This window comes from Synechococcus sp. O70.1, from assembly GCF_047462215.1.
In the GTDB taxonomy this organism is placed as follows: Bacteria; Cyanobacteriota; Cyanobacteriia; order Thermostichales; family Thermostichaceae; genus Thermostichus.
This window is the reverse complement of sequence record NZ_JANSIT010000002.1, coordinates 1-211,054: the sequence shown is the minus strand read 5'-3', so window position 1 is coordinate 211,054 and position 211,054 is coordinate 1. Positions and strand designations below refer to the sequence as shown.

The 211,054-nt window shown below is 59.9% G+C and carries 217 protein-coding genes, 2 tRNA genes and 5 pseudogenes; 129 read left to right on the top strand and 95 right to left on the bottom strand.

The features are described 5' to 3' along the window. The 3 genes from NW833_RS02165 to NW833_RS02155 form a co-directional block, all read right to left on the bottom strand. A partial coding sequence (locus NW833_RS02165) for a J domain-containing protein (RefSeq protein ID WP_414411392.1) occupies positions 1 to 604 on the bottom strand: 604 nt, incomplete at its 3' end. Then, complete coding sequence (locus NW833_RS02160; RefSeq protein WP_414411391.1) at positions 562 to 1,470, bottom strand: ABC transporter substrate-binding protein; 909 nt, start codon at positions 1,468 to 1,470, stop codon at positions 562 to 564. The genes NW833_RS02165 and NW833_RS02160, both read right to left, overlap by 43 nt. Positions 1,471 to 1,521: 51 nt before the next feature. Beyond that, positions 1,522 to 2,349 (bottom strand): inositol monophosphatase family protein, encoded by an 828-nt coding sequence (locus tag NW833_RS02155; RefSeq protein ID WP_414411390.1) that lies wholly within the window; start codon positions 2,347 to 2,349, stop codon positions 1,522 to 1,524. A gap of 221 nt (positions 2,350 to 2,570) precedes the next feature. Here NW833_RS02155 and NW833_RS02150 point away from each other — a divergent pair, with 221 nt between their 5' ends. From NW833_RS02150 to galE, 4 genes are all read left to right on the top strand, one after another. Continuing rightward, on the top strand, positions 2,571 to 3,104 hold the full coding sequence (locus NW833_RS02150) for an FHA domain-containing protein (RefSeq protein ID WP_414411389.1): 534 nt from the start codon (positions 2,571 to 2,573) through the stop codon (positions 3,102 to 3,104). Between the two features lie 67 nt (positions 3,105 to 3,171). Then, a tRNA-Gln gene (locus tag NW833_RS02145) sits at positions 3,172 to 3,243 on the top strand. A 99-nt stretch (positions 3,244 to 3,342) separates the two neighbouring features. Beyond that, positions 3,343 to 4,824 (top strand): cobyric acid synthase, encoded by a 1,482-nt coding sequence (locus NW833_RS02140; protein ID WP_414411388.1) that lies wholly within the window; start codon positions 3,343 to 3,345, stop codon positions 4,822 to 4,824. A 68-nt stretch (positions 4,825 to 4,892) separates the two neighbouring features. Further along, positions 4,893 to 5,888 (top strand): UDP-glucose 4-epimerase GalE, encoded by a 996-nt coding sequence (gene galE / locus NW833_RS02135; protein WP_414411387.1) that lies wholly within the window; start codon positions 4,893 to 4,895, stop codon positions 5,886 to 5,888. Positions 5,889 to 5,901: 13 nt separating this feature from the next. Here the strand turns inward: galE and NW833_RS02130 are convergent, their stop codons facing one another. Next, positions 5,902 to 7,017: an NAD(P)/FAD-dependent oxidoreductase gene (locus tag NW833_RS02130; protein ID WP_414411386.1), complete on the bottom strand. Its 1,116-nt coding sequence runs from the start codon at positions 7,015 to 7,017 to the stop codon at positions 5,902 to 5,904. A 195-nt stretch (positions 7,018 to 7,212) separates the two neighbouring features. On the opposite strand from NW833_RS02130, the gene NW833_RS02125 reads away from it, so the two are divergent. Next, positions 7,213 to 7,845 carry a lysophospholipid acyltransferase family protein gene (locus tag NW833_RS02125; RefSeq protein ID WP_414404926.1) on the top strand — a complete coding sequence of 211 codons (633 nt, stop codon included), beginning with the start codon at positions 7,213 to 7,215 and terminating at the stop codon, positions 7,843 to 7,845. Here NW833_RS02125 and NW833_RS02120 read toward each other — a convergent pair. Beyond that, positions 7,818 to 8,234 carry a (2Fe-2S) ferredoxin domain-containing protein gene (locus tag NW833_RS02120; RefSeq protein WP_414411385.1) on the bottom strand — a complete coding sequence of 139 codons (417 nt, stop codon included), beginning with the start codon at positions 8,232 to 8,234 and terminating at the stop codon, positions 7,818 to 7,820. The two genes, NW833_RS02125 and NW833_RS02120, sit on opposite strands and share 28 nt — an antisense overlap. A 90-nt stretch (positions 8,235 to 8,324) precedes the next feature. On the opposite strand from NW833_RS02120, the gene NW833_RS02115 reads away from it, so the two are divergent. After that, the gene (locus NW833_RS02115) at positions 8,325 to 8,894 is read left to right on the top strand and encodes a 2'-5' RNA ligase family protein (RefSeq protein ID WP_414411384.1); all 570 of its coding nucleotides are present in this window, start codon (positions 8,325 to 8,327) and stop codon (positions 8,892 to 8,894) included. 11 nt (positions 8,895 to 8,905) lie between these two features. On the opposite strand, the gene gap is transcribed toward NW833_RS02115, so the two are convergent. Both gap and NW833_RS02105 read right to left on the bottom strand, forming a co-directional pair. Then, on the bottom strand, positions 8,906 to 9,925 hold the full coding sequence (gene gap / locus NW833_RS02110) for a type I glyceraldehyde-3-phosphate dehydrogenase (RefSeq protein WP_414411383.1): 1,020 nt from the start codon (positions 9,923 to 9,925) through the stop codon (positions 8,906 to 8,908). A gap of 228 nt (positions 9,926 to 10,153) precedes the next feature. Next, positions 10,154 to 10,477: a gas vesicle protein GvpG gene (locus tag NW833_RS02105; protein ID WP_414394007.1), complete on the bottom strand. Its 324-nt coding sequence runs from the start codon at positions 10,475 to 10,477 to the stop codon at positions 10,154 to 10,156. A gap of 282 nt (positions 10,478 to 10,759) precedes the next feature. On the opposite strand from NW833_RS02105, the gene NW833_RS02100 reads away from it, so the two are divergent. Next, positions 10,760 to 11,434, top strand: a complete 675-nt coding sequence (locus tag NW833_RS02100; protein ID WP_414411382.1) for a class I SAM-dependent methyltransferase — start codon at positions 10,760 to 10,762, stop codon at positions 11,432 to 11,434. Positions 11,435 to 11,461: 27 nt separating this feature from the next. On the opposite strand, the gene NW833_RS02095 is transcribed toward NW833_RS02100, so the two are convergent. Next, a complete protein-coding gene (locus NW833_RS02095) occupies positions 11,462 to 11,920 on the bottom strand; it encodes a DUF726 domain-containing protein (RefSeq protein ID WP_414411381.1) in 459 nt (152 codons plus the stop codon). Between the two features lie 604 nt (positions 11,921 to 12,524). Then, positions 12,525 to 14,303: a flavin reductase gene (locus tag NW833_RS02090; RefSeq protein ID WP_414411380.1), complete on the bottom strand. Its 1,779-nt coding sequence runs from the start codon at positions 14,301 to 14,303 to the stop codon at positions 12,525 to 12,527. Between the two features lie 154 nt (positions 14,304 to 14,457). On the opposite strand from NW833_RS02090, the gene NW833_RS02085 reads away from it, so the two are divergent. Together NW833_RS02085 and NW833_RS02080 are read left to right on the top strand one after the other, a co-directional pair. Continuing rightward, a complete protein-coding gene (locus NW833_RS02085; protein WP_414411379.1) occupies positions 14,458 to 17,223 on the top strand; it encodes a cation-translocating P-type ATPase in 2,766 nt (921 codons plus the stop codon). A gap of 226 nt (positions 17,224 to 17,449) precedes the next feature. Then, the gene (locus tag NW833_RS02080) at positions 17,450 to 18,787 is read left to right on the top strand and encodes a response regulator (RefSeq protein ID WP_414411378.1); all 1,338 of its coding nucleotides are present in this window, start codon (positions 17,450 to 17,452) and stop codon (positions 18,785 to 18,787) included. A 6-nt stretch (positions 18,788 to 18,793) separates the two neighbouring features. Here the strand turns inward: NW833_RS02080 and NW833_RS02075 are convergent, their stop codons facing one another. Further along, on the bottom strand, positions 18,794 to 19,147 hold the full coding sequence (locus NW833_RS02075; RefSeq protein WP_414394017.1) for a HesB/IscA family protein: 354 nt from the start codon (positions 19,145 to 19,147) through the stop codon (positions 18,794 to 18,796). A 122-nt stretch (positions 19,148 to 19,269) separates the two neighbouring features. Here NW833_RS02075 and NW833_RS02070 point away from each other — a divergent pair, with 122 nt between their 5' ends. The 6 genes from NW833_RS02070 (at position 19,270) to dnaN (ending at position 24,700) form a co-directional block, all read left to right on the top strand. Beyond that, entirely contained in the window at positions 19,270 to 20,226 is a 957-nt protein-coding gene (locus tag NW833_RS02070) for a ribonuclease Z (RefSeq protein WP_414411400.1), read from the top strand. Positions 20,227 to 20,266: 40 nt separating this feature from the next. Further along, positions 20,267 to 21,109, top strand: coding sequence for an RDD family protein (locus NW833_RS02065; RefSeq protein ID WP_414411377.1), 843 nt, complete (start codon positions 20,267 to 20,269; stop codon positions 21,107 to 21,109). Positions 21,110 to 21,194: 85 nt separating this feature from the next. Continuing rightward, positions 21,195 to 21,389, top strand: coding sequence for a 50S ribosomal protein L33 (rpmG, locus tag NW833_RS02060; RefSeq protein WP_414394020.1), 195 nt, complete (start codon positions 21,195 to 21,197; stop codon positions 21,387 to 21,389). A 10-nt stretch (positions 21,390 to 21,399) separates the two neighbouring features. Continuing rightward, positions 21,400 to 21,615: a 30S ribosomal protein S18 gene (gene rpsR, locus NW833_RS02055; protein ID WP_414394021.1), complete on the top strand. Its 216-nt coding sequence runs from the start codon at positions 21,400 to 21,402 to the stop codon at positions 21,613 to 21,615. A 15-nt stretch (positions 21,616 to 21,630) separates the two neighbouring features. Beyond that, positions 21,631 to 22,725, top strand: a complete 1,095-nt coding sequence (dusB, locus tag NW833_RS02050) for a tRNA dihydrouridine synthase DusB (protein ID WP_414411376.1) — start codon at positions 21,631 to 21,633, stop codon at positions 22,723 to 22,725. 637 nt (positions 22,726 to 23,362) lie between these two features. Beyond that, the gene (dnaN, locus tag NW833_RS02045; protein ID WP_414411375.1) at positions 23,363 to 24,700 is read left to right on the top strand and encodes a DNA polymerase III subunit beta; all 1,338 of its coding nucleotides are present in this window, start codon (positions 23,363 to 23,365) and stop codon (positions 24,698 to 24,700) included. 110 nt (positions 24,701 to 24,810) lie between these two features. Here dnaN and queG read toward each other — a convergent pair whose 3' ends face one another. The 4 genes and pseudogenes from queG to rpsB form a co-directional block, all read right to left on the bottom strand. Continuing rightward, complete coding sequence (gene queG, locus NW833_RS02040) at positions 24,811 to 25,869, bottom strand: tRNA epoxyqueuosine(34) reductase QueG (RefSeq protein WP_414411374.1); 1,059 nt, start codon at positions 25,867 to 25,869, stop codon at positions 24,811 to 24,813. Between the two features lie 2 nt (positions 25,870 to 25,871). Then, the gene (locus tag NW833_RS02035) at positions 25,872 to 27,278 is read right to left on the bottom strand and encodes an amidohydrolase (protein WP_414411373.1); all 1,407 of its coding nucleotides are present in this window, start codon (positions 27,276 to 27,278) and stop codon (positions 25,872 to 25,874) included. Positions 27,279 to 27,473: 195 nt separating this feature from the next. Next, positions 27,474 to 28,139, bottom strand: a pseudogene (gene tsf, locus NW833_RS02030) (translation elongation factor Ts); the annotation flags it as partial. A gap of 309 nt (positions 28,140 to 28,448) precedes the next feature. Then, positions 28,449 to 29,240 (bottom strand): 30S ribosomal protein S2, encoded by a 792-nt coding sequence (rpsB, locus tag NW833_RS02025; RefSeq protein ID WP_414411372.1) that lies wholly within the window; start codon positions 29,238 to 29,240, stop codon positions 28,449 to 28,451. A gap of 210 nt (positions 29,241 to 29,450) precedes the next feature. Between rpsB and NW833_RS02020 the strand changes: the two genes are divergently transcribed. Then, positions 29,451 to 29,524, top strand: a tRNA-Pro gene (locus tag NW833_RS02020). Positions 29,525 to 30,035: 511 nt separating this feature from the next. Here NW833_RS02020 and NW833_RS02015 read toward each other — a convergent pair. Then, positions 30,036 to 30,788, bottom strand: a complete 753-nt coding sequence (locus NW833_RS02015) for a 5'-methylthioadenosine/adenosylhomocysteine nucleosidase (RefSeq protein ID WP_414394027.1) — start codon at positions 30,786 to 30,788, stop codon at positions 30,036 to 30,038. 115 nt (positions 30,789 to 30,903) lie between these two features. On the opposite strand from NW833_RS02015, the gene NW833_RS02010 reads away from it, so the two are divergent. From NW833_RS02010 to nuoK, 6 genes are all read left to right on the top strand, one after another. After that, positions 30,904 to 31,371: a YbjN domain-containing protein gene (locus tag NW833_RS02010; RefSeq protein WP_414404909.1), complete on the top strand. Its 468-nt coding sequence runs from the start codon at positions 30,904 to 30,906 to the stop codon at positions 31,369 to 31,371. A 1-nt stretch (position 31,372) separates the two neighbouring features. After that, entirely contained in the window at positions 31,373 to 32,119 is a 747-nt protein-coding gene (locus tag NW833_RS02005; protein WP_414411371.1) for a lipoyl protein ligase domain-containing protein, read from the top strand. A 282-nt stretch (positions 32,120 to 32,401) separates the two neighbouring features. Further along, a complete protein-coding gene (locus NW833_RS02000; RefSeq protein WP_414411370.1) occupies positions 32,402 to 33,562 on the top strand; it encodes a TPM domain-containing protein in 1,161 nt (386 codons plus the stop codon). Next, positions 33,559 to 33,732, top strand: a complete 174-nt coding sequence (locus NW833_RS01995) for a hypothetical protein (protein WP_414411369.1) — start codon at positions 33,559 to 33,561, stop codon at positions 33,730 to 33,732. Before NW833_RS02000 ends, NW833_RS01995 begins: the two co-directional genes overlap by 4 nt. Positions 33,733 to 33,837: 105 nt before the next feature. Then, on the top strand, positions 33,838 to 34,446 hold the full coding sequence (locus NW833_RS01990) for an NADH-quinone oxidoreductase subunit J (RefSeq protein WP_414394032.1): 609 nt from the start codon (positions 33,838 to 33,840) through the stop codon (positions 34,444 to 34,446). 45 nt (positions 34,447 to 34,491) lie between these two features. Beyond that, positions 34,492 to 34,797 carry an NADH-quinone oxidoreductase subunit NuoK gene (nuoK, locus tag NW833_RS01985; RefSeq protein ID WP_414394380.1) on the top strand — a complete coding sequence of 102 codons (306 nt, stop codon included), beginning with the start codon at positions 34,492 to 34,494 and terminating at the stop codon, positions 34,795 to 34,797. A 136-nt stretch (positions 34,798 to 34,933) separates the two neighbouring features. Here the strand turns inward: nuoK and metE are convergent, their stop codons facing one another. Further along, on the bottom strand, positions 34,934 to 37,177 hold the full coding sequence (gene metE / locus NW833_RS01980; protein WP_414411368.1) for a 5-methyltetrahydropteroyltriglutamate--homocysteine S-methyltransferase: 2,244 nt from the start codon (positions 37,175 to 37,177) through the stop codon (positions 34,934 to 34,936). Positions 37,178 to 37,298: 121 nt separating this feature from the next. After that, positions 37,299 to 37,829: a low molecular weight protein-tyrosine-phosphatase gene (locus tag NW833_RS01975; protein ID WP_414411367.1), complete on the bottom strand. Its 531-nt coding sequence runs from the start codon at positions 37,827 to 37,829 to the stop codon at positions 37,299 to 37,301. 148 nt (positions 37,830 to 37,977) lie between these two features. Here NW833_RS01975 and NW833_RS01970 point away from each other — a divergent pair, with 148 nt between their 5' ends. Together NW833_RS01970 and NW833_RS01965 are read left to right on the top strand one after the other, a co-directional pair. Further along, a complete protein-coding gene (locus NW833_RS01970) occupies positions 37,978 to 38,226 on the top strand; it encodes a hypothetical protein (protein WP_414404903.1) in 249 nt (82 codons plus the stop codon). A 27-nt stretch (positions 38,227 to 38,253) separates the two neighbouring features. Further along, complete coding sequence (locus NW833_RS01965) at positions 38,254 to 38,904, top strand: ABC transporter ATP-binding protein (RefSeq protein ID WP_414404902.1); 651 nt, start codon at positions 38,254 to 38,256, stop codon at positions 38,902 to 38,904. Here NW833_RS01965 and NW833_RS01960 read toward each other — a convergent pair. Continuing rightward, entirely contained in the window at positions 38,895 to 39,989 is a 1,095-nt protein-coding gene (locus NW833_RS01960) for a murein hydrolase activator EnvC family protein (RefSeq protein ID WP_414411366.1), read from the bottom strand. The genes NW833_RS01965 and NW833_RS01960 overlap by 10 nt on opposite strands. Positions 39,990 to 40,290: 301 nt before the next feature. On the opposite strand from NW833_RS01960, the gene eda reads away from it, so the two are divergent. The 3 genes from eda to NW833_RS01945 are packed head-to-tail and all read left to right on the top strand — an operon-like array spanning position 40,291 to position 41,938. Beyond that, positions 40,291 to 40,923: a bifunctional 4-hydroxy-2-oxoglutarate aldolase/2-dehydro-3-deoxy-phosphogluconate aldolase gene (gene eda, locus NW833_RS01955; RefSeq protein ID WP_414411365.1), complete on the top strand. Its 633-nt coding sequence runs from the start codon at positions 40,291 to 40,293 to the stop codon at positions 40,921 to 40,923. 27 nt (positions 40,924 to 40,950) lie between these two features. Continuing rightward, positions 40,951 to 41,457: an rRNA maturation RNase YbeY gene (ybeY, locus tag NW833_RS01950; RefSeq protein WP_414394046.1), complete on the top strand. Its 507-nt coding sequence runs from the start codon at positions 40,951 to 40,953 to the stop codon at positions 41,455 to 41,457. Between the two features lie 37 nt (positions 41,458 to 41,494). Beyond that, the gene (locus tag NW833_RS01945) at positions 41,495 to 41,938 is read left to right on the top strand and encodes a diacylglycerol kinase family protein (RefSeq protein ID WP_414394048.1); all 444 of its coding nucleotides are present in this window, start codon (positions 41,495 to 41,497) and stop codon (positions 41,936 to 41,938) included. Here the strand turns inward: NW833_RS01945 and NW833_RS01940 are convergent. From NW833_RS01940 to purB, 3 genes are all read right to left on the bottom strand, one after another. Next, positions 41,935 to 43,302, bottom strand: coding sequence for an FAD-binding oxidoreductase (locus NW833_RS01940; RefSeq protein ID WP_414411364.1), 1,368 nt, complete (start codon positions 43,300 to 43,302; stop codon positions 41,935 to 41,937). The genes NW833_RS01945 and NW833_RS01940 overlap by 4 nt on opposite strands. Before the next feature lie 86 nt (positions 43,303 to 43,388). Next, positions 43,389 to 44,369 carry an aspartate carbamoyltransferase catalytic subunit gene (locus NW833_RS01935; protein WP_414394051.1) on the bottom strand — a complete coding sequence of 327 codons (981 nt, stop codon included), beginning with the start codon at positions 44,367 to 44,369 and terminating at the stop codon, positions 43,389 to 43,391. Between the two features lie 9 nt (positions 44,370 to 44,378). Next, a complete protein-coding gene (gene purB, locus NW833_RS01930) occupies positions 44,379 to 45,674 on the bottom strand; it encodes an adenylosuccinate lyase (protein WP_414404897.1) in 1,296 nt (431 codons plus the stop codon). Between the two features lie 148 nt (positions 45,675 to 45,822). Between purB and NW833_RS01925 the strand changes: the two genes are divergently transcribed. Beyond that, positions 45,823 to 46,404 (top strand): Uma2 family endonuclease, encoded by a 582-nt coding sequence (locus tag NW833_RS01925; protein WP_414394055.1) that lies wholly within the window; start codon positions 45,823 to 45,825, stop codon positions 46,402 to 46,404. 81 nt (positions 46,405 to 46,485) lie between these two features. Continuing rightward, entirely contained in the window at positions 46,486 to 46,965 is a 480-nt protein-coding gene (locus NW833_RS01920; RefSeq protein WP_414411363.1) for a tetratricopeptide repeat protein, read from the top strand. A 14-nt stretch (positions 46,966 to 46,979) separates the two neighbouring features. Here NW833_RS01920 and lipB read toward each other — a convergent pair whose 3' ends face one another. Together lipB and trxA are read right to left on the bottom strand one after the other, a co-directional pair. Further along, positions 46,980 to 47,696, bottom strand: a complete 717-nt coding sequence (gene lipB, locus NW833_RS01915) for a lipoyl(octanoyl) transferase LipB (RefSeq protein ID WP_414411362.1) — start codon at positions 47,694 to 47,696, stop codon at positions 46,980 to 46,982. A gap of 79 nt (positions 47,697 to 47,775) precedes the next feature. Next, positions 47,776 to 48,108: a thioredoxin gene (gene trxA / locus NW833_RS01910; protein ID WP_414394061.1), complete on the bottom strand. Its 333-nt coding sequence runs from the start codon at positions 48,106 to 48,108 to the stop codon at positions 47,776 to 47,778. Between the two features lie 189 nt (positions 48,109 to 48,297). Here trxA and NW833_RS01905 point away from each other — a divergent pair, with 189 nt between their 5' ends. After that, complete coding sequence (locus tag NW833_RS01905) at positions 48,298 to 49,554, top strand: hypothetical protein (RefSeq protein ID WP_414411361.1); 1,257 nt, start codon at positions 48,298 to 48,300, stop codon at positions 49,552 to 49,554. Here the strand turns inward: NW833_RS01905 and NW833_RS01900 are convergent. From NW833_RS01900 to NW833_RS01885, 4 genes are all read right to left on the bottom strand, one after another. Further along, positions 49,529 to 51,310, bottom strand: a complete 1,782-nt coding sequence (locus NW833_RS01900; RefSeq protein ID WP_414411360.1) for a SulP family inorganic anion transporter — start codon at positions 51,308 to 51,310, stop codon at positions 49,529 to 49,531. The genes NW833_RS01905 and NW833_RS01900 overlap by 26 nt on opposite strands. Next, a complete protein-coding gene (locus tag NW833_RS01895; protein WP_414394067.1) occupies positions 51,307 to 51,888 on the bottom strand; it encodes a rhodanese-like domain-containing protein in 582 nt (193 codons plus the stop codon). Before NW833_RS01895 ends, NW833_RS01900 begins: the two co-directional genes overlap by 4 nt. A 19-nt stretch (positions 51,889 to 51,907) precedes the next feature. Next, entirely contained in the window at positions 51,908 to 52,375 is a 468-nt protein-coding gene (locus tag NW833_RS01890; RefSeq protein ID WP_414411359.1) for a DUF29 domain-containing protein, read from the bottom strand. 72 nt (positions 52,376 to 52,447) lie between these two features. Continuing rightward, complete coding sequence (locus NW833_RS01885; protein ID WP_414411358.1) at positions 52,448 to 53,164, bottom strand: MBL fold metallo-hydrolase; 717 nt, start codon at positions 53,162 to 53,164, stop codon at positions 52,448 to 52,450. Positions 53,165 to 53,272: 108 nt separating this feature from the next. Between NW833_RS01885 and NW833_RS01880 the strand changes: the two genes are divergently transcribed. Beyond that, entirely contained in the window at positions 53,273 to 53,680 is a 408-nt protein-coding gene (locus tag NW833_RS01880) for an ArsR/SmtB family transcription factor (RefSeq protein ID WP_414411357.1), read from the top strand. 47 nt (positions 53,681 to 53,727) lie between these two features. Here NW833_RS01880 and ilvD read toward each other — a convergent pair whose 3' ends face one another. Continuing rightward, a complete protein-coding gene (gene ilvD, locus NW833_RS01875; protein ID WP_414411356.1) occupies positions 53,728 to 55,425 on the bottom strand; it encodes a dihydroxy-acid dehydratase in 1,698 nt (565 codons plus the stop codon). Positions 55,426 to 56,099: 674 nt separating this feature from the next. Here ilvD and fbp point away from each other — a divergent pair. From fbp to NW833_RS01860, 3 genes are all read left to right on the top strand, one after another. Beyond that, a complete protein-coding gene (gene fbp, locus NW833_RS01870) occupies positions 56,100 to 57,098 on the top strand; it encodes a class 1 fructose-bisphosphatase (RefSeq protein WP_414411399.1) in 999 nt (332 codons plus the stop codon). A gap of 37 nt (positions 57,099 to 57,135) precedes the next feature. Beyond that, positions 57,136 to 58,677 (top strand): glucose-6-phosphate dehydrogenase, encoded by a 1,542-nt coding sequence (gene zwf / locus NW833_RS01865; RefSeq protein WP_414411355.1) that lies wholly within the window; start codon positions 57,136 to 57,138, stop codon positions 58,675 to 58,677. A gap of 124 nt (positions 58,678 to 58,801) precedes the next feature. Next, complete coding sequence (locus NW833_RS01860) at positions 58,802 to 59,704, top strand: tetratricopeptide repeat protein (protein ID WP_414411354.1); 903 nt, start codon at positions 58,802 to 58,804, stop codon at positions 59,702 to 59,704. Here NW833_RS01860 and dxs read toward each other — a convergent pair. Further along, entirely contained in the window at positions 59,673 to 61,634 is a 1,962-nt protein-coding gene (dxs, locus tag NW833_RS01855; RefSeq protein ID WP_414411353.1) for a 1-deoxy-D-xylulose-5-phosphate synthase, read from the bottom strand. The genes NW833_RS01860 and dxs overlap by 32 nt on opposite strands. A 146-nt stretch (positions 61,635 to 61,780) precedes the next feature. Here dxs and cysK point away from each other — a divergent pair, with 146 nt between their 5' ends. Continuing rightward, positions 61,781 to 62,758, top strand: a complete 978-nt coding sequence (gene cysK, locus NW833_RS01850; protein WP_414411352.1) for a cysteine synthase A — start codon at positions 61,781 to 61,783, stop codon at positions 62,756 to 62,758. Here cysK and ileS read toward each other — a convergent pair whose 3' ends face one another. After that, positions 62,759 to 65,524: an isoleucine--tRNA ligase gene (ileS, locus tag NW833_RS01845; RefSeq protein WP_414411398.1), complete on the bottom strand. Its 2,766-nt coding sequence runs from the start codon at positions 65,522 to 65,524 to the stop codon at positions 62,759 to 62,761. Positions 65,525 to 65,725: 201 nt separating this feature from the next. Continuing rightward, positions 65,726 to 66,568 carry a hypothetical protein gene (locus NW833_RS01840; protein ID WP_414411351.1) on the bottom strand — a complete coding sequence of 281 codons (843 nt, stop codon included), beginning with the start codon at positions 66,566 to 66,568 and terminating at the stop codon, positions 65,726 to 65,728. Positions 66,569 to 66,704: 136 nt separating this feature from the next. On the opposite strand from NW833_RS01840, the gene NW833_RS01835 reads away from it, so the two are divergent. Both NW833_RS01835 and NW833_RS01830 read left to right on the top strand, forming a co-directional pair. After that, complete coding sequence (locus NW833_RS01835; protein ID WP_414411350.1) at positions 66,705 to 67,079, top strand: rhodanese-like domain-containing protein; 375 nt, start codon at positions 66,705 to 66,707, stop codon at positions 67,077 to 67,079. A gap of 101 nt (positions 67,080 to 67,180) precedes the next feature. Next, positions 67,181 to 68,983, top strand: coding sequence for an aminopeptidase P family protein (locus tag NW833_RS01830; protein ID WP_414411349.1), 1,803 nt, complete (start codon positions 67,181 to 67,183; stop codon positions 68,981 to 68,983). Between the two features lie 88 nt (positions 68,984 to 69,071). Here NW833_RS01830 and NW833_RS01825 read toward each other — a convergent pair whose 3' ends face one another. Beyond that, the gene (locus tag NW833_RS01825) at positions 69,072 to 69,794 is read right to left on the bottom strand and encodes a Crp/Fnr family transcriptional regulator (protein WP_414404881.1); all 723 of its coding nucleotides are present in this window, start codon (positions 69,792 to 69,794) and stop codon (positions 69,072 to 69,074) included. Positions 69,795 to 69,963: 169 nt separating this feature from the next. Here NW833_RS01825 and NW833_RS01820 point away from each other — a divergent pair, with 169 nt between their 5' ends. The 6 genes from NW833_RS01820 (at position 69,964) to NW833_RS01795 (ending at position 73,857) form a co-directional block, all read left to right on the top strand. Continuing rightward, positions 69,964 to 70,626 carry a sigma-70 family RNA polymerase sigma factor gene (locus NW833_RS01820; protein ID WP_414394390.1) on the top strand — a complete coding sequence of 221 codons (663 nt, stop codon included), beginning with the start codon at positions 69,964 to 69,966 and terminating at the stop codon, positions 70,624 to 70,626. Positions 70,627 to 70,628: 2 nt separating this feature from the next. Continuing rightward, entirely contained in the window at positions 70,629 to 71,201 is a 573-nt protein-coding gene (locus NW833_RS01815; RefSeq protein WP_414411348.1) for an anti-sigma factor family protein, read from the top strand. Positions 71,202 to 71,333: 132 nt separating this feature from the next. Further along, positions 71,334 to 71,792 (top strand): hypothetical protein, encoded by a 459-nt coding sequence (locus NW833_RS01810; protein WP_414411347.1) that lies wholly within the window; start codon positions 71,334 to 71,336, stop codon positions 71,790 to 71,792. 51 nt (positions 71,793 to 71,843) lie between these two features. After that, positions 71,844 to 72,158: a DUF3181 family protein gene (locus NW833_RS01805; protein ID WP_414394094.1), complete on the top strand. Its 315-nt coding sequence runs from the start codon at positions 71,844 to 71,846 to the stop codon at positions 72,156 to 72,158. After that, on the top strand, positions 72,146 to 73,210 hold the full coding sequence (locus NW833_RS01800; RefSeq protein ID WP_414411346.1) for an S-layer homology domain-containing protein: 1,065 nt from the start codon (positions 72,146 to 72,148) through the stop codon (positions 73,208 to 73,210). The genes NW833_RS01805 and NW833_RS01800 overlap by 13 nt, the downstream gene beginning before the upstream one ends. A gap of 77 nt (positions 73,211 to 73,287) precedes the next feature. Then, positions 73,288 to 73,857 (top strand): photosystem I assembly protein Ycf4, encoded by a 570-nt coding sequence (locus NW833_RS01795; RefSeq protein WP_414394097.1) that lies wholly within the window; start codon positions 73,288 to 73,290, stop codon positions 73,855 to 73,857. A gap of 83 nt (positions 73,858 to 73,940) precedes the next feature. Here NW833_RS01795 and NW833_RS01790 read toward each other — a convergent pair whose 3' ends face one another. From NW833_RS01790 to NW833_RS01760, 7 genes are all read right to left on the bottom strand, one after another. Then, complete coding sequence (locus tag NW833_RS01790; RefSeq protein WP_414411345.1) at positions 73,941 to 75,506, bottom strand: NAD(P)H-quinone oxidoreductase subunit N; 1,566 nt, start codon at positions 75,504 to 75,506, stop codon at positions 73,941 to 73,943. A gap of 119 nt (positions 75,507 to 75,625) precedes the next feature. Beyond that, positions 75,626 to 76,927, bottom strand: coding sequence for a gas vesicle protein GvpJ (gene gvpJ, locus NW833_RS01785; protein ID WP_414411344.1), 1,302 nt, complete (start codon positions 76,925 to 76,927; stop codon positions 75,626 to 75,628). 244 nt (positions 76,928 to 77,171) lie between these two features. Further along, positions 77,172 to 77,246, bottom strand: a complete 75-nt coding sequence (locus NW833_RS01780) for a hypothetical protein (RefSeq protein ID WP_414411397.1) — start codon at positions 77,244 to 77,246, stop codon at positions 77,172 to 77,174. Positions 77,247 to 77,492: 246 nt separating this feature from the next. Further along, positions 77,493 to 77,969, bottom strand: a complete 477-nt coding sequence (locus NW833_RS01775) for a phosphate-starvation-inducible PsiE family protein (RefSeq protein ID WP_414411396.1) — start codon at positions 77,967 to 77,969, stop codon at positions 77,493 to 77,495. A 48-nt stretch (positions 77,970 to 78,017) separates the two neighbouring features. Then, on the bottom strand, positions 78,018 to 78,203 hold the full coding sequence (locus NW833_RS01770; RefSeq protein WP_414411343.1) for a DUF2256 domain-containing protein: 186 nt from the start codon (positions 78,201 to 78,203) through the stop codon (positions 78,018 to 78,020). A 28-nt stretch (positions 78,204 to 78,231) separates the two neighbouring features. Further along, a complete protein-coding gene (locus NW833_RS01765) occupies positions 78,232 to 79,869 on the bottom strand; it encodes a CTP synthase (protein WP_414411342.1) in 1,638 nt (545 codons plus the stop codon). 50 nt (positions 79,870 to 79,919) lie between these two features. After that, the gene (locus NW833_RS01760) at positions 79,920 to 80,444 is read right to left on the bottom strand and encodes a hypothetical protein (RefSeq protein ID WP_414404873.1); all 525 of its coding nucleotides are present in this window, start codon (positions 80,442 to 80,444) and stop codon (positions 79,920 to 79,922) included. A 198-nt stretch (positions 80,445 to 80,642) separates the two neighbouring features. Here NW833_RS01760 and NW833_RS01755 point away from each other — a divergent pair, with 198 nt between their 5' ends. Beyond that, positions 80,643 to 81,674, top strand: a complete 1,032-nt coding sequence (locus NW833_RS01755; protein WP_414411341.1) for an aldo/keto reductase — start codon at positions 80,643 to 80,645, stop codon at positions 81,672 to 81,674. 8 nt (positions 81,675 to 81,682) lie between these two features. After that, complete coding sequence (locus NW833_RS01750) at positions 81,683 to 82,432, top strand: HAD family hydrolase (RefSeq protein WP_414410263.1); 750 nt, start codon at positions 81,683 to 81,685, stop codon at positions 82,430 to 82,432. Between the two features lie 8 nt (positions 82,433 to 82,440). Here NW833_RS01750 and queA read toward each other — a convergent pair whose 3' ends face one another. Next, entirely contained in the window at positions 82,441 to 83,628 is a 1,188-nt protein-coding gene (gene queA, locus NW833_RS01745) for a tRNA preQ1(34) S-adenosylmethionine ribosyltransferase-isomerase QueA (protein WP_414411340.1), read from the bottom strand. A gap of 78 nt (positions 83,629 to 83,706) precedes the next feature. Between queA and NW833_RS01740 the strand changes: the two genes are divergently transcribed. After that, positions 83,707 to 84,384, top strand: coding sequence for a Mo-dependent nitrogenase C-terminal domain-containing protein (locus tag NW833_RS01740; RefSeq protein ID WP_414394112.1), 678 nt, complete (start codon positions 83,707 to 83,709; stop codon positions 84,382 to 84,384). 53 nt (positions 84,385 to 84,437) lie between these two features. Here the strand turns inward: NW833_RS01740 and NW833_RS01735 are convergent, their stop codons facing one another. Beyond that, positions 84,438 to 85,856, bottom strand: a complete 1,419-nt coding sequence (locus NW833_RS01735; RefSeq protein WP_414394114.1) for a folate/biopterin family MFS transporter — start codon at positions 85,854 to 85,856, stop codon at positions 84,438 to 84,440. 228 nt (positions 85,857 to 86,084) lie between these two features. Between NW833_RS01735 and rph the strand changes: the two genes are divergently transcribed. The 7 genes from rph to NW833_RS01700 all read left to right on the top strand — a co-directional run bounded on the left by rph (position 86,085) and on the right by NW833_RS01700 (position 91,783). Then, on the top strand, positions 86,085 to 86,813 hold the full coding sequence (gene rph, locus NW833_RS01730) for a ribonuclease PH (protein WP_414394116.1): 729 nt from the start codon (positions 86,085 to 86,087) through the stop codon (positions 86,811 to 86,813). 328 nt (positions 86,814 to 87,141) lie between these two features. Then, on the top strand, positions 87,142 to 87,672 hold the full coding sequence (locus tag NW833_RS01725; protein ID WP_414411339.1) for a hypothetical protein: 531 nt from the start codon (positions 87,142 to 87,144) through the stop codon (positions 87,670 to 87,672). Between the two features lie 178 nt (positions 87,673 to 87,850). Next, complete coding sequence (locus NW833_RS01720) at positions 87,851 to 88,282, top strand: response regulator (protein WP_414410269.1); 432 nt, start codon at positions 87,851 to 87,853, stop codon at positions 88,280 to 88,282. 24 nt (positions 88,283 to 88,306) lie between these two features. Further along, positions 88,307 to 88,945, top strand: coding sequence for a riboflavin synthase (locus tag NW833_RS01715; protein ID WP_414411338.1), 639 nt, complete (start codon positions 88,307 to 88,309; stop codon positions 88,943 to 88,945). A gap of 39 nt (positions 88,946 to 88,984) precedes the next feature. Beyond that, positions 88,985 to 89,554 (top strand): shikimate kinase, encoded by a 570-nt coding sequence (locus NW833_RS01710; protein ID WP_414394124.1) that lies wholly within the window; start codon positions 88,985 to 88,987, stop codon positions 89,552 to 89,554. A gap of 55 nt (positions 89,555 to 89,609) precedes the next feature. Beyond that, the gene (gene glgA / locus NW833_RS01705; RefSeq protein WP_414394126.1) at positions 89,610 to 91,139 is read left to right on the top strand and encodes a glycogen synthase GlgA; all 1,530 of its coding nucleotides are present in this window, start codon (positions 89,610 to 89,612) and stop codon (positions 91,137 to 91,139) included. A 44-nt stretch (positions 91,140 to 91,183) separates the two neighbouring features. Next, entirely contained in the window at positions 91,184 to 91,783 is a 600-nt protein-coding gene (locus NW833_RS01700; protein ID WP_414411337.1) for a hypothetical protein, read from the top strand. Here NW833_RS01700 and rsmD read toward each other — a convergent pair. From rsmD to NW833_RS01680, 4 genes are all read right to left on the bottom strand, one after another. Next, positions 91,780 to 92,331, bottom strand: coding sequence for a 16S rRNA (guanine(966)-N(2))-methyltransferase RsmD (rsmD, locus tag NW833_RS01695; protein WP_414411336.1), 552 nt, complete (start codon positions 92,329 to 92,331; stop codon positions 91,780 to 91,782). The two genes, NW833_RS01700 and rsmD, sit on opposite strands and share 4 nt — an antisense overlap. A 4-nt stretch (positions 92,332 to 92,335) precedes the next feature. Beyond that, complete coding sequence (locus NW833_RS01690; protein WP_414411335.1) at positions 92,336 to 93,226, bottom strand: Sll0314/Alr1548 family TPR repeat-containing protein; 891 nt, start codon at positions 93,224 to 93,226, stop codon at positions 92,336 to 92,338. A gap of 36 nt (positions 93,227 to 93,262) precedes the next feature. Continuing rightward, the gene (locus tag NW833_RS01685) at positions 93,263 to 93,997 is read right to left on the bottom strand and encodes a HEAT repeat domain-containing protein (RefSeq protein ID WP_414411334.1); all 735 of its coding nucleotides are present in this window, start codon (positions 93,995 to 93,997) and stop codon (positions 93,263 to 93,265) included. 302 nt (positions 93,998 to 94,299) lie between these two features. Further along, a complete protein-coding gene (locus NW833_RS01680; protein WP_414411333.1) occupies positions 94,300 to 95,079 on the bottom strand; it encodes an RNA methyltransferase in 780 nt (259 codons plus the stop codon). Positions 95,080 to 95,132: 53 nt separating this feature from the next. Between NW833_RS01680 and NW833_RS01675 the strand changes: the two genes are divergently transcribed. The 6 genes from NW833_RS01675 (at position 95,133) to NW833_RS01650 (ending at position 101,007) form a co-directional block, all read left to right on the top strand. Continuing rightward, complete coding sequence (locus tag NW833_RS01675; RefSeq protein WP_414411332.1) at positions 95,133 to 95,690, top strand: hypothetical protein; 558 nt, start codon at positions 95,133 to 95,135, stop codon at positions 95,688 to 95,690. Beyond that, positions 95,687 to 96,592 (top strand): UDP-3-O-acyl-N-acetylglucosamine deacetylase, encoded by a 906-nt coding sequence (gene lpxC / locus NW833_RS01670; protein WP_414394139.1) that lies wholly within the window; start codon positions 95,687 to 95,689, stop codon positions 96,590 to 96,592. The genes NW833_RS01675 and lpxC overlap by 4 nt, the downstream gene beginning before the upstream one ends. An 86-nt stretch (positions 96,593 to 96,678) precedes the next feature. After that, the gene (gene fabZ, locus NW833_RS01665; RefSeq protein WP_414394140.1) at positions 96,679 to 97,179 is read left to right on the top strand and encodes a 3-hydroxyacyl-ACP dehydratase FabZ; all 501 of its coding nucleotides are present in this window, start codon (positions 96,679 to 96,681) and stop codon (positions 97,177 to 97,179) included. A gap of 38 nt (positions 97,180 to 97,217) precedes the next feature. Next, entirely contained in the window at positions 97,218 to 98,846 is a 1,629-nt protein-coding gene (locus tag NW833_RS01660; protein ID WP_414411331.1) for a CocE/NonD family hydrolase, read from the top strand. Between the two features lie 73 nt (positions 98,847 to 98,919). Next, positions 98,920 to 99,180, top strand: coding sequence for a DUF6761 family protein (locus NW833_RS01655; RefSeq protein ID WP_414411330.1), 261 nt, complete (start codon positions 98,920 to 98,922; stop codon positions 99,178 to 99,180). Positions 99,181 to 99,210: 30 nt separating this feature from the next. Then, positions 99,211 to 101,007, top strand: a complete 1,797-nt coding sequence (locus NW833_RS01650; RefSeq protein WP_414411329.1) for a hypothetical protein — start codon at positions 99,211 to 99,213, stop codon at positions 101,005 to 101,007. Between the two features lie 60 nt (positions 101,008 to 101,067). Here NW833_RS01650 and sufR read toward each other — a convergent pair whose 3' ends face one another. Then, the gene (gene sufR, locus NW833_RS01645; protein WP_414394150.1) at positions 101,068 to 101,793 is read right to left on the bottom strand and encodes an iron-sulfur cluster biosynthesis transcriptional regulator SufR; all 726 of its coding nucleotides are present in this window, start codon (positions 101,791 to 101,793) and stop codon (positions 101,068 to 101,070) included. Between the two features lie 131 nt (positions 101,794 to 101,924). Here sufR and sufB point away from each other — a divergent pair, with 131 nt between their 5' ends. The 6 genes from sufB to NW833_RS01615 all read left to right on the top strand — a co-directional run bounded on the left by sufB (position 101,925) and on the right by NW833_RS01615 (position 108,093). Beyond that, positions 101,925 to 103,361 (top strand): Fe-S cluster assembly protein SufB, encoded by a 1,437-nt coding sequence (gene sufB, locus NW833_RS01640; RefSeq protein ID WP_414411328.1) that lies wholly within the window; start codon positions 101,925 to 101,927, stop codon positions 103,359 to 103,361. A 101-nt stretch (positions 103,362 to 103,462) separates the two neighbouring features. Beyond that, positions 103,463 to 104,236, top strand: a complete 774-nt coding sequence (gene sufC / locus NW833_RS01635) for a Fe-S cluster assembly ATPase SufC (RefSeq protein WP_414411327.1) — start codon at positions 103,463 to 103,465, stop codon at positions 104,234 to 104,236. Further along, positions 104,233 to 105,540: a Fe-S cluster assembly protein SufD gene (gene sufD, locus NW833_RS01630; protein ID WP_414411326.1), complete on the top strand. Its 1,308-nt coding sequence runs from the start codon at positions 104,233 to 104,235 to the stop codon at positions 105,538 to 105,540. Before sufC ends, sufD begins: the two co-directional genes overlap by 4 nt. 247 nt (positions 105,541 to 105,787) lie before the next feature. Continuing rightward, the gene (locus NW833_RS01625) at positions 105,788 to 106,234 is read left to right on the top strand and encodes an AbrB family transcriptional regulator (protein ID WP_414411325.1); all 447 of its coding nucleotides are present in this window, start codon (positions 105,788 to 105,790) and stop codon (positions 106,232 to 106,234) included. 131 nt (positions 106,235 to 106,365) lie between these two features. Then, the gene (locus NW833_RS01620) at positions 106,366 to 107,751 is read left to right on the top strand and encodes a 1-acyl-sn-glycerol-3-phosphate acyltransferase (protein WP_414411324.1); all 1,386 of its coding nucleotides are present in this window, start codon (positions 106,366 to 106,368) and stop codon (positions 107,749 to 107,751) included. A gap of 135 nt (positions 107,752 to 107,886) precedes the next feature. Then, positions 107,887 to 108,093, top strand: a complete 207-nt coding sequence (locus NW833_RS01615; RefSeq protein WP_414411323.1) for a hypothetical protein — start codon at positions 107,887 to 107,889, stop codon at positions 108,091 to 108,093. On the opposite strand, the gene pyk is transcribed toward NW833_RS01615, so the two are convergent. After that, entirely contained in the window at positions 108,090 to 109,931 is a 1,842-nt protein-coding gene (pyk, locus tag NW833_RS01610; protein WP_414411322.1) for a pyruvate kinase, read from the bottom strand. The two genes, NW833_RS01615 and pyk, sit on opposite strands and share 4 nt — an antisense overlap. A gap of 171 nt (positions 109,932 to 110,102) precedes the next feature. On the opposite strand from pyk, the gene NW833_RS01605 reads away from it, so the two are divergent. After that, positions 110,103 to 110,345: a hypothetical protein gene (locus tag NW833_RS01605; RefSeq protein WP_414411321.1), complete on the top strand. Its 243-nt coding sequence runs from the start codon at positions 110,103 to 110,105 to the stop codon at positions 110,343 to 110,345. 88 nt (positions 110,346 to 110,433) lie between these two features. Here the strand turns inward: NW833_RS01605 and NW833_RS01600 are convergent, their stop codons facing one another. Both NW833_RS01600 and NW833_RS01595 read right to left on the bottom strand, forming a co-directional pair. Beyond that, positions 110,434 to 111,096, bottom strand: a complete 663-nt coding sequence (locus tag NW833_RS01600) for a hypothetical protein (protein WP_414411320.1) — start codon at positions 111,094 to 111,096, stop codon at positions 110,434 to 110,436. Positions 111,097 to 111,280: 184 nt separating this feature from the next. After that, on the bottom strand, positions 111,281 to 112,057 hold the full coding sequence (locus NW833_RS01595; protein WP_414411319.1) for an EfeM/EfeO family lipoprotein: 777 nt from the start codon (positions 112,055 to 112,057) through the stop codon (positions 111,281 to 111,283). Between the two features lie 460 nt (positions 112,058 to 112,517). Here NW833_RS01595 and NW833_RS01590 point away from each other — a divergent pair. After that, positions 112,518 to 113,108 (top strand): annotated as a pseudogene (locus tag NW833_RS01590) (homoserine kinase); the annotation flags it as partial. 95 nt (positions 113,109 to 113,203) lie between these two features. Here NW833_RS01590 and NW833_RS01585 read toward each other — a convergent pair. Beyond that, a pseudogene (locus NW833_RS01585) lies at positions 113,204 to 113,518 on the bottom strand (pyruvate kinase); the annotation flags it as partial. 161 nt (positions 113,519 to 113,679) lie between these two features. On the opposite strand from NW833_RS01585, the gene NW833_RS01580 reads away from it, so the two are divergent. After that, on the top strand, positions 113,680 to 113,922 hold the full coding sequence (locus NW833_RS01580; RefSeq protein ID WP_414394164.1) for a hypothetical protein: 243 nt from the start codon (positions 113,680 to 113,682) through the stop codon (positions 113,920 to 113,922). A gap of 90 nt (positions 113,923 to 114,012) precedes the next feature. Here NW833_RS01580 and NW833_RS01575 read toward each other — a convergent pair whose 3' ends face one another. Beyond that, the gene (locus NW833_RS01575; protein WP_414411318.1) at positions 114,013 to 115,521 is read right to left on the bottom strand and encodes a UbiD family decarboxylase; all 1,509 of its coding nucleotides are present in this window, start codon (positions 115,519 to 115,521) and stop codon (positions 114,013 to 114,015) included. Between the two features lie 218 nt (positions 115,522 to 115,739). Between NW833_RS01575 and NW833_RS01570 the strand changes: the two genes are divergently transcribed. Continuing rightward, entirely contained in the window at positions 115,740 to 116,012 is a 273-nt protein-coding gene (locus NW833_RS01570) for a hypothetical protein (protein ID WP_414411317.1), read from the top strand. Between the two features lie 203 nt (positions 116,013 to 116,215). Further along, entirely contained in the window at positions 116,216 to 116,989 is a 774-nt protein-coding gene (locus tag NW833_RS01565) for a hypothetical protein (protein ID WP_414411395.1), read from the top strand. Between the two features lie 76 nt (positions 116,990 to 117,065). On the opposite strand, the gene hpf is transcribed toward NW833_RS01565, so the two are convergent. Continuing rightward, positions 117,066 to 117,647, bottom strand: coding sequence for a ribosome hibernation-promoting factor, HPF/YfiA family (hpf, locus tag NW833_RS01560; RefSeq protein ID WP_414410291.1), 582 nt, complete (start codon positions 117,645 to 117,647; stop codon positions 117,066 to 117,068). 612 nt (positions 117,648 to 118,259) lie between these two features. Between hpf and NW833_RS01555 the strand changes: the two genes are divergently transcribed. The 7 genes from NW833_RS01555 to NW833_RS01525 all read left to right on the top strand — a co-directional run bounded on the left by NW833_RS01555 (position 118,260) and on the right by NW833_RS01525 (position 124,482). Further along, on the top strand, positions 118,260 to 119,468 hold the full coding sequence (locus tag NW833_RS01555) for an aminotransferase class I/II-fold pyridoxal phosphate-dependent enzyme (protein WP_414411316.1): 1,209 nt from the start codon (positions 118,260 to 118,262) through the stop codon (positions 119,466 to 119,468). Positions 119,469 to 119,684: 216 nt separating this feature from the next. After that, a complete protein-coding gene (locus tag NW833_RS01550; protein WP_414411315.1) occupies positions 119,685 to 120,296 on the top strand; it encodes a hypothetical protein in 612 nt (203 codons plus the stop codon). A 212-nt stretch (positions 120,297 to 120,508) separates the two neighbouring features. Then, entirely contained in the window at positions 120,509 to 120,952 is a 444-nt protein-coding gene (locus NW833_RS01545) for a hypothetical protein (protein WP_414411314.1), read from the top strand. Positions 120,953 to 120,973: 21 nt separating this feature from the next. Continuing rightward, a complete protein-coding gene (locus NW833_RS01540) occupies positions 120,974 to 121,777 on the top strand; it encodes a DUF2993 domain-containing protein (RefSeq protein ID WP_414411313.1) in 804 nt (267 codons plus the stop codon). A 583-nt stretch (positions 121,778 to 122,360) separates the two neighbouring features. Further along, complete coding sequence (locus NW833_RS01535) at positions 122,361 to 123,431, top strand: 3-deoxy-7-phosphoheptulonate synthase (RefSeq protein ID WP_414404844.1); 1,071 nt, start codon at positions 122,361 to 122,363, stop codon at positions 123,429 to 123,431. Between the two features lie 140 nt (positions 123,432 to 123,571). Then, on the top strand, positions 123,572 to 124,153 hold the full coding sequence (locus tag NW833_RS01530) for a tRNA-(ms[2]io[6]A)-hydroxylase (RefSeq protein ID WP_414411312.1): 582 nt from the start codon (positions 123,572 to 123,574) through the stop codon (positions 124,151 to 124,153). Positions 124,154 to 124,215: 62 nt separating this feature from the next. After that, entirely contained in the window at positions 124,216 to 124,482 is a 267-nt protein-coding gene (locus NW833_RS01525; RefSeq protein ID WP_414411311.1) for a hypothetical protein, read from the top strand. Positions 124,483 to 124,972: 490 nt separating this feature from the next. Here the strand turns inward: NW833_RS01525 and NW833_RS01520 are convergent, their stop codons facing one another. After that, positions 124,973 to 126,034: a hypothetical protein gene (locus tag NW833_RS01520; protein WP_414411310.1), complete on the bottom strand. Its 1,062-nt coding sequence runs from the start codon at positions 126,032 to 126,034 to the stop codon at positions 124,973 to 124,975. A 265-nt stretch (positions 126,035 to 126,299) separates the two neighbouring features. On the opposite strand from NW833_RS01520, the gene NW833_RS01515 reads away from it, so the two are divergent. Together NW833_RS01515 and murI are read left to right on the top strand one after the other, a co-directional pair. Continuing rightward, on the top strand, positions 126,300 to 128,108 hold the full coding sequence (locus tag NW833_RS01515; RefSeq protein WP_414411309.1) for an N-acetylmuramoyl-L-alanine amidase: 1,809 nt from the start codon (positions 126,300 to 126,302) through the stop codon (positions 128,106 to 128,108). A 70-nt stretch (positions 128,109 to 128,178) separates the two neighbouring features. Then, a complete protein-coding gene (gene murI, locus NW833_RS01510; protein ID WP_414411308.1) occupies positions 128,179 to 129,057 on the top strand; it encodes a glutamate racemase in 879 nt (292 codons plus the stop codon). A 41-nt stretch (positions 129,058 to 129,098) separates the two neighbouring features. Here murI and NW833_RS01505 read toward each other — a convergent pair whose 3' ends face one another. Continuing rightward, positions 129,099 to 130,313: an argininosuccinate synthase gene (locus NW833_RS01505; protein WP_414411307.1), complete on the bottom strand. Its 1,215-nt coding sequence runs from the start codon at positions 130,311 to 130,313 to the stop codon at positions 129,099 to 129,101. A 156-nt stretch (positions 130,314 to 130,469) separates the two neighbouring features. Between NW833_RS01505 and NW833_RS01500 the strand changes: the two genes are divergently transcribed. After that, on the top strand, positions 130,470 to 132,389 hold the full coding sequence (locus tag NW833_RS01500) for an FAD-dependent oxidoreductase (protein ID WP_414411306.1): 1,920 nt from the start codon (positions 130,470 to 130,472) through the stop codon (positions 132,387 to 132,389). 15 nt (positions 132,390 to 132,404) lie between these two features. Here NW833_RS01500 and secF read toward each other — a convergent pair whose 3' ends face one another. Then, positions 132,405 to 133,370 carry a protein translocase subunit SecF gene (gene secF / locus NW833_RS01495; RefSeq protein WP_414411305.1) on the bottom strand — a complete coding sequence of 322 codons (966 nt, stop codon included), beginning with the start codon at positions 133,368 to 133,370 and terminating at the stop codon, positions 132,405 to 132,407. Continuing rightward, positions 133,367 to 134,713: a protein translocase subunit SecD gene (gene secD / locus NW833_RS01490; protein ID WP_414411304.1), complete on the bottom strand. Its 1,347-nt coding sequence runs from the start codon at positions 134,711 to 134,713 to the stop codon at positions 133,367 to 133,369. The genes secF and secD overlap by 4 nt, the downstream gene beginning before the upstream one ends. Before the next feature lie 161 nt (positions 134,714 to 134,874). Here secD and NW833_RS01485 point away from each other — a divergent pair, with 161 nt between their 5' ends. Next, entirely contained in the window at positions 134,875 to 135,705 is an 831-nt protein-coding gene (locus NW833_RS01485; RefSeq protein ID WP_414411303.1) for a hypothetical protein, read from the top strand. Positions 135,706 to 135,712: 7 nt separating this feature from the next. Here the strand turns inward: NW833_RS01485 and chlP are convergent, their stop codons facing one another. Beyond that, on the bottom strand, positions 135,713 to 136,933 hold the full coding sequence (gene chlP / locus NW833_RS01480) for a geranylgeranyl reductase (protein ID WP_414411302.1): 1,221 nt from the start codon (positions 136,931 to 136,933) through the stop codon (positions 135,713 to 135,715). A 596-nt stretch (positions 136,934 to 137,529) separates the two neighbouring features. Further along, positions 137,530 to 138,420 carry a cation diffusion facilitator family transporter gene (locus NW833_RS01475; RefSeq protein WP_414411301.1) on the bottom strand — a complete coding sequence of 297 codons (891 nt, stop codon included), beginning with the start codon at positions 138,418 to 138,420 and terminating at the stop codon, positions 137,530 to 137,532. Positions 138,421 to 138,561: 141 nt separating this feature from the next. Here NW833_RS01475 and NW833_RS01470 point away from each other — a divergent pair, with 141 nt between their 5' ends. The 3 genes from NW833_RS01470 to NW833_RS01460 all read left to right on the top strand — a co-directional run bounded on the left by NW833_RS01470 (position 138,562) and on the right by NW833_RS01460 (position 141,958). After that, positions 138,562 to 139,992 (top strand): UDP-glucose dehydrogenase family protein, encoded by a 1,431-nt coding sequence (locus NW833_RS01470; protein WP_414394196.1) that lies wholly within the window; start codon positions 138,562 to 138,564, stop codon positions 139,990 to 139,992. After that, a complete protein-coding gene (locus NW833_RS01465) occupies positions 139,989 to 140,936 on the top strand; it encodes a UDP-glucuronic acid decarboxylase family protein (RefSeq protein ID WP_414411300.1) in 948 nt (315 codons plus the stop codon). The genes NW833_RS01470 and NW833_RS01465 overlap by 4 nt, the downstream gene beginning before the upstream one ends. A 125-nt stretch (positions 140,937 to 141,061) precedes the next feature. Beyond that, entirely contained in the window at positions 141,062 to 141,958 is an 897-nt protein-coding gene (locus NW833_RS01460) for a diguanylate cyclase (protein ID WP_414411299.1), read from the top strand. 3 nt (positions 141,959 to 141,961) lie between these two features. Here NW833_RS01460 and gcvH read toward each other — a convergent pair whose 3' ends face one another. Both gcvH and NW833_RS01450 read right to left on the bottom strand, forming a co-directional pair. Next, positions 141,962 to 142,351 (bottom strand): glycine cleavage system protein GcvH, encoded by a 390-nt coding sequence (gene gcvH, locus NW833_RS01455; RefSeq protein WP_414394202.1) that lies wholly within the window; start codon positions 142,349 to 142,351, stop codon positions 141,962 to 141,964. A gap of 78 nt (positions 142,352 to 142,429) precedes the next feature. Then, positions 142,430 to 143,335, bottom strand: coding sequence for an alpha/beta fold hydrolase (locus NW833_RS01450; protein ID WP_414411298.1), 906 nt, complete (start codon positions 143,333 to 143,335; stop codon positions 142,430 to 142,432). A gap of 129 nt (positions 143,336 to 143,464) precedes the next feature. Between NW833_RS01450 and NW833_RS01445 the strand changes: the two genes are divergently transcribed. Next, positions 143,465 to 144,397 carry an NAD(P)H-dependent glycerol-3-phosphate dehydrogenase gene (locus tag NW833_RS01445; RefSeq protein WP_414411297.1) on the top strand — a complete coding sequence of 311 codons (933 nt, stop codon included), beginning with the start codon at positions 143,465 to 143,467 and terminating at the stop codon, positions 144,395 to 144,397. 216 nt (positions 144,398 to 144,613) lie between these two features. Continuing rightward, positions 144,614 to 144,979 carry a response regulator gene (locus tag NW833_RS01440; RefSeq protein WP_414411296.1) on the top strand — a complete coding sequence of 122 codons (366 nt, stop codon included), beginning with the start codon at positions 144,614 to 144,616 and terminating at the stop codon, positions 144,977 to 144,979. A 98-nt stretch (positions 144,980 to 145,077) separates the two neighbouring features. On the opposite strand, the gene NW833_RS01435 is transcribed toward NW833_RS01440, so the two are convergent. Continuing rightward, a complete protein-coding gene (locus NW833_RS01435; RefSeq protein WP_414411295.1) occupies positions 145,078 to 146,454 on the bottom strand; it encodes a cobyrinate a,c-diamide synthase in 1,377 nt (458 codons plus the stop codon). A gap of 11 nt (positions 146,455 to 146,465) precedes the next feature. Then, on the bottom strand, positions 146,466 to 147,131 hold the full coding sequence (cobO, locus tag NW833_RS01430) for a cob(I)yrinic acid a,c-diamide adenosyltransferase (RefSeq protein WP_414411294.1): 666 nt from the start codon (positions 147,129 to 147,131) through the stop codon (positions 146,466 to 146,468). A 307-nt stretch (positions 147,132 to 147,438) separates the two neighbouring features. Here cobO and metK point away from each other — a divergent pair, with 307 nt between their 5' ends. Continuing rightward, entirely contained in the window at positions 147,439 to 148,698 is a 1,260-nt protein-coding gene (gene metK, locus NW833_RS01425) for a methionine adenosyltransferase (protein ID WP_414411293.1), read from the top strand. Here metK and NW833_RS01420 read toward each other — a convergent pair. Continuing rightward, positions 148,678 to 149,238 carry a hypothetical protein gene (locus tag NW833_RS01420; RefSeq protein ID WP_414411292.1) on the bottom strand — a complete coding sequence of 187 codons (561 nt, stop codon included), beginning with the start codon at positions 149,236 to 149,238 and terminating at the stop codon, positions 148,678 to 148,680. The genes metK and NW833_RS01420 overlap by 21 nt on opposite strands. 126 nt (positions 149,239 to 149,364) lie before the next feature. Continuing rightward, complete coding sequence (locus NW833_RS01415) at positions 149,365 to 151,365, bottom strand: hypothetical protein (protein WP_414411291.1); 2,001 nt, start codon at positions 151,363 to 151,365, stop codon at positions 149,365 to 149,367. Between the two features lie 381 nt (positions 151,366 to 151,746). Here NW833_RS01415 and rplC point away from each other — a divergent pair, with 381 nt between their 5' ends. The 22 genes and pseudogenes from rplC (at position 151,747) to infA (ending at position 163,851) form a co-directional block, all read left to right on the top strand. Continuing rightward, positions 151,747 to 152,391, top strand: coding sequence for a 50S ribosomal protein L3 (rplC, locus tag NW833_RS01410; RefSeq protein WP_414394218.1), 645 nt, complete (start codon positions 151,747 to 151,749; stop codon positions 152,389 to 152,391). 11 nt (positions 152,392 to 152,402) lie between these two features. Then, positions 152,403 to 153,032, top strand: a pseudogene (rplD, locus tag NW833_RS01405) (50S ribosomal protein L4); the annotation flags it as partial. Positions 153,033 to 153,168: 136 nt separating this feature from the next. Next, positions 153,169 to 153,468 carry a 50S ribosomal protein L23 gene (locus NW833_RS01400; protein WP_414359244.1) on the top strand — a complete coding sequence of 100 codons (300 nt, stop codon included), beginning with the start codon at positions 153,169 to 153,171 and terminating at the stop codon, positions 153,466 to 153,468. A gap of 16 nt (positions 153,469 to 153,484) precedes the next feature. Further along, a complete protein-coding gene (gene rplB / locus NW833_RS01395; RefSeq protein ID WP_414411290.1) occupies positions 153,485 to 154,369 on the top strand; it encodes a 50S ribosomal protein L2 in 885 nt (294 codons plus the stop codon). Between the two features lie 72 nt (positions 154,370 to 154,441). Then, positions 154,442 to 154,723 carry a 30S ribosomal protein S19 gene (rpsS, locus tag NW833_RS01390; RefSeq protein WP_414411289.1) on the top strand — a complete coding sequence of 94 codons (282 nt, stop codon included), beginning with the start codon at positions 154,442 to 154,444 and terminating at the stop codon, positions 154,721 to 154,723. Positions 154,724 to 154,748: 25 nt separating this feature from the next. Next, complete coding sequence (gene rplV / locus NW833_RS01385; protein ID WP_414411288.1) at positions 154,749 to 155,120, top strand: 50S ribosomal protein L22; 372 nt, start codon at positions 154,749 to 154,751, stop codon at positions 155,118 to 155,120. Positions 155,121 to 155,152: 32 nt separating this feature from the next. Next, positions 155,153 to 155,896, top strand: a complete 744-nt coding sequence (rpsC, locus tag NW833_RS01380; protein ID WP_414411287.1) for a 30S ribosomal protein S3 — start codon at positions 155,153 to 155,155, stop codon at positions 155,894 to 155,896. Between the two features lie 44 nt (positions 155,897 to 155,940). Beyond that, a complete protein-coding gene (rplP, locus tag NW833_RS01375) occupies positions 155,941 to 156,417 on the top strand; it encodes a 50S ribosomal protein L16 (RefSeq protein ID WP_414411286.1) in 477 nt (158 codons plus the stop codon). A gap of 15 nt (positions 156,418 to 156,432) precedes the next feature. Further along, positions 156,433 to 156,669 (top strand): 50S ribosomal protein L29, encoded by a 237-nt coding sequence (gene rpmC / locus NW833_RS01370; protein ID WP_414394229.1) that lies wholly within the window; start codon positions 156,433 to 156,435, stop codon positions 156,667 to 156,669. After that, on the top strand, positions 156,669 to 156,920 hold the full coding sequence (gene rpsQ / locus NW833_RS01365) for a 30S ribosomal protein S17 (RefSeq protein WP_414394231.1): 252 nt from the start codon (positions 156,669 to 156,671) through the stop codon (positions 156,918 to 156,920). The genes rpmC and rpsQ overlap by 1 nt, the downstream gene beginning before the upstream one ends. Next, the gene (gene rplN / locus NW833_RS01360; RefSeq protein ID WP_414404825.1) at positions 156,917 to 157,285 is read left to right on the top strand and encodes a 50S ribosomal protein L14; all 369 of its coding nucleotides are present in this window, start codon (positions 156,917 to 156,919) and stop codon (positions 157,283 to 157,285) included. Before rpsQ ends, rplN begins: the two co-directional genes overlap by 4 nt. Then, a complete protein-coding gene (gene rplX, locus NW833_RS01355; protein WP_414404824.1) occupies positions 157,285 to 157,683 on the top strand; it encodes a 50S ribosomal protein L24 in 399 nt (132 codons plus the stop codon). The genes rplN and rplX overlap by 1 nt, the downstream gene beginning before the upstream one ends. 48 nt (positions 157,684 to 157,731) lie before the next feature. Further along, a complete protein-coding gene (rplE, locus tag NW833_RS01350) occupies positions 157,732 to 158,274 on the top strand; it encodes a 50S ribosomal protein L5 (RefSeq protein WP_414410320.1) in 543 nt (180 codons plus the stop codon). A 55-nt stretch (positions 158,275 to 158,329) separates the two neighbouring features. Beyond that, positions 158,330 to 158,740, top strand: a complete 411-nt coding sequence (gene rpsH, locus NW833_RS01345; protein ID WP_414394238.1) for a 30S ribosomal protein S8 — start codon at positions 158,330 to 158,332, stop codon at positions 158,738 to 158,740. Between the two features lie 25 nt (positions 158,741 to 158,765). Further along, positions 158,766 to 159,311: a 50S ribosomal protein L6 gene (gene rplF, locus NW833_RS01340; RefSeq protein WP_414404822.1), complete on the top strand. Its 546-nt coding sequence runs from the start codon at positions 158,766 to 158,768 to the stop codon at positions 159,309 to 159,311. 8 nt (positions 159,312 to 159,319) lie between these two features. After that, positions 159,320 to 159,688, top strand: coding sequence for a 50S ribosomal protein L18 (gene rplR, locus NW833_RS01335; RefSeq protein WP_414394401.1), 369 nt, complete (start codon positions 159,320 to 159,322; stop codon positions 159,686 to 159,688). Positions 159,689 to 159,706: 18 nt separating this feature from the next. Continuing rightward, on the top strand, positions 159,707 to 160,243 hold the full coding sequence (rpsE, locus tag NW833_RS01330; protein ID WP_414394242.1) for a 30S ribosomal protein S5: 537 nt from the start codon (positions 159,707 to 159,709) through the stop codon (positions 160,241 to 160,243). Positions 160,244 to 160,252: 9 nt separating this feature from the next. After that, entirely contained in the window at positions 160,253 to 160,720 is a 468-nt protein-coding gene (rplO, locus tag NW833_RS01325; protein ID WP_414394244.1) for a 50S ribosomal protein L15, read from the top strand. Positions 160,721 to 160,802: 82 nt separating this feature from the next. Continuing rightward, positions 160,803 to 162,101 (top strand): preprotein translocase subunit SecY, encoded by a 1,299-nt coding sequence (gene secY / locus NW833_RS01320; protein WP_414411285.1) that lies wholly within the window; start codon positions 160,803 to 160,805, stop codon positions 162,099 to 162,101. After that, positions 162,101 to 162,682 carry an adenylate kinase gene (locus NW833_RS01315; protein ID WP_414411284.1) on the top strand — a complete coding sequence of 194 codons (582 nt, stop codon included), beginning with the start codon at positions 162,101 to 162,103 and terminating at the stop codon, positions 162,680 to 162,682. The genes secY and NW833_RS01315 overlap by 1 nt, the downstream gene beginning before the upstream one ends. Then, positions 162,679 to 163,497 (top strand): type I methionyl aminopeptidase, encoded by an 819-nt coding sequence (gene map, locus NW833_RS01310; protein WP_414410324.1) that lies wholly within the window; start codon positions 162,679 to 162,681, stop codon positions 163,495 to 163,497. Before NW833_RS01315 ends, map begins: the two co-directional genes overlap by 4 nt. Positions 163,498 to 163,623: 126 nt before the next feature. Further along, a complete protein-coding gene (infA, locus tag NW833_RS01305; protein WP_414394403.1) occupies positions 163,624 to 163,851 on the top strand; it encodes a translation initiation factor IF-1 in 228 nt (75 codons plus the stop codon). 158 nt (positions 163,852 to 164,009) lie between these two features. Here the strand turns inward: infA and NW833_RS01300 are convergent, their stop codons facing one another. The 4 genes from NW833_RS01300 to NW833_RS01285 all read right to left on the bottom strand — a co-directional run bounded on the left by NW833_RS01300 (position 164,010) and on the right by NW833_RS01285 (position 167,525). Beyond that, on the bottom strand, positions 164,010 to 164,885 hold the full coding sequence (locus tag NW833_RS01300) for a PRC-barrel domain-containing protein (protein WP_414411283.1): 876 nt from the start codon (positions 164,883 to 164,885) through the stop codon (positions 164,010 to 164,012). Positions 164,886 to 164,982: 97 nt separating this feature from the next. After that, positions 164,983 to 166,104 (bottom strand): glycosyltransferase family 4 protein, encoded by a 1,122-nt coding sequence (locus NW833_RS01295; RefSeq protein ID WP_414411282.1) that lies wholly within the window; start codon positions 166,102 to 166,104, stop codon positions 164,983 to 164,985. A 54-nt stretch (positions 166,105 to 166,158) separates the two neighbouring features. After that, complete coding sequence (locus tag NW833_RS01290) at positions 166,159 to 166,614, bottom strand: ubiquinol-cytochrome c reductase iron-sulfur subunit (RefSeq protein ID WP_414394406.1); 456 nt, start codon at positions 166,612 to 166,614, stop codon at positions 166,159 to 166,161. A gap of 479 nt (positions 166,615 to 167,093) precedes the next feature. Beyond that, positions 167,094 to 167,525: an SHOCT domain-containing protein gene (locus NW833_RS01285; RefSeq protein WP_414346902.1), complete on the bottom strand. Its 432-nt coding sequence runs from the start codon at positions 167,523 to 167,525 to the stop codon at positions 167,094 to 167,096. A gap of 124 nt (positions 167,526 to 167,649) precedes the next feature. Here NW833_RS01285 and glmU point away from each other — a divergent pair. The 6 genes and pseudogenes from glmU to NW833_RS01255 all read left to right on the top strand — a co-directional run. After that, positions 167,650 to 168,999: pseudogene (glmU, locus tag NW833_RS01280) on the top strand (bifunctional UDP-N-acetylglucosamine diphosphorylase/glucosamine-1-phosphate N-acetyltransferase GlmU); the annotation flags it as partial. Continuing rightward, the gene (locus NW833_RS01275; RefSeq protein ID WP_414394408.1) at positions 168,982 to 169,479 is read left to right on the top strand and encodes a PPC domain-containing DNA-binding protein; all 498 of its coding nucleotides are present in this window, start codon (positions 168,982 to 168,984) and stop codon (positions 169,477 to 169,479) included. The pseudogene glmU and the gene NW833_RS01275, both read left to right, overlap by 18 nt. Before the next feature lie 94 nt (positions 169,480 to 169,573). Next, positions 169,574 to 170,050 carry a pentapeptide repeat-containing protein gene (locus NW833_RS01270; RefSeq protein ID WP_414394253.1) on the top strand — a complete coding sequence of 159 codons (477 nt, stop codon included), beginning with the start codon at positions 169,574 to 169,576 and terminating at the stop codon, positions 170,048 to 170,050. Between the two features lie 22 nt (positions 170,051 to 170,072). Continuing rightward, entirely contained in the window at positions 170,073 to 170,348 is a 276-nt protein-coding gene (locus tag NW833_RS01265) for a lipopolysaccharide assembly protein LapA domain-containing protein (RefSeq protein ID WP_414394255.1), read from the top strand. A gap of 89 nt (positions 170,349 to 170,437) precedes the next feature. After that, a complete protein-coding gene (locus tag NW833_RS01260) occupies positions 170,438 to 171,688 on the top strand; it encodes a 4-hydroxy-3-methylbut-2-enyl diphosphate reductase (RefSeq protein ID WP_414394257.1) in 1,251 nt (416 codons plus the stop codon). Between the two features lie 5 nt (positions 171,689 to 171,693). Further along, positions 171,694 to 172,656 (top strand): AEC family transporter, encoded by a 963-nt coding sequence (locus tag NW833_RS01255; RefSeq protein ID WP_414411281.1) that lies wholly within the window; start codon positions 171,694 to 171,696, stop codon positions 172,654 to 172,656. On the opposite strand, the gene NW833_RS01250 is transcribed toward NW833_RS01255, so the two are convergent. Next, positions 172,653 to 172,847: a hypothetical protein gene (locus tag NW833_RS01250; protein WP_414411280.1), complete on the bottom strand. Its 195-nt coding sequence runs from the start codon at positions 172,845 to 172,847 to the stop codon at positions 172,653 to 172,655. The genes NW833_RS01255 and NW833_RS01250 overlap by 4 nt on opposite strands. Before the next feature lie 30 nt (positions 172,848 to 172,877). Continuing rightward, on the bottom strand, positions 172,878 to 174,443 hold the full coding sequence (locus NW833_RS01245; RefSeq protein WP_414411279.1) for a hypothetical protein: 1,566 nt from the start codon (positions 174,441 to 174,443) through the stop codon (positions 172,878 to 172,880). Between the two features lie 81 nt (positions 174,444 to 174,524). On the opposite strand from NW833_RS01245, the gene NW833_RS01240 reads away from it, so the two are divergent. Further along, positions 174,525 to 175,523: a YgfZ/GcvT domain-containing protein gene (locus NW833_RS01240; RefSeq protein ID WP_414411278.1), complete on the top strand. Its 999-nt coding sequence runs from the start codon at positions 174,525 to 174,527 to the stop codon at positions 175,521 to 175,523. A gap of 1 nt (position 175,524) precedes the next feature. Here the strand turns inward: NW833_RS01240 and NW833_RS01235 are convergent, their stop codons facing one another. The 7 genes from NW833_RS01235 to NW833_RS01205 form a co-directional block, all read right to left on the bottom strand. Next, a complete protein-coding gene (locus NW833_RS01235) occupies positions 175,525 to 175,779 on the bottom strand; it encodes an HNH endonuclease (protein WP_414411277.1) in 255 nt (84 codons plus the stop codon). Between the two features lie 12 nt (positions 175,780 to 175,791). Continuing rightward, a complete protein-coding gene (locus NW833_RS01230) occupies positions 175,792 to 176,139 on the bottom strand; it encodes a KGK domain-containing protein (protein ID WP_414411394.1) in 348 nt (115 codons plus the stop codon). A 41-nt stretch (positions 176,140 to 176,180) separates the two neighbouring features. Beyond that, complete coding sequence (locus tag NW833_RS01225; RefSeq protein ID WP_414411276.1) at positions 176,181 to 176,549, bottom strand: KGK domain-containing protein; 369 nt, start codon at positions 176,547 to 176,549, stop codon at positions 176,181 to 176,183. Between the two features lie 34 nt (positions 176,550 to 176,583). Continuing rightward, positions 176,584 to 176,724 (bottom strand): KGK domain-containing protein, encoded by a 141-nt coding sequence (locus tag NW833_RS01220; RefSeq protein WP_414411275.1) that lies wholly within the window; start codon positions 176,722 to 176,724, stop codon positions 176,584 to 176,586. 215 nt (positions 176,725 to 176,939) lie between these two features. After that, positions 176,940 to 179,462: a dynamin family protein gene (locus tag NW833_RS01215; RefSeq protein WP_414411274.1), complete on the bottom strand. Its 2,523-nt coding sequence runs from the start codon at positions 179,460 to 179,462 to the stop codon at positions 176,940 to 176,942. 134 nt (positions 179,463 to 179,596) lie between these two features. Next, positions 179,597 to 180,256, bottom strand: coding sequence for an SDR family oxidoreductase (locus NW833_RS01210; RefSeq protein WP_414404808.1), 660 nt, complete (start codon positions 180,254 to 180,256; stop codon positions 179,597 to 179,599). Positions 180,257 to 180,425: 169 nt separating this feature from the next. After that, the gene (locus NW833_RS01205) at positions 180,426 to 181,544 is read right to left on the bottom strand and encodes a CsgG/HfaB family protein (protein ID WP_414411273.1); all 1,119 of its coding nucleotides are present in this window, start codon (positions 181,542 to 181,544) and stop codon (positions 180,426 to 180,428) included. 174 nt (positions 181,545 to 181,718) lie between these two features. Between NW833_RS01205 and NW833_RS01200 the strand changes: the two genes are divergently transcribed. The 5 genes from NW833_RS01200 (at position 181,719) to NW833_RS01180 (ending at position 184,209) form a co-directional block, all read left to right on the top strand. Continuing rightward, positions 181,719 to 181,901 carry a 50S ribosomal protein L32 gene (locus NW833_RS01200; RefSeq protein ID WP_414394282.1) on the top strand — a complete coding sequence of 61 codons (183 nt, stop codon included), beginning with the start codon at positions 181,719 to 181,721 and terminating at the stop codon, positions 181,899 to 181,901. 102 nt (positions 181,902 to 182,003) lie between these two features. Then, a complete protein-coding gene (locus NW833_RS01195) occupies positions 182,004 to 182,420 on the top strand; it encodes a J domain-containing protein (protein WP_414394284.1) in 417 nt (138 codons plus the stop codon). Between the two features lie 88 nt (positions 182,421 to 182,508). Next, entirely contained in the window at positions 182,509 to 182,772 is a 264-nt protein-coding gene (locus tag NW833_RS01190) for a DUF3143 domain-containing protein (RefSeq protein WP_414394285.1), read from the top strand. Positions 182,773 to 182,778: 6 nt separating this feature from the next. Further along, positions 182,779 to 183,537 (top strand): hydroxyacylglutathione hydrolase, encoded by a 759-nt coding sequence (gloB, locus tag NW833_RS01185; protein WP_414411272.1) that lies wholly within the window; start codon positions 182,779 to 182,781, stop codon positions 183,535 to 183,537. Between the two features lie 141 nt (positions 183,538 to 183,678). After that, positions 183,679 to 184,209 (top strand): hypothetical protein, encoded by a 531-nt coding sequence (locus NW833_RS01180; protein ID WP_414394289.1) that lies wholly within the window; start codon positions 183,679 to 183,681, stop codon positions 184,207 to 184,209. On the opposite strand, the gene NW833_RS01175 is transcribed toward NW833_RS01180, so the two are convergent. Then, positions 184,206 to 184,802 carry a chromophore lyase CpcT/CpeT gene (locus NW833_RS01175; protein ID WP_414394291.1) on the bottom strand — a complete coding sequence of 199 codons (597 nt, stop codon included), beginning with the start codon at positions 184,800 to 184,802 and terminating at the stop codon, positions 184,206 to 184,208. The two genes, NW833_RS01180 and NW833_RS01175, sit on opposite strands and share 4 nt — an antisense overlap. Positions 184,803 to 184,938: 136 nt before the next feature. On the opposite strand from NW833_RS01175, the gene rlmN reads away from it, so the two are divergent. Then, a complete protein-coding gene (rlmN, locus tag NW833_RS01170; RefSeq protein WP_414411271.1) occupies positions 184,939 to 186,021 on the top strand; it encodes a 23S rRNA (adenine(2503)-C(2))-methyltransferase RlmN in 1,083 nt (360 codons plus the stop codon). Here the strand turns inward: rlmN and NW833_RS01165 are convergent. The 4 genes from NW833_RS01165 to NW833_RS01150 all read right to left on the bottom strand — a co-directional run bounded on the left by NW833_RS01165 (position 186,018) and on the right by NW833_RS01150 (position 190,264). Next, positions 186,018 to 187,745 carry an ATP-binding protein gene (locus tag NW833_RS01165; protein ID WP_414411393.1) on the bottom strand — a complete coding sequence of 576 codons (1,728 nt, stop codon included), beginning with the start codon at positions 187,743 to 187,745 and terminating at the stop codon, positions 186,018 to 186,020. The genes rlmN and NW833_RS01165 overlap by 4 nt on opposite strands. Before the next feature lie 41 nt (positions 187,746 to 187,786). Beyond that, complete coding sequence (locus NW833_RS01160; RefSeq protein ID WP_414411270.1) at positions 187,787 to 188,803, bottom strand: cache domain-containing protein; 1,017 nt, start codon at positions 188,801 to 188,803, stop codon at positions 187,787 to 187,789. Positions 188,804 to 189,020: 217 nt separating this feature from the next. Next, positions 189,021 to 189,446 (bottom strand): hypothetical protein, encoded by a 426-nt coding sequence (locus NW833_RS01155; protein ID WP_414411269.1) that lies wholly within the window; start codon positions 189,444 to 189,446, stop codon positions 189,021 to 189,023. Between the two features lie 224 nt (positions 189,447 to 189,670). Then, complete coding sequence (locus NW833_RS01150; RefSeq protein ID WP_414394410.1) at positions 189,671 to 190,264, bottom strand: thioredoxin family protein; 594 nt, start codon at positions 190,262 to 190,264, stop codon at positions 189,671 to 189,673. A 154-nt stretch (positions 190,265 to 190,418) separates the two neighbouring features. On the opposite strand from NW833_RS01150, the gene NW833_RS01145 reads away from it, so the two are divergent. Then, a complete protein-coding gene (locus tag NW833_RS01145) occupies positions 190,419 to 191,306 on the top strand; it encodes a TatD family hydrolase (RefSeq protein ID WP_414411268.1) in 888 nt (295 codons plus the stop codon). Here the strand turns inward: NW833_RS01145 and NW833_RS01140 are convergent. The 3 genes from NW833_RS01140 to NW833_RS01130 all read right to left on the bottom strand — a co-directional run bounded on the left by NW833_RS01140 (position 191,303) and on the right by NW833_RS01130 (position 193,933). After that, a complete protein-coding gene (locus NW833_RS01140; RefSeq protein ID WP_414411267.1) occupies positions 191,303 to 191,467 on the bottom strand; it encodes a hypothetical protein in 165 nt (54 codons plus the stop codon). The genes NW833_RS01145 and NW833_RS01140 overlap by 4 nt on opposite strands. Before the next feature lie 26 nt (positions 191,468 to 191,493). After that, complete coding sequence (locus NW833_RS01135) at positions 191,494 to 191,583, bottom strand: cytochrome b6-f complex subunit PetN (protein ID WP_414404797.1); 90 nt, start codon at positions 191,581 to 191,583, stop codon at positions 191,494 to 191,496. Positions 191,584 to 191,680: 97 nt separating this feature from the next. After that, positions 191,681 to 193,933 carry a ComEC/Rec2 family competence protein gene (locus NW833_RS01130; RefSeq protein ID WP_414411266.1) on the bottom strand — a complete coding sequence of 751 codons (2,253 nt, stop codon included), beginning with the start codon at positions 193,931 to 193,933 and terminating at the stop codon, positions 191,681 to 191,683. 227 nt (positions 193,934 to 194,160) lie between these two features. Here NW833_RS01130 and NW833_RS01125 point away from each other — a divergent pair, with 227 nt between their 5' ends. Beyond that, on the top strand, positions 194,161 to 194,361 hold the full coding sequence (locus NW833_RS01125) for a hypothetical protein (RefSeq protein ID WP_414394303.1): 201 nt from the start codon (positions 194,161 to 194,163) through the stop codon (positions 194,359 to 194,361). 76 nt (positions 194,362 to 194,437) lie between these two features. Continuing rightward, on the top strand, positions 194,438 to 195,283 hold the full coding sequence (locus NW833_RS01120) for a prepilin peptidase (protein WP_414411265.1): 846 nt from the start codon (positions 194,438 to 194,440) through the stop codon (positions 195,281 to 195,283). On the opposite strand, the gene NW833_RS01115 is transcribed toward NW833_RS01120, so the two are convergent. From NW833_RS01115 to NW833_RS01080, 8 genes are all read right to left on the bottom strand, one after another. Beyond that, on the bottom strand, positions 195,267 to 195,911 hold the full coding sequence (locus NW833_RS01115) for a DUF721 domain-containing protein (RefSeq protein ID WP_414394307.1): 645 nt from the start codon (positions 195,909 to 195,911) through the stop codon (positions 195,267 to 195,269). The genes NW833_RS01120 and NW833_RS01115 overlap by 17 nt on opposite strands. 11 nt (positions 195,912 to 195,922) lie before the next feature. Next, positions 195,923 to 197,734, bottom strand: a complete 1,812-nt coding sequence (locus NW833_RS01110) for a mechanosensitive ion channel family protein (protein ID WP_414411264.1) — start codon at positions 197,732 to 197,734, stop codon at positions 195,923 to 195,925. A gap of 83 nt (positions 197,735 to 197,817) precedes the next feature. Next, positions 197,818 to 199,905: an excinuclease ABC subunit UvrB gene (gene uvrB, locus NW833_RS01105; RefSeq protein WP_414411263.1), complete on the bottom strand. Its 2,088-nt coding sequence runs from the start codon at positions 199,903 to 199,905 to the stop codon at positions 197,818 to 197,820. Positions 199,906 to 199,917: 12 nt separating this feature from the next. Next, a complete protein-coding gene (locus NW833_RS01100; RefSeq protein ID WP_414411262.1) occupies positions 199,918 to 200,688 on the bottom strand; it encodes a hypothetical protein in 771 nt (256 codons plus the stop codon). A 276-nt stretch (positions 200,689 to 200,964) separates the two neighbouring features. Next, positions 200,965 to 201,993 (bottom strand): M14 family metallopeptidase, encoded by a 1,029-nt coding sequence (locus NW833_RS01095; RefSeq protein ID WP_414411261.1) that lies wholly within the window; start codon positions 201,991 to 201,993, stop codon positions 200,965 to 200,967. 190 nt (positions 201,994 to 202,183) lie between these two features. Further along, on the bottom strand, positions 202,184 to 203,653 hold the full coding sequence (locus NW833_RS01090; RefSeq protein ID WP_414411260.1) for a glutamate-cysteine ligase family protein: 1,470 nt from the start codon (positions 203,651 to 203,653) through the stop codon (positions 202,184 to 202,186). A gap of 71 nt (positions 203,654 to 203,724) precedes the next feature. Then, positions 203,725 to 205,077 (bottom strand): TldD/PmbA family protein, encoded by a 1,353-nt coding sequence (locus NW833_RS01085; protein ID WP_414411259.1) that lies wholly within the window; start codon positions 205,075 to 205,077, stop codon positions 203,725 to 203,727. A gap of 93 nt (positions 205,078 to 205,170) precedes the next feature. After that, positions 205,171 to 205,488, bottom strand: a complete 318-nt coding sequence (locus NW833_RS01080) for a hypothetical protein (RefSeq protein ID WP_414411258.1) — start codon at positions 205,486 to 205,488, stop codon at positions 205,171 to 205,173. A gap of 197 nt (positions 205,489 to 205,685) precedes the next feature. On the opposite strand from NW833_RS01080, the gene NW833_RS01075 reads away from it, so the two are divergent. Continuing rightward, on the top strand, positions 205,686 to 205,979 hold the full coding sequence (locus NW833_RS01075; protein WP_414404787.1) for a TIGR02450 family Trp-rich protein: 294 nt from the start codon (positions 205,686 to 205,688) through the stop codon (positions 205,977 to 205,979). Positions 205,980 to 206,343: 364 nt separating this feature from the next. Beyond that, entirely contained in the window at positions 206,344 to 206,817 is a 474-nt protein-coding gene (gene ispF, locus NW833_RS01070; RefSeq protein WP_414394413.1) for a 2-C-methyl-D-erythritol 2,4-cyclodiphosphate synthase, read from the top strand. A gap of 8 nt (positions 206,818 to 206,825) precedes the next feature. Here ispF and NW833_RS01065 read toward each other — a convergent pair whose 3' ends face one another. Both NW833_RS01065 and NW833_RS01060 read right to left on the bottom strand, forming a co-directional pair. Further along, positions 206,826 to 209,009 carry a glycogen debranching N-terminal domain-containing protein gene (locus NW833_RS01065; RefSeq protein ID WP_414411257.1) on the bottom strand — a complete coding sequence of 728 codons (2,184 nt, stop codon included), beginning with the start codon at positions 209,007 to 209,009 and terminating at the stop codon, positions 206,826 to 206,828. A 40-nt stretch (positions 209,010 to 209,049) separates the two neighbouring features. Further along, positions 209,050 to 210,132, bottom strand: coding sequence for a glycosyltransferase family 4 protein (locus NW833_RS01060; protein WP_414411256.1), 1,083 nt, complete (start codon positions 210,130 to 210,132; stop codon positions 209,050 to 209,052). A gap of 206 nt (positions 210,133 to 210,338) precedes the next feature. On the opposite strand from NW833_RS01060, the gene NW833_RS01055 reads away from it, so the two are divergent. Together NW833_RS01055 and NW833_RS01050 are read left to right on the top strand one after the other, a co-directional pair. Then, on the top strand, positions 210,339 to 210,476 hold the full coding sequence (locus NW833_RS01055) for a hypothetical protein (RefSeq protein WP_414411255.1): 138 nt from the start codon (positions 210,339 to 210,341) through the stop codon (positions 210,474 to 210,476). Between the two features lie 11 nt (positions 210,477 to 210,487). Further along, positions 210,488 to 211,033 carry a thiol-disulfide oxidoreductase DCC family protein gene (locus tag NW833_RS01050; protein WP_414411254.1) on the top strand — a complete coding sequence of 182 codons (546 nt, stop codon included), beginning with the start codon at positions 210,488 to 210,490 and terminating at the stop codon, positions 211,031 to 211,033. Positions 211,034 to 211,054 lie beyond the last annotated feature (21 nt).

Genomic DNA, 211,054 nt, shown 5'->3' with positions numbered 1-211,054 from the left:
CGGGGCGGGGGCGCCGGCCCGGGCGCCCCCCCAGCCGCGGCCGCCCGCGGCGGCGGGCGTCGCGACCCCCCCGCGGGGGGGGGGTTTTAGGGGCAGGAGCTGGGCTTGCCTTGTAGCCAGCCTTGAGCAACAGATAGGCCAGGTTGAGCTCGCTCAGTTGCTCGGTTTTCTCCAGCAGGGTGGCCAGGGAGCTGTATTGCTCTTTGGCCAGCTTTTCCACCCGCTGGACATACTCTTCCTCCCAGTTGGGAGACTCGGCCAAACCTTTGACTGCCTCTCCCGTAGGCCAGAGATCTGCAGGCGGCGACTCCAGTAGCCGTTGGATGCGCAGCTTGAGCAGAGCCTCGTATTCCGACCGCTCCCGCTCTTTGGTCAGCACCTCGTTGGCCGGGTTGACCAGCTTGGCAAAGAGGACATTGGCCCGCTCTGCCCCTTCCGGATCCCCGACAAAGCGATCCGGGTGCAGGGCCTTGGCCGCCTGCAGGTAGCCGCGCCGAATCCTCTTGGGGTCGGCGGTAAGGGGCACGCCCAGGATGGCAAAGTGGTCGGTCTCGTAACGGGCTAGCCCCCGGTCAATGCGGGGGACATCAGCGTTGGCTCCCATAGTTGCCACCTCTCCAAGATTTGCTGCAGAGTTCCATTTTCGGCCAGGGCTGCGATCGCCGCATCCACCGCTTCCTTCAAGGAAGGGTGCTGCGAGGATACCACTCCCACCAAAGGTATGGGGAAGAGAGGCGGCCCCACTAGGCGCAGCCGGGATCCCGCCTGACGCAGGCCCAGGACAGCCACGGGCTGATCGACGAGCACTGCATCCAACTGGCCGGCCTGGAGCTGGGCAAACAGGCGCTCGGGGTTGCTGGTGGCAAAGAGCCGGATGGGGTTGCCCCGCCTCTCGTTGTAGGCTTCCAACAGCGCTGCTCCCGTACTATTGACTACAATGCCCACCTTGCGGCCAAAGAGCTGGGCCAGAGACTGGATAGGGGGCTCCCCTTGCCCAGGATCCCGCACCACCAAGCGCTGGGGGCTGAGGTAGTAGGGCCGGGTGGCGAGAAACTGCTGCGAATCCAGGCCCAGGCCTTCCCGTGCTCCCCAGATGAGATCCACCTCATCCGCCTGCAAGGCCGTCAACTGCTGGCTCCAGGGGATGTAGACAGGTTCAAGCCGCACCTCTAGCGTCTGGGCAATGGCCTCGAGGATCTCCCACTCAAAGCCGGCGTAGGTTTTTCGCCCCAGGTCGGTGTAGAGGTAGGCAGGGCCCAAGCTGGGATCCAGGCCAACCCGCAGACGGCCCTGCGCCCGAATTTGGGCCCAACGGGAGTCGGAACCCACGAGGGCGGCTGAGGCTGGCTTTTGGGCAGGCTGAGGATAGGCGGGGATCCCCAAGAGAAGCACCAGGCCAAACCCTGCCGCCCAACAACGCCGGAGTCTTTTCCCGACTAAGTGGCCTCCCTTGCTTTGCCAAAGCGCCATGACTTGCTGGCCTTTACGTAGACTTTGACTTTAGCTGCTGCGCTCTCCGAGCTAGCGATTCCGCCGCAGCGGGAAGGAAACCGGCAGGGGGCTGACCTGGGCCAGTTCTTCTTGGAGAGCAGCATGGAGCCAGCCGTTGCTGGCCAGCAGGCGGCCACTGTACACATCTACCGGGCTGCCGTCGTAGGCGGTAACCTTGCCGCCGGCCTCTCGCACCAAGACAATCCCAGCGGCAATGTCCCAAGGGGAGAGACCCCGCTCCCAATAGCCGTCCAACTGGCCAGTGGCCACGTAGGCCAGGTCAAGGGCAGCCGATCCCCCTCGCCGCACTCCCTGGGTGAGGTGGGTGAAGTGGCAGAACTCAGCGTAGTTGTTGTCCGGAGTTTCCCGGCGGTCGTAGGCAAAGCCAGTAACCAGGAGACTGCGGGAGAGTTCGGTAGTAGAGGAGACGCGGATGGGTTTGCGGTTGCGGGTGGCTCCCATCCCTTGTACGGCGCGAAAGAGATCCCCCCGAAAGATGTCGCAGACCACCCCTAGCACCGGCTCCCGCCCCTCCAGCAGGCCAATAGAGACGGCCGCAAAGGGGTAGCCGTGGGCAAAGTTGGTGGTGCCATCTAAGGGATCGATCGCCCAGGTGTAGGTGCCTTCTGGGGATCCCTGCTGGCCCGATTCCTCCGTCAAGATCCCATCTTCGGGGAAGTGGCGCCTCAGGATCTTCAAGATGAGCTCCTCGGAAGCGCGGTCTGCTGCCGTCACCAAGTCCCCTGGACGTTTCTCCTCAATAGCCAGAGCTTGGTCCACGTACTCCCGCAACAGTGCTGCCGCCTCCAGAGCCGCTTCTGTAGCCACATCCAACCGACGCAACAGAGCTTCCGTCACATCCGCACCTTAGGGTTATAAAGTAAGCTATAGACCTGCTACCCAGAATAGCCTGTCTGCTAGCAAGGCTTGCCGCTCCAAGCGGGCCCAGACAGCCAGAGAAAAGCTCTGCCTGATGCAAAATTTGGAGGAGGTGGGAACCTGCAAGTTGCGAGTTTTGTGAGTTGCCTGGAAAGCCTAGGTTGAATGGGGTGTACTTGAAGGTGGGAGAGGGAAAGCCGATGCCATCTAACCTCAGCGACTTTTTTACTGCGACTACAGCAGTGGGCGGAGCACAGCTGTCCGCTAGCCAGGAGTTGGAACTGGCAGAAGAGCTGTTCGAGCCAGTTCCCGAGCAGCCTCTGTCCTACCCGGAGTTCACCCTTTGCCTATGTCATCCTGTGCGGCCCTGCAGCTACATCCTGCGGGGGGATATCTACACCATTGGCCGAGACCCTTCCAACACTATCCAGATTGTCAACCAGTTTGTCTCGCGCCGCCATGCTTACCTGGTGCGGGTGCCTACCCGGTCTAGCCGCACAGGGTTTACCTACTGTCTCATCGACGGCGACCGCCAAGGGCACTCCAGCACCAACGGCGTATTCGTCAACGGCAGCCGCGTGGCTACCCACTACCTGAGAAGTGGGGATGTCATTTACTTTGGGCCGGAGATCCGGGCCTACTTCTTCGAAGTGGTCCCCATCCCCCAGCTGCCCAGCCCTTCTGGGGTCAACTCCGGCCCCCTGGCAAATAGCTGCAGCTTCCCCACGACCTAGGCGACCAAGGAACTGTTGACAGATTCAAAGCCACATCGCTATACTGAGCTAGCTAGGCAAGGTAAATTGGGGCATCGCCAAGTGGTAAGGCAGCGGGTTTTGGTCCCGCCATTCGGTGGTTCGAATCCATCTGCCCCAGCTTGAGTGAGTTTGCTTGGGAGAGGGAGCTGCTTCCCTCCCTTTTCTTCTGCCCCTTTGGAGGGAGGGTCTGCCTGTCGAAAAGCTCAGGGGATCCGCAATGGCCCAGCTGTGCCGCTCCTTGATGGTGGTGGGGACTGCTTCCCATGTGGGCAAGACCCTTTTGGTGGCTGCCCTCTGTCGCCTCCTGAAGAAGGCGGGGAAGAGGGTTTCCCCCTTCAAGGCCCAGAACATGTCGCTGAATGCCTATGTCACTGCCGAGGGCCATGAGATTGCCTACGCGCAGGCCCTGCAGGCCTGGGCCGCCGGGATCCCGCCCGCCGTGGAGATGAACCCGATTTTGCTCAAGCCCCAGGGCAACCTAACTTCCCAGGTGGTCCTCAACGGCGTGGCGGTGGACACCTGTTGTGCCAGTGAGTATTACGAGCGCTGGTTTGCGCCTGCCTGGGAGGCGGTGAAAACAGCTCTGGCTCGCCTGCAGCAGCAGTACGAGTGGATTGTCTGCGAGGGGGCGGGCAGTCCGGCAGAGGTCAACCTCAAGCAGCGGGATCTGGCCAACATGCGGGTGGCTTTGCATTTGGGATCCCCCACCTGGCTGGTGGCAGATATTGACCGAGGGGGGGCGCTAGCCCATGTGGTGGGCACCCTGCAGTTGCTGGAGCCAGAGGAACGGGCCCTGATCCGCGGCATTGTCATCAACAAGTTTCGCGGCGCGCGGGAGCTGCTGCAGCCTGGCCTTGATTGGCTGGAGAACTACACCGGGATCCCCGTGGTCGGAGTTCTGCCCTGGCTGGACTGGGCGCTGCCTCAGGAAGATTCGCTGGGCCTGGAGGCCGGCCCCCAGCTCTGGGAAGTTCGCCGTCCCCGGCGGGGAGACCGGCTGGAGATTGCCGTGGTTCGCCTGCCCCAGGTGGCCAATTTCTCTGACTTCGACCCCTTGCTAGCAGAGCCCAGCGTCCATCTGCGCTGGGTTGTCCCTGGCCAGATCCTGGGATCCCCCGATGTGGTCATCCTGCCCGGCAGCAAAACCACCCTCAAGGATCTGCTGGTGCTGCGCCAGAGTGGCCTAGCCGACCAACTGCGCCACTATTCCGGCCACATTGTTGGCATCTGCGGCGGGCTGCAGATGTTGGGACAAACCATCGCCGATCCTGAAGGCCGAGAGGGAGTTGCCGGCACCTACCCCGGGTTGGGCCTCTTGCCGCTGACCACCGTCTTGCAGCCCACCAAGGTCACCCAGCAGGTGCAAACACAAAGCCGCTGGCCTGCCACCACCCCCGTCCAGGGGTATGAGATCCACCAAGGATCTACCCAGGCCAATTCCTCAGGCTGCCTGCCGATCTTTGAGCAAGAAGGCTTGGGTTGGCGGGATCCCACAGGCCGGGTCTGGGGCAGCTATCTACACGGCCTCTTCGACAACCACCGCTGGCGGCGGCAATGGCTAAACTGGCTGCGCCGACAAAAAGGCTGGGATCCCTTGCCAGAACTGGAGGGCCACTACGCCCAGCAGCGGGAAGAACTGCTGGATCGCCTGGCAGAAGCTTGGCAGCCTTATCTTGATTTGCAGCAGCTTTTGGAATAGGGCGGGGCAATAGCCGAGGTCTGCGAGAATGGCTGTATTCTAGACAGGGATTTCCTTCCCCCTGGCCTATGCGGCTTCTGGTTACAGGCGGCGCAGGCTATATCGGCAGCCACACCTGTAAAGCCCTGGCGGCCCATGGCCACCTGCCGATTGCCTACGACAACCTGGTTTACGGCCACCCCTGGGCTGTTCGCTGGGGGCCCTTGGAAATTGGCGACATTGCCGACCGCCATCGGCTAGATCAAGTCATCCGGCAGTACCGCCCCGAAGGGGTAATTCACTTTGCCGCCTATGCCTATGTGGGCGAGTCGGTCAAGGATCCGGGCAAATACTACCGCAACAACGTGGCCGGATCCCTGACCTTGTTGGAGGCGATGCGGGATCACGGGATCCCCTACCTGGTGTTCTCCAGCACCTGTGCCACTTACGGCGTGCCGGAGCAGATCCCCATCCCGGAAACCCACCCCCAGCGCCCCATCAACCCCTACGGCCAGAGCAAACTCATGGTGGAGCAGATGCTGCGGGACTTCCAGCTTGCCTACGGGATCCAATCCGTTAGCCTGCGCTACTTCAATGCCGCTGGCGCCGATCCTGACGGCGAAATCGGCGAGGCCCATGACCCAGAAACCCACCTCATCCCCCTAGCCCTAGAAGTTGCCGCTGGCCAGCGCTCTCACCTAACCATCTTTGGGGATGACTACGATACCCCTGACGGTACCTGTATCCGCGACTTCATCCATGTTGCCGACCTGGCGCAAGCCCATGTCTTGGCCCTAGAGGCGCTGGCGGCTGGCAAGCCTCTGCAACCTGCTTACAACTTGGGCAATGGCCAAGGTTTTTCTGTCCGGGAGGTGATTGCCACAGCCGAGGCCGTGACCGGCAAGCAGATCCCTGTGCAAGTGGGGGCGCGCCGACCCGGGGATCCGCCGCGGCTGGTGGGCGACGCCACGGCCATTACCCGTGACCTCAACTGGCGGCCCCGCTATACCAACTTGGCTGAGATCCTTCAAACTGCCTGGTGCTGGCAGCAGAAGCGGCCCTATTTTCAAAGACCACGTTGCTAGTGCTCCGTGCTACTCACTTCTGGCGGGGGGCAAAGGCGCTGAGGGTGTCCAGGTCGGTTTTGCCTTCTAGGATCAAGTCTCGCAGGATGGCGGCGCTAATGGGAGCCAGCAAGACCCCATTGCGATAGTGGCCAGTGGCAACGAGCAGATTGGCATAGCCAGGAGCCGGCCCTAGGATAGGAGCGCGCTGCCCTAGCGGTCGCGGCCGCTGGCCGGCCCAGTGCTCCAATAGCCTTGCTTCCGCCAAAGCTGGGCAAAGCCGGATGGCGCGGGTCAGCAGATCCTGAAGAGCCAGCAGGGTTGGCCCGGCGTGGGGGGGCTGAAATTCCACCGTCGCCCCCACCCACAGGGATCCATCCCCTAAAGGAACCAAGTTGAGATCCCCATCAGCCACCACTGGCCCCCACGGGATCCCAGCAGCTTGAATCCGCAGGGCCTGGCCCTTAACAGCTTGCAGCGGCATCTGCAAGCCCAGCTCTTTGGCCAGAGCAGAGCTGCCCAGCCCAGCAGCGAGAACAACGTACCCCGCCGCCAAGGTGAGCGATGGGGTGTGAACCACCTCTACGCGAAAGGGGGGATCTGGGCTGCGCTGAAAGCTGCAAACCGGCTGGTGAAAGAAAAAGCAGGCTCCTCGGCGTTGAGCTGCCTCCAAGAGCGCCTGCGTGAAGAGCTTGGGGTGGATCTGGCGATCGTGGGGAGAGTAGATAGACCCCGCCAGGTCGCTACGCAGGCCAGGCTGCAGGGATCTCACCTCCGCCGGACTCAGCCACTGGAGGTCATAGCCCGCCTGTTGACGAGCTGCCAGGGTCTCTTGCCAGGCTGCTACCTCCTCCTCCTGGAGGAGCCGGAGGATGCCGCGCCGATTGACGGGCAAGGTGCGACCCAAGTCTGCTTCCAGCCGAGCAATCAGGGGATCAAACTGCTCCAGGCTTTTTAGGCGCAACTCCACCACCTCCCCGCTGGGTTGGCGGCTGCAGACTCCCATCAACACCCCCAGCGACGCGCCGGTAGCCCCTGAGGCCGGCTCCCCAGCATCTACCCCAATGACTGATAGCCCTGCTGCTGCTAGCTCATAGGCGATGGCACAACCCACCACCCCGCAGCCAATGACCAACACGTCACAGTTCACGACTCCTCCTCGATCCTGCCGGGCGCGGTGATCTTGAACTGCTGGCTTCCGACTTCGCCTATGAACCGCTCCCCAATTGTGCTGGAGGTTTTTCTCAGTCTAGATGCTAGCGTTCGCTGTTTGTTCCCTCCGCTACCCCTCTCCCCTACACTCAAAGAGGGAGCTGTTTAACTCTAGAGAATCTCGCGCTCTGCGATGGGCTATCGCCGCCGGGATTGGTTGGCCTACTGGCTGCTCAAGTGGCTAGTGGTCAACCCGCTGTTTCGGGGACTGTATTTTGGCCGCACCTATGGGCAGGAAAATGTGCCTCGCCAGGGATCCCTCATTATCGTCAGCAACCATGCTAGCCACCTGGATCCGCCCTTGCTGGCCAACGCAGTGCGCCGCCCTGTAGCCTTCATGGCCAAAGAAGAGCTGTTCCGAGTGCCCGTGCTCAAGCAGGTGATCCGGTTCTACGGCGCCTATCCAGTAAAAAGAGGTGGGGCAGATCGCAGCGCCCTGCAGGCCACAGAAGCAGCTCTGGCCAAGGGATGGGCAGTAGGGATCTTCCTCAACGGCACCCGCACCCCCGATGGCCGCATTCCCCAGCCTCACCTGGGGGCAGCCTTGGTGGCAGCGCGCACCCAGACACCCCTGCTTCCTGTCGCCCTCTGGGGCACCGAGAAGGTGCTGCCCAAGGGATCCCGCTGGCCGCGTTTGTTTTGCCCCATCACTGTGCGCATCGGCAAGCTGATCCCCCCGCCAGTTTCTAGCGAGAAAGCTGAGCTGCAGCGGGTAACGGCAGCCTGTGTGGAAGCCATTCACCTCCTCCTGGACCAGGGGCGCTGAGGGGCAATCAGAGTAGCTTGGGCAACGAGGTACTCAGCCACCGGCTTCCCGCCCAGGATGTGCTCTTGCAGCACCCGCTCTATCACTGGCGGCGTGGCCGAGTGGTACCAAAACCCACCGGGGTACACCAGCAGCACGGGCCCGGGAACGCCATAGTTGCATGCCCGTAGGCAATTGGCCTTGGTGCGGTTGACGCGCAGAGAGCCAACGCCCGCCAGCTCTAGGTTCAACTGCTGAATCCGCAGCTTCAGGTATTCCCAGGCCTCCAGCCCCACCGCCTTTTCACAGCACTTGGGCTTGGTCTGGTCGGCGCAGAGAAATAGATGCCAATGGTAGGAGGGAATCGAAGCCGGCTGAAGCTCTGGAGAGACAGCGGAAAGCTGGGTCATGGGGTATCCTTCCACTGCATTGCTAGACAACTCTCCACTGGAGGAGGCGATGCCCTAGCCTGGAGGAAAGTACCTCTTGCCTGCTTGGCAATGCTCATCAATGCTCCCCAGCAGCGGTTGTTTCTTGCCCTTCTTCCTCCAGCAGACCTGCAGGAGCAAGTGACGGCAATCAAACAACAGTTTGCCGAGCAATTTGCCAGCCGAGCAGCCCTGCGCTCACCCCCTCACATCACCCTCGTGCCTCCTTTTGAGTGGCCCACCGCTGAGCTAGCAGCCCTGGCGGGATCCCTGGAAGAATTTGCCAAAGAGCAGGCCCCAGTTGCCGTTGAGCTGCGTGGCTTCGGTGCTTTCGCGCCGCGGGTTATCTATATTCACGTTGAGCCCTCCTCAGAGCTGCAGCAGTTGCAGACTAGGGCCCAGCAGCACATGAGCCTTCTTCTCAGGCAGCAGGCCACAACGCCTTCCCCTCGTCCTTTTGTGCCTCACATAACGGTAGCCTTTCGAGATCTCCGGCCAGCCCAGTTCCGCGCTGCCTGGCCACTCTTCCAGAATCGTCCCTTCCAGGGATCCTTTCTCGCCTCTGCCCTCACCCTCCTCATCCACGACGGCAAGCGCTGGCAAGTCTTTGCCGAGTTTTCCCTCTCTGCCACTAGGGGATGAGAAGCAGCCGACTACTCTACCCAGTGAGCGGCCATGTATTCAGCCAGATCCAGCACCCGCTGCGAGTAGCCCCACTCGTTGTCGTACCAGGCCATGACCTTGACCAGATCCCCGTCCAGGACGCTGGTCAGCTCTGCATCCACAATGGCGGAGCAACTGTGGCCCCGGTAGTCGATAGAAACCAAGGGAACGTCTGAGTAGGCGATGATCCCTTTCATGGTCGTTTCCGAGGCTTCCTTCAGGGCGGCGTTGACCTCCTCGGCAATTACTTGGCGCTCTGTTTGCACCACCAAATCCACCAAAGAGACATTGGGCGTAGGAACCCGTACCGCCACCCCGTTGAGCTTGCCTTTCAATTCAGGGATCACCAGCGCCACCGCCTTAGCTGCCCCCGTCGTAGTAGGCACCATGCTCAGCGCTGCCGCCCGCGCCCGCCGCAAATCGCGGTGGCCTCCATCCAGAATGCGCTGGTCGCCCGTGTAGCTGTGGGTGGTAGTCATGGTAGCCCGCCGCACACCGAACTTGTCCAGCAGCACTTTGAGAATCGGGGCAAGGCAGTTGGTGGTGCAGCTAGCGTTGCTGACAATGTTGTGCCGCACCGGGTCGTAGGTGTGCTGGTTAACACCATAGACAAAGGTAGGGATGTCACTTCCCTTAGCTGGGGCAGTGATCACCACCTTTTTGGCTCCCGCCTCCAGGTGTTTGGAGGCCCCCTGGTAGTCGACAAAAACGCCAGTAGCCTCGATTACAAGGTCCACCTTCCACTCTTTCCAGGGGAGGTTGCTGGGGTTGCGCTCGGAAACGGCATGGATGTGCTTGCCGTTAACTAGCAAACCACCCTCGCTAGCCTCCACTTCCACTCCTTGTAGGGTTCCAAGGATGGAGTCGTACTTCAGCAAATGGGCAGCCGTGCGAGCGTCTGAAGTGTCGTTGATGGCAACAATATCGACATTGGACTGAGGACGACTTAGCCAACAGCGCAAAAAGTTGCGACCAATACGACCAAATCCGTTGATGGCTACCCTAACCACTGCTTTGACCTCGCTGCTTCCAATTGTTCGGGGGCTGCTTAGCCCATGATACCGCAAGCCCTGAACATTCTGAATCTGAAGATGATGTTCGCGATCTGGCAAGCTTGGCGCTCCTAAGTAAAATCGCTCTGGCACAATTGGGCGGGTAGGGGACAGGCCGCCGGCTGCTATGACAAGCAGACCCCTTGCCTGTAGCTAGGCTCAAAGACTGCAACCGCTCCGAGGTACCTAGCTTTTGGTTGCCTCAGCGGGATAGATTCCTTCTTGGGGCAAGCTGTCTTGGGGGCATGGCAAAGAGTTTTGAGGATCCCTTGCTTCCCCATTGGTAGCTGCTTCGGCTTCCGCCAAGGCTTGCAGAGCCAGCAGGATCTCCTCTTCTCGGCGGGTATAGGTCTCCTCGTCGATCTCCCCTAGATCAAGCTGGATCTGCAGAGCTGTAAGCTCTTTCTGGAGGTTTTCCCTGCTGTCAAGTTGCGCCTCGGCCCGCTCGCGAATCTGCTCTGCTAGCCATAGCAAGCCCTGCGCTGGCCACGTCAACAACTGCCAAACCATCCTTGCTTTCCTTGTAAGGACAGGTCGATTCTACTCAACGCAGATCCTGCCTGCACGCAAGGCCAGCTAGCCAGAGCCAAGCAAAGGCAGCTCCTCCGGATGCGGCTGGGCTAGCTGTTCCGAGAGCATCAACTCTCGCTTAGAGAGCCCGCACAGAGGGATCCCTGCCGGTGGACTCTACTGCGAGTTGCCTCTGTTCCAGCACCTCCAGCGGGGGGTGTTGTGTGCTGCCTGGCTGCTAGCATGAAAATATGGTCATATAAGCAAACACAAGTCAGCAAGATGAAGCAACACTGGGAGAACGTCTACAAGCGAGCCGAGTCTCTCAGTTGGTTTCAGCCACGCGCTGAGCGGTCGCTGCGTCTTATTCGGGAGACGGGGTTGGGCTTCTCAGCCTCGATTATTGACGTTGGCGGGGGAGCGTCCAGGTTGGTAGATGAACTGCTGGAGGCGGGCTACCGCAAGCTAACAGTTCTCGATATCTCTGCGGCAGCTCTGGCAGTGGCAAAGGCCCGTTTGGGGGAGCGGGGAAACACAGTCAACTGGGTAGAGGGCGACATTACCCAGCTAACTCTGCCGGCCAACGCCTACGACATTTGGCATGACCGGGCAACGTTTCACTTTCTTACGAATCCTCAAGATCGGCGAGCATACGTGGCCGATGTCCTGAGAGCAGTAAAGCCAGGAGGGTTTGCTATCATAGCTACCTTCGGTGAAGACGGGCCTACGCAATGCACTGGCCTGCCTGTTGTGCGCTACTCGCCCGATCTCTTGCAGGCAGAGTTCGGTAGCGCTTTCAACTTCCTAAAGCATGAGCAAGAAGAGCACCGCACCCCCGCTGGCGCTGTGCAAAAGTTTGTGTACTGCTGTTTCCAGAAAAAGCCAACTGCTCTTGAAGCTGAGCTCTCTCCGGAGGGTGACCGCCAGCAACAAAAGTCTCTGGTTGTGGTTTTGTAGGGTTAGAGGCTACCTGCAGTTACCCACCTAGAGCAGGCGACTGCAGCGAGCTTTCCAGTCCAGCTTCTGATCCAGAAGGAGCTCCAGGTGAGGTAGATAGGCTTTGTAGCTGTGCTCCCCAGAGCCGATTAAGTGAGTGGCATTAAGGTTCTCGATTCTGGGGTGAAACTCTTTAATTGGCTTGATCCCGCAGGGGCTGCGGTTGAGGGATGGAACCTTGAAGACGTAGGCCAAAACCAGATCGTCTTCGTTGTAGATATTCACCAGTTTTCCCGTGATATTTTCTACATGCAGGCTCCACTGCTTATCGGCTTGCCCTCTGACAGCACCGCTGAGCAGAATGATATCTTTAAGGCGCGGATCTACAGTCTTAGGCCAACCTCGCATAATGTAGTAGGCTACCCTAGCTCCCAAGGGAAACCCCATCAGCGTAATCTGTCTTTCCGGCAAAGAGGAGAGCAGAGGATAGCCATAGTCAAGCCCCACTTTTTTGGCTTTGGCTTTTTTTGGCTTTGGCTTTGTGGGCTTCCCAGTGGGCAAGCAGTCCTACGCCAAGCTTAAGGGTGGATAAGGCGAATCTCACCGGACTGAAAGCATCCCACCAGAGGTAGTATAGGGATCCCATCCACCCAGCCCGTCGGAGTGTTTCCCACAATAGTCTTTTTTTCCAAGGTTGGGTTTCGCCTTCGCTGAGAAAACCGTTGATAAAAACCAGGGCCTCGTCCCAGCCTAGGGAGGGCTCGATAGGGATCAGCTCAGGCTTGTGGTGGACAGCTTCTTCGACAAGATAGTTCCAGGTTCCGTCAGCAAGAGTTCCCGTAAGATGGAGAGCAGTTGTGCCAGCTCCAGCAAGAACTTCTCTTGCTCCTCGAGCGACCTCAGTACCTAGGTCGAAAGCAGCTTGGGCAACTGCTTGAGTTGCCTGGCCGACGACCTTAGCAGTGCCAAGGACAGCACCTGCAGATTTTCCCACAACCTCGGCAGCAATCTCCGCAGCCGCCTTTGGGGATCCCTAAAGGATTTTCCCAACGATCTCCAGGATTGCTTTCTCCTTGAAATTAGCAAAGAACTTAACTTGTTCCACTTTACTCTACCCGCGCCGCATGGCGGTAACTCCCGTGGGATCCAGCACCTTGCCGCGCTCTGCCTCGGCATAGACTAGGTAGCGATCGCCACACTCCATCCAACTTTTGACACGGCACTCTAGGTAAGCCAGGGCATCCAAAAGGATCAGGCAGCCATTCTCGGCAGTGGCGATGGCTAGACCGGCAAAGCGATCTTCGCCAGGGCGTTGAGGCCGTTGAAAGTGCCGCTGCAGGCTGCTGCTTTTGCCCTCCCGCAAAATGTTGAGTACAAAGGGCACCTGGGGACGGGTAAGCAACTCTGCCTCGCTTTCCTTGCTCACAGAGAGGGTAAGGCCTGGGGGGTTGAAGCTGGCCTGGGCCACTGACCAGGTGAGAAAGCCGCGCGGGATCCCATCTTGCAGGGCGGTAACCACGCAGAGGGATCCCACTACCCGGCTGAAGGCCTGCACCAGCCGATCCGCCTGCGCTTCAACACCCCCTTGGCGGGAGGTGCGGGCTCGCTTGGCCTTGCGCAAGGCTTGGGCAAACTGGGATCCCGCCTCTTGACAGGCTTCCAGGATTGCATGGGTAGGCTTGAACCTAGCGCGGATGGTTGCAAACCCCAGGGTAAAGCCGGCATTGAGCAGCTTGCTCTCAATGAGATCCACGGCTTCGCCGCTCCAGCCGTAGGAGCCAAAGACCCCGGCCAGCTTGGTGGTGGGAACGGAAGAGAGAATGATGCCCAGGGCCGTTTGGATTTGAACTGGAGGATGGCCGGCCAAGGTGGGGGATCCGATAATGAACCCCTGGCAGCGCTCTAGGGCTTGTGCAATCTCTTCAGGAGTGGCCCATTCACAGTTAATCCGCTCCACGGTAACTCCCGCCCGCTCCAAGCCTTGGGCAATAGCCACCGCCATCAGGCCGGTGTTCCCGTAGGCGGAGGTGTACAGGAGAGCTACCCGCTGCTCCAGGGGATTCTCCTCGCACCACAGGTGGTAATCCAAGCGCAGCCGTCGCAGGCTGTGGCGCACCAGGGGGCCGTGGGCAGGGGCGTAGATTTGGGCGGGGAATTCTTCCAACTTGGCCAGGGCTGCCTTCACCTGGGGCGCTTGGCTGCGGTGCAGGCAGTCAAAGTAGTAGCGGCGGTCTTCGCTGAGCTGCCGCCAATGCTCGTCGAACACCTGCTCGTCGCACACATGAGCGCCAAACAGCTTGTCGGTAAAGAGGATCCCCGTGGCCGGATCGTAGGTGCAGAGGGCGTCGGGGTGGCGGGGCGTGGGCACGGTGCGAAAATGCAACTCGTGGCCTTCCCCCAGATCCAGGCGATCCCCATCTCGGATCACGCGCAGGCGAAAGGACTGGTTAGTTCCGTAGGCAATGCCAAAATCGGCAGCCTCCTCTTCGTCACGGCTAGGAGTTGGGGATTCCATGCCTTCAAAGGCCGCTCGCAGGGTGAGGGATCCGGGCTTAGAGCAGAGCACCACCGCATAGGGAGCCAGCGGCAGAAGCGCTTTGAGGGTGGCGATGCGGTTGAAGTTGACGTGGCTCAGTAGGATAAAGTCCAGCCGCTGCAGGTACTGGTGTTGGGCCAGCTCCTCCAAGAAGATGTCGGTAAAGGATTCTCCTGGGGGATCGATGAGCAAGGTCTGCCGCGCCTGGATGAGATAACTATTAGCCGTGGTGCCCCGCTGCCGGGCATATTCCAGCTCAAACTTTAGGCGATTCCAGGTGCGGGAGCGAAAAACCAGGGTAGAGGGGCCAATGGTGGCCACCTGGACATCGCGAGCAGGAGTCTTGCTCTCCATAGCAGCCTCCGATGCGGCATCTGTCCCCACCTTGCCACGAAATCAGCGAGACTGGGATCCTCTTTGGAAAACTTCGAAAGACCCGCTACTGGAGCGGGATCAGAGGGCTGACAACAGCTAACGTACAATTTGTCCATTGACCCTGAGTGTCCCCATGATCCAAGCTGCTGGATCTCCTCATTCGGATGCCCCTGCTTGGCATAGCCTGCCTCTTCCGGATGTTATCCAGAAGTTGCAAAGCGACCCCGACTGTGGCCTGACTAGCCAGCAGGTTACCCAAAGGCAGCGGGAATACGGCCCCAACGAGCTGATCTCCTCCCCTGGCCGCAGCGCCTGGCAGCTCTTCCTTGACCAATTCCGCAACGTCATGCTGCTGATGCTGATCGCCGTGGCGGCGATCTCAGCCCTTCTGGATCTGCAAAAGGGAGAGTTTCCTAAGGACGCCCTGGCCATTCTGCTGGTGGTGGGTCTCAATGGCTTGCTGGGCTACTTGCAAGAAAGCCGCGCGGAAAAAGCGCTGGCCGCCCTGAAAAAACTGGCCTCCCCCAGCGTGCGGGTGCAGCGGGACGGCCTGTGGCAGGAGATCCCTGCTAACCAGTTGGTGCCAGGGGATCGGGTGCTGCTGGAAGCCGGAGTGCAAATCCCAGCCGACGGGCGCTTGGTGGAAGCAGTCAACCTCCAGGTGCGGGAGGCGGCTTTGACAGGGGAGGCGGTGCCGGTTACCAAGCAGGCCGATTGTGTCCTCCCCGAGGAAACTGAGCTCGGAGAGCGGCGCAACATGGCCTTCATGGGCACCGAGGTGCTCCAGGGGCGAGGGATCCTCTTGGTTACGGCCACCGGCATGAACACGGAGCTGGGCAAGGTGGCCAAGCTGCTCCAAGCAGTGGAAAACGAGCCCACTCCCCTGCAGCGGCGCATGAGCCAGTTGGGCAATGTGCTGGTGTCGGGATCCCTGGTCTTGGTGGCTCTAGTGGTGATCGTTGGGCTGCTGCAGGCCAGAAGCCTAGCGCCTTTCACCTCGCTGCTGGAAACTTCCCTCAGCATGGCCGTGGCGGTGGTGCCGGAAGGGCTGCCGGCTGTAACCACGGTTACCTTGGCTATTGGAACCCAGCGCATGGTGCGCCGCAACGCCCTCATCCGCCGCCTGCCAGCCGTGGAGACGCTGGGATCCGTCACCACCATCTGCTCCGACAAAACCGGCACTCTCACCGAAAACAAAATGGTGGTCACTGACATCCTCACCCCCGACCGCCACTACCACGTCAGCGGCACTGGCTACATTCCCAAGGGATCCTTCTACTGCGGCGGCCAGGCCATCGATCCCCAGAGCGCCCCCGATTTGCAGGCCCTTCTCAGGGCTGTGGTCTTCTGCAACGACGCCTTGTTGCAAGCCACTCTCCCAGCCCAGCGCGGCGCTGCCCCCACCTGGTCGATCCTGGGGGATCCCACGGAAGCCGCCCTGCTGGTGGCTGCTGCCAAGGCCAACCTGCAGAAAGCCTCTTTGCAGGAGCAGCACCCGCGGGTGCAGGAGATCCCTTTTAGCTCGGAGCGCAAGCGCATGAGCGTGGTGGTGCAAGAGGAGGGCAGCTATGGCGTCTACGTCAAGGGATCCGCTGAGCTGGTGCTGGAGCAGTGTGCCTATATCCAGAAGAGTGGAACTTGGCAGGCGCTGTCAGAAGCCGATCGACAAGCCATTCTGGCTGCCAACAACCGTTTGGCGGCCCAGGGCATCCGGGTTTTGGGGGTGGCCACCCAGCGGCTACAGGGGATCCCGGAGAATCTCGAGGAGATCGAGCGCAACTTGGTTTGGCTAGGCTTAGTGGGCATGTACGATCCCCCTCGGCCCGAAGCGCGGGAAGCCGTAGCCCGCTGCCGCCAGGCCGGGATCCGCACCCTCATGGTAACCGGCGATCACCAACTCACTGCCATAGCCATTGCCCGCGAGCTGGGCATTCTCGACTCCGAGAGCCAGGCCATTGATGGGCGCACCCTCTCCCGCCTTAGCTTTGAGGAGCTGCTGCAGACGGTGCAAAGGGTCAACGTCTATGCCCGCGTGGCCCCCGAGCACAAGCTGCGCATCGTGCAGGCCCTGCAGAAACAAAACCAGTTTGTGGCCATGACGGGGGATGGGGTCAACGACGCCCCTGCCCTGCGCCAAGCAGATATCGGCATTGCCATGGGGATTACCGGCACCGATGTAAGCAAAGAAGCCAGCGACATGGTGCTTTTGGACGACAACTTTGCCACCATCGTGGCGGCCATTGAAGAAGGACGGGTGGTCTACAACAACGTCCGCCGTTTTGTGAAATACATCTTGGGCAGCAACATCGGCGAGGTGTTGACTGTGGCGGCTACACCTCTCCTGGGCCTAGAGGACGTGCCGCTGACGCCCCTGCAGATCCTGTGGATGAACTTGGTAACCGACGGCCTGCCGGCTTTGGCTTTGGCAATGGAGCCAGCAGAGCCGGGGGTGATGCAGAGCCCTCCCTTCAACCCCAAGGAAAGCATCTTCGCCCAGGGGCTGGGAGCCTACATGGTGCGCGTCGGCGTGGTCTTTGCCATCTCCACGATCCTGATGATGGCCATCGTGAAAGCCCATATCCCCCACTGGCGCACGATGGTCTTTACCACCCTGTGTATTGCTCAGATGGGCCATGCGCTGGCGGCTCGCTCCAATGACAAGCTGACCATCGAGCTCAACCCCTTTTCCAACCCCTACCTGCTGGGGGCCGTGTTGGCCACTTTGCTGCTGCAGTTGGCCCTGCTCTATGTGCCCTTCCTGCGCAGCTTTTTCGGGACGGAAGAGTTGACCCTTTCAGAACTGCTCATTTGCATGGGCTTTAGCACCGTGGTGATGGTCTGGGTAGATCTGGAAAAACTCTACCGCCGCTGGCGCCAGGGATCCCGTCAAACCCCTTGAGCAGAAAAGCCAGGGAGTCTACACCCCTCTCAGAGGGGTAGGGGAACTTTTTTGCTTCAGAAGTGACAGTTGTTGTTTTGGCCAGCCTACGGATCCTTCGGAAGCCCCTGGCAGGAGATCCGGCAAGCCAGCCAAGCCCCGCTGGGATCCCTAGTAGCAAGATGCCCAAGCTGTGGCCCAGTGGCTCATCGCCTCAAGGGCAGCAGCACACTAGGGGCTAAGGAACTTGGCCAAATCTGTAAAACGGGATACAATTGAGAGGTCTCTCCGACGGCTGGAAGCCAAGTATCAGCGGGTTATCCTCGAGATGTCGGCTGCTGTGCCAAAACCTCCCTACTTCTCCATCCAGGTGCCCATGCAGGAGCTTGAGGTTGGTCTTTTGACTGGATCTAACTCCGCTTCCGCGGAGAAGGGACTTCTTCTCCTAATTGTGGACGATGATCCCAGCCAGCGGCTTTTGGCTCGTTACGCCCTGGAGCGAGAAGGCTACCGCATCCTAGAAGCCGACAGCGGCTTAGCCTGCCTAGAAGCTGCAAGCCGCTACCAGCCAGATATAGTACTCCTGGATGCGGTGATGCCGGGCCTAGATGGGTTTGAGTGCTGCCGCCGCCTCCATGCCCAAAACCCTGACATGCCGATTTTAATCGTCACCGCTTTGGAAGACGAAGCTTTTGTCAACGAGGCTTTTGCTGCAGGAGCCAGTGACTACATCCCTAAGCCTATCCACTGGTCAGTTCTGAAGCGGCGGCTGCACCACTTGCTGCAAGTTAGCCAGGCCCAACGCCGTCTACAACAGCTTAACCAAGAACTGGAAGCCAAGGTGAAGGAGCGCACTGCTCAACTGGCCTGCCAGGTAGCAGATTTGGAGCAGCTCAACCGCCTCAAAGACCACTTTTTGGCCGCGGTCTCCCACGAGCTGCGCACGCCCTTAACCAAAATCAGACTAGCCTTGGAACTCCTGGGCCGCACCCCCCTCAACGAGAAGCAGCGGCAGTACCGGGACATTGCCCTGCAGGAGTGCGAGGTCGAAATCCATCTTATCGACCGCCTGTTGGCTCTGCAGGGTCTGCAAGGGAAAGAGTGGGGCTCTGCCGTTGCGGCCATTGATCTGCCCAGCTTTTGGCAGAGCTTGCTCGAGTCGGCACGGCAATGTGCGCAGGCCCACTCCCTCACGCTACAGGTTGGGGATCTGCACCCGCCTGCCTCGGAATTTTACAGCCATCCGCAGCTCCTGGATCAGGTTCTCAAAGAACTGCTGAGCAATGCCTGCAAGTTTACCCAGCCAGGTGGCACTATCTGTCTAGAGATCCAGTCGATTCCTGGAGGGATCGAGTTTAGGGTCGGTAACAGTGCTCAGATTGAGCCCGAACACTTGCCCCACATTTTCGAGCCCTTTTACCGCGTGCCCACCACGGATCCCTGGGTCCAGCCAGGCAGCGGTTTGGGGCTGGCTTTGGTGAAGCAGTGGGTGGAGTATCTGCGGGGCCACATCCAGGTCACTAGCCAAAAGGGGTGGACCTGGTTTGTACTACGCCTGCCCAGTCTAGGGCCATCCAATCCTTGAGGCCCCCTAATGGCCGACAGCAGCAGTTTCAGCAGTGGCAAAGGAAGTGCCGCAGCCGCAGGTAGCCACGGCATTGGGATTCTTGAATTTGAAGCCACCCCCCAACAGATCTTCGGAAAAGTCGACAGTGAGGCCCTGGAGCAGGGTCATGCTCAAGGGATCCACCGCCACCCGGAGATCCCCAAAGTCGAAGGTGTGATCGTCGGGGTTGGCCTGGGACTCAAAGTTCATCACATAGGAGAGGCCAGAGCAGCCGCTGGGCTTAACCCCCAGGCGCAGGATGGGCTGGGATCCCTCTTTCTCGTACTTGCTGCGCAGGCGCTTTAGCTCTTGGATGGCGCTATCGGTCAAGGTGATCATGGCGGGAAAGCTGACACGTACCCCTATCCTAACAATCCTTTCCAGGCGGAAACAGTTGATAAGCTAGGGATCCCGTTCCTTAACGTTGTCGACGTTTGACCCTTGTGACGGATCCTAACGCCATCCGGGTTACCTTTCTGGGTACCAGCTCTGGCATGCCCACCCGCCAGCGCAATGTGTCAGGAGTGGCGGTGCAGCTTCCGCAGCGATCGGAATGGTGGCTGTTTGATTGTGGCGAGGGCACCCAACACCAGCTCCTGCGCTTAGACGAGCTGCGCCCCAGCCAGTTGCGCCGCATTTTCATCACTCACATGCACGGGGACCACATCTACGGCCTGCCGGGACTGTTGGCTTCCTGCGGCCTGGGCAGCACTCCCCAACACATCGACATCTACGGTCCCCCCGGCCTGGAAGAGTATCTGAAGGCGGTGCTGCGATATAGCGAGACGCGGATCCCCTATTCCTTTCGGGTTCACACCGTAGAGACAGGTCTCATTCTCCAGGATCCGGAGTACTGGGTCTTTTGCGCGCCCCTGGATCACCGGGTGCCTGCCTTTGGCTACCGCGTGGTGGAACAGGACCGACCAGGCACTTTTAACGTGGCCAAGGCCCAAGCGGATGGAATCCCACCTGGTCCCCTCTACGGCCAGCTCAAAGCTGGGCAATCCATCTTCTGGCAAGGCCGCTGGCTCCACGGACGAGACTACGTGGGGGATCCCATTCCAGGCCGCAAGTTCTCCTATTGCACCGACACGACTTTCTGCCGCAACGCCGTTGACCTCTCTCGCGCCGCCGATCTGGTCATCCACGAGGCCACCTATGCCGAAGCCGATCGCGACTTGGCCCAGCGCGCCAAGCACTCCACTGCTGCCATGGCTGCGCGGGTGGCTGCCGAAGCCAAAGCCCAGGCCCTCATCCTCACCCACTTCAGCCCTCGCTACACCTCGGATGGCCCCATCACTTTGGAAGACCTGCTGGCCGAAGCCCGGGCCATTTTTCCCAACACCCTCCTGGCTCGGGATCGGATGACCTACGAGATCCCTCGCCGCAGCCCTGTTCCCCTAGCGCTGGAGGTGTAGGTTTGCCTCGCTAGAATGGTAAAAACTGTCCCAACCAGCGATGACGGATCCCAGACCCTATTTCGAACGGCCCAAAACCGAACAACTGGACCAAAGCGCCAGCGAGTGGCAAACCTTTAGCGCCTTGCCCCCAGCAACCTCCCTGCCTCCTGTACAGGCCGAGCAATCGGCTAGGGTTCCCCAGGATGAGGCAACCCTGCCCAAACTGGCTCCCTGGGGCAAACGGGTCGGCGCCTTTGCTCTAGATTTTGGGCTGGGACTGGGGGTTTCCTACCTGGCGCAGGGCTTGGCTTCTCTGGTAGGAGCCGATGCGGCTGCCGTGGACATGACCGGCTACATTGCCTTTTTTGCCGCTTGGCTGGTGAACCGCGGCTACTTCCAATCTCGACCCGCTGGCCAGAGCTTGGGCAAATGGCTGCTGAACCTCAAAACCCTGGATCCGGAAACCGAGGCCTCACCTCACCTAGTTCGCTCCTTGGCCCGCGAGGGAGTGCTCTCGCTGTTTATCCTCACGGCAGCTCTGCTGGTGCCGCTGGCTGCCGACGGACTGTTTGCCTTCTTCGACAAGGAAAAGCGCCAGAGCATCCACGACCGCGCCGGGCGCACCCTAGTGGTGGAATCCGAGCAGGGCTACCACCTGGATGAAAAAGTCCTGCGGCTGCTCCAAGAAATCCTCGAGGGAGAAGCTACTGAGGACGTTAAACTGGCTGCACGGGATCTTCTGCGCAAAGCCCAGCGCAACGAGGCAGTACGGGGTCTCTCCAGCCAGCTAGGGCGCCTACGTCAGGATGTTGGCCGCAACACCCGCAGCCTTCGCCAGCAGACCAGCAAGCAAGTTAAAAGCTGGCTTGCTTCCCTCAAAGAAAAGTTGGATAATTGGTAGTTGCGCTTACACGCAAGCCCTTCTCCAACCATGGCTGTTGAGGTTGGAGAGGTAGCCTAGTACTCTCTCCGCAGAGGAATTCACCATGGCCAAGGGAAAAGGCGCTCGCATCATCGTTACGCTGGAGTGTACGGAGTGCCGCACCAACGTTAACAAGCGTTCTCCAGGTGTGAACCGCTACACCACTACCAAAAACCGCCGCAACACCCCCGGTCGCTTGGAACTGAGAAAATACTGTCCCAAGTGTAACCGCCATACTCTTCACAAGGAGATCAAGTAGTTCTGGAGCTATGGTTTACGTTCGCCGTCGCTTGTCTCCCATCAAGCCGGGAGAACCCATTAGATACACTGACGTTGAGCTGCTCAAGAAGTTCGTAACCGAGCGCGGCAAAATCCTGCCTCGCCGCATTACGGGGCTAACCGCCAAGCAGCAGCGGCAAGTCTCCAAAGCCATCAAACAGGCGCGCATCCTGGGCCTTCTTTACTTTGTCAACAAAGAAGGGTAGTTGCGTCGGCTTCTAATGAGCCTACAGCTTTCACCGCAGTTGCAAGCCCGAATGGCCCAACCCCTAGAGGTTGGGGGAGTGAAGATCTTCAGTCGGGTTTTTCAGGCACCGCTATCAGGGGTAACCGACATGGTCTTCCGGCGGCTAGTCCGCCGTTTTGCCCCTCAAAGCATGGTTTACACGGAGATGGTCAGTGCCATCGGCTTGCACTATGCCCGCGAGTTGCCCCGCGTTATGGAGGTGGGGGAGGGGGAGCAGCCCATTGGCATTCAGTTGTTTGACTGCCGGCCCCATTTCCTAGCTGAAGCCGCTCGCATGGCTGTGGACGAAGGGGCAACCCTGGTGGATATCAACATGGGCTGCCCGGTAAATAAGATTACCAGAAACGGTGGGGGCTCCTCCCTGCTGCGAGATCCAGACACCGCTGCAAAAATTGTTGAGACAGTGGCCAAGGCAGTAGAGGTGCCCGTTACCGTAAAAACGCGCTTGGGCTGGTCGGACGAGGAGATTAACATTTTGGATTTTGCCTACCGCCTTCAGGAGGCAGGAGCCCAACTTATTACTGTACACGCTCGGACACGTGCCCAGGGCTTCAGCGGCAGAGCCCGCTGGGAGTGGATCCGCCGCGTTAAGGAACGTCTGCGCATCCCGGTCATTGCCAATGGAGACATCTTCTCCACCGCTGCAGCCGTGAAGTGTCTCGAAGAAACCGGCGCTGACGGGGTGATGTGTTCCCGCGGCACAATGGGCTACCCCTTCCTCGTGGGAGAGATCGATCACTTCCTTAAGACCGGGCAAGAGAGACCGCCTGCTACTCCCTTAGAGCGAATTCAAGTAGCCTTGGAGCATCTGCGAGGGCTTTGGGAATACAAGGGGGAGCGTGGGATCCGGCAGGCCCGCAAGCACATGACCTGGTATGTCAAAGGCTTTGCCGGCGCCTCTCACTTTCGCGCCCTTCTCTGCCGCATCGAGACGCTGCAAGAGGGAGAAGCGCTGCTGCTGCAGGCCATGAAGCATTGCCAAGATGCCGCTCCGGAGCCTGAGGATGAGGAAATGGGTGAGGCTCTTGAGAGAGAACACGCTGCCACCAAGGAAGCTCTTCTGGCTTAGCCACCCTTCCCCTTCCTTAGCACTCTGTACTGAGGTAGCTTAGCTGCCCGCAAGCCACCTCTCCTAGCTGCTTGAAGGGAGCAGGCTACCAATCTATCTTCTGCTTTCCCAAAAAGCCCCTAGCCAATCCCTGCCAGGTCGCCCCTAACCTGGATGGGATCCCTCCTGAGGCTACGGCTTCCCAGCCTAGAGGATCCCCAAGGAGCAGAGCATTAAGTTTTGTAAACTTTTCAAGCTCCCGCCTTGCCAGCCTGTGGAAAACTTGTGGAAAACTTTGGAAAACTGTGGAAAACCTGTGGAAAAAGACCCCAGGTTATCCACAAGGTATAAATACCCTGTGGAAAAGACCCCCAAGTTATCCACAGATTTTCCACAGGCAGGGAATAAGCTCAAAGGCTTGCGGCGTAAGGCTTTGCTAATCGTCGGGCAATCAATTTCCACAATTTCCACAGGCCCTACTACTACTAGTTAAAAATTTAAATTGGGTAGGGATCGTGGTTTGTAATCTTCCTCGCGCGCGAGAGTGCAAGCTAAGGGATCGCCTGGGGCGAGTGGGTGCTAGGATTGGCATACTCAGCTCGCAAGTCCCGCAATGGTGCAAGCTCAGCGTCCTGTGGAGGGAGAATCCAGGGCTGCCATGTTCGCGTCTGCCCCGCGCGACGGCAGGTCTGGAGATCTCCACGGCGTTGACGACGCTATGGGCCAGCCCTTCCCCCAAGCGGGAGGGAGTCCTAGCGGCAGCCTTTGCTTTACCTGTGAGCAAGCCGAGCTCAGCCAGCACCTGGCAACAGTTGGGCGAGCGGTTGCCAGCCGCCCCGCCCTGCCGATTCTGGCCAACGTGCTGGTAGAAGCCAGTGCAGAAACGCAGCGTGTGGCGCTGACTGGCTTTGACCTCAGCTTAGGCATTCGCAGCGAGTTTGAAGCGGAGGTGAAGGCATCCGGTCGCCTGGCTTTGCCAGCCAAGCTGTTTGGCGACATTGTCAGCCGTCTGCCTAGAGGCCCAGTTACCCTGAGCCAAGCTCAGGAGCGTGTCCTCCTCACCTCAGCCGCTGGCCAGTACCAGTTGCGCAGTGTTGCAGCAGAGGAGTACCCCACCCTGCCGGAGGTGGCGATCCCTGCTGCCAGCGAGGTGGCTGCCGCTTGCCCCGGCGGGAGCGAGTCCCTTGAACACCCCGCGGCGCAGGCTCTAGAGGTGCCCATTGAGAGCCTACTGCAGGGCATTGACCAGACCCTCTTTGCTGCCTCTAGTGACGAGACCAAGCAGGTGCTCACAGGGGTGCATGTCAAGCTCGTGCCAGGGGATCCGCCACAGCTAGAGTTTGCAGCTACCGATGGACATCGGCTGGCCATAGCCCAAGTGGAAGTTGAGGGAATCCCGGTCGAGGTATCCAGGGGAGGACCTGACTTCACCATTCCTGCTCGAACTCTGCGGGAGGTGGAGCGCATCCTCGGCTCCCAAACGGTTGCCTCCAGGGTGGAGTTGCGGTTTGACCGGTCGCAGGTGCAATTTGTTCTGCCCCCTGGCGCCAGCAGCGCTCAGTGCCAGCAGCGGATCACCAGCCGCCTTTTGGAGGGCCAGTACCCCGACTACAACCGTCTGCTGCCCAAGCAGTTTGAGCGACACGTAACCTTAGAGCGTCGGCCCCTGGTGGAGTCCCTAGAGCGGGTGGGGGTGTTTGCTGCCCGGCGGAACGACATCGTCAAGCTCAGTCTCTCTGCGGCAACCCAAACCCTACGCATTAGCACCGAGGCACCCGACGTAGGCAGTGGCGAGGAATTGCTGCCAGCACAGATGTCCGGCCCTGATCTCGAGGTGGCCTTCAATGTCCGCTACCTGCTGGAGGCTCTCAAGGTGTTCCACACGCAGCAGGTGAGCCTGGAGCTCAACGGAGCCACGCAGCCAGCCGTTTGGAAGCCAATCGGGGCGATGCGCCTCTGCTATTTGGTCATGCCAGTACAACTGCGGGCAACCTAGCGCGTTTCGCGGTTGGAAGAGTGCCATTCAGCAGGCTGAGAGGCGCTTGGTTGGCCACCTGGCGGGCTTGGTCCATAGTTCAGGGGCACATGAGCCATCACCTTCGTCCATTACTCTGAGCGGCCTGAGAGTGTAGCGCTGGGGAGCTGCGCTGGCTGCTCTAGAGGCTCCACTCGATGGCGATCTAATCCCGGCTCACCTACTGCCGAATCGGCATCTCCGTGGAGGGCAGCTTGGGCGTTGCGGCGCAGTCGGTGGGCCTTGAGCCGGCGCAAGGCAGAGGCGGGAAACCGGCGGTCGAACTCCTCATCGCCGATCCGGGCCAGTTCTTGGAGATCGGGGGCAACATTCCAAGGGTAAGGCTGAAAGTCGGGAAGGGGACTGGGCCGAGCAAAGCGCTGGTTCCAAGGACAAACCTCCTGGCAGATGTCGCAGCCGGCCACCCAGTTGTGCAGGTTCTGGGCAATCTCAGCAGGGATCCGCTCGGCGTGGCTTTCCAGGGTGTGGTAGGCAATGCAGCGGCGCGAATCCACTACCCCTGGACTGACGATGGCCTGGGTGGGGCAGGCCTCCAGACAGCGGGTGCAGGTGCCACAGTGGGCAGTATGGGGACGGTCGGGAACCAGCTTGAGAGTGGTCAGGATCACTCCCAGAAACACCCAAGAGCCGTACTCGCGGGTAAGCAGGAGGCTGTTTTTGCCAATCCAACCCAAGCCCGCCTGCATGGCCCAGGGCTTTTCTGCCACCGGGCCAGTGTCTACGTAGAAGCGACCCTGGTAATTGGGAAATTGAGCTTGCATCCAAAGGTGGAGCTGTTTGAGTCGCCGTCCCAGCACGCGGTGATAATCTCGCCCCCAGGCGTAGCGGGAGATCTTGCCTTTGGCCGGATCCCGGCTGTGGGGGGTGGGAGTGTAGTAATTGAGGGCCACACAGATTAGGGATTGTACCCCCGGCAGCACCAGCTCCAGATTCTGGCGCCGCGGATCCGCCATCCAGGCCATGTCGGCAGCCATACCGGCAGCCAGCCAGGCCCGTAGACCTGCCCAATCAGGAGGGTTTGCCGCGCTGGCAATGCCGACTTTGTCAAAGCCCAGCGCCCGCGCCTGTTGCTTCACCTGCTCGGTGGCTTTGGCCCAGTCCATCTCTGACTCCCCAGGGATCCCCGCCATGACTACCCCGGCAAACCCATCACCTGACGGTAGCGGGCCTCCAGCTGGGCTGCCTGCTGAGAGCGGCGGAAGGGATCCCAGGAGCTGTGTCGAAATAGCTCCTGCCGCAGCTTGGCTACATCCACCGTCGTTACTTCGCCATCGGCCACCACTTGTTTTCCCCTGATCCAGACGCTGTGGACTGCTTGAGTGGGCCGGCCCAGCACCAGTAGCCCAATGGGATCCGTGCGAGGTAGCAGCGACAGTTGGGTGAGATCATAGAGCACCAGGTCAGCCTGCTTGCCCACTTCCAGAGATCCCAGCTTGTCCCCCAGCCCCAGGCCGATGGCCCCACCACGGGAGGCCATTTCAACGCTCTCGCGGGGGGAGATCCAGTGCCGGTAGTCGGGATCGGTGACGTTGTGCAGGATGGTGCCGATTTTGATCGCCTCTAGGAGATCCTGGGAGTCGTTACTGGCCGCTCCATCGCAGCCAAAGGCCACGTTGACCCCCGCTTGACGGTATTTCAAGATAGGGGCAATGCCACTGCCCAGGCGCAGGTTGCTCAAGGGGTTGTGAACAACCGTCGAGCCTGTGCGGGCCAAGATCTCGATATCGCTTGCAGTCAGCCAAACGCAGTGGGCTAGGGAAGTTTTTCGGTCTAGGTAGCCCAGGCGCTCCAGATGCTCCACAGCACTACAGCCGTACTTTTCCTGAGCCAGCAGCTGCTGGGCGCGGGTTTCTAAGAGGTGGGCGTGGCGAGGCAGGTTGTACTTCTGGCTGAGCTCAGCACAGCCTTCGAACAGCTGGTCGGAGCAGAGTTGAATGCCAGTGGGGGCCACCATTAGGCTGATGCCTTCCTCAGGCCGGTGGTACTTTTGAATTGCCTCTTCCAGCATGGCCAACACCTCGGCGGTAGAGAGGGGATAGGCTGCCGACCCCCCTTCTCCACCCGGCAGGCAAGCGGGGAGAGCCTGATCCTGAAGCAGCGGACCAATGAAGGCGCGGATCCCGACCTCCCGATAGGCCCGCACGGCTGCCTCAACAGTGGCCAGCTCCTGGCCGGGAATGAGGATCAGGTGATCCACTACAGTCGTGCCGCCGCTAAGCAGAGTTTCCACCGCCGTCGCCAGGGCGCTGAGATAAATCTTTTCTGGATCCGGCGGCGCGTACTCGTGCAGTTGCGCTAGCCAAAGCTCCAGCGGGTAGGGCGGGATGATCCCTCGCTGCCACAGCTCGGAAGAGTGGGTGTGGGCGTTAACAAAGCCCGGCAGCAGGAGCTTGTTGTCAGCGTTCAGTTCCACGCTGTCTGGCGCCCCTGCCAACAACCCCTTGCCGATAGCGGCGATTTGCTCCCCTTCAATGCGGACATCTGTCGTCTCGTAGCCGCTAGCAGTGGGGATCAGCGCATTGCGCAAAACGTAGCTCATGGCGGGAACAGGAAAAGGCCGTCGGATCCCAGCGCGCCAAGGTTAGCGGCTAAAGTTGGGCTGAGGCTATTTCTTCTTGGTAGAGCTCTTCTTAGCAGGCTTACCCTCCGCGGCTGTAGGTTCAGCAGCCCCTGCAGCAAGCTCGGGAGGAGCTGCCTCCGCTGGTGTCGGCTGGGGCTCGGCCGGGTTCAGACCTGCCTGGGCAGCCACCTCAGCGGCAAAATCCGTCTTTTCTTTCTCAATTCCTTCTCCCAAGACAAAGCGAGCAAACCGCCGCACCCGGATGTTTTCTCCCAGCTTGGCGATGTGTTGCTTGACCAATTCCTCTACGGTGATCGAGGGATCTTTGATGAAGGGCTGATCCATTAGAGATAGCTCTTTCAGGCGCTTTTCAAGGCGACCTTGGATAATTTTTTCCCGCACATGCTCGGGCTTGCTGGCCAGATCCTCTTTGCCCATCTCGATGGCCTTCTCCCGCTCCACCACTTCAGGAGGGATCTGGTCAATGCTGACGTACTCCACGTTTTGGCAGGCGGCAATTTGCTTAGCGATGTCCTGAACCAGCTTTCTAAACTCTTCGTTGCGGGCTACAAAGTCGGTCTCGCAGTTGACCTCTACCAAAACGCCAATCCGGTTGCCGAAGTGGATGTAGCTATCGACAACTCCCTCAGCGGTAATGCGGCCAGCCTTCTTGGCTGCTCCTGCTAAGCCCCTCTGGCGCAGCAAGACGATAGCCTTCTCCCTGTCGCCGCCAGCTTCTTCCAGGGCCTTTTTGCAATCCATCATGCCTGCGCCTGTTTCTTCGCGCAGTTTTTTGACAAGTTGGGGATCGATTTTGACACTGGTCTTGGTGTCGCTCATGAGAGTTCCTCAGCTAAAGTAAAGGATATGGTGGGGTGTAAACTGCCCCTGGCTAAAGCTAGGGGCTTTGAGCAGCCCTACAGTTGGCAAGCCAACCATAGACCTCCAGGCTGGGTTACAAAAGCAGCCGCCCAGAGTACGCCGCGCCGCTAGCTATTTGCTCTTGTAGCCTAGCACGGGAGGGGTTCCCTCTCCCCGTACGAAGCTCGTCAGCCGCTCCCCTGGGAAATAATTCTAAACCTAGCTCCCCAAGGGTATGGGGCAGAAAGGAGGCAAGGGAATGCCAGGGGGGTCTGGATCCCTTTAGGGCTACTCGCCCTCGTCGGCCTCCCCTTCGTCTCCCAGGTCTTCCAGAATGTCTTCTTCTAGATCCACAGCCCCCTCGTAGTCGTACTCCTCCTCTTCGCCGGTGTCGAGCTGCCCATGCCGCCCCTCGTAGATGGCATCGGCCAGCTTGCCTACAATCAGCTTGATTGCTCGAATGGCATCGTCATTAGCGGGGATGAAGACGTCGCTGAGATCAGGGTCACAGTTGGTATCTAGGAGGGAGATGATGGGGATCTTGAGCTTGATGCATTCTCGGACGGCGTTGGCTTCGCGCCGCTGATCGACGATAATCACAGCGTCGGGGAGCCGGCGCATGTTTTTGATGCCGCCTAGGTACTTCTCCAGCTTGGCCAACTCACGCCTTAGGCGGCCTGCTTCTTGTTTGGGCAAGCGGTCGAGCAGGCCACTGTTTTGCATCTCTTCGATTTCTTTGAGGCGATCAATACGGGTTCTCATCGTGGCCCAGTTGGTGAGCATGCCCCCAAGCCAGCGCTGATTGACGTAGTAGCTGCCACAGCGGGTGGCTTCGTGGGCGATGATCCCAGCAGCTTGCCGCTTGGTGCCGACAAATAGAAAGCGCCAGCCTTTCTCAGCACCCTCCCGCACGTATTCATAGGCTTCATTGAGGTAGCGGGCTGTCTGCACCAAGTCAATGATGTGGATGCCGTTGCGCTCAGCAAAAATGTAGGGCCGCATCTTGGGGTTCCAGCTGCTGGCCTTGTGACCGAAGTGAACCCCCGCCTCCAACAGTTGAGGCAAAGTGACAATGCTCATGGTTCGGTTATCTCCTACGGGTTAGCCTCCGCCTGAACAGATCCCAGTTAAGGGCACCCGGTGGTTCAGGCGTGTGGGATTTTGACAGCCTAACCAGGCTAGCATGTCCCTTGCAGGATTTGGCAGGCGGGGTAGAGCTCTTGCCAAGATCCAGTTTCTAGTGCTAGCTTAGTAGAGCACCTCCAGAGGGAATCTCTGGTACAGGTGCGTCGGGGCGTAGCGCAGCTTGGTAGCGCACCACTTTGGGGTAGTGGGGGTCGAAGGTTCAAATCCTTTCGCTCCGACTTAGCTTAGAGAAAGCCCCTGTCTAAAGGCAGGGGCTAAGGTTTTTTTCCGGGTAAGGATTACGGCAAGCTACCCTAGGGCTAAGGTCAGGGGTGTTGAGGACTCCGTCTCGCTTGCACCGGAGTAGGATTAGTAACCTCTGTTGCCGGGCGGCGCTTCCTCCCTACAGCTAGATTGATGAGGACTTTCCTCTAGTCCTCGACTTGAACTCCATCCGTTCGCGTAGCGGGCCGGAAGCCACTTTGGGGCACGCTGTGCATCCTCGCCAACGCACCTTCTGCCTCCACGTGGATTAGCTAGGCTAGTAGGCGAGCAGATCCATTTCTTCGGGTAGGCACTCTGCCTAGGCGAAAGTTAGCTCCGTCTTCAGCCTGTGTGCTCGATCAAGAGCAAGGAGCAACTCTCGTCAGCTCGACGGGAAGTGACGCCTGTGGACTAGTGGGGTAGTGAAGGTGGGCTCTGCTGCTAGCTACGGGTCGTTCTGGAGCAAAAGTCCGCTTTTGTCCGGAGTCAGAGGGGAGGAGGCAAGCTTTGCAAAACGCTGTGAACCACCGCTGCCGAGTTGAGAGCCGCTGTCTGAAGAAAAGTTAGGAAATCGGTATCGCTTCCTACATCGCTGACCGACCGCACCAGCAGACAAGGGATCCCAGCTTCTTGCGCCACCCGCACCACTGCCGCTCCTTCCATCTCCACCACTAGGGCCCCGGTGCGCTCGCGAATTTGGCGCCGTAGGTTGGCGTCGGCCACAAATACATCGCCGGTGGCTACTAGACCTTGGTGGATGGCCGGTTGCCGTCCCTGCAGAGGGTGGAGAGGGATCCGCTCCAGCTGAGGCACAATCAGGTCGTAGAGGGCCCTATCGGCCTCAGCTAGAGGATGGCGCAACTCGGGAATGAAGTCGATCCCCAAGACAAAGCCCTCTGGGCGGCCAGTGCCAAAATCGTGCTCGATGGCGGCATGGGCCAGCACCACATCTCCCATCTGGAGATGATCGGCCAAGGCGCCGGCCACGCCGGTAAAGATGATTCCCCCGATGGGGAAATGGGCCACCAGCAGAGCTGCCGTAGTTGCCGCCCGCACCTTGCCCACCCCCCCTTGGACCACCACCACCGGCTGCCCAGCCAGGGATCCCTGATGGAACTGCCGCCCCAAGTAGGTATGGACGGAATGGGTTTCCATGGCCTGGGTGAGCATGGCCACTTCTTCTGGCAAGGCCCCCACAATACCAATAGCTTTCTGGGATGGGCTAGATGCAGTTGCCATGGCGCTTGCAGTTAACCCAAAGCAGCTCCATTCTGGCGCAAGCCGGATCCGGCTAGGAGCTCAGACTCCTAGGGAGTATAGTTAAGGTGGTTGACAGGGAGTAGGGAAAAAGGCCATGGCCTACAGCGAGCCGCTCATCGAACGTTCCTCAGAGGTTTTTCCAGGACTAGTGGAAGAGCCCCCTCGCTACGTTGAAATAGTCTCGGCAGTGGTTTCCAGCCTCAAAGAAGATGCCGCCTACGAAAACCACGAGCAGGGGCACACCTGGAAATTCACCTACGGCACCGTGGAAGTGTTCGTCCACCTGAGCGGCGAATCCCCCGAAGATACCCTGTTGGTGTGGTCTCCCGTTCTCTCTCTGCCGGTGGCGGAGCCGGCTAAGCTCATGCGGAAGCTGCTGGAGAAGAACTGGAGCGACACTCTGGAAGCGCGCTTTTGCATCTGGAACAACCAGGTGGTGTTAAACCATTACCGCACCCTAGAAGGGATCACCGCAGGCGAGATCTCCCGCGCCATTACCATTGTGGCCAGCCTGGCCGACGAGTACGACGAGCCGCTCCGAGCAGAGTTTCCGCCTGCTTGAGATGGGATCCCAGGGCTCTTGGCTGCCCTATCGCGTGGCCGATGGCAACTGGCAAATGGAACAGGACTTTTGGCTTTTGCAGCGGCTGCGCCACGTCCCCAAGCCCTACTTGCGCTTTTATGGCTGGGATCGGCTCACCCTTTCTCTAGGCAGGCATCAGGTTTGGGATCCCCCGCCAGGGATCCCAGTGGTGCGCCGGCCCACGGGGGGAAGGGCAGTGTTGCATCAGGCGGCTGAAGAGGGGGCAGAGCTCACCTACAGCTTGGTGCTGCCCCTCTCTTACCTCCAAGCTCGCCTACCCCGTTTGCAGCGAGCCTGCGTGTACGACTTCTGCTGCCGCTTTTGGGTTCAGGGGCTGGCCGCGCTGGGCGTTGAAGTGGATCCGCCTGTTTCTGCTCCCAGCCGGACGGATGGTCAGAACCGCCCAACCCCAAATCCAGGCTACCGCAATAAAATCAGTTGCTTTGCCTCCCGTACCCGCGCTGACTTGAGCTGGCGAGGCAAAAAGCTCATGGGCAACGCCCAACTGTGGCAGCCTTGGGGGATCTTGCAACAGGGATCCCTCCTGTTGCGGCCCAATCTAGCGCTCTGGGAACAGTACCTGCCCGGCTCGCAGGTGATTGGCGTGTACGACCTTTGCCCAACAGCGCCAGGGATCCCTGAGTTGATTGAGCATTTTCTCCGCATGGCCCAGGAGTGCTTTGAGGTGGAATGGCAAGAAGAAGCCTGGCCCGCACTGCTGGCTTAGTTTCTGGTTTCTAATCAACCATCGAGGGAGCAAGAAATAGCTTGACTCTTGCTGAAAAAGAGTTGTGCAGAAAAATCCGGAAGGCTTTGCAGCTAGACCGAAGAAGATTTTCCCTTGCTTAGAGCTCTAGCCTCTTTCCCCTGCGAAAAGAGGAAAGCCAAGACTCGTCCCAGCGCTATTTTTTGTGTCGACAAACACCAAAGGCAAAGCAGCAAGAGACTGCTACCCTCTCCATCCCCAATAGCTGTGCTAAAACCAAGGCAGCGCTGAGCCAGGTAGGCCATGCCAAAAGTTTGGGCGGCAGTTTTGCTAGGCATTTTCCTACTGCCGCAGCCCGCTTGGGCCATTACCCTTCAACAGGTGCCCAACCCTCGCCGCTATGGGGGATGGGTTTCCGACACCGCCAATATCCTCAGCAGTAGCACTGAAAACGAGCTGAACCGCCTTATCACCCAGCTTGAGCAGCGCACCGGTGCCGAGATGGCGGTGGTTACGGTACCCAATACCCAGGGATATGCCACACCGAAAGCGTTCACTACGCAACTATTCAACTACTGGGGCATTGGCAAGGCTGGCCGCAACAACGGCGTGTTGTTCCTCGTCTCGGTAGGAGATCGGCGGATAGAGATTGAGACAGGCAGAGGCTTGACCACCCTCCTCCCCGACAGCCAGGTTCAGCAGATTATCGACCAGCAAATCCTGCCCAGGTTTCGCGCCGGAGACTTCGACGGCGGCACCCTAGCGGGAGTACGGCAGTTGGCCTCAGCCCTGCAGGGGCAGCAGGCTTCCACCTCTCTTTCCCCTGCAACCGTTCCTCAAGCGGTTGGAGCGGGATCCCTGGCTGTTGCCCAAAGCTCCCTGGAAGGGATCCTGCTGCTATTGGGGATCATCATCCTAGGGGTGGGGTGGCAGCGCTCCCGCTTGCCGGTCTACCTAAAGGCCGAGCGAGGGACAAGACGAGCTATCCCCCTGGCCCGTCGAACTCAAGAGGCGGCTGCTCTCTCTTCGCTCCAGAGCGATCCCATTCGACTGTTTCTCTATTCCGGCTCCCTTTGCCTTGGCCTCTTCCTGATGTCGGCCAGTGGCAACTGGCTGGTGCTGACGCTGCCCCTCCTGGCGGCTGTGGTGACCGACGGCACCCTGTGCCAGAAGCGGGGGATCGGATCCCCTTTCAGCCCGTGGTCTGCCAAAGCTGCGGTCGACCCATGCGCCCCATCCAGGCGCAAGTTCTCGATACGTGCCTCTCCCCGGGAGATCGCTTGGCCAAAAGCCGGGGCAGAGCCAGCTACTACGGCTGGTTTTGCCCTAGCTGTCAGGGGGCAGCTGTGGTTGTTCGCGAGAATGCATTTTATCGCCACCTCTATTGCCCCCGGTGTCAAGCTCTCACCCTTGACCTCACCACACAGGTTCTCAGGGAAGCCACCTATTCCTCTAGCGGCTTGAAGCTGGAAATCCTGAGCTGTCCTATCTGCGGGTACCGCAGCGAGCGAGAGGTGGTCATCCCCGAGCTCAGCGACACAGACACAGATTCAGACTTCGGTGGAGATTCAGGTGGAGATTCAGACTTCGGGGGCGGCAGCAGCAGCGGCGGCGGAGCAGGCGGCAGTTGGTGAGACCTGACTCTAGGGATTTCTCTATGGATTGAACAAGGGAGTTGGGCTTTTCCTCAGTCCGCCAGGGCAGTACAGTGGTAAGGGAGCAGCAATAGAGAAGATCCCATGACCCTTGCAGAAGGCGTACAACTGGTTAGCTTTGGGGTGCTCTCGGCAATGGCCATTGGCTTTGCCCTGGGAGTGGTTTGGGCCCCTAACATCGTCTATTCCGGCTTTCTCTTGGGGGGCGTTTTCCTGAGCATAGCCGGGCTGTACCTTCTCTTGAATGCCGATTTTGTGGCTGCCGCCCAAGTTTTGATCTACGTCGGCGCCGTCAACGTACTGATCCTGTTTGCCATTATGCTGGTGAACCGGCGCTACACCTTTGCCCCTCTGAAGCTGGGCTGGCTGCGCAACGGAGTGACAGCGGCAGTGTGTTTGGGTCTGTTTGCCCTGCTTACGGTGATGGCCTTCAACACCCCTTGGCCTCTGCAGCCAATCCAGCCTCTAAGCAGCGCTATGGTGATCGGGGGGCATTTCTTTAGCGATTATCTGTTGCCGTTTGAGCTGGCCTCCGTTCTGCTGCTGATGGCGTTGATCGGGGCCATTGTGCTGGCGCGTCGAGAGTTTGTCGTTCCCCAAGCCCAACAAGGGGATCTTAGCTTGCTGGAGCGGGCCCGGCCCCAGCTTGAATCGGAGTCAGAACGGCAAGCAGAGCTAGTGAGCACCCGTTAGAGCTGGTCTCATACCCCTCTCTACCCATCGGAGTCTCTTGCGATGTTGCAACTGCAGTTTTTCTTAGTAGTAGCAGCGATCCTCTTTTGCATTGGCATCTATGGGTTGATCGTTAGCCGCAATGCCATTCGGGTGCTGATGTCCATTGAGCTGATGCTCAATGCGGTGAACCTCAACTTTATGGCCTTCTCCAACTTTGTCGATTCAGCTCTGATTCGCGGCCAGGTGTTCTCGGTGTTTGTCATCACCGTGGCGGCTGCTGAGGCCGCTGTAGGCTTAGCCATTGTGCTCGGGATCTACCGCAATCGCGCCACCATTGATATGGAGAGATTTAACCTGCTTAAGTGGTAGCCTATCAAGCTAGCACCAGAAGGACGTCCACCGTTAGCCCTTGCCAACTGAATAGCAAAGTAGAGGCGGTGTAGTGGCCTGTAGCAGAACTTTCTAGCTTGCCACCACCGCCTTCTCTCTATGTCGGCAAGTTGTTTTACTGGGCTGAGGAAGAGATTTCTTCCCGCAGCGTTTTTGCTGCTGCCACCATGTTCTTCAAAGCAGGGATGACCTCCTCCCAGCGGCGGGTTTTCAGTCCACAGTCAGGATTTACCCAGATTTGCTGCAGTGGCAGAAGCTCCATAGCGGTCTTCAGTTGTTGAACAATCTGCTCTACAGTAGGTACTACTGGGCTGTGGACGTCGTAAACTCCATTCCCCACTTGATGTTGGTAGCCTGCCTCCGCAATTTGTCGCAGGGTTTCGTTGTTGCTGCGGCTATTTTCAATGGACAGTACATCTGCATCCAAGCGCTGAATGTGGGGCATGATGTCACCAAACTCTGAGTAACACATGTGGGTGTGAATTTGGGTTTCCGGCTTAGCAACGCCTGCAGTCAAGCGAAAAGCATCCACTGCCCAAGATAAGTATTCGTCCCAACGTTCTTGCTTTAGGGGTAGACCCTCCCGCAGGGCTGGCTCATCAATTTGCACTATCTTGGCGCCTGCAGCCTCCAGGTCAGCCACCTCATCCCGCAATGCCAAAGCAATTTGCATTGCCTGCTCCCGTCTTGGGAGATCGTCCCGTGCAAAAGACCAGTTCAATAGGGTTACGGGCCCTGTTAACATCCCTTTTACAATTTTCGAAGTCAGGGATTGGGCCACACGAAACTCCCGCACCGTCATGGGCTGGCGGCGCGCCACGTCACCATAGATAATGGGTGGACGTACGCAACGGCTACCGTAGCTCTGCACCCAGCCGTGTTCTGTAAAGGCAAAGCCTTCTAGCTGTTGCCCGAAAAACTCCACCATATCGGTGCGCTCGAATTCCCCGTGAACCAAAACGTCTAGCCCCACCTCCTCCTGCCACCGGATGCAACGGGCAATTTCCGCATCAATGGCTGCTTCGTACTCCGCCTGAGTGATCTCGCCACGTTTGCGCTTGACCCGCAGTTGTCGTACTTCCTCAGTTTGGGGAAACGAGCCAATGGTGGTGGTGGGCAAAAAGGGCAGTTGAGGCTGCAGAGGGCGGCGTTGGTCGTAGGGTAGAGCACGCTCCAGGCTTTGGGGGGTTATCTGGCGAACTCGCTCCCGTACAGTTGGATTTGGGGGGCTAAACTGGGCAAATTCCTGCCACTGGGCTTCAATGACAGCCAGTTGCTCTTGGGCTGCTGAACCTCCCTGGGCCAGGAGGACAACTTCCTCTAGCTTCTGTTCTGCAAAACTCAGCACTTGACGCAGAGGCGTGGGCAGGTGGGTTTCCCGTCGGGCATCATAGGGCACAAATTGCAAGGACGCAGAAGGCTGAATTCGTAAATTGGTGGTAACCTTTTGGATGCTCTCTAGGATAGAAAGCACGCGCTGGGGACGAATTTTCCAGACGTTGCGCGCATCAACCAGACCCACGCCCAATTGCTTGCTCCGGGGAAAGCCATATGTCTGCAGAAGTTCTAAATTGTTCCCCCGCGTAAAATCTAGACCAATGCCTGCCACTGGCAATTCCACAACCCAGGGATAGGTATTCCCCAAGTCGTCAAAATAGGTTACAAGGTGAATTGGAACCTCCGCAGTGGCCAATTGGGTATACGTAGTTGTAATTGCTTCTCTTAGGGCTTCTGCTCGGCTTGTAACTAAGATGGGCTCGTGGAACTGCACTTCAGTAACACCACGCGCAGCGAGCTGCCTCAGCAACTCAGCATACAAGGGCAGTAAACGATGCAAATGCTCTTGCAAACTTCCCTTGAGGCGACTCAGGCAAAGTAGGGTTACGGGGCTAAGAATGATGGGAACAGCTCTTTGTCCCAGAAGGCTTTGTGCTTGGTTAACTACTTCCAGGAAACTAGAAAAATCCGCTTTAGGTTGAGTATCCTCATCGATCTCTGGCACTAGGTAATGGTAGTTGGTATCAAACCACTTGGTCATTTCCAGGGCCGGGATGTTCTCTTTCCCTCGGGCCATGGCAAAGTACTGATCAAGACCTGACAAGTGGCGAAACCGCTTGGGGATCAGTCCCAAAAATACAATCCAGTCCAGAACCAAGTCATAGAGAGAAGTGTCTCCAATACCGATATGGTCAATACCTGCATCTTTCTGGGTTTGCCAGTTGGCCAACATCACCTGTTGCAGGCTTTGCTGAAGACTAGTCGCGTCAGATTTTTGACTCCAAAAGGACTCCAGTGCCTTCTTCAGCTCACGATTTTTACCAATTCGGGGGTAACCCAAAGTTGCTGTGGGAGAGGTCATAGCTCCACCCTTACAAAAAGTACACTTCCGGCTGGTAAAGAATTTCCTGCGAGGGGCTAGTTGTTGTAGAGAAGCTCCTAGGCATTAGCTGACCATTCTAGGGCTTACCTAGCAAGCCTGTCTATGCAGCAGGAGGGGATGCAGAAGGCTGAGAAGGCTGGGTTGGCAACGGCGGGCATTGGATCCCAGGGATTAGCGACTCTAGGAGACCGCTACAGGCATCCCAAAGTAGCTCGATGACATAGTGAAACCCAGCCTCGCCCCCATAGTACGGGTCTGGAACTTCTTCATCGGTGTGAGAGCGACAGTAGCTGCAGATTAGGCGCACCTTCTCGGCGTATTTCCTCTGGGGATCTAGGCTCAGGATATCTCGGTAATTTTGCCGATCCATGGCCAGGATCAAGTCGAACTCCCGCAGATCCAGAGGATGGATTTGGCGGGCCCGGCCCTGCAGCTCTAGCCCGTAGCGCTGGGCAACCTGGCGCATGCGCCGATCCGGTGGGCTGCCAATGTGATAGGCGGCTGTCCCTGCCGAGTCACAAAGGATGGCTCCTTCGTAGCCGCTGCTGCGCAGCAAGTAGTTGGTGATCCCCTCAGCAGCGGGAGAACGGCAGATGTTGCCCAGACACACGAACAAAAGCTTTTGGGTCATGAGTGACAGCAGTGAGCGTTTTCCCTTGTATTATCTCGCGGAAGTAGGCAGGGGCGGAGAAAACCTCCTCCCGAATCTTGCCGGGTTTGGGCGGCAGCAGAGTGGATTCTTGGCCAAAATGGAGCTAGTTCCGCTGGTTAAGTCCTCTATGCCAGATGCCACTCACTACCCCCATCCTCAGGATGTGGCCAATCTTATTCTCTACCTGCAAACGGAGCTGGCTCTGTTCGAACAATGGGCTGCCCAAGAAGGGATCCCGCCTGCCGCCCTGCGCCCAATCGAGCGGTCGCAAGAAGCTTTGCGGCGGGCTGTAGATCAATTTGAGCTGCGGGAGTGGTACCGCGAACTCACCTATGGCTTCCGGGATCAGCTTGGGCGCCTAGAAGAATGGCTTTAGTCTTCAACTCTTCCAGCTCAGGTGCCCATGTTGCAGGTGCAGCACCTTTTCTACCATCCGGCAGCCCTTCCCCAGCCGATTCTTCGCGATCTCTCCTTTGAGCTGGGCTTGAACCAGTTGGGGCTGATTGTGGGCAAAAGTGGGGCTGGCAAAAGCACCCTGCTGGAGATTTTGGCCGGCTTGGCGCGGCCCACACGCGGGCGGATTGCCTGGGGAGGAACAGAGCTCTCTCCTCAGCAGCTGCGCAGCCTGGCAGGGCTGGTGTTTCAGTTTCCTGAGCGGCACTTCTGTGGCCTGACGGTGCTGGAAGAAATGCGCTTTGGCCACCCGGAGCTGACCCCAAAGGAAGTTGAGAACGCCCTCAAACAAGTGGGACTAGAAGGGATCCCTCTCCAGAGCTCCCCCAACCGCCTCAGTGGCGGGCAACAGCGGCGCCTGGCCTTGGCGGTGCAGCTTGTTCGCGGCCCCCTTTTGCTGCTGCTGGATGAGCCGACAGCGGGGCTAGATTGGTCGGTGCGACAGCAGGTGATCGAGCTGTTGGCCCGGCTGAAATCCACTTGGACGGTGCTGGTGGTTTCCCACGACCCAGAGGAGCTGTCTGCTATTGCCGATGTGCGCTGGCTTTTGCAGGCGGGATCCCTGCAGCCCCTGCCGGCAGAGGCGTTGCTCTACAGATAGCGGCGGGGATCGACCGGCTGGCCGTTGACTCGCACCTCCAAGTGAACGTGGGGGCCGGTGGAGAGGCCGGTGGAGCCGGAAGCAGCAATGACTTGCCCGCGCTGAACCTTTTGGCCTACCCCTACGGTGATGCGGCTGTTGTGGGCGTAGAGGGTCGTGATACCGCCGCCGTGGTTGACAATGACCGTGTAGCCGTAGCCGCCGTACCAGCCGGCGTAGATGACGGTGCCTCGGTCTGACGCTCTCACGGGGGTGCCAGTGGGCACACCAAAATCGATCCCAGTGTGGAAGCGGCGGATGCCATAGATGGGGTGAACCCGCCAGCCGAAGCCGCTGGTGATCGGCCCGTGCACCGGTGGGATCAGCCGGCCTGTTCCCTGAACAGGATCCCTGCCCCCTCGCTGCTGAGCCTGTTGGGCGATCAGGTATTGGATGAGACGGGTCAGCTGTTGGGAGTCGGCTTCCAGACGCCGTTGGGCTGCCTCGTAGGCAGCACGCTCTTTGGCCAAGCGGCTTATGAGCTGCTCTTGGAGGGCAGCCTGCTGCTGCAGTTGGTTTTTCTGAGCCGCCAGCTCCTGCAGGATTAGGGAGATCTCGTTGCGCTGCGCCTCCAGGGCAATGCGCTGTTGCTCCACCTCCTTGGCCATCGCCTGCAGCTTTTGGATTAACTGCCGATCCGCCTCGATCAACAGTTGCAATTGGTGGCGGCGGTCAAAAAACTCGTTGAGGTCACGGCTGGTGAGCAGCAAAGCCCACCACTGTTCAGCTCCCTGCCGCTGCATGTAGCGTAAGCGGGCAGCCGTACCCCGTTGCTGCCGTCTCAGGCGCTCTTCCAGCTCCTGCAGCTCTTGCTGCGCTTGCTCTAGCCCTTTCTGGGCTTGCTCCAGCCGGTATTGGTTGTCCCGCAGGCTAACTTCGGTCTGTTGAAGGTTTCGCTGCAGGGATCCCATGCGGCGGCGGGCTTCTTCTTCGGCTTGGCGCAGCTCCCCAAGACGGCGCCGGGTGCGCTGGATTTGCTGTTGGATGTGCTGCTGCCGCTGTTGCAGTTGGTGGACACTCTGCGCCTGCGATGGAGCAACCCTCATCCATCCTCCCCACAGCAGGAGGGCCAGCAACCCCAGAATTGCCCATGCCTTTAGGCTGCTTGCCTTCCTCCTGAGACTCATCGCTCCCCCCACTCTCAGCAGCTACCGCCCCTAAGGATACCAAGGGCGGTCGTTTGCGACCTATCAGGCTACTGGCTGGTAAGGCAAAACCGGGCTCCAGTGCAGAAAATGGTGGTAAACCTAAGCTGGGCAACTGCAAAAGATGGCCTTCGAGAGTTCTGAACGCAGTTTCAGGAATGGGTCACAGCACCTCTGGCTACTTGACTTATGGCAGCAGCCCTTGATTGCCGTGATTCGCCTCTTGGCCAGCCACGCCCAAGCCCTGGCGGGTGCCACTCTGGCCATCCGAGCCGGGATCCGCCACATCGAAATCACCACGCAAGTTCCCCAGTATTTGCAGCTAGTTAGCCACCTGCGACAGGAGTACCCGCAGTGTTGGGTAGGGGTGGGCAGTGTCTTCAATCGGCAGATGGCAGAGCAAGCTTGGCAGGCAGGAGCCCAGTTCTGTGTTTGCCCCTTCACCGACGAGAACCTCATCCGCTGGGGCCAGGAGGTGGGGCTGCCCATCGTTGCCGGTGCGCTCACCCCCAGCGAGATCTGGAGAGCTTGGCAAGCAGGGGCAGCGGCAGTGAAGGTGTTTCCAGCAGAAAGCCTGGGAGGACCTCGCTACTTGCGCCACCTCCAGCCAGTGCTGGGATCCCTGCCTTTGATCCCAACCGGCGGGGTTACCCTAGCCAATGCTGCGGAGTACTTGCGGGCAGGGGCCTGGGCCGTCGGCATTGCTGGGGATCTGTTCCCGGCGGAGTTGTTTAACGATAGCCAACAGAGGTTGGAAAATCGGCTACGGCAAGCGCTGGCGCAGCTTGTCGAACAGAGAAAGGCAGCCCCAGCTCCCAAGCCGAGCTTAACTTGAGCAAGCCAGTAGAATAGGGGGCATGGTGTGAGCGAGAGCTGCATGGAGGGGTTTCTGGATCTGTACCTGGAGCTGCAGGTCCCCAGCCCCATTGAGGAGGCCACTTGGCGACGTTGGTTTGAGGTTTGGTTGGGTAAGCTGGGGGTGACGGATCCCTGCGAACTCAGCCTCTGCCTTACTTCCGACGAACGCATTCGCCAGCTCAACCGCGAGTTTCGTCACATCGACGCCCCCACCGATGTGCTGGCCTTTGCCGCTGAGGAAATGGCTGCTCCTGTGGAGGTGCAGAAGCTAACAGGAGTGCGTCTACTGGGGGATATTGTGATTTCTGTGCCTACCGCCTGCGCCCAGGCCAAGGCGCAAGGACACTCACTATCCCACGAACTGGCCTGGCTGGCCAGTCACGGGCTGCTGCATCTTCTGGGGTGGGATCACCCCGATGAACTTTCCCTACAGCGCATGCTACAGCAACAGCAAAACCTGCTTGCTGCCATCCAAGAAGATTTGGAGGTGGCTCATGGCCGACAGCCCTAGTCGCTTTCCCTCGCCCCTGCGCTTGGCAGATGATTCTATGGCCCCGGTTGAGTCTCCAAGGGAGGATCCCTGGCGGCGCCCCCTTTCTTGGTGCGTGGCCACCAACCTGGGCAAGAGTTTTTACTATGCGGGCAGGGGCTTGCTGTACGCCGTTCGCACCCAGCGCAACTTTCGCATCCACCTCCTGGCAGCGGTGTTGGCCTTTGGCTTGGGCCTGGCCCTGCGGTTGAGCGCCGTGGAGATGGCCTTGATCAGCCTGACCAGTGGTCTGGTGATGGCTCTCGAGCTGGTGAATACTGCCCTAGAAGCAGTGGTGGATCTCACCTTGGGCAGTCGCTATCACCTGCTGGCAGAAGTTGCCAAAGACTGTGCTGCTGGGGCAGTGTTGGTGGCAGCGCTGGCTTCTGTGGCAGTGGCAGCTTGGCTGTTTCTCCCGCCCTTGCTGCTGCTATTGCCCCAGCATCTGCCTTCCCCCTTTTAAGCAGAGGCTCGGCCTTGCCAGGTGCGCGTCTTGCCCGGGTTGAGCAGCCCATAGGGATCCACCTCTTCTTTGAAACGGACCTGGCGTGGATCCATCACCTTGCGGCCTCCTTCTTCGAGGATGAAGGTGTGGGGGTTGGCGATGAACACTCCCTGGGCCTCGTGGTAGCGCATGATCTCGTTGAGCCGCTCTTCGGTGGTAAAGCGGACAATTTGGAGACCCACGGGGATGGCCTGTCCGCCAAGGCGAATCATTTCCAAGTGCATCAGCACTTCGTCGCCAAAGTACTCGTATAGATGCTGCACCAGCTTCAGCTCCCGGTCAGGCGGGAAAATCGACTGCAGATAGGTCAAATTGGGATCCACGCTGCGGCAGTGCAGAGTGGTGTGGTTCCAGGAAAATTCCCCCAGCGAGATCCCTTTGGCGGCCTCCTGGGCCGTTTTGTTGTAGACCACCTGGCCGCCATGCTCCCGGATGAGCTCTAGCAGCGGCTCCAGGCTGCATTCGGCCACCATCAACAGGGCTACCGCAGATCCCTCCGGCAAATAACCCCGTAGCGGCGCGAAATAGCTGGGGATCGGCCAAGCATGCAGGCTGATGAGTTTTTTTAGGATGCCATCGGCAGCGGCTAGAGCCTGGCCAAACCGGGCGCAGGGCATAAACCCCCCCTCAGGAGGGAAGGCTACAATCAGCTCTGCCCACGGGTAAGCCGGCGCCAGGGGGATCTCCACCTCGGTGATGATCCCGGTGAGGCCCCAGGCGTGGCTGACTTTGAACACGTCGTCTCCCCGCAGCTCCAGAGTCCGCGGCTCTTCCTCCACCGTCACCACCCGCAGTCCTAGAATGTTTCCTCGATCCAGCAGTTGGCCGTAGGTAACGGAGCCAATGCCGCCGCTGCCCCCGGCAATGAAGCCGCCGATGGTGGCTGTGCGGTAGGTGGAAGGAGCCATGCGGATCTCCCAACCCATCTCGCGGGTGTGTTTGTCAATTGCAGCCAGCTTGATCCCTGCCTGCACCCGCGCTAGCCCCGGCTTGGCCCAGATCACCTGATTGAGCTTGCTCATCTCTAGGATCACGCCGCCAGCTAGGGGAATGCACTGGCCGTAGTTGCCAGTGCCCGCGCCCCGTACGGTGAGAGGAAGCCGCCACTTGGCACAGGCTGCTGCCACTCGCTTGACCTCTTGTTCGTTTGCTGGGCGCACCACCACATCCCCTCGCTTGTCGCTCAACTGCCGGCTGAGCACAGGGCTGTAGTGGTAAAAGTCCAGGGACAACTTGGCCACTTCTGACGGATCAGTAATGGTTTCAATGTCGGCCAGCTCCGAGAGCAAGCCCTGCAGCTTTTCAGCGGCGACAATGGTCATAGGGATCCTCTCTAGGGGTAAGGTCTTGATCCCATCATTACCAACAAGGAGCCGCCAGCAAGCCAGACTAGCGGTAGAGCTGGGCTCTAGGCCGGGATCCGCCCGCCCCCCATCAGGTACAGCAGCGCCATGCGCACCGCCACGCCGTGGGCAACCTGCCGCTCGATGAGGTTGAGGTCGGGGTCCTCCATCACCTCAGAACTGAGTTCGACGCCGCGGTTAACCGGACCGGGGTGTAAGACCCTTACCTCTGGGTGGCACAGGCGCAGCCGCTGCCGGGTGAGGCCGAAAAGGTGGTGGTATTCCTGCAAGCTGGGGAGGAGGAATTCGCTCATCCGCTCCTGCTGCAAGCGCAGGGCAATGACAAAGCGGGCTCCTTCCAGGGCTGGCTCCAACTGCCAGTGCACTGGCAGGGTATGGCCGGGCACAAACTGAGCAAAGTCTTTCGGCAGCAGGGTAGGTGGGCCGGCCAGGTGGACGTCTGCGCCAGCAGCCACCAGGGCGTAGATGTTGGAGCGAGCCACCCGCGAGTGGAGGATGTCGCCGACAATGGCCACTTTCACCCCCTGGAGCAGCTCGAGGCGAGGCCGCTGGGGATCCAGATGGCTACAGAGGGTAAACAGATCCAGCAGCCCTTGGGTGGGGTGTTCGTGCAGGCCGTCCCCTGCATTCAACACCCCCGTATGGGATCCGCGCCGGTCGATCTCGGCGGCCAACTGCTGCGGCACCCCGGCCTGGGCGTGGCGGACGATGAGCACGTCGGAGCCCATGGCCAAGAAGGTGCGAACTGTATCCAGAATGGTTTCCCCCTTGGCCAGGGAAGAAGTGCCGGGGGAAAAGTTGAGCACATCGGCTGACAGGCGCTTGGCCGCCAGCTCAAAGCTGCTGCGGGTGCGGGTGGAAGGCTCGAAAAACAGCGTCACTACCACCTTTCCCTGCAGGGTGGGCACCTTGGGCAGCCGCCGGGTCAACACTTCCTGAAAGCTGGCGGCGGTTTGCAAAACGATCTGGTATTCTTCCGGAGTAAAATCCGCCAGGCCCAAAACGTGCTGCCGCTGCCAAACCATAGGGGATCCTCAAATGCCTAGGCGGGCAAAGATCTCGTCTAGGTGGGTAAGGTGCCGCTGCGGGTCGAAGCAGGCCTGCAACTCCGCCTCGCTCAGGTGGGCCATCACCCGGGGATCTGCCAGCAAATTGGCGCGGAAATCCCCGCCAGGCTGGTTCCAGGCGCGGTGAGCATTCTCTTGGACAAGACAGTAGGCTTCCTCACGGCTCAAGCCCTTTTCCACTAAAGCCAAAAGCACCTGCTGGCTGAAGACAACACCGCCGTAGAGGGTGAGGTTGCGCTCCATGTTGGCAGGGTAAACCTGCAAGTGGCGCACTAGATCCGCCATGTTGACCAGCAAATAGTGGCAGAGAATGGAAGCATCGGGCAGGATTACCCGCTCCACCGAGCTGTGGGAGATGTCCCGCTCATGCCAGAGGGGGATGTTTTCCAGGGCCGAGAGGGCGTACCCCCTTAGCAGGCGGGCGATCCCTGTCAATTGTTCCGCTTTGATGGGGTTGCGCTTGTGAGGCATGGCGGAGGAGCCTTTTTGGCCGGGGGCAAAGTACTCTTCGGCCTCCAACACCTCCGTCCGCTGCAGGTGGCGGATCTCGGTGGCAAAGCGCTCCAGGGAAGACCCAATCAAGGCCAAAGTCTGCACATACTCAGCGTGGCGATCCCGAGAAATCACCTGGGTTGAGACCGTATCCGGCTTGAGGCCCAAGCGGGCGCAGGCCAATTGCTCCACCTGGGGAGGCACGTTGGCGTAGGTGCCCACAGCCCCAGAGATCTTGCCCACCGCCACCACCTCCCGCAGGCGCGCCAGGCGCTCCTGGTGGCGCAGGCACTCGGCCAGCCAGCCGGCCAGCTTGAAGCCGAAGGTGATGGGCTCAGCGTGGACGCCGTGGGTGCGGCCAATCATGAGGGTGTAGCGGTGTTGCCGAGCTTGCTCACGCAGCGCAGCGATGAGATCCGCTAGGCGAGCTTGCAGGAGCTCCACAGAGGCCACTAGCTGCAGGGCCAGGGCTGTATCCAACACATCCGAGCTGGTCAGGCCTAGGTGGATGTAACGTCCCGCCTCACCCACGTGCTCGTTGAGATTGGTCAAGAAGGCGATGACGTCGTGCTTCACTTCCGCCTCAATTTCCAAAACCCGCGCTGGGTCAAAAGCGGCTTTGGCTTTGATCTCCTGCAGGGCCTCTTGAGGGATCCGCCCCAGCTCCGCCTGGGCTTCACAAACGGCCAGTTCTACCTGCAGCCAGGTTTGGAGCTTGTGGGCGGTGGACCAGACTTGGCCCATTTCCGGCAGAGTGTAGCGCTCGATCAAGGTGCCTTTTCCGTCAGTACGATAGGATAAGCCAAGCTATTCTAGCGTTTGGCCTCCCCGCTTGAGTTATCCCCGCAGCTTTGACCTACGCTGCCGCCAGACTGTTTAAGAGTGGGAAATTGACCTAGAAGCAACAGGGAGTTTTCAGATGACCCTTGGAGCTGCGCTAACCCAGGAAGGAAGATCTTGGACAGCGGAAGCTTTCATGGCGTTGTCCAAAGAGGGGCATCGCTATGAAGTTGTTGATGGAAAGCCAATTGATATGGGAAGCGCAGGGGCACTCCATGGTTATGTCTGCAGTCTCCTATTAGCGGCTTTAGCCTCCTACGTTTTGTCCAAGAAGCTGGGAGTCGTTTTAGATTCCAGCACTGCTTTTAAGATGAAGAGTGGCAATTGGCGCTCCCCTGACATTTCTTTTTTTGCCAAAGAACGCTTGCAGGGCATGACCGAACTGCCCACAGGATTTTTAGAGGGTGCCCCCGATCTGGCTGTTGAAGTGCTCTCTTCCGGCAATACAATCGAAGAAATTCATGACAAGCTGGTGGAGTACTTTGAAAATGGCAGCCGCCTGGTTTGGCTCGTCCACCCCATTGAGCACTACATCCTGGTGTATCGCAGCTCTGAAGAGCCCGATCGTCTCCTCAAATCGGTAGATCTTCTCGAGGGTGAAGAAGTCATTCCAGGATTTGCCCTACCCGTTTCTCATCTATTCCAGAAGCTTTCCTTTTAAGTCCAATTGAGGTTCAAGAGTTGCCCCTCTTGCCGACAGTTTATGCTGGAGTGGCTTGGGATCCTTAGCAGTGCAGAGCCAATGAAGCGTCGATTGGGAAGGGTGGCCCTGATCAGTTTCCTAACAGCATTCTTGGCTGCTGCCCCTGCTCTCTCTTGGCCAACTCCTGCTGAGAGCACTTCAGGCCCAAAAACGGCTTCTGAGTTCAACTGGCAGGGATCCCTCAAGTTGTTGCGGGGGGATCCAGTGGCGGCTTTGGCAGATCTGGATCGAGCAGTGCAGTTGGATCCCACCTATGCGCCGGCCTACGTGAACCGCAGCTACGTTTACAACTCCTTGCGCCAGCCCCAAGAAGCTCTGGTCGATGCCGAGCGGGCCATCCAGTTGGATCCGGGGATCCCGGAAGCCTACTTCAGCCGTGGCGTAGCCCACCTGCAAATGGGGAAGCGAGAGGCCGCTATGGCCGACTTTCGCCAGGCGTTGGCTCTCTTTTCCAAAAGCGGCAACTTTGCCGATCAAACCATCATTCAGCAACTGCTGCGCCAATTGGGGGTGGAGTAAGCAACCGGCTAAGTTCAGCTTTCTTCCTTGCCCCCCAGCCACTCCTCTAGGGAAACTGCCTGGGCCTGCAGCCCGAAGACTTCACAAAAAGACTTCACCAGGACTGGGGCCACAGCAGCCATCGTCACCTCCGGACAAAACTGCACCAGGGATCCCACAGGTCGGTCAGGGATCCCACAGGGCACGATGGCCTCGAAGGCAGCTAGATCTGGACAAACGTTGAGGGCAAAGCCGTGGTAGGTGATCCAGCGGGAGACCTTGATGCCAATGGCGGCCACTTTGTGCCCTTCCACCCAAACCCCCGTTAGGCCAGGGATCCGCTCCCCCCTCAAGCCAAAGTAAGCCACAGTCTCGATGACCACCTGCTCCAGTTGGCGTAGGTACCAGTGGATATCCAGACAGTGGCGTTTGAGGTTGAGGATTGCATACCCCACCCACTGCCCTGGCCCGTGGTAGGTCACTTCGCCGCCCCGCTCCACCCGCAGGATCTCCGGCCCTTGTCCAGAAGGGGATTTTGGTTGGACAGCCGGGGATCCTATTGGTTCGGAGAGACTCTTGAGGAATCGGGGATCTGCTCCTGCCCCCAGGGTGTACACCGGCGGGTGGGTCAGCAACAGTAGCCCATCCGGTAGCTGGGGATTGCGGATCATCTGGGTCAGTCTGGTCTGCTGCCAAGCCCAGGCTTTGCGGTAGGGCACCTCTCCCGGCAGGTGGACGTGCAGAACTGGCACACCCAAATAGCCCTCAAGCCCTGGCAAAGACCTAGTGCCGCCTTCGCTGCCTATCCGGGAACTAGCCGTCGGCCGGGACCTAGCCTACCGACAGATTGACCTGCGCCCGCAGCCGCTCCACCAAGGCGCGAGGCTGCAGCAGTCCCTCGATGCGGTCAACCGGCCTCCCGTCCTTGAACAAGATTAGGGTCGGCACGGCGTAGATCCCCCAGCGAGCGGCAATGTTGGGGTACTTGTCTATATCTACCTTCACGAAAGCAATGGCGTCCCCCACCTGGGGCTTCACCTGCTCCAACACCTGCGCCATTACCTGACAGGGACCGCACCAGGTGGCGTAAAAATCCACCAGAATGGGAGTTTTGGATCCCTGGATCATGTCGTCAAAGCTTTTGAACCACTGTTTCTGGGCCATGGCAACCAAAGAATGCAACCTATTTGCAGTCTAAATGTTTGAGATGGAAATGTGGGTAGAGATTCTGCTACAGCTTGCTTTCGGCTTCCCGGTAGGAGGGCTAGGGCTTGGCCGGTACCTGTAGTCTAGGGAGCGAACTTGAAGGAAGGGAGAGGCTTTAGCAGGGCTTAACGAAGGAGTGGGATCCTGATGGCAACAATCCGGATGGTGAGCCGAGGTGTGGTGGCCGGGGTACTGGGTGGGATGCTCTTGAGCCTCTGGGGGATCGGGCGTTGGCTGTGGGATCCCTCGGCCTGGATCCAGGTGGCGGCCGGCCTGCTCTTGAGCGGGGGGACGTTGCTGTACTGGCTGAGAACCCGCCCCGCCGACTGCTTGGTGGTGGAGCCGCAGAGCTGGCGCCTCAACCGCCTCAGCCCCGACCGCTGGCTCATCCAGGCTGACTTCGTGGCCCGCAATCTCAACCCCCTTTTTGAGGTCACCTTGGCCCAGGTGGAGCCGCGACTGCATCTGCTCAGCACCAGCTCCGTCGAGGGGATCCATACCCAAATTCGCCTCCGCTCCCGTCACCCCGACTTGCCTCCTCGCCAAGACAACTACTGGCAGGCTTACATCATCACCCCCCAAAGCCAGACTGGCCTAGAAGTCGAGATTGAACTAGGGGGGGAAGGACTGGCAGATTTGCGCTCGGCCTGGCTAGAGCTGGACTACGTCCAGTACGGGCGGCAGCGGCGTACCCTCAAGACTAGCCACCTCATCTTGCCGCTGCAGGAAGTGGATCCCTTGGCGGAGCTGTGCTGGCAGCAGCAGGGACCGGTGAGTTGGGCTGCCATTCCCACCCATCTGCTCACCCCCAGCGATGACCTGGCTGAGGTGTTGCGGCGCTACGTGGGCCCCCACTTCCAACCCGGCGATGTCGTGGCCCTTTCCGAGAGTGCTGTAGCCATTGTGCAGGGCAACTTTCGCCATCCCCTGCAGGTGCAGCCTGGCTGGCTGGCTCGCACCCTGTGCTACTTCTTCCCCTCCAAGACCAGTCTCTCAAGCTGCTACGGGATGCAGACGCTCATTGACTGTTCGGGGGCCTGGCGAGTACTGGGGGCCTTTGTGGCGGGATCCCTGGCTAAGCTGCTGGGGATCCCAGGGGTGTTCTATGCCCTAGCGGGGGAGCAGGCGGATCTCATCGACGATGTCACCGGCACCTTGCCCCCCTATGACCAGTTCATTGTCTTGGGACCGCGGGATCCAGCCAAGCTGGTGGCCGAGCTCCACGCCCAGACCGGCTACGAGGTGGCCATTGTGGATGCCAACGACCTAGGCGAAGTCAACGTCTTGGCGGCCAGCCCAGGTGTGGAGCGGGGACTGGTTGAGCAGGCTCTGCGCAAGAACCCGGCGGGCAATGCGGCAGAGCAAACGCCGATTGTGCTCATCCGGAAGCGGCTGCCGGCATAGAGGTCACCTGGGATTTGAGAGCCTGCATCGCCTGGTGGGTGGACAAGAAGAAGCGCTCGGCGCCCACTTTCTCCACAAACCCCGCCATTTTGAGGCGATCCATCACCGGCCCCTTCACCTCGGCCAGGGCAAAGCCCACCCCCATTTGGCGCAGACGTTCCACCAACTGAGTCAGCACCTCCAAAGCGCTGCCGTCGATGAAGTTAATGGCGCTGGCCACCAGCAGCACCTGTTCCACTGCTGGCCGCGCTGCCACCTCTTGCAGCAGATACTCCTGCAGGTAGGCGGCGTTGGCAAAAAACAGGCTTTCATCCACCCGCACTGCCAGGATGCGCGGATCGGTAATCACCTCATGGCGCAGCACGTTGCGGTAGTGCTCGGTGCCAGGCACCTGGCCGACAATGGCGATGTGGGGACGGCTGGCCCGCCAGAGGAAGAGGAGGATAGACACCAGCACCCCCAGCCCAATCCCCGGCTCCACCCCGATCCCCAGCACGCTGGCAAAGGTAACCAACCAAACCAAGGCATCGCCGCGGTCGTAGCGCCAGCTCTGCAGCAAGGGGTGAAAATCCACCAGTCCCAGCACTGCCACCAGCACAATAGCTGCTAGGGTCGTCTGGGGCAGGAAGGTAAACAGAGGCATCAGCCAGCTCACTGCCAGGGCTATCAGGGATCCCGTCACCACCGAAGCCAGGCCGCTGTTGGCCCCGGCCTGAAAGTTAACTACTGAGCGGCTGATCCCGCCGGTTACGGGGTAGCCACCACTTGTGGCTGCGGCCAGGTTGGCCACCCCCAGGGCCACTAGATCCTGGTTGGGATCCACTTTCTGCCGCCGCTGGCTGGCCAGCGACTGACCTACTGCATAGCTTTCTGTAAAGCCCACCAAGCTAATGGCCAAGGCTGTGGGCAGCAAAGCTCGCCACTCTGGCCAGCTCAGCCAAGGGAAGGTCAGGGGGGGCAAACCCGCCGGAATGGATCCCACCACCGCCACTCCTGCTCTTTCCGAGAGGTTCAACCCCCACACCAGCAGCGTGGTCAGGAAGACGGCTCCCAGCGGCGCGCCCTTGGTGAGAAGTAGGCCCCAGAGGGGTGGGATCCCCCAGCGGCGCAGTTGAGCGGGGAGCTTCTGCTGGGCGTACACCAAGAGGGTGATGGCCAACAGCCCCAGCCCCAGAGTGACCCAGTTTACCCCCTCCAGGCTCTGCCAAAGCCGTTGCAGCATCAGCCAGAAGGACTCGGTGTTGGCGATCTTCACCCCCAACAGATGGCGGAGCTGGCTGAAGGCGATGATTAGGGCTGCGGCGCTGCCAAAGGCCGTTACCACCGAGCGGCTCAAGAAATTGGCCAAAAACCCCAGCCGCAGTAGCCCTACCCCTACCTGGATCAGGCCCGCTTCTAGAGCCAAGCCCAGCGCCAACCGGCCATACTCCGGGCTGCTCGGCTCAGCCAGCGGCTCCAAGCCCGATGCCACCAGCAAGGAGATGATGGCCACCGGCCCCACCGACAAAGCCCGGCTGGATCCTAGAAAGCCGTAGGCGATGACCGGCAGGATAGCGGCGTAGAGACCTGTCTGGGGAGGCAGCCCGGCCAGCAGCGCATAGGCCATGCTCTGGGGCACTAGGAGAAGGGCTGTAACCAGTCCGGCCATGAGATCCCCTGGCAGATCCTCTGGCCGATACCGAAGCCACCACAAGGAATCCCTGGTAAAGGGCAGGTAGCGCGCCGGGATTCTCTGGGGGGAAGGGATCCCGCTCATAGGGCCTGACCTCGGTTCCAGGGCATGCGGGCCAAAAGCAGCGCCAGACCACAGGTGTTGGTGATCCCGGCAAACACCAGCCCAGCTCCCACAAAGCCGCTCAACACCAGCCAGGCCGGATGGACAAAGGCTCCCAGCAAGGTTCCGGTGAGCACCAGGGATCCCGCCGCAATTTGCACCTGCCGCATTAGCGAAATGGGCGCGTTGCGGGTGCGGGTGGTGGGCAGCTTGGCAGCCTTCCAAGCCTCAATCCCGCCTTTTAGACTAAGCACCTCCGGCCAGCCGTGGTCTAGCAACTGACAGGCAGCGCGGATGGAGCGACTGCCCATGCGACACTGCAACACTACCGGTTTTTCCGGCGTCGAGGCCGGCACCCTGGCCGGGTCAAAGGTAGATAGAGGCATGTTGATCGCCCCTGGGATCCGCTCATCGGCATATTCTCCCGGCTCCCGCACGTCGATGAGCTGTACCCGCCCTTGATCCAGCCACTGCTTTAAGGTCAGGGCGTCGATCTCCTTGAGACGGGGATCCCGTTCCTGCTGAGCGGAAGGCGTAGGATTTTGTCGGGCTACAGTCATCGGTTTCCTCCTCGGGTAACTAACCTTCTTCCTCAAGCAACCTGCTGGGCTCGCCGGGGTAAAACTGGCTATCCAGGATTTGCTCGGGAGCGTAAGGACACGTCTTGGGAAAAGTCTTTCTGGGCAGCTGGGTCTCTTCCAGGGCTAGCTGGAGCGCCCTCAGGTAAGACTTGGCGATGGCCTCTGGCAAATAGGGCCTCAGGCTTGGGCTTTCCTCCAGCAGATCCAGAACTTCCTGCCGCTGTACCTGTAGGGTGAGCAGCCAGCTTACCGATCTAGCCTGCGGCTGATACTCCCATTTCAGGAGGTGCCCCACCAAAACCCCCAGCCGGTTGCGCAGCTCTTGCCGCTGTTGCCTGCCCAACGATTCCATCTCCTCAATCAAATGGGGCAGGTCTAGCTTCTCCCAAGCCCGCTCCCGCAGAAATTGAGCTTGTTGCTGAGTCCAAGCATAGAAATCCTTCTCATAGAGACTTTCTGGATCCACTCTCAACCCTCCCCCTTCTGACCAGCCGGCTCAGAGAAGTCTAGCTAGCTCAGCAGGCTTTACAGCCTCCAACTAAACCGCGGCTGCCACTTGGCCGCACTGCTCGTTGGCCGGCACTGCTTCCTGGATCTTTTTGGGCTGAGGCAGGTTGAGGCTATTCATCAGGGCGATGAAGCTCTCCCGCGAACGCAGCTTGCCCGTCTGTAGATCCACAAAGCGGGGGTTCCAGCGCTTCTCTTCGCCAATGGTGGAGACGGTGTGCCCACGGTAGTCGTGGCCGGGATAGACCAGCGTCTCGTCTGGCAGGGTAAACAGGTGCTGCGTAACGTGGTCGTACATCAGGCCAGGATCCCCACTTTGGAAATCCGTGCGCCCACAGCCGCGAATGAGCAAGGAGTCTCCGGTGAGAACGCGATCCCCATGGACGCGGTAGCTCATGTGGCTGTCGGTGTGGCCCAGGGTGGCGATGGCCTCGATGGTGATGGATCCCACCTGCAGCGTTTCCCCATGGCCAATGAAGTGGTCGGCACATTGGGCTTTGGCCTGGACTGGCACCACCCCTTGGCAGCGGGTCAACTCGCGCAGCTTGCCCGTGCCGGTGATGTGGTCGGCGTGAACGTGGGTCTCGAGACAGTACTTCAACGTCAGACCCAGCTCTCGAATTAACTTCAAGTCCCGCTCCACCTGCTCCAACACGGGATCCACCAGCGCGGCCTCGCGGGTGTTTGGGTCTGCAACTAAGTAGGTGTAAGTGCTTGTCTCGGCGTCGAACAGTTGGCGAAATAGCATGTTACCCTTCTGTTTGTTGGCAAAGACCTGAACATAGCTTGGGCCTCTAGGAACACTATATAACCACTTAGTGTTAAAATCAAGTCAGCACAGCCCTCAAGACGGTCTATGGATGGGGACGAGCTCGCGAAAGGCGGCAAAGACGAGCGCCAGTTGACCCTGACGCCAGAAGTGCTGACCAGCGTGGCGGAGTACTTCAAGGTTTTGGCGGAGCCCAGCCGCCTGCAGATCCTGTGTCAGTTGCGCTCGGGGCCCAAGAACGTCACCCAAATCCTAGAGGCCACTGGCATGGGCCAGGCCAACGTTTCCAAACATCTCAAGATCCTGGCGCAGGCAGGGATCGTCAGCCGCGAGCCCAAGGGCGTGAGTGTCTACTACCAAATTGCGGATCCCGTCTGTTTTGAGCTGTGCGAGGTGGTGTGCAGGCAGTTGATCAAGCGGCTTAAGCAGCAAGCCCAGCAATGGGAGCCGCTGGCAGCCCTTCACTCCAGTAGGCTGAGCAGCGAGAGCTCTTGAGGGGGTAGTGCCAGGAGAAAGCCCAGCAGCCCGAACTCCCCTCTCGTCTAATCCCACAAGTTCAGATCGGTCACCGCCCCCAGGCTGCTGCTGGAGACCAGCTTGGCATACTTGGCCAGAATACCTCGTTTGTAGCGGGGCTCGGGCGGAACCCAGCGGGCGCGGCGGCTGGCCAGCTCCTCTTCGCTGACATGCAGGTGGAGGAGGCGAGCAGGGGCATCGATAGTGATCAGATCCCCTTCTTCCACGAGGGCAATGGGGCCGCCTACATAGGCCTCAGGGGCCACATGGCCCACCACCATGCCGTAGGTGCCCCCAGAGAAGCGGCCATCGGTAATCAACCCCACGCTATCTCCTAGACCAGCGCCGATGATGGCCGAAGTAGGGGAGAGCATCTCCCGCATGCCAGGGCCGCCCTTAGGGCCCTCGTAGCGGATCACCACTACGTCCCCCGGTCGAATCTGGCCGGCGAGGATAGCCTCCAGACAGGATTCTTCCGAGTTGAAGACCCGCGCTGGCCCCGTGATCCTCGGATTCTTGACGCCGCTGATCTTGGCCACTGCCCCTTCGGGCGCAAGGTTGCCCTTGAGGATGGCTATGTGCCCTTGGGGGTAAAGGGGGCTATGCCAGGGGCGAATCACCTCTTGATCTGGGCTGGGCTCGTCCGGCACGTCCCGCAGGACTTCGGCAATTGTTTGTCCAGAGATGGTGAGGCAGTCGCCGTGCAGCAAGCCGTGGTTGAGCAGGATCTTCATCACCTGCGGGATCCCGCCGGCCCGGTGCAGATCAGTGGTTACAAACCGGCCCGAAGGCTTGAGGTCACAGAGAACAGGCACGCGGGCGCGGATGGTCTCAAAGTCATCCAGCGTCAGGGGCACCTCTGCCGCGTGGGCAATAGCTAGAAAGTGGAGCACGGCGTTGGTGGATCCCCCTACGGCCATGATGACCGAAATGGCGTTCTCGATGCTCTGGCGGGTGATGATGTCCCGCGGCCGGATATTAGCTTTGATGGCCTCGGCCAAGACTTTAGCCGATTGAGCGGCGCTTTCGGCCTTCTCTTCGTCCTCTGCCGCCATGGTGGAGGAATAGGGCAGGCTCATGCCCATGGCCTCAAAGGCGCTGGACATGGTGTTGGCCGTGTACATGCCGCCGCAGGATCCGGCACCGGGGCAGGCGTGGCGCTCGACTGCCAGCAGCTCTTCCTCAGAGACGCGGCCAGCACTGTACTCCCCTACCGCTTCAAAGGCGCTGACAATGGTGAGGTCGCGGCCATTGTAGTGGCCGGGCTTGATGGTGCCGCCATAGACAAAGATAGAGGGCACGTTAAGGCGGGCCATGGCGATCATCGCCCCCGGCATGTTCTTGTCGCAGCCGCCGATGGCCAAGAGACCATCCATGCTCTGGCCGTTGACCACCGTCTCGATGGAATCGGCAATCACCTCCCGCGACACCAGGGAGTACTTCATTCCCTCAGTGCCCATGGAAATGCCGTCGCTAATGGTGATGGTGCCGAAGACCTGAGGCATGCAGCCGGCCTCCCTCAGGGCAGCTTCAGCCCGCTCGGCCAAGGCTTGGATCCCGATGTTGCAAGGGGTGATGGTGCTGTGGGCGTTGGCGATGCCGACAATGGGCTTGCCGAAATCCTCATCGCGGAAGCCCACTGCCCTGAGCATGGCGCGGTTGGGAGAGCGCTGCACTCCCTGGGTGACGACTTGGCTGCGCAGTGGAGAAGGAGGGTTGGCCATCATGGAACAGAGCGGGACGACAAGCCCCCGCTGGGATAAGTAGAACCCATCCTACCGCTCTGAAAGACTTATACAACGCTGGACAAAAGCGGACTTTTGCTCCAGGTTGACGCTTTCTCCCTGCTTCCACGACCCGTAGCTAGTGGCAGAGCTTACCCCTACCACCCCGCCAGAGGGATCTCCACAGGCGTCACTTCCCCGCGATCGCGATAGCGGGCCGTAGGCCTTGCTGCAGGTAGGTGCTACGAGCCCCCATAAGGCACACCGGCTAAAGACGGAGCCAACTTTAGCCTAGGCAAAGTGCCTCCCAGAAAAGATGTACTCGCAAGCCTACTCGCTCAGCCCATCTCCGTCAAGGCAGGAGGTTGGTTATGCCACAAAGTGGCTGATTGTCTAGTGAATCAAGGACTAGAGGAGAGCCCTGTTTTTGCCAGCCCAGCCGAAGCAAAAGCCCGGCAAGGCCAGCCAAATCTGAAGCAACTCTGTAAGTTCCCGGCACCTGCCCCGAGAATCGGCCAGCCTACCTAGTAGAAGGGATCCCAGCCTCCATCGGGTCAGCGGGACAGAGTCCTTGCTAGAGGCGAGGGATTCCGTGCTTCGGCGTTTCTTTGGGGAAGCCTCGTATGGTTCTTAGCTCTCCTCCCTCTGTCATGCCCAGCAGCGCCGAACGCGAGATGGCGCGGGATGTGCTCACCCTCTACCGGCATGTCTTGCAGCAGTTTGGCAGCTTCACCGCCGAGGCCCAGGACTTCAGTGCTCTGATGAACCGCATTGCCCTGGCCGGCAAGATGATTGCCCGCCGTCTCAGCCAGGCAGGACTCATCGAGGGAGCGCTGGGCGTAACCGGCAACGTCAATGTCCAAGGGGAAGAACAGCAGCGGATGGACGAGTACGCCAACCGGGCCTTCATCCGCGCTTTGGAGCAGACAGGGCTAGTCTGTCGGCTGGTCTCAGAAGAGATGAAAACCCCGGCCCGCCTGCCGGAAAACTGCTCCCTCAGCCGCCTGGCGCTGCTTGTCGATCCCCTAGATGGCTCCTCCAATATCGAGGCCAACCTCAGCGTTGGCTCCATTTTCTCTGTCCTTCAGCCCCTGGAGGATCGCCCTGAGGCTGACCACCAAGATCTCCTCCAGCCGGGCCGCCGGCAACTGGCTGCTGGCTATATCCTCTACGGCCCCAGCACCCAACTGGTCTATTCCGTCGGCAAGGGGGTACATAGCTTTACGCTGGATCCCAGCTTGGGCGAGTTCATCCTCTCCCAAAGCGACATCCGCATTCCCGAACGTGGCTCCGTCTACAGCCTCAACGAGGGCTACTTCTGCCAGTGGAGCGAGGGGATCCAAAACTTCATCCGCTACGCCCATCGCCAAGGCAGCTATACCTCCCGCTACAGCGGCGCTCTGGTGGCGGATTTTCACCGCATCCTGTTGCAGGGAGGGGTATACCTCTACCCCGGCACCCGGCAAAAACCCGAGGGCAAACTGCGGCTGATGTACGAGGCCAACCCGCTGGCGTTTTTGGCCGAGCAGGCAGGAGGCGTGGCTACCACTGGCACCGAGGCCATCCTGGACATCGTGCCCCACTCTCTCCACCAACGGGTGCCCCTCATCATTGGCAGCCGCGAGAACGTGGAAGAGGTGCTGCGCTGTCTGGAAGGTTCTCTGCGGCCCTAGCTCCTCTCTCCCTATCCACCCAAGCTGAGCCGACTCTATGGTGGCCCTGGCGGAAAACCCCTTGCGCGTTGGCCTCAACCAAGAGCGCATTCCGGATCCTTGCATTCTGGTGCAGTTTGGCGCTTCCGGGGATCTGGCGGCCCGCAAGCTGATCCCGGCCTACTACCGGCTCTTTGTCCAGCGACGGCTGCCGCCGGAGTTTACCTTGGTGGGGGTGGCTCGCCGCGACTGGAGCCACGAGATCTATCGGGACAAGATGCGGGCAGCCCTGAAGGAATTTGCCTCCCAGGATCTGGGGCCAGAAGCCCTCTGGCAAGACTTTGCCAGCCGCCTGTTTTACTGTCGCCTGGATATTGGCGATGCCGAGGGCTACCTGCGCCTCAAGCAATTTCTCAGCCAACTGGACGAAGAGCGGGGCACCCGCGGCAACCGCGTGTTTTACCTGGCGGTGGCGCCGGACTTCTATGCCCAGGCCCTCCAGCAGTTGGGGGCAGCGGGGATGCTGGCCGATCCAACCAGGACGCGGGTGGTGATTGAAAAGCCCTTCGGCCACGACCTCACCTCGGCCCAGGAGCTGAACCGCCTTGTGCAGCGCATCTGTCAGGAAGAGCAGGTCTACCGCATCGACCACTACCTGGGCAAAGAGACGGTGCAAAACCTGCTGGTCTTCCGCTTTGCCAACGCTATCTTTGAGCCTCTCTGGAACCGCAACTACATCGACCATGTGCAGATTACGGTGGCGGAAACGGTAGGGGTGGAGGATCGGGCCGGCTACTACGACGCTGCCGGCGCCCTGCGGGACATGGTGCAGAACCACCTAATGCAGATCTATTGCCTGACGGCCATGGAGCCGCCCGTCTCGTTGCGCGGCGATGGGGTGCGCAATGAAAAGACCAAAGTGCTGCAGGCCACCCGTCTGGCCGACACTCGCAACGTGGCAGCCGCAGCGGTGCGGGCCCAGTATGGCCCCGGCTGGATTGGCGGCAGGCCAGTGCCCGGCTATCGCCAAGAGCCCAATGTCAACCCCAACTCGCAGACCCCCACCTATGCCGCCCTGAAGCTGGAATGCGACACCTGGCGGTGGAAAGGGGTGCCCTTTTACCTGCGCACGGGCAAGCGCCTAGCCAAGAAGGTTTCCGAGGTGGCCATCTACTTCAAGCAGGTGCCCCTGTCCCTTTTTCCTTCGGCAACGCGAGAGGTGAGCCCCAACATCCTGGTGCTGCGCATCCAGCCCAACGAGGGCATCTCCTTGCGTTTTGAGGCCAAGATGCCCGGGCCGGAGATCCGCACCCGCTCGGTGGAAATGGATTTTCGCTACGGGACAGCCTTTGGGTCGAGCGCGCCAGATGCCTACGAGCGCCTGCTGTTGGACTGCCTGCTGGGGGATCCCACCCTGTTTACCCGCGCCGACGAGGTGGAAGCTGCCTGGCGGGTGGTAACGCCCGTTTTGTCGGCCTGGGAGACGCCACCTGGCTATGATACCGCGCCGCCGCTGTACACCTATGAGGCCGGCACCTGGGGGCCCAAGGCTGCCGAAGACCTGCTGGCCCAGTCCGGGCGGCGGTGGCGACGTCTCTAGTTTCCTGCAGCAAAACCTGGCTCAGGTAGCGACTGGGGCTGATAAAGCGCCAAGGGGGCGAGAGCAGACATTTCAAACAGCGATTGCGGCTAACATGGGCATGGCCTGGTTTTGCGTGGGTATCATGCCGTCGCTGTCGTTCCGGTTTTGCCTAGCCTTGCCGGTGGGCCTTGCCCTTGTCTTGGGGATAGAGGGAGGGGATCCCGCGCGGGCTCAGGTCTTGCTCCATGTGCCCCTGCCCAATGGGGACTTGATGCAGGCCCAGGGGCTGCAACTAGCCACCAACGCGCTGCGGCTAGCCCAGTTTGGCCAGACCGAAGAGGCGTTGCGCCGCCTGCAACTGGCCGTGGCCATGGTGCCCACCTCTTCCGAGCTGCTCTACGCTTTGGGCAACGTCTATCTGGAGCTGGGGAACTCTGCCCAGGCCGTGCAGGTGCTGCAAAGGGCCCGCGCTCTGGCTCCCCAGGATGGGGATGTCCTCTACTCCCTGGGAGTGGCTTACTTGCGGCAGGGCAGCTACTTTGCCGCCGCCGAGGCCCTGGAACGGGCTGTTGCCTTGCAGCCGGATAACCCCAACGCCCGCTTTCAACTGGGCAATGCCTACCTCATGCTCGACCAATGGGATCCCGCCCGGCGGGAATATGAGAAAACCTTGGAGTTGGATCCCGCCTACTGGCCTGCTATGAACAACCTTGGCCTGGTGGACTACGAGCAAGGGGATCTGGAGGCGGCCATCGAGCGCTGGGAACGCACCATCGAGATGAACGAGGCGGTGGCCGAGCCCTACCTGGCCCTGGCTACAGCCCTGTACGTTCGCGGCCAAACCCAGCGGGCGGAAGAACTGGGGGCCAAAGCCGTGCGCTTGGATCCCAGCTATGCCCGGCTAGAGGTGCTGCGGGAGAACCTGTGGCGGAATAACCTGCTGCGAGATGTGCAAGTTCTCCTGCGAACACGGGCAGTGGTAGAGGCCCTACAGCAGGCTGCTGTGGACCGGTTCAACCGCCAGATGGGTCTTGCAGGAGAGTAGCCCGGGATCCCTCGGCCACTGGCTTTTGCAGCTTCTCAAGCTTGGCTCGGATCCGCTCGGCAATACCGACACTGTTGAGGCCAAGGTCTGCAAGAGACTCTTCACGGGTAGCATGTTCTACCCAAATGTCTGGCACCCCCAGGCGCAAAAGAGGCACCCGGATATCGGCATCCAGGAGGGCTTCCCCCACTGCCGAGCCAAACCCGCCCATGAGGCAGCCTTCTTCCACCGTCACCACCAGGCGGCTTTGTTCGGCTAGGGGCAGGATCAGCTCTGTATCCAGGGGCTTGGCAAAGCGGGCATTGACTACCGTCGTGGAGATGCCGTGCTCTTTGAGGATCTCCGCGGCCTGCAAGCTGGGATAGACCATCGACCCATAGGCCAGGACTAACACATCGCCGCCGCTGCGCAGCACCTCCGCCTTGCCAATGGGAATGGGCTCCCAGCCATCTTCCGCTAAGGGCACCCCAACGCCAGAGTCGCGCGGGTAGCGCATGGCAATGGGTCCTTGGGTGTACTGGATCCCGGTTACCACCATGCGCTGCAGTTCCGCTTCGTCTTTGGGGGCCATCAGCACCATCTCGGGGATGCAGCGCAGATAGGCGATGTCGTACATGCCCTGGTGGGTGGCGCCGTCAGGTCCAACCACGCCTGCCCGATCCAAGCAGAAAAAGACTGGCAGCTTTTGGAGGCAGACATCGTGGATAATCTGGTCGTAGGCCCGCTGCAGGAAGGTGGAGTAAATGGCCACCACCGGGCGCATCCCCTCACAGGCCATGCCAGCAGCCAAGGTGACCGCGTGCTGCTCCGCGATCCCCACATCCACAAACTGATCCGGCAGTTTTTCCTTGAGCTTGTCCAGGCCAGTGCCGGTGTCCATGGCTGCCGTGATGCCCATGATGCGGGGATCCCGCTCCGCCAGTTTGCAAAGGGTATGGCCGAAGACCTTGCTGTAGCTGGGGGGAGTGGGTTTGGTGGGGGGATAGGGTTTGCCGGTGGCCAGGTCGAAGCGGGATTGGGCGTGATAGCTTACCTGCTCAGCCTCTGCCGGTGGGTAGCCTTTGCCCTTGACGGTGGCCACATGCACCAGCACGGGCCCAGAGAGGCCATGGGCCAACTCAAAAGCATCCAACAACTCTGCCAGGTTGTGCCCGTCCACCGGCCCCACGTAGGTAAAGCCCAGCTCCTCGAAGATGATGCCGGCCTTGTTGTTCTGCACAGCAGTAACCAGCTTCACCGTCTCCTTCATGCGCTCAATTTCGGGGCTGAGACTGGAGCCAACTAGAGGCAGGTTCTTCAGTTGCTCCTCCAGGCTGTCGGCCAAAAATTGCACTGGCGGGCTGAGGCGCAGGCGGTTTAAATAGCGCGGGATCGCCCCCACATTGGGGGAAATCGACATGCCGTTGTCGTTGAGAACCACCATCAGGTTGGTCTTGGGCAAATGGCCGGCGTGGTTGATGGCCTCATAGGCCATGCCCCCGGTCAGGGCGCCGTCCCCGATGATGGCCACCACCTTGAAGTTTTCCCCCCGCCGGTCGCGGGCAATGGCCATACCCAAGGCTGCCGAGATGCTGGTGGAGGCGTGGCCGGCCCCAAAGTGGTCGAAGCGGCTTTCGCTGCGCTTCAGGTAGCCGGAGATCCCCCCCTTTTGGCGAATGGTGTGGAAGTTGTGATACCTGCCGGTGAGCATTTTGTGGGCATAGGCTTGGTGCCCCACATCCCAAATAACCTTGTCGCGATCCAGGTCAAGGGTTTTGTAGAGCGCCAAGGTCAGCTCCACCACCCCCAGCCCTGGCCCTAGGTGACAGCCGACGGGAGAGTTGGCAGCCGTTTGCAAGTGTTTTTCGCGGATCTGGCGAGCTAAGCTGCGCAGCTGGCTGAGGCTTAGGTTGCGGAGCTGGTTGGGATGAGTGATTTCACTCAGGTGCATAGGGGATCTGTCCTTCCGGTGTGATCTCACTCTAGATCATGGCTTTCCCAGAGGGCTTGGCTGGAGTCTTTTCAAAACTTCGCTGGATGTCTCCCGCTGCAGGGTTAGCATCGGACAAAGGCCCCGCTTTTCGAGGTTGCCTGCCCATGAGGATTGCCGACAACATCACCCAACTCATCGGTCGCACGCCGTTGGTGCGGCTCAACCGGATCCCGCAGGCGGAGGGATGCCTGGCGGAGATTGTGGTTAAACTGGAGAGCTTCAACCCGGCAGCCTCGGTAAAAGACCGCATTGCCGTCAGCATGATCGAGGCAGCTGAGCAAGCCGGTTTAATTTCCCCCGGCAAGACCATTTTGGTGGAACCCACCTCCGGCAACACGGGCATTGGCTTAGCTATGGCGGCAGCGGCCAAGGGCTACCGGCTCATCATTGTCATGCCTGAGAGCATGAGCCTGGAGCGGCGGCTGCTGTTGAAGGCCTACGGGGCAGAGGTGCATCTAGCCAGCAGCGCCGGTGGCATGGGAGAGGCCATTTGGAAGGCGGAAGAGATCGTGCGCCGCACCCCCAATGCCTACATGCTGGGCCAATTCACCAATCCGGCCAACCCCCAAATCCACGCCCGCACCACCGGCCCCGAGATCTGGGAGGACACCGATGGCCAGGTGGACATCCTGGTAGCGGGGGTGGGCACTGGCGGCACCATTACCGGGGCGGGCGAGTTTCTCAAGAGTAAGAAACCTTCCATTCGGCTAGTGGCCGTCGAGCCCAAGGCAAGCGCGGTTCTAAGCGGGGGACGGCCCGGCTTTCACCGCATCGAGGGCATCGGGGCAGGGTTTGTGCCGGAGGTGTTGCGGCGGGATCTCCTGGATGAGGTGATTGCCGTAGACGACGAAGAAAGCATGGTCTACAGCCGCCGCCTGGCCAGAGAAGAAGGGATCCTCTCCGGCATTTCCACTGGGGCAGCCCTGGCTGCCGCTATCCAGGTGGGGCGGCGACCGGAAAACGCCGGCAAGCTGATTGTGATGATCCAGCCCAGCTTTGGCGAGCGCTACCTCAGTACGCCTCTCTTCCGCGACCTGGAGCGAGAGTCGGACTCGCGGCTGCCGCAGTCTTTGGTTAGGTAGTCAAAACTCGCCAGCTAGGGCCGCTAGGCAGCGCTCACACAGCTCTGGATGTTCGGCAAATTCCCCCACCCGAGGAGAGTAGTTCCAGCAGCGCACGCACTTTTTGCCCTCTGCCCGCTGAACGACAACCTGCAGCTCCGCCGCCTCAGTCTCTGCCTTGATGAGCTCCACCTGGGAAGTGATAAACAGGTAGCGCAGCTCGGCGGCCCGCTCTTCCAGAAGAGCGTACAGGTGGGGATCCGCCACCTTGAGGATGAGCTTGGCTTCGGTGGAAGCGCCGATGAGCTTGTCGGTGCGCGCTTGTTCCAGCGCCTTGTTCACCTCCTGCCGCACTGCCCGCAGCTTTTCCCAAGTGGCAGCTAGCTGGGGATCCCGCCACTGCTCCGGCAGTCGCATCCAGCCCCCTTCAAACACCGAACGGGTGGGCTTGGGGTAGGGCAGGTAGCTCCAGATCTCTTCTGCGAGGTGGGAAAGCACTGGGGCGATGGCCTTGGCCAAGTTCTCCAGCACCAGGGACAGCACCGTCTGACATTGCCGCCGCCGCAGGCTGCGGGCGTGACTGATGTAGAGGCGATCCTTGCCAATGTCCAAGTAGAAGTTGGAGAGATCCACCACGCAGAAGTTCTGAACCGCTTGGAAAAAGCGGTAGAACTGATAGCTGTCAAAAGCTTCGGTGATCTCCTCTCCCACCTCCTTTAGGCGGTGCAGGAGGTAGCGATCCAACTCGGTCAACGCTTCAAAGGGAACGGCATCCTGGGCCGGGTTAAAGTCATAGAGGTTGCCTAGCAGAAAGCGGGCTGTGTTGCGGATCTTGCGGTACACATCTGCCATCTGCCCCAGAATGGTCTTGCCCAGGGGCACGTCGCCGGAGTAGTCCACGCTGGAAACCCACAGTCGCAGCACATCGGCCCCGTAGGCGGGATCCGTCTGAGGGTCGCTGCCGCCGTTGACGAGCACCAGGGGATCGATGACGTTGCCCAAGGACTTGCTCATCTTCTGGCCCTTTTCGTCCAGCACAAAGCCGTGGGTGAGCACCGCCTTGTAGGGGGCACAGCCATTGACCGCCACTGAGGTCAGCAAGCTGGACTGGAACCAACCTCGGTGCTGATCCGAACCCTCCAGGTAGAGATCCACGGGGTAGCCCAACCCGCGCGCCTGGGCCACCGCTGCCCAGGAAGAGCCGGAGTCAAACCAAACATCCATGGTGTCCGTGCCCTTGCGGTAGGTGCGGCCATTGCGGCGGTACTGCTCCGGCAGCAATTCTTCTACTGGGCGCTTCCACCAGGCGTCAGATCCCTCTTGGGCAAAGATGGCCTTGATGTGGTCAATGGTTTCGGCAGTCAGCAGAGCCTCGCCAGTCTCCTCGTCATAGAAGACAGGGATGGGCACCCCCCAGGCCCGCTGGCGGGAGATGCACCAGTCGGAGCGCTCCTTGACCATGGCGGTGATGCGGTTTTCCCCTTCCGGTGGGATCCACTTCACGGTTTTGATGGCCTGCAGGGCCAGCTCCCGGAAGCCGGCTACGGACGCAAACCACTGCTCGGTGGCCCGGAAGATGGTGGGTTCTTTGGTGCGCCAGTCGTAGGGGTATTTGTGGCTGTAGGGCTCCTCCTTGAGCAGGGCGCCGGCAGCCTGCAAAGCCTTAATCACAGCCAGGTTGCCGCTAGTCTCCGGTTCTTTGGAGAGGACATCTAGCCCGGCAAACTGGGGGCCGGCTTCTGCGGTAAACCTCCCCTGCTCGTCCACGGGGCTGAGGATGGGCAGGCCGTACTTTTGGCCAGTCTTGAAGTCTTCTTCCCCATGCCCCGGCGCCGTGTGGACAATGCCGGTGCCGGACTCGGTGGTCACATAGTCTCCCAAAACACAGAGGCTAGTGCGGTCAAAGAGGGGGTGGCGTCCCTGGCAGTATTCCAAAGCGGATCCCGGCAGGGTGGCCTTGACCTCTAAGGGAGTCTCCAGGACTTTTTCCAGCCGCTGCCGCAGAGCGGCGGCAATGAGCAGCAGGCCAAAGCGGGGAGACTCCACCACCGCATAGGTAAGCTTGGGGTTAAAGCAGAGAGCCAGGTTGGCCGGGATCGTCCAAGGGGTAGTCGTCCAGATGGCCGCCCGCAGGCCTGGCAGGAAGGGCTCTAAAACCGGCCGCGCTGCCGGGCTGAGGCTTTGCAGGGGAAAAGCCACGTAGATGCTGGGGGAGATGTGGTTGTCGGGATATTCCAGCTCCGCTTCTGCCAGGGCCGTCTGGGAGCTGGGGCTCCAGTGGACGGGCTTGAGGCCGCGGTAGATGTAGCCTTTGAGAACCATCTGGCCAAACACCTCGATCTGGGCCGCCTCGTACTCCGGCGATAGGGTCAGGTAGGGCCGATCCCAATCTCCCCATACCCCCAGCCGCTGAAAACTGGCCCGCTGCACGTCGACGTAGTGCAGGGCGTACTCTCTGGCCTTTTGCCGCAGTTGCAGGGGGGTGAGACTCTGCCGCTCCTGGGGGGAGAGGCTTTGCAGCACTTTCAGCTCGATGGGCAGGCCGTGGCAGTCCCAGCCAGGTACGTAGCGCACCTTGCGCCCTCGCAGGAGGTGGTACTTGTTGACGATGTCCTTGAGGATCTTGTTGAGGGTAGTGCCCATGTGGATGTCGCCATTGGCATAGGGTGGCCCATCGTGCAGGACAAAGGGATCCCCCGGATTGGTTTCCGACAGACGCTGGTAGATCTGTTCTTCCTGCCAAAAAGCCTGGATGGCGGGCTCTCTCTTAGCGGCCTCCGCCCGCATGGGAAACTGAGTCTGCGGCAGGTTGAGGGTACTCTTGTAGTCCACGGCAACTTGAGCAGGCTAAAGGGCGTTTTTCTATCCTACGCCGTTGCCTGGTTCTCAGTCGTGTTCTAGGCTTCCTCTCCCTAGCCTGAGGGAAAGGGATCCAGACGGCCACCTCGGCTTTCTGCCAGGAGTCTGGCTTGCTTGGGGTTCCTTTCTTTAGGGTTGAACGGTGAGGCGCCGGCTCTCGACAACCAGGCCACTTTGGTTAACCAGCATCACCGAGATCCACTCAGCACCCGCTTCTGGGGGGGCATCCGCCTGCAGGAAGATCCCGCCCGCCTGCAGAGGTTCGAGGGCAAACGAAGTGACATCCAGGTAGCTTGCTCCGGCAACGGGCCGCTCCGCCACAGCGCCCAACAGCAAAGATTGGGTGAGGGGCTCGGCCACAATGGCCTGCAGCGAGTAGGTGGATCCCGGCTTGACCACCTCCGGCAGCTTGAAAGTAACGGTGGGGGGTGCTGAGCCGGAGGTGAGCGTGCTCGACTCCCGCAGCACTTCTTGCTCTACCAGCAGCAGTTGTCCTGGGTTGGCGGCATCCGGGCGGTAGCGGTTGCGCACCAGGACGGAAGCCTTTACCTGAAACTCCCCCCGCCCCGAAGCCTGGGATCCCTGCACTTGGCTAGCAATCTCAGCTACAATCTCAGGGCCTATCTGCCGCCAGGAGACAATTTGGGCGGAGTAGGTCAGCTCAGGATGCGCGTCCCACAGCTTGCGAATGGCCTCTTCCACCCCCTGCCGATCCAACCCGTCGCGGTGGCGGAAGTCGGGGCTGTAGCCGGCCATCACCTTCGGCAAGTCCCGTCGGTTAGCCGCGGCTATTTGCTCGTTCAGCCACTCGACCAGAGCCGCTGGCGCAGGGGCAGAAACCTGCCTTTGCAGCCCGCTTTCTAGGCGTAGCGGGGGAGTCTGGGCCAGCACTTTGCCTGCAAGCGGGATCCCCCAGCTCAAACTCAAGGCAAGGGGCCAGAGCAGTTGGGAAAAGGCGGATCGAGAGCTCAAACTGTGGGCCTCCGGCGGGCAGGTCTGCGCTTAGTTTAGCCTGTCCGGGTAGGGATCCGGCCCAACTTGGCCGAGCGGCTATCCACACCCCTAAAGCCCGGTTTATTCTGGAGATTGGGTTGCATGGCGAGGTTCCATGGCGTCCCCTCACTCTCCTGCTTTCTTGGCTTTGGTCAACGAGGCCAAAAGCCGCATCCAAGAGCTGACCGTCGAGCAAGTCAGGCAGAAACAACGGCAAGGAGATTCCTTCTACCTAGTCGACGTGCGGGAAGAGTCGGAGTGGCAGGCAGGTCGCATTGCTGGCGCCATTCACTTGAGCAAAGGCATTATTGAGCGGGACATCGAGAAGGTGATCCCAGACAAAGAAGCAGAAATTGTCCTCTATTGCGGTGGTGGGTTTCGTTCAGCCCTGGCAGCTGATAACCTGCAGAAGATGGGCTACCGCCGCGTGTTTTCGATGGACGGCGGCATCCGCGCCTGGCGAGAGGCTGGCTTTCCCGAAGAGTGCTAGAAATTCTCGCTCAGCTTTCCCAAGGAGAAAGGGAGCGTTTGTAACAATTCCGCAACTATATTGGTAGCTAGGGCCAATAGCTTTTTTCCGTTGCCTTTGCCATGCCTCAAACCTTGCCCCGCCCGGAGATTGCCGCCCGTCTGCAGCAGTTGCGCCAGCTTTTACAGGAACAGAATTTGGATGGGTTTTGGGTGCCCTCCGCCGATGAGCACCTCAACGAGTACCTGCTGGAGTATCGCAAGCGGCGGCAGTGGATTACAGGCTTTACCGGCTCGGTGGGCGATGCTTTGATCAGCCGGGACAGGGCTTGGCTGTGGGTAGATCCCCGCTACCACGAGCAGGCGGAGCGGGAAGTGGATCCCAACCTGTTTACGGTGATCAAAGGCGGTCTGCCGGACCAGCCCAGCCTGATGGAGATTGTAGAGGAGTTAGGATCTGGGTTTCGCCTGGGGGTGGATCCCTTTACGGTGTCCGTAGCCACCTACCGCCAGTTACAAGCCCACGCCCAAGCCGGGGGAGTGCTGCTGGTGCCGGTTCGCGAAAACCCGCTGGACAAGCTGGCCAAGGAATCTAGCCAAGCCCTTTTGGAGCAACCCATCTATCCTGTCCCTGCCCAGCTCTGCGGGGCCACCCCCAGCGACAAACTGGCCCAGGTGCGCCAGGAGATGCGCCGCAAGCGGGTAGGCCTGTTGCCCTTAACCAAGTTGGACCAGGTAGCCTGGCTATTGAACCTGCGTGGCTCTGACATCCCCTACAACCCGGTGTTCCGCGCCTACGCGCTGGTTGCCCTGGAGAGGGTTGCCCTCTTCACAGATCTGGAGCGCCTTACTCCCTCGGCTCGGCAAGCGCTGGCCGAAGCGGAGGTAGAGCTCTGGCCCTACGAGGCTTACCCGGAACACCTGCCCCAGTGGGCCGAGCGCTACAGGCCGGTGGGAGTGGATCCCAAGCAGACCACTCAGGGCACGCAAGAGCTGCTGCACGGGATCCCCTGTCGGGAGCTGGATCACCCCGTGGATGTCCTCAAGGCGGTCAAAAACCCCACCGAGCTGGAGCAGATGCGGCTAGCCAACCGCAAAGCCAGCCGGGCCAAGATCCGCACGCTCGCCTGGATCGACCGGCAGATCCAAGCAGGGATCCCCATCAGCGAAGCCGATGTGGCAGCCACCCTGGAGGCCCACTACCGCGAGGAAGGGGATTGGGTGGGCCTGAGCTTTAACACCATCGCTGGGGCCGGGGCCAATAGCTCTATCGTTCACTACGGCACCCCGGATCCTCAGAAGCTGCTGCAGCCAGGCGAGTTGTTTTTGTTGGACTCGGGATCCCACTACCTGGGGGGCACTACCGACGCTACCCGCACCCTCTGGATTGGCTCGCAACCCGCGGATCCCTTGTGCAAGCGGCGCTACACCGAGGTGCTCAAAGCCCACATTCACTGCGCCCGCCAGATCTTCCCCCCCGATACCTACGGCCTCTCTTTGGATGGCATTGCCCGCTCCAGCCTCTGGCAGGCAGGGCTAGACTATGGCCACGGCACTGGCCACGGCGTCGGCGCTTTTTTGAACGTCCACGAGGGGCCCAATGGGATCCACCGCCGCGCCAGCACCCCCTTCAAGGTAGGCATGATCACCAGCATCGAGCCAGGTTACTACCAGCCAGGCTGGGGCGGGATTCGCCTGGAGAACCTCTACGAGGTGGTTGCCCTCCCCGAGCCAGAGGGCTGGATGGGCTTTCGCTCTCTGACGTGGATCCCTTTTGACAGGCGTTTGATCGATTGGGATCTCCTAGACGCGGCACAGCGGGCTTGGCTTGATGAGTATCACCGCCAGGTTTACGCCCTGCACCAGGCCAGTCTCTCAGAAGAGGATGCCTCTTGGCTAGAGTGGGCCTGCGGTCTTGCCAGCTAGCCGTTATGCCACGGGTCTTGCCGCTAGCGCAAGCTCTCGCAAACCACAGCTTGCAAGGAGCAAGTTTCCTGGATGCAGCCCCAGCTAACTAGAGCAGGCGGGCTGCTTTTACGAGTTTGGGGTACTGGATTAGGAGCAGAGACTGTTGGTCTGGCAGGGGCTGAATGATCCCCTGCTGCTGCAAGCGGTTCAGCACTGCCGCCACTGTTTCCTGGTTAACCTGGCTGAGGTCGGCCAAATCCTGGAGGGGCGGGTAGATGATGCGCACTCCCTGCTCAGTCTTCTCGCCAAAGGCTTCCGCCAGTTGCACCAGCGCATGCACCACCCGCACAGGAGGGCTCTGTTGCTCCAGGTCGGCCTGCAAATTCGCTAGGCGCAGACGGCGGGAAAGGCTGCGAGCCAGTTGGTAGCACAGGCGCGGCTCCTGCAGCATCAGCGTCTTGAAAGTTGCCGCTGGGATCCCGGCAGCCCGCACCGAGGTTAAGGCCAGCACATCCCGCGAGCGGGGCGCTTCGTCCAACACCGCCATTTCCCCTACCCAGGCGCCGGGCCCGAGTAGAGCTAGGGTTTGGGCGCTGTCCCAGGTTCCTTCGGCGGTGTGGATCCGCAGAGCTCGCCGCACCTTGACCCAGCCAGATAGGATCAAATAAACAACGCTGCCCCAGGCATCCTGCATCAAGAGCGCCTGCCCTGCTGGGATGTCCCGCAGCTTTACCTGGGATCCCAGCCACTGCAAAGACGTGGCCGAAAGTTCCGCCAGCGTCGGCACTGCCTTGAGCTCAGAAAGAACAGCAGCGGCGTCGGAAGTCATGCCAGATCGGGCGTCTACTCTACCGCAAGCTCACTGTAGCCCAGTTGCCAGCCCAAGAGCTATCCTGCAAGGGTACTCTCGCCAAAGATAGGAAGGGAACCCGGTTGTCCTGAATTCGTCTCTCAAGTAGAGGTTCCGGTTGGGAGGGGATCTCTTTCTGGGGATGCTTATGGATGCTGCCCTCAGCAACATCAGCGGCCAGTGCTGGTCAGCCTCACTGAGGAAGGAGCCTGTGCTGCCAGAAAAGCTTGCCGATCGGGAGCTGGTACTGCTGTGTCAGCAGGGATCCCGGCCCCACCGCGAGGCCTTTGCCGAGCTCATACGCCGCTATCAGGCCTACGTAGATAAGGTTCTCTACCATCTTGCGCCCAACTGGCCGGATCGCCAGGACTTGGCCCAGGAAGTTTGGATCCGGGCCTACCGCAACCTCAAACATCTGCAGGAGCCAGCAAAGTTTCGCAGTTGGCTGGGGCGGATTGCCACCAACCTGGTTTACGACGAGCTGCGCAAGCGCAGGCGCCAGCAGCAACCCCTCTCTTTGGATGCCTCGATTTCCACGCAAGAGAGTGAGATGGAATGGGAGCTGCCCAGCAGTAGCCCAAGCCCCCACGACCACCTCGCCACCTGCGAGTTTTACGAGCGATTGCACCAAGCCGTCCACGACCTGCCTGAGGCCTTTCGCCAAGCCATCCTGCTGCGAGAAATTCAGGGGATGGCCTATGAGGAAATTGCGGAGATTACGGGGGTATCTCTGGGTACTGTTAAATCCCGCATTGCCCGGGCCCGCGCCCGCTTGCAGTCCATCCTGAAGCCCTACCTCAATGGCGAATGACTATGTTTTGCCCCAACCTCAACCCCGACCGCGAGGATGCCGCCTCCCCTCCCCCTGCGGAGCTGCCGCCGGTGGAGGAGCGCTTTGAGCAGCTAAGCGCCTACCTGGATGGAGAACTGTCCCCCCAGGAGGCGCGACAAGTGGAGGACTGGCTAGCCAGCGATCCCCAGGCGCAGCAGCTGTACAGCCAACTGTCGGCTTTACAGGCCGGTTTGGCTAACCTCAAGGTGCCAACCCTGGATCCCGTTCAGACGGAGCTGCTGATTAGCCGTGTGTTCGAGAAGCTGGATCGAAGGCCAGAGGTTGCTCTGGGCTGGCGGCGGTGCAGCGGCTTTCCTTGGCGACAAGTGGCAGCAGCCGTGGTAGCCCTGGTGGGAGCGGGCTGGGCGGGCTGGCGCTGGCTGCACCCTCAGCCGTTGGTGTCTCTGGAGGATCCGCCAGTGCGGGTGGCAATTGTGCCCGCCTCTGCCTGGGTTGCCCAACGCTATCTATTCGAGTCAGGACAGAAGCAGGACGCCTACTCAATTTTATTCGAGTCGCTGCCCAACTCCCCAACCGACTTGAGCTGGGAGTGAGCTAATTGGCTTGAGCTAGCTTGAAGTGAGGAACACAGGGTGAGAACAGCGGTTTGCCAAGCTTGGGGGCTAGCAGTTTGTCTTTGGCTGGGCAGTCTGGGATCCTGGCCAGCCCAGGCAAACCCCAGCGCCTTGAAGTCCGCTTCCCAGCCCACTCCGCCGCCGGCCAGCTCTCAGGCTCCTGCTCGAAAAAACCAGCCGCCCTCTGGTGAGATAGAGCTTTCCCCTTTCCCCAACTTCCCCCTTCTCAAAGAGGTAGAAGCGCCTCCACCACCCTCGACTAAGCTGGGCATCGATTGGGCTCAGCTGCCCCTCCTTCCCGATCCCGAGCTGGCGGCAGAAATGGATAGGGAGTTTAGCCGCCGCCTAGCCCGCTTGAACCAGCAGATTGCCAGCCAACAAGACCGCCTCTACCGCCTTTTGCAAACCTGGGACGCCAACTTAGAGGACATTCGCCAGACCCAGGCCCAACTCAGCCAGTTGCGCCTCGAACGGGATCGCTTGGCTCTGGAGCACCTGTTGCTGCTGCGGCAGTTGCAAGAGAACTTCGCCCTGCCTCTACCGCGCCGCTCTGCCGCCAGCTCTCCCTAAAGTGGGGCCAGGCTATGATCAACGCAGGGCAACCAGTAGCGAAGCTGAGCCATGGCCCAAGTGCCGAGCAACCCCGAGATCGAGCAATTGGCCGCTGCCATTGGCAAGGAAGTTTACATCGATGTAGCCCGGTGGCACCTCTACCTGCGGGATGCCCACCTGCATACCGTTTTGGCGGAGCGGCTGGCCCCTCAGGTGATGGCAGGCAAGGTGGATGAGGATGCCGTCACGGAGATCCTGCAAGGGATCCCGGTAAAGGTGGGGGGCGGGCGCAAAGAGCTGCCTCTGGTGGATCTGCTGCCCATGCAAAGCCTGCTGAACCTGCTGGATGTGCTGGAGGAGTTTAGCCGCAAATGGGCTCAGTAGAGGGCCATCCCAAGCGGTCTAGGCAATTGCTGCCTCTGGCTAGCACCTGGCTCAGGGGTGGCAGTTTTGTCCTGCTGCTGGGGTTGCTGTCAGCTTGTCAGGGAACGGAGTGGGGAGAACGACTGAAACGGGCGGTGCGACCGGTGGATCTGTCTGTTCCTCCCTCTGCAGAGCAGCCGGCGACGCCAAGGGCTCTCTCAGAGTCCCCCTCACCCTCTTCTGCCCCTCCCCCTGTTGCCTTGACACCTCTGCCGACTCAACTCAGCAGCCGCTTCACGGATCTGGAGCCCGGATCCCTGGTGGCCCAATCGGTCTATTACCTGGATCGGCTGGGGATCTTTGCCGATATTGCTGGCAGCGAATTTCAGCCGCAGCGCAGCGTGCGTCGAGGAGAGTTTGCCCGCTGGCTGGTGCTAGCCAACAACGCCATTCACGCTGACGAGCCCAGCCGCCAAATCCGCATAGGATCTCCCTCGGAGCGCCCTCTTTTTTTGGATGTACCGGAGGAGGATCCCAACTTTCGCTACATCCAGGCCCTGGGAGCTGCCGGCATCGCTACTGGGGATGCCAATCGCGAGTTTCGCCCCAATAGCCTGCTGTCGCGAGCCGAGTTAATTCGCATGAAGGTGCCTTTGGATTTGCCGCCCGGCCAGATCAAGGGATCTCGGGCAGAGCTGGAGGGGCGCTGGGGCTTTACCGATGCGGCGCAGATCCCCGACGAGGCTGTTGCTCCCCTAGTGGCAGATCGCAGCCTAGAGAATGCCTCCACCGTGTTGCGCACCTTCGGCCCCATCCGCACCTTTAACCCCCTCCAGCCAGTTAGCCGTGGGGAAGTGGCAATTGCCCTGTCTGCCTTTGGAGAGCGGACGGCTCAAGAGGCCGTAGCCCAGCTCTCGGCTCTCCCAAGTCCAACTCCTGCCGTCGAATCCTCTCCCCTGCCAGCCGAGCCGGAACCGACCTCTTCCCCCACTTCCGAACCCTCCCCTGCTGAACCTCCGGCAGTTACCCCAGGGGTAGGGAAAATCGTTACGCCCCGCGAGTCTCAACCCTGAAGTAGCGGGATCCCAGCAAGAGGTCGAGCCGCCCAATAAAATGGGAGAAGCCAGCTTTGGAAAAAGGGATTCCGGCGGTGTCTGCAACTGTTCCTGAAATTCGCTCTGAAGACCTGCTGCGCTACACCGTCATTGGGTCGCGGCGGCCCAGCGTTTACTTTTGGGCAGTGGTTCTGACGGCAGGGGGTCTGGGCTTTACCCTGGCTGGTCTTTCCAGCTATTTCCACCGCAATTTGCTTCCCTTTTCCGACCCCGCCAGCCTGGTGTTCATTCCCCAGGGCATTGCCATGCTCTTCTACGGCGTGCTCGGCTTCCTGGCAGGGTTGTACCAATGGCTGAGCCTGTACTGGAACTTGGGGGGCGGCTACAACGAGTTCAACCGCCGTACCCAAAAGATAACGCTGGTGCGGCAGGGCTTTCCGGGCAAAAACCGCGAAGTTCGTCTGGAGTATGACTTTGCCGAGGTGCAAAGCCTGCGGGTGGAGCTGCGAGAAGGCCTCAACCCCCGCCGAGCTATCTACTTGCGAGTGAAAGGACGCGGTGACATCCCCCTCACCGGCGTTGGGCAGCCGCCTTCTTTGGCCGAGATTGAAAACCAAGCCGCCGAGATTGCCCGCTTTCTTAATGTCAGCCTAGAGGGTATTTGAGGTTCGACTCAGTTGCAGACGGTGGCGGGGCAAGGCTGAAACGCTTAATTCCCCCTCCTACAGGGAGAGGGGTGGGGGCATTTTTAGGAATTGCGGCCCGAGTAGCTAGGCAAAGCTGCAGGGCTGGCTGCCTCGGGAGCAAAAGCCTGGGCTGTCGGGAACCCCAAAAACGGGCTACGCTCCACTGCCTGAACAGAGAGGGTAAACAGTGGATTGGAGAGGATGCCAGCAAAGATGGTGGCCACGAGGGTCAACACCATGCCCACTCGCAGAGCCGGCATGCCCTCTGCCTGCCAGTCGGTCTCGGCGTAGTTTTGCACCGAAAGCGACATCTCCTGCGGCTCTTTCACCACCATGGTTTTCACCACTCGCACGTAGTAGTAGATGGAGATGACGCTAGTAACCAGGCCCACCAGCACCAGGGTGTATTCTCCTGCCTGCCAGCCAGCCCAGAAGAGATAGAGCTTGCCGAAAAAGCCGGCCAGTGGCGGCAGCCCGCCCAGAGAGAGAAGACAAATGCTAAGGCAAAGGGTGAGGAAAGGATCCTTCTGGTAAAGGCCACTGTACTCGTTGATTTCGTCAGTGCCGGTCTTGAGGCTAAACAGGGTGACGCACAGAAAGGCGCCCAGGTTCATGGCTAGATAAACCATCAGGTAAAAAATCAAGCTGGCGTAGCCCGCTTCCGTGCCTGCCACCAAACCAATCAAAACAAAGCCCGCCTGCCCAATAGAGGAATAGGCCAGCAGGCGCTTAAGGCGGGTTTGGGCAATGGCCACCACATTGCCCAGCACCATGGTCAAGATAGCCAGCACTGAGAGCACCGCCCGCCACTCCTCCGTCATGGCTGGGAAGACGGTAGCCAGAAAGCGAATGGCCAGGGCAAAGCCTGCCGCTTTGGATCCCACCGACAAAAAGGCCACCACCGGCGTCGGCGATCCCTCGTAGACGTCGGGAGTCCACTGGTGGAAGGGCACCGCCGCCAGCTTAAAGCCAATGCCCCCAAGGCAGAACACCAAGGCCAGGATCCCTGCTAGGCCAGCATTGGCCAGGTGGGGCGCGATGGCCGACAGTTGGGTTTGCCCCCCCGACAGGCCATAGAGCAGCGACATGCCGTAGAGGAAGATGGCCGTGCTGCTAGCGCCGGTCAGCAGGTACTTCAGGGCAGCCTCAGAGGAGCGCGGATCTCGCTTCGTGTAGCCAGCCATGAGGTAGCTGGCAATGCTCAGCGTTTCCAGCGAGACAAACACCATGATTAAATCCATCGCTCCCGCAAGGAACATTCCCCCCAAGGTGGCCGTGAGGAGCAGCACATAGAACTCGCCCGTGGGCGTGCCTGCCTGGCTGAGGTAGCGCTCCGCCATCATCACCGTCAGGGCTGCTGTCACCACCACCAGGCTACGGAAGAGAATGCTCACGGGATCCGCGGCAAAGCTGCCCAAGAAGCTCTCCAACTGGGGCTGCTGCCACTGCAGCACCAGGGGCACCAGGGCTCCCATCAACCCCAAGAGGGAAAGAGTTGGCAAACTTCTGCGCGCTGCCGACCCGCCCACCAGATCCACTGCCAGGACGAGCAACAGCGTGAGGGTGACCACCACCTCCGGCCAAATCGCGCCGGCATGCAGGTTTCCGGTTGGGGCGAAAACATCCATAGGAGAAAACTGTGAAGAGAGATTAATGGGATCCAAAGCCAGCATACCGCGATTTCCGGCCTTCCCCTCTTGCTTCTGGCATCTCTTCTCCCAATCGTCTCCATCGACACTCCCTGGGTCTAAGAAAGCTTGGCGCTGGAGGTAAGCACCAATTGCAGGCGAGCGTGGATAAGACTCAAGTCCGCCAAGCCCAGGTCGAGCTCGCCGTCGACGACAATCCCGGTGTTGATCAGCCGATCCAAGAGTTCCAAGAGGGATCCCTCGCCGTCGGGCTGGCCGGGGTAGTAGTCTCCCTGGCGGGGCAGAAGCGTGCCCAGATCCCCTAAATCCAGATTGAGATCTGCCGGGTCAATCTCCAGCAGGGCGCAGAGTTGCCGAATTTGCTGCCGCAGGGCTTGCAGGCTGCTGCCGGCCCGCTCGATCTGCTCCGGCGAAAGGCGATTGGCCTCCATCTGCCGCACCACCTGAGCTTCCATCAACTGGCGCAGCAGCTCCACCAAGGTCAGCACCAGGGAGGCAAGGCCAGCTTCCGGGCGTTTCCGGTCAGGGCTAGCTTGGACCCGGCTCAGCTCTTGCGGTTCCGCTGGGCTGATGGCAAGACCAGAGGAAGGGGGAGGCGGGATCAACCACTGCTCAAAAGGCTGGGAGAGCTGTTCCAAGCTAAGGAGATGCAGGCGGGGATCCCGGGCGGCCTCTTCTCGCTCCTCCGGCAGGTTGTAGCCCCAGCCAGCCAAAAACAGGAGCACCGGCTCTAGCTCCGGTACGCTCTGCACCTGGCGCAGCGTCTGCAGGCGATCCTCGACAAACCAGAGTTCCTCTGGCGCTACCTGAGCTGCAGTTAGCAGCCGCTGGAGGGTGGCGGCCTTGGGAGCGCGCACCTCCTTGCCCAGGATGCGGTGGCGCGGCAGTTGGATCCCTTCGCGGAGCAAAAGCTGCTGGATAAAGCGCCCCTCTTTGGTACTGAGAATGGCTAGGCGCGGCTCGCCGGCAGCCTGTACTTGGCGCATCCAGGCTGTCACCCCCGGATAGAAGCGGTGCAGCTCCAGCCACCCCTGCCGATCCTCTGCAAGCCAGCGATCTCGCACCTCATCCAGCGCTTGGGCCAAAGCCCTCTCGGAAACCCCCGCCTGCTGCAACAACCGCTGTCGCCAGCCGGGCCAGTCTTGGCGCAAAGCGTCTTCCGGGATCCCTTGCTGCAGCCCCCAGAGCAACAGGGGCATCTCCCAACCCGTCTCGATTAGCGGGCGCAACTGGTCAAAGACTGGCTGCAACGGCTGCAATTGCGCAGGAGCCAGGCCCCACACCTGGGCACAGACACGACAGGAGGAGGCAAAGTACTCTGCCCGCCCATCGCAGAGCACGCCATCAAAATCCAGAACCAAAATGCGGGGGGACATTCGCCGGGGGCTAGCGAACTCCATGCGGGATCCCCCTCAAGGCAAGTTGCAAAAACGCAGCTAAGGATCAACTGAATCGAACTTTCCACGAGATTAGCTCAAGCTAATGGGATTCCGAATCTCCACCGGGTTTAGCGGGCAATCCTGCGGCCCAGTTGGCCAAAGATGGTGGAGTTGGGAGGTAGGGAATAGTCACTGACTGCCCTTGGCGTTAGGGCCGGCATTGGCCATCGCCAAGATCGCCCGGGGGTAGGGACGTTGCAACGGCTCATCGGGACAGCAGTAGCCTCCTACCCTGCTTTGTGCCTGCGGGATCCCCGCCTTGGGCCATGAAGCCCCGAATCCCGCGCTGGAAGATGAAGCCATCGTAGAAGTGAGCGTTGGCCCAAAAAGACGAAGCTGACAGTGAGGGAAGCTTCTTGCGGGAAAAGCTCCAGAACTATCGTGCCGGCAGTGGCTCCCCTCATAGCCGTGTAGGATTTGGCCAAGCAGCCCTGGCGCGGGCTGTTGTAGGTCTTTTGCCCAACTATTGGGCTGGAAGCAAAAATGTGGGAGAACCAACCCTGGGAGAGCCCTCGTCGATCCAAGCTTAGTCTTGACCGGACTTGGATGGGGGCTTAGCGCGTCGCACCAGCCAGTAACTTACCGACAGAGCCAGAGTTGCTGCCCCCAGGCCAATCAAATCCAACCCCCCCAGCTTCTCGAAATCAAAAATGATGATCTTGCGCGCCACCGCAGTCAAAGAGGTAACAATGACCAGCTCCACTTGCACAACCTGCTTTTGCAGGTAAGCAGTAATGTTCTCCAAAATCTCCAGGGCAATCAAGATATTCAAAAAGAGGCCAAAGATCTCAATCAAAGTGGTGGAGAAAAACCCGGTTGGCTCCCGTAGCAGATCAGCCACCAAGAAGCGGGCCAAATCGACAACTGCTACTATAACTAGCCCAATCAGGAGGATTGAAAGCAGCTTCGAGATCAAGCTTTCTATGCGGGTAATGCCTCTAAGGAAGGGATCCTCCTCCTCCGTCTCATGAGGATTGTGCAACAGCCACTTGAGAAACCGCATGTCGATGCCACCGGGTTTGAGACCCATGTCCCAGCCTCAACGACTACATTATCCATCCCGAGTGTCTCCAGGGGGAGAAGAGTGGGAGCCTTTAGGGCGATGGTTGCGGCACCGCTCTGAACAATACTTCACCTCTGGCCAACACTTGGCCCACTTCTTACGCCAAGTAAAAGGCCGGCCGCAGGTGAGGCAGATTTTGCTGGGCAGATCCGACTTTTTCCGGTGGCGGGGCATAGCGCGCTAGAGACGACAACCCTTAGGATCAACTTGTACTTTGCAACTGCAGCAGCGGTTGAAGCTGGGAACGGCGGCGCAGAGCAGCCTCAATCAGGCCCAAAAAGAGGGGATGCGGGCGGTTGGGGCGGGAGCGAAACTCGGGATGGAATTGGGTGGCGATGAAAAAGGGGTGGCTGGGCAGCTCGATGATCTCCACTAGACGGTTGTCGGGCGAAACACCGCTAATCACGTAGCCAGACTCGAGGAACAGGCTACGGTAGGCGTTGTTGAACTCGTAGCGATGGCGGTGGCGCTCATAGACAATTGTCTCACCATAGAGCTTGGCTGCCAGGGTGTCGGGCAGAATGCGGCAGGGGTAGAGGCCCAGGCGCAGGGTTCCCCCCAGGTGCTCCACATCTTTCTGCTCCGGCAGCAAGCTGATGACGGGATGAGGAGTGTCGGGATCGAACTCATAGCTGTTGGCCCGCTCCAGGCCGGCAATATGGCATCCCCAGTCGATCACCGCACACTGCATGCCCAAACACAGCCCCAGAAAGGGAATGCCCCGCTCCCGCACGTGGCGGATGGTGGCCACCTTGCCCTCGATGCCCCGGTTGCCAAACCCCCCTGGCACCACGACGCCATCTACCCCGGCTAGCAGAGTTTCTGGTCCCCGCTCCTCGACTTCCTCAGAAGAGATCCAGCGCAAGGTAACGCCGGCATTGAGGGCCAGCCCGGCATGGCGCAGGGCTTCTGCTACCGAGAGGTAGGCGTCTGTCAAGCGCACGTATTTGCCGACAATGGCGATCTCCACCTGCTCTTGCGGGTGGTGCAGCCGCTGTACCAGGAGCTCCCACTCGCGCAGATCCGGCTGCTGTGGATCCAGGTTGAGAATCTCCAAAACTCGCTGGGCCAGGCCCTCCTGCTCCAGAATCAGGGGCACGTCGTAGATGCTGGGAGCATCCTGCGCCTGGATGACACATTCCACCGGCACGTCACAGAACTCGGAGATCTTCTCCTTGATGGCGCGCGGCAGAGGCTGTTCACAGCGGCACACCAGCACGTCCGGCTGAATGCCAATCGAGCGCAGCTCCTTGACCGAGTGCTGGGTAGGCTTAGTTTTCATCTCCCCCGAGGCCTTGATTAGAGGCACCAGGGTGACATGCACATAGGCCACGTTGGCGCGGCCCACGTCCTTGCGGAACTGGCGGATGGCTTCCAAGAAGGGCAAAGACTCGATATCCCCCACCGTGCCCCCCACTTCTACCAGCACCACGTCGGGGTTGGTCTCGCGGGCCACCCGCCGAATCCGCTCCTTGATCTCTTGGGTTACATGGGGGATTACCTGCACCGTGCTGCCCTGGTAGTCGCCCCGCCGCTCCTTGGAGATCACCGCTTGGTAGATGGCGCCAGTGGTGACGTTGTTGAGCTTGGACATGTTGGTGTCGGTGAAGCGCTCATAGTGGCCCAAGTCCAAGTCGGTCTCGGCGCCATCGTCGGTAACAAACACCTCCCCGTGCTGGTAGGGGCTCATCGTGCCGGGATCCACGTTGATGTAGGGATCCAGCTTCAAAATCGACACGGTGTAGTTGCGGGACTTGAGCAGACGGCCCAGGCTAGCCGCTACAATGCCTTTGCCAATGCTGGAGACGACCCCGCCGGTGATGAAGACAAACTTGGCCATACCCCCGACCCTTGCCTTTTCTGGATTATGCCAGGGATCCCAGGGCTCCCTCAGCGCCGGGAGCGGATAGGGCCATTGTAGAGGATGGTGGTTTGAAAGGTGCGCCGATCCACCCGCACCTGGGTTTCAATGCTGGGTTGGACAAAGCCGGGCTCGCCGCCGCGGAAGGTGAAGACCCAGGCGTCTTCAAACTCTTCAAACGGCGCGTCGATGGCCGCCCCGTGCATGGAAGCCTCGGCGCGGTAGCGCTGCAAGCCCCCGTTGGCAATCTCGGCCGCTTGGCGGGCCAGGTTCTTAGCTCGGTTGAGATCGCGGAAGTATCGACTAATTTCCTCAAAGCTCCCCCTGGGCAGCGGTCGTCGCGGGGCAGGTGTGGGCGGCACAGGCCGGGGATCCGGCACGATGGGCAAGGTGGGAATATCTTGGCTAGGGGGCAGTGGCTCGACCGGGCTGGGAGTTCGGAAAGTTTCTGGGAAAAGCGGGGTGATCCCCTGCGCCCGAACGGGCAGCAAGGATCCCCAGAACAAAATGCCGCTCAGGGAGCCGGCCAGACAGAGAGGGAAAATGGACTTCATGGAACCATTCCTCAAAAGTTTTGGGGTGTGAATTTTTCAATCCTCACTCTACTAGGCCGCTAGTCGGGAAAGCAGAGGCAAAAGCCCGCCCTCTTTTTCCACCAGCAGCTAGGCGCGTGGGTTGTCTGTGCAAGGGGCTTTGTCCTCCCCCGGCGCCTGTTAGCATCCTGAAACGGGATCCTGTTTGCAGACGTTGCCATGGAGTTTGTTACGCTTGCCGAGACGGGGCTAAAACTTAGCCGCGTGGGGCTGGGCACCTGGAGCATGACCGGGGATTGGTGGGGGCCAGCGGATCCCCAGGAAGCGTATGCCACCCTCCGCAAGGCTATTGACCTGGGCATTACGCTCTTTGACACGGCTCCGGCCTATGGCCGCGGCCTTTCGGAAGAGCTCTTGGGACGGGCTATCCGGGATGCCGGCTGTCGGGATCGCGTAGTCATTGCCACCAAGGCCGGCCTGCAGTGGACTAACGGCAAGGTGGTGCGCAACTGCAGCCTCAGTTGGCTGGCTCAGGATCTGGAAAACTCCCTCCGCCGCCTGCAGACGGATGTGATCGACATCTACCAGGTGCATTGGCCGGATCCCTTGGAGCCGCTGGAGGAGACAGCTGCCTTTTTCGGCCGCCTACTCCAGGAAGGAAAGATCCGCGCCATTGGGGTGAGCAACTTTTCTCCGGAGCAGATGGAGCGCTTCCGCCAGGTGGCTCCCCTGCACACGGCCCAGCCGCCCTATAACCTGTTTGAGCGCCAGATCGAAGCGGATGTCCTGCCCTACTGCCAGGCCAACGGCATTGCCACGCTAATCTACAGTCCCCTCTGCCGGGGGCTGTTGGGGGGAAGGCTGACTCCGCAAACCAAGTTTCCGCCTGGAGATCTGCGCGGCGGCATCGATCCCAAGTTTGCAGAGCCTCGCTACTCCCAGTACCTGCAAGCGGCAGAAGAGCTGAGCCGGCTGGCGCGGGAGCGCTACAGCAAAACGCTGCCCCAGTTGGCGGTGCGCTGGCTCTTGGATCAGCCAGGGGTGAGTGCAATCCTATGGGGAGCGCGCAAGCGCCAGCAGCTGGATGACCTAGCCGGAGTTTGGGGCTGGTCGCTGGAGGCGGAGGCAATGCAGGCCATCGACGAGATCCTGCAAAGGCACGTCCCCGAACCCCTTCCCCCCAGCTTTATGGCTCCTCCTACCCGCCCAGGGATCCCAGCTTCTCAGAATTGTCCGGAGAATCTGAAATAGGACCTCGCATGACGCTGCAAGGGGTAATCCTAACCTGGAGCGGCGTAGTGGCCGACGACGAGGAGCTGCACCTCTACGCCATCAACCAAGTGTTGCTGGAGGAGAACCTGCGCCCCTGGGATCTGGGATCCCCGGCGCAAAAAGAGCTCTATCGGCTACACCATCTGGGCCAACCGGATCGGGAGAGTCTGCTCGCCCTCTGGCAAGCCCAGGGACGGGTGCTCAGCCCCAGGCAGCAAGAAGGACTTTTGCAGCGTAAGGCCCTTTACTACCGGCAGGCGTTGCAGGAGCAAAAGGGATCTCTTCTGGTTCCCGGCTTGGCGGAGGCCTTGGAGAAGCTGGAGCAGCTACGGCTCAAGGTGGGCCTCTTGAGTGGTCACGCCGCTATCGAGGTGGAGGCTTTTTTGGAGCGCTTCCCCTGTCCAGCCCTGGCGCGGCTGACTCATGACTTCCGCTACCGCGTAACGGGCGAGGCAGGGGATCCTCAGTTGCACCGTCTGCTCCTAGAGCGGATGGGGCTCTCCCCTCAGGAGTGCCTGAGTTTTGAAGCCACCTACGCCGGCATTCAAGCGGCTCGCTCGCAAGGGATCCCGGTGTTGGCTTTGGCCACTTTCTTTCCTCTGCACATGCTGCAGCGGCGGGCCGATTGGGCAGTGGATGGCTACCCCCACGTGGAATGGGAGCGCCTCCAAACTTGGTTTGCCACTGGCCAAGACCGTCCTGCTGACCTTCCTACCAAGCCCTTGGCAAAAGGGTAAGAATCCCCCTAGGGCAGGATCAGCATGCCGTCCCCAAAAGAGTAGAACCGATAGCCCTGCTCGATGGCCTCCTGGTAGAGATCCAGCAAGCGCTGTCGCCCGATCAAGGCTGCCACCAGCATCATCAGGCTGGAGCGGGGCAGATGAAAGTTGGTGATCAGCCCCTGCACCACCCGCCAGGAATAGCCGGGGTAGATGAAGAGGTCGCTTTTTCCCTGCCAGGGTTGCAGGGCGCCGGAGAGGGCTGCCGTCTCTAGGGCCCGCACCACCGTTGTTCCCACCGCAATCACCCGCCTTCCCTGGGCTTGGGTTTCGCGAATAGTGTCCACCGTTTCTGCCGGCACCTTGAGCCACTCGCTGTGCAAGCGGTGGTCGGTTACTCGCTCTGCCTCTACCGGGCGGAAGGTACCCAGCCCAATGTTCAAGGTGATGTAGGCAGTTTGGACCCCCTTCTGGGCCAACCGCTCCAAAAGCTGAGGGGTAAAATGCAGGCCTGCGGTGGGGGCAGCCACCGAGCCGGGGTGTCTGGCCCAGACGGTTTGATAGTCTTCAGGTCGGACTCCCGCACTTGTCGGGTCAAGGGCACGGGCAGCTTCCAGATAGGGAGGAAGCGGGATCCGCCCCACCCGCTCCAGGATCTGCTCAAAGGCATCCGCCCCTTCCCATGCAAACTGCACCACCCGCCCGCCGGTCTCCGCGTCCACCGCCAGCACTGTGGCCGTCAGCTCAGCCAGCAAGCCCTGGGGATCCCAAAACCGGATTTGATCCCCCACCTTGACCCGTTTGCCCGGCCTGACCAAGACCCGCCAGATCTGCTGCTGAGGGGAGGTGTTGCCTGGGATCCCGGGCTGCTCTGGCTCGAGCAGCAAAACCTCTACCCGCGCCCCAAAAGCGTCCTTTCCCGGCAAGATCTTGGCTCCCCACAGCCGGGCCGGGATGACCTTGGTGTCGTTGAGAACCAGCAGATCCCCGCTCTGCAGGTAGTCGGGGAGGTCGCAGAAGCGGCGGTGCTCGTGCCTATCTGGGTACACCACCAGCATTCGCGCCTGATCCCGGGGCTCCACCGGCCTCTGCGCGATCCGCTCAGGCGGTAGGAAGTAGTCATAGGCAGCAGTTAGGAGATCCGGGTTGGGCTCTTCAGCGCTCCCTGGGCTGGGTTCAACCTGGGCAGCTAGGGGTGGAAGAGGATCCGTCATGAACAAAAAGAGGTTGCCCAGACTTCAACCTCCAGCCTAGCTCTTTAAAATGGCGGTGGCTTCTTGTGGAGCTCTGCCATGTCTAGCGATTCCACGCCTACTTCTGCTAGGGAGTGCTCACCCCAGCAGGCGGAACTATGGCTACGAGGGCTGCTTGGCATTGCCTGGGCTGATGGAGAATACAGCCCCGAAGAGCAACGACTCATCGAAGATCTCATCCGCTCCGACTGGCCCGAAGAAGAGGGGAAAGATCTCGCTCCCCTCTCCCCCGAAGAGCTGGCGGCCCAGTTGCAGCCGGAGTTGCGGGAAGATTTCCTGCGCACGGCAGTGATGACAGCCGTTGCCGATGGGGTATATTCCGAGCCGGAAGATCGCTTGTTGCACCAATTGGCCACTGCCTTTGGGCTGGAGCTTCCCCAGCTCCATCTGCTCAAGGCTACGCTGGTCGACAAGAGGGCCACCTCGCCATCGCCGGCAAAAGCCCAGCCTGAAAGCGGCTATACCGACCTTTTGGCTCCCTTGCGCAAGTGGCTGGACGGCATCCAAGTCCGCGACGTGAGGGTAGCCCGCTTCTTATGCCGTATGATCCCTGCCCACTGCCCCTTTGAGCGGGATGTAGTGTTGTTTGGCCGCAAGGTGCTGCACATTCCCCCCATGTGCAAGCTTAACCCCCTCTACGACCAGGTGGTGGCCTTGCGCTGCCGCGCCCTCTCCTTCCTGGCAGAAGCTGGGGAAGACATTAGCCAATACACTTGATAGCCTGCGCTCAAGCAGGAGGAAGCCAACGCTATCTACTGGCCGCCGGCCCCTTAGGAGTAGGTTATGTCCGTCTCTCCCAAAGGGATTGCCTCTCCCCTAGCGGCTGCTTCTGCTCCCTGCAAGAAGGACTGCAGCGAAGCCTGAGCTTCCGCCTCCAACTCTGCTGGGCTGGGAGTTATCCTCTCGGCGGGCAGCCAACCCAACAAGGGCAAGGGCAAGAGGGTGGAGAGGTTGGTGATCACCAAAAGCAGCCCCAGGTGGCTGAAATTGCTTTCGGTTACCCCTAGAGCGTGCATGAGCAGGGATCCCAGCTCCTGCGAGAGGAACCCCGCCAAATTAAAGGCCGACATGAGCAGGGCAAAAAAGGTGGCCTCGATCCCTGGCGGGCAAAGGCGGGCGGCCAGAACCAGCACCGGCATAAAGGCAATTTGCCCCGCTACTGTCAGCACCAGGCTATCCCCGAGGCTAAACCAGTGGTCGTCGAGGCCCCAAGCGCGGTTGAGGTGATAGACCAAGATCAGGCTGGTCAGGCCTAGAGCTGCGGAAATGACCGTCATCCAGCCAAAGAGGGGGCGCAGGGGGATGTGCCGCAGATACACCTGAAAGATTCCCACCCCTACCAAGCTGGCAACGCTAGTCACTAGCCGCACCTGGCCCAAAAACTCCGGACCAAAGCCGAGATCGTTGGTAACAAAGTAAAACAGCGCTACGTCGGCACTGGGAGTTGCCTGCCAGACAAACACAAACAGCAGCGGCAGGAAAACGCTGGGCTGCCGCAGGGCTTGCCACACCCGAGCTACCTGTTGCTGCAGGGGATCCCAGCCCAAGGCGCTAGCCACGGGCTGATCCTCAATGACCCAAGCAGCCAGGGCAATCAGCATGGGCAGCAGGGCTGTTAGCCCAAACACCACCTGGGGAGGATAGTGAGCCAAGAGCGCCCCCCCGGCATAGGCCGTGAGCAGGGATCCCAGAGCTGTGGCCCCCCACGTTAGAGACTGCAGCGTGCCCGTTCCCGCCCAGTCACTGCCCTGCACCCGCTCCACCACCAGCGAATCGACAATGACATCCCCCACGGCTACCGCCAGGGATGCCAAAACCATCCAAAGCAGGGCCAGCTCAGCAGTCGGCGCCCCCAGAGCCATCCCCAGCCAGGCCCCACATCCCAACAGCCCTGCCAGCAGGAGGTAAGGGCGGCGCCGGTAGCCTGCTAGCGGCAGCGTATCCGATAGGAGTCCATAAAGAGGCTTGACAGTCCAGGGGATTACAGCCAGGCCCATCAACGCCGCTGCCTGTGTTGGGCCGAGGCCCAGGTTATCCTTCAAGTAAAAGCTGGTGGCTAGCCGTGCCAGCCCCACTGCCCCCTGCACAAAATACACCAGCAGGATCCCAAACAGTTCCGGCGTCCAGCGGATCTCCTGGAGGGGGTCGAGCGCCGACTGACGTAAACGCTGCAGGAAGAGGAGGATCATGACGTCTGTGTCTTCTTGCTGGCTGGGTCCTGCCCTACAGGACACCTTTTGTTCCAGAACTTGCTGCAACAGTAGGAAAGGTTGGCTAAGAACTTCTTTACACTGTAACCTGCCTATTGGCCTACAACAGCAGCTCTCCCGCTGCCTGTCTTCCAAGGCGCTGGCAGCCCTTTTGGAGAAGCTGCCGTGGGTGAACCTGAACGACAATGCGAGGGATTTGAATCGCCCATGAGCTGGCAACGCCCTGATGGCCGCACCCCTACCCAATTGCGCCCGGTTTCCTTCCAGCGCCACTTCACCCGCTACGCCCACGGCTCGGTGTTGGTTAAGCTTGGCGATACCCACGTTCTCTGCACCGCCACCGTGGCCGAAGAGGTTCCCCCTTTTTTACAAAACACCGGCCAAGGCTGGCTGACCGCAGAGTACCGCATGCTGCCCACCGCCACCCAACAGCGCCAGCCGCGGGAGACGCTCAAGGTCTCCGGCCGCACCGCTGAGATCCAGCGGCTAATTGGGCGCAGTCTGCGCGCGGCTTTGGATCTCCGGAAGCTGGGATCCCGCACCATCACCATCGATGCCGATGTGTTGCAAGCCGATGGCAGCACCCGCACCGCCGCAATTACCGGTGGATACGTGGCCCTGCACGATGCCATCACCTGGCTCTACAAGCAGGGACTGCTGGATCCGGCGCAGGGATCCCCTTTGCAACAGCAAGTGGCAGCCCTTTCGGTGGGAATTGTGCAAGGCGAGGTGCTGCTGGATCTCTGCTACGAGGAGGACAGCCAAGCCGAAGTGGACCTGAACGTGGTCATGAACGAGCAGGGATCCTTAATTGAGATTCAGGGTACCGCCGAAGCCGGATGCTTTGACCGCTCGCAACTGTTGCAAATGTTAGACCTGGCCCAGGCCGGCATCCAGAAATTGATCCAGGCCCAGCGAGAGGCTCTAGACTTGTAGCCAAGGCAAGCCTAGCCCGGGCCCCGAAAGGGGGAACTGCTGTCCCGGCAGGGGGAGGGTGTGGCCCGGTTAATGGTTTGATGAAGGGGAGATAATGGGATAAAGCAGCCGCCAACTAAGGCTCTCTCTTCAACTGAGGTGAGTAGCTGACGTAGTCGCTGCTTAGGTAGCCTGAAGAGGCTAGGCCGGAGAGTTTCCCATGTCCCATTTTCTCTTGGCAGCGGCGGAACTGGCGCCTCTGCTCCGGTAGCAAGGTCGGCGGTTTACCACTGGCTATCTCCACCTTCACCATAGGGGCGAGGATCCCGCCGAGGGCACAGAGCCTTGGGTGCTGACCTACTACCACGGCCGGCTGCTTTTTTCCGCCGATCAGCCCCTCAATGCCCCGATCCTGCTGCGACGGCTATCGCGCTTTATCCCCCGCCTCAACCTGGACTGGCCCCAGCGGGTTATCCGTGTGCTGCAGCAGCGGCTGCTCCCAGACAACTCCCTGGCGGAGTTGCTGGAGATGATGACCGAGCTGGGCTTGATAAAGCCAGGCGAGCTGGAAGACGCCCTCTGGCTGAACCTGCTTACCGATTTTGACCGCTACCTGTTCGAGTGTGCTCCGCACCGCTCACGCGAACGCTGGGCGGAACTCAAGGTGGCCATCCCCACCCTGCTGGCGGTGCCAGTGGTCAACTGGGAATGTGCTCCGCACCGCTCACGCGAACGGGTCAACCGCTATCGCCTCAGCGACGAACAGCGCCAGAAGCTCCACGCCCTCACCAAAGATGGCCAGTCGCTGGAGGCCATTGCCCAAAAGCTCTGTCGGGAAATGTGCTCCGCACCGCTCACGCGATCGGCTGGAGGTAGCTAGCCTCTTTGCCGCTTGGGCCAAAAAAGGTCTGGTGAGCCTGCAAACGCCTCCAGACTTGCTGCAACCCCAGCGCCGCACTCCCATAGCCCTCTTGGCCGTAGACGACAGCGTCGTGATGCAGGAGATCCTGCGGCAGTACCTATCCCAGTAATGTGCTCCGCACCGCTAACGCGAACGCGTGATTACAACGGGCAACCCCGCCGAGGTGCTCCCCCTCCTGTTCCAGCACCGGCCTCACCTGCTATTGATGGACAATGTGCTCCGCACCGCTAACGCGATCGCCATGCCCGGGAATGTGCTCCGCACGGCTAACGCGAACGACGGCATAGAGCTCTGCCGCATTGTGCGCAGCCTGGAAGCGTTCAAGTCTCTCCCTATCCTGATGGTTACCTCGCGGGACAGCTTGCTGGATCGCATCCGCGGCAAGTGGTCGGGCGCAACCGGCTACCTGACCAAGCCTTTTAGCGAAAGCCAGCTCACTGCCGAGGTGGAGCGGCTCCTAGCCCAGGCCCAAGATCCCAACTCCCGCTCTCTCCGAGGAGCCCAAACCAACTCGCCCAGCTTATGGCTGGGATCCCTTTCCCCCTTTGGGGATCAGGCCAAGGCTTAGCAAGCAGGCCAAGGAAGCCGAAGCATGTTTACGGGTCTAGTGCGCAGTTTGGGTACAGCTCAGTTGATCTCGTCTTCGCAGGTACGGGTTACCTGCCCAAAGCTGCAGCCGCAGTTAGCCTGTGGGGATAGCGTGGCGGTGGATGGCCTCTGCCTGACAGTGGTAGAGATCCTGCCCGATGGCTTTTTGGCAGATGTCTCGCCGGAAACCCTGCGCCGCTCGACGTGGGGCTGCGGATCCCCAGGGCCACGCCCAGTCAACCTGGAACCGGCGCTGCGGGTGGGGGACAAGTTAGGGGGGCATTTCGTCAGCGGCCATATCGACGGAGTGGGGCACCTCTGCGAACAAGCAGCCACCGGCAACGCCTGGGAGCTGAGCTTCGAGGTGCCGGCGGCCATCGGCCGCTACATCGTGCCCAAGGGCAGTGTGGCGGTGAACGGTGTCAGCCTGACCATTGCCGAGATCCGCCAAGGGGGGTGTTGGTTTAAGGTGGCGGTGATCCCGCACACCTACCGCCAGACCAACCTTTCCCTGCTGCAAGTAGGGGATCCGGTAAACGTGGAGGCAGATCTCCTGGGCAAATATGTGGAAAAATTCTTGGGCCTGGCCCCGCCCGAGAGCAGCCTCTCCCTGGAGTTTCTAGCCGATCACGGCTACGTTTAATCCCAGCCGTTCGCGTAGCGGGACGGAGTCCTTGCCCCCATGATCCCTCCCCAAGAAGCCGAACGCCTGCGCGGCGTCACTGTCTATTTGATTGGCATGATGGGCAGCGGCAAGTCCACCCTGGGAGCTGAGCTGGCAGCCCAGTTGCGCCGCCCCTTCTTTGATACCGATGCTCTGGTGGAGCAGGTAGCCGGCTGTTCGATTGCCCAGATCTTTGCCGAGCAGGGAGAAGCCCACTTCCGGGAGCTGGAGACCCAGGTGTTGGCGCAACTGAGCGGCTACACTCGCCTGGTTATTGCCACCGGCGGCGGCATTGTGCTGCGGCCCAAAAATTGGAGCTACCTGCACCACGGCCTCACCGTCTGGCTGGATGTGGCCCCTGAGCTCATTTGGCAGCGGCTGAGCCGGGATCCTGGCCAACGCCCCCTCCTGCAAACTCCCGATCCCCAGGCTGCTCTGCAGAGGCTCATGCGGGAACGAGAACCCTTCTACGCCCAGGCTGATGTGCGGGTGCCCATCCAGTCAGAAACCAGCCTGTCCCAGCTGGTCCAGCAGGTCTGGCAGGCCATTTGCGCCCGCCTGCGAGAGCAGCCGCCCTGCAACCCGTAGCAAAACCCCCAAAAATAGGAGGGGGAGGGTCTGGTATTGCAGCAGGGAGGGCAGGGTGGTACAGGCCAGGATTTTGTTTGCAGCAGCGGAAGCAGCGCCCTTGGCAAAGGTGGGGGGGATGGGGGATGTGGTGGGATCCCTGCCTGTTGTTTTGCGCAAGCTGGGGCAGGACGTGCGCATCATCATGCCCCTGTACGGATTTTTGTGGGACCAATTTGGCCCAGAGCCGGGGCAATACCCCCGCTCCAAAGACCCCATTTGGTCGAAGCAGGTCATGGGCCAGGTGGCCGATATCTACGAAAGCGTTTTACCCGGCACCGATGTCCCCCTTTACCTGGTCAGCCACTACTGCTTTGCCCCCCACCGCATCTACGACGGCGAGGACGAGTTTTGGCGCTTTACGTTTTTTGCCAATGCCGTGGCCGAATTTGCCTGGACCTATTACCCCTGGAGGCCCAACATCATCCACTGCCACGATTGGCACACCGGCATGATCCCGGCCTGGATGCACCAGGCTCCCGATATCGGCACCGTCTTTACCATTCACAACCTGGCCTATCAGGGACCGTGGCGCTGGCAACTGGAACGCATGACCTGGCTGCCCTGGTATTTTTCCGCCCACAACACTATGGCCGCCGGAATCCTCTACGCCGACCAGGTAACCACCGTTTCGCCCACCTACGCCCTGGAGATCCGCACCAGTCTCTATGGAGAAGGCCTCCAGGATCTGCTGGCTTGGAAAGGAGAACGCCTGTGGGGGATCTTAAACGGAATCGACACCGAGAAGTTCGATCCCCGCACGGATCCCCATCTAGCCGCCAACTTCAGCATCGACGACCTCAGCGGTCGAGCGGTGAACAAGGCCGTGCTGCAGACCCGCCTGGGTTTGACCGTCAACCCCGACGTCTTTCTCATGGGCATGGTGACCCGTTTGGTGGAACAAAAGGGGATTGACTTGGTCATTCAAACCGTGGAGCGCTTTCTGGCCTACAGTGACTCGCAATTTGTCTTGCTGGGCAGCGGCGAAGCCCACTACGAAGAGCGGCTCCGGGAAATGGCCCAGCGGCACCCAGGCCGAATGTCCTATCAGCAGGGCTATCAGCCGCAACTGGCCCAGTTAATCTATGGGGGGGCAGATGTTTTCTTAATGCCCAGCCGCTTTGAGCCCTGCGGCATTAGCCAGATGATTGCCATGCGCTACGGCTGTGTGCCCATTGTCCGCCGCACGGGGGGGCTGGTGGATACGGTCAGCCACCATATTCCCAGCAAAGGGATCGGCACCGGCTACTGCTTTGACCGCTACGAGGCTCTGGACTTCTACACTTGTCTAGCGCGGGCTTGGGAGGCGTTTCAGCACAAGGAGACTTGGCAAGCGCTGCAAAAGCGAGGCATGGCCAGCGATTTCAGTTGGCACCGCTCGGCTTTGCAGTACCTGCGCCTGTACGAGCGGATTATGAACTTGCCCCTGCTGCCAGAAAAAGTTCCCTCCCAGGCTCAACCGGCTTCCCCGCCGTCTGAACAGTTGCCTCCTCAGCAACCGCTAGGGGAGGGGATCCCTGAGCTGCAGCAAAGCCCCGCGGAGTGAGGTAGAGTGGAACGGGTTAGCAAGGTTTTGAGGGTTACTTGCCAATGCTCCGACGACCCCCTACTGGTGGTCGAACTGCTGCTCGTGGCCTTGCCTTCCTGCCCCGTTCTTGGGTACAGTTGGCCTTTGGCTTGTTGCTTGGCCTAGTGCTGGGTGTCGGTTCAGGTCTTTGGGCTACGGCTCAAGAACTGCCCGCCCGCCAGCAGCTTATTCCCAATCCCCAGCAGTTTCGGGCCCTAGAACAACCCAGCAGCGCTCTCAGCGCGTTGCGAGCTGAACAGTTGGCTGCTGAGGCCAACGCTGCCATTCAGGCCCAAAACTACGACCGAGCCATCGAGCTCCTGCAGCAGGTGTTTAACGCCTACAACCAGCGCTCCAACTACCACCAGGATCTCTCCCGAGCTTTTGCCGGGATCCAAAACCGCATCTCCGAAGAGCAGCGGGAGCTGGCCCGCGTTGCCGCCCAGGCTCGGGATCAGGCCGCCTACGACCTGGCCGTGGTCTATCGGGCTGCCGGGCGCCCTGAGGAGGCCGTGGGCTGGTTGATCCAGGTCATCAAAAGCCAAACCCCAACCCGGGAGCTAGGCACCCAGGCCTACCAGCAGCTGCTGGAAATTGGCTTTGTTAGCACTCCTTTTCCCTAGAGCTTTTCTTCCAGATTGCGGTAGAAAGCCAGCGCCGTTTGCCCATAAGCCCGCTGGTCGACGCGCAGCAGGGATCCCACCTGCTCTGGCAGCTTTTGGCCGCTGCGATGCTCGACAATCAAGGTTCCACCTGGCTTGAGCAAGGGCGGGATCAGCGGCAGAAGCGGGGCGTACAGACCGGCGTCGTGGGGGGGATCAAAATAGACGTAATCGAAAGGATCCAAACCCAGGCCGCGGCTGAGCAGCTTGCGGGCATCCCCCTGAATCACCTGGAAAGATTGTCCCGGCTGAGCTACCTTTGCCCAGTTGGCCTGGATGAGGCGACAGGCCGGCGCAGCGATCTCAATGCCGGCCACGAAGGCTGCCCCATGGCACAAGGCTTCTGCCCCTACCGTGCCGGCTCCACAGCAGAGATCCAGCCAGCGACAGCCCTTCACCTGCCCCTGCAAAATGTTGAACAGGGCTTGCCTCACCCGCCCAGGGGTGGGCCGAGTTCCCCGGCCAGCAGGGGTTTGCAGCGTCCGTTTGCCACTGATGCGCAGGCCCATCGGTTTAGGGAGGGGGAGTCGGTGTAGGCAACTGGACAGTCAGCCCACTGCGCTGGGCGGCGCGATCCCGCTCCATCTGGATCTGCTCCACCAAGGCTTTCGGCAACTGGCTAGAGGCCTGCAAAGCCTGGTCGAAAAGGGGAACTGCCTCCCGGTCTTGACCCTTGGCAACCAGGATTTGCGCCTTGAGGTAGTAAAGTTCGGGGTTGTTGCAGGAAACCGCAATTGCCCGATCCACCGCCGCCAGCGCTTCGTCATAGCGCTGCATATCCCGGTAGGCCAGCGCTTGGCCACGGTAGGACAAATACTCAGGCGCTGCTAGGCGAAATTGGTTCAAAGCCTTCTCCCGATAGGTTAGCAGCAAGTCGATATAGCCGTTGAGAAGATTGAGCTCCGGGTCGCTGCTGTCTACTGCCTGGGCGGCGCGAATGGACGCAAACAATTGGTTGAGAGTGGGCAACGCCTTAGGCAAGCCGAGCACTACCCCTTCCCGCACCACAATGTTGGCCGCTTCCAACCCATAGCCCACGCCCTCGTACAGGTTGCCGCGCAAGGGATCCGTCTTCTTCAGCTCGGCGGCCACCTGGCGGGTTTGGGTGGCTAACTGGGCAAAAGCATCCAGATCCCCCTCCTGGTAGGCCAGCGCCGCCAGCAGGGCGTAGACCATCGGCTCCTGGGGAGAAGCTTGTCTAGCCTTCTCTAGCTTCTCCCGGCTCTGCGTGTAGCGGCCTGCGCAGAAGAACTCCTCAAAGGCACTAGCCACCTCTGGCTTGATGGGGCGGGCATTGGCCCCACTGCGGAAGGGATCCTGCGCCCAAACCGGCCCAGCCGCTGCCCATACCCAACACAGGATCCCTACCAGCTTGCTGACTCTGCTAAACCTGCGGCTTTTCATCCCCACGCCCGGATCAATGCCAGTTTGACCTGCTTTTTACCGCAGCAGTTGGGCAATGGAGGCAATGGCTGCCTCCTGGACCAGCTCATCCGTCTCATGGGCCAGGAGCTCGTGCAAAGGCTGAAGGGCGCGCGGATCCCCAATCTGACCAAGGGCACGAGCTGCCGCCTCCCGCACTGCCGGCTCCCTGTCCGCAAGCTTGGTCAGCAAAGCCGGCACCGCCTCAACCGCCCGCATCTGCCCTAGACGGTAGATTGTTTGCACTTGGGCCTCCAGAGGAGTTGCCGCCAAGCTAGGCTTGTATCCAGAACCCTGATCTACCGGGGCAATAGCCGAGAGAGCCTGCAGAGCCTCCAGGGCACGATACCGCTCCACCCCGTTCAGGTGCGGCAGTTGAGCCAACAGGTTGTCAAAAGCCTGCTGCACCGGATCGGCAGCTGACGCCTGCTCAACGATGCGGGCAAGGTTTTGGTTGGCCTGCAGCTGTTGCCAAGACTGGAACAGGGTTAGGCCGGCAACCACCAAGGCAGCATCGGCCAAAATCGCCAGCAGCGCCAGGCCACCCCAGATTTTGCTGCGACGGCTGAGCTTGCGGATCTGCTTATCTACGTAGACAAAAGCCTGGTGCTGCCGCTCCCAAAAATCGGGGGCTACCTGCAGGGTTTGGGCGCTGAGATCAGGGGACAGAAGGTTTTCCTCACGGGCCACCTCCAAGCTTTGCAGCCTCTGGTTCAACCGAGAAAAGTGCCTTGTCCAGAGCCACGTAAACATTGGATCCCACCCTCTCTCCGATCCTGCCACTAGAAGCACGCCCGCCTGACACGGCAAGCTAGAGACCCTGCTCGCATCCCGTGTCAGGAAAAGTTTGCCGCCTTCCCCCTGCCGACGGGAGAACCTAAGCGCCAGGATAACAAAAGCTTCTGCCCCTCACCAGCCAGTCTTTGCAAGTTGCAACCCTGGCGGTTCAGGATGCTAGCGAATGGTCTGGGGTTGGGGCTGCGTACGGCTTTGCAACCGGGAGGAGCCGCCAGAGTGTACTGCCTGCCCGCCCCTATGGGATCCAAACCCCCGCATTAATCGTCTTGGGGGAGGTTTCGACGCCAGGCCGTTTGGCTCCATTGCAGTTGTCGCAAGATCCCGCGCAGCAGGGCCACCTCGGACACGGTCAAGCCGGCGCGGTGAAAGAGGGCGCGCAGCTTGAGCATCTTGCGGCGGGCCGTGTGGGGATACAGGTAGCCAATTTGCAATAGCAGCGCCTCCAGCTGGCCGAAAAAGCCCTCCAGCAATTCGAAGGGAGCTGGCTTGGAGAGGCCAGGGCTAGGCGGAAGCGGCGGATCTGGGCAAAGGAGGGTGCGCAGCTCGTAGCAGCAGATGCCCACCGCCTGAGCCAGGTTGAGGGAAGGGTAGGCCGGATCGGTGGGGATCTGGATTTGGCGATGGCAGAGGGCCAGCTCTTCGTTGCTCAAGCCCTGATCTTCAGGGCCAAACACCAAAGCCACAGGACCGGCGGCCAGTAGCTCGGGAAAGGCTTGGCGGGGAGATTGAACTTGCCACTCGGGGGGGTAGGGCTCGCGGCGGCCTGCAGTCCCGAAGACCTGGACACATCCCTGGAGGGCCTCCGCCAGAGTTGGCACTTGCCGGGCTTGGCGGAGCAAGTCGGCGCCATGCACAGCCATGGTAACTGCTTCGGGATCAAGGGGATCGCAGCGGGGATCCACCAAGACCCACTGCTGCAGGCCCATGTTTTTCATCACGCGGGCAATGGCGCCCAGGTTGCGCGGCCCCACTGGTCGCACCAGGACAATCCGCACCTGGGCCAATTGCTCCTGAACCCTGGGGGAGGGTGTCTGCATCGCCTGGGGTTACGGATAGAGTAGAGGAACTAGATCCTGCCACAACTAGCCCTATGGGATCTGCTTACCGCTGCTGGCTAGGCCTGCTGTGTTTTGTGCTGCTGGGGTTTTGCTGGGGATCGGCGGCGCTGGCTGCGCAGGAAAGACTGTCCTCCACCTTAGAGCCGGCCCAGGGGGTTTCTCTAGCGGAGGCGCGACAGCGGTTGGAAACCATTGCCGAGGCGATGCGCTCAATTCGCCTTTGCAACCGCCCCAATTGCCGCTACCGCGATATTTCCGTCGAGGTACATCCCATAGCAGGAGCCGAGCCCCCGGAGTACGAGGGCAGGATCGACGCCACTATCGACCGTCCCTCTGGCAGCTTTGACAGGGCCCGCTACCGGCTGCGATTCCAGGGAGGGCGTTGGCAGTTGCTGGGAGGCGAAGAGGTGTCCGATGTCTCCTCCTTCTTCTTCGAGGGAGATAGCTACGAGGTGTTCAGCGCCTACGGCACTCGCAGTCGCAAAGCCAGATTGGCAGACGCCAGCAGCAGCCTGCGCGTGGGCTACCGGGAGCTGTACTACCGGGTTTTCGACCAGGGCCAAGAGCGTCTTGCGGCAGGAGCCCCATGAGAAGTCAACAGCGCACCTTGGCCAGCTCTATTTCCCTAGAAGGCGTCGGCCTGCACACCGGCCTGCCGGTCCGCTGCAGTCTCCACCCGGCCCCCGCTGGCAGCGGTCGGGTCTTCGTGCGGGTGGATCAGCCGGGCTCCCCTCCTATCCCTGCCCAGGTGGGATCCCTGGCTCCTGCTGCCCTCTGCACCCGCCTGCAGCAGGGATCTGCTCAGGTGCAGACGGTGGAACACCTCCTAGCTGCCCTTTACGTTCTGGGCATCGACAACTGCCGCATTGAGGTAGAAGGGCCAGAGCTGCCGATCCTCGATGGCTCGGCCCTGCCCTTTGTGGAGGCCATTGTCCAGGCCGGGATCTTGGCCCAGGAGCAACCCGCCCTGGTGGGCGTGGTTCAAGAGCCGGTTACCGTCTGGGCAGGGGAGGCTTTTGTCAGTGCCCTGCCCCACCCCGAGGCCCGCTTTACCTATGGCATCGAGTTTGCCGACTCTCCCATTGGCCAACAGTGGCTAAGCTGGAGGGAAGATAGGCCGGATTTTGTCTGCTCCATCGCAGCGGCGCGTACTTTTTCCCGCCAGCAAGATGCGGAGCTAGCCCGCCAACAGGGGCTAATCCAAGGGGGCAGCCTGGAAAACGCCATTGTCTGTACTGCAACCGCGTGGCTGGGACCCCTGCGCTACCCCGATGAGCCGGTGCGCCATAAGCTGATAGATTTACTAGGAGATCTCAGCCTGTTGGGCTGCCGCCTCCAGGGGCACATCGTGGCCTACAAGGCGGGGCATGCTCTGCACCACCGTCTGGCCAAACAGTTGCTAAGGAGCGGATCCCTCCAGATTCAAGCGGAGGCAACACCAGAAAGGGATCCTGGCTGCCACGGCAAGCTGGCCTCTCTCCTGCAGTCTTGACAGGATGCACTGCTCGCTATCGTGGGACTAGGCTGTTTCCCCTCTAGGCTTTGAGGTTGGTCTTCCAGCTCTTTTTTGGGTTTGCCATGTCCTCCGACGTCTGTCCTCCTCCCCCTCTCTCGGCTGAAGCAGCGGCTCAGTTGGCAGCTGCTCCCCCCGTTTTCACTACAGACCAAATCCTAGAGATTCTGCCCCATCGCTATCCCTTTTTGCTGGTGGACCGCGTGGTGGAGTATCTCCCAGGGCAACGGGCAGTGGGCCTCAAAAACGTCACCTTCAATGAGCCTTTTTTCCAGGGACATTTTCCCAACCGCCCCATTATGCCCGGTGTCCTCATTGTTGAGGCCATGGCTCAGGTGGGAGGGATCGTCCTGACCAAGCTGCCGGATGCAGCCGGGCGCCTAGCTCTTTTTGCCGGCATCGATGGGGTACGCTTTCGCCGCCCCGTCCTGCCTGGAGATCAACTGCTGCTGTCAGCTGACCTGCTCACCATCCGGCAAAAGCGCATCGGCAAGATGTTCTGCCGGGCTCAGGTGGGGGGGCAATTGGTTACTGAAGGCGAGCTGATGTTTTCCTTGGTGGACTGAGTAACCTGTAGGAAAGCCTCACCGCGCCCCTCCAAACCATGCTGCCTGTACGTCCCCGGGAAACGGTTTCCATGTTAACCCGCGATGGGATCCAACTGGACGCGGATATCTATCGCCCCGAGGGGGAAGGGAGCTATCCGGTTTTGCTCATGCGGCAGCCCTATGGCCGGGCCATTGCTTCGACAGTGGTGTACGCCCATCCGCGCTGGTACGCAGCCCATGGCTATATTGTGGTCATCCAGGATGTGCGTGGGCGAGGCACTTCCAAAGGCTCCTTCTACCCCTTCCGCCACGAAGTTGAAGATGGGTTCGACGCCGTCAGCTGGGCGGCTGCTTTGCCAGGGAGCAACGGCGTGGTGGGTATGTACGGCTTTTCTTACCAGGGCATGACCCAGCTGTATGCCGCCTCCGCTCGTCCCAGCGCTTTGAAAACCATCTGCCCGGCAATGCTGCCCTACGACCTTTACGCGGATGCCGCCTACCCTGGGGGAGCCTTTGCCTTCTACAACAACCTCAGTTGGGCCCTGCAACTGGAAGCCGAGGGAGCACGCCGGCGGGGAGATGCCAGTGCCTATCAGGCCCTCTTCAAGGCGTCGCGCAACCTGCCCCTCCACGACCCTATCCCCCTCAAGCCGGGCGTGCTGCAACAATATGCGCCCCAGTCTTATTACTTCGACTGGCTGGATCACAGCGAGCCGGACGACTACTGGCGCCAGCTCTCCCCTCGGCTGGAGGCGGTGGACCTGCCAATGCTGCACATTGCCGGCTGGTTTGACAGCTACCTGAGTGGCAGCCTACGCCTCTACAAGGAGATGAGTGCCCGCAGCCAAAACCCCCAATACCTGGTTGTCGGGCCGTGGGCCCACCTCCCTTGGGGGCGCAGGGTGGGAGCGCTGGATTTTGGCCCTGAGGCCGTCAGCCCCATCGATCGGCTGCAGGTGCGCTGGTTTGACCAATTCCTCAAAGGCAAGGACACAGGGATCCTCCAAGAGCCGCCGGTGCGCCTGTTCGAGATGGGCTCCAACCGCTGGCGCACCCTTGAGGCCTGGCCCAACCCTGAGCCAAAAGCTCTTTACCTGCACAGCACTGGCCTAGCTGCCCTTTCCGAACTCGAGGGATCCCTCCGCCCGGAGCCCCCGCCGAGGCAGCAGTCGGATACTTTTGTTCACGATCCCTGGCGACCGGCACCCGCCCTGGGGGGTCACCTGGTTTACCCTGCCGGACCCCAAGAGCGCTCCGCCGTCGACTGCCGCGCCGATGTTCTTACCTACACCACTCCCCCTCTAGAAACCGACCTCCTCCTGGCGGGGGACATCACGGCAGAGCTCTACGTCGAGGCGGACAGCCCCAGCTTTGATCTCTGCGCCGTGCTCTCGGTGGTGAGGCCGGATGGCCAGGTGTATAACTTTTCCCAGGGCTACCGCCGTCTGCGGGATCCCCAGCCCAATGTCCCCATTGGGATCCCCTGTCAGCCCACCTGTATCCGCATTCCCCGTGGCCACGCTCTACGCCTTAGCCTAAGCGCAGCCTGTTTCCCTGCCTACCCCGTTAACCCAGGTACAGGCCAGCGGGAGGAGCGGCAAATGGAAGCCCGCATTCTCACCCTGACTCTTCACAGCGGCGGCAACACGCCTTCGCGGCTAATCTTGCCCGTTCTTGAGGAATAGTGCGGCTTTGCAATCTCTGCTTAACAAACGAAAATCAAACGCTAGGATGAGACCAAGTGGGCAAAAGAGCGCCATGTTGCAGGACCCAAAGCTAATCCGGCACTATCAAGCTCTAACCGATGCGCTGGTGGACAGTTGGCATCGCGGCTATCAGCGCATTGACGAGCTACGGCTGCTGGTGGACGGCTACCTGCTGGCCTTGCGAACTGGCAAGCAATTAGAGCCCTTTGAGATCTACCGCCTCGAAGATGAGGTCAACCGCTTCCTCTACGATCCCTCCAACTTCAAGGAGCCAGAACTGGAGCCGGAGACGGAGAGAACGCGGGGTTACTAACTTATCGACCAGTGGGCTGAGACCAGTCCTATGGCAGTCTGGGATACCCTGGCCACTTCCCGACGCCCGACTCTATTGGGATCTGGCCTCGGCTTGGGAATAGCCCTGACCCTCTGGTACGGGGCGTTTGGCTACCACGTACTGCAGATTGGGATCTGGCTGCTGAGCATTTTGCTGGTGGGGCTGTATGTGGCCCAGTTTCCCCCGGCTCAGCCCCCTTGGGACCCGACGCGGCTGCGCTGGCGCCAGGAGCTGCTGCACCTGGGGCTGTTGGCGTTGGTTTTTGCTCCCCTCTACCTCTACGACCTGGCCAACATCCCTTTTCAAATCAACACCGACGAGATTGTCATCACCTCCATGGCTCGTCGGGCTTCCGGGGTGCGCTACCCCGATCTCTTTGGGCTGATGCCAGAGTACTTCTATTTCCCCCGCTTTATGTTTAGCCTCTTTGGCGGCCTGACGCGGCTGATGGGAGGAGTCACCCTGGTCAATGTGCGCACGGTGCATGCCGCCTTTGGGGTGATTACTATTCTGGTGGCCTACGGGTTTTTTCGGTCGTTCTGGAACTCCCGGCTGGCCTTGGCAGGAGCGGCCCTTCTGGGATCCAACCACGCCTTGTTAGGCATTAGCCGCATGGCCATGCGGGAAAACCTGATTGTGCTGGTGGAGTGTGCAGCTCTGGCCCTGATCTTGAAGGGCGTGCGGGAAAAAAATCCCCTGCTTTTGTATTTGGGGGGAGGGGCAGCGGCTTTCTCCCTCTACGGCTATTTGCCAGGGCGCGTGGTGATCCTGTTGGGACTCCTGTTTGGCGTTCTGTACTTGCTCTTGGGGCGGGAGGATCTGCAGGCCAACCCCGTTTGGACCCTAGCCAAGCTGACAGTGCCGGCAGCGCTGGGATTTTTTCTGGTGGCCGCGCCCATTCTGGTAGCCACCGCCACTGCCCCCCCAGAAAGCGCCGAGTATGCCCGCCAGCAATTTCTCTTTTTCCCCGAGGGGCGGGCGCTGCAGCAAATGTGGGTGAACGCGGCTACGCCGGCAGAGGGGGTGTGGCGCAACATCCGCAATGGCCTGAGCATGTTCAACGACCCCAGCCAGCACGACCGGGGCTATATCTATCCCAACTACGGCCATGCCTTTGTGGATCCCTTGACAGGGATCTTGATTTGGCTAGGGCTGGGATCTGGGCTCTACCGCGTCCTCAGGGGGCGCAGCCAGCCGCACGACTGGCTCTGTATTGGCAGTTTCCTGTTTCTTTACCTGCTCTTTAGCCTGGCTATCACCAAAGCCCCCAACTACACCCGCCTGCTCGTGATCCTGCCCTTTGTAGCCTACCTAACCCTGGAAGGGATCCAGACGCTGGCCGCTCCCCTGGAACGTTGGGGATCCACCGTAACAGCAGTAGCGATGGCGGGCACCATCCTCCTCATTGGAGGCTGGAACTTGGCCATTTGGGGCGACTTTGTCCACAAGGGCTCGACGCAGGGCAACGACGTGGGAGCCACCGGGCGCTACGTGGCCGCTCGACAGAGGGATCCCAACCACCGCTTCTATTTGGCTGCTAGCGCCGCCTACCCCTATTTCAGTTGGGGAGAGCCTGCCTACTGGCAAAGTTGGATTCGATTTTTTGCCAGGCAAGAACAAGAGGTGAAGGTTTTTCCCTCCGAGACGTTGCTTAGCCAAGACCTAGAGCCGCCGTTTACCCTGTTTATGAACGAGGGGGTATGGGAGCAGCAAGGGGCAGCGCTGCGGCGACGCTTTCCCAAGGGTCAGCTGCATCGGATCCCAGCAGAGCGAGGGCTGTGGGCCTTTGAGGTGGCGGATCCTTAAGACTATGGCTGCTCTTGCTTGTCTTCTAAAGCCGTCACCTGCAGTTTCTTGGGGCTGGGCCTAGGAAGGGATCCCTGCGGAGGAGCCTGGCTTGGCAATCCAGTAGCCGCACTGGTGCTCCCCGTTAACTTGCCAGCTGAGGCGCTCCACCCGACAATCGGGCAGAGCGGCGGCAAACATCTCCAGCTCATGGCCGCAGACGCTGGGAAAACGCTGGGCAATCTGGGCAATGGCGCAATGGTGCTCCACCAGGACGTACTGCTCGACATACTGCTCAGAGCCTTCTGCTGGCCTGGGGGCAGCCAGGTGGTTGGGATAGGGGTAGTACTCGGCCATGTAGCCTTCTGCCTGGCGCAACTGTACCAGGCGCTCTAGCCGCTCGGCCAGGGATCCGGATCCCATCTGGGCTTGGTACTCCTGGGCTTTGCGTTGCCACTGCTGCTGGAGCAGGGATCCCATCTGTTCGGCTCCCAAGGTTTCGGCCAGCGTGTTGAGTAGGCCCAGGGCAAACTCGTCGTAGCGGGCAGGGAACTGCGCTTCCCCCTGGGGGCTAAGCTGATAGAAGTGCTGGGGACGGCCAAGGCCGCTGGGTTGAGCGACATGGCGGATCAGTCCCTCCGCCTCCAGATCCTTGAGGTGGCGGCGAATGGCCTGGGGAGAAATGCCCAAGTGCTCTGCTAGGGTTTGGGCAGTAGCCTGTCCTGCCTTGCGCAGGTAGATCAAAATAGCCTGCTTACTGGAAGTAGGCTGGGTAGCCTGGCCAGCGATCCTACGTGCTCGGTTCACCGTTGTCCTCCTGCCTATTTTGACAACGGGATCATTGCTAAAGTAACTTGAGGATTAGTTAAGCAACAACTATGTTGTTTTAGTTGGCCGTCTGTTCTTGCGCGCTTCTAATCCCTACTTGAGAGCCACCCATGTCTAAGAGCGTCCGCGCCCTGGTTAACCAGCCCTACAAGTACGGCTTTGTTACCGACATCCCTTCAGAATCCATCGGCAAGGGCCTAAACGAGGACATCATTCGCCAAATCTGGGCCAAAAAGGGGGAGCCGGACTTCATGCTGGAGTTCCGGCTGCGGGCCTACCGCCAGTGGCTGAAGATGAGCGAGCCCACTTGGCCAAACGTGACCTACCCCCCCATTGATTACCAAAACATCGTCTACTACTCGGCCCCCAAGGTGCGGGAGAAGAAAAAGAGCCTGGACGAAGTGGATCCAGTGCTGCTGGAGACTTTTGAAAAATTGGGGATCCCGCTGTCTGAACAGAAGCGACTGGCCAATGTAGCGGTGGACGCCATTTTCGACAGCGTCTCGGTGGCCACCACCTTCCGGGAGAAGCTGGCCAAGGAAGGGATCATCTTCTGCTCCATGTCGGAGGCGCTACGGGAGTATCCCGAGCTGGTTCGTAAGTACCTGGGTACGGTGGTGCCTATTGCCGACAACTACTACGCGGCGCTGAACTCGGCGGTATTTAGCGACGGCTCCTTTGTCTATGTGCCCAAGGGGGTGCGCTGCCCCATGGAGCTCTCGACCTATTTCCGTATCAACAACAGCGAGTCGGGCCAGTTTGAGCGCACCTTGATCATTGCCGACGAGGGATCCTACGTCAGCTACCTGGAGGGCTGCACGGCCCCCATGTTCGACACCAACCAACTGCACGCGGCGGTGGTGGAGCTGATTGCCCTGGACAACGCCGAAATCAAGTACTCGACGGTGCAGAACTGGTATGCCGGCGACGAAAACGGCAGGGGCGGCATCTACAACTTTGTTACCAAGCGCGGCCTCTGCCAGGGGGCCAACTCTAAGATCTCCTGGACGCAGGTGGAGACTGGCTCCGCCATCACCTGGAAGTATCCAAGCTGTGTGTTGGTGGGGGAAAACTCGGTGGGCGAGTTTTACTCAGTTGCCCTGACCAACCACTACCAGCAGGCCGATACCGGCACCAAGATGATCCACATAGGCCGCAACACCCGCAGCCGAATTATCTCCAAAGGGATCTCGGCGGGGCACTCCAGAAACAGCTACCGCGGCTTGGTGAAAATTGGGCCGAAGGCAGAGGGCGCCCGCAACTTTTCCCAGTGTGATTCCCTGCTGATTGGGGATCGGTGCAGCGCCAACACCTTCCCCTACATCGAAGTGCAAAACAACACCGCCAAAGTGGAGCATGAAGCCTCAACCTCTAAGATTGGAGAAGAGCAGTTGTTTTACTTCCAGTCGCGCGGCATCTCTGCAGAGGATGCTGTGTCTATGATCATCAGCGGCTTCTGCCGGGAGGTGTTTAACCAACTGCCCATGGAGTTTGCCGTCGAGGCAGATCGCTTGCTGAGCTTGAAGCTAGAGGGATCCGTTGGCTAGATCCCCAGCAAGCTGAATGGGCAATTGTCGGCTTACTTTAGCTAGCTGCGCGATCCCAGGGTGAACGCTCGTCTGGAGTTCATTCCAGAGCAACCGCTGAGATGATCCGGGAAAACAGCCCTGTCATTTTATCTGTCCGCGATCTCACCGCTGAGATCGACGGCAACCCTATCCTCAAGGGGGTAAACCTGGAAGTTCGGGCCGGCGAGATCCACGCCATCATGGGGCCAAATGGCTCTGGGAAAAGCACCTTCTCCAAGATCCTGGCCGGCCACCCGGACTACCGGGTAACCGGGGGTGAGATCCTCTATCTGGGCAAGGATCTCTTGGCCATGGAACCGGAGGAGCGGGCCTGGGCTGGGATCTTTTTGGCCTTTCAATACCCCATCGAGATTCCAGGGGTAAGCAACTTGGATTTTCTGCGGGCTGCCTACAACGCCCGGCAGAAATACCGGGATCAGCCGGAGATGGATCCCCTTGAGTTTGACGACTTCGTGCGCCAAAAGCTGGAGCTGGTCAAAATGGATCCGGCTTTTTTGGAGCGCCCCGTCAACGAGGGGTTTTCTGGCGGCGAGAAAAAGCGCAACGAGATTCTACAGATGGCCGTGCTGGAGCCGACCCTGGCCATTTTGGACGAGACGGACTCTGGCCTCGACATCGACGCGCTGCGCATCGTTGCCCAGGGCATCAACCAGCTAGCTGGCCCCGAGAAGGCCATACTCCTCATTACCCACTACCAGCGCCTGCTGGAGTATGTGACCCCTGACTATGTGCATGTGATGGAAGGGGGGCGCATTGTCCTTAGCGGGGACAAGAGCTTGGCGCTGGAGCTGGAAAAGCGGGGCTACGACTGGCTTAGGGAGGAGGTGGGATGAGCGCTGCGGTGCCCAAGTCGTCGGTTGGAGAAAGCGACGCTGCCAGTTTTGGCCGCTCCTTTCTGGAGCACATTCTTAGCCAAATCCCGGAGGTGGAGGACTCCCACGCCACTCTGCGACAGCAGGCCCGTGCCCAACTGGCGGAACTGGGGATCCCCACTCCGCGCGAAGAGGACTGGAAATACAGCGACCTCTCGCCGCTAGTGGCCCACGCCTTTCGCTTGGCCGGCCCTGGGGAGGGAGATGTGAACCGGGCCACTCTAGAGCCCTGGCTGTGGTCGGAAAGCCGCCACAGCTATGCCGTCTTGGTCAACGGCTACTTCGCTCCCCACCTTTCTGACTTGAGCGGCCTGCCGTCGGCGCTGCGCCTTGCTCCCCTCAGCCAGGCTGCCTCTAGAGGGTTGCAAACCATCGCCAAGGTCGATGTCTTCAGCGCCCTCAACACCGCCCACCTAGGCGGCGGGATCCAGATTGAGCTCTTGCCCCACGAGAAGGTTTTGCCGCCCTTGCATCTACTCTGGATAACCGTGGCCCCTGAAGGAGAGGCGGTTTTGGCCCAGCCCCGCTGCCTGCTGACTTTGCCAGCCTACAGCTCCCTCACCCTAATTGAAGACCACCTTTCCTGGGGCTCGGGGATCCCCTTCAGCAACGCGGTTACCGAGATTGCCTTGGAAGAAGGATCCCGCCTGCACCACATCCTCGTCCAGCGGCAGGGATCCCAGGCCTTTCACATCAACCAAACCGCCGTGCGCCAGGGCCGCTACAGCCACTACCGGCTGCAGGCCCTCCAGTGGGGATCCCAGTTTTCCCGCCACAACCTGGAGCTGGCCCAGGTGGAGCCCCAGGCCCACACCCACCTGCAGGGGCTGACCCTGTTGAAGGGATCCCAGCACAGCGACACCCACTCCCGCCTGCGGCACCAGGCCCCCCAGGGTAGTAGCCGCCAACTGCACAAGTGCATTGTCGACGAGACAGCCCGTGCCGTCTTCAGCGGGCGCATTCTGGTCAGCCGAGAAGCCCAACTGACCGACGCGGCCCAAACCAACCGCAACCTCCTCTTAAGCCCCAAGGCGCGAGTGGATACCCGGCCCCACCTGGAGATCTTCGCCGACAACGTCAAATGCACCCACGGAGCCACCGTGGGCCAACTGGAGGCGGAAGAGATCTTCTACCTGCAAAGCCGCGGCATTCCCTTGGCCCAAGCCCGCCAACTGCTCACCTATGCCTTTGCCGCCGAGATCCTAGAGGGGATCCCTGTGGCTCAGCTTCCCTCCCTAGTAGCCCAGCAGTTGGCGCCCGGCTAATTTCCGGAAAAGATGAGCACTTGCCGCTAGCTGAGGCCTTCTTCTAGCCGTCTTGCCAAGCCATTTGGGCAAAACAAATCCCCTCTCTCTGCTGCTTTATCCAGAGCCAGAACACCCATTGAACGCCCAATTGAGAAGAGCCTTTCTCCCCTAGAGTAAACACGACCTGGAGCGGAGCTGCAAGCTTTTGGTTGCAGAAGTACTTCAGGAGGTTATGATCCTAGAGAGGGCTGTAGGGTATTAGAAAATGTTGGATATACCACCACAACCCCTAACTGGCAAGGCTCTCTTGCAGAAGATAGAAGCTTTGGGGCACCTTCCGCGCCGGGAAACGGCAAAGCGCTGTGGCTACGTAACCGTGACCAAGAACAACAAGCTCCGCGTCAACTTAAACGCTTTTTACGATGCGGTGCTAGCGGCAAAAGGTCTCAGCCTCGGCCCAAGTAGCCGTGAAAAGCGCGGTCGCGAACCCTCTTTTCGCGTCAGCGTTCACAAAAATGGGCAGATCATCATCGGGTCTGCCTACACCAAGCAGATGAATCTCAAGCCTGGCGATGAGTTTGAGATCCACCTAGGCTACAAGCACATTCACCTCAAGCAGGTGTTAAACGGCCAGGTCATGGAAGACTCAGCCTCAGGAGAAGCTGCCCCCAAAAAGACGCGGGGCCGCCGGAAGAAAGCAGCAGGAGGTTGAAAACCTTCTGAGCAGAGGGAGCCCAGTTGAGCAACTGTTGCAGCGGGGCTTTTTTGCCTCTTCGCCCTCTTTAAGAGGGGATCCAAAGCCTAGGTTTACCAAGCGTGCCAACCCTAGATTTGAGGATCCCTATGCCGCAGACGGTTCAACCTCCCCTCCAGTTTCTGCCGCCACGATTGACGCCTTGGGTGGTTCGTTTTGTCCAAACCGGCTTGCCTTTTTGGTTGCGCTGGACCAAAGGGATTCCGCGCGTCGAGGTGGAGGGAGGGGAGCGCTTGGCTCAGCTTTATCAGCAATTTGAAGCAGGCAAGATTCGCTTGTTGGTAGCCTTTCGCCACCCCACCCTCGATGACCCTCCCTGTCTGCTGTACCTGTTTGCTCACCTTTTGCCTCAGGTGGCCCGGCAACAGGGGATCCGGCTGCGGCAGCGGCCCCACGTCCTGTTTGTCTACGACCGCGGCCTGCCGCTGTGGCTGGGGGCCATTGCCAGTTGGGGCTTGCCCCGGCTAGGCGGGATCCCCATTCTGCGGGGCCGTCTGGATCGGGCAGGGCTGAAGAGTTCCCGCGAGCAGCTAGTCTCAGGCCCCTATCCATTGGCCGTGGCACCCGAGGGGACCATCAACGGCATGAGTGGGCTGCTCAACCCCCTGGAACCGGGAGTGGCCCAGTTGAGCTTTTGGGCAGTGGAAGATCTGCTCAAGGCAGGTCGGCCAGAGGAAGTGCTGATCCTACCCGTGGGCCTCTGCTACCAGTACTTGAGGGATCCCCGGGCAGCCCTCGACAGGTTGCTCCGCCGCATGGAGGCCAACTGCCACCTGCCAACCGGGCGCTCAGCCCATGTCGGCAAAGGATCTCTCATGGCCCGCTTGCTCCGCTTGGCTGAACACCTCATTCAGACCCTGGAGAACTTCTACGAGCGCTTCTATGCCCCCACTTTGCCTGCGGCAACTTGGGCCAAGCGGGGAGAAGGAGGGGATCTGCGGACACGTCTGCAAAGCTTATTGGATCTGGCTTTGCGCGTGGCTGAGCAGCGCTTTGGCTTGCAACCTCAGGGAGACCTCATCGAGCGGCGACATCGCCTTGAGCAGGCAGGCTGGTCTTGGATCTACCGGGAAGATATTCCCGATGTTGCTGCCCTCTCTGCAGTAGAAAAAAGCCTAGCCAATCGCATTGCCTCGGAGGCCACTTTCCACCTTTGGCACATGCGCTTGGTGGAGACCCTAATGGTATTTGCCGTCCGCCCTCTGCCTGAGCAGCCCAGCCCGGAGGAACTGGCCGAAACCGCCCTGCGGCTGTGGAACCTCCTGGCTTGGATCAAAGGCCAGAATCCCTTGGTCGCTCCTCCTCAGCTGGGGCCGCGGCTAGCCCGTTTCCGCATCGGGGATCCCCTCTCCGTCTCAGAGCGCTGGCCCACCTACCAGGCCAACCGCCGGCAGGCTATCCAAGCTCTGACCCAGGATCTGCAGGCAGCAATGGAGCGGCTACTGCCCTCTCCTGTGGCCATCCCTGCGGGCTAACCCAAGCGAGCGTCTAAGAAGTTTTTTTAAGGCATTCTGGACAAACAAGACAAATCTTGGCATTAGGAGAAGGGAAGCTTCTGGCTCTTGCGGTAGAAAGATAGCAAAAAGGATCAGAGGGGTTGGCCTTCGTCGATGTCTGAAGAGCTGCTCCGCGCCATTCGCAAACGCGACCTCGAGGCCGCTACACTGGCTGTCCAGCAGCTGCGTTCCCAATGGCATCTCAGTGAGGCAGCAATTACCTCGATGGTGATGGTGGCCGTGGAGCGGTTAGCTTGGGATGAAGGCGATCGGGCCGCCGCCAGGTGGCTGTTGCGCCGCTGCTCCCGACGACGGCGCTAGAAACCTAAACCCTCGCTGCCGGCAGTAACCAGGCCTCTCTCCGCGTCCAAAGTAACAATAGCTCCGTCGCGGATGAGGCGCGTGGCATCTTTAACCCCCACCACCACCGGCACTCCCAGTCGCAGAGCAATTACGGCTGCGTGGGAGGAGACGCCGTCCTCTTCAGTAATGACTCCAGCCGCCTGCTTGATCGCCTCTACATAGCTAGCATCAGTGGCGCGGGCAACCAGGATATCGCCAGGGGTAATCTTGCTGGCCTCAAGGCCAGATCGGAGAATACGGGCAGGGCCGCTGACGGTGCCTTTGCCAAACCCTCTGCCTCTAGCCACCACCGCCTTCACCACTTCTACCTTGATAAGGTCAGTGGAGCCGGAAATGCCCGGCAGGGTGCCGGCAGTGAGCACCACCAAATCCCCGTCCTTGAGCAGGCCTTCTTCCTGGGCTACGTTAATGGCGGCTTGAAGGGTCTGGCGGCTGGTAGGCAAATCCAGAACCAACAGCGGGCGTACCCCCCACACCAACTGCAGCTGCCGCGCCACCTCCACATGGGGTGTTACGGCCAGGATGGGAGTGCGCGGGCGAAACCGCGAGACATTGCGGGCTGTGGCTCCGGTTTTGGTTAGGGTCATCACGGCTACCGCGTCCAGCTCCTCGGCAATTTCCCCCACGGCGCGGCTAATGGAATCGGCTATCAGGGCTTTGGGACGCAGCGAATTATCCTCGGCACAGCTACCCCTAGTCTGGCTCAACTCTTGCCGGGCAAGAGCGCGCAGGTGGTGGCGGCGATCCGCGTAGAGGGGATTAAAGTAGTCCTGTTCGATGCGCAGGGCAATGCGGGCCATGGTGGCCACCGCCTCGACAGGATACTTGCCCACCGCCGTCTCATTGGAGAGCATAACGGCATCGGTGCCGTCCAAAATGGCATTGGCTACATCCGAGATCTCAGCGCGGGTGGGGCGAGGGCTATGGGCCATGCTGTCCAGCATCTGGGTAGCGGTGATGACCGGGATCCCCAGGCAGTTGGCCATGGCGATGATCCGCTTCTGCAAGATCGGCACCTCTTCTGCCGGCAGCTCCACGCCCAGATCTCCCCGCGCCACCATCACCCCGTCGCTAAGAGCCAGGATCTGAGGCAGTTGCTGGATAGCCTCGTGTTTTTCAATCTTGACGATGATGGGAACTCGCTTGCCAGCGGCAGCCATCAGTTCCCGCAGCTCCAGAACATCCGAGGGATCGCGGACAAAGCTGAGGGCCACCCAGTCGACCCCTTGGTTGAGGCCGAAGTAGAGGTCTTCTTTGTCTTTTTCGGTAACGGCGCGGATGCTGAGGCGCACGCCGGGGAAGTTCACTCCCTTGTTGTCGGAGAGGGTGCCGCCGACAATGGTGCGGCAGAAGAGCTCGCCCGCTGCCGGATCCACCGCCTCCACGCGCATCTCCACTCGACCGTCATCCAGAAGGATGGTTGCTCCCTCCGGCACCTCTTGGGCCAGCTTGTCGTAGGTAACCCAACTGCGCTCCTGCGTTCCCAAAATGGGTTTGCTGGTGAGGACAAACGGATCCCCGCTCTTGAGGGTAATCGGGCCTTCGGCAAACTTGCCCAGGCGGATCTTGGGCCCCTGCAGGTCTTGCAAAATGGCAACCTGGATCCCCAGATCCATCGCCGTTTGGCGGATCAGGCGAATGCTGCGGCGGTGGAGATCGTGATCTCCATGGGAAAAGTTCAGGCGAAGGGTAGTTGCCCCTTGCAGGATCATTTCCCTGAGAATGGCTGGATCAGAGCTGGCGGGGCCGATGGTGGCAACAATTTTGGTGCGTCGAAAAGAATCCCTCAAATGCATGTCCACTGTTCCCAAGGGAGAGCAGCCCAGATCCTTCCTCCACATTAGGGATCTCTCTGATTACGATAACCCGTTATGTCTTTTTTGAGGCACCGCTTTTTTAAAATCCCCAGCGAGAGAGGATGGGAAAATAGGCAAAGCCGAGTGTAGAGATCCATCTGGAGTCGAGCGATGCCGGTTGCCCCCGAATACGCCTTCCCCTTCGAGCACCATCAGAAGTTCTCTCTGGATAACCCCACTATCTCCAGCCCAGGGGTTTCCAAGCGGGAATACATAGCCAGCAGAGTACTGCAGGGTATCGTGAGCAATCCCCAGACTCCCGTCGGCGATTTATCTCCTGAGCAACGACAGGCTTTGGTCTATACGGCGGTGTTGTTGGCAGATGATTTGTTGGTGGCCCTCGGCGCTCAGTAGAGAGGTTCTTGAGATTGCAGCGCACCCTCTTGGGGTGAGGTTTAGGCCGAGGTTGACCGTTCGCGGCGGGGGGCCGTAGGCTCTGCTACTACATACGCCGCAGCCGTTGAGTCAACTCTTCCCCCAAGCGCATCCATTCTGCCATCCCTTCGGGATTCACCTGTCGGTCATTTTGCCAAAGAATGAGGTGGGCGCCAGCTCCTTCGGCGCAATAGTTGGGATGCTGCTCCCAAAAACCAAGGACGCCAGGATGGAACCGCAGCCGAACTTGGGCTTCATTCTCTCCTCGCAAGAGATAGCTCCGAGAAAACTTAGGGTGGCTCTCGAAGTTGATATCTTGCATGCCAAAAGCTTTGGCGATGCCATGGAAAAGGGCATTTTCGGGGTGCAGCCGAAAACGGGGCAGATGAAGATCCTCGTGATAGGCGTAGAAGACGGACTGGCGATAAGTGCTAGAACTCTTGCCACTGCCGCGGGTGTATTGGTAATCAAAAACGGTAATCTCAGTGCCATCGATCAGCCGCTTGGACATCGAATTATAGAAACGCCGCCCATGGCTTCGTTCAAACAGTCCAAAGCCTGCTTGCAACAAGCGAGATCGAATCTCTTCAGGCAACTGGGCAGAAAAGCGCATTCCTAGCTGTGCAGCTACCCGCTCCAGAGCTTCTCGACGTTTCTTTTCGTGGTAAAGGGCTAGAGCCAAGATCCCGGCAGCCAGAGCTAAAAACAGGATAAAAATAAGCCACTCCATACCGTCTCCCTCGGCTTAGCCACTGCAGTGCCTATCCCCACAATACCTGAGCGGATCCCCAAAAGGATCCCTGCCTTCTTCCGGCTCAGCCGACAAGCGGGGTTTCAGTCCCGTTTACCGGGATTATTTGATTGAGACTCATGTCCTATTGCCATCGTTGTGCATTGATAGACGTGCCTATGATTCACTTGCAACTCTCAGATGCTTCCGGTGGGTCGGGAATATTCAAAGCCACTTTTGCCTTGGCTAAAGCATCTCGATAGGCATAGGCGGCGGCGACAATTTTACCCCGCTGTTGGGCATTCACCGAACTGTAGGGTTTGGTTATGACTTTTCCCGGAATGGTAAATTCCATAATGGTTGCCATCGCATTTTTATAGGCTTGATCAACCTCCGCTACCAAGGCCGGGTCAAGTTTGGATTTGTAGGGTTCAAATTGACTTTGAATCCCAATCCAGTTGTGCTTGAAAATTAAAATGCTTTGATCTGACCAGGTTTCTTCTTCACCGGAAATCTTTTTGGAAGGAATCTCCTCCGCCAAAGCTAACATTCCGGCAAAATTTAGAGATGAATTGAAATTTTTAGGATCGTTGAGTTTGGCAATCAGAGATTTCACGCTATCCACCAATTTTTCAGCGTAGGGCACTGCCGCCGCCAAGTTATTGTCCCGATAGATAAGGGCTTCGATCCGGTGAATACTGCGATAATTTTCCGAAGTTTCCCCACCTTTAATGGCATAGGGGCGAGCATCAATAGCTTCATCTTCTTCGGGAAAACTAGCCGCATAAACTTCAATTTCTTCATAGGGAGGACGAGCCTCTACATAAGCTTGCCGGGCACGATTAATATCCCCACTTTTTAGGGCGACCAGGAGATTTTCCACTAACTTAAGCAGTTCATCCGCCCGTTTTTGAAGGTAGGCTAACCCCTCCATAACCTGCTGGGCATAGGGGTCATTCATGGGAGAACTTTGAGTGACAGATTCAGAATTATTTGAAGTTGACGATTGAAAAAAAGAACAGCTTACCAACATCCAGCAGACTAATACACTAATCAGGAAAGCAGACAAATACCGACGCATAAACGACTCCTTTGGGGTAAATAAGGTTAACGGGGTTTACGAGTGGCAATGGCAAACTTTTTCAGGCTTAATATGACCTGCTCAAATCGCTTGGAATATATTGATCAAAATTTCTGAAATCACTCCCTCCAGGCTGACAGTGAATCTGTAAAAAAACAACGCTCCCCAACCAAACTTAGGATAGAACAGTTAAGCAATAGGCAAGCTATGACTTTACCGGCGGCAAAGAACTCGCTAGGTTGCATTGCTCTTCAGCGTATACCTAAATGATAAATTCTGTCAACTAAATGATAAATTCTGTCAACTAGCTGATCGTGGTTTTTTCGGTTGGCAGGGCTTGGTGAACCCCAACGAGTCTGGAGGGTATCCGGGTGAAGCCCCGAAAAACAGGATTTCGGGTGGGGAACCGCTGATTAGCCAGGGGGCGACGGTGGCGGGGGAAAATTTAGCCTATCGGGCTTTTGCCCTGGTGTATGAACGCTTGGGGCAGGCGGTGCCAGCGGTGACGTTAACCCTGGAATTGGAGGTGCCTTTGGCGCGGGGGTTGGGCAGTTCGGCGACGGCAATTGTGGCGGGTCTGCGGGCAGCGCACTATTTCCTGGGGGAACCGCTCCCGGCTTCCCAGGTGTTGGCTTGGGGGGTGGCGTTGGAGGGGCATCCCGATAATGTGGTGCCTGCCTGGTGGGGGGGCTGTCGGTTGACCTGCGGGGAATGCGTTGCTGAGATTCCTTGGCATCCTGAAGTGACCCCCGTTTTGGCGATTCCTGAGTTTGCCTTATCTACGGCGGAGGCTCGAGCGGTGTTGCCGAGTCATGTCCCCTACCGGGATGCGGTGGCGAATCTGGGGGCGTTGGGGTGTTTGCTCCAGGGGTTGCAGCAGGGGTCGCCGGAATTGTTGCGGGCGGGGTTGCAAGACCGTTTGCATCAGCCCTACCGGCGGGGGTTGATTCCCGGTTATGACCTGGTGGAACGGGCGGCGCAGAGCCAGGGTTTCAGTCCCGTTTACCGGGATTATTTGATTGAGACTCCCAAGACGGGCTTACTGGTCAACACAAAGGGATCCCCAGCCTTGAGGGTGATCGAGCCTTCGGCGAACTTGCCCAGGCGGATTTTGGGCCCCTGCAGGTCTTGCAAAATGGCAACCTGGATCCCCAGATCCATCGCCGTTTGGCGGATCAGGCGAATGCTGCGGCGGTGGAGATCGTGATCTCCATGGGAAAAGTTCAGGCGAAGGGTAGTTGCCCCTTGCAGGATCATTTCCCTGAGAATGGCTGGATCAGAGCTGGCGGGGCCAAGGGTAGCCACAATCTTGGTGCGTCGAAAAGACTCGCTTAAGTGCATGGCAATCTTTTCCGGGGAGAGCAGATCAAGATTGTTCCCCCACGCAGGGATCTCCTTGATACGATAGCCCGTAGTGTCTTTTTTGAGACCTTGCTTTCTAAGATTCCCAGTCCAGGAAAATGGGCTGAGCGCAGCTTCAAGTTTGGGTTGGGAGTGAAGCCATGCCGATAGCTTCTGAATACGCCTTTCCCTTCGAGCACCACCAAAAGTTTTCCCTGGATAACCCCACTATCTCTAGCCCTGGCGTCTCCAAACGGGAATACGTGGCTAGCAGGCTATTGCAAGGTATCCTGAGCAACTCCCAGACCCCCGTTGGCAACTTGTCTCCTGAGCAGCGCCAGGCCCTAGTCTATACGGCGGTGATGCTGGCAGACGAGCTGTTAGCCGCCCTTGGTGCCCAGTAGGCTTAGGCCCACCCTCGCCATAGCCCACTGAAGGCAAGGGTAAGCAACCCAGAACAGCGCTTGTTGCACCCGCCAGCCTCTTAGCCACCTCTAGAACTCGTAGCCAAATAGGCGCGGATCCGCCGGCTGCAAGTTGAGATCGGCCAGGCCGTATTCCGCCCAGCGGCGATCCACCAGGCGGGCCACTTCCGGATCCGGGGCAAGGGGTTGCCGCCAGGGGGTGTCCGTTTCCGGCGGGATCTTGGTCGTGGCGTCGATTCCCATTTTGCCCCCCAGGCCCCGCTTTTCGGTGGCAAAGTCCAAGGCGTCAAAGGGATTGTCCGGCAAGATGAACACATCCCGCTGCGGATCCACCCGCGAGCACAGACACCAAAGCACCTGCCGCGGATCCCGCACGTTGATGTCCTTATCCACCACAATCACAAACTTGGTGTAGCTAAATTGAGGCAAGGCGCTCCAAAAAGCTAGGGCCGCCCGCCGCGCTTGGCCGGGGTAGGCCTTGTCAATGGACAAAATGGCCACCTTGTAGCCCAGGCCCTCCATCGGCAAAAAGAAGTCCACGATCTCCGGCACCTGCTGCCTAAGGATGGGGGTGTAGATGCGGTTTAGGGCCAGGGCCATCACGTCGTTTTCCTTGGGGGGCTTGCCGCTAAAGGTAGTGAGGTAAATCGGATCGCGACGGTGGGTGAGGCAGTGGAAGCGAATTAAAGGAGCCTGCTCGTTGCGAGGGCCGTAGTAGCCAATGTGATCCCCAGCGGGACCGTCGGGGGCCACCTCCCCTGGGGTTATGGTGCCTTCTAGAACAATCTCGGCGTGGGCCGGCACTTCCAGATCCACCGTTTTGCAGCGGGCTAGGGGCAATCCCTCTCCGGCGTAGAGGCCGGCAAACAGCCACTCGGAGAGATCCACCGGCAAGGGCGTGGCCGCCGCCAGGATCACGGCGGGATCTACCCCGATGGCCACTGCCACTTCCAGCTTCCGGCCCAGGGCCGCCGCCTTGCGCAGATGCCGAGTTGCTCCCCGCACCGACAGCCACTGCACCGTCATGGTATTGCGGCTTTGCAGTTGCAGGCGGTACACCCCCACATTGGGAATGCCATTTTCCGGATCTTTGGTAACCATCAGGCCCAGGGTCAGCACCCGCCCAGCGTCGCCGGGATAGACCCGCAACAGGGGCAGTTGCGTGAGATCCACCGCTTCATCGCGCACCACCACTTGCTGGCAAGGAGGGAGCAGCTCCCGGCTGGGTCGAGCTTTGAAGACGCGGAACAGCGCCTGTCCCAGCTCCACCGCCTGGGCAAGGTCTTTTGGCGGGCGCGGCTGGTAGAGCAGGGCCAGCTTCTTTCCCAGCTCCTCCAGCTCTTGCGGCCGCTCCATCCCCAGCGCCCAGCAGATGCGCTCCACTGTGCCCAGGGCGTTGATGAGCAGGGGCATGGAGGATCCCTTGACCCGCTCAAACAGCAGCGCCGGGCCACCGCAGGCCAAGAGGCGATCGGCAATTTCGGCAATTTCCAGCTCGGGATCCACCTCGGCGGTCACGCGGCGGAGCTGGCCACGGGATTCTAGGAGGGCAATGAAGCGGCGCAGATCTCTGGGCATGAAGGGAGCACTTGCAGAAGCTGAGGGTCAACCTGCAGGGCAGGCCGGATGTCTTCCTCCAAGGGCAGTACTGCTGTGCTCTCGATCTTGGCCTCTCTTGTAGGCAGGAGTCCACTCTCCTGGCTTTACGGCCAACTGCCTAGCAGCAAGGCAAAGCAATTTGCCAGGACCCTCTGCATGGCAGTAGAGTAGCCTCAAGTCTTGCCTGTGAGGTCAGCATGTTGTCCATCCCGCCAGGGCTGCGCTCCCGTTGCTTCTGGGCAGGGATCCCCCTAGCTTGCTCTTTGGCCTTGGGGATCTGCTGGAGGGCTGCGGCTCCCTCTTCCACCCAGGATCTTTTCCCTCCCATCCCTACTCCGCCACCACCCCTGCCTTCTCCTAGCGGCACGCCTGGCCTTCCGCCCTGGTGGCCCCGTGAGCAGTCGCCCCAGGAGCAAGGTTCTCCCTACACTGTGGTCTTGTCGGGCTTTTTGCAGGAGTTGGCTGCCTAAGGAGGGGCTCTCTCGCAGCAAGGGATCCTCCTCTGGACAGCCAAAGGCAAGCTGCTGGCCGAGCACCTCCTAGATCAACCCTTGCCGGTAGGAGCCTTGGATCAGTTGGCCCTCAGCCTGATGGCGCTAGAGACCTGGGGCTACGAGCATCGCTTTACACCACCGGCTATCGCTCCGGCCAGCGCCTGAAGGGAGACTTGGTTGTGGTGGGGGGCGGGGATCCCTATTTCCGGGAGGCCAATGTCGTCGAGCTGGCGCGCCACCTGCACGGCCTTGGCATTCGCCAGATTGACGGCGAGGTAAAGGTGGTGCCCCCCTTCCGCTTGCTGGGCCAGCCCGACGCTCTAGCTAGCGCCCGCCGGCTTACCGAACTCCTTCGGGATCCCCAACAGCCCTACCCTGTAGCCCTCGGCGGCTCTGGATCAACGCTAGAGGAACTGCCTGCTGAGCTCCATTGCCTGGTTAGCTATACCTCGCCGCCCTTGGGATCCCTGCTGCAGATGCTCAACAGCAACATCGACCGGGCCATGGCAGCAGCCCTGCTGGCGGAACTGGGAGGCCCCAGAGCCCTGGTGGAGTACCTGCGGCGGCGCCTGGTAACTGAGCCGGCTGCCCAGTTAGATCCCGCCCTCCTCCCCAGCGAAGCAGAGATTCGTCTAGAGGGGCAGGAACTGCATCTCTCCCCCCGTGCCCTGACCCATCTGTGGCAGCATCTGCTGGCAGCCCCATACGAGAATCCAGCGCGGATCCTACCTGTAGCCGTCCTTGGCCACAGCCCCCTGCAGCTGCGCACCCTGCTTCCGGGCACGGTCGCCCAGGTGGGATCGGCCCCCAATTGCCTGATGATGTTGGGACAGTTGCCAGATGGCACCTACTTCGTCTTGCTCAACCATGGGCCTGACCTGGGCAGCTTGCGCCAACACCAGGATCAGTTCCTGCACCAGCTGTTGCCTGTTGGGAAGTCTCTTGGCGTCTGAGGGCTTAGACGAAGGCTAGACGCAATCGCTAGGGCAAAATGGGGAACCTACAGCAGGGCTGCCAAGCATCTTGCAGCTAGCCGCTAGGGTGGGGGCGGATCAAGCCATAGCCACCGTGCTTGCGGACATAGAGGACGTTGATCTCGCCATTTTCGATGTTGCGGAACACGTAGAAGTCGTGATCCACCAGCTCCAACTGGTGCATCGCCTCCTCAACCGTCATGGGCGGCATGGCGAAATACTTGGTGCGCACTACCTCAGGGGGCAGCTCCGCTTGCCGATTCATATTCACAGGATTTGTGGGCGGCTGCTGGGCCACCGCCACTGAAGTTTTGGGAGAATGGCGGATGCGGTGAACGCCATTGCGCTCTTTGTACTTGCGCAGCTTGCGGGCTATTTTGTCGGCCACTCGGTCGATGCTGGCGTAAAGGTTTTCAGTACTTTCTTCCGCTCGAATGACAGTGCCGTTGGCGTAAACGGTAACTTCGGCAGATTGGTTGGCACTGATGCGGGGGTTGCGGGCTACCGACAGATTGACATCCACTTCGCTGGTGATCTGAGCAAAATGGCTAACAGCTCGCTCAATTTTTTCCTGAACGTAGCTGCGGATGGCATCGGTAATTTCGATGTTTTTTCCTTGGATCACAAGCTTCGCCATGGAAACTCTCCCGAGTGTGTCAGTCTACGCCTCAAGTGAGTGCCTAACCTTTGCAAGAAGCTTCCACACCCTCCCCGCCCGCCAACTGGCCAAAGGGGGCAATGAAAGTTGACTAAAGTGCGGCTTTTGCAAGGGCACTAACCTTTGGAGTTAAGTCTAGGTTAACACCTCACTCTTGGCTTTGAACTGGAGATTAAGGATAAATTTAGATTGCCTTAATTTTTGATTGATCCAACTTCCCTGCTGAATTCGGGAGACTAAACGACCGGAATTTTTCCTCTCCTGCCGAATTGCAGTCCACAACTTCCTTCTGGCTTTCCTAGCCAGCTAAGCGACTCCCTTATTTTTGCTTGGAACTGCCGTGCTACTTTATCCTATTATACAAGAAGCGACGTTGGCTGCCTTGTCTAAACTAGCTAAGCTAAAAGTAACCAAAGGAAGTGAAGAGATGTTGACTGAAGTTAAGCTTTCTATCAAGATCAGGATTCCACACCAATATTGGCGTCAGTAGGCCCAAAAAGTGGCCTTCGGCTTCTGGAGATTGCTCTCGAAGCAAGTTGGGGTGGAAAAGGGGGGGAGTTGGCAAGGATCCCGTCGAAGGTAGCTGAGCTGTTGGACAGAGCGGAAGCGGCCCTGGGGGAGCGGTTTCGGGCAGTAGACCAAGTTCTCAGGCAGAACCTGGCCCGGGTATTGCAAGCCTTCCGCGACCAGCAGGTGGGCTCCCATCACTTTGCCGGCGTATCGGGCTACGGCCACGACGACCAGGGGCGGGAGGTTTTGGACCGAGTGTTTGCCCAGATCATGGGCTGCGAGGCGGCGCTGGTGCGGCTGCAGATGGTCTCCGGCACCCACGCCATTGCCTGTGCTTTGTTTGGGGTGCTGCGCCCAGGGGATGAGCTGTTGGCCATCACTGGCCCCCCCTACGACACTCTGGAGGAGGTCATTGGGATAAGGGGATCCGGCCGGGGATCCTTGCGGGAGTTCGGTGTTACCTATCGCCAGTTGGATCTGCGGGAAGGAGATGTCGATTGGCAGGCCTTGAAAACCGCCCTCAAGCCGCAAACACGCTTGGTTTACATCCAGCGCTCCTGTGGCTATGCCTGGCGACCCAGCTTCTCCATTGCCCAGATTGCCGAGATGATCCAGGTGGTCAAGGCGCAAAACCCCGAAGTGGTGGTCTTGGTGGACAATTGCTACGGCGAGTTTGTGGAAACCCAAGAGCCCACCCATGTAGGCGCAGATTTGATTGCTGGATCCCTAATCAAAAACCCAGGTGGCACCCTGGCCCCGGCAGGGGGCTATGTGGCAGGGCGAGCCGAACTGGTGGAGAAAGCTGCCTGCCGGCTGACGGCACCAGGGATCGGCTCGGAAGGAGGAGCAACTTTCGATCTCAACCGCCTGCTGTTCCAAGGGCTGTTCTTAGCTCCGCAAATGGTGGCCGAGGCCGTCAAGATTGCTCACCTGGCCGCCCAGGTGTTCCATGACTTAGGCTATCCCGTCTCTCCGCTGCCCCAAGCACCCCGCACTGACATCATTCAGGCCATTCAACTGGGATCCCCACAGAAGCTGCAGGCCTTTTGCCGCGCCATCCAAAGCAGCTCCCCGGTAGATTCCTATCTCACCCCAATTCCAGAGGTGATGCCCGGCTACGCCGATCCAGTGGTGATGGCGGCAGGCACGTTTGTGGCCGGCAGCAGCGCGGAGCTCTCCGCCGATGGACCGCTGCGGGAGCCCTACATTGTCTACTTACAAGGAGGAACCCATCTCAGCCACGGGCGGCTGGCCCTAGAGGCTGTCTTGCAAGCTTGGGAGAAGCTGTGATGGCCGTCCTTGTCCCCCTTCTGGGGGGTAGGATTGAAATCCAGAGCCTCGATGGGGAAGTTGCCTCCCATTGCTCCACGGTTCCGCCGTTGGGGAGCCTGGCTAGCCTTTAGTTGGGTGGCCCTGGCAGGGGGCTGCCAGCTATTAGACCTAGGGAGAGCCCCGCTGGCATCTGTCCTAGGAAGAGACAGCCAGACCCTAAGGGGAGGCCTCACAGTGGAGGACAAGGTTAGTCGCGCCTATGGCAGCTACTGGGATGGGATCCCTGTAGTAGCCAAGGCTGGGCAAATCCTGATTGCCGCCTTGGAGAGTGAAGAGTTTGACCCCTATCTGGAGCTGGTGGACGAGCAGGGACGGGTGATCGGCTTTGATGATGACTCGGGCCTAGATGTCAACGCCCTCTTGGCAGTGCGGCTGCCGCAGGAAGGCACCTACACCCTGCGGGCCACTAGCTTTGAGCCGGCTGCCAGCGGCTCCTACCGGCTGACCTATACCCTCACGCAGGTCAATTGGCAGCAAACCCTATCGGGCCGCCTCCACGCGGGATCCCTTCAGCACCCGGAAGATGGCAGTTGGATGGAGGAATACCCTATCACTGCTCGCCCTGGCCAAATCCTGGTCGCCTCCTTGACCAGCTCTGACTTCGATGCCTTCTTGCAACTGTTAGATCCGGAGGGGAAGGTGATGGCTTGGGATGACGACCAGGGTGGCGGCACCGATGCCCTGTTGATTGCCTTTTTGCCTCGCAGCGGCACGTACACCCTCCGAGCCAACACCTACAAGCCAAGCCAGGAGGGGGCCTATGTATTGCAGTACTCCTTGCACTAGCCTCCCAGCCTGCTAAGCTTCTCCTGCTCCCTCTCTTCTCGCTAGTGTTTCGCAGCTGAAGGGAAAGGCAGATCCCAGGCTAGACTTAGTTTAGAATATCTTCAGGATTTAGCTTTAGCAATCCGGAGACGCCGATCCCAGCTTTCTTGATCCGGGCTGAGGATGGCAAAAGCCTGTTCCAAAGTTAATCGTCTGTAACGGAGGAGGTTCCTATGGCCATTTCCACGGGTCTTCCCAGCCCGCTGCCGCAGCAAGAAACTTCTCCGGAGCAAGGCAACGGCCTCAATTTGGCTCCTCGGCCTGCCGGTGCTGATCTACCGGCTGCTCAGGAGGGGGGAGAGAGGATCGGCCCGCCAGTGTTTCCCAGCCCTGTGAAGTTCAGCGAGATTGAGATCGACCAGCGACCAGTAGGGGCCTCCACCCTAAAGGTGGTGGATTACTTTGCGGATGGACGTCCAGTTGCGGCTGCCACGCTAAAAGTGGTCGATACCTGGGGCGAAGGGCGCCCAATAGTTGCCTCTGGCCTCAAATTCGTCCATGACCCCGCCCTCAACCGCCCGGTGATGGCAGGTGGTCTGAAGATTGCCAAAACTTTTCTTGGCAACCGACCCATTGAAGCCAGCCCTCACAAAGGATCCGCGGGCGAGCCTGTGTGAGGCCAGACTGCGGCGGCAAGGATGGAGATCCTGGCAACCTTAGTGGCCTTGCTGGCCGCCTTGGGGGCAGGGGCAGGCTATTGGGCAGAGCAGGCAGCGCGCCAAATGCTCCTAACCCAGCTGGATAAAGCAGAGGTTTTGGAGGTACGCATCCAGAGCCAGCCTAACTACCGCCTACTCAATGGCCAGGCGGAGCGCCTTCTAGTTGCCGGGCGGGGGCTGTACCGGGCACCCTTTCCGCGCCTGGAGCTTCTGGAGCTGGAAACCGACCCAGTCGCTATCGACCCTGCTTTTTTCCAAGGAGCTCCTTTGCGGCTGAGACAGCCCCTGCAAGCAGCATTTCAGGTCGTGGTGCGTCAGGAGGATCTCAATGCTGCTCTCAACTCGCCTGAGGTGCTCAGGCAGTTTCAGCGGATCCAGGCAGATCTGCCCTTGGGTGGGGGCGGGAACGAACCCCGCTATTTTGAACTGCGCCAGCCGCGCGCCAAGTTTTTGGAGCCTGACCGCATCCAACTTGCCGCTCTCTTGGTGGAGAAAGACGGCAGCAGGGATCAGGCAGTTGAGGTGGTGTTCAACGCCGGGATCCAGGTGGAAGAGGGACGCAGGTTGCGGCTTCAGGAGCCAGAGTTTGCCATCGGCTCGGTGCGGGTTCCTGACGAGATCACCCAGGCGTTCTTGGGAGGACTCAACAAAGTGTTTGACCTGCAAGAGCTGGAAGAGCTGGGGATCCAGGTGCGGGTACTGAAGCTGAAGATAGCCGCTGACCAAATGCAGGTCATTGGGTTTGTGCGGGTTGAGGGCTTGGAGGCGCTGACGGGATCCTAGCGGGGATCCCTGGCCAGAGGGGTTTGCTCTTGTAGGGGCAAAAAGCCCAAGGGTCCTCGGTGGAGGCATCTGAGCACTGAGGCTAGACAATCCAGGCTTGGTGAGAACACCCCCAGAAGGGAAAACATTGACCAATGCCTATCCCCTGGGCTTGGGGCGTGTCTACCCGCCGAGATGGGCTGATGGCCTCGGTTCCTGCCAGGCTTGCGGGGCTCTTGCCGCTACGGCCTTGTCAGACTGCAGCAGCGGAAGGCGGCTCCTCGTTTTCTGATGGGGAAGCCTGGGAGCAGCCTAGAACCTAAACCTGCCTTGGCAAATTCGGTTTCTTTTCGGGTATACTTTCGCTATACTCGTCTCATCCGTCAGATTTCGAGTTCCTTGCTCTGGAAATGACCTGGCGCGCTACCTTTTTTGGCTACTTTACCTTTCCCTGGCGGCAACCAGGGCGGAAGGGTGGCGCGTAAACTCAGAAGCTAAGTTTACTCGAGTCCGTCCTGAAGCCCTGGGCCTAGAGCCAGGGCTTTTTTGATGGCTCGGTGGTTTAATCCCTCACTTGCATTGCAGCAATAAGGACGACGGTGCTATGCCCCCCCAAACCGACAACTGCAACATTCAAGAGGTAACTCCCTTGATCACCCCTGCTGCTGTCAAAGCCAAGCTGCCCCTCACGGAAAGGGCCGCCCAGGTGGTGCTCTCCACACGGCAGGCCATCCGCGACATCATCCACGGACGGGATCTCCATCGCTTGGTGGTAATTGTTGGACCCTGCTCCATCCACGATCCGGAAGCGGCGCTAGAGTACGCCCATCGCCTCAAGCGGGTGGCCGACCGAACCCGCGAGCACCTGGTGATTGTGATGCGCACCTATTTTGAGAAGCCCCGCACCACGGTGGGCTGGAAGGGCCTCATTAACGATCCCCACCTGGATGGCTCCTGCGATATCGCCACCGGCTTGCAACTGGCCCGTTCCATCCTGCTGCAGATCAACGAGCTGGGCTTGCCCTGCGCCACAGAGATGCTGGATCCAGTGACTCCTCAGTACACAGCTGATCTGGTGAGCTGGGCGGCCATCGGCGCTAGAACCATTGAAAGCCAGACCCACCGGGAAATGGCCAGCGGCCTCTCCATGCCCGTGGGCTTCAAGAACGGCACTGACGGGCGGCTGGAGATTGCCCTCAACGCTATCGTGTCCGCTAGCCACCCCCACAGTTTTCTGGGCATTGGCCAAGACGGCATGACGGCTTTGGTAAAAACCACCGGCAACCCCGACCGGCATATCGTGTTGCGGGGGGGCGGCGGCAAGACCAACTACGGGCCGGAAGATGTGGCGCGGGCGGCTTTGCTAATGAAGGATCAAGGGATCCCGCGCTCAGTGATGGTGGATTGCTCTCACGACAACTCCCACAAAGACTACCGCCGGCAGGGATCCGTCTGTCGAGCAGTGCTGCGGCAATACCAGGAAGGGCAGCGGGCTTTGATGGGACTCATGCTCGAGAGCAACCTCAAGCCGGGCAAGCAAACTTGGCAGAAGGGGGTACCGCTCCAGTACGGCGTCTCCATCACTGACGGCTGCATCGGCTGGGAGGAGACGGAGGAGCTCCTGGAGGAAATGGCGGCAACTGTGGCAGGAAAGACCTTGGCCCTAAGCCACTAAATGCCCCAGCCTTGTCCAGGGCTGTCTAAGCAGGGAGAGGGGCAACGCTAAGATCCAATTGTCCCTCTTCCCAAGCCCCTGGCGGAGAAGGGGCAGAGAAACTGTTCTTGACAAAACTTTTTTGCGCTTTTCTCGAACCTGTGGTTACCCTCCAACTGGCTTCCCCTACCTCTGCGGCCTGGATCGATCAGGCCATTCGTCACTTCGACCTCGTCTTGTTAGACCACGCCAACTGCGAGAAAAAAGCGGCGGGTAACGCCCTCAGTCTCCTCTTCCGCTACCCAGCCAACGGGCAGCTGGTGGAAGCTCTGTCGCCGCTGGCGCGGGAGGAGCTGCAGCATTTTGAGCGAGTCCATCGCCATCTGCAGCGGCTGGGGATCCCGCTTAGGCCTTTGCCAGCGGCTCCCTACGCCAGCCGCCTCAACCAGCACCTGCGCCGCCATGAGCCAGAGCATCTTCTAGATGCACTGCTAGTGGCCGCCATTATCGAAGCTCGCAGCCACGAACGCCTAAGCCTGCTGGGAATTCACCTCCCCGATCCCGAGTTGCGGCAGTTTTACCTCTGGCTGGCAGCGGCTGAAGAACGGCACTGGCAGTTGTATCTGGATCTGGCCCTGGCGCAGTTCCCCGCCGACCAGGTGCAGGAGCGTCTGGACACCCTGCTGCAAGTAGAAGCCGAGATCCTCTCTACCCTCCACCCCGAGCCTCGTGTCCACAGCTAGCTCCAGTTCCAAGCGACACAGCAGCGGCTGGCCAGTTACAGCGGTGCTGCTGGTGCCACAGCTTGGAAGCTAGCACCCTAGAGGACAGCCACATTGACCTGGAGTGGCTTATCTGGCCCACGGTGCCCGGCGGCATTGGCTGTGTCAGTTTACAGAGCCGATCACTGCTGGGGTATTTGCGGGTGAGTCACCCTTGGTTTGAGGTGAGCAAGCCGACGCGCCAGTTGATCCAAGATCCCGCCCTCTGGGTGGCAGCCAGTTTAGCCTGGGTGAGGGGAATCGGCAACAGTTGGAAGTTGGTACTCCGGAGGCTGCCTAAACTAGAATGAATGCAACCTCCACCCTCAGGATCCTGCCAGCAGTAAGATAAGACGAGGATCTCAACTAGCCAGCACCCCTTTCTGCAGGGAGGGAGATGGAAAGCCAGGTCGGCTCCTGCCTGAGTCATGCTGTTTAAATACACCCACCTCTTGCTGTTGTCCCTCCAGGGAGCCGCTGTGCAAATGAGACCCACATAATTCACAACGATTTTCAGGGCATTTTAGGATCCCCAATATTTGTACTACAGCCCTACAGATTGCCACCATCTATCACAGCAACAGAGTTTAATCCCAAGCGCCTGCATGCAGCTCCAGAACATTGACAGTACTGGGCAGGCGTTCTGAGAGAGATCTCCCATTAACCGAGGGTTTCTGGCTCTTTTCTAGTGCCCTCGACAAGTCTATTGGTCTACAGTCGCTTTGAGCAAGATCTAGAGCCTTCGCTGCTGCGCCTCGACTCAGTCTTTTTTCCAAAAAAGGTGAGAAGATATGGCTTTTTTTAGCGATGCTTACTCGGTTCAAAAAGAGCATCGACCCAGAGGATAAATCTTGCTTGTAGAGACAACCAAATCTGATTGTTCATGCGCAGTAGAAACAAGACATACAAGCCCAATATGAACAAAACACACCAGTTTCCTAGGCTTTTGTAGGTTTGGACAATTTGGCTTTCGCTCCAACCAAACTCATAAACCAGGCGGTTCATATCCCCAGCAGCATCTCCTTGGCCGCCTAGTAGGGTTACCCAAGGAATTGGGGCTAACCCTTGCTGAATAAGATGCCACTGCCAAAAGCTTTTCCAGAGGCTGCTGCTCGCGATCCCCAGCACGACAAATCGCCAAAAATCCCATCTCCAGCGATCTGGCAAGGGAAAATAAAAGCTGGCCATCAGAAAGGTGCTGAGATAAAATTCTCCTCCAACGCCGCTAAAGACAAACAACATCTCCCAGGTGCGATTGGGCATCAGCCAGGTCATGTAAAACTGCAATAGAGCAAGAAAGATGGCCAGCACCTGCAGCCACCCAATCCGCTCCTTGCGGGCTGACCAGAAGAGTAGAATCAGTAAAAAGAGGATTCCAAAATACACAAAGGGATCCCTCTGCGAGCTAACGCTTGTCCAGCCGATGGGCAGAGGCAAAGCCCGATACCCGCTCCACCAGGCGACGGTGGCATGGCCAAATTCGTAGATCCAAATGTGAAGAGGCAAATGCAACAACTGCAACAAGCCTATGTTGTTCACCATCAGGGCCACCGCAAACGCAGCCGGGTAAGCCCAAGCGTTGACTGCCCAGTTATCGAAGGAAAACCGATCCCAACGCCGCCGGGAGCCTATTCTCAGTCTGCGTCGCCAGAGCAACTGGGAGCCGAGGAAAGCGCAAATTTCCACTTGTTCCAGCCGTGGGATCCGCAGCTGCTTCAACATTAGAAAAAGCCGGGCGGTCACCACTTGAGGGGAGGGTTGTCCGGGAAGGGATCCCAGCAGGTAGATGTGCAGGGTGTTATCAGCAAAGCGAACTTGTGCAGGCCACTTTTGCCGCAGCAGCTCCAAGCGGACAACCTGCACAATCGCTTACTATTACCGGCGCGGGCCAGAGAGAGGGGATCAGGTGGGCCTGTCATTCATTACTTGGCGAAATCTCAGGAGGATCCCCACTATCTTCAGCTAGTCCCGCCGGCAGCAGCAAGAGGGCGCTCCCTTCAGGTCGCCTTGGGGGGAGGTTGGTATAGTTGAGGGCAGCAGGTAGGCAGAGTGGGTGGAGGATATGCCTGACTTGGACAAGCAGGGGATAAATCCCAGGCCGTCTAGGCAGAGCTCCCTTTGGGGAGCAATGCTGCTGTGGGGCCTAGCCGGAGCGGGTCTATTTTCCCCCTTGCCCGTTCAAGCCCAACTGACTACCGTTACCGGTCTGTCTCGCATTGACCGCTGGCACTACGACCCGCAGCGGGGATGGCTGGAGGTCAACACCCAAGGAGAGGTGCGGCCTTTTCTGTTTGTGCTGCAAAACCCTCCTAGGGTGGTTCTGGATTTTCCCAACACCCTTTTTGGACGCGAGCCCCAAAGCCAGACCTTTCCAGGGCGAGTTACCTTGTTGGAGATCAAACAGCTCACCCCGACCATCACTCGCTTTGTCCTCCACCTGCAGCCGGACCAGCCCCTTAGCCTTGACCAACTGCAACTCCTTACCGCCAGCCCTTCCCGCTGGGCTGTTCAGTTCCTCCAACCCGAGCAACCCTCGCCCCCTGCCTCGCTATTTCCCCCTCCCCCTGGTTCCCAGGAGTCCACCGCCTCGTCCCCATCCTTAGAGCCGCCCCGTCGCCCTGAAACCAGCCCACTCCCTCCTCCTGCAAGCTCCCGTTCCAGCCATCAGATCTTGGCCATCTCTCCCCAGGCGGAGGGCTTTTTCATTCGCACCCAGGGCAACCCTTCCACCACGGTGCGGCGCCTCTTCGATCCAAATCGGGTGGTTGTGGATTTTCTCAACACCACCCTTAGTCCCGCCCTCACCCAGCGGGTCTATCCTGTCAACCGCTTGGGGGTTTTGCGGCTGCGTGTTGGGCAGTTCGAGCCTACGACCGCCCGCGTGGTGTTGGATGTGGATCCTTCCAGTGGGGATTGGGAGGCCCGCTACGACCCACAGCAGGGAGGAATCTGGATCCAGCCTGCTGGGGGTGCTGCCCAGGCCAGCCTTTTGCCTGATATCAGCCTAACTGATTCCCAAGGGCCGCTGGCCACCTTGCGCTCTGTGGAACTGCGGGGAAATCAGCTCATCATCAGCGCCGATGGGTTTATGTTCTACCGGGCTGGCTGGGATCCCGAAAGCGGCAGCTACCGCATCAACGTGGCACCGGCGCGCCTGCCCGAGTCCTTGCCGGATCCCGGCTTGCCGGTCGGGGGACCGGTGCAGCGGATCCGCCTTGTGCAGGAAGATGCCCGCACGGTCAGCATTCTGGTGCAGCCCGCCGAGGACTTCAATGTCTTTGAGCCCAATCCCGGCCAGGGATCCCGCCGCATCACTTTGGAGTTGCGTCCTCTAGGCGCTCCTTTTCCCACATCCCAGCCGCAGCCGCCTGCCCAGGCTTCCCGTCCTCGCCCAAGCCGGCCGGTCATTGCCCTGGATCCAGGCCACGGGGGACGGGATCCCGGTGCTGTCGGGGTAGATGGGATCTTGGAGAAGGACATTGTACTCCTTGTTGCCCACCAGGTCCGACGCCTGCTGCAGGAGCGGGGCTATGAGGTGGTGATGACCCGCACCGACGACCGTGAGGTGTTGCTGCGACCGCGGGTGGATATAGCCGTGCAGGCCAACGCCACGCTGTTGGTGAGCATCCACGCCAACGCTCTGGATCGCTCCAGCGTCCACGGCATCGAGACCTACTACCTACGGCCGGATAGCGCCGAGCTAGCAGCAATCTTGCACCGCAGCCTGGTGCGAGCTACTGGCGCTGCGGATCGGGGGGTGCGACGGGCCCGCTTTTTCATGGTGCGGGAAACGCCCGTGGGCATGCCCTCGGTGCTGCTGGAGCTGGGGTATGTTACCAACCCCACGGAAGGGCGAAAGTTGGCCACCCCCGAATACCAGGCCATTTTGGCGCGGGCCATTGCCGAGGGCATCGAGACCTTCTTGCGCAACCGCTAGAGCGTGCCACCCGTCTCAAGGCAGGGTAGGATACAGCAGCTTAGGCCAAGGTAGTGAGGGAGGAAGGAGCATGCGTTGGGGGTGGACAAGAGAGCCAGATCCCAGTTGGCCAATTGGGGTGTTTGACAGTGGTCTGGGGGGGCTTACCGTTTGGCGGGCCTTGCGGCGGCAATTGCCCCAAGAGCGCCTTGTCTATTTTGCCGATACGGCGCGGCTGCCCTATGGGGATCGCTCGCCTGAGGAGATCTTGACCTTCGTGCGCCAGATCCTACGCTGGATGCAGGCGCAGCCGGTGAAAGTCGTGGTGATGGCCTGCAACACCAGCTCGGCGCTGGCCCTAGAGCAAGTGCAGCAGGAGTTTGCCCTACCCATCCTTGGCCTCATCCTGCCCGGCGCCCAGGCGGCCTTGGCCCAAGGATCCCGCATTGGGGTCATTGCCACGGCGGCTACGGTTAAAAGCCGCGCCTACTCCAAGGCCATCCGTGAGTACAGCGCCCTGGATCCCAAGCGCTTTCCCCAGCCTGTCCACTGCTGGGAGCAGGCCTGCCCGGCGTTTGTTCCCCTCATCGAAGCCGGTCAGTTGAACAGCCTCGAGCTGCAGCAGGCCGCCAAACGCTACTTACAGCCGCTTCTACGGCAGGGGATCGACACCCTTGTCTACGGCTGCACCCACTATCCTCTCCTTGATCCCCTGCTGAAGTCTCTGCTGCCCCCTTCGGTCAAGCGGGTGGATCCCGGCGTGGCCCTGGTGCGCTCGCTAGCCCGTGAACTCGGCCTCTGGGGTCTCCGCCGGCCCCCAACAGCCCTCCGCGACGAACCGCACCGCTTCTATGTCAGCGGGGATCCAGAGCGCTTTGCCCAGTTGGCCACCCCTTGGTTGGGCTTTCGACCTCAGGTGGAACAGGTAGAGTTGCCAGCCCTAGACGTCAACAACTTCCGCCGAACCTAGACAAGAACAGCCATCTGCTCGAGAACGCCGGCGGAATAGGCTTACCTCCCTTCGCGCCAGCGGTGAACCTCGGCCCAGACACGGGTAGGCAAGCCCCAAATATAGATGAAGCCTTCGGCAGCGCGATGGTCGAATTGATCCCCTTCCCCGTAGGTGGCCAGCTCTGGGTTGTAGAGGGAGTAAGGGGAACGGCGGCCCACGCAGACCGCTTGGCCCTTGTGCAGACGCATCCGCACGACGCCGGTGACGCTTTTCTGGGTGGTGCGGACAAAGGCGTCAAGAGCCTCCCGCAGCGGCGAATACCAAAGGCCGTTGTAGATCAACTGGCTGTAGGTGGTCTCGATGCCGTACTTGTAGTGGAGGACCTCGCGGGGAAGGGTGAGGCTTTCCAGCTCGCGGTGGGCTTGAATGAGCACAGTTAGAGCGGGGCACTCGTAGATCTCGCGCGACTTAATCCCCACCAGCCGATCCTCAATCATGTCGATGCGGCCCACGCCGTGGCTGCCGGCCAAGGCATTGAGCCGCTCAAAGAGGACTCGGGGGCCAAGGCGCTGCCCATCCAGCTCCACTGGGATCCCCTCTTCAAAGGCAATCTCCACATAGGCGGGTTCGTCGGGGGTTTGAGAAAGAGGCCGGGTGAGGGCATACACTTCCTCCGGCGGCTCTTGGTCGGCGTCCTCCAGGATCCCGGCTTCGACGCTGCGGCCTAGAATGTTGAGGTCGATGCTGTAGGGGCTGGACTTCTGCACCGGCATGGGGATCCCGTAGCGCTCCCCATAGGCAATGGTCTCCTCGCGGGTCAGGCCCCACTCGCGCGCTGGGGCCAGCACCTTTAGCCTAGGGTTTAGGGCGGCAATGGCCAGGTCGAAGCGCACTTGGTCGTTGCCTTTGCCGGTGCAGCCATGGGCCACTGCGTCGGCACCCACTTCCTCTGCCACCTCTACCAGCAGCTTGGCAATCAGGGGCCGGGCCAGGGCAGTGGAGAGAGGGTAGCGCTGTTCGTAGAGGGCGTTGGCCTGGAGGGCGGGGAAGGCATAGTCGGTAATTAGGGTCTGGACAGCCTCCCGCACCAGCGATTGCTCTGCCCCTGCCCTAAGGGCCTTGGCCTGGATGGCCTCCAGCTCTGCTCCTTGCCCCAGATCCACCGCCAGGGTAACCACCGATTCCACCCCCCACTCGTGTTTGAGGTAGGGGATACAGACGGAGGTGTCAACGCCGCCGGAGTAGGCCAAAACCACCTTCTTTGCCCGTCCCATGGTGCTGTGGATCCCTGTTGGAGACAAGTTGCTAGCCCATTATGCCCTGTAGCTTGCCCAGTCTGACCCCTGGGGGCAGCTTGTCGAGTATTCTCCTCATAGGCTTGGGATCGCTGTCTAAGCAGGTGTTGGCGCGGCGTGGGGGGTGGGGCTCAAGTGAGCAAGGCCAGCAGAGGGATCCGAGCAGCGCAGCGGAGACTTAGCCAGAAACGAGCTCTGGGACTGGGGATCCTGTCGCTGCTGAGCTTTGTGGCCGGGGCAGGGTTTGCCGCCCTCTCCCAGCCGGAAGGGGGATCCCCGCCAGAGCTGCCCCGTTTTACCGCCCACGGCTGGCCGCTACTGGATCCCCTGCCGCAGCCGGAGGAGATCTGGGAGTGCGAGCTGGTGGTGGTGGGCGGATCTCTAGGGGGCGTGGCGGCAGCAGGCCAAGCCATGCGGGGGGGCGTGCAAACCTGCCTCATCGAGCTCACTCCCTGGCTAGGGGGGCAGATCACTTCCCAAGGGGTATCGGCCCTCGATGAGTCTCTCCTCATGCGGCAGCGGGGCAATTTTTCCCGCCACTGGCTGGAGTTTAAGGCCCTCATTGAAAGCCAGCCGGTGCATCTCCCGTCCTGGACAGGGATCCCGCCCGGCACCCGCGTGGCCGAGATCAACAGTTGCTGGGTAGGGAGCTTGTGTTTTCCGCCCCAGGCAGGTCTGCAGGCGGTGGATACCTGGCTGCGGCAGGCAGCTCAGCATGCTCCCCAGAGTCGCTGGGCCACCCAGACGGCTTTTAAGGGGGCCACCTTCAGCGCCGACGGCTCCCGGATTGAGAGCATTTATGCTGTGCAGCGACAACCGCGGGATCCCAACTTCGTGCCGCCAGGACGGCTGTGGCGCGAATTGGTGAGCTGGTATAGCTGGCAGGAGACGGAAGTGTTTGCCAAACGGGTGCTGCGGCTGCAGGCACCGCCGGGCCGTCCCTTCTTCGTCATCGACGCCACCGATACCGGCGAGCTGGTGGGCTGGGCTGGCATCCCCTACCGGCTGGGCTCGGAAGGGCGGGATCTAACCGGAGAGCCCAATGCCGCCCCGGCCAGCAACCCGGAGTGTACCCAAGCCTTTACCTTTCCCTTTGTGCTAGCCATCCGCGACGATGGCGGCCGCTCCCGCGCCGAGCTGGCCCAGTTGCAGCCGGGCTACTCCCGCGCCGAACACCGCCGCCAGTTTGACCTGGAGGGCTTTCCCACCTTCAGCGGCCGGAGCTTTTTCAACTATCGCCGCATCGTCAGCAAGGGCCGCACGGATCCCTTCTACGGCACCCCGGTTCCCGGAGATCTGACCCTGGTGAACTGGAACCGCGGCAACGACTGGGGGCTGATGAACCCGCCCCTGATCCTGACCGAAGAGCGGCTGGTGGCCTCGGGGCAGCGCCACAACTGGTTGGGGGGGCTGGACGTCTCCGCCCTCAAAGATGGAGAAAACCACGCCCTGTTGTTTGCCGAGTGGCTGATGGAAACCCAATCCCGGCCCGGCTATCCCCTCTCCCTAGTGTTTGCCGAAGACTCCTTGCTGGGCACCCGCTCTGGCCTCAGCCTCTACCCCTACATCCGAGAGGGACGGCGCATCCTGGGGCGAGCTGCCTACGGCCAGGCGGAGTTCATGATACTGGAGCAGGACATCCGGGTTGGCGCCAGCGGAGGGCGGGATTTCAGACCCACCGTTGTCGGGATCACCCACTACGCCATCGACATGCACGGCTGTCGCTACCGCAACTGGGAGCCCTCCCGGTCGGCCAGCTCCGCGCCGGTCAGCGAGTTTTCCGTTCGCCCCATTCTCATTCCCTTGGAAGCTTTGATCCCGCAGAAGGTGGATAACCTGCTTATCGGCGGCAAAGGGATCGCCGTCAGCCACATTGTTAACGCCGCTACCCGCACCCACTACGGGGAGTGGACCATCGGCTCGGCAGCTGGGCTCATTGTGGCCTGGTTGCGTAGCCAGGATCCCAGCTTGACCCCGGCCCAAATCGTGCCGCAGGGCAAGATGGCCGATTTGCAGCGCTACCTGGTTGCCCATGGACAGCGACTGCACTGGTAGGCCGCTGCTGCCGTCTTACCCCTCTGCGCTGGAAGGCACCTTTCTGCCATAGCGCCGCTGCCGCCACCACACCAGCAGGGGGCTGGCGATAAAGATGCTGGAATAGACCCCCAAGCTAAAGCCGATGAGCAAAGCAATCGCAAACCCCTTCAACGTGGCCCCGCCAAAAATGGCAATGGCCACCAGGGGCAGCATCGTCGTCAGGGTGGTGTTTAGGGAGCGGGCAAAAGTTTGGTTTAAAGACAGGTTCACCACCTCGGCAAAGCTGACCCGGCGGCTGACTAGACGCAGGTTTTCCCGGATGCGGTCGTAGATGACCACCGTGTCGTTGACGGAAAAGCCGATGATGGTTAGCAGCGCCACCACAAACAGGCTGTCCGCCTCCATGCCCACCGTCAGGCCCAAAAGGGCAAACAGCCCTGTGGTCAACACCACATCGTGCAGCAAGGCCACAATGGCAAACACTGCGTAATCCCACTGAAAGCGCAGGGCCAGATACACCACAATGAGCCCAAAGGAGATGAGCACGGCCACGAGGCCGGAGCGCAAGAGCAAACGCCCCACCGTCGGGCCCACCGTCTCCACCAGCCTGCGCTCAAAGGATCCCACCCGCTGCCGCAGCGTGTCTTCCACTGCCAGGCGCTCTTGCTCCGTCAAAGGGGGCATGCGGATCAGGGCTTCCTGGCCCGTCTGGGTGTCCAGTTGGATGATGCTGGTTCCCAGACCATGTTCCTGCAGCGCCCGCCGCAGCTCGTCGGTGGTGACAGGCCGCTCAAAACGCAGATCCAGCAAGGTGCCGCCGGAAAAATCCAACCCCAGCCGCAGGGGAGTTCCCAGAGAAGCCAGGGAAAAGGCCATGCTGGCCAGCCCCACCAGCAAGACCGCCAAGGAAAGGGTAAACCAGAGCTTGCTGCGCCCGACGATGTCGAAGCGGTAGTCGAGCAACCGCGAGGATCCGCCTGCTAGCTCTTGCGCGGTCATGGTTGGGCCGCCTCCATGCGAACGCCGTAGAGTTCAGGTTTGCGCAGGGCAGGGATCCCCATTGCCGCCAACAGCAGGGTGCGGGTGCAGGTAATGGCCGTAAAGAAGCTTACCGAAACGCCAATAGCCAGGGTTACGGCGAAACCTTTCACCAGCCCCATCCCCAACCAAAAGAGCACGCCACAGACCAAAAGGGTGGTGACGTTGCTGTCGAGAATGCTGCTAAAGGCGCGGCTAAACCCTTCCGAGATGGACTTGTAGATGGACTTGCCCGCCCGCAGCTCCTCTTTGATGCGCTCAAAGATTAGCACATTGGCGTCCACCGCCATGCCAATGCTGAGAATGAAGCCAGCGGCTCCTGGCAGGGTCATGGTCACCCCCAGCAGTTGGAACAAAGCAAACGTACAGAGGGCATAGATGAGGAGAGCGATGTCGGCAATGAGTCCCGGCAGGCGGTAGTAGGCCACCATGAACACAAACACCAGCACCAGGCCGCCGATACCGGCATAGAGGCTACGGCGCACACTTTCTTCTCCTAGGGTGGCCCCGACCGTGCGGTTTTCAATCACCTGAATTGGAACCGGCAGCGCCCCCGCTTTGAGCTTTATCGCTAGGTCAGTGGCAGTTTCCACCGTGAAATTGCCTGTGATCACCGCCGTTCCGCCAGTAATGCCAGTGCGGGCAAACTCCGGCCCCACGATCGGGGCGCTGATGAGCACCTCGTCCAGAAAAATCCCCAAGGGGCGACCCGTGCCAGCCAGCTCTCGGGTGACCTGGGCAAACTTCTCAGCCCCCTCCGGCTTAAACTCTAGCAGCACTTCCCAGCTCTGGGAGCCGCGGCGAGGGGCCTGGGGATAGGCGTTGCGCAGCAGATCCCCGGTGAGGCCGACCCCTTCAAACAAGGCTTCGGGGTTCTCTCCGGCTGTTACCTCCCCCCGTTCGTTGCGGGGCAGGGCGCTGACCGGAACTAGGCCCTTGCGAAATTCCAACTGGGCTGTGTCGCCCAAAAGAGCAACCGCCCGATCCGGATCTGCTACCCCAGGCAGTTGCACGAATAGACGATCCCGGCCACTGATTTGAATCAAAGGCTCAGTCACCCCCAGGCCGTTGATCCGCTGCTGGATAACAGCCTCCACTCCCTGCATCACTTCGGGAGTAATCTCAGGCACCTCCTGCGTCGGCAGAGCTTGCAGGGTAAGCTGCGTCCCGCCTTTGAGGTCAAGGCCGAGGCGAACTTCTCGGCTAAAGCCCAAGTAGGTGAGAGCCACTACCACTGCTAGGATAAAGACTAGGCCTCGCAGGAGGGCAAGCCGATTGAGCCACGAAGCTAGGGATCTGGCCATACTGCCTAGTTAAGCGAGGAACACAGCCGCACTGGTCGGCAGGCCCAAAGTTTTGTAACGCTTTGAACTTCTCGATTTTACCCTAGACGGACTTAGTTGACGCTAGAAGCTGTTGCCAGGGGCAGGCAGTGTCCCAGATCTGCAAGGGAGGAAAAGTGAAGGTGAATTGGCGACGAACTTGCCTGGTGGCGGCGTTGCTTTCTATGCTCACCTTCTGCGGATCCCCTGCCTGGGCGGGAGAGTACTTCACGGAAGAGGTGACTCGCCCTAGCGTAGAAGTTATCCATGGCTGGCGGGAGGTGGTGTCCGGCACTCAGGTTACCATCACCAACACCAGTCCGGGCTCCTTTCGGGTGCCCCTGGAAATTGAGCTGGCGGATCGGGCTAGCTGTGATCGGGCTGACCTGGTGCTGACCAACAAGAGCACCTTGCCGCTGGGATCTTTTCAAGATTGCATCCTTAATCTCTTTCCCTATCTGGATAAGTTCATCAACCAGGAGGTTGCCAGCATCCGGGTTACCCTAAAAGGGCCAAATCCCCTCCTGGAGATCCCTCTGACCGAAGCGGATCGGCTGATCCTGGCCCAGGTGGCCAACCAATCGCGGGAAGCCTTTATCTTCTTTCAGCAGGAGCTGGCCCGCGTTTTGGAGCTCTTGAAGCAGCAAGGCGCCACCCCCCAACCCTCTGCCCCTGCAAGCCCAACGCCTGCGGCATCCGGACCCAACCCGGGCGAGTTGGTGATTGTGGGATCAATCCGCGAAGAGCGGGTAGGGGCTGGCAGTCGCCTGAGTGTGGAGGCCATCAACCGCAGCAACCGCACTGTCCTCAACGCCCGCGCCCGTTTTACCTTCTACCGTGGCGGAGAAGTCGTCGATACGCGCGTGGCCGCCTTTGAGCCCAGCAATGTACCTCCTGGCCAGAAAGCTTCTGCCAGCGTGCTGAAAACGGACGCCAACTGGGATCGGGTTACTGTTACCTTCCAGTGGCAGTAGAAATTCCTCAGGGAGCGAGGGCGTTGCCCCGCAGCAAGCTGCCCAGAGTTTTAACGGTAATCTTGAACTGCACCCAGGGGCTCATCGGCACCACCGTCTTATAGAGGTAGCTGGCAAAGGTTAGCCGCTGCACATCCCGGTCGGCGCACATCTCGACAAAAGCTTCGCGGGTGGCGTTGGAGCGGTAGAACACCCGCTGCAGAATGTCCAAGACTTTGTAGGTCAGGCCGTACTGGCGATCCCAGCGCTGGAGATAGAGCTTGAGATCCTCTTCTGTGGGGATACGCTTCCCGCCGTTGGAAGTTTCAACAACAGCCTCGGCGCACATGCGGCCCGACTTGGCAGCAAAGTAAATCCCTTCGCCGCTTGCCTTGGTTACGTATCCTGCTGCGTCTCCTACCAACGCGGCCCGGCCCACTACGCGGCGCGGACGGGGATGCTCTGGAATGGGATGGGCCTCCACCTTGATCACCTGGCCCCCACGGATCCGGTCAGCAGCGCGGGCGCGGATCCCGGCTTGCAACTTTTGGATCTGGGCTTGGTTGGCCCTCATCGTGCCGGTACCCACCGCCACATGGTCGCACTTGGGAAACACCCAGGCATAAAAGTCGGGCGAGACATCGTCTCCCACGTACATCTCTGCCCGCTCAGCATAGTAGGCCATTTTGTCCTCGGGGAGGCGAATGCGCTCCTGAAAAGCCAGGGCATAGTTGTAGTCCCCGGCACCAATGGCCTCTGCCACCTTCGAGTGGAACCCATCCGCCCCAATCACCACATCCACCGCCAGCGAGCGAGGTACCCCCTGCTGCGCGTTGCCGGAAAAGTCGATGTAGTGCAAGACGTAGGGATCCTGGCCATTTTTGGGGACTTCCAGGTGCATCACCTTGCCGTGAATGAGCTCTGCCCCCTTTTGACGGGCGCGGTTGCGCAAGAAAGCGTCAAGGACTTCGCGGCGGCACATGCCAATGTACTCGCCTTCATTTTCGAGGGCGATGTCCACCTCGTAGTTGGAGGGCGAGATCATCTTCATCTTGCGCACCTTGCGGTCGATGATCTCCTCCGGCAGGTCGAACTCCGAAACCATACAGAGGGGAATAGCGCCTCCGCAGGGCTTGGCGTTGTCCAGCTTCCGCTCAAACAAAAAGGTCTCGATCCCGGCTTGAGCCAGAACCTCGGCTGCAGAAGCCCCTGCTGGCCCGCCCCCCACCACGGCAACTCTCAGGCTCAAGGCGCCCTCCTTTTTCTTTTTTCCAATTCCTTTCCAATTCCTAGGACTTCCCAAAAGGGAAGCTAGCCTGCAGCATACAGGAGTGCAGCAACAGGTACGGGTGCTGCGGTCTCTTGTCTACCCCCATTAAACCCGGGTGGGGCAAGGAATGCAAGGAACCCAAGAAGAGCTCTGGTGAGGAGGCCCTGTGGCGCAAGGCGAACTCTGCGGCTTGGGCGGATTGACCGTGGGGCTAGGGATCTCCTCTAGTCCTTGATTCACCGGACAATTGGCCACTTTGTGGCACAACTAACCTTCTGCCTTGACGTAGATGGGCTGAGCTAGTAGGCTAGCAGGTAATCTTCTTCTTGAGTAGGCGTTTTGCCTAGGCTAAAGTTGGCTCCGTCTTTAGCCTGTGTGCCTTCTAAGGGCAAGGAGCATCTACCTGCAGCAAGGCCTACGGCCCGCTATCGCGATCGCGGGGAAGTTACGCCTGTGGAGATCCCTCTGGCGGGGTGGTAGGGGTGGGCTCTGCCACTAGCCACGGGTCGCTGAAGCAGGAAGAAAGCCTCAACGCCGAGCGAAAGTCTGCTTTTGCCCGGGGTTGTATAAGTCTTTCAGAGCGGCTCCAGGTGGATGGTGACCCGCACCGGCCCGTAGCGCTCCTGCAGCAGGCGTTCCACCGCTTCAGTGAGGCGATGGGCCGACTCAACGTCCAGCGGCTCCACCACCATGTGCATTTCGATGAAGATCATCCGCCCTGGGATGCCGCGGGAGGTGATGTCGTGGCAGTCAAGGATGCCAGGCAAGCTGAGAACCAGCTTCCGCAATGTTTTAGGCGGAATGGCCGCCCGGTCGGTTAAAACGGGAATGTTTTCCTGCAGCACTTCCCAGGCGCTCCAGAACACCAGCAGCCCCACCGGCACAGCCAGCACCTGATCCAGCCAGGGGATCCTCCAGTAGTGGATCCCGGCTAGACCCAGCAATACCGTCAGGGTCACCCAGACATCGCTGAGGGTATGGCGGGCATCGGCCAAGAGCAGCGAGCTGGCCAGAGCCTTGCCCCAGGAGCGCTCATAGAAGGCTACGAAGAGGTTGATCCCCAGCACCCCCAGCATTAGCGTCAAGGTCAACCCGTCGGTCTGGAGCTGGGGAGGCAGGGGCTTGAAAAACCGTCCCACCGCTGCGCTGAGGATCTCGAAGCAAGCCATGGCCAAAAGGGCAGCGATCCCCAGGGCACCGATTGCCTCAAACTTGCTGCGGCCATAGGGATGTTCCTCATCCGGCTCTGGCGAGGAAAAGTGGACCGCCACCAGGGCAAGGAGGTTGCTGGCGCTGTCGGTAACACTGTGCAGGGCATTGGCCACCAAGCTTAGGGATCCCGTCGCCAGCCCCAGGGTTAACTTGATGGCAAACACCAGGCTATTTAGCCCCAACGTAACGTACAGCACCCTCTGCACCTGGCGCTGACGGCGGCTGGCTATGGCGGCAGAGCTGGGCCAGCTCACTGCTGGGGAGCCTCAGGCGGAAGTCCGTTAGCCTCATCTTGCCACTAACCTCCTCCTAGGAGCCGACTTTATAAGGGGATAGGTAATCCCAGGGGATGGGGTACTTTAGAACCGAGGATCGACAGGAAGGAGCGGCAGGCGATGGACGTGGCGGTCGTGGGGGCCGGCTATGTGGGGTTGGTAACCGGCGCCTGTCTAGCCCAAATAGGCCACCGCGTTATCTGCGTGGACAACAACCCTGCCAAAATTGAAGGGTTGCAGCGGGGCCGCCTGCCCATCTACGAGCCCGGCCTGGAAGACCTGGTGCGGGCTGGAACTGAGGCCGGTCGGCTGCACTTTACCACCGATCTTGCCCTGGGGGTGCAGGCCAGCGAGGTCATCTTCATTGCCGTAGGGACGCCAGCTCTGCCCAGCGGCGAGCCAGACCTGCGCTACGTAGAGGCTGTAGCGCGGGAGATCGGCCAGCACCTAGACGACCGCTACCGGGTTATTGTTAACAAGTCTACTGTCCCCATCGGCTCCGGCGACTGGGTGCGCATGCTTATTCTGGACGGGGCGGCAGAGGCCGCCAAGCAGCGGCTAGGCAGCCAGGCAGAAAAACAGAAGATGGCCATAGCAGGCGGGGATCCCACCCCCTCCTCCCTGGCCACCCTGGACAGGTCTCCCTGGGTGCCGCCCTTCGACGTGGTGAGCAACCCCGAGTTTCTGCGGGAGGGCAGCGCCATCCACGATACCTTTTACCCCGACCGCATCGTGATTGGCTCCAACAGCCCCCGGGCCATCGAGATCCTGCGGCAACTTTACGAGCCCATCCTCAGCCGCCAACAAGGCTTGGGCGGGGATCCCGTGCCCTTGCTGGTCACCGACCTGGCCTCCGCCGAGATGATCAAATATGCCGCCAACGCCTTCCTAGCCACTAAGATCAGCTTCATCAACGAGATTGCCAATATCTGCGAGCGCACCGGCGCCGACATCCTCCAGGTGGCCGAAGGGATTGGCCTCGATAAGCGCATTGGCCGCGCCTTCCTCAACGCCGGCATAGGCTGGGGGGGGAGCTGCTTCCCCAAGGATTTGGCCGCTTTGATCCAGACGGCGGCTGACTACGGCTACGAGGCCAAGCTGTTGCGGGCTACTGTCGAGGTCAACCGCGAGCAGCGGCAGCGCTTGGTGGAAAAGCTGCAGCAGGCTCTTAAGGTGCTTAAGGGCAAGACCATTGGCCTTTTGGGCCTCACCTTCAAGCCCCACACTGACGACCTGCGGGATGCGCCGTCTTTAACCTTAATTGAGCAGCTCCACCGCCTGGGGGCCAAGGTAAAAGCCTATGATCCCATTGTCTCGGCTTCGGGAATGCGGGAGGGCCTAGCCCATGTGGTGGTGGAAACAGACGTGTTCCGCCTGGCCCAGGATTGCGACGCCCTGGTGCTGGTGACAGAGTGGCCGGAGTTCTTGTCGCTGGATTACCGGCGCCTTGCCGAGTTGATGCGGCGGCCTCTTATCGTTGACGGCCGCAATTGCCTAGACCGGCAGGCCCTTCAACAGGCGGGCATCACCTTAATTGGAGTGGGCTGGTGAAGGTTCTGGTAACGGGTGGTTTGGGGTTTATCGGCTCCCATCTGGTCAGCCGCCTTCTGCAGGAAGGCCACGCGGTTATCTGCCTCGACAACGGCTACACGGGGCGAGAGGAGAACGTGCGGGCCCACCGCAACAACCCCGCCTTTACCTTGCTGTGGCACGACGTGGCCGAGCCGCTGCCGCCGGAGCTGGAAAAAGCTGGCATCGAGCAAATCTACCACCTGGCCTGCCCTGCCTCTCCCCCCCACTACCAAGCGGATCCCATCCGCACCATCCGCACCAGCGTCTGGGGCACCTACCACCTCCTGGAGCTGGCCCAAAAGACGGGGGCCCGCTTCCTCCTAGCCTCCACTTCGGAAGTGTACGGGGATCCCCAGGTGCATCCCCAGCCGGAGGACTACTGGGGCCATGTCAACCCCATCGGCCCGCGGGCCTGCTACGACGAGTCCAAGCGCCTGGCCGAAACCCTAACCTTTGACTGGCAGCGGCAGTACCAAACGGAGATCCGCGTGGCCCGCATCTTCAACACCTATGGGCCCGCCATGCGGGAAGAGGATGGTCGCGTGGTCAGCAACTTCATCGTCCAGGCGCTGCGCGGGGATCCCCTCACCGTCTATGGAGATGGCTCCCAGACCCGCAGCTTTTGCTACATCTCCGACCTCATCGAGGGCCTGGTGCGCCTGATGAACAGCCCTTATCCCGGCCCCTTTAACCTGGGCAACCCGCAGGAGGTCACCATTCTAGAGTTGGCTCGGCAGGTTTTGGCCCTCACCGGCAGCTCTTCTCCCATCGTCCACCGGCCTCTCCCAACCGACGATCCCAGGCAGCGCCGGCCCGACATCAACAAGGCCCGCGCCTTGCTGGGGTGGGAGCCCCAGATCCCTTTGCCAGTGGGCCTGGAGCTGACCATCCCCTACTTCCGCCGCCGGCTGGGGCTGGAGTAAAGGAAGACCTCTGGGAGATTTTCCCCAGAGCTGGCCAACTTTGCGGAAGAAAGCAGCCAGGCTGGCAGAATACCCGTCATAATACAGAAAAGGCATGTTAACTCAAGTAGGGGATCCCTACGCCTGTGGATACTTCTCCGGAAGAACCAACCACCCCCGTGCCCCTGGAAACCTGCGGGCTGGAGGTGGAGAGGAAAGCAGTGGGCGCCTTTTTGACGGTGCTTCAGGGATCCAATAGGGGCAGGACTTTCCGGCTGGGGGAGACTGCAGTAGTGGGGCGCAGCCCCCAGGCCGACGTTCAGCTTTCCGACCACACCATCTCTCGGCTGCACTGCCGGCTGAGGAAGGAAGGGGAAAACTATGTCCTCATCGATCTCGGCAGCCTCAACGGCACCTATGTCAATGGGGAACGGGTAAATTGCCGGGTTTTGGCGGATAGGGATCGCATCCAGCTGGGGAATAGCCTCCTGCAGTTTGCCTATTATGACCGGCTGGAGGAGGCTTTCTTTTTCCAGGTCGCTGCCGCCGCTCTCTACGACCCGCTCACGGGGCTGCACAACCGTCGGTTTTTCCTAGAGCACCTGCAGAGGGAGATGGCCTTTGCCCGCCGCCATAGCTTTCCCCTCCACTTGCTTTACTTGGACTTGGACAACTTCAAGCTCATCAACGACCGCTGGGGGCATTTGGCCGGGGATCAAGCCCTGATCCAAGTAGCCCAACAACTGCAGGATCAGGTTCGCCGCGAGGATCTGCTGGCCCGGCTAGGGGGCGACGAATTTGTCCTCATGGTGCGCGGGGTTCCGGAAGCTCAAATCCTGCAGTTGGCCAAGCGCCTGCGGCAGGCCATCCAATCCCTCCCTCTGCAGGTGGGAGCAGAAGTTATCCACCTCACCTGTAGCATTGGCGTCGCCTCTTTGCTCAGCCTTTCAGCAGAAACTTCCGTCCAAAGCTTTCTAGAGGCAGCTGACCAAGCCCTCTACCAAGCCAAAGTGCAGGGGGGCAACCGGGAAGTGTTGCTGTAGGGCTTAGGATCCCTCCACCAAGCTGGCGTAAGCCTCCGCGCTCATCGTGTCGTCGAGATCTTCCGGGTTGGTCATGCGCACCTTGATCAGCCAGCCATCTCCATAGGGATCGTCGGCAATGCTCTCTGGGCTGTCCACCACCGCTTTGTTTACCGCCACCACTTCCCCCGAGACAGGGGCATACAGATCCTCTACGGCCTTGACGGACTCCACGGAGCCAAAGCTCTCCCCCTTTTCAATTTCTGTCCCTTCCTCGGGCAGGCCGACAAAGACGATGTCCCCCAGCTGATCGACGGCATAGGCCGTGATCCCAATCACCGCAATGTCATCCTCAACCCGGATGTACTCGTGGGTGTCCACGTAGCGCAGATCGGGTGGGTACTCCAGGGCCATGCCACTTTCCCCGCTTAAATCCAGTGGACTATTCTAGGGCAATCCCTGAGGGCGGTAAAGCTCTCTCAGGCGGGAGGACTAGAGAAACTCTAGGAGCAGCCGATTCACAGTTTGGGGCGCCTCCTGCTGCGCCCAATGGCCGCACTCGGGGATGTACTCCTTGCGCAGGCCGTTGGGGAAGAAGGGATCCATTCCCTCGGTCAGCTCGCGGCTAAGGGCAAAGTCTTCTTCTCCCCAGATAAGCAGGGTGGGGGCGAAGATCGGACGCAGGGGCTGCAAAAACAGGTTCTGCAGAGTGGGCAGGCTAAACAGGTGGCGGTAGTAGTTGAGGGCAGAGGTGAGCACCCTGGGCTTGGCAAGGGCCTCTTGGTAAACCTTTAGGTCGTGGCGGGTGAAGGCGCTTTTGCGCACCGAGGTCTCTTGAAAAATGCGCCGCACCCACTCCTCGAGGTTCCACTGCAACACCCACTCTGGCAGCCAGGGCAACTGGAAGAAAAACAGGTACCAACTGCGGCGCATCTGGTCCAAATTGGTCAGGAACTCCCGGCGAAAGCAAGCGGGGTGAGGAGAGTTGAGCACGGCCAGCTTGCGGATCTCCTGGGGAAAAAGTTGCGCCCAGTGCCAAGCAATAGCCCCTCCCCAGTCGTGGGCCACCACCACCGCGCTTTTGGCCCCAAAATGGGCTAGCAGGCCGCGGACATCCTCGGTGAGGGTGTCCAGGTCGTAGCCGTAATCCGGTTTGTCAGAGTCGTTGTAGCCGCGCAGGTCAGGTGCCACGACGCGAAACCGCTGCGCCAACACCGGGATCTGGTGCCGCCAGGAATACCAAAACTCTGGGAAACCATGCAACAAGATTGCCAGCTCCCCTTCCCCCTGGGTGACATAGTGCAGTTGAATGCCATTGGTCAGGGCATAGCCGTGCCGCCAGCTCCCCATCCGGGCGGCCACCTCAGCAGGAAGGCGTTGGATCCCTGCTTCTGCCATGGTCTCTGCTCTTAGGCCAAACCTCTAGTTGGTATCCAACCATACTAACGTTCTCTCTCTGGCGGGGGCTTTTTCAGAGGCTAGAGCAAGCGGCATTCTGGGCAAAGAAGCTGCGGCTGGAACGGTTGGATGAAAGCTTCTACACCATCCCCCCAGAGGATTGCCCTTCTAGGGGCGGGGGCCTGGGGAAGTACCCTGGCTCTGTTAGCCCAGGCTCGGGGCCACTGGGTGCAGGTTTGGGATCGGCGCAAAGGCTGGGATCTCAAAGAGGTAGTCCGGGGATCGGACATCATTATTTCGGCAGTCTCCATGGCCGGCGTGCGCCCCGTGGTCGAGGCCGTGCGCCAGGTGGGGATCCCCCCCCAAGCCATTCTGGTCTCGGCCACCAAGGGGTTGGATCCCCTGCAGCTCTTGACACCAGCCCAGATCTGGGCAGCCACTTTCCCTACTCATCCGTTGGTGGTGCTCTCCGGGCCAAACCTGGCAGCTGAGATTCGCCAGGGTTTGCCAGCAGCTGCAGTGGTGGCCAGCCGCAATCCCGAGGCGGCAGTGCAAGTGCAGCATGCCCTTGCCTCCGAGCGCTTTCGCCTCTACACCAGCAGCGATCCCCTAGGGGTGGAGCTAGGGGGTATTCTCAAGAACGTTATTGCCATTGCTGTGGGGGTGTGTGACGCGCTGCAACTGGGCACCAATGCTCGGGCTGCCCTGGTTACCCGCGGCTTGGCCGAGATGATCCGGGTGGGATCCCGCCTAGGGGCGCGGCCTGAGACCTTCAACGGCCTCTCAGGGCTAGGGGATCTCCTAGCCACCTGCCACAGTCCTTTAAGCCGCAACTACCGCGTAGGCTACGGCTTGGGCCAGGGCAAACCTCTGGGCCAGGTGTTGGCCGAGATCGAGGGAACCGCCGAGGGGGTTTACACTGCTCCCGTGGTAGTTCAGATCGCCGCCCAGCACGGCATCCAGGTGCCCATCACCCAGGAGGTGCATTGGCTGCTGCAAGGGCAGACCACCCCCGCTGCCGCCCTTTCCCGCCTGATGGAGCGACAACTCACCTCGGAATGAGCTCCTCTCCCTGAGGGGAAAGAGAGCTTGAGCTACCTGGAATAACCGCAAGTCTTCCCAGAATGAGCCATTTGGCGGAGTTTTTCTCTCCGAAGTTTCCCTATACTGCCTCTGTAGCTCTCCTAACTGCTCTCGCATCAACCTGGATTTCAGAGGTTCGGGGAAGCCAGAGCTTGGCTTGAGCGGTGTGTGTCTCCTGCTTTTTCACAACCTCCCATGGCTAAACGCATCTTGGTGATCGAGGATGATCCCTCTATCCGCACCTACCTGCAGAAAGTGTTGCGGCAAGCTGGGTACGATACGTTGGCAGCTAGAGACGGGGAAGAAGGGCTGCAGATGGTGCGCGCCCTCCTGCCAGACTTGGTGCTGTGCGATGTAGTCATGCCCAAGCTCAACGGCTATGCTGTGCTGGATGCTGTGCGATGGGATCAAGCCACAGCCCACATCCCCTTTGTCTTTCTCTCCTCCAAGACTTCTCGAGAAGCTGTGGAACAAGGGCTACAACTTGGTTCCAACGCCTACCTCACCAAGCCTATTGATCAAAACCACCTCCTGAAGGCAATTGCCGCCCACCTAACTTAAACTGTTGCTAGCAGCCTCGTCCCCACTGCTTCCCCCTAGCAACAGAAGGGAGCACAGCTAATTCCTCTCCCCAGTCTCCCTGACAGGGAAAAACCTCTCTACAACGGGGGATCAAGAGCGTTTCTAGCCACCCTCAAAAAATTCTGGAGTAGCCGCGCTGCGAGATCGGGACGGGATCCCCAGTGGAGATGCAGGTAGGAAGCATGCAAGCGCTCATTGGCCCAGCCTTCCTGCTGGGGCGGGGATCCCCAAGCGTAGACTGGGCTTGGGCAGGGGGGGCTGCTGCGGGAGCGGTGAAACTCGTGTCCCCGCAGGCAATCCCCAGCCGGTGCCAGGAGGGTGGGGCGCAGGACTTTAGCCTCGCGGTAGCCCAGGTACAGCCGCTCACCCATGTCCACGGTGATGGGCAACAGGCCAGCCATGGGGTAGGTCTTTCCGTCCCAATCGGTGAGGGACTTTCCCAGCACCATCAAGCCGCCGCATTCGGCATAGAGGGGGGGGTGGATGGGTGGCGGAGTTTGCTGGGCTATTTTTTCAGAGAGGGCCGCGGCAAACAGTTCTGGAAACCCGCCCCCCAAGAGCAGGCCATCGCAGGGATCCGGCGGCCACAGCCCTACCTCCAGGGGGGAGTACTCCAATAGCTCCGCCCCCCAAGCCCGCAGGAGATCTAAGTTGTCGGCGTAGTAGAAGTTAAAGGCGGCATCGCGGGCCACTGCCACGCGCACGGGCGTTGCAAGGGGGCAGATCCCTGGCCAGAGCTCCCCCACTGCCGGCGGTAGTGAGCGGATTAGGGGCAGAAGCTGATCCCAATCTAGGTGTTGCTCCGCCAGCTCAGCCCAGGCCTCCTGCCAGCGGGAGAAGCCAGCCAGTTCTAAGACAGGTACCAGCCCCAGGTAGCGGCTGGGCAGGCGCAAGTCCTCGCGGCGGGGGAATTGCCCCAAAACCGGGATCCCCACGGCTGCTGCTGCCTGCTGCAACATCTGGCCATGGCGCTCTGAGGCCACCCGGTTGAAGATGACGCCGGCAATAGTCAGGCGGGGATCGAAGTGGCTTAGGCCGTAGAGCAGGGCGGCCGCCGTCGTTCCCATGCCGCTGCTGTCGATGACCAGCACCACCGGGATCCCCAGCAGGCGAGCCACATGGGCGCTGCTAGCCCAGGAAGGCTCTGTCCCGCCGGGCAGGGATCCGGGCCCTCGCCCATCGAAGAGGCCCATCGCGCCTTCTACAATCGCCCCATCTTTGTCCTGGCAGTGGTAGCGAAAGCAGCGCTGCACAAAGTCCTCGTCGGTTAAAAAGGGATCCAAATTGCGCGAGGGAATCCCGGCCACTGCCGTGTGGAACGGGGGATCGATGTAATCGGGCCCCACCTTAAAGGGCTGGATGCGCAGGCCCCGCCGCCGGAGCGCAGCCAACAGGGCTAACGTGACGGTGGTCTTGCCACTGCCGCTTGCCGCTGCTGCCAGCAGGATCGCCATTTGTCCAAGGGCTAGAACTCGATACCCATTTGGGCTTTGATCCCTTGGTCGCGAAAGGGATGCTTGACCAAGGCCATTTCCGTTACCAGGTCAGCTCGCTCAATTAGCCCTGCCGGCGCACCTCGCCCAGTGAGGATCACATGCACCCGTTCAGGTTTTTCGGCTAGGCCAGCCAGCACTTGCTCCAGCGAGAGATATCCCAGCTTAAGGGCAACGTTGATCTCATCCAAAACCACCAGGTGGTACTCGCCGCTGCCAAATAGCTCCCGCCCCTTTTCCCAGGCTGCCTGGGCGCAGGCAATGTCCCGCTCGCGATCCTGGGTCTCCCAGGTAAAGCCTTCCCCCATGGCATAAAAGGCAACTTTTCCCAGCCCCAGTTCGGGATGGGCAGCCAACTTGCGCAACAGTTTGGCTTCGCCTGGATCCCAGGCCCCTTTGATGAACTGCACCACCCCCACCGATAAGCCCTGGCCGAGGGCACGCAAGACAGTACCAAAAGCCGCCGTGCTTTTGCCCTTGCCCTGACCTGTATAGACGATAACTAAGCCTTTGTTGTCACGCATGCCTGCCAGGCGTTGCCGCTGGATTTGCTGGCGGCGCTGCATTCTTTGGCGGTGCTGCCGGTTGCGCTCGGCTTCCAGTTCCGGGTTGGGGGCGGTTGGAAACGGGTGGGTCATGGTTGCAGCGGCAAGGACTTGTAGGAGCACTCTAGCAGGCCAGACTCCGAATTCGGCTTCCGGTTTTCTAGATTTTCCGAGAGCTGCTGCTGTTGGATTAGGATTTTGACAGAGCTGGGGGATCCCTCCTGGCGGCGCTTTTTTATTAGGGGTGCTCTTCCCCAGGGCCGCAAAAATGGCGAGCGGCTGAAGCAGATCCTCACTGGCTGAGGGGGGTATATTAGTAAGGCTGGGCATGCCTTGCTGCAGATGAACCCAGAGGCGGGTTCTACCAGCTTGCGTGGGTTTCGTCTTGAGGAGAGGTTCCTTGTCCAAGTCATTCCTGTTTTCTTCCGAGTCGGTGACAGAAGGGCATCCCGACAAAATCTGCGATCAGATCTCCGATGCCGTTGTGGATGCCCTCTTGACGGCAGATCCCTCCAGCCGGGTGGCGGCAGAGGTAGTGGTGAGCACGGGCATGGTGCTCCTCACGGGGGAGATCACCTCGAAGGCGCATGTCAACTTCACGCGCTTGGTGCGGGACAAGCTGACCGAAATTGGCTATACCGATGCCGAGAATGGCTTCTCTGCAGACAGCTGCGCGGTGCTAGTAGCCTTCGATGAGCAATCTCCTGATATTGCCCAAGGGGTGAGCAGGTCACTGGAAAGTCGCACCGTCTGGGAAGATGAATTCGACCTGCTGGGAGCTGGCGATCAGGGCTTGATGTTTGGTTTTGCCTGCAACGAGACCCCCGAACTGATGCCCCTGCCCATCAGCTTGGCTCACCGCCTCAGCCGCCAGTTGGCTACGGTTCGCAAGAACGGTACCCTGTCCTATCTGCGCCCTGACGGCAAGACCCAGGTAACGGTAGCCTATGAGGGGGGGCGTCCAGTGGGCATCCACACCCTGCTCATCTCCACCCAGCACACGCCAACCATCGGCGACATTACGGAAGAGACGGCAGTGCAAGAGCGCATCCGCGCCGATCTCTGGGAGGCGGTGGTAAAGCCTGTGTTTGCCGAGCTGCCCATCAAACCAGACAGCAATACCCGCTTCCTCACCAACCCCACTGGCAAATTCGTCATCGGCGGCCCCCAGGGGGATGCCGGCCTGACAGGGCGCAAGATTATCGTCGATACCTATGGGGGCTATGCCCGCCATGGGGGTGGCGCTTTCTCCGGCAAGGATCCCACCAAAGTGGATCGCAGCGCGGCCTACGCCGCCCGCTATGTTGCCAAAAACATCGTGGCTGCCGGCCTGGCCCAGAAATGCGAGGTACAGGTCAGCTACGCTATTGGAGTGGCTCGGCCCATCAACCTGTTGGTGGAAACCTTTGGCACAGGGCGCATCCCTGACGAGGAGCTTCTGCGGCTGGTGCAGCGCCACTTCGACCTGCGGCCAGCAGCTATTCTGGCCCACTTTCAACTTCAGGAGCTACCCCGGCAGCGAGGGGGACGCTTCTACCAAAATGTAGCCGTCTACGGCCACTTCGGGCAAACCCATCTGGACCTGCCTTGGGAGCGCACCGACAAAGCCGACCTGCTGCGCGAGGAAGCTCTCTCCAGCTCAAGTGTCGCCCTGCCCTGAGCGAGAGGGGGAAACCTGGGATTCTTTCAGGGAAGCAGGAGCAGGAGAGTCGACAGGCTGGAGCTCCAAGGTAACCGAGAGCTCTGACTCGCAGGCCAGGGAGGCGGGTTGCAGCTCCCGGAGCAGGTGGCGGAGCTTGGGGGGAAGGTCCTGCAGCTCTGCTAACAACAGCTCAAGGGAAATGGCAGCTTCCTCCGCAAAGCGGGATCCCTTGCCAGAGGAGGCTGAAAGAGGTGAAGGAGGTCGGACAAGGAAGCTGGCGGCAGTTGGACTCAAGGAGCGGATCAGCTCTTCTTGTTCTCGCCACAGGGATCGGCTCATTTCCGGGGGAAAGGTGAGGTGGGGAGCACCGCGGCGCTGCCAGAGGCGGAGGATCTGCTCTACGGACGTGGCCTTGTAGCGGCCTTGGTAGAGGGCCTCCAGCAAAGCAGCTGGGATCCAAGGGCTTGGGAACTGCCTGCTCCAGCGCTCTACCCACCTTTGGCTGGTCTGACCCTGCAGCTCGAATCCGTAGCGCTCCAAAAAGGTGGCGGAATCCATCGGCCGCTCCTAGCGCCAGGAAACTCACCCCAAAGCTAACCCAAAAGCAGTGAGGAAGTGCTCGAACTACCCCCGTCTGTCCCCTGCTACCCAGCCGCAGGTCAGCCACCTGACCCAGTCCCGCCCCTAGGAGCAAGCCGTACCTTTTGCCGCCTTCAACACCAGCAAGTCTAGGGTGCCGGTGTTCTCTTCGCCGCGGTAGTTAAAAGTGGAGCGCACCAGCCACAGGCCCTGCCGTGCTCGGCAGCAGAGGTTGAGCAGGGTGCGAGCTAGGACTTGCTGGCGTGCCTCTCGATCCCGAGCCGCATCGAAAACTCCCCCATCCCATTCCGGTGTCAGCACATGGCTGTTGTAGAGCCCGCGCCAGAGAGAGGGGGACCAGCTGGGGTTGGTGATGTCAAACCAAAACTGGTAGTCGGCCTCCAAGCCGCGATGGATGTAGGCCGCTGGCGTGGCTACCACCAGGTAGCGGGAGTAGTCGGGCTCAAAGCGGCTGTTGCTAGGGGTTTGTCCCGAGCGAATCATGGCCAAAAAGGCAGGATCCCCTGCTGTAGGAAAGGCGCGGCGAAATCGCTGGGCTGCATCCGTTAGCAACTGCAGCAGCTCTTGATCCTGAGGGGAAGCAGTGACCAGGTGCTCGGCAAAGAAGCGCTGGAAGAAAGCTGCCAAGGAAGGCCCAGGCCGGTAGCTGCGCAGCCAATCCAACAGCTTCTGGTAGCGCTCCAAGTTGGCAAAGCCCACCCGCTCTGGCTGCCGCACTGCGGTTTTGGGCCGCAGGGCACGTCCTACCGGGTCCAGGGTATCTTCAGCCAACAGCGTTGCTCGAATGGGATCCAGATCCAACACGCTGCTGAGCAGCAGCCGCCAGGCTGGCAAGGTGGGAAATGCTCCCCAGTGGGGATGGGCCACTTCTGCTGCCGTCAGGAGAGCCCGCACCAGGGGGTAGCGGATAAGAGCGGGGAAGGGAGCAATGGGCAAGACCTCCGGCAACTGCTCCTGGAGGCTTAGACTTATTCCGGCATCCATGCGAGGCAGGAGGACGGCGATGCGAGAGGGGGGGATCCTTGCTGCCAAAAGTTGTCGGATTTGGGCAACCATAGCCTCTAGGGCCGCAAAGGGGGTTTCTCCCTCCAGCACTTCCACCCTCGGCAGCCTCCCTGCCGGTGGTTCTGGCAGCCGAGAGGAAAGCTGGGGAGCCACAGCCCGCGCTATCTGCAGCCCCAAGCGGACCAGGCCGGCTGCGCTACAGGAGCTGGCTTCTGGGAACCGAACCTGGGTGTTTTCCAGGAGAAAGCAGGCTACTGCCTCCGGGATTGCCGTCAAAGAGATCCCGCCGCCGAGGGTGTAGCTGAAGAATTGGCTCTGCAGGTGGGCTTGCCCCTGGCGGTAGAACTCCAGCGCCACCCCGCAACTGTCTTCCGCCTGGTCCACGATGAGGTGATCCCACTCCTGCCAAAACTCCGCCAAGGGCAGGATGTGCTCCTGAAACAGACGAATTTGCAGGCCAAAATCCAGCGCTCCCAACTGCAGCCCCGCCTGCCATAGTCGCTCTACACAGCAGCCCAGCGCTCCCAGGGCCTCTGCCCGGGCCGGATCCCTGTTCTCCGGCCAAGCTGCTGCTAGCCGGGATCCCACCGCTTCTGCCGTCAAGCCAGAAGCTCCGGCAATATAGGCAGCGCTGCTAACTTGATCCCAAATCTGGAACTCGTCCAGCCCAATATTCGCAAAGACCTCCCCATGCCGCGGGCACAACGCACAGACTCGCCCACAGAGAAACTGAGTGAGATCCTTAGCCAGAAGCACAGGCTCAAACGAACGCGGCAACTGGGGAACGCGAGCGCATACCTGCGGCCAATACTCAGCCAAAGCACGCCCCACCCGCTGCAAAAACGTCTCAACCCGCCGCGGGCCCACCAAACCCGAGCTGAGCGCCTGCAGGCGCCGCAACACCTCCGCCCTCTGCCGCCGGCTACGCACCAAAAACAAGATCCGCGCCGGATTGGCCCCGGCCTGCAGCAAATGCCAGTAGCGATCCACACAAGCCTGGGTCAGCCCACTCCGCGCCCACCCCATCACGCTCTGAAACTCTCTGTCTCCCAGCGTGGCTTTCCCAGGTGCTGAACCCATTTTTTAGCAAAACCTAGACAAGCAGCCCGTCACCTCATTATGATGTAGTACTGTTGTCAATTGAATCCGCCCGCAGCAACAACGGTTCTCGGCAACTTAGCGTGCTGCTAGCGCAGATACTGCCTCTTTGCAGGCAAGTCTGAGCAGCCCCTAGAAGCAGTTTGGCGTCAAGGTCATCAGGCAAAAAGGGCAGCGCTATTGGCGCTGCGGGAGCGTTGGGGGTACAGGCGCTCCCTCTCTACGGCTTTTTTGCCTGGGCAGGCAGTCTTCGCTATCCTAGGTTTTCTGCCGCCGCGCCTACTGCCTGGATTTGGCTTAGGGAACCGGTTGCAAGCTGTGAAGGCAACAAGGCAAGCCGCGCAGGCTTGAGAGGAGGTTTCTGTGGCGCTTGGCATCCTTGGAAGAAAAGTTGGCATGACCCAGATCTTCTCTCCGGAAGGGTTGGCCATTCCCGTGACCGTCGTGCAGGCCGGGCCTTGCACCGTAACCCAAATTAAAACCCAAGCCACGGACGGCTACAACGCGGTGCAGTTGGGCTACTGGCCCACCACAGAGAAGCACCTGACGCGAGCCCAGCGCGGCCACTTGCGCAAAGCGGGAGTGACGGAGCTGCTGCGTTACCTGCGCGAGTTTCGGGTCGACCAGCCAGAAGCCTACCAATTGGGGCAGAAGATCACTGTTGAGATCTTCTCTCCTGGTCAGTTACTGGACGTGGCTGGCACCTCTATCGGGCGGGGGTTTGCCGGCTACCAGAAGCGGCACCACTTTGGCCGGGGCCCCATGTCCCACGGCTCCAAGAACCACCGCCGGCCGGGTTCCATTGGCGCTGGCACGAGGCCTGGCCGCGTGTTTCCAGGACTGCGTATGGCTGGCCGGATGGGCGGTCGCCGCGTCACGATCCGCAAGCTGGAGTTGGTGAAGGTGGATCCGGAGCGGAATCTCTTGGTAATCAAAGGCTCAGTCCCCGGCGTGGAGGGAGGGCTACTGGAGATCACCCCTGCCAAACAGGTGGGCAAGAGACTCTAGCGGAGGGAGCCATGGCAAGTTGTGTGGTGAAGAATTGGCAAGGGGAAACCGTAGGCAGCGCGGAGCTGAGCTTCAAGGTGGCTCGCCCCGAGACGGCCAGTCACGTTCTCTACCTAGCTTTGCGCCGTCAGATGACCAACGCCCGCCAGGGCAATGCCCACACCAAAACGCGGGCTGAAGTGCGCGGCGGAGGGCGCAAGCCGTGGCGGCAAAAAGGCACCGGGCGGGCTCGCGCTGGCTCCATCCGCTCTCCTCTTTGGCGCAAGGGTGGGGTAGTCTTTGGCCCCCGCAAGCGGGAGTACAACCTGGCCATGAATCGCAAAGAGCGCCAGCTAGCGCTGCGCACTGCTCTGCAAAGCCGGGCGGAAGACCTAATCGTGGTGGAGGATTTCCAGGATCAGCTTAACCCGCCCAAGACCCGCGTTATGGCCCAAGCTCTGCTGCGCTGGGGAGTGAGAGAGGATCAATCGGCTCTGCTGATTGTTGCCGAGCGCTCGGAAATGGTGGAGCGAGCTGTGCGCAACATTGCCCGCGTCAAGCTCATTGGGCTAGATCAGATCAACGTCTTCGATCTGCTCAAGGTCGATCGGGTGCTAATCACCACCTCTGCCCTAGAGAAACTCAAAGCCCGCTGGGGATCCGGCGCAGCAGCCGCCGCTCCAGACCAAGCCAATCCTCTTGAGGATCAGGCTCAGGTCGCAGAGCAAGAAGCTCAGCCAGTTGAACAAGAAGAGCCGTAGAAGAAGCCGAAAGCCGCAGGGGAAAAGGAGGAGGACGATGACGGAGAGCAAGCGAATTCTGGCTGATGTCCTGTTGCGCCCCGTTATTACCGAGAAGACGACGGCTTTGATGGAGCAGCGCAAATACGTCTTTGAAGTGATGCCCAACGCCACCAAGCCGCTCATCCGGGCCGCCGTTGAGGAAATGTTTGGAGTACGGGTTACTTCCGTCAACACCCTGAAGCTGCCCCGTAAGCAGCGGCGGGTAGGTCGTTTTGTGGGTTACCGCAGCCGTCCCAAGCGAGCGGTGGTAACTTTGGCCGAAGGCGATTCCATCGTCCTCTTCCCTGAAACCTAGCACTCCTGGTTGAGCCATGGGCATTCGCACGTTCCGACCCTACACCCCTAGCGCCCGCCACATGACAGTCTCCAACTTTGAGGAGCTGTCGCGGGATGAAAACGGCAAGCGACCTCGACCGGAGAAGTCGCTGCTGCAATTTATCCACCGCAAAAAAGGCCGCAACAACCGCGGCGTTATCACCTGCCGTCACCGGGGCGGCGGCCACAAGCGGCTCTACCGCATCATCGACTTCCGCCGCGACAAACGCGGGATCCCGGCCACCGTCAAGACCATCGAGTACGATCCCAACCGCAGCGCCCGCATCTGCTTGGTGGAGTACGCCGATGGCGAGAAGCGCTACATCCTTGCCCCTCGCCACATCCAGGTGGGAGCCACGATCATGGCTGGGCCTGAAGCTCCCTTCGAGGTGGGCAACGCCATGCCCTTGGAGCGGATCCCCCTGGGGACGGTGGTCCACAACGTCGAGCTCTATCCCGGCCGCGGCGGACAACTTGTTCGCGCTGCCGGAACTGGCGCCCAGGTGGTAGCCAAGGAAGGCAAGTATGTCTCCCTAAAGCTGCCCTCGGGCGAGGTTCGCATGATTCGAGGGGAATGCTATGCCACCATCGGTCAAGTAGGCAATGTGGACCACAACAACATCAGCCTCGGCAAGGCGGGACGCAGCCGTTGGCTGGGTCGCCGTCCCCACGTGCGGGGCTCAGCAATGAACCCTGTGGATCACCCCCACGGCGGTGGGGAAGGAAAAGCCCCCATTGGCCGCAGTACTCCCGTTACCCCCTGGGGTAAGCCTACCCTGGGGCACAAAACCCGCAAGCGCAACAAGCCCAGCAACAAGTTTATCGTGCGCGGTCGCCGTCGGGGTGGGCAGCGGGACAAGGGCGGGATGGCGGTGCAGTAGCAGCCAGGCCAGCCACCTGCTGCCTACCGAATTGCTTGAGCTTGAACCAAGGTGTCAGAGGGGTAAACTCCTATGGGACGTTCTCTTAAAAAAGGTCCGTTTGTGGATGCCAAGCTGCTTCGCAAAATCGAGAAGCTCAACGAGCGCAATGAGAAGCAAATGATCAAAACCTGGTCGCGGGCCAGCACCATCCTCCCTGTGATGATTGGTCACACCATTGCCGTTTACAACGGCAAGCAGCATGTGCCCATCTACATCACTGACCAGATGGTGGGTCACAGGCTGGGGGAGTTTGTCCCCACCCGCACCTTCCGCGGCCACGCCGGCAGTGACAAGAAAGCCGCCCGCTCTTGAATTCAGCAAGGAAGAGGAGAACGCTATGGCCGATCCTTCCCCTGAAGTTAAAGCGGTAGCCCGTTACATTCGCATGTCTCCATACAAGGTGCGGCGCGTCCTCAACCAAATCCGGGGGCGCACCTATGCCGATGCCTTAATTCTGCTGGAGTTCATGCCTTACGCTGCCTGCGAGCCGGTGCGCAAGGTGCTGCGCTCAGCGGTAGCCAATGCCGAACACAACAACGGCCTGGATCCCCGCAATCTTGTCATCAGCAAAGCCTACGCTGACCAGGGGCCGACGCTGAAGCGGTATCGCCCCCGCGCCCAAGGCCGGGCCTACCCAATCCGCAAGCGCACCTGCCACATCACCATTGCTGTCCGGCCTCTAGAAGCTAAGGCGGAGACGGCTCCCTAAATTTCCCGACCTCTACCCTTTAACCGCGTACCATGGGCCAGAAGATCCACCCTTTCGGCTTGCGCCTCGGCATTATCAAGGAACACCGCAGCCGCTGGTTTGCCGACCCAGCTCACTACCCAGCCCTGCTGCAGGAGGACGATTTCATCCGCACCTATATAACCAAGAAGCTGAGCAACGCTGGTCTAGCTGACATTCAGATTGAGCGCAAAGCCGATCAGATCGACCTGGAAATCCGAGCTGCACGACCGGGTGTCGTGGTCGGCCGTGGGGGGTCCGGCCTTGAAGAGCTGCGCCAGGGCTTGCAAAAAGAGCTAAGCCTGCGCGGCAGCCCCAATAGAACCATCCGCATCAATGTAGTCGAGGTTACCCGTCCTGATGCGGAGGCGACATTGTTGGCGGAAAACATTGCCCAGCAGTTGGAGCGGCGGATTGCCTTTCGTCGCATTGTCCGCCAGGTTATCCAACGAGCCCAGCGGGCTGGCGTGCAAGGGATCAAGGTTCAAGTTGCCGGGCGGCTGAACGGTGCTGAGATTGCTCGCAGCGAGTGGACGCGGGAAGGCCGGATCCCTCTGCAGACTCTGCGGGCAGACATTGACTATGCCGAGCGCGTTGCTCAGACCACCTATGGCGTCATTGGGGTCAAGGTCTGGGTCTTCAAAGGAGAAATCCTTCCTGGCCAAGAAAGTCTCGAACCCAAAGTTTCCTTGCAGCCGGCCAAGCGTCGGCAGCAACGGCGGCGGCCTACCTTTGAAGACCGCTCAGCCAAGGTCTGAGGGCCAAGAGCGGAACCCCTACTGCAGTTACTCAAGGAGCGGCCATGTTAAGCCCCAAACGAACCAAATACCGCAAGCAGCAGCGTGGGCGCATGAAGGGCAAGGCAACCCGTGGCAACCGCATCAGCTTTGGGGAATATGGCCTTGTGGCCCTAGAGCCCGCTTGGATTACCGCACGACAGATCGAGGCCAGCCGTCGGGTTATGAGCCGCTACATTCGGCGGGGAGGCCAGATCTGGATCCGCATCTTTCCCGACAAGCCCGTTACCCGGAAGCCTGCCGAAACCCGCATGGGATCCGGCAAAGGCAACCCCGAGTACTGGGTTTGCGTCGTCAAGCCAGGCCGCGTCCTTTTTGAAATGGGGGGAGTTCCTGAAGCAACAGCCCGGGAGGCCATGCGCCTGGCCGCTCACAAGCTTCCCATCAAAGTTAAGTTTGTAACCAAAGCTGACTTTGAGAAGCCAGAACCTGCTCAGGAAGCAACTGCAGAAGCCGCGGAAGTAGCAGCTAGCGCTAGCTAGAGGAGGAAAGTTACCATGCCTATGCCCAAAATTGCCGATGCACGCGCCCTATCAGACGAAGAATTGGCCCAAGAGATCTACGCCGTCAAAAAAGAGCTGTTCGAGTTGCGTCTGCAGCAAGCCACACGGCAGCTTACTCAACCCCACCTCATTCGCCTGCGCAAGCACAAGCTAGCTCAACTGCTGACCGTGGAGGCAGAGCGCAAACGTGGCAAATCCTTGCCCTCAACTCAGGTCAAGAAGGAGGAGTAATGCCTGCTCGCGAAAAGATTGGCGTTGTTGTCAGCAACAAGATGCAAAAGACGGTGGTTGTTGCCGTAGAAAACCGGGTTGCCCACCCAAAGTACGGCAAAATCGTCGTCAAAACCAAAAAGTTTAAAGCCCACGACGAGGAAAACCGCTGCCAAGAAGGGGATCTGGTGCGCATCGTCGAAACCCGTCCCCTCAGCCGTACCAAACGCTGGCGGGTGGTTGAGATCCTACGGGAGATGAAGAAGCTATGATTCAACAGCAAACCATGCTCACGGTAGCCGACAACACCGGCGCCCGCAAGCTCATGTGCATCCGCGTCTTGGGCAGCAGCGGCCGTCGCTATGCCAGCCTAGGCGATGTGATTGTTGGTGTTGTCAAAGAGGCTCTGCCCAACATGCCAGTTAAAAAATCCGATGTGGTCAGGGCCGTTGTCATCCGCACGGTGGACACGGTGCGCCGCCCTGATGGTACCTGCATCCGCTTTGACGACAACGCTGCCGTGATCATCAACAACGATGGCAACCCCCGGGGAACCCGCGTCTTTGGCCCTGTAGCCCGCGAGCTGCGGGAGAAAAACTTTACCAAGATCATCTCGCTTGCGCCGGAGGTCCTGTAATGGCTCGCCCTCTTAAGCCCAGCCAAATCCGACGACTTCTCCGCCAACCTGGCGTTCGCAAGCACCGCAACAGTCTGCGCTATAAGATGCGCATCAAAAAAGGGGATTTCGTCCAGGTAATTTCGGGTGACGACAAAGGCAAAGTCGGCGAGGTGTTGCGGGTCTTTCCCGAACGCAACATGGTTTTGGTGGAAGGAGTTAACATCGTTACCTACCACCGCAAGCCCCAACGGGAAGGCGAAAAGGGCCGGATTGAGACCAAAGAAGCCCCCATCCACGCCTGCAAGGTGATGCTTTATTCCAAAAAGCACGAGGTTGCCAGCCGGGTCGGCTACCAAATTACCGCCGATGGCCGCAAAGTCCGCGTTCTCAAGAAAACCGGCGAGATCCTTGACTAGAGATTTCGAGAGCTCTGACCCAGCCCAGAGCAGGAAGGAGAACTTACCATGCCCCAACGTCTGCAAGTCCTCTACCACACGGTCATCGTTCCCAAGCTGCAAAAGGAGTTGGGCTACACCAACATCCACCAAGTGCCTCGCTTGGAGAAAATTGTCATCAATCGCGGCTTGGGAGAGGCCTCTCAAAATGCCAAGGCCCTGGAATCTTCCATTGCGGAAATTAGCGCCATTACTGGTCAACGCCCTGTAATTACCCGCGCCAAGAAGGCCATTGCCAGTTTTAAGATCCGCAAGGGCATGCCCGTTGGCCTGATGGTGACCCTGCGGCGGGAGCGGATGTATGCGTTCTTGGATCGCCTCATCAACCTGGCTTTGCCCCGCATTCGCGACTTCCGCGGCGTCAACCCCAAATCCTTTGACGGGCGCGGCAACTACACCCTCGGAATTCGCGAGCAACTGATCTTTCCCGAAGTCAACTACGACGCCGTTGACCAGATTCGAGGCATGGACATCTGCATTGTCACCACCGCTAGGACCGACGAAGAGGGCCGTGCCCTGCTTAGGGAGTTTGGCATGCCCTTTGCTTCTTAGGCTTACCCCTACCCACAATTCCCTCAACTATCTTCCCAGGAGCACTAACCCACCCATGGCCCACACCAACGACACGATTGCCGACATGCTCACCCGCATTCGCAATGCCACTATGGCTCGGCACGAATCGGTGGCGGTTCCGGCCACGCGCATGACCCGCAGCATTGCCCGCGTTCTCCACGAGGAAGGTTTTGTCAGCAGCTGGAAGGAGGAGGGAGAAGGGATCCAAGCGCGGATTGTGCTGCAGTTGAAGTACAAAGGCAAAGGCAAAGACCGCCGACCCATCATCAATGGCCTCAAGCGGGTAAGCCGGCCTGGCCTGCGGGTTTACTGCGGCCATAAAGAACTGCCCCGGGTGCTGGGAGGCATTGGAATTGCCATCATCTCCACCTCCAGCGGCATCATGACCGACCGGGAGGCTCGCAAGCGGGGCATCGGCGGCGAAGTGCTCTGCTACGTCTATTAAGGTTTCTCTGGTCAGGAGTGCCTCCATGTCTCGTATTGGCAGACGCCCCATTCCCCTTCCCCCCAAGGTTGAGGTTCACATCGAGGGTCAACAGATCTCGGTCAAAGGCCCGAAGGGGCAGCTACTGCGCACCTTGCCTCCCTTGATTGCCGTGCGTCAAGAAGACCAAAGACTCCTAGTCAGCCGGGTCAACGAGTCTCGTCCGGCCCGCCAGCTGCACGGCCTCTGCCGCACCTTGATTGCCAACATGGTCGATGGAGTATCCAAGGGATTTGAGCGCAGGCTGGAACTGGTGGGCGTGGGATACCGAGCTTCCACGCAGGGCAACAAGTTGATCCTAAACGTCGGCTACAGCCACCCCGTGGAGATCCCTTTCCCGCCCGGGATTCAAATTTCGGTAGAAGGCAACAACGTCATCGTGGTCTCGGGCATCGACAAAGAACTGGTGGGCAATACAGCAGCCCGCATTCGAGCTGTGCGTCCGCCCGAGCCCTACAAGGGCAAAGGGATTCGCTACCTCGGGGAACAGATCCGTCTCAAAGCAGGTAAGTCCGGCAAAGGGAAGAAATAGCCATGAAAATAAAAGCCAACCGCAAACTCACAACCCAACGCCGCCATCGCCGCATTCGCCGCAAGATTTCCGGTACTCCCGAGCGGCCCCGTTTGGCTGTGTTTCGATCCCACCGCCACATCTATGCTCAGGTGATCGACGATGTAGCCCAACGTACTCTGGTTTCTGCCTCCACCCTGGACAGAGAGCTGCGGGGAGCGTTCCAAGGGGTTGGCACAGCCACCCGAGAGGCCGCTGCAATTGTGGGGCGCGCGGTTGCTCAGCGAGCTCTACAGGCAGGCATTTCTCGAGTCGTTTTCGACCGCGGCGGCAAGCTCTACCACGGACGGGTTCGGGCCCTGGCAGAAGCTGCCCGAGAAGCAGGCCTACAGTTCTAGTTTCTGAGAAAACGGCATATGGCTGAGCAAAAAGAACCTCGCAGAAGCAAAAAGAGCCGCGAAGAACAAACCGGCGAGTGGCAGGAGCGGGTTATCCAGATCCGGCGCGTCTCCAAAGTGGTCAAGGGCGGCAAAAAGCTGAGCTTTCGCGCGGTGGTTGTAGTGGGCAACGAGCGTGGACAGGTGGGGGTTGGCGTGGGCAAAGCCAACGATGTGCTCGGAGCAGTGCGCAAGGGAGTAGTAGACGGCAAAAAGCACTTGATTGAGGTGCCCCTGACCAAGGGCTTGTCGGTACCCCACCCCATGCGAGGCTCTGGCGGTGCGGCTACCGTGTTGGTGATGCCGGCAGCTCCTGGCACAGGGGTCATTGCTGGGGGGGCGGTGCGCGCCGTTCTAGAACTGGCAGGGGTGCGCAATGCCTTGGCCAAGCAGCTAGGCTCCAGAAACCCTCTCAACAACGCCCGTGCCACCATTGACGCCCTGCGGCGGATGCGCACCTTTGAGCAGGTAGCTGAAGATAGAGGGATCGACGTGCGCCGCCTGTTGAGTAAGTAGGAGGTTAGTATGCGACTGGAAGATATTCGCCCCCAACCAGGCTCGAAGCGGCGGCGGCGGCGGCTGGGCCGTGGTATTGCTGCTGGTCAGGGAGGTTCCTGCGGCAGGGGAATGCGAGGCCAAAAAGCCCGCAGCGGAGGAGGCCCTCGACCAGGCTTTGAGGGAGGTCAGACACCCCTCTACCGGCGGTTGCCCAAGCTCAAGCATTTCCCCCGCTACGTACGTCGCCCGCAGTACACCCTGGTCAACCTGCGCGCTCTGGCAACCCTGCCTGCTGGCAGCGAGGTGACTCTAGAAAGCCTAATGGAGTTGGGGATCGTGACCACCAACGACGGCCCGCTGAAGATCTTAGGGGACGGGGAAGTGCGCGTGCCCCTGACCATCCGGGCTGCTGCCATTACTGCCTCGGCCAAAGCCAAAGTGGAGGCCGCCGGAGGCCGAGTGGAGATTGTGGGATCCCGGCCCGCTCGCTCCTAGGTTGGCGGCAATTTTGGTTTTGCCGACTTCCCCACCGGCAGCGTAGAGTGGTAAGTAGCTCACCTGGCTCTTTGCTAAATCTATGGCTGACACACGAGGCTCTACTCCCTCCGCTCAAGAGACTTTCATGCAGATGGCAATGGCCTCGGGCCTGCGCAGCCGTCTGCTCCTGACCCTGGGCTTGTTGTTGTTGGTGCGGCTGGGCATCTATATTCCCATCCCCAGCATTGACCGAGTTCGCTTTGCTGCTGAGGCGGCCAACAGCCCAGTGTTTGGCTTTCTGGATATCTTCTCGGGGGGCGGCATTTCTGCCTTGGGGGTCTTTGCCCTCGGCATCCTGCCCTTCATCAACGCCTCGATTATCATGCAACTGCTGGTTTCAGCCATCCCAGCCTTGGAGAACCTGCAGAAAAACGAGGGGGAGCAGGGCCGGCGGCAGATTTCCCAGTACACCCGTTACGTCACCCTTCTCTGGGCCATCATCCAAGGCATTGGCATCTCCTTCTGGGTGCGGGAGTTTGCCAATACCAGCAATGAGCTGGCCTTTATGGCCTCCACCACCCTGGCACTGGCAGCAGGCTCCATGTTTGTCATGTGGCTGGGGGAAATGATCACGGAGAAGGGGGTGGGCAGTGGGCCATCGCTGTTGATCTTCGTTAACATTGTTGCCACGTTGCCGCGCGCCCTGGGTCAAACCATTAGCCTGGTTCGCGCCGACAGCAGCACGATTGGGGGTATCCTGGTGTTGACGGCTGTTTTCCTAGCCACCATTGTCGGCATTGTCTTTGTCCAGGAGGGCAGCCGCAAAATTCCCATCATCTACGCCAAGCGCCAGGTGGGCAACAAGCTGTTCCGCGAGCAGAAGAGCTACTTGCCCCTGCGGCTTAACCAGGGGGGGGTGATGCCAATCATCTTTGCCTACTCGGTGCTGTCTCTACCTTGGGCTTTGGCCCAGTATACGCAGAGCCCAGCCTTAATTCAGGTGGCCAACCTCCTCTCCCCTACCTCCTGGTTTTACATCCCCGTCTACTTCCTGCTCATTCTCTTCTTCAGCTACTTCTACGCTTCCTTGATTATCAATCCAGTAGAACTGGCCCAGAACTTGAAGAAACTGGGTGCCAGCATTCCAGGCGTGCGTCCTGGCAAGGCCACGGCTGAGTACATCGAAGGGATCCTCAACCGGCTGACACTGCTGGGGGCCTTGTTTTTGTGTGCGGTGGCCATTATTCCCACGACAGTAGAGCGGGCAACCGGCATTACCACTTTCCAAGGCTTGGGAGCCACCTCGCTGCTCATTTTGGTGGGGGTAGCCATTGAAACCTCCAAGCAAATCCAGACTTACGTTATTTCGCAGCGTTACGAAGGGATGGTCAAGCAGTAGTGCTGAGGTTGATCTTTTTAGGACCGCCAGGAGCAGGCAAGGGTACGCAGGCAGAGCGGCTGTCAGCCATCTACCACACACTCAAAATTTCTACAGGCGATCTGCTGCGGGCAGAGGTCAAAGCCCAGACCCCGCTGGGACGGCAGGCCAAGGTGTACATAGATGCAGGGGAGCTAGTGCCCGACGAGGTGTTGATTGGGATGGTCAGAGGCCAGTTGCAGCAGTCGCCGGAGCAAGGCTGGATTCTAGACGGCTTTCCCCGCACCTTGGCGCAGGCAGAGGCTCTGGAAGAGCTGCTGCAGGAGCTGGGGCAAGACTACGACCACGTCCTCAACCTAGAAGTGCCCGACGAGGTAGTAGTGGCGCGGCTGTTGGCTCGCGGCAAGGAGCAGGGGCGCAGCGACGATGCTGATGAGGCCGTCATCCTCAAACGCTTGCAGGTGTATCGGCAGCAAACCGCTCCCCTAATCGACTTTTACGAGGCTAAGGGCCGTTTGCGGCGGATTAACGGCAACCAGCCGATGGAAGTGGTCCAGCAGCACCTACGGGCCCTTTTGGAGAGCTGTAGGAGGACGGCATGACCAAGGCCAGCAAGCCGGGGCTGGGGTCTTCGCGGCGAGGCCTGCAGCTTGGTGAAATCAAATCTCGCCGGGAAGTGGAGAAGATGCGGCGGGCTGGGCGAGTGGTGGCCCAGGTGCTGCAGGAAATTGCCGAGCGCCTGGAGCCGGGCTGGACAACCGCAGACATCGATGCCTACGCTGAGCGGCGGGTAGCGGAGTTAAATGCCCTGCCCAGCTTCAAGGGCTACTACGGCTTTCCCGCCTGCGTCTGTGTCAGCATCAACCATGAAGTGGTGCACGGGATCCCCAGCCCCCGCAAAGTGGTGCAGCCAGGAGACATCGTCAAGGTGGACTTTGGCGCCATGGTGGAAGGCTGGCATGCGGATTCTTGCATCACCATTGGCCTAGAGCCCCTCAGCGATGCCGCCCGCGACCTCATCGACACAGCGGCCCAAGCCCTACAGGTAGGCATCGAGCACGTTCGCCATGGGGTCTGGCTGCAAGATGTCTCAGGCGCCATTGAAGACTATGTGCGGAGGCGGGGCTACTCCGTGGTGAGGCAGTACGTTGGCCATGGTGTGGGTCGCAACTTACACGAAGAGCCGCAGTTTCCTCACTACCGCACCCCTGAGCTGCCCAATCCCAAGCTTCGCGCCGGCATGACGCTGGCCATTGAGCCAATGGTCACTGCGGGGGGAGAGGCCACGCGAGTGTTGCCGGATCGCTGGACGGTGGTAACAGTGGATGGCTCCTGGTCAGCCCAGTTTGAGCACACCATTCTGGTTACCGAGGCCGGCGCTGAGATTTTGACAGATCGCACCCCCTTCCAGTCCTAGAGAGTTCCCCCATGAAGGACTGCAACAGCTAGGATAGAAGAGGTGGAGTATTGTTTCGGCTCTTAACCCCCTCTTAACAGGAGAGGGGAGGGCCATAGAGTTGCGTTGTCTGAGAAGGAGGGCTACTTGGCTAAGGAAGACGCTATTGAAGTGGAAGGGGTAGTTACGGAATCCCTACCCAATGCCATGTTCCGGGTGGACCTGGACAATGGCTTTAACGTTCTCGCCCACATCTCGGGCAAGATCCGCCGCAACTACATCAAGATCCTGCCCGGCGACCGGGTAAAGGTGGAGCTCAGCCCCTATGACCTCAACAAGGGGCGGATTACCTACCGCCTTAAGAAAAATGAGTAGGTGTTTTCCAGATCCTGCTGGGGCGGTTGAGAAGGAAGCGCGAGGGGGCAGTCATCTCCACGAACCCCTCGCTTTGCTTATGTGCATCCAGGGCAGCTTGCCTGGGGGTTGTCGAAGCCCAGCCCACTGCTAGGTAAGGTGGGTACCCACTCGGCCGCTCAAGCTGGTTCGCCAGCATTCTCTTCCCAGGGATCGCTATCCCTGAAGGGGGGGGGAGCTGGCTCAGGAGGAGGAGGGGAAGTTTCTTCTTGGGGATACTCCTGTTCCCACGCCGGCTGTTCAGAGACAGGAGAGGACGCGGGCCGAGGGGGTGGGGGTTCAGGCTCTGCTTCGGCGTAGACGCCCTCTTCCTCCGCCTCTTCCGCTGCGTATTCCTCGGCGTAGGCTTCCTCGTAGCGTTCCTCCGCCTCAGCCTCAGCGGTAGACCTAGGCAGGGCAGGGGCAGAGGCGCCTGCAGCTAGCCAGGGGGGCTTGCCTAGCCCCAGGGTCTCCAAGATTCCTTTGGCCAGTTGGGTCAAGCGGGTCTCAGCGCCATCAGCCACAATGAGGCGATCGCCGCCTACGGAGACGATCTCATCAGCAGGAAGCAGATAAGTGCTGAGGATAAAGCCAGGCAAAAAGGTGAGGCCAAGGCTGGAGAGGATTAAGCCACTGATTAGACCAGAGACAGAGTTAAACTCAAAGTCCTTAACCTTACCGAGGCGGATCCCTTCTTCCGTTACCACTTCGCTGCCGACTACCCGGCTGAGACCCTCCAAATTCAAGTCTTCGAAGACTTCATCGCTGGGGACGAGGATAGCGTCTTGCCCTAGGGCCGTGACCTGCTGCAGCTCTAGTAAACGGGGCGATCCAGCCCAGGCTCTTTCCAGCACCCCCAGCACCAGGACCTGCCTAGCTTCCAGATCTGCCCAAACTTCGCTAACCACTCCGAGCCGGGCCCCATTGGCTTGGCTAATCACCTGCGTTCCCAGAACCTGTGACCGCCGACGAACCTCTGGTCGTGCTAGCGCAACAGATCCTTTCTCCGTTGTCATGGTGGTTTCCCCGTCGTAAGTCGAAGTGTTGGCGTGAGTGGGCTGGTCAGCCGGCCCCAGGCATCAAAATCCAATAGTACCACTGCCCGTCTCTTCTCTAGCGGGCTGCCGGGATCGGATCCCGGCCAATTTGCCCGCTCCAGGCTAAAAACCGCTCTGTCATGCCCTGGAGAGAATAGTGCTGTTCTGCGCGGTGTCGGCAGTGGCTGCGGTCGATGCAATCCAAGTGTTCTACGGCCCTTGCTAAGGCCGCCACATCGTCCGGCTCTACCACCCAGCCAGTTTCTCCATCGCTGACAATTTCCGCCGGCCCGCCGCGACGGTAGGTGATCACGGGCACACCGCACGCCAAAGCTTCCACCGCCACCAGGCCAAAGGCTTCCACCCACTTGGGGGTCATGATCAAGGCCGAGCATTGGCCCAAGAGCCGCTGCAGCTGGGAGGTGGGCAAAAACCCCCGGTAGTCCAATTGAGCCCGTGGGTACTGTTCCCGAATCTGCTGCCAGTAGGCCGGGTCTTGCAGGTGGCCCAGGATCAGCACTGGCCTTCCCGTCTTCTCCGCCAGGGCGGCGCAGTCTTCCAGGCCCTTTTCCGGGGCAATGCGGCCAATCCAACACAGGGATCCGTTCCCCTTGGGCACAAACTCGTAGCGGCTGAGGTCGACGCCACAGGGCAAATAGACAAAGGGATCCCGGCCTGCCGACATCTGGGCGCGGGCAAAGGCAAAAGTCTGGGCTTGGGCTCGCGAGTGCACCGCCAGCCGACCTGGGTAGCGGTGGGCAATGTGCTCCAGGGCCTGATCCACAGCATCGCTGAGGGATCCCATGCTGAGGATATGGGCCACCGGCGTGCGGAAAAAATCGGTCAGGTAGAACGAGAGCCAGTCGTAGCTCCAGTTCACGATAAGCTCAAACTGCTCCTGCAGTTGGGCAGCTCGCTGCCACAGGTTGGCCACCAGAGAAGGGGTGGAAAAACAGACCGGCTGGTCGCGGCGCTGGCTCTGGGCATAGGGCGGGGGGAGGCCTGGGACGGTCTCGATAACTCCCTCCGGCAAGTCGGCACTGTGGGATCCCTCAGGCGCTAGCACGCGCACTTGGGCCCCTCTCTCAAGCAGGCTACGCGCCAAGTTGACAAGGTTGAGCTCCACCCCACCGCCCGCCCCCGACCCAAGAGGCCCAACGGGGGTGGAGACGAACAAGAAGCGGTAAAGACGACCCATGCAGCCTTCCGGCCCAACCCCTTGCTGAGCTGGGTTCATCCCTGAGGGGGGGGATCAGGTTCTAGACACGAAGATTTCCTCTTTCTCGACCTTAACCTTGTAGGCAGTTAGGTCGGCATCGGCTGGGCCGCGAATACGGCTGCCATCAGCAGCAAAAGCTGAGCCATGGCAGGGGCAGACGAAGTTCTTGCCCCGCCAGTCCACCTCGCAGCCAGCGTGGGGACAGGTTGCGTCCAGAGCCAGTACCGAGTCCGCTTTTTTGGGATCCTTGACCAGCCACAGCGTGGCAGTGTTGTTGCCAAAGGCGTTTTTCACCTTGAGGGGACCTTTCTCCAGATCAGCAAGGGTTGCAACCTTTACAAATTTCGGCTCAGCAGCCCTGGGACTGACAGGGGCGCCCTGCGCAAGGGCCCGGTCGAAACGGCGCCGCGTCAAAGCAGGCAGCAGGCCCACTAGCGCGCCCAAGCCAAGCGCTATCCAGCGCAGAAAACCACGACGGTTGCTGTACATGGCCACTAGATCCTCAAGACAAAGCGAAGCGTCAGCCAGGAACCTTCCCAAGGGGGTGCCAGCACATTGGCCACCTTCCAATTATGGCTTCAGCCAGCGCAAACCGCACTTTTGCAGGCTCTGCAAATCGCCGTGTGCGCGGCCCGCGGTTGTGTCCTGCCTTTGGGGAGGGCATGAGGTCGTTAACCAAAGCGCGAAATTGACATTCTCCCTGCCCTAAAGGACAAGGATTCTCTCTCAGACAGCAGGATGAATCCTGCCGGCTGAGCTACAAAGCGCTCCGCGCCGCCGTAGGCGAAAGAGCATGAGGTTTGAACCTCGGCCCTATGGGGGATGCCATAACCCCAACTCCTGGGCCGGAGCCCAGATACGTTTGACTGCACGCTGCACTCTTCTTATGAATGGATGGAGCGACTGTTGCAGTCTAGCAAAAGCCGCCCTAAAGGGCGGGGCTTGTACCCAGTTTCCTTGGTCAACCTCTAGTGGCCTTTGGGATGCCCCCGAAGGTGTTGGCGGCGTTCCTCATATTCTGCGCGGGTGAGCAGGCCCTGCTTCCACTGGATCTCCAACTGCTGCTCGGGATCCCGGACTTCCCGACTTTTCGCACTGGTCCATTCCAGCTCGAGGAGATCCCGGTTGAAGCGGAAATCGAAGTCCTCATTGGTCATGGTGAGCAACCACAGGCCCTCCAGCAAGCAGAGAGCTCGCAGCCCATAGCTGAGGATCTGCAGGGGAAGAGAGGGAACCCACACCATCAGCCCCACCAGCAAGTACACCCACCCCCAGCGCTTGTGGCCCATGTAGAAGCGCTGCAATCCCGGGATCACCACCCCCAGCACTGCCAACCAACCGGCTGCCTCGCGAACCAGCCGCTGGCGTGGCGGTGGGGGCGCCTCTCGGCCCTCGGCCATGCTCTGCCCTACCTACACCTGCCACCAGGCTAGCGCAGTTTCCAAGTCCTTGGCAGAGGGAGAGAGAACCCAAGCTCCAAGCGCCTTCCGCCTATACTTGATGGGGGCAGATGGAAAGCAAAAAATGGCGGAGCGGGAGCTAGCGGTGGCGATCCTGGCAGCGGGCAAGGGCACCCGCATGCGGTCGCAATTGCCCAAGGTGCTGCACAAGCTGGGATCCTTGTCTTTGATCGAGCGGCTGCTGCGCACAGTGCTGGCTCTGGAGCCCCAGCGCTGTCTGGTGATCGTGGGCTACCAACAGGAGCAGGTGCGACAGACTCTGCGAGAGTATCCCGTCGAGTTTGTAGAGCAGGCCCAGCAGTTGGGCACCGGACATGCGGTGCAGCAGCTTTTGCCTGTTCTAGGCGACTTTCAGGGGGATCTGCTGGTGGTCAACGGGGATGTGCCTCTGTTGCGGGTGGAAACCCTGCAGGCCCTGCTAGAACGCCACCGCCAAGTCCAGCCGGATGTGACGTTGCTCTCGGCTCAGGTGGCGGATCCCTATGGCTATGGGCGGGTGTTTTGCGACGCCCAGCAGCGAATCCTGGAGCTGGTGGAAGAGCGCGACTGCACCCCGGCCCAGCGGCAAAATCGCCGCGTCAACAGCGGCGTCTACTGTTTCCATTGGCCGGCCCTGGCACGGGTGCTGCCGAGTTTAGGGCGGAACAACGCCCAGCAGGAGTACTATCTCACCGACGCAGTTAAACTGCTGGAGAAAGCCATCGCCCTGGACGCTGAGGATCCGCGGGAAATCGTTGGCATCAACGACCGCCGCCAGTTGGCCCAGGCCCACCAGATTCTTCAAGAGCGCCTCAAAGAGGCTTGGATGGAGGCGGGGGTGACTTTTGTGGATCCCGACAGCGTCAGCCTGGAAGAGACGGTGGAATTGGCCCCCGATGTGGTGATCGAACCCCAAACCCATCTGCGAGGACCCTGCCGCATTGGGCCGCGCACCCGTCTGGGGCCGGGCAGTTGGATTGAGTCCAGCACCATCGGCTCCGATTGCCACATCCTCTACTCGGTGGTCAGCCACAGCCAGATCGGCAACCACGTCTGGGTGGGGCCCTACGCCCACATCCGCCCCAACAGCTGCATTGGCGACGGCTGCCGCATCGGCAACTTTGTGGAAGTCAAAAACACCCAGATTGGATCCCACACCAATGCTGCCCACCTGGCGTATCTAGGCGACGCCAAGCTGGGATCCCAGGTCAACATCGGCGCCGGCACGGTTATTGCCAACTACGACGGCCAGCAGAAGCACTTCACGGAAATCGGCGATCGCAGTAAGACAGGGGCCAACTCGGTACTGGTGGCTCCCCTCAAGATAGGATCCGATGTCACCATCGCCGCCGGTTCCACCATCCCTGCCCGCTACCCTGTGCCCGACGACTGCCTGGTGATCGCCCGCGCTTACCCGGTGGTCAAGCCGGGCTGGCGACCAGGGATCTCCGCTGCTAGCCGCCCCCAGCCTCTACCCCCAGGATCCCTGCGCATCTACCCCTTGCGCCTCTTGCCCGGACAAGACCTGAAACAGGAGCTGGAGCGCTTTGCCCGCCAACAACCCCTGCAGGCAGGCTTTGTTCTCAGCGCCGTTGGCAGCCTCCGCCAAGCCACCCTGCGCCTGGCCGACCAAACCGAGGATTGCCTGCTGGCCGAGCCCCTGGAGATCCTGTCCCTGAGCGGATCCCTCTGCCCGGACGGCGTCCATCTTCACCTTGCCGTTGCCAATGCCCAGGGCCGAACTTGGGGAGGGCACCTGCGCCCTGGCTGCCTCATCTACACCACTGCCGAAATTGTCCTCGCCGACAGCCTGGAGTATCGCTTCTCCCGCCAACTGGATCCAGCCACCGGCTACTTGGAGCTGCACATCGAAAAGGTGGCCAAGCAAACGCTCCAGGCAGCGGAAGACACCTAAGCAGCGAGTATATTGGCTAACATAGCCTTAGGTCACGAACACCCTGACTAGCCCTAGGGGTTGCTGGCACAAGCTGAGAAGGGGGGTATTCCCTATGCCCCGAGTGAGCACTGCCGAGGAGCTACTGGCAAGCTACGCTGCTGGCGAGCGCAACTTCCAAGAATCCAACCTGGTGGGCGTAGACTTGGTGCGCGCCATGCTGCAGGGGGCAAACCTGAGAGGGGCCAACCTCTCCTTTGGCAAGCTGAGTGGAATTAACTTGCAGGAAGCCGATTTGCGGGGAGCCGATCTCAGCTCCGCCAACCTCATAGGGGCAAACCTGCGCGGCGCCAACCTCTGGGAAGCCAACTTGATCGGCGCTGACCTTAGCTTTGCCGACCTGCGGGAGGCCAATCTCCATGGAGCCTACCTCTGGGAGGCCAAGCTAACCCGCGCCCAGCTGCAGGGATCTGACCTGAGCGCAGCCAAGTTGGGGGGAGCGGTGCTGATTGGCGCTGACCTGAGCGGAGCCATCCTACCCGATGGCACAGTACAGCCCTGGTCTGCTCCCTCGGCAAACAAGGCAGAATAGAACCGGTGCAAGCGGCTTTCCTATGTTTTTGCTATTTAACCTGCTCTTGACTCTGCTGCTGGCTTTGGGAGTGGCAGTCCTAGCTGGCCAAAACCCGACCTTGCGGACAGTGCAGTTTCTGCTGTGGCGCTCGGTGGAGCTGCCCTTGGGATTGCTCATCGCCGCCGCCATTGGCCTAGGCCTGCTGACCGTGGGGCTGGGCTCTTTTCTCTGGCCTGAACGCAGTTTTTCCCTTGTCGCCCGCCAGTTGCAGGAACGGCTGCAGCAACTGGAAACGCAGGAGCAGCCGCCTGCCTAGGGCGTCCCGCTGCTGGAATGGCCCGCACCCCCAAGAGAGGACGTAAGCTGAGAGAGTGTTCTCAGCAGTGCCTAGCCGAGGTGACAGCCATGCCTCATTCAGATCCGCGCGCCCTGCGCAAAGCCCTGCGCAGCTCCAGCACCTACTCTGCTAAAGGATTCGAAGAGTACAAGGATCAGGCCCAACGAGAGCTGCAGACTACTTACAAAAGCCGCCTAGTGGAGCAGATTCGCGCCCAGTCTTACCGCTATCAGCGGGGGGATATCACCATCCATCTAGCCAAAGCGTTTGGCTTTTGCTGGGGAGTGGAGCGGGCGCTAGAGTATGCCTACGAAGCTCGGCACCGCTTTCCCGATCGCCAAATCTGGATCACCAACGAGATCATCCACAACCCCCTGGTCAACCGGCACCTGCAGGAGATGGGGATCCGCTTCGTGGAGAAAGGCCCAGACGGCAAGAAAGACTTTTCCCAAATCCGGCCGGAAGATGTGGTCATTTGGCCCGCCTTTGGGGCAAGTGTCTCGGAAATGGAGTTTTTCCGCTCCCAGGGCAACGAGATTGTCGATACCACCTGTCCCTGGGTCTCTCGCGTTTGGAACCAGGTGGACAAGCACCGGGCTGCCCAGTTTACCTCCATCATCCACGGCAAGTACGACCACGAAGAGACCGTGGCCACCAGCTCCTTTGCTGAAAAATATCTGGTGGTGCTGAACCTAGAAGAAGCCGAATGGGTTGCCCGCTACATTTTGGAAGGCGGGGACCCAGAAGAGTTTCGGCGGCGCTTTGGCAAGGCTACCTCCCCCAACTTTGATCCGGATCGGGATCTGGAGCGGATTGGCATCGCCAACCAGACGACGATGCTCGAGGAGGAAACCCGTGCCATAGCCAAGCTGTTTGAGATCACGATGCTGCGCAAGTATGGCCCCCAGGAGCTGGACAAGCACTTCATGAGCTTCAACACCATCTGTAACGCCACCCAAGAGCGGCAGGACGCCATGTTTGAGCTGCTGGAGCGGCCTTTGGATGTCGTGGTGGTCATTGGCGGGTTCAATTCCTCCAATACGACCCACCTGCAGGAAATTGCCCTCTCGAAAGGGCTGCCCTCTTACCATATTGACGGCCCCGACTGCATCCAACCGCCCAACCGCATCCGCCACAAGCCCCTCCACCAAGACCCAATCGTTACAGAAGGGTGGCTGCCCGACGGGCCAGTACAGATTGGTATTACCTCCGGTGCCTCTACCCCCGACCGCGTTGTGGAGGAGGTGATCCTGCGCATCTTTGCCCTGCGCGAACAGCCGCAGACCCCTCCGCAGGGATCCCTTCCCCTTGGCTTCTAGAAGGCGTGCTCACCACTCTTTTTCAGGTCTACCTCCCCCTGCTGGGCTGGACGCTGCTGGGGTTTGTCCTGCAGAGAGGGCTACCTCCCCCCTGGCGCCATTGGCTAAATCCCCAAGCGCTGGGCCGCTTCATGTTTTGGGTGGGGGTTCCCCTGGGCACCCTTGGGTTTATGCAGACGGCGGACCTCTCTGGCCAGCTCTGGGCGGCCCCTTTGGTCTGCTGGCTGGCCACAGGGCTAGGGTATGCCCTGGCCAGTGCCTGGCTGCAGTGGCAGCACCACACCTGGCAGGGGAAGAAAGAGTGGGATCCCTGGCTTTGGAGCAGAGCCCGGCGAGGCAGCTTTTACCTAACAGCCACCCTGGGAAATACGGGTTATTTGGGCTACCCCATCTGCTTAGCAGTGGGCGGGAGCGCCTACTTTGGCTGGGCTTTGTTTTACGACCTGTTGGGCACCCTCTTTACTGCCTACGGTCTGGGAGTCTGGGTTGCCAGCCGCTACAGCGCTTCCTTCACCCCTCCCTGGCAAGCCACGCTCCGCGTCCTAAGCAGTCCCACTCTCTGGTCTTTCTTTGTCGGCCTGGCAATGGCTCGCCACCCTCTGCCAGAATGGCTAGCCCAAGGGCTGACTGCCTTTGCCTGGAGCACGATTCCCTTGAGCTTAATCCTTTTGGGCATACGGCTAGCCCAGGTGCCGCACTGGGGATCCCTTCGCCCCGCCGCCGTGGCCCTCTTCATCAAACTTGTTGCCGTTCCCCTTTTGGTGGGCTTGGGGTTAGCCTTGACTCCCTATCCTCCTTTGGCCAAGCTGGTGCTGGTCTTGCAGACGGGTATGCCCCCTGCCGTTGCCACCCTGGTGCTTGCGGAAGAATACGACTTGGATCGCGAGCTAACGGCAACAGCCCTAGCCGTAGGCTACGTGGCAGCCTTGCTGACTTTGCCGTTCTGGTTGCTGCTGTGGGGATCCTAGTAGGCCAAGTGCGACAAAGCCTGCTCCAGGTAACGATGCACTAGGCGATCCAACTCAGCCTCCTCCTTGGGCAACTCCTGCCCCTGCAGCCATCCCTGGAAGCCTGAGCTTTCCACGATGGCCTGCCGCAACGACTTCCAAACTGCTTGCAGGTGCGGTGCTGGATTGGGGCTGAGAGCAGGACTGGTCATGATCCCCGCCAAACAAGGTTAGCGCTAATCCTAGGATAGCCCAGGTTCGGCTTGGCTTTGGTTAAACAATTGGCTGGGCTGCTGGATGCGCAGAGTTGGCCCCAAAGCATTGAGGAGGGCAACGCCGTAGCTGCGGGCAATGATGCGGCTATCCAGAATCGCCACCCAGCGTTGGGGCAAGCCAGTGGCCTCAGCTACTTCGGATCCCTGCCGCAAGGGAGCGACGGCTCGCTGCAGTTGACTGGCTGCCACCGGCAAAAGGTATTGGCGAAACCAGTCCTGCCGACTGCGCTGCAGATACTGCACTCGCGCGGCCACCCTGGGATCTTCCATCGAGGGAAACGGCAGGGTGGCAATGGCCAGCAGTTCCGGGCAAGGTAGGCTAGCCTTGTGCTGCAGCCAGTAGGACCAGTCGCAGACCAAGATGCCCTTTTCTCCTCGAAAGGGGCTGTTCACCCGCACCCGCGAGCCAAACTCAGCGGCCAAAGCAGCTCCGACCTGCACCTGGAGGGGTTGATCCGAAACCAGCACCACCACAAAGCCTTGCGCCTTTGCAATCAGGCTCTTTAGCTCCTGCAGCAAGTGTTCCCGGAACAGAGGACTGTTGGGCAAGGGCAGCCACGGCAAATAGAGAGCCAAACTGGGCAGGGGCTCCCCCCCGGAGCGGATCCACTCTTCGCCTGAGCTAAAGCGTAGGGGCGTCAAATCCGGTAAGCCTAAGCGCCAGCGATAGCTCTCTGCCTGCCGATCCAAATCCAGCGCCTCGCCGATAATTACCACGGGTTGGGTAGCCCAGATGGGCGCTAGCCATTCGTGCAAAGCCACCGGGCTGTGGTAAAGCGTGAGGCGGCCGGTCTCGCGATTGGTTTCCGCCCACCAGACCCAACGGGAAGCGGGATCCCCTTCGGCCCCAAGCCGCCGGCGGAGCTGATCCCAAGGATCCGGCAGCCAGCCGCGGTAGCTGGCCACCAGGGACAGCGCTACCTCCAGGTGAACCTGTTCGTCTGCCTGAACTAAGCAGCGGGAAAGGGGCCGTCGCAAAAGCTGTAGAGCCAACTGAACCTGGGCCTGGGAGATTCGCTCAGCCTCAGCAGGAAAGATCTGCCGAAGTTGCTGCCAGTGGTTGGCTTCGATGGTTAGGGTCAGCGCTTGGTAGGCCCACTCCTCCAGGTCTTCGGCGCCGTCCAAGATCAACGGGATCCCGGTTGGCATCTCTGCTCCCCTCAAGCGCGCCTGCAGCCAATCCAGGGGATCGACCAACAGCAGCCCTTGAAAGTCGGCATCTGGCCAGCGATCCTTTTGCAGAACCGGCTTATGCAACTGCAAAGTCTGCTGCAGCCAGGGGATCTCCTCCCCCAGAATTTGCGCCTGCACAGACGCTGGGGCACACAGCAAGGTAGCATGGGGCCACATCAAAGCCGGCAGCAGATAGCTGAGGCGGTGCTGACCCCCGCTCGGCACCTGGATCAAGGTGCTGCGCCCCAGCCGCAATCCCCGGGCCACCATGCGGGCCATCGTCAACTGATGGGGCCACCCGGCCTCAGGGAGCTGCCGCAAGAGCTGGCGCAACTGTTGGTGGACTTCAACCTCGATCACAGGGATCCGCCACAGACGCTCAGGTGAACTAGCCTATTCTAAGGTGGGGAAGAAAACCAAACGACACCTCTGGGGTGAGCGATGTCGGGTGTTTCTGAGGTTCCCACGCCCTCGTCCCTGCTTGGAGCCGCCCAGGCGGGATCCCTGCTTTTGGATCGCTCTGCGTGGGGCCGCTTGCGGATACAGGGATCCGCCGCCCTGGATTACTTGCACAGCCAGAGCACTCAGGATCTCAAGGCTCTTAAACCTGGCCAGGGGGCAGATACCGTGTTTGTTACCCCCACAGCAGGGATCATAGACCTGGCGACGGTCTACGTGGAAGAGGAGGCCTGCTGGATTTGGACTTCGCCGCAGCGACGTCGCCTCTTACTGCAGAGCTTGGGACGCCTGTTGCCCTTCGTGCGCGGGGCCCAAATAGCTGATGCAACCGACCAGACTTTTGCCTTTGGGTTAATTGGCCCGCAGAGCCAGCGCCTCCTCGAGAAGGTGGTGACCTCAGAAGGGATCCCGACAAAGCTATACGAGCACCGCCAGGTGGAGATTCAAGGGATCCCTGTCCATTTGGCTTGTGGCAGCGGCCTTGCCCAGCCGGGATTTACCCTCTGGGGGGCCAGCGAACACAAAGCCGCCCTTGCTAGCTGCCTGCGGCAAGCCGGAGCGGAGCTGGCCTCAGCCGAACTTTGGGAAGCCCTGCGCCTGGAGGCCGGTCGCCCTGCTGCTGACCACGAGCTGACCCCCGACTACAACCCTCTGGAAGCCGGCCTATGGCACGCCGTTTCCCTCTCCAAGGGGTGCTACATTGGCCAGGAAGTCTTGGCCAAGCAGGTAACCTATAGGCGCATTCGCCAAACCCTCTGGGGGATCCGCCTCCAGGGCGAGGCCCAGCCTGGCGCCGAGATTGTGCGGCAAGGGGAAAAGATCGGTGTGCTAACCAGCGCTGGCTCCACCTCCCAAGGCTACTGGGGCTTGGGCTATGTGCGCACCAAATTCGCGCCCGCCGAAGGATGGGAGGTGGAGGTTGGTTCAACAACCGGCCTCCTCACCCGCCCGCCCTTTTTAAGCTTTCCTCCCGTTGTTTGAGCTAGAGATCGAAATGGCGGCGAAAGCGGGGATCCCACCTGTCCTTTTTGCGCTGATTACAGAGTTTGCACAGCGTTTGCAAGTTGCTGATGTCGTTGCTGCCGCCCTGGGCAAGGGGAATGATGTGATCGACCTGAAGCTGCACCTCTGGAGGCGACTTGCCGCAACTGCGACAGCGGAAGCCATCCCTTTGGAAGACGTACTCCCGCACAGCTGGCGGGATGAGGATGCGGTGGTTCCTTTTCGTTTCCCTCATAGCGGGTCAAATCTAAGTAGCTCGCAAGTCGTCTAGTGGAGAGGTGGCGGCGTCAATGGGAAGGCGATCATGATCTAGGGTTTCGGAAACCGAGGTTTGCTCTCCAGGAACAAACTCTAGGCAAATTTTGATCGACACTTGTCTAGAAATCCATGCTCGACCAGGTCGCATTATTCGAGAGTTAGTTCCACTTATTAAGCTCATTATATCGGTACTAATCTTCTTAGAATCAAGGTGCCTGTTTATTGAATCTCTGTTGGTGACAAGAAAAGATACAATTGCTTCATGTAGAGCACTCGGGAGATAAACTTGCCCGCCGACTTGAACCACAGTTTGCGTATCGGTAGATTTGAGAAGCATTGGCTCAGCCATGGTAGAAACTCCACTCCAACTAGTTCATTTTAGGAGTCTACGTCTCCCCGAATGTCATCCAAAGGGGATCCACCAGTTTTCGATTCCGCCTGTTCCGCCCCAAACTCAACCACTAGCCTTAGCCTGACTCTGCCGCGAGTCCACGGTGAGCCGGGGCGCAGAAGTATGGCACGAGTTCCTTCAGCGTTAATTATTTCGCTCAAGTTAACCTGTGGAACTGAGATTTCTCTGTCGCTAAGTTTGTTATATAAGCTGGGTATGAAGCTATTGCGAACAACGTTCGAGCATGTTCCAGCAAATTCCTGCAAGTAGATCAGTCGTCCTCCTATGTCGATGACAGTATTTTGGGAAGTATCTAGCTCAACAGAGCGCTCCTGAGGCTGATCATCACTTAACACTTGCCTAACCTCCCCTGCGTCTTGCTAGTCTGAGCTACTCCTCACTTTCCCGCAGGTCATCCAGAGGGGATCCACCCCGGCTCTCTGAGCCTCCATCATCCGGCTCAAAGTCCACCTCCACAGCTAGCCGCAGCCTTACTCTACCGGCTTGCCAACCCTTACTGCCTGGCAGCAAGAGATGACAATTAATCCCTTCACCAAACCAGTCAGCTCCTTCCAGCTTAGCTCTTCTTTTTTGGTTAGGGCTTCTTGGGCCGCTCCCACCAAGCCAGCAACCCTAAAAGTTTCTCGCCTAGAGACAATCCCTTTTGGGTACTGACCTAGAGGCATCACCCTGAATCCCACACTTCTAGCTGGGGATCCAAAAACAGGCCTCTCTATCTCAGGTCATCAAGTCAGATCGTCAAGGAAACTATCTAACTCTGTAAAGCTCTCCGCTGAAGATGCAGTGCTTGCAGGAGCAGACACTTGATCTGTGTTTCTCTCACTTGAGCTTTCCGAAATCTCAATCGACTCTACAGTGGCAGAGGAATCAGGAAGAAGAATTAAGGGCAGCATCTCACGATTGAGGCCTAAAGCTTGCAGGCAGAGGTTGATCCCAGAAACAGCTCGGTTGTATTTGTCTATGTTTGCATCCAATTCTTTCAGACGCTGCTGGTTAAGGGCAATTTTTTCTTCGGCCTCCTTCCTTAAAGTTGCCTCCATAAACTGCTTCGCCTCAGGGTACTTTTGCAAAATCTCATCAGCTATCTGCCTAGCAACCGGCAACAGCTGAGTCTTGAGAGTGTTGTTGGTTTCCTGACGGAAGTTAGAGCGTATTGTCTGGCTAACTTTTGGCTCAAAGTCAAGCTTGAGTAACTGCCGGATCCCAGGCTCAGCGTCTCGAATAGCAGAAATGTCGTAGGATTGGGCAGTTTGCTTCAAAACTTCGCGAAACTGGTAAATTGAGAAAGTACCCTCGTCATAGAAGCGAGGACTCTCTCTCAAGTACCGGTCACACTCTTTTCGAGCACCGCTGACCAGGGAGGTGCAAACTTTGTCCTTAACCTCTAGGAGCTTCTTCTCTATTTCCCCATCATACCCGAGCAGACGGAGTAGCTGCTTGTAGTAATCTGAGCTACGCACTCGATCGATAAGCCGGCGGAAAGAGTTCTCCACAACTGTAATGGCGGATTCAACTAGTATATCCTCTAGGTGGTTCGAGAGATAGTAGAAGGCCTCAACCAAGACAGCTAGAAATGGGGCTGTGGAGTTACGCTGATGAATACGAACAGCTTGGCTATAGGTGCCATCCACGGAGAAGGTGTCTAGAAGTTCATCCAGCCTACGCACCATCTTGGCTTGCAACTTGCGAAAATCAGATTCAAAGTCTTTATCCATGCCGTTAATAATTTCGTTAACCATAGTTTCAATGTGGTCATAAAAGTCTCTTCCTATTTTGTTTAGCTGCTGGTTGATAAGCGCTAGTTCATACTCAATCATGCCACTGACTTCCCTAGGCTGACTATCCAAGTCCCTGTAGAGATCAAGATAAGACTTCCTAAGCTCAACACAAAGGGGCCGCAAGTCATCGGCAAGCGCTAGAAACAACTGCGGACGCTTTTCTTCCGTTAGATAACGAGTAATCCCACTACGAAACTCTTCTATGCCGCTATCCTTGATCATGTAATCAACCAAAGGCATGCCCCACTCACTGAGAATTCGAACATAGTTATCTATAGGCGTCTCATAGCCATGCACTAGAGGGCGAAAGGGAGTGCCAATCAGTCTTCCCGAGCTACAGTACTTGACAAACTCCATGACAAACTGAGGAGTCTGTTCCTTACTGCCCAGTTCCCTTATACTTTCTGAGAAGATCGTGTCTAAGCCAAATCTGTTCCCTCGGCTGGTTCCCTTGATCTGTGAGCAGTAGAAGCCAAGCAGGGCACTTGTCTTGAATATACGGGCTCCACGGAATTGCTGATCAATAATGGTTTCTAGCCGCTGCCTTAGCTGCGGGTTGTACCAGGTTTCATCAATGCGGTTAAACACATAAAAAACTCGGTCTCGAATGCTGCTATTACTCTGGATGCGCTCAATAAGTTCTGTTTCCTCCTTAGTTAGCTCGCCAGTTGAGGCGCATTTGAGGACACAGACAACTGCGGAAGTATCTGGGTGAGCAATTTTTTGATATGTACGTTCAGCGTCTGCTCTAACTGGCGCATCAATGCCAGGAGTATCGACGATAACATTTCCGTCCTTTAGTAGAGGATGATGACAGTAGTACTCGATCTTCCGCAAAACCGCACTGTTGGCACCTCGACGGGCAAAACTTGCAGCTTCTTTTAGGTTGCCTAAGTTAAGCTGCTCCATAGAGAATACTCCGTTTTCAGTTGGGTAGATCCTGACACGGTTTTGCTGAAAACCTTCAATCAACAAGCGCAGCGCATCTGCCTGCTTTGCCCGCTCTGACTTGCTCTTGCCGCCTTCTTGTTGAACAATGGCCTCAGCTTGCTCCTTGAGGCGACTGAGTGTAGCCTCCTCTAAGCCGTTGCCACTAGGGAGCGCTAAGCCTAGGCGACTGCAGAAAGCATCCATTTGTTCTTGCACCTGCTGCTCGCTGAGGAAGGTCAGCACTACTCTTTCGGCATCAGGTTCTGCATAGGAGATGTAGCACTCGGTTCCTGTGGCGTGTCCTTCAGCGCTGTAGAGAAGCTCCCTTTCCAGTAAGGCATTGATTAACATCGATTTGCCAGCACTGAAGGCACCAGCAAACACAATCTCAAAGGTTGGAGAAATTGCTTTGCTCAGTGAAGCCTGAACCCGCTTTGTGTCTTGCTTACTTGAAAGCGTGGGATCCTGCTGCCAGAGGTTGAGAATCGCTTCAACTTGCTCTCTTAAGCTTTCACACTGAGGTGGGAGCTGCATGGTCATAGCAGGAACCTCCGAAAATCTGGGAAGATTATAACCCGCTAGGCCTTGGGGTGAAGGCTTTCACGCTACTTTTTTCCGGTGAGATCCTCACCCCACGCTCGACGGCTGACGGAGGCGTTCTTGCAGTGCGGGACCTAGCCTGCTACGGCAAAAAGCTCACTCCACTCCCGCCTGGGAACACCAGGCTTAGCGATGATCTCAAAGATGCGGTCTTTCGCCGCCGGCTGAAATAAGCTTTCAACAGCCACTTGGGCTACTTTGGTGCGAGGAATGCTGCCCTCAAACAGAGTGTCTGGTGGAGAGAGGACAATGCCATCCTCATTGTCTTGGTTCTTCAGGCCCCCTGGCCGAATGATGGTGTAGGTGAGGCCGCTTTTTTGCAAGTACTCTTCGGCTTGCTTTTTCCACACCAAAATTAGCCAAAACAAATTGAGGGGGTGGAACAGCCGAGAAACACACAGGGAGGAAATTAAAACAAAGTGCTGGATCCCTTTGGCTTTGGCTACATCCACTAAGTTTTTGGTGCCCACATAGTCCACTCGGTAGGGCTGCAAGGGATCCCAACTGGGCCTGGCTCCCGTAGCACAGAGCACCACCGTGCATCCCTCCATACCAGCCTCCAGCGTGGTCGGATCCAGCACGTCTCCCACCACCACTTCCGCTTTGGGGGGCAGAACCTGAGCGGCCAACTCGCGGCTGCGCACCAACGCCCGTACCGGGATGCCGCGATCCACTAGCTCTTTGACAATACGCCGCCCCGTTTCTCCCGTAGCCCCTGCAACAAAAGCTTTCATCCTTTCCCTGCCAAGCTGCTCTGATTGCCCGTAGCTGCCCAACTTCTGGGCTAGCCTTGCTAACTATCTTCTCAGAGTTTGCCTAAACCGAGGTAACGGAAGCAGTTAAGCTTCAGGCCCAGCCTGGGAAAAAATGCTGAAAACTTTGAAGGCAACTTGTTTTGCAGTTTCACCGCAGGGGCTTGGCTACATCCCCAACCCTAAAGCCCGAGCCGCTGAGGATGCGGCCAACGCTGGAGCTTGTGTCCACCTCTGTCAGTTGAATCTGCCCGGCTGGCTCGGTCAACTTGCGCAAGACTGCTCCTGTGGCCGGATCCGTAACCTCGCGGACGACCCGCTCCACAGAAAGGATCAATCCCACGCGGTAGCCGTCGCGGCTGCCCTTGTTCAAAATCACCTGGTTGCCGTAGACATCGGCCACTAGGGCATCAACCGTTGGCAAAGAGCGGGGCTGGGCCGCTAAGCGTTCGGCAAAGCCAGCCAACTGCTGGGCAATTTGCTCCACCGCCTGTTGGCTGGCCAAAACCAGCAGCTTCTCTTCATTGCTGGTAGCAGATCCGCCGCCAAAGCCGGCCACTGCAACCGTGCTATCCGACTGGCTAGCGTTGCCTTTGCCCTCAACCACGGCCAAGATCTCGGCAGTGCTGGTGCTCACCAGGCGGGCGTTGAGCTGCACGTTGGCATCGACGTCCACCGACTCAACCCCCACTGCCAGCGGAAAGTTGCCAAAAGGGGTTAGAACCGGTGCCCCACCTCCAGAACGACGCACTGCTACATCAAACTGGGTTACACTGCCGAGGATCACGGCATCGACTCCTAGGATGCGGCCCACCTGAGCAGCAGTGTTGGCGTCCAGTAGCCCAGATCGGCCCAGGTTCTGCTCGGCCAAGACTGCATCTAGCCGCGAGCGCTCGATGACGGAAAAAGTGCCATCTCTCACCAGCCGATCCACCAGCAGATCGCTCACCCCACGGGCAGCCTCGGGCAGGCTGTAGGGATTGCTGAGGCTGCTGAAATCAAAATCCAAAACTGCAACGCGAGGGCGAGCGGTGGGTTGCGGTGCTTGCCCAACTTGGCTGGGAGCAGAGAGATTGCAGCGAATGTCTTGAGGAAATTGCCGGCAGAGGGAGGGGTTAGCAGATTGGGCGGCCGCTGGGATCCCTGTCCAACCTAAGCTGACCAGGGGGATCCCGGCCAGCAAGATGGAAAAGAGGCTGTGTATGATCGATCTCCTAAAGGAGGGTGGCTGACGTCGCCTGGCCGCCTGTTTCCAGAATACCGATTCCAAGGCTGTTGGCAAAAGGGATTGGGAAGGTTTGCGTAGAAGAGTTGACAGATCTCAACAGCTAAGATTGGGCGGAGGTGCTTGCCCTTGGGGAGTTGCCGGAAAAAGCTTGACCCGCCTGGGATCGAGGGTGCAAGCCCAGTGCTAGCCTAGTAAAGCTGTGCTTTTGTACAAGCTATGCCTGTTCCTAAGAAGAAAACCTCCAAGGCCCGCAGTCGCAGGCGGTATGCTGTTTGGCTAGCCAAAGCCAAGATCCACGCCCAGCGAGCGATGACCATTGGGCGCGCCATTCTCAGCGGTCGCAACACCAGCTTCTACTACCCCAAAGCCAAGTCTGAAGAGGAGGAGGGAGAAGAATAGAGGCTGGCAGGGGGGATCCCCATAGCTCAAAGAGTGGTTTACATTAAGGTCAAGCTCTCCTAGGAGCCATTCTGTTGCCCCTAGTCTTGCCCAGCAACTTGCATGCGCTCGTTGAGCTCTCTTACCTACTACCAGCGGCTGGGCCTGTCCCCAGGAGCCTCTCCTGAAGCAATTCGGCGGGCCTACCGGCAGTTGAGCAAGCGCTACCACCCTGACACCTCTCCTCTGGCGCCGGAGGTGGCGCTTCGCTGCTTCCAAGAGTTGCAGGAAGCCTACCTTGTTCTCAGCAACCCTGCCAAGCGGGCTATCTACGACGCAAGCCTCCAGGCAATGAGGGCCAAGGCGGGATCGCTCGAGCAAAGAGGCTCGCGGGAGGCAGAGGCCCTTGAGCTGCCCATGGAAACCCGACCGCTTTCTGCTGGTGAGCTCTGTGCCCTGCTGCTGATGGCTGCTACTTTTGTGCTCTGCCTAGTATTGGCAGGCGTTTTGGCTTGGCTGCGGGAGGGGAGAGTGGGCTAACTGGGCTGCCCAGCCGCGGGAGGCCAGGGAATGCTGGGCACCTAAAGTGCTTGAATAGAGTAGCGGGGGTAGCTTTTGCCATCTCGCCATGCCTTTGCCGCCTGAAACCACACCTCTGTACAATCACTCGCTCCCCTCGATCGAACAGTGGCTGGAGGAGCAGGGTTGTACTCGAGATCCCCAGGATGTGGAGCAGTGGTTTTGCGAGCGACCTGGCTGGAAAGCTTGCCTGCGCTTGGAAGAAACTAGCATTTGGGTGCGCTACACCTACCCCAACGGCAACACCAAGACTTTGTCTTTCCCCTACTCCCTCAGCCGCAAGGATGTAGAACGGGCCATTTTCGAGGAGTAAGTGGCCATGCGCATTCTGCAACTGCCTGCCCTGCGCGACAATTACATCTACCTCCTCTACGATCCCGAAACGGCAACGGCGGCGGTGGTGGATCCGGCAGTGGCTGAGCCGGTGCTGGATAAACTGGCTGAGCTGGGGGCGGAGTTGGTAGCTATCTTCAACACCCACCACCACCACGACCATGTGGGGGGGAACCGACAGCTCTTGGAGCGCTATCCTCGTGCGGCTGTCTACGGCAGCCAGGCGGATCGGGGACGGATCCCTGGCCAGACGGTGGAGCTCAGGGCAGGAGAGACAGTGGAGTTTGCGGGCCGGCAGGCGACGGTGCTGTTTGTGCCCGGTCACACCCGGGGACATGTTGCCTACTACTTCCCTGAGAGCGGGGATCTCTTCTGTGGCGATACCCTGTTTGCGGGGGGATGCGGGCGACTCTTTGAGGGCACTCCAGAGCAGATGGTGGGATCCCTGGATCAGCTGCGGCAGCTGCCGGAAGCCACGCGGGTGTGGTGTGCCCACGAATACACCTTGAACAATCTCAGATTTGCCCTGACGGTGGACGGGGACAACCCTGACCTGCAGGCGCGCTATCAGCAGGTGGCGGCCCTGCGCCAAGCGGGATCCCCAACTGTGCCCAGCACCATCGGCGAAGAGCGCCGCACCAACCCCTTCCTGCGCTGGGATCAGCCGGCTTTGCAAGCGGCCACCGGAGTTCAGGATCCGGTGCAGGTTTTTGCTCGGCTGCGAGGCATGAAGGACCAGTTCTAGGGCGTGCCGGAAAACGGGGCCGAGTTGGGCTCGGGTCTTGTTCTAACTGGCCAGTGCCATCCACCTTTCTGTAAGAGGAATGCCCTTTTGGGATGCCCCTCAATAAGAGGGGAGACGTCACGCCCTAGGCTGGGAGTGTCTATGACCTTCCCCATTTCGCCTTTGATCCGCTTCTCGGTGCAAGCCCTGTACTGGGCACTAGTCTTGCCCCTACCTCTTCTGCTGGCCCGCCAAGGCACGCCTCTAGCGCAGGGAGCTCTGCTGGCAGCCCTGCTGCTGGGCTGGGGGCTACTCCTGGGATCCCTGAGCCAACAGATCCAGGTGGACGCGGTGGGCATGCGGGCCACCTACCCCGCCTGGGTGCCGCCCTTTGTGCGGCAGGAGTGGCAGATCCGCTGGGCAGAGGTCGAGCACCTTGAACCCCGCTCCACTAGCCAAGGAGGTCTGGTGTACTACCTGGTCAGCCGCAGTGGGGATCGCGTCCTTTTGCCCATGCGGGTGAGCCGCTTCCGGGAACTGGTAGCGCTGGTGCAGCGCCATACGGGACTGGAAATCGACGGGCTGCGCCCCTATGTCCAGCCTTGGATGTACGCCCTGCTGGGCGGCTTTGCCCTGCTGCTACTGCTTTGGGATGGGATCATCGCCTTCTGGATTTGGACGGCACCTAGCTAGCTCCAGCGGGGCAAGTAGCAGGAAAAATCCTGTTTTTTAACAAACCGAAAGGGGCCCGAAAGGGATCCCCAGACCACTTGATCCGTTTCGGGGTCACGGCCCTGATCCAGGCTGTGGAAGTAGTCGGCTCCAATCTCGAACTCGCTGTACAGGTAGGTGGTTCTGCCTTTGCGCTCGACAATACAACCTTTGCCGGGCACGCTGCGGCCCCGGTAGCAGGATCCCGTCCATTCCACCTGAATCACACAGCCGGGCAAGAGTTCCAGCTCTGCCGCCGTCAGGTTGGCCAGTTTTCCCGGATCTCGGCCAGCACATTTGTAGAGCTCAGGGGATCCCAAGGCGTAGTTTTGGATGCGGATCCCCTCCGGCGTCTCGAAAAGGTGGATGACCCGCTGGCGGTAGGGCTGGTCGGGGTAGATGTCATACAGTTGCTCCACGTAAAACCCTATCCCCTGAAACACCGACCACGGCAGAGGGCACTGGTAGACGTGAATGTTGGCAAACCAGACCGGCTCAGCCATGGCCTGCTGCTGATTGTTGAAGTGGCCGGCCATCCACGTAGCTAGTTGTGCCAGTTGCGGCGAAACCGACATAGCGCAAGCCAAAGTCCTAGTCGTGCAAGGGCAAACTCATTATCCAAGACCCTGGCCCCGGCTGCCACAGCAAGTCTTTGGGGCTTCAAGCTAGAGTGGAAGAACCCAACTTTTGGGATCTGTTGCCCACTGGCCTATGTCCGCCCCACCGCTTCCCTTGCTTGGGCAATCCCTAGCTGCCTTGAAAGACTGGGCAGTTGCCCAGGGGCAGCCGGCCTACCGCGGGCAACAGCTGCACACTTGGCTCTACCAAAAAGGGATCCGCTCCCTGCAGGAGGTGACGGTTTTCCCCAAGGCCTGGCGCGAGGCGCTGGGGGATTACCCAGTGGGGCGCTCCCAGGTGGTGCAGCGGACGGAGACCCGCGACGGCACAGTTAAGTTGCTGCTGCAGCTAGCGGATGGGGAGTTGATCGAGACGGTGGGGATCCCGACCGCCAAACGGCTGACCGTCTGCGTCTCCTCCCAGGTGGGCTGCCCCATGGCCTGCGACTTCTGCGCCACCGGCAAGATGGGCTACCGGCGCAACCTCAAGCTGCACGAAATCCTGGATCAGGTGCTAACGGTGCAGGAAGACTTTGGCCGCCGCGTCAGCCACGTGGTCTTCATGGGCATGGGGGAGCCCCTGCTCAACCGCGACACCGTGGTGCAGGCCATTCGCAGCCTCAATCAGGATATTGGCATCGGCCAGCGGCACATCACCCTCTCGACAGTGGGCGTGCCCCGGCAGATCCCCTGGCTGGCCCAGCAAAAGCTGCAGATTACCTTGGCCGTCAGCCTGCATGCCCCCAACCAGGAGCTGCGGCAACAGCTGATCCCTTCCGCAGCCCACTATCCCCTGGAGGCTTTGATCCAGGACTGCCGCGACTACATGCTGAGCACGGGACGGCGGGTTAGCTTTGAGTATACGCTTATAGCCGGGGTCAACGACCTGCCCATCCATGCCCGTCAGTTGGCCCACCTGCTGCGCCAGGCCAGCCAGTCGGGGGCACGCCTACACGTCAACCTGATCCCGTACAACCCCATCGCCGAGGCCAACTATCAGCGCCCTCACCCAGCGCGGGTGGCGGAGTTTGTCCGCCTGCTAGAGGAACACCACGTCCAGGCCAGCGTGCGCCAGACCCGTGGCCTAGATGGCAACGCTGCTTGCGGTCAGCTGCGGGGATCCTTCTTGCGCGCTTCCAGCTTGCCTTCCCCTGAGCCGGCCTTTGGCCGTTCCTAGGCGGCGCCCGCAGATCCAAGGTTTTTTGCAGTTGCTGCCGGCGGGGCAGAAGGTAGCCAGACGCGGAAATGGGTCCATCCCTCTGCGCTGCTGACGGAGATTTGCCCCCCCATGCGCTCTACCAGTTGCTTGACCAAAGCCAACCCCAACCCGGTGCCGCCGTGCTCCCAGCGATCCGCCTTCGGGATCCGGTAGAACTTTTCAAAGATGCGGGGCAGCTCCGCCTCTGGGATCTCGCTGCTGTTGCTGCAGACAAAGAGGATCCCTTCTCCTTCTGGAGTTACCTGCAGACGGATGGATCCCTCAGGGGCGGTGTACTTGACAGCGTTGTGCAGCAGCTCGCGCAGGATGCGGCCCAGAGCCTTGGGATCTGCCTTAAGGGGGGGGATCCCCTCTTCTAGGCGCAGTTGCAAGTTCTGCTTTTTGCCCTGGGCTAGAGGCTGGGCTGCCGCCACCAGATCCCGCAAATAGTGCGGCAGGAAGATCTCTTCCGGCTGGAGCAGATACTTCTCGGCTGCCAGTCGCTGCATGTCCAGCAGGTCGTTGATGAGATCAATTTGTCGGTTGCATTCTTTGAGAGCGATAGCGAGATAGTGCTGCTGTTTCTTATGGTTATCGCAGGCTATTTGCAGCATCTGCAGGGCCATGCGCACATTGGCCATGGGGGTGCGTAGCTCGTGGGAGACGGTACTCAAGAAATCATCCTTGAGCAGGTTGAGCCGCTCCAATTCCTTCACTTGGGCCCGGGTCTCCTCGTACAGACGGGCCTGGCGCAGGGCCAGGGCGCACAGGTTGACCACCTGATAGGCCAGTTGTCTCTCGGCTTCGGAAAACTCCTGCTGCCGCTCCAACAGCAAGAGCCCCAGCCGCTCTTGGTGGTTTCGAAGGGAGCAAGCCAAGAGGTGTACCCAGCGCCCGCCTCTTTGAGAACACCAGTGGGCTTCCCAGGGCAAGGCATGGGAGTGCAGCAGGTGCCCAAGCTCAGGGTCGTTAAGGGAGGCGGGATCCGCCTTCTCTGGAAAAGAGCAAGCCCGGATCCAAGAGGATCCATCGGCGCTGGTCAAGAAAATATGACAGCCAGTCAGGTTGAGAGCCTCGGCTAGGCTCTTGACCACCTCTTCCAAGATCTCTCCCTCTTTGAGGCTGGCCACCATCTGGCCGCTGAGGGAGCGCAGCACTGCCTCAAAGCGCAAAGCCTGCTCCAACTGGGCGGTGCGCAGCGCCACCTGGACTTCTAGCTCGCGGTTAAGGGCTTCTAGCTGCTGTTGGGCCCGCTTTTGCTCGGTGATCTCCCGCCCCACCGACAGGATCTCCACCAGTTGGCCTTGGCTGTCGAAAATGCCCCGATCTACCCAGCTTACCCAGCGGGATTGTCCGTCTTCGCCAGGGTACTCCCGCTCGCTGCGGTGGAAGGGGTGCTCAGGCGTGAGGACGGCCAGCGCCTGCAGTACCGCCTCCCGTTCTTCCGGCGGCAGAGAATCCCTCCAGCGCCTGCCTATCGTTTCTTCTGCGGAGCGGCCAAAGAAGCGCAGGTAGGCCGGGTTGGCATAGGTTATGGAAGTATCGGGCCGAAAGCGGCAGATCAGCTCCGTCTGCTGCTCCACCACAGCGCAGTACTGCTGCTGCTGTTGCCAGAGGCGATCCAACAAAGCCTGTTGGTTAGCGGCCGCCTGCTGCCAAGCTTTGGCCAGGGTCTGCACCTCTTGGATGGGGCCGGGATCCATAGAGGCCAAGGCTGGGATCCCACTGTGCACAAATTGCTCGGCTATTTGGGTAAGGCGGCGCAGCGGGCGAGAGAGGGCTTTGTCCAGGAGGATCCCAACTCCCAGAAAGCCCAGTAGCAGCCCCCCTCCCCACAGAGCCGCCTGCTGCGTGCTGCTATAGACGGGGGCCAACAGGGTGCTCTCCGGGATCCTGTAGCCCCCCTTCCTCCTGAATGGCCTTTACCTAAACCCCCGTCCACCTCAAGACGCAGCAGCCCTTGTGAGGCCGCCACCTCCCAGGATCCCACCTGCCCTTGCACAGCCAGCAGCCGCGGTTGAGGAGATGGCTTCTCCGTGCTGGCCACCACCTGGCCCTCCCCATCCAGCAACAAGGTCGTCCCTGGATACTCCAAGCCGGCCTGCAGATCCTCTAGAAAAGCCTGCAGGTGATGAACCGGGAGGGAAGCCACCAGGCTGCCGTAAACTTGGCCCTCCGCGTCCGCCAAGGGCAGTGCCGTCAGGATTAGCCGCTCCGGTTTTTGGTGGGAAGACTCGACAAAAGAGTTGCTCACCAGCCAGGTACGGCGGGCCCCTGCCTGTTGCAGGATTTCGGGAAACCAAGACAACTGCTGCAAATCTAAAGAGCTTAGTTGCCGCGTCAAGCCGGTGGGATCCCCGCTTTCTGGATCCCGTTGGCGGCCTTGGACGAATCCCGGCTTCAGGCCCGGCGTGTGGTAGGTCCAGATGGAGCCATCGGCGTGGCGGCGGGCGGTTACAAACCCCCCATGAACTGAGACAAAGCCGATGTCGCTCAGCTTGGGAAACTGCTGCAACTGGCGGGCAAAATAGGCTTCCAGCACTTCTAGCCGCGGGGCGGCCAGATTGGGCAAAAGTCCCCAGCGCAGCACCTCCCTATTGAGGGCATTTACCTGCAGGGGGGCCTGCAGATATCTGTGTAGGTGATCCTCGGCTCGGTCGTTAACCTCACTCTTCAAGTGCCTAGCCAACTGCAGCGCCATCCGCTGCCCAGCCCGCCAGGAGAAGTAGGATACCCCGCCTGCCCCTCCTACCCCTGCCACCACTAAGGGTGCTAGCAGCGCTCCCGCAAAGGGATGGAGCGGAGCGGCAAGGGAGAAGATTGCATCAGTGCTCTACCTGATGGGAGAACCTCCCCAACGAGTCCTCCGGCGCTAGTAAGCACCCGACAGAACAGGACTCCATAGAAAGGCCAAAGGAGTACTTCACAGGTGTAGCTTACTTCTGTACTAGCTGCTACCAAGGCTGGATTTTGAGCGGCTAAGCCGACCGGGTAAGCGTTAGCTGCTCTGCTTCGACCTTGTGGCTGAGCAACTTTTCAATCAACTGATCCAGAATCTCTAGCTCACCCTCCGTGTAACGTCCCCGCAAAAGTAGTTCGTTGATGAGGCTCTCCTGTTCCCGGCTGAGGAAGCCACTCTGAAACACTTGTTCAACCACCTCTCGAATGCTGGACGCCGGATCGGCAGGGGCATTTACGGCTGCCTCCGCTTGAGTCCTACTTTGAGGAGCGAGGTGGCGCTGCTCAACCTGCTCCGGTGGGGCTTGAGTCCTGTCTGCAGCAGGGGCTGTGCCCTGCCATTTTGAAGAGACCTCCCGCAGTTCCCCCAGGGAAAGGTTTTCGCTCAGGATCCTTGCCAAGCGGTAAGTCCGGTAATCCACGGTTAAGTCGAGAGTAGCTTGCATGCTGCTTCCTACGTATCTCTAATGACTGTGGTCCTATCTTATCCCCTATTCCGGGATATCACGTAAGCAATTTCTACGTTTTTCGTACGCGATCTGGCGGAGACAAAGAAAGTAAAAATAAAGACAACCCCCCTTGCGGGAGGGGAGGTTGCTTGAGGGCCTACTGGCCTGCTCTAGGGCGAAGATGGGGGTCTAGGGGAAGTTTGGGATCCGCCCCAGGACTTTCAAGAGGCTTGCTTGAAGTAGTCGGGCTCGTTGCCGGGCTTCCACTTGATGTTGCAGCCAAGGCTGGGCTTTTGGTTGGGATCGATGGGCTTGCCCGCCAGCAGGTTATCCAGCGCTGCCCGCAAGTCTTTGCCAGTCACTGGCACATCCGGCAGGCCGGGGCGGCTGTCGTCCAGTTGGCCGCGGTACACCAGCTTGCGATCGGCATCGAACAGGAAAAAGTCGGGAGTGCAAGCGGCTGAAAAGGCTTTGGCCACCTCTTGGCTTTCGTCGTAGCAGAAGGGGAAGGTAAAGCCCAAGGTCTCGGCCATCTTCTTCAAGTTCTCGGGGCTGTCCTCGGGGTATTTCTCCACGTCGTTGGCGCTGATGGCTACAATGCCGACGCCGCGGTCCTTGTAATCTCTGCCAATGCGAGCCAGCTCCTCTTGCACGTGCTTCACATAGGGGCAGTGCTGGCAGATAAACATCACCAGCAAAGCGGGCTTGTCGGCAAAGGTAGAAAGGGAAATGGTTTGTCCAGTTACCACATCCGGCAGGCTGAAGTCAGGGGCGGGGGTGCCCAAAGGCAGCATCGTTGAGGGGGTACGAGCCATAACAAACCTCCAGCGTAAAGTTTCCTCAATCATCATGGCTCATCCCGCTCCCCAGGAGCTGTAAGCACGGGATCCTGCCGACAGATCCCAAACAGGCAGGGAACGGCCTTTACAATTGGATAGAGTTCGCAACATTTTGTCCGGGAGCTGAGCTTTGAGCACCGCCGTCTTGCCCGCTGCCCCCCTGGTGGACACCCACGTCCACTTAAACTATCCCGACTTTGCAGAAGATCTGCCCCAGGTGGCCGAGCGCTGGCGCCAGGCCGGGATCCGGCAACTAGTACATTCCTGCGTCACGCCAGCGGAGTTTCCCCAGTTGCAGGCCATTGCCGACCAGTATCCCGAGGTGTTCTTGTCGGTGGGGCTGCATCCGCTTGAGGCGCGCCAGTGGCAGCCAGAGCTGGCCGAAAAGATTGCCCAGTTGGCCGCAGGCGACAGGCGGGTGGTGGCCATCGGGGAGACGGGCTTGGATTTTTACAAGTCCGACCCGTCAGATATCGAGCGGCAAAAAGAATCCTTCCGCGCCCACATTGCCATTGCCCAGGAGCAGGACCTAGCCCTGATTGTCCATTGCCGCGAGGCGGCAGCGGCCACCTATGAGATTCTCCAAGAGGCCATGGCCACAGGGGAATCGCTGCGGGTGGTGATGCACTGCTGGAGCGGATCCCCGGAGGAGACGCGGCTCTTTGTGGAGCTGGGCTGCTTTATTAGCTTTAGCGGCATCGTGACCTTTAAGAACGCGGAGACGGTGCGTCGCTCGGCCTTGGAGGTGCCCCTGTCCCAGCTTCTGGTGGAAACCGATTGCCCTTTCCTGGCCCCTACTCCCTTCCGCGGCAAACGCAACGAGCCAGCCCATGTGCAGCGGGTGGCCCAAACCTTGGCGGAGTTGTTGCAGATCCCCTTGGAGGATCTGGCCCAACAAACCAGCCAAAATGCTGCTCGCCTCTTCCGCCTTCCCCAGCAAGGCGACGGCAGAGGAGATCCTCCTGCTCTGAGGGCCGCCGGCAACCAGCCCAATCGCGAGGCGTGTGCAAACCGCTAGCGGCGCTTGGAGCGGCGAGCCTGACGTTCTGCCTCGTTGCGCCGCCGCCGATCCTGCCAGTCGATAAAGGTGATGTAGCCAACGCCCAAAGTTATGGCCGCTAGGAGCAAAAAGATGCCCCCATAGGCAAGGCGGAGAACCCAGGGCAAGGCAGTTTCCATAGGGCCAGAAACACCGAAGGATAGGGCTACATGCCGTTGCGGCCCCAAACCACAAAGGCAATCGAAAAGGCAAAGAAAGCAGCAACGGCAACCCAGCCAAAGGTGATGATGTCCATAGGTCTAGCCGAGCAAAGAGGGCTTATCGGGGTGATCCCATTTTAGGGGATGGGATCCCCACCGCCTCCACAATCAAGCCCGCCTGGGGAGGAGGTGCTAGAGCTCTTGCGCTCTTAGGGTTTGCACGCCTTGCCGCGACCAGGTCACTGCTCCAACGCGCTCGGCTAAGTAGAGAGGCCGCTGCCTCTGCCGAAACCAAGTAACCACTGCCTCGCCGGCGGAGCCAGAGCTGATGCCCGCCTGCACCTGAAAGCGCTCCAGCAAGTCCAGGATTAGGGATCCCCCATCCCACCACAGCCAGTCAATTTGGGCCGGCAGCAGGGGAGATCCGGTTAGCTCGGCCTGGACCTGGGTGCTGGCGGACCCCAAAAGCAGCCAGCGGGATCCTTCGGCCTCCAGGGTCAACACCAGGGGGTTGGTATGGACAGCCTGCAGCTTCAGCCGCTCGGAAAAAGGGATGCGGTCGGCGGGCCGCAAGACTTGATAGGGGATCCCGGCAGCTTGCACGGCACTGAGGGAGCGCAGGTAGCTTTCGGAAGCGGCGTTGATCCCGCCCCCGTCCCAGAAGTGCCCAATGGAGAAAGCCGAAAGCAGGATCTCCCAAGCGCCATTGGCAGAGCCCCTAGAGGTCATGGCTACCGCTCCCTCCAGACGGCGCAGGCCCTGCTGCCGCAGAAAAGGCAGCACCGTGCGCTCGGCCAGGCGGGGATCGCCGCTGTTGAGCAAGAGGTGGCGTCCTTCTGCCTGAATGACCAGAATGGGTATGGAGCCACTGGCCAAAGCGGTGATCTGAACTGGCGGCCCCGGCCACAACCTCGGCCCCAGCAGGATGGCGGCCATGATCAGGGCAGTGCCCTGCCAGCGGAAAGCCCGTCGCCACTGCGGCCAAAAGGTAAGGGCCACCAGCGCCCCGTAGAGGAGCAAACACTGGAGCAGCGAGGCCCTGCCGGTGTAGTAGGAACTTAAGGGCCAGCTGGCCATCCAGCTCACCCAGTTGATCAAGGGTGTGATCAAAAACGTCAAGGGCTGGGCCAGCAGGGATCCCAGCCCCGGCCAGAGCAAAGCCACAAAGGCCACCCCAAACCCGGCCACCAGCAGGGGCAGCAGCAGGATTAGCAGCAGCGGGTTGGCCAGCAGGGAATAGGTGGGGGTGCGGCCAAAGATGGCCACTTGCAGCGGCAAGGTCCAGATCTGGGCGGCCAGAGGAACAGCCAAGGCGGTAGCCACTGCTGGGGGCAAGAAGTCCAAACGGGAAACAATGGGAGCTGTCCCCACCAGCAGGCCCAAGGTGGCGGCAAAGCTGAGCTGAAACCCCAGGTCTGTAATCCACTGTGGCTGATAGAGCAACAGCAAAACCGCTGCCACCAGCAGCGTTCCCAGGGAGTTGAGCCTAACTTTTCCCTCCAGCCGCGGCTCCGTCAGCACCAGCATGGCCGCCACCCCCATCACTGCCGCCCGCAGCACCGAAGGGGTAAACCCTGTCAAGGTGAGGTAAACCCCCAAAACCGCCAGGAGGATCCCCTGCTGCAGGCGCACTGCCAGCCGCCGCGTTAGGACAAACACCACCCCCAGCGGCAACGACACGTGAAACCCAGAAGCGGCCAGAACATGGGCCATGCCGATTTCTCGGAAGGCATCTTGCAAGTCGAAATCCAGTTGGGCAGCCCGGGATCCCAGCACCAAGGAGGCCAAGAGGTTCCCCTGCCGATCCCCCAGACCGGCGACGAAGGCCTGCCGCACCCGCCGCCGCAACACCCAACCTCCCCAGACTTTTCCTCCCGGCTGCGGGATCACCTCGCGGGCGCTGAAGCCGGCAAAAGCTCCCTGGCGCTGCAGGTAGGCTTGAAAATCAAAGCTGCCCGGGTTCAAAGCCGGACTGGGAAGGTAGAGGGATCCCACCAGGCGCACCCGCTGGTTGGGATGGAGATCCCTGCCCTGGAGGGCTGCCGGGCTAGCAGTGACGTAGAGCTTGCCGCTCACCTGGCGGGCAATGGAGTCGGCCTCCAGCACCTGCTCCGCCTCGAGCCAAAACTGCTGCCGCTCGCCGCGGGTAGGACGGGGCTCCGAAAGGACGGTGCCCACCAGACTCACCTGCGCCTGCGGGGCTAGAAGGCTAATATCCGTCGGGCCGGGAACCGGCTGCCGCCAGCCCAGGTAGGCCCAAGCCAGGCAGCCCACCAGCCCCGCCGCCAGCCAGGTGCGCCCCAGGCGCGGCCGTTGCCGGTAGACCAGGGATCCCACTAACCCCAGCCCTAGAGGGATCCCCCACCCCCAGCCGCTCACTGCCGGCCAGGCCCGCAGCAACAGGCCTAGGATCCAGCCCAGCCCCAGCAGGTAGGTTCTCTCCATCTGCTCTCAGCGCGCTTGCCCCCACTGTACTCTCCTAGCCCAAGCGGGATCTATAGCCCTGTCTTAACCTGCCCTGCTGGCTACCCCCCCAGCTCAAGCTCGTTTGGCGACCTCTCTCGGTTCCTTGCCGGTCAACTTCCTGAATTGGGAAATAAAGATGGATGGCCCACCGGCTCTGCGCCGCGATATCCTAAGGATCGAACCACCAGCAGGGGGTGAGACTGCTCATGGACAGCACTTTGCTACAAGCAGCTCGCCAGATCTACCAGCTTCATCTTCAGCACCGCCCAGAGGTGGTGGAGCAGCCACCGCGGGGCGTGGTCATCCATCGCCGTACCCTGCGGGGCGACTTGATTTTCTCGGAGTTTCCCATTCTCTTGCCTCAGGAGACCTTTATTCCCTTGCAGCAGTTGGAGCCGCTGCGCTGAAGCCCTGCTCCCCTGCCCATCTGGAGGGTGTACGCCATACGATGGCAGAGTTAGTCTTTGTTGCCTGGGAACGGCGGTGAGGGCAGACTTCCTGGCCAGCGCCTGGGAACTGCGCCTGTTGGGTTGGGTGCTGGTGCTGATCCTAGGGGCCTGCGTGGGCAGCTTTATCAACGTGGTGGTCTACCGCCTGCCTCGGGGTCTCTCTCTACTCTATCCTGGCTCCCACTGTCCCCACTGCAAGACGCCCCTAGGGCCGACGGAGAACCTCCCCATCCTAGGCTGGTTCTTGCTGCGTGGTCGCTGCCGTCACTGCGGGAATCCCATCGCCTGGCGCTACCCTGCCGTCGAGGCCTTGACCATGGGTCTGTTTGGCCTCAGCGTTGGGGTTCTGGGATTTTCTCCCCGCGGGATCCTCACCTGCTTGTTGTTGGGCTGGCTGCTGGTGCTAGCCCTGGTTGACCTGGATACGTTTTTGCTACCAGAAGCGCTCACCCGCTCTGGCTTGCTGGCAGGGCTGCTGGCCCGCTTGGTGCTGCCTTGGCTAGAGGGATCCAGATCCCTGGCCGCTACAGGCTCGTCTTTGGTGGCTGGGATTGCAGGCGCGGTGCTGGGCATTTGGCTGGTGGAAGGCATTGGTTTGGTGGCCCGCCAAGTTTTGCGGCGGGAGGCCATGGGCGGAGGAGATGGCAAGTTGCTGGCCCTCATTGGCATGTGGCTGGGCTGGCAGGGGGTGGTCGTGACCCTCCTTTTGGGTTCCGCGTTGGGCTTGCTGGTTAGCTTATTGGCCATGGCCAGAGGACGAGCTCGCCTGGGCAAACCTGTTCCCTTTGGACCCTACCTGGCTCTAGGCGGGGCTACGGCTGCCTTGGCAGGATCCCCGTTGGTCGAAGCCTACTTGCGCTGGGTCAACCTGCTGGAGTAGACGCTATTCCTGCAGGCGGCAACTCCCTGGGGTAGCGACGGCTGGATCCACGCAAGGACTGGCGATGGCAAAACCCACAGACCAACCAACGCTCCAGCTCGGCAGCAGGGGTGGGGCAGCCGCAGGCAGGGCAGGGAAACAGGTTTTGCTGGGTTTGTTGCCGTTTTACTAGCCGAGCCCAGCGCTCGAAGGCAGCTTTGGCCTCTTCAGAAGAGGGAGATAAGCTGGAGCGGCGAGGGGTGGTAGGCCGCTTGGGAGTTGAGGATACAGGGGGAGGGGGGTAGAACTTGTCTACCAGTTCCGCATCGGAGGCAAAAGAGTTAGCCAAGCCCGACCTCGCATGCCAAGCGGCAGGGCTAAAGCGGATATCCGCGAGGGGAGGGTGGAGGCGGCTGTTAAGTTTCTTGAGAATCCGTTGGCGCTGGAAGGTGAGGTTCTGAGCCCAAGCAGGGGTAGAGGTGGCCACCTGCAGCACCTGGCGGCGCAGGTTGACCGGGTAGGTTTGCGCGGCTACCGCTTCTCCCACCACTTCCGGCCAGATCTGCCGCAGGGTCTGCATTTGGTTGAGCTCGGCCCAAAGGGGGTGGCCGCTGAAACTGGCCAACACACGCTCCAGGCTTTGCAGCATGGTGTCTCTCCCTAATCCTTGTCTTCCGAGAACTGGGCTGCTTCGCTGAGGGCCGACTGGATAGAAGCAGCGTCAGGCAGAGAACGGGATCCGCCGTTGGGGCTGAGGGAAACCAGTCCTTCCAAGCTGCGGATGTGGATGTCTTGCTGGGGGAAGGGGATGCGGATCCCACGCCGCCGAAACTCGGCCTCGATGGCGAAGTTGAGCTCGCTAGTCAAGACAAATTGGTCCTGAGGACGGTTGATCCACACCAACAGTTCAAAGTTAAGGGAAGAAGGCCCAAAAGATCTAAGCCACACCTGCGGGGGCGGGTTGGTCAGAACCCGCGGATTTCCCCTAGCAACGGCAAGTAGGGCTTCGGTAACCACCTTTGTGTCGGAGCCATAGGCTACGCCCACGGGAATGTGGATGCGGCAGCGGGGATCCCGGTAGCTCCAGTTCACCACCTTTGACTCGGTGAAGCGAGAGTTGGGCACAATGACAAAGATGCGATCCAAGGTGCGCAGGACAGTAGCCCGCGGGCCAATGTGCTCTACTGTGCCAAGCAAGTTGTCCACTTCGACTAGATCCCCAATCTGGATGGGACGCTCTAGGAGGATGGCGAGGTAGCTAAGGTAGTTGTTGGAAAGGTTTTGCAGGCCAAAGCCAATTCCTAAGCCCACCGCCCCTGCAATCACAGCCAAGGAGCTGAGGTTGAGGCCGCTAAAGGGCAGCACTAGCAGGATCCCCAATAGGGTGAGGACGTATTTGAAGATGGCCGCCGTCGACTCCTGGGTGCCCAAGTCCAGCCCAAGGCGACCCAAAAACCGCTGCTTTAAGCCAACGCTGATATAGTGGGCAACCGTAAAGACCAAAGTGGCCAGGACAAAGAAGACCAATAGGCTAGCAATGGAAACATTGGAATTGGGCAGCGGCTGGATGAGAACGCCTAGTGCTGTGTCCACCACCTGCCCCAAGCGCGCGTAAAAAGCCCGCTGAAAGGGCCGCAGGGCGGGTATGAAGCTAATGCTGCGGTCCAGCGAGATGCCGGCAATAAGCATTGCTCCTAGGCTGCGTAGCAGGGATCCTCCCATGTCGATCCAGCTTCCCCAACCTGGGTCAGCCCGGAGCTCTAGCCACCTCTGCAGGCGGACGAGGCTACGGTCGAACAGCCGCCAGAGAAAGAACCCCACAGCCACGCTGGCCAGCCCAGCCAAGGTAGTGAGTACTAGCACGCGCGGATCCCGCGTCCGCTGCAGATCCAGCCGATCCTGCCGGTACTCGGCGATGGCTTGTTCCAGCCGCCGTGCCCAACTGTTGGCCACTAGACGCACATCGTTGAGGCTTACCTGAGCCAGCGGCACCCTGCGCTCGGCAGCCGCATCGGCATAGGTGACGGTAAACAAGTACCGTTGGGTGGCCTCAAAGCGGCCTCTTTCTCCCAGCCGGAGAACGTACTGCCCATTGGCATCCTGAGCCACCCGCACCTCTGGCTCCGGCAACTGGCCCTCTTCCAAAAAGCGCTCGATGATTGCCCGCACATTATCAGCCCGCACGTCGCTGGGGTATTCTGCCGTTTGCAGGCGAAACACCGGGACTCCCCCCACTAGCACTGCTGTGCCCTCTTGGCCAGTCAACGGGATCCCCAGCGGGGTTGGGGAAGGAGCTCCCTCGGGGGCAACTCCAGGATCCCGCAGCTCAAGTGCCTGCGCCAGGCGGTTCTCAAAGGGGGCAGAGAGGGCAGGGGAAAGCCAGAGACCGATCCCCATCGTCAGCCCCAGCGCGAGTACAGCCCCCTTCAGCAAGAGGGAATCTTGAATGGCTCGGCGGAGACGAACACCCATGGTTTCAGGAATCCTGAGGAGGCTTGGTGGTATGCCCATGGTGGCACGAGCAAGTCCCGCGGCTGGGGAGGCAGGCTGGGAGCTTAGGCGCTCCAGGGGTGGCCCAAAAGCCGTTGGCGCAGCTTTTTAATTTGGTCGCGCAGCCGGGCAGCTTCTTCAAATTCCAAGTTTTTAGCTGCCGCTTTCATCTTTGCATCTAGCTCGCTAATGAGCTCTGGAATTTTGGATAGAGGGATCTCATCCAGCGCTGGCAAGGCTTTTTCCAGATCCTTGCCCTTGAGTTTGCGGGAGATGGATAAAAAAGACAAAATGGCATTGCTGTTTTTCTTAACGATGGGCTTAGGGGTGATGTTGTGTTGGCGATTGTATTCCAACTGAATTTGGCGGCGGCGCTGGGTTTCGGCAATCGCTCTTGCCATGCTGCCAGTCAGCGTGTCAGCATACATCACCACCATGCCGCGGACATGGCGCGCTGCCCGCCCAATCATCTGGATTAGGGATCGCTCCGCCCGCAAAAATCCCTCTTTATCTGCATCCAAAATGGCCACCAAGGAGACTTCCGGCAGATCCAACCCCTCCCGCAACAAATTGACCCCCACCAGGACATCAAAAGCCCCTTCCCGAAAATCTTGGAGGATCTCAATGCGCTCGATGGGGGTAATCTCAGAGTGCAAATAGCGAACCCGGATCCCGCGTTCCTGCAAGTACTCGGTGAGATCTTCAGCCATGCGTTTGGTAAGGGTGGTTACGATGACCCGTTCCGGGAAGCCCTGCTGCGAGCGCTCTAGGCGCAGGTAGATTTCTGAGAGCAGATCCTCCACTTGACCGGCTGTGGGGCGGACATGCACTTCTGGATCCACCACACCAGTGGGCCGAATAACTTGTTCTACAACCCGGCCTGTGCCCGGTATGTAGAACTTCAGGGGTTTGCCATTTTCCACCACGGTTTCAAACTGAGCTTCGCTTTGTTCCAATTCCCAGTTGCCAGGCGTGGCGGAAACAAAGATGCATTGGTGAACTTTGGCCCAAAATTCCTCGGCTTTGAGGGGGCGATTGTCAAGGGCGCTGGGCAGGCGAAAGCCGTGATCCACCAGCACCTGTTTGCGGGCGCGATCCCCATTGTACATGCCCCGGATTTGCGGCACGGTAACGTGGGATTCGTCCACCACCAAGAGCCAATCGTTGGCCTTGAAGTAGTCCACCAAGCAAGCAGGCGGCTCCCCCTCCTTGCGCCCCGTCAAATGCCGGGAGTAGTTTTCAATGCCGTTGCAGTAGCCCACCTCCCTCAGCATTTCCAAATCGGAGCGGGTGCGCTGCTCCAGCCGCTGAGCTTCTAAGAGCTTGCCCTGGCGGCGAAAGAGATCTAGCTGCTCTTCCAGCTCTTCCTCAATGCTGCGGATGGCCTGTTCTAGTCGCTCTTCGGGTGTTACAAAGTGGCGAGCTGGATAAACCCTGAGGGCGCTGACGCTGGTGAGGATCGCGCCTGTCACCGGGTCAAGGAGGCGAATGGCCTCGATCTCATCGCCAAAAAACTCAATGCGAATTACCCGATCCTCGTAGGCAGGCACAATTTCCAGCACATCCCCTTTGACGCGAAACCGCCCCCGCGCCAGTTCCAGATCATTGCGCTCGTACTGGATGCCGACCAGATCCCGCAAGACCTGCCGTTGGTCAATTCGTTGGCCCACTTTGAAGGGGATAGAAGCCTTTAGGTATTCCTCCGGCATGCCCAAGCCGTAGAGGCAGCTTACGGAAGCCACAACAATGACATCCCGCCGTTCAAAGAGGGAGCGGGTAGCCGAGTGCCGCAGCATGTCAATTTCTTCGTTAATGGAAGAAGACTTGGCGATGTAGGTGTCGGTGCTGGGCAAATAGGCTTCCGGTTGGTAGTAGTCGTAGTAGCTGATGAAATACTCGACAGCATTGTAGGGAAAAAGCTCGCGCAGCTCGTTGCACAGTTGTGCAGCCAAGGTTTTGTTGGGGGCCATCACCAGGGTTGGCCTGCCAATCTGCTGGATAGTATGGGCAATGGTAAAGGTTTTGCCAGTTCCGGTTGCCCCTAGCAGAGTTTGAAAGCGATGGCCCTCTAAAATAGACTGCACCAAGCCAGCAATTGCCTGAGGCTGATCCCCGGTGGGCTGGTAGGGGGAAACCAGTTGAAACTCAGACATAGGTCTAACCCTTTACAAGCTGTAGATTTGTCCATCTACCAGCAGATGAGTAATGCCTTTCTTTTGCAACTGCGAGCGCACAACTTCCAGAATGTAGCCGGGAAAGTGGATAACCCGGTAGGGCGGGTGGGTGTTGCTGCCTCGGCGGCTCATTTCGCAAAAGCGCCGGGCCACCTTGGGGTTGTCGAAAACGGGCAGCGTATTGGCATTCTCGATCCCTTCCAAGGATCCCAGCCCCAAAAATTCCTTGAGGGGGCGGGTGGCCAATTCTTGGTAGCGGTCCACCACCACGTAGCAGGTCTCGGGCAGCTCCAGCTCCTCCAGGGGAAGCACCTGAATTTGATGGACAGGCCCAGCGAGGGGATCTGGCTCTGCTTCAGCGTCCTCCGGAAGATCGTCACTGGTGTCTTCCTCCTCTTCCGCTTCATCGTCGTCTTCGTCTGCAGCCAGATCTTCCTGCAGCTCAGCTACTAGGTGGGCTGGCAGCGCTTCAGGGGGCAGTTCTACTCCTTCGCCCGCTTGATTAGAGGCGTCCTCTGGAGACAAAACCTGTTGTGGCTGGGGTATCTCTTCCTTGTCCCTGTCTTTGCGGCGGGCTGCTAAGCGTCTGAGCTGGATTAGCTGCTGGTACTCGTCAGGAGGGATATTTTCCTTGAGAACGCGGGTGATGGTGGCGAGGCTGACGCGGAATTGCTCCGCCAGTTCAGCAACAGTAGCTACCGAGTCGCGGTAGGCATTGACGATCTGCTGTTGTTCTTGCTTTGACAGTTTGCTGCGAGCCATCGCCATTCACCCCCTCCCAAAAGTTCTTATGGGCAGGTGGCGTTGACCGGCACACCCGCCTGAGGCCGACGGCCAGTGCTTCCCAGTCTAACCCCTTGCCACTCAAGACGCGGCTCCTTTTGAGCGAAAAGCGTGCCCATTCAAATGCAGGCCAGGGGAGCGAGCAGGCAAGGGGCATCAGGGGTGTAGAGCGGCAATCAAGTCCGCTTGGTTGAGCAGCAAGTCTGGTGGGCGGCAGTCCACAAGCGCTGGAAATTGGAGGAGCTCCTCAACCCTCTAGTCCTCGTTCGCGACAGCGGTGCGGCAGCGCTCCATCAGGTAGCAGAGGCAATCTTGGCGGATGATATGGCTATTGAGGGTGAGCATGGCTAGCACAAGAGGCACACGGGTGCGAATTTCCCCATCCTGGGCATAGAAAAAGCGCTCCGCCACATTTTGGCCTTGCTCATCTTGCACCTCCAGGTAGAAACCGTTGGTGGTCCATCCAATGCAGGTGTGGGGAGGTAACTCCCGAAAGTTAAGCAGATCCAAGTTGGGGGGGAAGCGCAGGTGTGGCTGGGATCCCTGCGGCTTGCTCTCTTCTTCCCCAAAGCTAAAGCTCACCTCTTCCGGGATCCTGACAATGGCGATGCTGTGAAAGAGGTCGATGTCTTGTCTAAGGACGGGGCGCTGCGGGATGGCCGAAAGATGAAGACAGGCTTGCAGAAATGCGTAGGCATGCTGGGTGCCGTAGGGCTGATCCGGCTTGCCGCACTCCAGGGTCACTGCCGGGCAGAAGCGCCCAAAGGCCATGCTCTGCACGCCTTCTGGCCGCCTGAAGTAGAGGACAGTGCGACCAAACAAGGTGGCCAGGTGCAAGGTGGAAGGATCTAGGTAATTGACACAGGCGTAATGGGGGTTGGTGCCCGTGTTGTTGTGGATGTCAACGCTGGCAAAGACGCCGCGTTGCCGCATCTGCCGCAAAACCGCCTCGGCCATGGCATGCTCGGGGGTGGAGCCGGGGCCCCAAATGCGGTTGTAGTCTGGCTGGCCGTCCAGGCGCCGCTGCCCATAGCGAGCAGCCCGTACATTGCCGATGAAGAGGGACAGGGAACGGGGCAGTTCTCGCTCGCGGTAGCAGCGCAGAAGCTGTCGCACTGCCTGCCAACCAGTGGTTTCGTTGCCGTGCAGCAGGACAGACACAAACAAGGGGGGATCCCGCCTTCCCCGCAGATGGATGAGGGTTGGCCCGCCCAAGCGGTCGTAGAGTTGATGGGCCTCTAGCTCCAGGAGTTGATCCGGCAGGTGGTCGAGAACGGTGAGCATGAGGGTTGGGCAAGCACTTCAACGCAAACTCTTGGCTGCTTAGGAGCAGAAATGAACAACTGGCTACCGTGCTGGTGGCTTGGGTCGTCGCCCTGCCCTTTGATTGGAGAAGGCATCTCCCCCCTTCCAAGCTGGGCAAGGGATCCATCTTGCCCAGGGGGATCCCCTGCCATACGGGGAGGGCGCTTTCCTAGTCGAGATCCCAAGTGTGTACCGGCTGACCTTGCCGCTGCCGTTCCCAGTAGGCACAGGTCAATTGTTGCATATCTTTACCATGCCGAGCCACGTAGCACCGCTGCCAGGTGGCCCCATTCTGCCCCAACTCGACGCGGGCACGGAGAATGCCCAGGTACTCCTGGATATCCTGGGAGGACAAGTTCAGTTGCGCCAATCCTTCCTCGGCCAAAGGAATTAGCTCTTCCAGCAGCAATTGGCGCAGGGATCCCTGCCACCCCTTGAGCCAGGTGATGGGGGCCTCGAGGCCGAAGCGGGCCGCCGCGTAGAAATTGGCGCGGCACTGGGCAAAGCTCAGCTCCTGCTCCGGGGGAAGGGGTCGGGATCCCAGAGCTTGCACCAGGCCAAAGTAGAAGGCGGCATTGGCGATCATGTCGGGTAGAGTGGGACCTGCTGCAGCCACCCGCTGTTCAATGCGCAGATGGGGATAGGGATCCACCCCCACCAGAGGGCGGTTCCAGCGCCAGATGGTGCCGTTGTGCAAGCGCAGATGGGCTAGCTCAGTAGGAGGTGAGGCCAGCCTCTGCGGCAACACCACCGGATAGCAGCGTAGATTTTCCCAGAACAACTCCATCAGGGACTCTTGCACATAGCCTTGCCCAAAGGTGACGCGAGGTTGGTGGGTGGGGGCAAGGGGGGGTGGGCCATCCAACGCCTGCTCAAACACAGGGATGCGGGTTTCCGCCCATAGGTCGTGCCCGAACAGATAGGGAGAATTGGCCGCCAGCGCTACCAAGGGGGCCGACACGAGCAGGGAAGCGTTGAAGTAACGGGCCGCTTGGTGGGGGGCCACCTGCAGATGGATTTGAAAAGAGGTGGTGGCTGCCTCCAGCATGACGTTTGGGTGGGTGACCCGCAACCGCCCAGCCGGTCCTTCGATATCTAGCCCCAGGGGCGGGATCCTGGAGGGTTGCTCGCGCCGGTGCAGGTTCAGGATCTGCTCGTTGAGGGCCAGGTAGCGCTTGCGAGGCGAGATCATCTCCAAAGTGAGCTGCTGCTGCTGCAGCGTGGGCAAAATGCCGATCGTCATCAGCCCCGCCTGCAGTTGCTCGGCCACTCGGCAGCAGTGATCCCAGGTCTGCGCCAGCTCTTGCTGCAACTGCCGCAGAGCCGAGCCGACCAAAACCTGGGGCCGACTGTTGATCTCGATGTTGAAGCGGGCCAGTTCCGGCACCACCAGCGGATTGTTCACGGCCTCCAGGTAGGCTGAGTTTATCGGGGCCGGATCTCCCTGAGGGGTCACCAGCCATGCCTCCAGCTCAAACCCGCCCACCGGGGATCCCTGGGCAAAGGGCTGACAAGCCGGATCCAGCCCCGGCGCACCGGCCAACCAGCGCTCGAGCAACTTCGTCTCTTGCTGGAGCCGAGCTGCAAACTGAGCAAAGTCTGCAGTACCAAAACGGAGGCAGGTGATCTCCTGGCCCATGGGAACAACTCCGCAGCTTTTGGGAATGAGGTTAATCGCTGTTGCCGGGATCTCGACACCCCTAGCTTTACTTAGCCCGCAGTGATGGATACATCTTCAATGCGCAGGGCGGGAAAGGCAGCCGTGCCGTTGAAGACAGTTACTTCCTGGGAGATGGCAGAGATATTGCGCAAACAGTCGTAGAGGTTGCCGGCAATGGTGGTCTCCAGGATGGGGCGTTTTTCGCCGCCTTTGACCAAGAAGCCCCCCTTTACTACCCCAGAGAAATCTCCTGTGATGGGGTTGCTGCTGCCAGAAAGCCGGGTGACGATGATGCCCCGCTCCATCGCGTACAACTCCGCCAGGGGCGTTGTCCCTGGAGCCAAGCTCAGACAGGCCGGCCCCACTCCTGGCAAGCTGCCCGCTCCGCCTGTGGCATGGCCATTGGAGGGAACGCCGGCAGCCCGGCCCTCGTAGCTGTTGTACATGAAGTTGCAGAGGATCCCTTCGTGGATTAGGGGGGTAACTTGGCGGGGGATCCCCTCGCGGTCAAAGGGCTCAATGGGGTAGCCAGGCAAGCCCAGGCCTTCCGAAACCAGCGTCAACAGAGGGCTGGCGATGAGGGATCCCATCTTCTGCGCCAGGGGGCTTTTGCCTTTGCGCACTGCATCCGCCCCCAGCACAAAGAGGAGATCCCCCAGGAAGTCCTCCACCACATCTGGAGGGAGAATGATAGGGCCGCGAAAGCTCTCCCCTTCGGTAGCCCCCAGCGCCCCCACGCACTTTTGCACAAAGCGATCAAAAGCTCGCTCTAGGGCCGGCACCAGATCCGCCCGCTTCTGGACGCTGTCGCCGTCGTAGGCAAAGCTGCCTACCTCATCCCCATCGATGGCCATGCCAAATAGGGATCCGCCCGCCTCAACGCTGTGGTAGTTGGCGCGAATGCCGGTGGAAGAAGCAATGGCCACGGTATCCTCTTCCACGCTGAAGGAGCCGCTGTCGATGGTGATGCGCGGGTCTTTGGAGCGCACCCACTCCACCAGTTGGGATCCCAGTTGCGTCAGCTCGGCAGCATCCAGCTCCAGCAGGCCTGGGTCAAGGGCAAAGGGCACCTGGGGCAGAGGCTGGGGATCCGGCAGGCCGTTGAGGGGATCCGCCGGCGAAGCCTTGGCCATGGCCACCGCCTCAGCTGCTGTTTCGGCCAGATCTTCTGGGCGGTTGGAGGTGGCAAAGCCCAGCCTGCCGCCGCAGAGAACCCGAATGCCAAACAGGGTTTCACAGCTAGTGCGAACCAGGTTGAGGTCATTTTTCTCAAAAGTGACTTCCGTCTCGCGGCCTGAGTTGGCAAACACCTCGGCTTGGTCAGCGCCGGCAGCCAAGGCCTTTTGCACACCCTGTTCGCAGAGATCTAGCAAGTTTTCGGGGGAAATAACAGAGCCGGGCATGGCTGAGAGGGGCAAGAGAACAGTTCTATTATCAACCTAGGGCCAAGATCTCGCTCAGGAGCAGGAGACAAGCCCTCCCTCAGGCGGCGGCCCCTACTCCAGCGGCTGATCCGAAAAAAGCAGGGGAGCGATATTGGCCGCCTGGTTGAGCGGGATCTCGTCGTGGATGGCGTACTGGTAAAACTGGTCTATGCGCCGGCACAGGCCCTCTGGGGTTAAGGCCTGCACGTTGGAGCTGATGATGTAGCTCTGGGCAGGAGAGGTTCGGAACGCCTGAAAGGCTTTGCGACAAAACGCCTGCTTGGCTTCGGGATCGGCCTGGCGCCACTCCGGCCCCGTTAGTTTGCCAGATAGTCCTGGCTCAGTTGCTGCCCAAGCGCTGGACGCGACCCAGGGCAGTCCCGTGCCCAAAACCAGACACGCCAGGAGGAGCAATAGAAGTCTCGCTTTCAGAAGCACCTGCTGCCAAAAGAGCCACAGCGGTTGCCCATGTTGCACCATCGTTGGATAGGCTAGGGGGTAAATTGGAATGCCAGAGCACTTCTAGCCATCCTACCGCTCCTCGCTCGCCCCCAGGCAGCGGTAGGGTAGCAGCCAGTCCTCAACCCATGGCCCGTAGCAGACCCCGCCGAAAGCAGCGCTTTCCCCACCTCCTCGGCTCCAAGTGGACTTCGGTTCAGCCTGTGCTGGGCTGGCGACATTTTCAGGTTACCGCTCGCCAAGAGGGGGAAGGGGGGGTAGTGTTTGCCGAGCTCAAGGCCGTCTGCGATCCCCAGGTGCGCCTCTGGGTCAACGCGGCCACCCTGAAGAACCGGGATCTTTGGCAGCCGGGCTGGACGCCTCTCGAAGACGGGATCCCCTGTGGGCGGCAGGATCCCCTTCTGGACAGGGCTGGGGGATAGTTTCTCTCAAGCTGGGGCTCAGGGATCGATTAGGATCATCTCTCTAGTGTGGTGTTTTAATTCGGAAGCTTGAGGAGAAGAAAGCGAGATGGCCAGATGTGACGTTTGCGGAAAAGATCTTAGCTACAGCGATTATCAGTGGGCCAAGCGCTGCGCCAATCCCTACGGGAAGTCTCACCTCATCTGCTTCGACTGCTACAGTGGTTCGTCTTGTCCCATCTGCTATTCCCCTCTGGAGCCGGCAGAATAGAAAGAGGCGTTCTCAAAAGCTGCTTGTCGGTTACTCGACTTCCATCCCCCTAGCTCCTCGGAGGGGGCGATGGTCGAAAAGGGTCTCGATGGTTTTCCCAAGGGAGCCGGAAAAGTGCGCATTGGCCAGGGCTACGACATCCACCGCCTCGTCGAGGGGCGCCCCCTGATCCTGGGCGGGATCCGGATCCCTTACGAAAAGGGGCTATTGGGCCATAGCGACGCCGATGTCCTCACCCATGCCATCATGGACGCCCTCCTGGGAGCCGCCGCTCTGCGGGATATCGGCTACTACTTTCCCCCTGAAGAAGAGCGTTGGAAAGGGGCAGATAGCATCCTTTTACTACAGCAAGTGGTGCAGCTGGTGGGCCAAGAGGGCTGGTGCGTTGCCAATGTAGACAGTGTGGTGGTGGCGGAGCAGCCCAAGCTCAAGCCTCACATCCCTGCCATGCAGGCTCGTCTAGCCGAGGCTATGCAAATATCGCCCAAGCAGGTAGGGATCAAGGCCACCACCAACGAAAAACTGGGTCCTGTAGGTCAGGGGGAGGCTATGGCTGCCTTTGCTGTAGCCTTGCTGGTGGAACGCTGAGGGCATTCCTACCTCACCGTCAACTCCACATCCCCTGTGCTTCTCAGGACGTTGATCCCCACCCCTCCTGCCTGGAGATACAGGCCAATGTCCAGGGATCCGCGCCCCACCTGAATGTTTTCGAGGGTAACATGGGGCAGCCACGGGGGCAGGGTGGGCTGAGTCAGGTGCACCCGCTGGGCCAAGCCGTCGATCTCCAGGCCTAGGCAGGCCTGCAGCAGCAGGAACACGCTGGCCGCCGCCCAAGACTGGGGCAGACAGGCCACCGGATAAAGGGTGGGGCCTTCCCGCTGGCGCCGCCGAAAGCCACAGAACAGCTCCGGCAGCCGCCGCAGCTCTAGAAACTGGCTGGCATCGAACAAGGCTGTCAACACCTGGGCCGCCTCCGCCTTATAGCCATAGCGGGAGAGCCCCGCCGCAATTAGGGCATTGTCGTGGGGCCAAATGGAGCCGTTGTGGTAGGACATGGGATTGTAGCGCCCTTCCCCTTCCGCCAGGGTGCGGATCCCCCAGCCGCTAAAAAAAGCCGGCTCCAAGAGTTGCCGGGCAATGCGCTCGGCATGCTGCGGGTGAGCGATCCCGGAAAACAGGCAGTGGCCCATGTTGGAGCTGCGCACGCGACAGGGTTGCTTGCGCCCGTCCAAAGCCAGGACGTAGCCGCCCAGCTCTTCACACCAAAACTGCTCCCAAAACCGCTGCTGCAGCTTTTCTGCTTGCTGCCGCAGTTGCGCCGCCTGCTCTTGCCGCCCCAATAGCTCTGCCATCTCCGCTGCCAACAGCTTGGCCTCGTAGGCGTAGCCCTGCACCTCGCACAGGGCTATGGGTGGTTCCGCTAGGGATCCGTCGGCATAGAAGATGGCGTCTTCCGAATCTTTCCAGCCCTGATTGCGCAAGCCCCGTCGCGCCTTGCTGGCATACTCCAAGAAGCCGTCGCCGTCCAGATCCCCGTAGGTGTCCATCCAGCTTAGGGCTGCTTCGATGTTGGGCCACAACTGCCGCAACAGCTCGAGGTCGCCGCTGCGGCGCACATAGCGCCCTGCTAGCACCACAAACAGCGGCGTTGAGTCGATGCTGCCGAAATAATTGCCAAAGGGGATCTCGCGCGTCTTGGCCATCTCGCTGTAGCGCTGCTCGTGCAAGATCTTGCCCGGCTCGGCATCGCGGCTGGGATCTACCTCCTGGGCCTGGTGGGCTGCCAGGTACAGCAGCACTCCCCGCGCCAAATCGGGAAACCACCAAAGGGTGGCTAGGGCAGTGATCAGCGCGTCGCGGCCAAAGACTGTGGCAAACCAAGGTACGCCAGCGTGGGGATAGAGCCCATAGGGAGTGCGGGCCAGCATCATCACCAGGTCGTCCCGCGAGGCGTTGAGCCACTCGTTAAACTGAGCGTTGCCAGTGTCGATGCGGTGGGCCAAAGCTCTTAGCGCCGCCCGCTGCTCCCGTTCTGCCTGCAGTGCCTCCTGGTAGGTCAGGGGCGGGATCTCCTCGCCGCCATAGCTGCAGACTACCCTTACTTCTAGATCCCGCTCCTCCTGAGGTGCCAGCGGCACCCACCACTGCGCTAGCTTTTCCGAAACCACGTCCGGAGGAGGGGAAAATAGGAGCCGCGTCTGCCGCTCCACTCCGTCTAGGCCGCGGTAGCGCAAAGTTACCCCCTCCGGCGTCACCTGGGCCGGCAGCAGTTGCCCCCGCTGCGCCCGCCGGATGCCGCGAATCTCAAACATGTCGGCAAAGTCGGCCTCAAAGCGCAGGGTAAGCGGCACGCGGAGCGTCTCCAAACCGTAGTTGTGAATGCGAATGCGCTCATAGGCCACGTTGTTCCACAAGAAAGTGGTGCGCAAGACGTGTAGCGTCTCTTGTTCAATGAACTGCCCCTCCGAGGTGGTGAACTCGGGGTTGGTGAGATCCAACGCCAGAATGTCCTTGTCTTCCCGCACCTCTGAGCTGAGCAGCAGAAACTGCTTCCCCTGCAAGTCCAAGACCAGCCGAGATAAAAAGCGGGTGTCATCGCGAAACAGGCCGTGATCCCCGATGCCGAGGGGGCGCATGTTTCCCAGGCGGTCAAAAACAGCAAAGCAGTTGTCCTGCTTGAGGACGTGGGGACGCGCCTCCACCAGCGAAGCGCTGGCGCGGATGTAGTACTGATCCTGAATCTGGATGATGTCTTCGGCCATCTCGGTCTTCGCACCCAACCAAAGCAGCAAAACAGCAGCCTCGCAGCTAGCTCAAGCTTTAACTGGGCAGAGTTGACAGGCCAGGGGTGGCTTTCTTCGAGCGCTCCTGCCGCTCGTTCACCAACTGGTTGTAGAGGGCCTCGTATTCCGACACCATCCTCTCGACGCTAAACCGCTCCTCAAACACCTGCCGCACCCCAGCTCGGTCAAGGGATCCCACCTTTTCCAAGGCCTCCACTGCCTCTTCCACGGAGTCAACAATAAAGCCGGAGCGGCTGTCGGCCATCACCTCGGGCACCGAGCCAAAGCGAGTAGCAATCACCGGCGTGCCACAGGCCATGGCTTCAATCATCACCAGCCCAAAGGGCTCCGGCCAGCGGATGGGAAACAGCACCGCGTAGGCCTTGCCTAAGAACTCGTTTTTCTCTTGGTCAGTGATTTCCCCAATGATCTCCACATTGGGATGGCGGCTAGCCAGAGGCTTAATTTCTAGCTCGTAGTACTGGCGATCCACCGCGTCGATCTTGATAGCAGCCTTCAGCGGCATCCCTGCCCGCGTGGCAATTTCAATGGCCGTGTCCAACCCTTTTTCCGGCGAGACCCGGCCCAGAAAGGCCAGGTAATCCCCCTTTTCTGGGTAGAAACGGTGGAGATCCAGGGGTAAGCCATGGTAGACCGTCCCTACCCAGCGCGCCTGGGGCAGCGGCCGCCGCTGAGCATTAGAGATGGAGACCACCGGAATGTCCTGAAACTCGCTGTAGAGAGGCTGCAGCTCCGGAATGTCCAGTCGCCCGTGTAGAGTGGCCAAAAAAGAAACTTGAGGGTGGCGGCGGGCCAGGGCGTAGGGATAGTAGTCGATGTGGCCATGGATAATGTCAAACTCGTTGGCCATCTGAAAGGCCTTCTCCACCATCAAGATGTGGGGAGCCACCGTATCAATGGCCGTGGGATCCAAGCGCAAAGCCCGCTCCCGGAAAGGGATCAAGCGAGCCTGGGTCTGAGAGTCGCCGCTAGCAAATAGAGTCACCTCGTGCCCGCGCCGCACTAGCTCTTCAGTTAACCACGAGACCACCCGCTCGGTGCCGCCGTAGAGCTTGGGGGGTACACTTTCGTGCAAGGGGGCAATTTGGGCAATGCGCATCGTTATCCTCCAAACCAAATTGGTAGCCGTTCGGGATTGTTGGTTGCGCCGAGCTAAAGGCGCTTCTCAGGTGCTGACCCCGGCAGCCCAGCCCTGTTACAGCTGGTTGCAGGATTTTCTTACAACCCCTTGGCTAAAGCCGGATGATAAAAAAAGAGGGAGCCAGCTAGATCCAGCCTATGGGCTAGCTGGCTGGCTTTGTTGCGTTGGCTGGTGAGAAAATAGCCCATCCTCCAAGCCTAGCCGATTTCCAGCACGAATACAATCGCCTCATGGGCCGGCTATTTCTGCCGCGGCAAACAGAGGCAGAGTACCAAGCCCAAATTTTGGGTCGGCCTGCCTAAGGGATCCCACCATGCCCTACATGGTTATCTACGACGGCCTCTGCAACCTCTGTGCCACCGGCGTTCAGCTCTTGGAGCAACTGGATCGCGGACGGCAGTTTTGCTATGCCCCCATGCAAGATGCTTCTACCCTGGCCCAATGGGGGATCCCACCGGAGCAGGTGGAGCTGGGGATGATTCTCATCGATCTGGAGCACCCAGAGCGCCGCTGGCAGGGATCCGCTGCCATTGAACAAATTGCCGCCCTTTTGCCGGGTGGGGAGCTGTGGCTGGCTTTTTACCGCAACTTCCCCGGCTTGAAGCTTCTAGGGGATCGAGGCTACGAACAGATCCGGGATCACCGCTACGAGTGGTTTGGCCGCCGTAACACCCCATACCTATGCGCCCTTCTGGCGGCAGGGCATAGGGATCCGCAGCAGAAGGTTAATGCCTGTGCACTCCAAGTCCTCCATGACCACCGTCGCTGTGCTTTTTTGAGCGCCCTTTGGGTATACTTGAGACTAGACTCAAGGTTTGCCTTTGAGTTTCCCTGGGGTGAGCTAGGCAGCTCTTGCTAAGGACGTTGACCCTAGCAAGTT

Bases quoted from the DNA above. Each gene is read 5' to 3' on its own strand.
- NW833_RS02160 (WP_414411391.1), bottom strand. From the start codon at position 1,470: ATGGCGCTTTGGCAAAGCAAGGGAGGCCACTTAGTCGGGAAAAGACTC.
- NW833_RS02150 (WP_414411389.1), top strand. From the start codon at position 2,571: ATGCCATCTAACCTCAGCGACTTTTTTACTGCGACTACAGCAGTGGGC.
- NW833_RS02140 (WP_414411388.1), top strand. From the start codon at position 3,343: ATGGCCCAGCTGTGCCGCTCCTTGATGGTGGTGGGGACTGCTTCCCAT.
- galE (WP_414411387.1), top strand. From the start codon at position 4,893: ATGCGGCTTCTGGTTACAGGCGGCGCAGGCTATATCGGCAGCCACACC.
- NW833_RS02125 (WP_414404926.1), top strand. From the start codon at position 7,213: ATGGGCTATCGCCGCCGGGATTGGTTGGCCTACTGGCTGCTCAAGTGG.
- NW833_RS02120 (WP_414411385.1), bottom strand. From the start codon at position 8,234: ATGACCCAGCTTTCCGCTGTCTCTCCAGAGCTTCAGCCGGCTTCGATT.
- NW833_RS02115 (WP_414411384.1), top strand. From the start codon at position 8,325: ATGCTCATCAATGCTCCCCAGCAGCGGTTGTTTCTTGCCCTTCTTCCT.
- NW833_RS02105 (WP_414394007.1), bottom strand. From the start codon at position 10,477: ATGGTTTGGCAGTTGTTGACGTGGCCAGCGCAGGGCTTGCTATGGCTA.
- NW833_RS02100 (WP_414411382.1), top strand. From the start codon at position 10,760: ATGAAGCAACACTGGGAGAACGTCTACAAGCGAGCCGAGTCTCTCAGT.
- NW833_RS02090 (WP_414411380.1), bottom strand. From the start codon at position 14,303: ATGGAGAGCAAGACTCCTGCTCGCGATGTCCAGGTGGCCACCATTGGC.
- NW833_RS02085 (WP_414411379.1), top strand. From the start codon at position 14,458: ATGATCCAAGCTGCTGGATCTCCTCATTCGGATGCCCCTGCTTGGCAT.
- NW833_RS02075 (WP_414394017.1), bottom strand. From the start codon at position 19,147: ATGATCACCTTGACCGATAGCGCCATCCAAGAGCTAAAGCGCCTGCGC.
- NW833_RS02065 (WP_414411377.1), top strand. From the start codon at position 20,267: ATGACGGATCCCAGACCCTATTTCGAACGGCCCAAAACCGAACAACTG.
- rpmG (WP_414394020.1), top strand. From the start codon at position 21,195: ATGGCCAAGGGAAAAGGCGCTCGCATCATCGTTACGCTGGAGTGTACG.
- rpsR (WP_414394021.1), top strand. From the start codon at position 21,400: ATGGTTTACGTTCGCCGTCGCTTGTCTCCCATCAAGCCGGGAGAACCC.
- dusB (WP_414411376.1), top strand. From the start codon at position 21,631: ATGAGCCTACAGCTTTCACCGCAGTTGCAAGCCCGAATGGCCCAACCC.
- dnaN (WP_414411375.1), top strand. From the start codon at position 23,363: ATGTTCGCGTCTGCCCCGCGCGACGGCAGGTCTGGAGATCTCCACGGC.
- queG (WP_414411374.1), bottom strand. From the start codon at position 25,869: ATGGCGGGGATCCCTGGGGAGTCAGAGATGGACTGGGCCAAAGCCACC.
- NW833_RS02035 (WP_414411373.1), bottom strand. From the start codon at position 27,278: ATGAGCTACGTTTTGCGCAATGCGCTGATCCCCACTGCTAGCGGCTAC.
- rpsB (WP_414411372.1), bottom strand. From the start codon at position 29,240: ATGAGCATTGTCACTTTGCCTCAACTGTTGGAGGCGGGGGTTCACTTC.
- NW833_RS02015 (WP_414394027.1), bottom strand. From the start codon at position 30,788: ATGGCAACTGCATCTAGCCCATCCCAGAAAGCTATTGGTATTGTGGGG.
- NW833_RS02010 (WP_414404909.1), top strand. From the start codon at position 30,904: ATGGCCTACAGCGAGCCGCTCATCGAACGTTCCTCAGAGGTTTTTCCA.
- NW833_RS02005 (WP_414411371.1), top strand. From the start codon at position 31,373: ATGGGATCCCAGGGCTCTTGGCTGCCCTATCGCGTGGCCGATGGCAAC.
- NW833_RS02000 (WP_414411370.1), top strand. From the start codon at position 32,402: ATGCCAAAAGTTTGGGCGGCAGTTTTGCTAGGCATTTTCCTACTGCCG.
- NW833_RS01990 (WP_414394032.1), top strand. From the start codon at position 33,838: ATGACCCTTGCAGAAGGCGTACAACTGGTTAGCTTTGGGGTGCTCTCG.
- metE (WP_414411368.1), bottom strand. From the start codon at position 37,177: ATGACCTCTCCCACAGCAACTTTGGGTTACCCCCGAATTGGTAAAAAT.
- NW833_RS01975 (WP_414411367.1), bottom strand. From the start codon at position 37,829: ATGACCCAAAAGCTTTTGTTCGTGTGTCTGGGCAACATCTGCCGTTCT.
- NW833_RS01970 (WP_414404903.1), top strand. From the start codon at position 37,978: ATGCCAGATGCCACTCACTACCCCCATCCTCAGGATGTGGCCAATCTT.
- NW833_RS01965 (WP_414404902.1), top strand. From the start codon at position 38,254: ATGTTGCAGGTGCAGCACCTTTTCTACCATCCGGCAGCCCTTCCCCAG.
- NW833_RS01960 (WP_414411366.1), bottom strand. From the start codon at position 39,989: ATGAGGGTTGCTCCATCGCAGGCGCAGAGTGTCCACCAACTGCAACAG.
- NW833_RS01945 (WP_414394048.1), top strand. From the start codon at position 41,495: ATGGCCCCGGTTGAGTCTCCAAGGGAGGATCCCTGGCGGCGCCCCCTT.
- NW833_RS01940 (WP_414411364.1), bottom strand. From the start codon at position 43,302: ATGACCATTGTCGCCGCTGAAAAGCTGCAGGGCTTGCTCTCGGAGCTG.
- NW833_RS01935 (WP_414394051.1), bottom strand. From the start codon at position 44,369: ATGGTTTGGCAGCGGCAGCACGTTTTGGGCCTGGCGGATTTTACTCCG.
- NW833_RS01925 (WP_414394055.1), top strand. From the start codon at position 45,823: ATGACCCTTGGAGCTGCGCTAACCCAGGAAGGAAGATCTTGGACAGCG.
- NW833_RS01920 (WP_414411363.1), top strand. From the start codon at position 46,486: ATGAAGCGTCGATTGGGAAGGGTGGCCCTGATCAGTTTCCTAACAGCA.
- trxA (WP_414394061.1), bottom strand. From the start codon at position 48,108: ATGGCCCAGAAACAGTGGTTCAAAAGCTTTGACGACATGATCCAGGGA.
- NW833_RS01905 (WP_414411361.1), top strand. From the start codon at position 48,298: ATGGCAACAATCCGGATGGTGAGCCGAGGTGTGGTGGCCGGGGTACTG.
- NW833_RS01900 (WP_414411360.1), bottom strand. From the start codon at position 51,310: ATGAGCGGGATCCCTTCCCCCCAGAGAATCCCGGCGCGCTACCTGCCC.
- NW833_RS01895 (WP_414394067.1), bottom strand. From the start codon at position 51,888: ATGACTGTAGCCCGACAAAATCCTACGCCTTCCGCTCAGCAGGAACGG.
- NW833_RS01885 (WP_414411358.1), bottom strand. From the start codon at position 53,164: ATGCTATTTCGCCAACTGTTCGACGCCGAGACAAGCACTTACACCTAC.
- NW833_RS01880 (WP_414411357.1), top strand. From the start codon at position 53,273: ATGGATGGGGACGAGCTCGCGAAAGGCGGCAAAGACGAGCGCCAGTTG.
- ilvD (WP_414411356.1), bottom strand. From the start codon at position 55,425: ATGGCCAACCCTCCTTCTCCACTGCGCAGCCAAGTCGTCACCCAGGGA.
- fbp (WP_414411399.1), top strand. From the start codon at position 56,100: ATGGCGCGGGATGTGCTCACCCTCTACCGGCATGTCTTGCAGCAGTTT.
- zwf (WP_414411355.1), top strand. From the start codon at position 57,136: ATGGTGGCCCTGGCGGAAAACCCCTTGCGCGTTGGCCTCAACCAAGAG.
- NW833_RS01860 (WP_414411354.1), top strand. From the start codon at position 58,802: ATGCCGTCGCTGTCGTTCCGGTTTTGCCTAGCCTTGCCGGTGGGCCTT.
- dxs (WP_414411353.1), bottom strand. From the start codon at position 61,634: ATGCACCTGAGTGAAATCACTCATCCCAACCAGCTCCGCAACCTAAGC.
- cysK (WP_414411352.1), top strand. From the start codon at position 61,781: ATGAGGATTGCCGACAACATCACCCAACTCATCGGTCGCACGCCGTTG.
- ileS (WP_414411398.1), bottom strand. From the start codon at position 65,524: ATGCGGGCGGAGGCCGCTAAGAGAGAGCCCGCCATCCAGGCTTTTTGG.
- NW833_RS01835 (WP_414411350.1), top strand. From the start codon at position 66,705: ATGGCGTCCCCTCACTCTCCTGCTTTCTTGGCTTTGGTCAACGAGGCC.
- NW833_RS01830 (WP_414411349.1), top strand. From the start codon at position 67,181: ATGCCTCAAACCTTGCCCCGCCCGGAGATTGCCGCCCGTCTGCAGCAG.
- NW833_RS01825 (WP_414404881.1), bottom strand. From the start codon at position 69,794: ATGACTTCCGACGCCGCTGCTGTTCTTTCTGAGCTCAAGGCAGTGCCG.
- NW833_RS01820 (WP_414394390.1), top strand. From the start codon at position 69,964: ATGGATGCTGCCCTCAGCAACATCAGCGGCCAGTGCTGGTCAGCCTCA.
- NW833_RS01815 (WP_414411348.1), top strand. From the start codon at position 70,629: ATGTTTTGCCCCAACCTCAACCCCGACCGCGAGGATGCCGCCTCCCCT.
- NW833_RS01805 (WP_414394094.1), top strand. From the start codon at position 71,844: ATGGCCCAAGTGCCGAGCAACCCCGAGATCGAGCAATTGGCCGCTGCC.
- NW833_RS01800 (WP_414411346.1), top strand. From the start codon at position 72,146: ATGGGCTCAGTAGAGGGCCATCCCAAGCGGTCTAGGCAATTGCTGCCT.
- NW833_RS01790 (WP_414411345.1), bottom strand. From the start codon at position 75,506: ATGGATGTTTTCGCCCCAACCGGAAACCTGCATGCCGGCGCGATTTGG.
- gvpJ (WP_414411344.1), bottom strand. From the start codon at position 76,927: ATGGAGTTCGCTAGCCCCCGGCGAATGTCCCCCCGCATTTTGGTTCTG.
- NW833_RS01775 (WP_414411396.1), bottom strand. From the start codon at position 77,969: ATGCGGTTTCTCAAGTGGCTGTTGCACAATCCTCATGAGACGGAGGAG.
- NW833_RS01770 (WP_414411343.1), bottom strand. From the start codon at position 78,203: ATGCCCCGCCACCGGAAAAAGTCGGATCTGCCCAGCAAAATCTGCCTC.
- NW833_RS01765 (WP_414411342.1), bottom strand. From the start codon at position 79,869: ATGGCCAAGTTTGTCTTCATCACCGGCGGGGTCGTCTCCAGCATTGGC.
- NW833_RS01760 (WP_414404873.1), bottom strand. From the start codon at position 80,444: ATGAAGTCCATTTTCCCTCTCTGTCTGGCCGGCTCCCTGAGCGGCATT.
- NW833_RS01755 (WP_414411341.1), top strand. From the start codon at position 80,643: ATGGAGTTTGTTACGCTTGCCGAGACGGGGCTAAAACTTAGCCGCGTG.
- NW833_RS01750 (WP_414410263.1), top strand. From the start codon at position 81,683: ATGACGCTGCAAGGGGTAATCCTAACCTGGAGCGGCGTAGTGGCCGAC.
- queA (WP_414411340.1), bottom strand. From the start codon at position 83,628: ATGACGGATCCTCTTCCACCCCTAGCTGCCCAGGTTGAACCCAGCCCA.
- NW833_RS01740 (WP_414394112.1), top strand. From the start codon at position 83,707: ATGTCTAGCGATTCCACGCCTACTTCTGCTAGGGAGTGCTCACCCCAG.
- NW833_RS01735 (WP_414394114.1), bottom strand. From the start codon at position 85,856: ATGATCCTCCTCTTCCTGCAGCGTTTACGTCAGTCGGCGCTCGACCCC.
- rph (WP_414394116.1), top strand. From the start codon at position 86,085: ATGAGCTGGCAACGCCCTGATGGCCGCACCCCTACCCAATTGCGCCCG.
- NW833_RS01715 (WP_414411338.1), top strand. From the start codon at position 88,307: ATGTTTACGGGTCTAGTGCGCAGTTTGGGTACAGCTCAGTTGATCTCG.
- NW833_RS01710 (WP_414394124.1), top strand. From the start codon at position 88,985: ATGATCCCTCCCCAAGAAGCCGAACGCCTGCGCGGCGTCACTGTCTAT.
- NW833_RS01700 (WP_414411337.1), top strand. From the start codon at position 91,184: ATGCTCCGACGACCCCCTACTGGTGGTCGAACTGCTGCTCGTGGCCTT.
- rsmD (WP_414411336.1), bottom strand. From the start codon at position 92,331: ATGGGCCTGCGCATCAGTGGCAAACGGACGCTGCAAACCCCTGCTGGC.
- NW833_RS01690 (WP_414411335.1), bottom strand. From the start codon at position 93,226: ATGAAAAGCCGCAGGTTTAGCAGAGTCAGCAAGCTGGTAGGGATCCTG.
- NW833_RS01685 (WP_414411334.1), bottom strand. From the start codon at position 93,997: ATGTTTACGTGGCTCTGGACAAGGCACTTTTCTCGGTTGAACCAGAGG.
- NW833_RS01680 (WP_414411333.1), bottom strand. From the start codon at position 95,079: ATGCAGACACCCTCCCCCAGGGTTCAGGAGCAATTGGCCCAGGTGCGG.
- NW833_RS01675 (WP_414411332.1), top strand. From the start codon at position 95,133: ATGGGATCTGCTTACCGCTGCTGGCTAGGCCTGCTGTGTTTTGTGCTG.
- lpxC (WP_414394139.1), top strand. From the start codon at position 95,687: ATGAGAAGTCAACAGCGCACCTTGGCCAGCTCTATTTCCCTAGAAGGC.
- fabZ (WP_414394140.1), top strand. From the start codon at position 96,679: ATGTCCTCCGACGTCTGTCCTCCTCCCCCTCTCTCGGCTGAAGCAGCG.
- NW833_RS01660 (WP_414411331.1), top strand. From the start codon at position 97,218: ATGCTGCCTGTACGTCCCCGGGAAACGGTTTCCATGTTAACCCGCGAT.
- NW833_RS01655 (WP_414411330.1), top strand. From the start codon at position 98,920: ATGTTGCAGGACCCAAAGCTAATCCGGCACTATCAAGCTCTAACCGAT.
- NW833_RS01650 (WP_414411329.1), top strand. From the start codon at position 99,211: ATGGCAGTCTGGGATACCCTGGCCACTTCCCGACGCCCGACTCTATTG.
- sufB (WP_414411328.1), top strand. From the start codon at position 101,925: ATGTCTAAGAGCGTCCGCGCCCTGGTTAACCAGCCCTACAAGTACGGC.
- sufC (WP_414411327.1), top strand. From the start codon at position 103,463: ATGATCCGGGAAAACAGCCCTGTCATTTTATCTGTCCGCGATCTCACC.
- sufD (WP_414411326.1), top strand. From the start codon at position 104,233: ATGAGCGCTGCGGTGCCCAAGTCGTCGGTTGGAGAAAGCGACGCTGCC.
- NW833_RS01625 (WP_414411325.1), top strand. From the start codon at position 105,788: ATGTTGGATATACCACCACAACCCCTAACTGGCAAGGCTCTCTTGCAG.
- NW833_RS01620 (WP_414411324.1), top strand. From the start codon at position 106,366: ATGCCGCAGACGGTTCAACCTCCCCTCCAGTTTCTGCCGCCACGATTG.
- NW833_RS01615 (WP_414411323.1), top strand. From the start codon at position 107,887: ATGTCTGAAGAGCTGCTCCGCGCCATTCGCAAACGCGACCTCGAGGCC.
- pyk (WP_414411322.1), bottom strand. From the start codon at position 109,931: ATGCATTTGAGGGATTCTTTTCGACGCACCAAAATTGTTGCCACCATC.
- NW833_RS01605 (WP_414411321.1), top strand. From the start codon at position 110,103: ATGCCGGTTGCCCCCGAATACGCCTTCCCCTTCGAGCACCATCAGAAG.
- NW833_RS01600 (WP_414411320.1), bottom strand. From the start codon at position 111,096: ATGGAGTGGCTTATTTTTATCCTGTTTTTAGCTCTGGCTGCCGGGATC.
- NW833_RS01595 (WP_414411319.1), bottom strand. From the start codon at position 112,057: ATGAATGACCCCTATGCCCAGCAGGTTATGGAGGGGTTAGCCTACCTT.
- NW833_RS01580 (WP_414394164.1), top strand. From the start codon at position 113,680: ATGCCGATAGCTTCTGAATACGCCTTTCCCTTCGAGCACCACCAAAAG.
- NW833_RS01575 (WP_414411318.1), bottom strand. From the start codon at position 115,521: ATGCCCAGAGATCTGCGCCGCTTCATTGCCCTCCTAGAATCCCGTGGC.
- NW833_RS01570 (WP_414411317.1), top strand. From the start codon at position 115,740: ATGTTGTCCATCCCGCCAGGGCTGCGCTCCCGTTGCTTCTGGGCAGGG.
- hpf (WP_414410291.1), bottom strand. From the start codon at position 117,647: ATGGCGAAGCTTGTGATCCAAGGAAAAAACATCGAAATTACCGATGCC.
- NW833_RS01545 (WP_414411314.1), top strand. From the start codon at position 120,509: ATGGCCATTTCCACGGGTCTTCCCAGCCCGCTGCCGCAGCAAGAAACT.
- NW833_RS01540 (WP_414411313.1), top strand. From the start codon at position 120,974: ATGGAGATCCTGGCAACCTTAGTGGCCTTGCTGGCCGCCTTGGGGGCA.
- NW833_RS01535 (WP_414404844.1), top strand. From the start codon at position 122,361: ATGCCCCCCCAAACCGACAACTGCAACATTCAAGAGGTAACTCCCTTG.
- NW833_RS01515 (WP_414411309.1), top strand. From the start codon at position 126,300: ATGCTGCTGTGGGGCCTAGCCGGAGCGGGTCTATTTTCCCCCTTGCCC.
- murI (WP_414411308.1), top strand. From the start codon at position 128,179: ATGCGTTGGGGGTGGACAAGAGAGCCAGATCCCAGTTGGCCAATTGGG.
- NW833_RS01505 (WP_414411307.1), bottom strand. From the start codon at position 130,313: ATGGGACGGGCAAAGAAGGTGGTTTTGGCCTACTCCGGCGGCGTTGAC.
- secF (WP_414411305.1), bottom strand. From the start codon at position 133,370: ATGACCGCGCAAGAGCTAGCAGGCGGATCCTCGCGGTTGCTCGACTAC.
- secD (WP_414411304.1), bottom strand. From the start codon at position 134,713: ATGGCCAGATCCCTAGCTTCGTGGCTCAATCGGCTTGCCCTCCTGCGA.
- NW833_RS01470 (WP_414394196.1), top strand. From the start codon at position 138,562: ATGGACGTGGCGGTCGTGGGGGCCGGCTATGTGGGGTTGGTAACCGGC.
- gcvH (WP_414394202.1), bottom strand. From the start codon at position 142,351: ATGGCCCTGGAGTACCCACCCGATCTGCGCTACGTGGACACCCACGAG.
- NW833_RS01450 (WP_414411298.1), bottom strand. From the start codon at position 143,335: ATGGCAGAAGCAGGGATCCAACGCCTTCCTGCTGAGGTGGCCGCCCGG.
- NW833_RS01445 (WP_414411297.1), top strand. From the start codon at position 143,465: ATGAAAGCTTCTACACCATCCCCCCAGAGGATTGCCCTTCTAGGGGCG.
- NW833_RS01440 (WP_414411296.1), top strand. From the start codon at position 144,614: ATGGCTAAACGCATCTTGGTGATCGAGGATGATCCCTCTATCCGCACC.
- NW833_RS01435 (WP_414411295.1), bottom strand. From the start codon at position 146,454: ATGGCGATCCTGCTGGCAGCAGCGGCAAGCGGCAGTGGCAAGACCACC.
- cobO (WP_414411294.1), bottom strand. From the start codon at position 147,131: ATGACCCACCCGTTTCCAACCGCCCCCAACCCGGAACTGGAAGCCGAG.
- NW833_RS01420 (WP_414411292.1), bottom strand. From the start codon at position 149,238: ATGGATTCCGCCACCTTTTTGGAGCGCTACGGATTCGAGCTGCAGGGT.
- NW833_RS01415 (WP_414411291.1), bottom strand. From the start codon at position 151,365: ATGGGTTCAGCACCTGGGAAAGCCACGCTGGGAGACAGAGAGTTTCAG.
- NW833_RS01400 (WP_414359244.1), top strand. From the start codon at position 153,169: ATGACGGAGAGCAAGCGAATTCTGGCTGATGTCCTGTTGCGCCCCGTT.
- rplB (WP_414411290.1), top strand. From the start codon at position 153,485: ATGGGCATTCGCACGTTCCGACCCTACACCCCTAGCGCCCGCCACATG.
- rpsS (WP_414411289.1), top strand. From the start codon at position 154,442: ATGGGACGTTCTCTTAAAAAAGGTCCGTTTGTGGATGCCAAGCTGCTT.
- rplV (WP_414411288.1), top strand. From the start codon at position 154,749: ATGGCCGATCCTTCCCCTGAAGTTAAAGCGGTAGCCCGTTACATTCGC.
- rpsC (WP_414411287.1), top strand. From the start codon at position 155,153: ATGGGCCAGAAGATCCACCCTTTCGGCTTGCGCCTCGGCATTATCAAG.
- rplP (WP_414411286.1), top strand. From the start codon at position 155,941: ATGTTAAGCCCCAAACGAACCAAATACCGCAAGCAGCAGCGTGGGCGC.
- rpmC (WP_414394229.1), top strand. From the start codon at position 156,433: ATGCCTATGCCCAAAATTGCCGATGCACGCGCCCTATCAGACGAAGAA.
- rpsQ (WP_414394231.1), top strand. From the start codon at position 156,669: ATGCCTGCTCGCGAAAAGATTGGCGTTGTTGTCAGCAACAAGATGCAA.
- rplN (WP_414404825.1), top strand. From the start codon at position 156,917: ATGATTCAACAGCAAACCATGCTCACGGTAGCCGACAACACCGGCGCC.
- rplX (WP_414404824.1), top strand. From the start codon at position 157,285: ATGGCTCGCCCTCTTAAGCCCAGCCAAATCCGACGACTTCTCCGCCAA.
- rplE (WP_414410320.1), top strand. From the start codon at position 157,732: ATGCCCCAACGTCTGCAAGTCCTCTACCACACGGTCATCGTTCCCAAG.
- rpsH (WP_414394238.1), top strand. From the start codon at position 158,330: ATGGCCCACACCAACGACACGATTGCCGACATGCTCACCCGCATTCGC.
- rplF (WP_414404822.1), top strand. From the start codon at position 158,766: ATGTCTCGTATTGGCAGACGCCCCATTCCCCTTCCCCCCAAGGTTGAG.
- rpsE (WP_414394242.1), top strand. From the start codon at position 159,707: ATGGCTGAGCAAAAAGAACCTCGCAGAAGCAAAAAGAGCCGCGAAGAA.
- rplO (WP_414394244.1), top strand. From the start codon at position 160,253: ATGCGACTGGAAGATATTCGCCCCCAACCAGGCTCGAAGCGGCGGCGG.
- secY (WP_414411285.1), top strand. From the start codon at position 160,803: ATGGCTGACACACGAGGCTCTACTCCCTCCGCTCAAGAGACTTTCATG.
- map (WP_414410324.1), top strand. From the start codon at position 162,679: ATGACCAAGGCCAGCAAGCCGGGGCTGGGGTCTTCGCGGCGAGGCCTG.
- NW833_RS01300 (WP_414411283.1), bottom strand. From the start codon at position 164,885: ATGACAACGGAGAAAGGATCTGTTGCGCTAGCACGACCAGAGGTTCGT.
- NW833_RS01295 (WP_414411282.1), bottom strand. From the start codon at position 166,104: ATGGGTCGTCTTTACCGCTTCTTGTTCGTCTCCACCCCCGTTGGGCCT.
- NW833_RS01290 (WP_414394406.1), bottom strand. From the start codon at position 166,614: ATGTACAGCAACCGTCGTGGTTTTCTGCGCTGGATAGCGCTTGGCTTG.
- NW833_RS01285 (WP_414346902.1), bottom strand. From the start codon at position 167,525: ATGGCCGAGGGCCGAGAGGCGCCCCCACCGCCACGCCAGCGGCTGGTT.
- NW833_RS01270 (WP_414394253.1), top strand. From the start codon at position 169,574: ATGCCCCGAGTGAGCACTGCCGAGGAGCTACTGGCAAGCTACGCTGCT.
- NW833_RS01265 (WP_414394255.1), top strand. From the start codon at position 170,073: ATGTTTTTGCTATTTAACCTGCTCTTGACTCTGCTGCTGGCTTTGGGA.
- NW833_RS01260 (WP_414394257.1), top strand. From the start codon at position 170,438: ATGCCTCATTCAGATCCGCGCGCCCTGCGCAAAGCCCTGCGCAGCTCC.
- NW833_RS01250 (WP_414411280.1), bottom strand. From the start codon at position 172,847: ATGACCAGTCCTGCTCTCAGCCCCAATCCAGCACCGCACCTGCAAGCA.
- NW833_RS01240 (WP_414411278.1), top strand. From the start codon at position 174,525: ATGTCGGGTGTTTCTGAGGTTCCCACGCCCTCGTCCCTGCTTGGAGCC.
- NW833_RS01235 (WP_414411277.1), bottom strand. From the start codon at position 175,779: ATGAGGGAAACGAAAAGGAACCACCGCATCCTCATCCCGCCAGCTGTG.
- NW833_RS01230 (WP_414411394.1), bottom strand. From the start codon at position 176,139: ATGCTTCTCAAATCTACCGATACGCAAACTGTGGTTCAAGTCGGCGGG.
- NW833_RS01215 (WP_414411274.1), bottom strand. From the start codon at position 179,462: ATGACCATGCAGCTCCCACCTCAGTGTGAAAGCTTAAGAGAGCAAGTT.
- NW833_RS01210 (WP_414404808.1), bottom strand. From the start codon at position 180,256: ATGAAAGCTTTTGTTGCAGGGGCTACGGGAGAAACGGGGCGGCGTATT.
- NW833_RS01200 (WP_414394282.1), top strand. From the start codon at position 181,719: ATGCCTGTTCCTAAGAAGAAAACCTCCAAGGCCCGCAGTCGCAGGCGG.
- NW833_RS01195 (WP_414394284.1), top strand. From the start codon at position 182,004: ATGCGCTCGTTGAGCTCTCTTACCTACTACCAGCGGCTGGGCCTGTCC.
- NW833_RS01190 (WP_414394285.1), top strand. From the start codon at position 182,509: ATGCCTTTGCCGCCTGAAACCACACCTCTGTACAATCACTCGCTCCCC.
- gloB (WP_414411272.1), top strand. From the start codon at position 182,779: ATGCGCATTCTGCAACTGCCTGCCCTGCGCGACAATTACATCTACCTC.
- NW833_RS01180 (WP_414394289.1), top strand. From the start codon at position 183,679: ATGACCTTCCCCATTTCGCCTTTGATCCGCTTCTCGGTGCAAGCCCTG.
- NW833_RS01175 (WP_414394291.1), bottom strand. From the start codon at position 184,802: ATGTCGGTTTCGCCGCAACTGGCACAACTAGCTACGTGGATGGCCGGC.
- rlmN (WP_414411271.1), top strand. From the start codon at position 184,939: ATGTCCGCCCCACCGCTTCCCTTGCTTGGGCAATCCCTAGCTGCCTTG.
- NW833_RS01165 (WP_414411393.1), bottom strand. From the start codon at position 187,745: ATGGATCCCGGCCCCATCCAAGAGGTGCAGACCCTGGCCAAAGCTTGG.
- NW833_RS01155 (WP_414411269.1), bottom strand. From the start codon at position 189,446: ATGCAAGCTACTCTCGACTTAACCGTGGATTACCGGACTTACCGCTTG.
- NW833_RS01150 (WP_414394410.1), bottom strand. From the start codon at position 190,264: ATGGCTCGTACCCCCTCAACGATGCTGCCTTTGGGCACCCCCGCCCCT.
- NW833_RS01140 (WP_414411267.1), bottom strand. From the start codon at position 191,467: ATGGAAACTGCCTTGCCCTGGGTTCTCCGCCTTGCCTATGGGGGCATC.
- NW833_RS01135 (WP_414404797.1), bottom strand. From the start codon at position 191,583: ATGGACATCATCACCTTTGGCTGGGTTGCCGTTGCTGCTTTCTTTGCC.
- NW833_RS01130 (WP_414411266.1), bottom strand. From the start codon at position 193,933: ATGGAGAGAACCTACCTGCTGGGGCTGGGCTGGATCCTAGGCCTGTTG.
- NW833_RS01125 (WP_414394303.1), top strand. From the start codon at position 194,161: ATGGACAGCACTTTGCTACAAGCAGCTCGCCAGATCTACCAGCTTCAT.
- NW833_RS01115 (WP_414394307.1), bottom strand. From the start codon at position 195,911: ATGCTGCAAAGCCTGGAGCGTGTGTTGGCCAGTTTCAGCGGCCACCCC.
- NW833_RS01110 (WP_414411264.1), bottom strand. From the start codon at position 197,734: ATGGGTGTTCGTCTCCGCCGAGCCATTCAAGATTCCCTCTTGCTGAAG.
- uvrB (WP_414411263.1), bottom strand. From the start codon at position 199,905: ATGTCTGAGTTTCAACTGGTTTCCCCCTACCAGCCCACCGGGGATCAG.
- NW833_RS01100 (WP_414411262.1), bottom strand. From the start codon at position 200,688: ATGGCTCGCAGCAAACTGTCAAAGCAAGAACAACAGCAGATCGTCAAT.
- NW833_RS01095 (WP_414411261.1), bottom strand. From the start codon at position 201,993: ATGCTCACCGTTCTCGACCACCTGCCGGATCAACTCCTGGAGCTAGAG.
- NW833_RS01090 (WP_414411260.1), bottom strand. From the start codon at position 203,653: ATGGGCCAGGAGATCACCTGCCTCCGTTTTGGTACTGCAGACTTTGCT.
- NW833_RS01085 (WP_414411259.1), bottom strand. From the start codon at position 205,077: ATGCCCGGCTCTGTTATTTCCCCCGAAAACTTGCTAGATCTCTGCGAA.
- NW833_RS01075 (WP_414404787.1), top strand. From the start codon at position 205,686: ATGGCCCGTAGCAGACCCCGCCGAAAGCAGCGCTTTCCCCACCTCCTC.
- NW833_RS01060 (WP_414411256.1), bottom strand. From the start codon at position 210,132: ATGCGCATTGCCCAAATTGCCCCCTTGCACGAAAGTGTACCCCCCAAG.
- NW833_RS01050 (WP_414411254.1), top strand. From the start codon at position 210,488: ATGCCCTACATGGTTATCTACGACGGCCTCTGCAACCTCTGTGCCACC.